We start from the raw sequence: 225,643 nt of genomic DNA, 5'->3' as shown, positions 1-225,643 counted from the left end.
GCGATATCCAGTTCCGGATAGCGGCGGAAGATGCCGTCCTCGTTGAAGGCCAGGCGTCGCGGCGACGCGAGATAGGCGGCGATGTTGGGCCGGCTCTTCACCAAAGCATGCAGCCTTATGAGGTTTGGAAACCGCACCTCGTCGTGCCGCATCGCCTTCGGGAAGGCATAACGCAGCCCTTCGATCACCTGAAACAGTGACAGGTCGACATAGGTGACGGCGTTGCCGATCGCGTGGCCGTTGCCATCGGGGTTTTGTGCAAGCACTCGCTCGAAATAACCGAGAAACTTCGGGATGCGGTTGGTGACGAATTCGGCTGCGCGGGCCTTCGCTTCCTGCGTCTGGTCTTCGTAATATTTGGACGTCGCAATCGGATGGTGCGTGTCATGCACCTCGGCGATGAAATCGGTGATCGTCAGTTGCAGGCCGTTGGCGAACCAGCGTTGTGCCTCGTCCTTGGGCGCAAGGCCGAGCCTAGGGCCGAGGTAGAAGAGGATGTTCGCCACATGCGAAATGATCTGGTCGCCATCCCTGAGAAAAGGCGGGGCGAACGGAATGTGCGCTTCAACAGTGCTTTCCATCAGCTTCATCATTTCCCCGGTGCCGCGGCCCGGTTCCCGCGTGACATCGACATAAGTCGCGCCGGCATCTTCGAGCGCCAGCCGCACGAATTCGCCGCGCCCCTGGATGCCGTCCCAATAGTACAACTCATAGGTCATGGAAGCCTCGATCCGGTTCGATGTCCCGATGGATATAGGCGACGTGGCGACGAGGGCGAGCCCAACTTGAGCAGGTGCTCTGTCGAGCGAACGCTCTCTCGTGCTAAAGCGCTTGGAACACATGTCGACGCCGAGGATAGGTCTCCGTGAGCAAGCCGAACTATCGCGACATTGCCGAGCTTGCAGGCGTCGGAACCGCGACGGTCGAGCGGGTCTTGAACGGCCGTGGTGGTGTCCGCCCGGACCTCGTCGAAAAAGTCGTCGTCGCGGCGCGCGCATTGAACTATCCGCGAACGCTTCCCGAGGCCCATCGCGGGCTGCTGCGCATCGACGTGCTGATGGTGCGGCCGGAGACGACCTTCTATCGCCGCCTGTCGCAGGCCTTCCAGCGGATCGCAGAGACGCTCGATCCGCTCGTCGTCGTGCATCGCAGCTTTGCCGAGGAAATGAAGCCAGAGGAGATCGCCAGACGCATCCTGTCAAGCGAAGTGCCACGCGCCGGATTGATCCTTGCCGTGCCCAACCATCCTCTGATCAGCGCCGCCGTCGAAGCCGTGATCGCGCGCGGCGTGCCGGTGGTCCACGTCGTGACCAGGGCCTCGCACGAACTGGGCGCGTTCGTCGGCATCGACAACCACGCGGCCGGACGAACGGCGGCGCTCTTCATCGCGCGCATGGCGCGCCGGACAGGGCCTGTCGTCGCCCTTTGCCACCCGATCTATCAGGTCCACCGTGACCGCCTCAGCGGCTTTTCGGATTATTTTGCAGCGCATCCGGGCGAGCGTCGGTTCGAGTGGCTGGGGTTTACCCGCGACGAGGAGCACTACGGCGCCGAAGCGTTGCGATGGGCGCTCGACATGTATCCTGACATGGCCGGGCTCTATAATGCCGGCGGCGCGAATGCGGCCCTGATCGACGTGCTTCGCCGGCATAAGCGCGGTAACGAGATCTTCTTCGTCGGCCACGAACTCACCGATTACACCCGCAAGGCGCTTGGCGACGGCATCATGGACGTCGTGCTCGACCAGGCGCCGGAGGCGCAGGCCCGCCGCTCGCTTGACCTGATGCTGCGCCGGATCGGGCTCTCCGAGATGGAGCCGGACACGGCGCCCATTCGCTTCATCACCATCACAGCCGAGAGCCTTTGATCTGATTTGATCAATCTAGCTTTCGCCGTTCCCTCCGCCTCCTGCTAGATTTTTATCAAGAAGGAACGCGGATCGGACCGAACCGGACAGCGACCTCCTTCAGTTGATTTGGGCGGAGCGCATGCGGTCCGCCGGGAGGAGAGCGCCATGGACGATCTGAAATATGGAACCCGCAACAAGCGCGGCGACTGGGCGCCGAACGACCCGATCGAAACCGCGCCGCTGTTTGCCTTCCCGCCAAAACTGCTGGCACTCGTAAAGTGGCTGCCACACTATTTCTTTCCGTGGAATGCGATCTTCGCGGCCTCCGCCGTCGCCTATTGGGCCTGGGTCATCCCGCCGGTCGAGACGATGCAGAGCTTGAGCGTCGGCTGGATCGCCTGGCTTTATGCGGTCAATGCGGTCTGCGTCTTCCTGTTCTACGGCGCGTTCGAGATGCACCTCTATGTGCTGAAGCGGCAGGAAAACCGCTTCAAGTACAACGGCAAGTTCCCGGCCGAGCAGAAGAGCAAGGCCTTCTGGTTCGAGAGCCAGAACCTCGACAACATCCTGCGCACCTTCCTGTCGGGCGTGACCATCTGGACCGCCGTCGAGGTCGGCATGCTCTTTGCCTATGCCAATGGCTATGCGCCGTGGCTGACCTTCGCGGACAATCCCTGGACGCTCGCGCTTGTCGCACTCGTCGTGCCTGTCATCCACGAGTTCCACTTCTTCTGCATCCACCGGCTCATCCACACGCCGCTGCTCTACAAATGGGTGCATTCGGTCCACCACAATTCGGTGAACCCGTCGCCGTGGTCGTCGCTGTCGATGCATCCGGTCGAGCATCTGCTCTACTTCGGCACCGCCTTTTATCACCTGATCCTGCCGTCCAACCCGATCTTGATGCTCTACCAGCTGCACTATGCGGGCTTCGGCGCCATTCCCGGTCATGTCGGCTTCGACAAGGTCGAGGTTGGTGAAGAGACTCTCGTCGATAGCCACGCCTATGCGCATTACCTGCACCACAAGTACTTCGAGGTGAATTACGGCGACGCCTTGATCCCGCTCGATCGCTGGTTTGGCACCTGGCACGACGGCTCCAAGGAGGGCGAGGCGCGGATGCAGGAGCGCTATCGCAAACGCAAGGAAAAACTCGCGGCCCGCAAGGCACGCAACACAGTAGGGGAGGCAGCAGAATGAGCACCGTGATCACCTGGGTACCCGCCTGCAAACTGGACGACATCGAACAGGAAGGGGCAATCCGCTTCGACCATGCCGGCCGCACCTATGCGATCTATCGCGGCCCTGACGACAGCGTCTATTGCACCACCGGCCTCTGCACCCATGAGGCCATCCATCTCGCCGATGGGCTGGTCATGGACTACGAGGTGGAATGTCCCAAGCATTCCGGCGCCTTCGACTATCGCACCGGCGAAGCCATAAGGCTGCCCGCCTGCGAAAACCTCAAGACCTACCCCGCCGAAATCGTCGACGGCGAGGTGCGCGTGGCGCTCGGCTAGGGCCGCCCACGCAGGGATTGATCAGGCCCATCGGGGCCCCCGGAATGCGATCGGGTGATCCGGCACCCTCGGGAGGAAATCATGAAATCCATGTACCTGGCGGCAGCGCTTGCCGCCTTGATGGGAAGTGCTGCCTCGGCGGAGACGATCGGCGTCTCGATGCAGAGCTTCGACAACAACTTCCAGACCCTGCTGCGCGAGGGCATCAATGCCCGGGTCGGAGAGGTCAACGGCGCCACCGTCCAGATCGAGGACGCCCAGACCGACATCTCCAAGCAGCTCAACCAGGTGAACAACTTCATCGCGGCGGGCGTCGACGCCATCATCATGACGCTGACCGATACCTCGGCCGCAGCCGGGATCAGCGAAGCCGCCGAGAAGGCGGGCATTCCGCTCGTCTATCTCAACCTCGAGCCGGAGAACCTCGGCAAGCTGCCGGCAAAACAGGCCTATGTCGGCTCGAAGGAAACGGACTCCGGTAAATTGGGCGCGGAAGCCGCCTGTTCGCTGCTGAAGGAAAAGGGCAAGGCCAGCGATGCGCAGGTCTATATCCTGATGGGCGATCTTGCCCACCAGGCCTCGCGCGATCGCACCTCGGCGTTCAAGGAAACGCTCGCTGCCGGCGACTGCAAGGGTGCCAACATCGCCGACGAGCAATCGGCCGCCTGGACGCGCACCAACGCGATGGACCTCACCACCAACTGGATCACCGCCGGACAGCCGATCGACGTGGTCTTTGCCAACAACGACGAAATGGCGATCGGCGCCATCCAGGCGCTGAAGGCCGCTGGCGTGTCGATGGACGACGTGATCGTCGTCGGCATTGACGCGACCCAGGACGGGCTTGCCGCCATGGCCGCCGGCGACCTCGACGCGACCGTGTTCCAGAACGCCAAGGGGCAATCGGCCAGTGCCGTCGACACCGCCGTCTCGCTCGTGCGTGGTCAAAGCGTCGAAAAGAACGTCTGGGTTCCCTTCGAGCTCGTCACGCCTGAGAACATGGCCGATTACGCGGCGCGCAACTGATCTTCTACCTGCATGTTTCCTTTAATCGTCGCCGATTGAAGGACGGAAACATGCAGGAATTCAAAGTTCTACAGCGACCCTTGCGTGTCTGATCGGATGCGTGGCGCTGTGGGCCGGCGCATTTCTCCTGCCTGCGCCGGCCACCTTTTTGAACGGACTGACAAATCTGCGCGCGGTTTTGCGACCGCACCGCAGGTCAACGCATGATCTACGGAGCAAGCCATGGATCGCATTGTCATCATCGGAGCCGGTGAATCCGGCACCCGCGCGGCCTTTGCGCTGCGTGAATCGGGCTTTGCCGGCAACGTCACGCTGGTCGGTACGGAACCGCATCTGCCCTATGAGCGGCCGCCATTGTCGAAACCGCTCGATGGCGCGGTGCAGATGAAGCCGATCTGCGGTGCCGAAGCGCTGGAGACCGCCGGTATCGACTATATCAAGGGCGTTTCCGCGTCTCGACTGGACCGGCATGCCCGCTCCGTGACCTTGAGCGATGGGCGGACACTCGCCTACGACAAGCTGCTGCTCGCCACCGGTGCCCGGCCGAGACGGCTCACGTGCCCCGGTGCCGAGCGCGCGCTCGATTTCCGCACCTACCCGGATGCGGCGGCGATCTTCTCGCGTACGGAGACCGCCAAGAGCGTTGCGATCATTGGTGGCGGGTTGATCGGCATGGAACTCGCGGCAGTGCTGCGCGGCAAGGGCGTCGCTGTCAGCGTCATCGAAATGGCACCGAGGCCGCTCGGTCGCGCGGTGCCGCCACGCTTCGCCGCGAAGCTTCATGCCCGGCATCTGGACGAAGGCGTCACCTTCCATCTCGGTCAGGCGATCGCTGAAATCGCCGAGGATGCGGTTGTTCTTTCCGATGGCACGCCGGTGCCGGCCGATATCGCCGTCGCCGCGATCGGGGTCCAGCCGGATACAGCACTCGCGGAGGCGGCGGGGCTTGCCGTCGGCAACGGTATCCTGACGGATGGCTATCTGCGCACCAGCGATCCGAATATCTATGCATCAGGCGATTGCGCCGCCGTGGCCCAACCGGGTGGCGGGCATGTTCGGTTTGAGAGTTGGCGCAATGCGCGCGCCCAGGCGGAGGTTGCCGCCAGCAACATGTCCGGCGGCAAGGAGGCTTTTGCAGCGATCCCCTGGTTCTGGACCGATCAATACGATCTCGGCCTGCAGGTGGCGGGCCTGCCGCATCCGGACCATCAAAGCGTGACGCGCCAGCTCGACGGCGGCGAACTCGAATTCTACCTGGACGGCGGTCGTCTCGTCGCCGCCGCTGGCCTCGGTTTCGGCAATGGTCTCGCCAAGGAGATCAAGCTCGCGGAAATGTTGATTGCCGCCGGCGTCAGTCCCGATCCGGGAGCGCTGGCCGACGCCAGCGTGAACCTCAAGGCGCTGCTGAAAAGCGCGCGGGCCGCCTGATGCAGAAACTGCTTGTCTTTCAGTCGCTCTGGGCGATGGAGCGCCGGCATGCGGACGGCTTCGAGCGCAGCCTTGAAGAGAACATCGCAATGATCGCCGAGGCCGGTTTCGATGGTGTCAGCGCGCATTATACCAACCGGCGCGATGTCGAGCACCTCAACGCCGTGATCCGTGGCACCGGCCTGAAGATCGAGGGCGTCTGCTTTCCGAGAAGCGTCGAGGACCTGCGCCTGACGCTGGAATTAGCCGCGGAATTTCCGGTCAGCCACATCGACCTGCAGGCCGACATTCGTCCGCGCCGGGTCGAGGATTGCCTGCCGCTGCTTGACGGCTGGACACGGCTTGCCGAGGAGACGGGCGTGCCCGTCTATATCGAAACCCATCGCAATCGGATTACCAGCGACCTTCTGTTCACGCTCGATCTGCTCGACCGGCGCCCCGACCTGCCGCTCTTGGCCGACCTCTCACACTATCTCGTCGGCCGGGAGTTTGCCTTCCCGGTGGAAGACGAAAGCCATGCCCAGATCCAACGCATCCTGCGCAACGCTAGAGCCTTCCACGGCCGCGTCGGCTCCTGCCAGCAGATCCAGATCGAGCTTTCCTTTCCGCATCATCGACTCTGGGTCGACCTCTTTCATCAGTGGTGGACCTACGGCTTTCGGCACTGGCGCTCCCGTGCCGCTGAAGATGCCGAGCTGGTCATGACCTGCGAACTCGGCCCGAGGCCCTATGCCATTACCGACAGGAACGGCAACGATACGACCGACCGCTGGGCCGAAGCGCTTTTGCTCCGCGATATGGTCCGCGAGATCTGGGCGGATTGCGCCACTTCCTCGACGCGTGAAGGACGGGAATTGCGGACGCCCGAACGCGTCACTTAACGAAGGACGGCCGGAACGGCAGATTGTGCTCGAGGCCGAGCCAGGGCGGGTTTTCCGCATACATCTCGACGATCAGCGCCTTGATCAGCTCGATGTAGCGCGAATTGTCGCCGACCCGGTGGTTGAGGATGACGGGCGAGGTCGCCCGCTCGCCCTCGATCATGCGATAGTGCAGGTCTGAGCGGACCTGACGCGCCGAGGACGGGACGATGCAAAGTCCGGCATCCGAGGCGACGAGGCCAAGTGCACTCTGGATTTCGCGCACTTCATGTACCTCTGCAGGGTGCACATCCTCAGCGTGAAGCAGGCTCAACACGTGGTCGGCATAGCTCGGGCGCGGTTCCTTCGGGTAGACGATCAGCTTTTGCCCGGCAATCGCGCTTAACGGCAGGGGAGACGTATCATCGGCAAACGGCGTGCCCTGCGGTATCGCCAAGGCAAGGCGCTCTTCCCGCATGAGGATGCCGGCGACGTTGGGATCGTTGTGATGCAACCGGCCGAAGCCGACATCGATCCGGCCCTCCTTCAGCGCCGCGATCTGCTGCACCGACACCATTTCCAGCAGGCGGATGTCGAGTTCCGGCGCGTTCTGCCTGAGCTTGCGCACCAGCGTCGGCAGCCCGCCATAGAGCGTGGACGCGACAAAGCCGATCGACAGCACCCGGTTCTGGTTGAGGCCGACACGGCGCGTCGCCTCCACCATCTGTTCCACCCGGCCGAGCACCTGTAGCGACTGTTCGTAGAACAATCGGCCTGCCTCCGTCAGCCGCACCGGCCGGCTCTTGCGGATGATCAGCGGCACGCCCAGCTCTTCCTCAAGAAGCTGGATCTGCCGACTGAGCGGCGGCTGGGCGATGTGCAGCTGCTCGGCGGCGCGGGTGAAATTGCGCTCGCGGGCGACGGCGACGAAGTAGCGAAGCTGGCGCAGATCCAATGTTACGGCCCCTATTGTCCTACCATTTGCGGTATGCTGCAGTGCGGCAAGCGCATGAATGCGCGTAATCTTTGTCATACTATACCGTGAAGGTATCGTAGATAACCTATTTGGTGTTGGACGTCACTAAGTCCGCGGCGCACAGTTCACGGCATGAACACGACCTTTGCACCCATCGCTCCGACCGCAGCCTTTTCTCCCGTCGTCGAACGGGTCGAGACTGTTCTGGTCGATCTGCCGACGATCCGGCCGCACAAGCTGTCGGTCGCGACCATGTCCGGCCAGACGCTGATGCTGGTGAAGGTCCACTGCAGCGACGGAACGGTCGGCATCGGCGAGGGCACGACGATCGGCGGTCTCGCCTATGGCGGCGAGAGCCCGGAATCGATGAAGCTTGCGATCGACACCTATTTCGCACCGCTCATGATCGGCGAGGACGCGAGCCGGGTGAGAGCCCTGATGGCCCGGATCGGCAAGGCGGTGAAGGAAAATCGGTTCGCCAAGAGTGCCGTAGAAACGGCGCTGCTCGACGCCCACGGCAAGCGCCTGGGTCTGCCGATCAGCGAACTGCTCGGCGGGGCACTGCGCAAGCGCCTGCCGGTCGCCTGGACGCTGGCGTCGGGCGACACGGCCAAGGATATCGCCGAAGCTGAGAAGATGCTCGACCTTCGCCGCCATCGGATCTTCAAGCTGAAGATCGGCGCACGGCCGCTGAAGGACGATATCGCCCATGTGGCAGCGATCAAACACGCCCTCGGCGAGCGCGGCGCGGTGCGCGTCGACGTCAACATGGCCTGGAGTGAGTTTGAGGCGGCCTATGGCATGGCGGCACTCGCGGACGCCGGTTGCGAACTGGTCGAACAGCCGGTCGCCTCGACCGCAGCACTCGGCCGCCTGGTCCGTCGCTTCCCGGTGGCGCTGATGGCGGACGAGTCCCTCGCCGGGCCAGAGTCCGCCTTCGAGATTGCCAAGACCAAGGGTGCCGACGTCTTCGCGATCAAGATCGAGCAGAGCGGCGGCCTCTTCAATGCGCTGCGCGTGGCTGCCATCGCCGATGCCGCCGGCATTGAACTCTATGGCGGCACGATGCTGGAAGGCGGCGTTGGCACCGTGGCATCGGCCCACGTGTTTTCCACCTTCGCCAACCTGCAATGGGGCACGGAGCTTTTCGGCCCGCTGCTTCTGACCGAAGAAATTCTTTCGACGCCGCTCGACTACAGCGACTTCGAGCTAACGGTGCCGGACGGGCCGGGGCTCGGGATCGACCTTGATGAAGACCGGCTGAAATTCTTTGCGCGCGACGGGCTGCGCAAGACGATCAGCGTTGCAAAGTGAGGATCAAGCCATGCTGTTTCACGTCAGAATGGACGTTCACATCCCTCACGATCTGCCGGCCGAGCAGGTGGCGGAGATCCTCGCCCGGGAGAAGGCCTATTCGCAACAGCTGCAACAGAGCGGCAAGTGGCGGCATATCTGGCGGATCGCCGGCCAGTACGCGAACTACAGCGTCTTCGACGTGAAGGACAATGCCGAGTTGCACGAGCTTCTCTCGGGCCTGCCGCTCTTCAAGTTCATGCAGATCGAGGTCACGCCGCTGCTCCGGCACCCATCCTCGATCCGGGACGACGATAGCTAGAATTTGTGAGCGCCGCAGCCGGGAGGTTTGGCGGGCGGCTCGAGCTTCAAGACAATCCAAGTGGAGGAATTGATATGAGCGTGAAGATTTTTGACAAGCCGGAAACGCAAGCTTTCCTGAAGACCTTAAGCGGACTCGACAAGGACGGCGGCAATCCGCGTGTCAAGCAAATCGTGCACCGGCTGATGTCCGACCTGTTCAAGGCGATCGACGATCTCGACATCACCCCGGACGAATACTGGACCGGCATTGCCTGGCTGAACGAGATCGGCGCTGCCGGCCAGGCCGGCCTGATCTCGCCCGGCCTCGGCCTCGACCACTTCCTCGACGAACGTCTCGACGCGATCGACGAAGCGCTCGGCATCCAGAACCAGACGCCGCGCACCATCGAGGGCCCGCTCTATGTTGCTGGCGCGCCGGCCTCGGAAGGCTTCGCTCGCCTCGACGACGGCCGCGACACCAATGGCCAGCCGCTGATCATGCACGGCACCGTCTACGACGCCGCCGGCCAGCCGCTGAAGGGTGCTACCGTCGAAGTCTGGCACTGCGATACCCGCGGTTTCTATTCGCATTTCGATCCGACCGGCCTGCAGGCGCCGTTCAACATGCGCCGCACGATCGTCACCGACGCCAAGGGCTGTTACAAGTTCCAGAGCATCGTGCCGCACGGCTACGGCGTGCCTCCGGGAAGCCCGACCGAGCAACTGCTGTCCGCCCTTGGTCGCCATGGCCAGCGCCCGGCCCATATCCATTTCTTCATCAGCGCCGATGGCCACCGCAAGCTGACGACCCAGATCAACATCGCCGGCGACCCGCTGGTCAACGACGATTTCGCCTATGCGACCCGTGACGGCCTGGTGCCCGATGTCACCGAGCGCACCGACGAGGCGAGCATCAAGGCCAACAATCTCTCCGGCCCCTTCGCCGAGATTGCGTTCGACATCCATCTCACCTCGCTGGTGAACGGCGTCAATAACCAGGTCAACGAACAGCGCAAGCGCGCCGCCGCCTGATCACCTCTGCGGCGGCCGACCAAGCCGCCGCCCCCTGACATCAGACATTGTTGCAATCGCTAGAGCCGAGCACGGATCAGCCGTTTGCGGGAGAAGAACCATGTCCGCAGTTATCGACAAAGCCCAAGCCCTCGACGACCTGCTCGCCACCGCCGTCGAGGACGATCACGAAGCCGGCACGTTCCGGTGCCGCCGCGACATCTTCACCAACGAAGACCTCTTCGAACTGGAGATGAAGCACATCTTCGAAAGCAACTGGGTCTATCTCGCCCATGAGAGCCAGATCCCCGAGAACAACGACTATTACACCACCACGATCGGCCGGCAGCCGGTTGTCGTCACCCGCGACAAGACGGGCGAACTTCACGCCGTCATCAATGCCTGCGCCCATCGCGGCGCCATGCTCTGCCGCCGCAAGCACGGCAACAAGGGCAGCTTCACCTGTCCTTTCCACGGCTGGACATTCTCCAACACCGGCAAGCTCTTGAAGGTGAAGGACGAGAAGACGACGCAGTATCCGCCGCAGTTTGCCAAAGACGGTTCGCACGACCTGAAGCGCGTTGCCCGTTTCGAGAGCTATCGCGGTTTCCTCTTCGGCAGCCTCAATCCGGATGTCACCTCGCTCGAGGACTATCTCGGCGAAACGAAAGTCATCATCGACCAGATCGTCGACCAGGCGCCGGGTGGTCTCGAAGTGCTACGCGGCAACTCTTCCTACATCTACGACGGGAACTGGAAGCTGCAGATGGAGAACGGCTGCGACGGCTATCACGTCAGCTCCGTTCACTGGAACTACGCCGCCACCATGGGCCGGCGCAACGAGGAGGGCACCAAGGCGGTTGATGCCTCGAGCTGGAGCCGCTCGATTGCCGGCGTCTACGGTTTCGACAACGGCCACATCCTGCTCTGGACCAACACGATGAACCCGGAAGTCCGGCCGGTCTTCCACGCCCGCGAGGAGATCAAGTCGCGCGTCGGCGAGGTCCAGGCGGATTTCATCGTCAACCAGACCCGCAATCTCTGCCTCTATCCGAACGTCTTCCTGATGGACCAGTTCAGCACGCAGATCCGCGTCACCCGTCCGATCAGCGTCGACAAGACCGAGATCAGCATCTTCTGCTTTGCACCCAAGGGCGAGAGCGCCGAAGACCGGGCGCTGCGCATCCGCCAGTACGAGGACTTCTTCAACGTGTCCGGCATGGGCACGGCGGACGATCTGGAGGAGTTCCGCGCCTGCCAGCAGGGTTACGCCGGCATCACTGCGCTCTGGAACGATCTGTCGCGCGGCGCACCGCTCTGGATCGACGGTCCGGACGAAAATGCCAAACGGATGGGCATCGAACCCTTGCTCTCCGGCGAGCGCAGCGAAGACGAGGGCCTCTTCGTCCGCCAGCACGAATATTGGGCGAAGGTGATGCGCGAAGCGCTTGCCTTAGAGAGACAAGGAGCGGTCGCATGACGATCTCCTACGACACCGCCTGCGCTTTCCTCTACCGCGAAGCGCGCCTGCTCGACGACCGGCAATGGGACGAATGGCTGACCTGCTACGCGCCCGATGTCAGCTATTGGATGCCCGCCTGGGACGACGACGATCAATTGACCGAAGATCCGCAGTCGCAGATCTCGCTGATCTATTATCCGAGCCGCGACGGCCTGGAAGATCGCGTCTTCCGCATCAAGACCGAACGCTCCGGTGCGTCGACGCCGGAGCCGCGCACGAGCCACAACGTCAACAATGTCGAGCTCGTGGCCGATCGCGGCGAGGAAGCGGACTTCCGCTACAACTTTCACACGCTCAACCACCGCTACAAGGTCACCGATCACTTCTTCGGAACCATGTTCGTCACGCTGCGCGAGAGCGGCGACGGGCTCGTGATTTCGCGCAAGAAGATTGTGCTGAAGAACGACTACATCCGCCAGGTCATCGACGTCTACCACATCTAACGGCCGTCGCCTGGCAAGACAGGACTGGGAGGAACAACCATGGCCAGCTACAGGATCGCTTTGAATTTCGAGGACGGCGTCACCCGCTTCGTCGAATGCCGGGACGACGAGAAGGTGCTCGACGCCGCCTTCCGCAACAAGATCAACCTGCCGATGGACTGTTCCGACGGGGTTTGCGGCACCTGCAAGTGTCGCGCCGAAAGCGGCGCCTACGACCTCGGCGACGATTTCATCGACGATGCGCTGACATCGGACGAGGCTGAAAGCGGGCTGGTGCTGACCTGCCAGATGAAGCCGTCGAGCGACTGCGTCATCGCTGTGCCGACGACGTCTGCCGCCTGCAAGACCGGACAGCAGAAATTCTCGGCAACCGTGGCGCGGGTCATTCCGCACAACGATGCAGCGATCGTGCTGGAACTGGACGCGGACGCAGCCCCCGCCTTCCTGCCCGGTCAATATGTCAACATCGACGTGCCCGGCAGCGGCCAGAGCCGCTCCTATTCCTTCAGTTCAGCGCCCGGCGAAACCCGTCTCGGTTTGCTTATCAAGAAGATCCCGGGCGGTCTCATGAGCACATGGCTGGAGCGCGCCGAAGTCGGCACGAAACTGGAACTGACCGGACCGCTCGGAAGCTTCTACCTGCGGGAGGCACAGCGTCCGCTGCTGTTCCTGGCAGGCGGAACCGGGCTCGCACCGTTCCTGTCGATGCTCGAGGTGCTCGCCCAGACGAGCCGTGAGCAAACCGTTCACCTGATCTACGGCGTCACCCGCGATCTCGATCTGGTGCTGGTCGACCATATAGAGGCCTATGCGCAGCGGCTTCCCAACTTCACCTTCTCAACGGTTGTCGCGGACGCGGCCTCCAGCCATCCGCGCAAGGGCTGGGTCACCCAGCATATGCCGGAGGACGTGCTCAACGGCGGCGACGTCGATGTCTATCTCTGCGGTCCGCCGCCGATGGTGGACGCCGTGCGCAAGCACCTCGACGACTCCGGCGTGAGGCCCAACAGCTTCCACTACGAGAAGTTCACGCCCAACGTGGCGGCGAAGGAGGCAGCATGACCTCCGCTCGTTTCGAAGGACGGTTTGCCGGCAAAGTGCTTGTCGTCACCGGCGCTGCGCAAGGCATCGGCCGCGCGGTGGCACTGCGCGCCGTGGCTGAAGGCGGCAAGGTCCTCTTTGTCGATCGCGCCGAGTTCGTCGCTGAGGTGGCGGCCGAGGCGGGCAGCGAGCGGGCGACGGCTTTCGTGACTGATCTCGAAACCCAGGAGGGGGCAGCCGCAGCGATGCACTCTGCCGCCGAAAAATTCGGCGGCATCGACATCCTGATCAACAATGTCGGCGGCGCGATCCGCATGCGCCCGTTCTGCGAGTTCGAACCGGCGCAGATCGATGCGGAGATCCGCCGTTCCCTGATGCCGACGCTCTACTGTTGCCATACCGTGCTGCCGCATCTCTTCGCCCGCGGCGGCGGCACCATCGTCAACGTGTCCTCGAACGCCACGCGCGGCATTCACCGCGTGCCCTATTCGGCTGCCAAGGGCGGCGTCAACGCCATCACGCAATCTCTCGCGATGGAGCTTGCCGAGCGCAACATCCGCGTGGTCGCCACCGCGCCGGGTGGCACTGAAGCGCCGCCGCGCCGGATTCCGCGCAATGCGGCCGGCGACAGCGAAGCTGAAAAGGCATGGATGGGCGACGTCGTCGCCCAGGTGAAGCAGTCGAGCTTCATGAAACGCTACGGCAGCATCGAAGAGCAAGCGGCTCCCATTCTGTTTCTGGCCTCGGACGAGGCCTCCTACATCACCGGCAGCGTGCTGCCGGTTGCCGGCGGCGATCTCGGCTGACGGACCTTTTTTCAACGCGCAAACACCTGGGGAGGAGATGATGCGCTCTATCGATGTGAATGAGGCAATTGACGGGAGCCCGCTTGGGCGCTTCCAGTGGATGGTGGTCGCGCTTTCGGCGCTGCTGCTGATTGTCGACGGCTACGACGTCTTCGTTGCCGGCACGGTGCTGCCGACGCTGATCAAGGAATGGGGCCTGAGCAAGCCGCAGGCTGGTGCGCTGCAGGCCTGGGCGCTGTTCGGCATGATGTTCGGCGCGCTGATCTTCGGCCCGCTCGCTGACCGGATCGGCCGCAAGAAAGGCATCGCCATCAGCTTCCTGCTGTTTACGCTTTCGACGCTTCTGACCGGCTTTGCCAATTCGCCGGAGCAGTTCAAGATCTTCCGGTTCTTCGCCGGTCTCGGCTGCGGCGGGTTGATGCCGAATGCCGTCGCCTTGATGAACGAATATGCGCCGAAGCGGCTGCGCGGCACGCTGGTGGCGCTGATGTTCTCCGGCTACTCGGTCGGCGGCATGGTGGCTGCCGGTCTCGGCATCGGCCTCATCCCGTCCTATGGCTGGAAGCCGATGTTCTTCATCGCCGCCGTGCCGCTGCTCCTCTTGCCCGTGATCCTCTGGAAGCTGCCGGAATCGCTCGGCTTCCTCATCCGTCAGGGCAAGCAGGACGAGGCCAAGCGCATCTACGCCAAGATCGACCCGAACGCGCGTCTCGGTGTTACCGACAGGCTGGTCTTTTCCGAAACGAAGGGTGCTTCCGCATCGGTGCTGGAGCTCTTCCGCCATCAGCGGACGCTGCGCACCGTCATGCTCTGGGTCGCCTTCTTCTGCTGCCTGCTGCTCGTCTATCTCCTGTCGTCCTGGCTGCCGAAGGTGCTGCAGGAGGCCGGTTATGCCGAGAAGGCAAGCCTGCTCAGCCTGTTCTCGCTGAATTTCGGCGGCATGGTCGGCGCGATTGCCGGCGGCTGGCTCGGTGACCGCTTCGGCTTGCCGAAGGTGGTAGTCGGTTTCTTCGTTGCCGCCGCCTTCTCGATCGCGCTGATCGGCTTTAATCCGCCGACAGGCGTCCTGTTCCTGATGGTCTTTGTTGCCGGAGCCACTACGATCGGCACGCAGATCCTGCTCTATGCCAGCGTGGCGCAGCTCTACAATCTCTCGGTGCGTTCCACCGGGCTCGGCTGGGCCTCCGGCGTTGGCCGCATCGGCGCGATCGTCGGGCCGACGCTTGGCGGCGTGCTTCTGGCGCAGGAGCTTCCGCTGCAGCAGAACTTCGCGATCTTCGCCATCCCGGCGGCGATCTCGGCCGTCGCCATGCTGGTCTTCGCGGTCAGCAATGCCCGCCGTGTCGAGATCGCACGTCTGGCGCCCGCATAGATCGAGGCGAGAGGGCCGGGCCACGAAAGGCCCGGTTGCCACCCCTTGAGCGCGCGCTGGCGATATCTACCTATTGCAGCGCGCGTACCACCTGAGGCGCGGTGTTGCGCCAAGAACGACAAAGCCGCCCTCGCTGGCGGCTTTCCCGATCGGAGCTTCTCTTTTCATGGCCTATCTCGACCTGCCCAGCCATCGGCTTCACTACCGCATCGACGGCGACCAGAGCGGCAATGCGCCCTGGCTGCTCTTCTGCAATTCGCTCGGCACGGACCTCTCCATGTGGGATGCGCAGATCGCTGATCTGTCGCCGCATTTCCGCGTGCTGCGCTATGATCGCCGCGGCCATGGCCGCTCCTCGGCGCCGCCGCCGCCCTATGCGCTCTCCGACCTCGGCCAGGATGTGCTCGCGCTCATGGATGGCCTCGGGATCGAGCGGACACATTTCTGCGGCCTGTCGATCGGCGGCCTGACCGGACAATGGCTCGGTATCCACGCCGGCAAACGGTTCGACAAGATCGTGCTCTGTGCCACGGCGGCGCGCATCGGGACGCCCGAGAGTTGGGCCGCGCGCGTCGACAGCGTCCGGGCGGACGGTCTCGCAGGGCTCGCCGCAGCCACGGCCGAACGCTGGTTCAGTCCGCAATTTGCGGCGAGCCACCCGGAAGCCGTCGGTCGCATTCTCGGCGCCTTTGCCGCCACCTCGACGGATGGCTATATCGGTGGCTGCACCGCGCTCGCGGGCGCGGACCTGCGGGAGGAGATCGCGGAGATCGCCAATCCGTTGCTCGCCATCTCCGGCAACACGGATCCGGTATGCCCGCCGGCGGACCTCGAATATATCGCCGCCCGGGTGCAACGAGGCCGCCACCTGTCGCTGCCTGGTCGGCATATCGTCAATATCGAGTCGGCAAAGGCCTTCAACGCGGCGCTGCTCGACTTCCTTCGGCCATAGGTGCCGCGCAGATCCGTCACTTGATCGGGCCGAGCGGCGACGCCTTCGCCGTCGGTGGCAAGCTCGGACGTGGCTCTGAACCCTGAATGCGGTCAATCATGGTGCCGGCGACCAACGTCCAGGCGGGCCGCGTTCAGCCATCGAGCCAGGCGGCCAGACTGTCAAGCGTCTGCAGCCCGTACTCCACCGCGCCGAAGTCGATGACCGCTTGGCGGCGCTCGCGACTTGGGTGAAGCTGGCGCAGGGTCAGCACGGTCTTGCCGTCGGCCTGTTCATCGAAAGTAATCGTCATGTAAAAGCGATCGGGGTCGTCGGGCTCCGTAGTGCCATAGTCCACCACGATCAATTCGTTGGGCACGATCTTCAGGAAGCGCATCAGACTGGCGAAGCGCTGCTGCCGACCATCGAACTCGCCCACCATGTCGAAGCGCCATACCCCGCCCTCACGGATGTCAGCCTCATGGTTCTCGATGCTGAAGCCAGCCGGGCCATACCATTGTGCCAGCGCTTGCGGGTCCATCCAAGCGGCGAAAACCTTCTGGCGCGGGTGCTTCAGCACCTTGACCAAAACGATCTCGCGGTCGGGCGACCAGGTCTCAAAAAGCGTTTTCATTGCCGTTCCCTTACGTCTTGTCCAGATAGGCTTCCAATCGGTCGAGCCGTTCGGCCCAGCGTCTTCGCTCCGCTTCCATCCAGTTCGCCGCCTCTTCGAAGCGGCCCCGCTCCAACCGACACCAGCGGCTGCGGCCACGCTTCTCGCTGGCGATAAGTCCGCAATCTTCAAGCACCTTGAGGTGCTGGGCGAACGAGGGCAGCGCCATGTCGAAGGGCTCGGCAAGGACGCTCACGGGCATTTCCCCTTCCGCAAGCCGTGACACCACGGCGCGGCGCGTCGGATCGCTGAGAGCATGAAAGGCAAGGTCGAGTGGGGTCGAATGATAGGGCATGCGCCACACTAAAGCGGACCGCGCACGCGCGTCAATGATAATAAGGTACTTGCCTTTGTATTCGGGTGGAATTAATAAGGCATCTACCTTACTATTAGGAGAGGCCAATGTCAGTTCGTGTCGATCTCAACATTTCCCTGGACGGTTTCGCGACAACCACAGATCAGACCCCGGACAATCCGTTTGGCGCTGACTGGCCGCGTCTGGTTGCCGCCTATGCTGCGACCCGAACGATGCGGGAGCGCGTGTTCAAGGACACGTCCGGAGCAGGCACCACCGGCGTCGATGAGCAATATGCGCAGTCATACTTCTCAAACATCGGTGCTGAGATTATGGGCGCCGGCATGTTTGGATTTCACGCGCACCCAAACGATCCCGACTGGCGCGGCTGGTGGGGCGAAGAACCTCCGTTTCGCGTGCCGGTCTTCGTGCTCTCGCACAAGCCGCGGCCTCCGATCGAGATGACCGGAGGCACCACATTTCATTTTCTGAACACGTCCCTTGCCGATGCACTCCGGCAGGCGACGAGCGCCGCTGACGGTAAGGATGTCCGTATTGGCGGCGGCCCCACGGTCGTGCGCGCCTATCTCAAGGCCGGCCTTGTCGATCGCCTGCATGTGGCGATCACACCCATCCTGCTCGGGCGGGGTATCCGTCTTTGGGACGATCTGCGCGGGTTGGAGGCCGGCTATACAGTCAAGGCAGAAACGGCCGAGAGTGGGACTGTCCACCTCACGTTTCAGCGCTAGCAGCGGACCAGAGCGATGGCAGCTTCTTGTCTCCTCGCACGATGCCATCTCTCCGGGGCAAGACCGAAATCGAACAGACCGAGCGCAGGGCGGCATATGTGTCACCACCCTGCGGCACGATGACAATGCTATCGATGCGCCAGTGTTTTCTGCAGGGCCTCGCGGGTCAGTCTGCTGATCTCGGCATGAATATCGGCGCGCGGCCTTTCCGTTGTGCCGCAGATCGGATCGACTTCGCCTAACGTCTCAAGCAGTTCGGCGGCGCCGTCCTTGCATATCGGCAGGAAGCTGAAGTGGTCCGCTCCGGCGACCGCGGCATAGGAGCCCTTCGGCGTCAGCGCCGCCAGCGGCTCGGAGGCGACGGCAAGCGGGATCGTCTCCTTGCTGCCGAGATTGATGAAATGCATCGGGATCGCGATCGCCTTGAGGCTGTCTTCCACATAGGCCTGGGCAAGACCTGGGTCGACGAGCACTGCAGCCTTAAGGCGCCCGTCGAGGTTCGACTGCTCGAAACGCGCCTTGTCGATGGTGCGCAGATCGAGCTTGTCGACATCGACCGGCGCATCATCGACATAGCCCCTGCCGCCGACAAACCAGGCGCAGTCCCATTTTTTGTAGCTGTCGCAGTAGCGGGCATAGGCATCGAGACTGGCCCTTGCCCCTGAAATCTCCATGGCGGTCGAGCCGCCGAGAGAGAACCCGAGGACGGCGATCCGCTCGGGGTCGATTGCAGCGCTCCATTGCGGATCCCGGGTGAATGTGTCGATCAATGCCGAGAGGTCGGCCGTCCGTTCCCAAAGCTTCGGCGTGTTGGAGGGCGTCGAGTCGCCGCTGGTGGTGCCGGGATGGTTGGGGCCCGCGACGATGAAACCCGCTTTCGCCAAGTCGGCTGCAAGCCAGCTCATGGCTTCGACACGGCCGCCCGACCCATGGGACAGAACCACCAGCGGATATCGGCCTTGGCGCAAGGGGGCGTTCTTCGATGCGTGCGACCCCTTGAAGATGCGGTTGTCGCCGACAAGCACGGGCTCACCCCCGGCTCCGGCGGGATACCAGACGGTGACGGCAAGTTGGCGCTCCCGCTTGGGTGCGGCAACGTCGATCTCGCGGACGCCGACGTCGTCGGCCTGCGCCGAGGCAGCCAGGCTCAGAAGGAAGGCGGCGGCGGGAATGAACTGGAGGAGGGGCATGGGTATCTCGCTGTGTTGGAAAAGACGGCCGATCGTCACAAACGCCCCGCTTGTCCGCGTCCTCGATCGTGATTGAGGTCGTCCCGAATCGCGATCTGGGCAATGATCCGCCCATCGAATGCTTGCCCGCCTTTCGCCTGCCCGCCTTTCCTTTGAAGGACATGTCTTGATCTTCCTGCCGCTCCCGTTTGTCGTCGCCTTGCTGCTTCTCGTCCTGCTTGCCTTCGTGCTGCATGGCGACGAGCCGGCGCGGCGGAACCGGCCGTTCTATGCCCTGTTGACGCTGTGCGCGCTCCAGTCTGTGATCGTCGGGCTGCGTTGGGGCTATGACCTCGCGGCGCTGAAATTCGCACTGCCGGTGCTGGCGAGCGGCGTGCCGCCGCTGGTGCTTGCGAGTTTCCACAGCCTGATCCGCAAAGACGAGCGCAGCGCTGCTGCGGCGGGATGGGTCCACGCGGCGCCGACGATCGGCATGCTCGTGCTCGTACTGTTTGCGCCGCGCTACATCGATTTCGCCTTGATCGTCGAATATGTCGGATATGCGCTGGCGCTCCTGAACCTGGCGCGCGTCGGCACGGATGCGCTGGACGAAGCGCGTTTCGAAGGCGCCACCGCGGCGCACCGCGCCCTGTTCATTGCCGCGTTCTCGCTCTGCCTGTCGGCGCTTTTCGATCTTGCGATCCTTCTGGATTTCGAATGGACGAAGGGCGCGAACATCGGCCTTATCGTCAGCAACGCGAACTTGCTGGGCCTGCTCTTCATCGGGCTGACAGCCGTGGTCGCGGACCGTGCGCGCGCGCTTCCGGCCGCCGGCGCGGTCGCCGAAGAGGATCCGGTTGCAACGCCGCAGGATCGCGAAATCCTCGACAGGATCGAGCGCCTACTCGTCGGCCAGAAACTGGCCCGCGACGAAAACCTCACCCTGTCGCGATTGGCGCGCCGCGCGGGGCTGCCCGCGCGGCAGATATCGGCCGCCGTCAACCGGCTGGCGGGCAAGAACGTCTCGCAATACATCAACGAGATCAGGATTGCAGAGGCCTGCCGGCTGTTGCGCGAGACCGATATGTCGGTGACTGCGGCCATGCTTGAATCCGGTTTTCAGACGAAATCGAATTTCAACCGCGAATTCCGCCGCGTCACCGCCTTGAGCCCCGTCGCCTGGCGCGAGCAGAACCGGGCCGGTTCGCTTGCCGCCTGACTGCTGCCATGGCGATGCCCGGCCGCGATGCGGCCGGGCTTGAGGGATGCAAGGTGTACGGTGACGCGCTTGCGACCGTTACTGCTGATCTGCGGCATTGTCGCCGATCGTGATCGGAACGTCCTTCGTCTTGCCGGTCCGCCATACACTTACGTTCTTCGAGGTGCCGGGCGAGAGGTCGGCGACCATGCGTGACAGGTCACGCGGCGACTTCACCGGGTTGCCGCCAAGCGCGGTGATGACGTCGCCGGCCTTGATGCCGGCCTTGGCGGCAGGCGTTCCGCCGTTGACGCCGGCAACGAGTGCGCCCTCGGGCTGGGCAAGGCCGATGGCGTCGGCGATATCAGCCGTGACCGGCTGTATCTGCACGCCGATAAAGCCGTGCTGGATCGAACCATCCTTCATCAATTCAGTGACGACCTTCTGCGCCTGGTCTGACGGGATGGCGAAGCCGACGCCGACGCTACCGCCGTTCGGCGAATAGATCGCCGTGTTGATGCCGACCACCTGGCCCTTTGCGTCGACCAGCGGTCCGCCGGAATTGCCGTGGTTGATCGGGGCGTCGATCTGGATGAAATCGTCATAGGGGCCGCTGTGCAGGTCGCGGCCGCGTGCCGAGACGATCCCCGACGTCACCGTCGTGCCGATGCCGAACGGGTTGCCGATCGCCAGCACCTGGTCGCCGACCCGCAAGGTGTCGGAATCGCCCCAGGCAACTGTTGCCAGCGGCTTCGGCGCCGCGATTTTCAGGACCGCCAGGTCGTTTTTCGGGTCGGCGCCGACAAGCTTGGCGGGTATCTGCGTGCCGTCGTCGAGCGTCACCATGATGCTCGAGGCCTTGTCGATGACATGGTTGTTGGTGACGACGTAGCCGTCCGCGGTCACGATGAAACCGGAGCCGAGCGCTTCGGCCCGTTGCGGTTGGCGCTGCTCGGGCGCCTGGTCCGGCATTGGGATGCCCTGGTCGTGGAAGAACTGGCGGAATTGTTCGTCGAAGGGCGAGTTTCCGCCCTGTTGCGAAGGTTCGCCCGCACCGGTGTTGTCGGCCTTGATCACGGTCGTGACCGTGACGACTGCGGGCTTGTCGGCCGATACGATCGGCGCGAAGGATCCGCCAGATGCGGTCGGGACTGCAACGGCCGGGCCGGCCGCGGCGGCGGCCACGTCATGGCCTGAGAAGGCTGCCACGGACAGGGGCGCAATGATGACGGCTGCGCCGAGGAGGGCGGCAGCTCTATACCTCGTGAGAATGTTTGACATGATCCTGTTCCTTTCGCTGCCTGTTTGCCGGACAAACGTGGTCGGGCGCAGCCCGAGGCAGGTCGGGTCTGCGGCGCGGCGTCGGCCGGCTTCGGATTAAGGGGCGTCTTGGTGCCGAAGGACCGGACCCTGGAAAGGGCCCGGCGCCATCGGCTACGGCTCACCCGAAGACCGGGTGAGCCTCAACGTGTCGGTCAAGCCATGCGGGCGATGTCACGGTTGAGGTGATGAACGTCACCCTGAAGCCGGGCATAGGACTTGTCCGGCAGCATCCCGTGATGGGCGGCGGCGGTGTTGATCGCTTCGGCGCGCACGGCGCCGTCCTCGCGTTCAAGCTTCGTGTAGTTTGCTGCCGTCAGCTTTCCCTGTTCGCGATCGACGTTGATGCGGTGATTGTCGACCCGGAGTTCATGCAGGACATGATCGAGCCGCGTCGATGCCATGTGGGTCGGTGTCCGGTAGACCGGCATGGCCGGGGTGGACATGTCGTCCTGGGTGAAAATGCCCTGGTAGTAATCGCCGGTATAGGCACCCTTTTCGTTGTCGCGGCCGAAATCGTGATGATCGGCGGCAAAGGCGGCGCCGCTCAGAAGGACGAGGGCGACGGTTGCGATGGTGGTGGTCTTGAAGGGCGAGCGCATGACTGCATCTCCTGAATTGAAGGAAGCGCTGTGCGCTTCCATTCGAGGCTGTCTCCTATTGTCGCGTCACGGCCGAAGCGGTCGCCGGCAATATTCAGCCTCGAAATGAAGGTATTACTTCCATGCGCCGCCGTCATGTTAATAACGCGTAATATTTCGGTAAACATCTCCGGGAAGCCGCTTCATTAACATTATTTAATGAAGGAAGATTTGCTACCGCCTGGCCGTTATTCTTTTCCGGAGCGTGTATTGTGGCCCTTTTGCGGCAGTCAGCCTGCGCCTTTTCTAGTCAGTCGAGCCTTGGGGTCGCGAGCGCGGAGAAGGAGCTACGATCCCGCATAATGGGCGCGCGGCCGGATCAGATCGCCGCTGACGACCTGTTCCATCGCGTGTGCGAGCCAGCCGACGGTGCGCGCGAGGGCGAAGATCACCATCGGCGCGTCGTCGGGCAGCGCATAGGCGGCCGCGAGTGCGGCCAGCGAGAAATCGAGATTGGCCGGCTCTCCGAGCAGTTCTTCGCCGGCTTCGGCCAGCGCGGCATAGAGCGGCGGCACGTCGAAGCTCGACATGATCGCCTTCGCGCGCGGGTCGCCGTCCGGATAGAGCCTGTGGCCGAAAGCCCGGACCACGCCATCCGAAGACAGCATGGTACGGATCGCCTCGCGCACCCCACCCACGGCCGCCTGTTCGGCAAGTCGCGTGACACTCAGCCAGGCGCCGCCGTGCCTGGGGCCGGTGAGGGTGGCAAGACCCGAAAGCGTGGCGGCAGAAAGTGCTGCACCGGAGGACGCGGTGACCCGCGCCGCAAAGGCGGAGACGTTGAGTTCGTGTTCCGCCGTCAGCACCAGGCATCGGCGGATCGGTTCCGCCGCTTCCGGCCGCCCCCAGCCCTGCGCCAGGCGGTCGTGCAGCAGCCCGTTTTCCCGCGATGGCGCGAGGCCGGTGGCAACGGTCGCGAGTACCTCGGCGGCCTCGGCCTTCAGGATGGCGTGCCTGCGTCCGAGTGCCGGCAGGTCGGCTTCGATGCGCCCGGCAAGAAGCGTAAAGGTCGTTGCAAGCCGCGATTGGCCGCTGCCGGGATCGTTCGCTGGAATGTCAACCGCCGCCGGTGTCTGCCAGAGCAGCGCGGCAATCTCCTCCAGGGTCGCCGTGGCGGCAAGTTCGATCGCGTTGCGGCCGCGATAGGAGAGCTGTCCGCCGGCAATGCTGGAGATCGTCGTTCGCAACACCGGTTCGCCCCAGCGGATCGTCTCGGCCGCCACGACCGATGCCTGTCTTCTGCCGGCGTGGCGCTCGGCCAGCCGGTGCACATCGTCGGCCTGGTAGAGGCTGCGGCGCGGATCGGCAGGGTCGGGCTTGGCGCGAATGCGGCCGCGGCTGACATTGGCATAGAGCGTCTGCCGCTTGCTGCCGAGCCTTAGGAGTGCCTCTTCGGCGGTGATCCAGAGTGTGTTCATGTTGATCAATTGCATCAAGATTGACGTCAATAGGTCTAGGTCGGATCATTCTCCTCGTAAAGGAGAAACTTGATGATGAAGAACGGACTTGAAGACGTCGTTGCCGCCGAAACGCAGCTCTCCCATGTTGACGGCGAGGCGGGTCAATTGATCATCCGCGGCGTCTCGCTCGATCACCTGGCCGGCCAGGCGAGCTACGAGGATGTCGTGGCGCTGTTGTTCGAGGGGTTGCTGGGGCCGATGCCGGACCGAACCGAACTTGCCAAGCGCCTGGGTGAAAAGCGGGCCGACGTGTTCGCCCATGTCGGCGCCATCGACGATGCGCTGCTGGAACTGCCGCCGGTCGACATCATGCGCGCGCTCATCGCCCGGCTCCCGGATGGGGAGGATCTCGATTCGGCCTTACGTCTGCTCGCCGCGCCGGCCGTCTTCCTGCCGGCGGCGCTGCGCATGAAGAGGGGCGAGGCCCCGGTCGCGCCGACGCCGGCGCTGTCGCACGCGGCCGACATCCTCGCGATGCTCGGCGCCAAGGTGCCGAGCGGCCAAGACGTGGCGGCGCTCGATGCCTATCTGGTGACGATCTCGGACCACGGCCTCAACGCCTCGACCTTCGCCTCGCGCGTGGTCGCCTCCACCAAGGCCGGTCTCACCTCGTCGGTGCTTGCCGCCATCGGCGCTCTCAAGGGGCCGCTCCATGGCGGTGCGCCCGGGCCGGTACTCGACATGCTGGATGCGATCGGAACGCCCGAGAATGCGGAGGCCTGGCTTTCTGAGGCGCTCGACCACGGCGAACGGCTGATGGGCTTCGGCCACCGCGTCTACCGCGTTCGCGATCCCCGCGCCGATGCGCTGAAGGGCGCGCTGAAACGACTGATCGTCGCGCCTCCGGCGAACCGCGATCGCATTCAACTGGCAGAAGCGGTCGAACAATCGGCGCTCGTCATCCTGAAGGCGCGCAAGCCCGATCGCCCGCTCGACGTCAATGTCGAGTTCTATACGGCGCTGCTGCTTGATGCGCTTCACTTCCCGCGCGACGCCTTCACCGGCGTGTTCGCCATCGGTCGCACGGTCGGCTGGATCGCCCATGCCCGCGAGCAGGCGCTGGAAGGCCGCCTTATCCGGCCGCGTTCGCTCTATGTCGGGCCGCTGCCGCAGCAGGCCGCGTGAGTGTTCTACGTTGAGGACGAGACCATCCGCGCATTTCGCAGGTGCTGTTGAAAGAACGCCTTCAGATCGCGGAAGTCATCGAAACCAAGGACGGTCGCAAAACGGGCGACCGTCGTCGGCGAGACGGCGCAGGCGAGCGCGATCGACCGGGCGCTGCCGAATGCCACGAGGTCGGGCTTGGCCAGCGCGAACAGGGCGATCTGTTCGAGCTGGCGCGGAAGTCTGAGCGCTCGGGACGCAAACATCCCCTTCAATTCCATCATGTCGCCGGGGCGCCTTTGCGCCGCGTTCGTTTCGACCTCCGCATATCCATGGCCTATCGGCATGCTGGTGCTCTCCATTCACAATCCTCCTCAACGCGCCTGAGCAGGCGCATCCCCTCGAAAGCAGGCGGATGCGGGCTATTTCCCCACCTGCTGCTCGCCTTCATGATTTTTCACTTTACTGTACCGTCCGGACGGTATAGTAACTCAATCATCGCTGATCGCAACAACACGTTTTCTGGGGAGGAGACGAGAATGCGTTGGATGAAGTGCTTCAAGGCGGCCGCCATGGCCGGCGTCGCTTTTGCCGCCATGCCGGCGGCTGCGGCCGAAGTCTCGATTTTCTGCAGCTCGGCCGGTGCCGAACTCGAGCTTTGCCAGTCGGCCTCCGAGGCCTGGGCCAAGGAAACCGGCAACACCGTCAAGATCAACAAGATGCCCGCCAACTGGGGCGAGGCGCTGCCGCTCTACCAGCAGCTGCTCGCCGGCAAGTCCGGTGACGTCGACGTCCTGACGCTCGACAACATCTGGGTCGGAACGCTGGCGCCGCATCTCGTCGACCTTCGCGAGAAGGTTCCGGCCGATGAGATTTCCGCCCATTTCGAATCCTCGCTCGCCGACGCGACCATTGGTGGCAAGCTTCTGGCGATGCCCTGGTTCGTCGATGCCGGCCTGATGTTCTACCGCAAGGATCTGCTCGAGAAGTACGGTAAGGGCGAGCCGAAGACCTGGCAGGAACTGACCGAAACGGCGAAGTTCGTCCAGGACAAGGAACGCGCCGGCGGCAGCCCCGACATGTGGGGCTATGTCTGGCAGGGCCGTGCCTATGAGGGGCTCACTTGCGACGCGCTCGAATGGGTCGCTTCCTTCGGCGGCGGCAATTTCATCTCGCCTGATGGCACGATCACCGCGAACAATCCCGAGGCCGTCAAGGCGCTCGATCTCGCCCGTTCCTGGATCGGCAACATCAGCCCCGAGGGCGTGCTGAACTATGACGAGGAAGGCTCGCGCGGCGTCTTTGAGGCCGGCAATTCCGTCTTCCACCGCAACTGGAGCTATGTCTGGGGCACGACCCAGGCTGAAGACTCCTCGCTGCGCGGCAAGATCGGCGTCATGGCGCTGCCGGTCGGGGCGGAGGGCCAGAAATCGAGCGGCTGCTACGGCGCGGGCCTGCTCGGCGTTTCCAAATATGCCGACGATGTCGATGCGGCTGTCAGCCTGGTGCGTTACCTCACCGGCGCGAAAGAACAGAAGCGCCGCGCGCTTCAGGCCTATAGCCCGACCTTGAAGGCGCTTTACGAGGACAAGGACATCCTCGCCGCCAATCCGTCGCTGGCCTTTGCCGAAAAGGCCTATGCCGAAAGCGCCTCGCGGCCATCGCAGGTGACCGGCGCTTCCTACAACCGGGTGTCGCAGCGGATATTCAACGGCGTGCACAATGTGCTGAGCGGCAAGGAAAGCGCTGCAGATGCACTCGCCAAGGTCAGCAGCGATCTGGAGCGGCTGAAGGCGCGGGGCTGGTAAGCCCGCCTCGACGATACGGGGTCCGGCATGACGGACCTCGCCACCACAGGATCTGAGGAAACCAACGTGAATATTGCGATCGCACCGTGCTGCTGGGGCATCTATTGGCCCCAGGGGAATGATCTCGGCTGGACGGATTATCTCGACCGCATCCGTGCGGCCGGCTACCGGCACACCGAGCTCGGCCCCTATGGCTACTTCTCCACGGACGCCAAGGTGCTTTCGTCCGAGCTGGCAAGCCGCGACTTAAAGGTCGTCGCGGCCGCCCATGTGCACACGCTTGCCGATGCATCCACCTGGCCGGTGCTTGAGGAAAAGGCGCAGGCGATCTGCAAGCTGCTTTCTGAAATCGGTGGCACGCATTTCATCCTGATGGACGAGTCAGAATTTTACCCGAAAGACCGCATGGGCGTTGTCGACGAGGCCGGCTGGCGCGCGATGATCGACCAGACGGACCGGGCGGCGGCGATCGCCCGCAGCCACGGCCTGCAGTTCAGTTTCCACCCGCATGTCGGCACCTGCGTCGAGCGTGAGGACCAGATCGAGCGGCTGCTTGCCGACACCGATCCCGATCTCGTCGGGCTCTGCCTCGATACCGGCCATCACGCCTATTGGAAGGCCGATCCGATCGCGTTTTATCGGCGCCACCGCGAACGCATCAACTCGGTGCATCTGAAGAACGTCGACGGCGCCTTCCGCGAGCGCGTGCTTTCCGAAGGCATCCATTCGGATCGTGCCTTTGAAGAGGGCATCATGACCGATCTCGACCGTGGCGTCGTCGATATCGCCGCCTTCGTGTCAGCGCTGCGGGAGACCGGTTACGACGGTCCGCTGGTGGTCGAGCAGGATCTGGCGCTGAACCATCCCGATACGCCGGAAACGATCGCCCGACGCAACTTTGACTTCGTCTCGAAGCTCCTCGCGAACGGGGCCGGCGCATGAAGGTCGAGATCCACGATACGCCGGCGGCCATCGGCGAGCGTCTTGCGGACCGGATCATTGCCGGTATCCGGGAAGCGAGTGCTGCAGGCCGCAACTACGTTCTCGGTTGCCCCGGCGGCCGCAGTCCGTTGCCGGTCTATGAGGCGCTCGGACGCCGTCTTGCTGGCGACCCCGTCGATTGCGCGCGGCTGATCATCGTCATGATGGACGAGTATCTCCGTCCCGCAGAAGGTGGCAGTTTCGCTCCGCCGCCGGCTGAGGCGCATTACTCCTGCCGCGGCTTCGGGGAACGTGAGATCGTCGGCCGCATCAATGCGGCGCTGCCGGAAAACTTCCGCATTCCGTCCGAGAACTTCTGGCTGCCGGATATTGCGGCACCTGGCGGCTACGATCAGCGCATCGCCGCCGCTGGCGGTATCGATCTCTTCCTGCTTGCCTCCGGCGCCGGCGATGGACACATCGCCTTCAACCCGCCGGGCTCTGCCCGCGACAGCCGCACCCGCATCGTCACCCTTGCCGAGCAGACGCGGCGCGACAATCTCGCGACCTTCCCGGATTTCTCAGGCATCGACGACGTACCTTCACATGGGGTGACGATCGGTATCGGCTCGATCGCCGAACAGTCGAAGGCCGTCGCGATGATCGTCTGGGGTCAGGGTAAACGCCACGCCTTCTATCGCCTGACGAGCGCCCGCGCTTACGACCCGAGCTGGCCGGCGACCATCGCCGTCGAATGCCGGGGCGCCGAACTCTACGCCGATGCGGACGCCGCCGGCGAATGGGGAGCGCGGTGATGGGCCAGCATGCCATCGGCATCGATGTCGGAGGAACGAAGACCAAGGCCTGCCTTGTGCGTCTGGCCGACGGCGCTGTGATCGCCGAGCGCACCGAGCCGACCCGCTGCCAGGAGGGCGGTGCCGCCGTGCTGGACCTGGTGGCCTCGCTTGCCGAGACCATTCGCCATGAAGGCGAAGCGCTTGGTGTCGAGACGACAGGTCTCGGCGTCTGCCTGCCGGAACTGGTGACCGGCGCGGGCGAACCCGCTTCCGCCTGGAACTTCGACTGGCGCGGCCTCGACTATCACGGCCGTCTCGGCGGTTTCGGGCCGCTGCATATCGATAGCGACGTGCGTGCCGCCGCCTTCGCCGAGGGCTGGATTGGCGCCGGTCGCGGTATCGATCCCTTCGTCTACGTGACCATCTCGACCGGGCTTTCGCATTCGCTGGTGATCGGCGGCGTGCCCTATGCGGGCGCCCGCGGTTTTGCGATCCATTTCTCCGGCAGCGATCTCGTCGCCTTCTCGGGCGAAGGGCAGGACCAGGCGGTTCGCCACAACCTCGAGCTTTTTGCGAGCGGCAAGGCGCTCGGCGAGCGTTACGGCCGGTTGATCGGCCGACCGGACGCAAGCGCGCTGCAACTCTTTGAGGCCGAAGCGGAAGACCCGCAGGCGGCACAGATGGTGGCCGACGGTCTTCTGTCGCTCGCGTCCTATCTCGGCCAGCTCGTCAATACGCTCGATCCGGCCGTGCTCATCCTCGGCGGCGGCATCGGCGGCGACCCGTCGGTCAATGCGCGGCTTGCTGCGCTGACGCGGCCGTTCATCTGGGCCGACGGCGCGCGCGACATGCCGATCGTTCCGAGCCTCCTCGGTGATGCGGCCTGCGCCATCGGCGTGGCCGCGCTTGCAAACAGGACTGCCAACCAGACGGTGCGCCAATGAGTGGAATTGCCCTTACCAATGTCGTCAAGCGTTTCGGTGCGCTGACCGTGATCGACAAGGTCAACCTTTCGGTCGCAGAAGGCGAGTTCGTTGTCTTCGTCGGTCCCTCGGGATGCGGGAAGTCGACGCTGCTGCGCATGATCGCCGGGCTCGAGGAAATCTCGGACGGCGAGTTGCAGATCGGCGGCGCGCGCATGAACGAGACGGCGCCGGCGCGCCGCGGCATCGCCATGGTGTTCCAGTCCTACGCGCTCTATCCGCACATGAGCGTCGAGCGCAATCTCGGTTTCGCGCTGGAAACCGCGCGGCTCGCCGGCGGCGAAATCAAGGAGCGCGTGGCGAAGGTTGCCCGGTTCCTCAAGATCGAACATCTGCTCGCGCGTCGGCCGGCCCAGCTATCCGGCGGCCAGCAGCAGCGCGTCGCCATCGGCCGTGCGCTTGTGCGCTCGCAGAAGCTGTTCCTGTTCGACGAGCCGCTCTCCAATCTCGATGCCGATCTGCGCATGGAGATGCGGGTCGAGATCGCCCGCATTCACCGCGAGCTCAAGGCCACCACCGTCTACGTCACCCACGACCAGCTGGAAGCGATGACGCTGGCGGATCGCATCGTCGTCTTGAAGGACGGCCGTATCTCGCAGGTCGGCACGCCGATGGAGCTTTACGAGCGCCCGGCCAACAAGTTCGTCGCCAGCTTCATCGGCGCGCCGCGCATGAATTTTCTCAGCGGGACGCTCGCCAATGACGCGGGCGGAAGCCGCCTCGAGGTGCTCGACGCCCGCCATGGGCTTGGGCACTTCGGCTACGAGGGCGAGGTCAGCGTCGGCATCCGGCCGGAAGACCTGATCCTCGGCGGCGGCGACGTCCGCCTGCCCGCGACCGTGCAGCTTGTCGAGCCGCTCGGTGGCGAGGCGCTCGTTCACGCGCGCCTTGGCAACGGCCAGTCGCTGGTCGTCAAGGCACAGGGCAAACCCGATCTCAGGCCGAATGCCGACATCACCGTCGGCTGGCTGACGTCGAAGGCGCATATTTTCGGTGCCGACGACATGGCGCTCTCGGCCAAGGGAGCGTGAGGCCATGATGGCGGGTTCACGATCAACAGGACTGCGGCAGGCGCGCGTTCGTACCGCCTGGCTGTTTCTCGCGCCAAGCCTGCTTGTCCTCACCGGCGTGGCGCTCTGGCCGCTCGGCCGCACCTTCCTCTTTTCCTTTACCGACGCCCTGCTCACCGAGCCGGACTTCTACAGCTACGTCGGCTTCGACAACTACTATGCGCTGTTCGAGGATCCGCTCTGGTGGCAGTCGGTCCGCAACACGCTTTATTTCACGGTCATTTCCGTGTCGATCGAGACCGTGCTCGGCCTAACGATCGCGCTGCTCCTGAATTCCCATATCGCCGGGCGCGGCATGATGCGGGCGATCATCCTGATCCCCTGGTCGATCCCGGTCGTCGTCAGCGCGCGCATGTGGCAATGGATGCTGCACGACCAGTTCGGCATCGTGAACCACGTGCTGAAGCTTGCCGGCGTGATTGAAAGTGGGGTCGCCTGGACTGCCAATTCGGCGCTGGTGATGCCCGTGATCATCGCGGTCGACGTCTGGATCACCACGCCCTTCATGGTGCTCCTGATCCTTGCGGGACTGTCGATGCTGCCGCGCGGCATCTATGAGGCCGCCTCGATCGATGGCGTGCCGGCATGGAAGCAGTTCACCTCGCTGACGCTGCCGCTGCTTGCCCCGAGCATCGCCGTCGCCGTGCTCTTCCGCCTGCTGGACGCGCTGCGCATGTTCGACCTGAGCTACGTGCTCTCCTCCAACAGTGACGACACCAAAACGGTCTCGATCTATGCCCGAGAAGTGCTCGTCAATTTCCAGGACATGGGTGTCGGCTCGGCCGCCAGCACCGCCGTCTTTCTGATGATCGCGCTGGTGACCGCCATCTACGTCACCGTCTTCCGTCTCGATCGCCGCCTCATGGGAGTTTGACATGGTCAGGAGCAACACCGGCAAACGCCTGCATAAGATCGCGATCTACTCCCTCTTCGGCATCGTCGCGCTCTACACGCTGTTTCCGTTCTACTGGATGATCGCCTCGTCGATGAAGTCGGGCCAGGCGATCTTCGACGTCACCTTCTTGCCCGACCTGAAGTTCAACAACTACGCGGCGATCCTATCGGACGGCGTGTTCCTGCGTTCGCTGCTCAATTCGTTGATCGTCGCCTTCTCGGTCGTGGCACTGTCGTTGCTGCTGGCTGTCGGCGCGGCCTATGCGCTCGGCCGCATCGATTTCCGCGGCCGCTCGCCGATCATGCTGCTGGTGCTCGCGGTATCGATGTTCCCGCAGATCGCGCTGCTCTCCGGCCTGTTCGAGATGATCCGCTGGCTCGGGCTCTACAATACGATCGGCTCGCTGATCTTCGCCTATATGATCTTCACGCTGCCCTTCAACATCTGGGTGCTGACGACCTTCATGCGCGACCTGCCGAAGCAGATCGAGGAGGCGGCGATCATGGACGGCTGCTCGCCGCTGCGTATCGTCAGGTGCATCTTCCTGCCGATGATGGGGCCGGCGCTCATCTCGACCGGGCTGCTTGCCTTCATCGCGTCGTGGAACGAGTTCATGTTCGCGCTGACCTTCATCCTCACCGACGAGAACCGCACCGTGCCGGTGGCGATCGCGCTGATCTCCGGGTCGAGCCGCTACGAATTCCCCTATGGGGCGATCATGGCCGCCTCGACCATCGTCACGGTGCCGCTGATCATTCTCGCGCTGATATTCCAGAAACATATCGTCTCCGGCCTGACGGCCGGCGCGGTCAAGGGTTGAAATGGCCTCCACTCGAGGCAGAAAGGGTACTCACATGCGTGTCGTTCGTGTTGGTTTGATCGGGCTTGGCGAAGTCAGCCAGCTCATGCATCTGCCGATCCTGGCCGATCATCGCCATCTGTTCGAAATCGCCGGCGTCTATGACGTCTCGCCGAGCCTGACGGCCTATTGCTCGGCCCGTTATCCGGGCGCAAAGAAATATGAGACGGCGGAAGCGCTCGTCTCTGCGCCTGACATCGATGCCGTCTTCATCCTGACGCCGGACCAGACGCACAGCTTCTATCTGGAGATGGCGCTGAAGGCGGAGAAGCACGTTTTCCTGGAAAAGCCCGCCTGCCTGACGCTCGGCGAAATCGACGCGGTCGCGCCGCTGGCGGACGCCACCGACCGGCTGCTCTTCGTTGCCTATATGCGCCGCTATTCGCCGAGCTTCCTGCGCGCCAAGGCGATGATGCCGGCTGCGAGCGACGTGCGTTATGTCCGCGTCCGCGACATCATCTGCGAGGGCCCGTTCTTCATTCGACAGACCCGCAACATCTTCTATCCAACGGACCTCGACGCCGCGTTCCTGGCCGAATCCCGCGCGCAGACGACGGCGCTTCTGAAACAGGTAGTCGGCGAGGATGCGCCCGCCGATCTGATGCGCGCCTATCAGGTGCTCACCGGGCTTTCGTCGCACAGCCTCTCGGCGATGCACGAACTGATCGGCCTGCCGAAGCGGGTGATCGCCGCCCATCACAAATGCAACGGCGAATCCATTGTCGCGCTGTTCGACTACGGTCACTTCACCGCGATCTACGAGGCGATGATCGACAACGTCGCCCGCTTCGATGCCCGCATCGAGGTGCTGTCCGATCGCCGCCAGCTGCGCGTCAGCTACGACACGCCCTATATCCGCAACCTGCCGACCGCGCTCGAAGTGATCGACAGCACCGATACCGAGACCGAAACGCGCACTTTCGGCCCTGATTACACCGATCCCTTCGCCCTGGAGCTGCGGGCCTTCCACGACCATCTTGTCAATGGCACGAAGCCGAAGACGACACTCTCGGATTCGCGTCAGGATCTGGCGCTGATGGCCGAGATCGTCGGTCGCCTGCGCGAGAGTTCGGGGCTATAGCAGGACACGTTTCACACACTAGAGTTGTATCGACATGGCAAAACGCGAAACCGCACGTGACCGCATTCTCACCGCCGCCGAAGCGATCGTCGTCGGCAAGGGCGTGTCATCCCTCACCTTCGACGAAGTGGCGGAACAGACCGGCCTCAGCAAGGGCGGCATTCTCTACCACTTCGCCAGCAAAGACGCGCTGGTGCGGGCAATGGTCGAGCGTTTCGTCTACCGTTTCGAGACCGGTCTCTCCGGCCTCGAAACCGAGGACGAGGACCCGCATGGCCGCTACACCCGCGCCTATGTGCGCGCCACGCTCGGCGAGGCCACCAGCACCGGGGATCAGTACGACCGCCTGGGTGCCAGCATCACCGCGGCACTGTCGAACTTCCCCGACCTTCTTGAGATCGTGCGCCAGCAGAATATCCGCTGCCAAGCGTCCGTCGAAAACGACGGCCTCGATCCGGTCGAAGCGACGATCACGCGACTGGCGGTCGAGGGCATGTGGCTGGCGGAGGTCTTCAACGTCATGCACCTCGACTCCGAGATGAAGCGCGCCGTCACCGCCCGGCTTTTGGAGCGGACGCACGCCCAAGCACCGCCGAAATAGCGCGCGTCCCGCGCTGACATTCCCCCGCATCGGCGCGCCGCTTCGCGCCCAGAACCAAGGAGTTTTCCGATGGGATACAAGCCGTCTCCCCGTCCCGTTTTCGATCGTCCCAGCCACATCCCCTATGCCGGCGTCACGCGGCATCTGTGGGGCGAGGAAAATGCCGGTCTCGTTGACGACTGGATCTATGCCTCGACGGACAGCATCCACCAGATCGTCTTCGGCATGCAGCCCGGCGGCTGCTTCAAGCACACGGAAGCCTTCCGCACGATCTTCGGGGCGGACGAGGTTCTCTACGTGCTCTCCGGCACGCTCGGTCTCGCCAATCCCGAGACGGGTGAATTCTGCATCGCAAAGGAAGGCGAGGCGCTGTTTTTCCGCAAGGATACCTGGCACCACGGCTTCAACCTCGGCAACGAGCAGGTCCGCGTGCTGGAATTCTTCGCGCCGCCGCCGGCCAAGGGTACGTCAGGCCCCTATGCGCGTACCAAGCCCTATATCGAGATCGAGCAATCGCGTTACGGCCAGAGCGAGTTCATCGGTCGCTGGCCGATGGAGGCCGAAGCGCAGCGCAAGGCCAGGACAATCCATCCGATGCGCGATGCCGATCTGCTCCTGAGCCTCGATCGACAAACGCAGGGCGCCTATACCGGCCTCTACTGCGCGACCGACCAGTTGACCGTCGGCAAGACGACGCTGCTTTCGGGCAAACGCACCGGCATGGAGCGCCACAAGGGTGACGAATGCCTCTACGTGGTGTCGGGCACCCTGAACATCCACGTGCCGGATGCCGAGGGCCAGGTCTGGTTCGAGCTCAACCCGCGCGACGGCTTCTACATTCCGGCGGGTTTCGACCACCAGTATTTCAACATGACCGGCGACAAGGTGGAATTCGTCTTCGGCGTGGCGCCGGAGTACTGATCTGAAATAAAAAATACGGCAGTACCCGCTGGATACTGCCGTATCTGAAAACAGGAAGTCGTCCGAGAGGAACGTTGCTTCCGAAATCCGTCGGCGGCCCTTAGGCCGCCTTTTTTGCGTCGAAGGGGATCTCGATGTCGACGGCGAGCGTCGAGACCTGCGGGCCGCGCTCCATTGTCACACGGACCTTGTCGTCGTCGATCTGCATGTGCTTGGAGATCGCCTGGAGGATCTCGTCGCGCAGTTTGGTGACGAGATCGCTATCGCCGGCTGATGCGCGCTCATGGGCGAGCAGCACCTGCAGCCGTTCGCGGGCGGCCGGCGCTGACTGGGTGCGGGAGAAGAAACGGAAAAGGTTCATGCCGCTTTCCTTCCGAAAATCTTGCCGAGGAAGCTGCGCTTCTCGCCGGGGATGGTGATCGGCAGGGCTTCGCCCTTGAGCCGGCGCGCAGCGTCGAAGTACGCAAGTGCCGGCGCGCAACGGTTGTCCGCGAGCGTAACGGGCGAACCGACGTTGGAGGCGCGCAGCACGTCGGCGCTTTCCGGGATGATGCCCATCAGCGGGATCGACAGGATTTCCAAGACGTCGTCGACCTTCAGCATGTCGCCGCGCTCGGCGCGGATCGGGTCGTAGCGGGTGAGCAGCAGGTGCTTTTCCATGCGCTCGCCGTTTTCGGCCTTGAGGGTCTTGGAATCGAGCAGGCCGATGATGCGGTCGGAATCGCGCACCGACGAGACTTCCGGGTTGGTGACGACGATCGCGATGTCGGCATGGCGCATGGCCAGCGTCGCGCCGCGCTCGATGCCGGCGGGGCTGTCGCAGATGACCCAGTCGAAGGCGCTCTGAAGGGCGGCGATGACCTTCTCGACACCTTCCGGCGTCAGGTTGTCCTTGTCGCGGGTCTGGGAGGCCGGCAGCAGATAGAGCGTTTCCAGGCGCTTGTCGCGGATCAGCGCCTGCGACAGCTTGGCCTCGCCCTGGATCACGTTGACCAGGTCATAGACGACGCGGCGTTCCGCGCCCATGACGAGGTCGAGATTGCGCAGACCGACGTCGAAGTCGACGACGACGACCTTCTCGCCATTCTGAGCGAGTGCGGCGCCCAGTGCGGCGCTGGACGTCGTCTTGCCGACGCCGCCCTTGCCCGATGTAACTACGACTACCTTGCCCATACGTCTCTCCAAGTATCTGTGAATTCGCCTTCGCCTACGTCCTCGTGACCCCGGCCGAATCGACCTGAATCACCAGATGCGGATGGCCAGCATCCACACCCTTCCTTGCCTCGGCCTAACCGAGCGTTCCCGCCTTCAGCTCTTCGCCGTCGAGCCAGATCTGCACGGCCTTGCCGCGCAGGTTCTGCTCCATGTCGTCGGCCGTCTTGTAGAAGCCGTCGATCGCAATCAGTTCCGCTTCGAGCTTGCGGCAGAAGATCCGCGCCGAGGCATTGCCCGTGGTGCCGGCCATCGCCCGGCCGCGCAACGCGCCGTAAATGTGGATCGAGCCGCCGGCGACGACTTCGGCGCCCGAGGCGACCGAGCCGATGATCGTCACGTCGCCTTCGGGGAAGAACAGCGACTGGCCCGAGCGTACCGGCTGGGTGACCACGATCGACGGTGTCGCCTTGGCGGCAACCGGTTCTGCCGTGATCACCGTTTCCGCGCCTGCTTCGGCTTCCGCTTCCGGCGCCTCGGTCTTTTCGGCCTGTTCCGCCATCTTGGCTTCGTAGTCCGCCGCCGGGCGACCGTCGGTCATCGCGGGCGGAAGGTCGGCGCCGAGCAGAGACTGGCGCGCACCTTCGATGCCCATGATGCGCACATTGCGCTTGCCGAGCTGGTCGACGAGTTCGCGCAGTTGCGTCCGGTCGATATCAAGGCCATCGACGTCGAGCACCACCGGGCGCCGCAGGAAGAAACCTGCGGAGCGGGAGGCGAGATGGTCGAGGCGGGTGAGCCAATCCTCGAGCGGAAGCTCGGGGGTCAGCGCTAGCGCAAGGAAGGATCGCCCCTTGAGGCGGATCGGCCGGGATTCGGTTAACACATCGTTCATCTTGGTAAATTTTCCGTTGCTTCGGTGTATCGATCAAATGGTTAACAAATGGTTAATTCGGCAATGCGAAGGTTAATGAGGCGGCCTTGAGGACCGGTCGCCGAACGCTGGAAAACAAGGAAAATCGGGCGGCGGAGAAAGCCGCTCTTTTGCCGATCGTCGCTCTGGTTTCGGCCGATCAGACCCGGCGCCCGGCGCGGGGAGACGCAGAAAGCGTCGATGAGGCAAGAGCGATTCGTCCGGCCCCCTAAGGGGTATTGACATTGGAACGCTAAAATTAGAACATAACAAGAACAAAGCGGAGGTTCCCATGAATCGGATGGAGACCATGACCCACACGGAAGAAGTGATCGAACGCGCCATGGCCGCCGTTGCGGCCGCCCGAAAGAAGCGGGAACGCGAGGCCGAATGGCGCAAGCGCACCTTTGGCCGCATCGACATGGCGCCGCCGTTGCCGCGGCTGAAGCGTGGCGGTGTCCAGCTTTCGCTTCGGCTCGACGGTGGCGCACGCTGACTACAGAGCCTTCCGCTTCTGGCCCGGTGGCTGGATGACGTACGAAGCGAGCCAAAGCTTCGAGAGGAATGAACATGAGGCATCGTCGAAGCATCGACCTGATGCCGCGCGAAGACGCCGCCGATTACGGGGCGACCCTGGAACTCTTGCCGGAATGGTATGTGCTCGTGGCGAAATGCGGGAACTGCCGGCACCAGGGGCGGATCGATCGCCGGCTTGTTGCAAACAGGCGCGGATGGGGCGTCTCTCTCAATTCCATCGGCCCGGCATTGAAATGCGTACGCTGTGGCAACAGGGAAGGGAACAAACTGCTCCTTGGCCGGTTGCCTCGGGACTGATGGGTCGGCGTGGGCAGAAAGCCTGGCAGGGCAAATGTGTTGCCTTGAGCGCCCGAAGTGCATTCTTATCCGGTTGGAAATGAATCATCATTATTTATAGTATAGAATCGGAATTTATCGATAGGTTGCGCGGTTTACTGACTTTTAAGCCGATAATGGTTTGATTGTTAACGAAAGTTATCAAGCGTGATGCGCTGAAAACGGCGTGAATTCGGAACAATTTATTATTCCTTTCGTTGATGTCGTGATCGAACGAAAGGATGAGATCATGAAGAATATTGTAATCGCCGCGGCTGTTGTTTCTTTGGTGGCAGGATCCGCATTTGCTGAGGATGCCAACCAGAAGGCTGGTACGGCCGCAGGTATCGTTGGCGGCGCGACGGCGGGTGCCGTTGTCGGTGGGCCGATCGGTGCCGGCGTAGGCGCCGTGGTCGGTGGCGCGCTCGGTGGAGCGCTGACGCCGCCGCCGCCGGAAGTCATCACCTATGTCGAACAGCAGCCCGCGCCGCCTTCGGTGGTGGTTCAGGAGGAGGTGGTGATCGGTAAACCCATCCCGCAGGCCGTCGTCCTGACGCCCGTACCGGACAATCCGCGCTACGCCTATGCGGTCGTCAATGAGCACCGCGTGATCGTCGAGCCGCAGTCGAGGACGGTCGTCCAGGTCATCAACTGATCGTAGGCGGCTTTCACACCCTAGTCTCTGAAGAAGGGGCGGCGCTCCGCGCCGCCCCTTCCTTTTGCCCAGCTATCGGCAAGGCGGCGCATCAGGCGCCCTTGAGCGCTCCGTACCGCGGGATCGGTCGTGTCGATTGGCTCAAGCTGATAAACTTCAGATTGGATTTCATCGGCGGGGAGCACGTCATGGGAGCTATCGCGCATGAAGACTGGCCGATCGAGACGTGGCGCCCGGGCGTCGAGACCCGCATGCTGATCTCCGCGCTCAACGGCGCTTCCGGATTGTGCCTGTTCGAACAATGGATCGCGCCCGGCGCCGGCGCGCCCACCCATAGCCATCCTGTCGAAGAAGTGCTGACGGTGGTCGCGGGGAAGGCGGAAATGTGGATCGACGACGAACGCTTCCTTCTCACCGCCCATCAATCGCTGATCGTGCCGAAACGACGTCGGCACGGCTTTGCCAATGTCGGCGGCGAAACGCTCCACATTCGCGCCGTGCTCGCATCCGCGGCCTTCGAGGCGAGCTTCGACGGTGCCGCGCAAGCGACGAGGCGCTGGGCAAGCGCATCGATGCGGGGATAGCGTAGGCCGCAACCGCGTCAGGCCGCCACCTCCCAGTGGGCGCGCTGCGCCATCACTCCTCTTAAGCGCGGGCAAAATTCGGCGTGTCCGCAAACGAGCGGCTCTCACGGTTCGTGGCTTGGGTTCTGTCTTTTCCGAAAGCTCGCGCCCGGGACTCGCGGCAAGGCCATGGCAGTTGTCCGGCAACGCGACGGCGATGAAAATATACGCGCGAAATATCTAATATAAATCTCGAATTATATTGCCGTTATTTCAAGTATTTATTTTGGTATTGCTTTACTTGTTTATATACATACAGTCCATGGCGACGAATTAACATTCATACAGCAAAGTATTTTCGAAAATCGTTTGAAGGGGAGTGATCGCATGGCGAGGATCGTAGGTTCCTATGGGAGCGACGTTTTGAAGGGGACCGGGGAAAGCGACCGAATCTGGGGGCTGTTCGGCGCCGACACGATCGATGGCGGCGCTGGTGATGATTTCGTCAGCGGCGGCGGCGGGCGTGATACCCTCATCAGCTCGAGTGGCTACGATCGCCTCGACGGCGGCGCCGACGACGACCAGATCGTGCTCAACGGGACGGGTGGCGCGGTCACCGGAGGGGCCGGCTATGACGGTCTCGTGGTCGATTTCTCGCAGACCTCCGAGAAGATGGTGTTCAACGGCGCGGCCGGCCACGGTTATGTCGGCGATCCCACGGTCGCCGGGCGTCACGTCTTCTTCCACGATATCGAGTGGCTGCGGGTGCTTGCCGGCAGTGGCGACGACCGGATCACCGGTACCGCCTCGGGCGACAACATCTCGACCGGCGCCGGCAACGATGTCGTCTACGCCGGTGGCGGAAACGATCTCATCACCAACAGCGGCGGTCACGACCGTCTCGATGGCGGCGCGGGCAACGACCGCTTCGTTCTCATCGGTACCGGCAGCACCGTTTCCGGCGGCAGCGGCACCGATACGCTGGCCATTGATCTCGTCGCCGCCAAATCCCCCGTCGTCTTCAACCTGGAAAACGGCCACGGCATCATCGGTTACCAGACAGCGGGCGAGCGGCACATCTTCGTCACCTATGACGGCATCGAAAAGATCGAAGTGACGACGGGAAGCGGCAACGACCGGATCCTCGGGAGTAGCCTTTCCGATGTCATCCAGACTGCCGGCGGCAACGACTTCGTCGATGCGGGTGCCGGCGACGATACGATCATTGACGGGCTCGGCGCCAATCGTCTGTTTGGCGGCGACGGCCGCGACCAGATTACCTCGACGCTCTATTCGGCGGAAATCGACGGTGGGGCGGGCCAGGATTGGCTATGGATCAAGGAAACACAGCGCACGAGCGACCTGACGATCGACTTTTCCGCCGGACGCGCCTCGACCGGCACGGTCATTAGCGGCATCGAGGAGGCGAGCCTCATGCTCGGCAGCGGCAACGACCGGGTCATCGCCGGCGATCTGAACTATCTCGTGGTCGAGGCCGGTGCTGGAAACGATCATCTCGAAGGCGGCGCCGGGGCGGATGCGCTTTATGGCGAAGACGGCAGCGATTACATTCACGGGGGTGCTGGAAACGACACGATCGTCACCGGCGCTGGCGACGACGTGGCCTATGGCGGCGACGGAAGCGACACGCTTGCCAATACCGGCGGCAGCGACGTGCTCGATGGCGGGGCCGGAGACGACTGGCTGCAGGACACCTTTCCCGGCAGCGGCAGCCTCGGCGTCGCGTCGATCCTGCGTGGCGGCGCGGGCAACGATACGATCAATGCCCGCTACCTCGGCGAGGTCGATGGCGGCGAGGGCCGGGATCTCCTGAACCTAAACTATGGCGGCCTGCCGGAGGCGATGGACTTCGACGCGGCACGGGGTGTCACCCATACCGGCCTGACCTTCACCGGTATCGAATATTTCAACGTCTCGAGCGGGGGCTACGACGATGTGCTGCGCGGCGGTGACGACAACGACACCTTCTATTCTTCGAGCGGCAACGACATCCTCGACGGGCGCGGCGGCGACGACAGGCTTAGCGGGGCGTCGGAAAACGACCAACTTTTCGGTGGCGACGGGGCGGATTTCCTCGATGGCGGCTCCGAGAACGATCTGTTGAGCGGCGGCAACGGCAGCGATGTGTTGACGGGTGGTCGCGGCGCCGACACATTTTCCTGGTCGTCGGAAACCTCCGGCGAGGCAGGCCTCGACCGCATTCTCGATTTCGATGGTCGGCAGGGTGACCGCATCGCCTTTTCCGACGAGGCCCAGGACACGACGGGTATTCACAGCTATGCCGATTTCCTGGCCGCGGCGCGCGATACGGCCGATGGCGTGTTCGTCTCCTTCAATGGCTCGGAAACCGAAGGCATTCTGATCGAGGATGTCTCGCTCTCGGTGCTCTCGGAGAGCGATCTCGTCTTCGGTTGAGGCCGCGTCGTCAGACCGCCGGAGCCGCACCTTCGTCTTTGGGTGCGGCATCGTCGGCCTCCGTGGTCAGGCGCCCATCGATGAGGTGAAGGCGCCGGTCCATGCGCGCGGCCATGTCCAGGTCATGGGTGACCGCGACCACGGTCTTGCCCTCTTCGCGCACCAGCGTTTCCAGGATCCGGAAGACCTGCTCCGAGCTCTTGCTGTCGAGGCTGCCGGTCGGTTCGTCGGCGAGGATCAGCGGCGGATCGTTGGCGAGCGCACGGGCGACCGCGACGCGTTGGCGCTGGCCGCCCGAAAGCTGGTCGGGCCGCTTGTCCAGGTGATCGGCAAGCCCGAGCGCGACAAGCAACTCGCCTGCCTTCTCGCGCATCTCGCTCCGGCCAAGGCGACCGAGCTTGCGCATCGGGATCTCGACGTTCTCGCGGGCGGTAAATTCCGGCAGCAGGAAGTGAAACTGGAAGACGAAGCCGATATTGGCGAGCCGCGTGGCGGCCCGTTCGTCCTCGTCCATCTGCGCCGTATCGCGACCGCGGATCGAAAGTGTGCCGCCCGTCGGCCGGTCGAGCAGGCCGAGCAGATAGAGAAGCGACGATTTGCCGGAACCGGAGGGGCCGGTGATGGCGACGAATTCCCGCTCGCCGATGCTCAAGGTGATGTCCTTCACCAGCGTGACCGGTACGGTCTCCCTCAGGATCCGCGTCAGATCCCTTGTTTCGATCAGCGTGCTCATGTCGCGCCCCGGATGATGTCGACGGGATTGGCGCGGGCGGCGCGCCGGGCCGGCAGGTAGCCGGCAACCGCTGCCGATCCGAGCGCGAAGGTGGCGGCGATCAGATAGTGCAGCCTGCTCCAGGCGATCGGCAGCCGGGTCATTTCCTGGCCAGTGGCCGCGAGTTCGAAACGGACGAGCGAGAGCGCGTAGATCATTGCGAAACCGAACGCCCAGCCGAGAAGCGTACCGGCTGTAGCGATGGCCACGCCTTCCAGCACGAAGAGGATGCGCATGTCGGCCTCGGTGAAGCCGAGCGACTTCATGATGGCGATGTCGCGCGCTTTTTCGTGCGTGATCGTCGAGATGATGTTGAAGATGCCGAAGCCGGCGACCAGCATGATCGCGGCGACCACCGTGTACATGATGGCGTTGCGCACCACGAGCGCCTCAAGGATGGACTCGTTGGCTTCTTGCCAGGCAACGGCCTTGTAGCCAAGCTCCGCCTCGATGCGCCGCGCGACCGCCGGGGCGGCGTTCGGATCGTCGAGCTTGATGTTGACCACGTTGATCGCGTTCGGCCGGGCCGAGAGGATCTGCGCGTTTTTCTGCAGCACATAGGCCTCGCCCTCGTCGCGGGCGGTCGTTCCGGTGTGGAAGAGGCCGACGATCTTGAAGCGGCGGCTGAGCCCTTCCGAAGAGACGGCGGTGATCGTGTCGCCGAGCTTGGCGCCGAGCCGGGTGGCCATGGTATCGCCGATCACCACATTGTTGCCGCCGGCGGTAAGGGCTGCGAAGCTGCCCGCCTTGAAGTCTCCGATGATCGGCGAGACCCGCGGCTCCGCCTGCGGATCGATGCCGATGACGGCGGCGCCCACCTCCTGGCCGGAATAGCGAAGCACGCCCTGCGCCTTGAGGGTGGCGGCAAAGCGGCCGGGAACCCAGCCGTCGAGCCAGGATAGGGCTGCCGTCGGGTTGATGATGCCGCGGCGGTCGTCGCGTGGTCTCAGGCCGGAAATGGCGGCGGCATCGAAAAGGCCTTCCGCCGGCTGGCGGCGCGCCGTGCGCTGCTCGTCGGTCACCTGCACATGCGGCATGGTGTCGACGAGCTGGCGGACGAAGTCGTCCTGGCCGCCCTGCATCAGCGCCGCCATGGCGATGGAGAAGCCGACGCCGACGGCCACACCCAGCATCGCGACGATCGTCTGCCGGCCCCGACCGGAGATGTGCGTCAGTGCGATGTCGAGGATGAGGCGCATGGCGGGCTCATTTCTCCGGCAAAGGGGTGACTTTCACCCGCGTACCGTCGGCAAGACCGGTCGGGAAGGGTGAAACGACAAGCGCGTCGTCTTCGAGGCCGGAGAGGATCTCGACGCCGCCGCCGCCGCGGATGCCTGTTTTCAGCTCACGGATCCGGGCGCGGTTGCCGTCGATCACGGCGGCCTTCGTTCCCTCCAGCGCCACGGTCGGGATGATCAAGGCGCCATTGGCGACCCGCACGATGATGTTGACGTCGGTCGACATGCCGATCCGAAGTGGCGTGTCGTCGGGCAGTCGAAAGCGCACGCGATAGGTCTTCGTTACCGGGTCCCCCTTCGGCGTGATGCTGTCGACCGTCGCTTCCAGCTTGCGATCGGGGAAGGCGTCCGACCGCAGCAGCGCCTCCTGGCCGACTTCGACGCGTGGGATATCCTCTTCGTTGACGTCGGCGGTCACGATCAGGGGCTTCGGCTCTCCGACCCAGAACAGCACGGTGCCGAGATCCGCGACCTCGCCGATCTCGCCGTCCTGCCGGAGCACCTGTCCGGCGCTCGGTGCGCGCAGCACATAGGTCGCGAGCCGCGCCTGGCGGCCGGCAACGAGTGCTTCGAGCTGGCCGAGTTCGCTGCGCGCCCGGTCGACTTCCTGTTCGCTGATGGTGCTGCGTTCGGCAAGCGCGAGTTTGCGCCGGTATTCCTCCTGCGCCAGCGTCAGCCGCGCCTGCAGTTCGCCGAGTGCCGCCCGTGCCTCGGTATCGTCGAGACGGGCGAGCACGTCGCCCTTGGCGACACGCTGGCCCTCGCAATTGCACTGCTCGACGATGCGCTCGGCGACAGTCGGCGTGACTTTTGCCCAGGTGCGCGGCTCCACCACGCCATCGGCATAGATGATCTCCGCCGCATCGCCGCGGTTCGGCGAAATGACGGAGACGGGAACCGGGCGAAGAAAATACCAGGCGCCTACCGCACCGATGGCAACGACAACGGCCGCTCCGATTGCATAACGAGTGAGCCGCACGAGACGCTCCTTGAACGCTTCCTATCCGTTCTGTATAAATAGACCGACGGTCGGTTTGTTTCAAGGCCATCCACTTCCTCGACCTTCGGCAGCATCGTGGACCGCGCCGCAAACCCGTGCTAAGCCGCCCTTCTGGGAGCGCTCATGGTCAGAACGAAGAAATCGCCGGAAGTTCGATCGAACGAGTTGATCGATTGCGCCGAGCGTCTGTTCTTCCTGCACGGTTATGAGAACACGACGGTCAACGACGTCATCCGCGAGGCCAATGTCTCCAAGGGCGCCTTCTACCATTATTTCGTCTCGAAGGAGGCGCTGCTGGAGGCGGTCGCGACCCGCCTGGCTGAGCGGAACCTGAAGGAATTGCAGCCGCTTTTCGAGGATCCGTCGCTTGACGCGGTCGGACAGTTGAATGCGCTTTTCGCCGGCTCGCGGCGGCTGAAGCTCGACATGGCGCCGCAGCTGAAGAACAGCTTCAACGCCCTCTTCAAGCCCGAAAATGTGGCGCTTTATCATCGTATCGACGAGGCGCTGATGGCCGTCAGCGTCCCGCTGGTCGCCGAGATGCTGCGGCGTGGGCACGCGGACGGAACGCTCGATGCGCCCGATCCGGAAGCCTCCGCCCTGATGCTGCTGCAACTGCGGCTGAGTGTCGCCAAGGTGATGCACAAGGCCTTGCAGCGGCAGGAGGCCGGCGACCTCGACGGCGCTGCCGCGATGCTCGACGGCTGGATGCGAACCTACGGCACTGCCATCGAGCGCTTTCTGAAGCTTCCCGACGGGACGATCGAAGTCACCGAACCGGGTTTCGCCCGTGCCTTTCTGGAGGCGTAGCGAGTCGTTCGGCGATCGGCCACCCCGTCATTGCGGCCCAACGTCGACGGCGATCAAAGCGCTCCGTCGATCGCGCCGCTATTGCGTTCGCCGATGCCCGACGATGACGGAAAAAGCTGGGAGCCAAAGGCGCCCTGGCTGCTGATCTCGGGGAAGCTGACGTCGGCGATTTCGAAATCGGGCATGAGCGCAAGCATCGGCAAGATCCGTTCGAATACCGCGCCGCCGAGCGGTGCTGCATTCCAGCCGGAGGTGCGGAAGCCATAGGTCTCCTTCAGACCCTTGGGCTCGTCGAGCAAGGTGAGAAGCAGATAGCGCGGATTGTCGACGGGAACGACGCCCATGAAGGATGTGATGTTCAGTTCCTTCGAGTAGCGCCCACCAACCACCTTTTCGGCCGTGCCGGTCTTGCCGCCGATGAAGTAGCCTTTGACCTCCGCCCTCTTGGCCGAGCCGGTCTTGGCGTTGAGCCGCAGCAGATAGCGCAGCGCCTCGCCGGTCTCCGGCTTGATCAGATCGCGCGCGATAATGCGTTCGTCGAGCGCCGCGCCCTTGATCAGCGTCGGCCTTATGAGACGCCCGCCGTTGACCAGCGCCGCGACCGCGATGCTCGCCTGCAGTGGCGTCACGGCGATGCCGTGACCGTAGGACGCGGTGGCCGTGTCGATCTCGCCCCAGCGCCGCGGCAATTGCGGATGGGCGCTTTCCGGCAGTTCCGTCGTCAGCCGCGACATCTGCCCGAAGCGCGTCAGGAATGCCCGCAGGTTTTCTGGGCCGACCGCGATCGCCATCTTCGCCATCGAGATGTTCGAGGAATAGATGAAGGCTTCCGGCACCGTCAGCGGTCGATGCTGGCCGCGGTAGTCGTTGATGCGGAAGCGGCCGAAGGCAAGCGGCTTGCTGGCGTCGACGACGGAGCGAAGCGTGAACTGGCCGGAATCGAGCGCCATGGCCGTCGTTAGTGCCTTGAAGGTCGAGCCCATTTCGAAGGTGGCGGCGGCGATGCGGTTGATGCGGTCGGGCTTCAGCGCATCGACAGGCAGGTTCGGGTCGAAATCCGGGTAAGAAACGAGCGCCAGGATCTCGCCATTGGTGACGTCGAGCACCAGCCCGGCGCCGGCCTTGGCGCTGAACTTGGCGATCGCCTTGCGCAGCTCGACCTCAAGCGCGTGCTGGATGCGAATATCGAGCGTCGTGCTGACCGGCTCGAGATTGCGATGGGAGAGATCCATGCCGCTTTGGCGCAGCACCTCCAGCCCCTGACCTTCGATCCAGCGCTCGATCCCGGCGATGCCGATATTGTCGATATCGACCGCGCCAAGCACATGGGCGGCAAGCGTCCCGTTGGGATAGAAGCGCTGCTTCTCGCGCTGGAACCCGATCGCCGGAAGGCCGGCGTTCCAGACTGCCTGCTCTTCGGCGGGCGTCACCTGGCGCTTGATCCAGGCAAAGGCCGCACCGCTCTTCAGGCGTCGATAGAGGTCGCGCCCGTCGAGATCAGGAAAGATCTCGGTCAGTTTCTCGACCGCCTCGTCGACATCGACGATCAGCCGAGGCTCGGCATAGAGCCCGGAACTCGGAACGTCGATCGCCAGCAGATTGCCGTTGCGGTCAAAGATCGAGGGGCGGCCAAGCGATGGCGGCGGCGGTATGTAGCCGGTGCGCTCGTAGTCGGCGACACCCAGCTGGACAAGCCGCGCGAGCATGAGGCCGAAGACGAGCGCGAAGGCGCCGATGACGAGGAGAAGGCGACCGCGGGGATCCGGCCGGGGCTGAACCTTGCGTGCCATCTCAATAAAGTCCGCTGCTGTTGGTGAGAAGCTTCTCGCGCTGTTCGGGCGTAAGGTCCGCATCGACTGTTGCCGATGTGCTCGCCGTTTCGAAACCGTCGATGACCGGGCAGCCGTTGGCGCAGGGCGCGGTGCCCGGCTTGAAGGATTCGAGAATGGCACCGGGGGTGCCTGCCGGCACCGGCTGGCCGCTTCTCCGGTCGATCGCCTCGACCGTCATGCCCGTTGGCGCGTGGAAATCGGCCGCCGGCCGCCCGGCAAGCGCCACCTTCATGAAGTCGATGAAGATGGGTGCGGCAAGGCCACCGCCGGTTTCGCCATAGCCCATCGGCTTCGGCGTGTCGTAGCCGAGGAAGACCCCGGTGACGACATTAGGCGTGTAGCCGACAAACCAGACGTCCTTCTCGTCATTGGTGGTGCCGGTCTTGCCGGCGATCGGCACGCCGAGCGCGCCGACGTTTCGGGCGGTGCCACGCTCGACAACGCCGCGCAGCATCGAGGTCACCTGATAGGCGGTCATCGGATCGAGTACGTAGTCGCGGTCGTCCACGGGCACGGGCTCTTGCTGGGCGGTCCAGTCGGAGGCGGTGCAATCGTCGCATTTGCGCTGGTCGTGGCGAAAGATCGTGCGGCCGTAACGATCCTGGATGCGATCGACCATCGACGGCGTGACGGCCTTGCCGCCGTTGGCGATGACGGCATAGGCCGAGACCAGCCTGAGCAGCGTCGTCTCGCCGGCGCCGAGCGACATCGGCAGGTAAGGCTTCAGCTCGTCATAGATGCCGAAACGCTTGCCATAGTCGGCGACCAGGTCCATGCCGAGATGGCGCGCAAGACGCACGGTCATCAGGTTGCGGCTGTTTTCGAGCCCGACGCGCAGCGTCGAGGGACCGCTGAAGCGCCTGTCGTAATTCTTCGGCTTCCACATCCGCCCGGCGCCATCGGCAAGGGCGATCGGCGCATCCATCACCAGCGTCGTCGGCGCATAGCCGTTGTCGAGGGCAGCGGCATAGACGAAGGGCTTGAACGACGAGCCCGGCTGGCGATAGGCCTGGGTCGCGCGGTTGAATTCCGACTGGGCATAGGAAAAACCACCGGCAACTGCGAGCACCCGGCCGGTGTTCGGGTCCATCGAGACGAGCGCGCCCTGCACGAGCGGCGGCTGCCGAAGCGCATAGCCGTCGCCCACCTTTTCGACATAGACGACGTCGCCGGGCGCAAGAACCCCGTCCGGTCCCGCGGCGCAGCCCCGCTTTGTCTTGGCCGAGCGGCAGAGCGCCCAGGCCATGCCGGGTCGGCCAAGGCGGATCGTCTCGTCGGTGCCAAGTGCCCCGCTTCGTACCGCAGCCGGAGGTCTTAGCCCGATCTCTGCTCCATCTTTGTCGGTCGCCAGCACCACGCCGAGGCGCCATTCCGGCACGTCGGCAAGCGGCTGCAGCTTGGCGAGTGCCGGTGCCCAGTTTCCGGTCGAGGGCAGCCGGGTGACGGGGCCGCGGTAACCCTTCGCCTGGTCATAGGCGACGAGGCCCTTGCGCAGTGCCGCCATGGCCGCCGCCTGCAATCGCGGATCGAGTGTCGTTCGTACCGAGAAGCCGGCCGTATAAAGGGCGGCCTCGCCATACCGGGCATTGAGCTGGCGGCGGACGTCCTCGGTGAAATAGTCGGAACTCGCGACCGCGGGCGATTGCTGGCGTTGCCTGACGCCGAGGGGGGTGGCGGATGCCTTGGCGGCGGCGGCAGCGTCGATGACACCGTTCTGCCGCATCTGGTCGATCACCCAGTTGCGCCGGCCCATGGCCCGCTCCGCCTGCCGGTCCGGGTCGTAATTGTTGGGCGCCTTCGGCAGGGCTGCGAGGAAGGCGGCCTCCGCGACTGAAAGCTCGCTGACCGGCTTGTCGAAATAGGTGAGTGCTGCCTGCGCGACGCCATAGGCACCGCGCCCAAGATAGATGTCGTTGAGATAGAGTTCGAGGATGCGGTCCTTGGAATAGGTCTGGTCGATCCGAAGCGAAAGGATCGCCTCACGCAGCTTGCGCTCCACCGTGCGGTCCGACGTCAGCAGGAAATTCTTGGCGATCTGCTGCGTGATCGTCGAGCCGCCGATCATGCGCCGACCGGAGCCGTAGTTGGCGAGGTTGGCGAGCAGCGCCGTGCCGATGCTCGCGACGTCGATGCCGGGATGGGTGTAGAAGTTCTTGTCCTCGGCGGAGAGGAATGCCTGGCGCACGCGCGCGGGGATGGTGGCGATGGGCAGGAACAGCCGGCGCTCCCGCGCGAGTTCCGCGACCATCGTGCCGTCGGCGGCATAGAGACGACTGGTCACCGCCGGCTCCCAATTGGCGAGCGTGCGGTGATCGGGCAGGTGCCGCGTCAGGGCTGCGACGAGCGCGGCGGAAGCGAGCGCGACGACGACAGTAAGGTTGAGGCATGTGCCGAGCAGATTTGCGACGAACTTCATAATGCGCAGAGCGGACCTTCAAGGCGGCAGGCAGCGTCGCCGGCACGGGCGTTCGTGCGGCGGGAAGCGCATGCGGAGCGGAATATTGGAGTACGCCTACGTCCACGGACGTGGGCTCGGCGACGGTGCCAGCGGCCGCTAGGGCCAGATGAAACAGTGCATGGATCGGGTCTCCGAAAGCGGCGCGGTTGACCGCGCCTTTCCTGAGTTGGCGGCTGCCGGGCAACGGCACGCACCGCCGATAAAGTTCACCGTAAAGGGATTGTGCTTGCGCAACAAACCACGTTTATTTGCAAGACCCATTAGGTGAGTTAGGGCATTCATGGTCAGGCCATATCTTCCGCTCAATGCGCTGCGCGCTTTCGAAGCCTCGGCGCGGCATCTGAGCTTTACCCGCGCGGCGATCGAGCTCTGCGTTACGCAAGCCGCGGTCAGCCATCAGGTCAAGCTTCTCGAAAGCCGCCTGAACGTGACCCTGTTCAAGCGGCTGCCGCGCGGGCTGATGATCACGGCCGAGGGCGAGGCGCTGCTGCCGGTCCTGCGCGATAGCTTCGACCGGATGGCGGACATGCTCGACCGCTTCGAGGCCGGGCATATCCGCGAAGTGCTGATGATCGGCGCCGTCGGTACGTTTGCGGTCGGCTGGCTGCTGCCGCGTCTTGCCGACTTCCAGGCGAACTATCCCTTTGTCGACGTTCGTCTTTCCACCAATAACAACCGCGTCGACATGGCGGCCGAAGGTCTCGATTTCGCCATTCGCTTCGGCGGCGGTTCCTGGCACAATATCGAGGCGACGCGGCTCTTCGAGGCGCCTTTGTCCGTGCTTTGCATCCCCGAGATCGCCGAGCGGCTGACGACGCCAGCCGATCTGCTCGACGAGACGCTGCTCCGGTCCTACCGGGCCGACGAGTGGGTGACCTGGTTCGATGCAGCCGGCATCGCCTATCCGGCGCCGCTGCTCAAGGGTATTGTCTTCGATAGTTCGCTGGCGATGATGGAGGCCGCAGCTCAAGGGATCGGCGTGGCACTGGCGCCGCCGCTGATGTTCTCGCGGCTGCTGTCGAACGGCACCATGCGCCAGCCCTTCGACGTTCATACCTCGATGGGAAGCTACTGGCTGACGCGGCTGAAATCGCGCCCCGTCACGCCGGCGATGAACGCCTTCCACGACTGGCTCGCCTCCGCGGCCGAAGAGGAGGCGGCGACCTTGCCGGCCACGCCGGACGTTATCGCAGGCTGACCCTGCGCCAAGGGGTCGTGGCGCCGCAAGGTGTGCCACCCATGCGCTGCGCGGAGTTGCGTCTTATTGGCCTAATAATTCTAATGGCTGCTACCAATTCTGCTGATGGTCACGACGCACGGCTTTTTCCGCTCACTCGGACGATTTGGCCGTCGAGCACTCGTAGACCGTGCGTCCGCTTTGCGCGTCGACGCCGGCAAGGCTCACCTCGTAGCCCCAGAGATGGCGGATATGGCGCATTGTCGCGTCACGGCTGCCTTCGTCGAGCAGGATGCCATGCTTGACGTTGTGCTGCAGCCGCAATTGCCGATCGCCGAGCAGGTCGACGTCCATCACCTGGATGTCCGGCTGGTTGGCGGCAACGTCGTAGCTGTTGGCGAGCGCTGAACGAACCGCGGAATAGCCGCGCTCGTTGTGGATCGAGGCAACCTCGACGAAACGGTCCGAAGATCGGTCGGAGAGCTGGAACAGCCGGAACTTGCGCATCACCGCCGGGCTCAGATATTGCAGGATGAAGGACTCGTCGCGATGGTTCGCCCAGGCGTCACGCAGCGTTTCCATCCAGTCGCCGTTGCCGGCAAAGGAGGGGAACCAGTCGCGGTCTTCCTCTGTCGGCTCGGTGGCAATCCGCTGGATGTCCTGCATCATCGCAAAGCCGAGCGCGTAAGGATTGATGCCGGGATAGCGGCGGTCGTCGAAATCCGGCTGGAAGACGACGTTGGAATGGCTCTGCAACAGCTCCAGCATATGGCCTTCGCCGATCCTGCCCTGGTCGTAGAGGCGGTTGATGATGGTGTAATGCACGAAGGTGGCGCAGCCCTCGTTCATGACCTTCGTCTGGCGCTGCGGTGAAAAATACTGCGCGATGACGCGCACGATCCTGAGCAGTTCCCGCTGCCAGGGCTCCAGGATCAGGCTGTGCTTTTCGAGGAAATAGAGCAGGTTCTCTTCCGGCAGGTTGAGCACCTTTTTGCGCTCGGAGGCGTCGCGCTCGGCCTCGGCCGGATCGCGGTTCTCGGCGACCTGCGGCAGCGTTCGCCAGAGGTCGCTATAGGTCTGCTCCTCATATTCCAGCCGTTCGCGCGCCCTCTCGCGCACCTTCTCCGAGGAGAGGCGCGGCGGGCGGCGGTAGCGGAAGACGCCCTGGTCCATCAGTGCGTGGGCGGAATCGAGGATCGCTTCGACGGCGGCAGTGCCGTGGCGCTCCTCGCATTTGGTCACGTATTTCTTGGCGAAATCCATGTAGCTGAGGATCGCGCCGGCATCGGTCCACTGGCGGAAGAGATAGTTGTTCTTGAAGAAGTGGTTATGCCCGAAGGCGGCATGCGCGGTCACGAGCGCCTGCATCGCCATGGTGTTTTCTTCCATGAGATAGGTGATGCAGGGATTGGAATTGATCACCAGCTCATAGGCAAGACCGCGGTGGCCCTTGCGGTAGTGATGCTCCTCATAGGCAAAGCGCTTGCCGAAAGACCAGTGCTGGTACATGAGCGGCATGCCGACGGAGGAATAGGCGTCGAGCATCTGTTCGGAAGTGATGATCTCCAACTGGTTCGGGTAGACGCTGAGGCCCATTTCCTCGATCGCGACCTGCTCGATCGCGTCATAGGCACGCGATAGCGTCGCAAAATTCCAGTCGGAACCCTGGAACAGGAGACCTGAGGTCGTGCGTCGTGCCATCCGGTCTCCCCCTCATTTCCGGGTGCGTACGGCCGGCTGCCGGGCAAAAAGCCTGCGGAAGACCGGGTAGATGTCGGCGGGTTTGGCAATCCGGGTCATCTGGAAATTCGACTTCTCGCCGTCCACCGTGCGATAGGCGCGCCAGAGCGCGGTGCCGTTGTCCGTCGAGCCGAAGATTTCCGTCTCTCGCTCGTCGATGATTTCGACATAGGCATAGTACTGGCAGAGCTTCGTCAGCTTTTCCCTGAGCAGTGCTGCACAGTGTTCGCTGTCGCCGATGATGTTGTCGCCGTCGGACGCCTGGGCCGCATAGATGTTCCAGATCTGCGAGGGATAGCGATCCTCGACGATCCTGATCATCTCTTCGAGCGCGGTCGATACGATCGTGCCGCCGCTCTGGGTGCTGTAGAAGAAGGTCTCTTCGTCGACCTCGCGCGCCTCGTCCGTATGGCGGATGAAGACGATGTCGATGCGTTCGTAGCGCCGCTTCAAAAACAGGTGCAGAAGCACGAAGAAGCGCTTTGCGAGGTCCTTCTCGCGCTCGCCCATCGAGGCCGAGACGTCCATCAGGCAGAACATCACGGCGTTGGCATTCGGCAGCGGCTGCTGCTCGAAGCGGTTGAAGCGGATGTCGACCGGATCGACGTAAGGGATACGCCGCCGTTTCTTCTCGATCCTTTCCAGCTCGCCCCGCAGCTCCTTGAGCCTCTGTCGGCTCTTCGCCGTCGGCTCCGGTTCCGCTTCCAGTTGCGCGATCTCGTCGGTAACCGCGGTCAGTTCCTTCTCCTTCGGCCGGTGCAGCGCCAGGCGTCGGCCGAAACTGTTGCGCATCGTGCGCCCGACATTGATGTTCGTCGGGGTTCCCGCCGTGGCGAAGCCGGCGCGGCGGGGCTTGAAGGTGACGGTTTCCTTGAGGCTGAGCTTGACCATGTCAGGAAGCTCCAGATCCTCGAAAAAGAGGTCCAGCACTTCCTCGCGGGACAGGATGAACTGGAAATCATCGTCGCTTTCGCCGGTTCCGGGCTTGCCCTTGCCGCCGCCACCGCCGCCCGCTTCCGGTTTCGGCAGGCGGTCGCCTGCCGAAAACTCCTTGTTGCCGGGAAGAACGTAGTTGCGTTCGCCGGAGCCGCGGGACGGCTGGAACGTGGGCTCGCTGGCACCATCGGTCGGCATCGGCACGCCATGGGCGGCGTCGACGTCGATGATCCTGTCCGACTTGACCTGATCCTTGATAACCCGCTTGAGCTCTTCGCGGGCCCGCTTCAGAAAGCGCTGTCGATTGCCGAGGCTCTTATCCTTCGGATTGAGCCGCCGGTCGATGAAATTCGGCATATACCAATCCCCTGCTTCGGCCCAATCCCCTGTTTCGGCATCGTCAGCCCGCCTTGTTGACCCGCATGTACCAGTCGACCAGTCGTCGGACCTGACGCTCCGTGTAGCCGCGTTCCGTCATGCGTTGGACGAACTCGGCGTGTTGCTTTTCGGATGCGCTGTCCTTCTTCGAGCCGAAGCTGATGACCGGAAGCAGGTCTTCGACCTGGCCGAACATGCGCTTCTCGATCACGTCGCGAAGCTTTTCGTAGCTGGTCCAGGAGGGATTCTTCCCATGGTTCTTGGCGCGGGCGCGCAGGGTGAACTTGACGACCTCGTTGCGGAAGTCCTTGGGATTGGCGATGCCGGCCGGCTTTTCGATCTGCGACAGCTCGCTGTCGAGGATCTCCCGGTTGAGAATCTGTCCGGTATCCGGATCCTTGAAGTCCTGATCTTCGAGCCAGGCGTCGGCATAGGCGATGTAGCGGTCGAACAGGTTCTGGCCGTATTCGCTATAGCTTTCCAGATAGGCCTTCTGGATTTCGTGGCCGATGAATTCGGCGTAGCGCGATGCCAGTTCGGACTTGATGAAGTCGAGGTAGCTCGCTTCCGTCTCCTTCGGGAACTGTTCGCGGCGGATGGCCTGTTCCAGAATGTACATGAGGTGCACGGGATCGGCCGCGACCTCCTTGGTGTCGTAGTTGAAGGTTTCCGACAGAACCTTGAAGGCAAAGCGAGTGCTGATGCCGGTCATGCCCTCGTCGACGCCGGCGGCGTCGCGATATTCCTGAACGGACTTCGCCTTGGGATCGGTGTCCTTCAGGTTCTCGCCGTCATAGACCCGCATCTTGGTATAGAGCGGCGAGTTCTCGTGACGGGCAAGGCGGGTGGAAACGGTGAAGCGGCTGAGGCTTTCCAGCACTTCCGGTGCGCAGGGGCTCTTGGTCAGTTCGCTTTCGCGCAAAAGCTTCTCGTAGATCTGCCGCTCTTCGGTGACGCGAAGGCAGTAAGGTACTTTGACCACGAGGATGCGGTCGAGGAAGGCCTCGTTGTTCTTGTTGTTCTTGAACTGCAGCCACTCGGACTCGTTGGAATGCGCAACGACGATGCCCTGATAGGGGAAGCCACCGAAGCTTTCGGTGCCGTTGTAGTTGCCTTCCTGGGTGGCGGTCAAAAGCGGATGCAGCACCTTGATCGGCGCCTTGAACATTTCGACGAATTCGAGCAGGCCTTGCGTCGTGCGGTTGAGCCCGCCGCTGTAGGAGTAGGCGTCGGGATCGGCCTGGCTGTAGTTTTCGAGCTGGCGGATGTCGACCTTGCCGACCAGCGAGGAAACGTCCTGATTGTTCTCGTCGCCGGGCTCGGTCTTGGCGATCGCCACCTGGCGCAGCCGCGACGGCATCAGCTTGACGACGCTGAACTTGGAGATGTCGCCATCGACTTCGTCGAGCCGCTTCGTCGCCCAGGGCGAGATGAGGCCGGTCAGCCGGCGTCGGCCGATGCCGTATTTGTCTTCGAGCAGATCGGCCATGCGGTCGGGATGGAACAGGCCGAGCGGTGATTCAAAAACCGGGCTGACCTTGCCGCCGACCGCCAGCGTGTAGATCGGCTGAAGTTCCATCAGTTTTTTCAGGCGCTCGGCGAGCGAAGACTTGCCGCCGCCGACCGGGCCGAGCAGGTAGAGGATCTGCTTGCGCTCCTCCAGCCCTTGGGCTGCATAGCGGAAGTAGCCGACGATGCGCTCGATCGTGTCCTCCATGCCGTAGAAGTCGGCGAAGGATGGATAGATCTTGACGGTCCGGTTTGAGAAGATGCGGCCGAGACGTTCGTCCGCGCTGGTATCGATGAGGGTTGGATTACCTATGGCTGTAACCATCCGCTCCTGCGCGGTGGCATACATGCTTTTGTCGTCACGACATGCCAGAAGGTATTCTTGAAGGCTGATTTCTTCTTGCGCTGCACTTGTATAGATCTCCGAGAAGAGATCAAAAACGTCGCATTCGCTCTTTTGCATCATGCTCTCCCGCGGCCGCTGGCTGAGACGGGGATCGCTGCTTATCGGCTCGCTCATTCGAATAAACGGCGTCCCATGCGCAATGTTCCTTCAGAGTACTCGCTTTCTCGTGATTCTCGAAGGGGTTGTTTCAATGAATGAAAAATCGTGACTGCGGCATCACGAAAACCTGATCGAAGCGGCGGTCACGCGGCGCTGAAGGCGGGCGCGAGCGCGCTTGGCGCCGCGCTTGACCGGGCATTTCTGTGTCGGCGCCACGTTCGGTTGCGTCAGCCGCCGCCGGGGTCGCCAAGGCGGCGAACATGGGTGGCCAGGGCCGCGTCGCCCATGGTGGCGGCCCCGACATGGCCGACGCCCGGCGCTGCAACCATGGATAAGTTGTCTTCAACACCGGCGGCGCGATGGCGGCCCGTGCTTCGGCATGGGCGTGCTCGGTAGCGCCGCCACGCAGCGGCGCTTGAGCGAGGGGGGAAAGGCGTTAGGCGAGCCAGGCCGGCAGGCGCGCCGGAACACGTCCGGTAAGCGCTGCCTCGACGCAATCGGCAAGGTTGCTGAAGCGCACGGCGCGGCCGGAAAGACCGGGGCCGTAATGGGCATATTTGCCGGAATTGGTCATCAGTGCCCGTGTCTTCGTCGGGAACACCGGCTCCGAAATCGAGCACCAGCAAAGATCCGGCAGCACCTGGATGCCGCTTTCTTCAAGGCGGGCAAGCAGACCTTCGTCGCGCGCGGCGGCAATCGCGTCTCGTCCGGCGGTGACGATGACGGCGACGTTGCTGTCGCGCTTGCGGCCGTCGAAGGCCGTGGCCAGCGCGCGGCATTCCTCGAGCGACGCATGCGGGCTGCCGATGGCGACGAGTTCGACCTCCTCCGGACCGTCGTTCAGGAGCGACCAGGCACCGGCCATGTCGGCGCGGGTGATCGTCGTGCGGTCGGCATCCTTAGCCGCGGCGCCTTCCGCTTCCGGGGTCACGCCCTCCACATGCAGCATCGGGGATGCAGACGTGGTGCCGAAGGCGGCGCAAAGCGCCTTGAGGTCGTCACGCGACGGGCGTGCCGATGCGAGACCGCGCAACAGCGGAATGCGGTCGGGCGCGGCCTTGCCGGCGAGATAGCCGATCAACGGCCAGAAGGCATCGTCGATATTGTCAGGCAGCTCCACGTCGATGACGCGCGTCGCCTTGCGCGGCGCGTCGAGATAGACGCCCGAGAGTGGTGCGCGACCGGTCAGCGCGATGCAGAGGTCGAGAAAATCAGGGTGTTTGGCCGTGCGCGCGCCGAGCACCGTATTGGCGAAGATGACGGCGTTCGATTCCGCCCAGGCGATTGCTTCGCCGGACTTCGGCGCGCTGTCGAGCAGATAGGGTGAGCAGGTGAAGGTGGGGCGGCAGCCCATGCGCACATAGGCGTCGGCAAGCCTGGCCGCCGGGTCGCCGAACGATTCCGGTACACCCTGTGCCTGCCAGTTGGCGCGGTCGACGGAGATCGCGTTCATCGTCGTCGGCACCCGAACCTTGGCGCCCATGTCTGCCATCTTCTCGGCGAAGGTGAGGTTGGCGGGGCTCGCATAGATGCAGCCGTCGATATGGCCCTGGACCACGTCGATCAGCTTTTCCGCGCCCTGCTGCGCCGCCATCGCCGCGATGATGCGCATTGCCTGTTGCACCGCGATGCCGTCACGGCCGTCGAGCATGGCGCGATCGTCGTCGGAGAGGTCGAGCGCTGTCGTTGCCGGCGGAGCGACCGGGATTGCCAAGCCATCGGCTTCGATTGCCTTATCGCTGATACGCGCGGTCTTTGCCTGCGAGAGCGCCTTGAAGGCGTCGCGCGAAAGCCGAAGCACCGGCAGGGATTTTCCGAACATTTCGGCCGCGATCAGCGCGCCGAGCGTCAGCACGTCCTCGGCTTCCGAGAAGACAAGGGCCGCAGGCGCGCGGCCGGTCAGGGCCATGTCTAGCAGCACGCCCGAACCGGTGCAGGAGCCGCGGCTCGACGGCATCATCAGGATGCCGCCGGTCAGACAGAGGCCGTGCAGCGGATGGTGCACGTCGATCACCCGGCCGGTTGCCGGATCGACCCCGCCCCAGAAACTCAACGCCTCCTCAGTGGCGATGATGGGGCCATCGGCGGAGCCGGAAAGAATGCTGCGGGCGGAGATCGATTGGGTCATTTTACGACAAATCCATGGGCAAAGGGGTCGCGGTCATCGATGAAGATCGTGTTGATGCCGGTCATGCGGGCCCAGCCGGCGATCGAGGGAATGATGGCGTCACGGTCGGCGACCTTGGTCGCCGCCTCGACGCGGCCCTTGAACAGCGAGCCGATGATCGACTCGTGCACGAACTCGTCGCCGAGCTTGAGCTTGCCCTTGGCGGCAAGCTGGGCCATGCGCGCCGACGTGCCGGTGCCGCAGGGCGAGCGGTCGATCGCCTTTTCGCCGTAGAAAACGGCATTGCGCGCATGCGCCTCGGCGTTTGTCGGTTTGCCGGTCCACTGGATGTGGCTGAGGCCCTGAATTTCCGGGTGCTCCGGATGCACGAACTCGTATTTGGCGTTGAGCGCCGCGCGCAGCTTCGGGCTCCAGCCGACAAGTTCGCCGGCGGTGTGGTCGGCCATGTCACGGAAATTTTTCTGCGGCTCGACGATGGCGTAGAAGTTGCCACCGTAGGCGACGTCGACGACGATCTCGCCGAGACCCTCGACCTCGGCCGTCAGCCCCTCGGCGTAGAGGAATCCCGGCACGTTGGTGAGGCGCACTTCTTCGACGAAGCGGCCTTCCTGGCGATAGGTGATGTCGACCTTGCCGGCCGGCGCGTCGATCGAAAGCTTGCCCGGCTCGCGCGGGGTGATCAGGCCGTTTTCGATCGCCATGGTAATGGTGCCGATCGTGCCGTGACCGCACATCGGCAGGCAGCCCGACGTTTCGATGAAGAGCACCGCCACGTCGCAGTCCGGCCGGGTCGGCGGATAGAGGATCGAGCCCGACATCATGTCGTGGCCGCGCGGCTCAAACATCAGGCCGGTGCGGATCCAGTCGAACTCGCGCAGGAAATGCGCCCGCTTCTCCAGCATGTTGGCGCCTTCGAGCCGCGGCCCACCGCCGGAAACGAGGCGGACCGGATTGCCGCAGGTGTGGCCGTCGATGCAGGAGAAGGTGTGGTTGGCCATGGTCTAAACTCTGTCAGAAACGTTGGGGCGAGAAGGAGCTGATGTCGATCGCCGGCCGCCGGCCGGTGAGCAGGTCGGCAACGAGCCGGGCGGTGCCGGCCGATTGCGTCAGACCGAGATGGCCGTGGCCGAAAGCGTAGACGACGCGGCCTGTGGCGCGGGCGCGGCCGATCGCCGGCAGGCTGTCGGGCAGCGACGGGCGGAAACCCATCCATTGCACGCCGCCCTCGGTCTTGAAGCCGGGCAGGAAGGTTTGCGCCTTCTTCAGCATGGCCTCCGAGCGGCGGAAGTTCGGCGGCAACTTCAGCCCGCCGAGTTCGACGGCACCGCCGACGCGGATGCCGGTCGAAAGCCGCGTCACGACGAAGCCGTGGCCGCCGAAGGTGACCTGGGTGCGCAGGTCAAAGGCATCCTGCGGCAGGGTGGTATTGTAGCCGCGCTCGGTTTCGAGCGGGATGCGCTCGCCAAGCGTGCGGGCGACCTGGTGCGAGAACGCGCCGGCTGAAAGCACGACCTGCTCCGTCCGCCGGGTCTTGCCGTCGGCCGTCAGTTCGACGCCGCCTTCGACAGGCTTCAGCGCCGTGACCTCGGCGCGCTCGATCACGCCGCCCTTGGCGCGGAAATGGTCTGCCAACGCCAGCGTGTAGAGCTTGGGATCGGCGATCGAATACCAGCCGGGGGTAAAGGTGCCATGGGTGAAGCGCGATGCGAGACCGGGCTGGATCTCGGCCATCTCGGCCGCGCCCATGTGCCGAAATTCGATGCCGTGTTCGGCGCGCGCGGTCCAGCCGGGAAGCGAGGCCTTCAACTCGGCGTCGCTTTCATAGACCTGCAGATTGCCTTCCTTGCGCAGCATCGGCAGCGTGCCGGTCTCTGCCAGGAACGGTTCGAGTTCCGCCTTGGAGAGATCCATCATTGCCGTCTGCGCGGTCGTCGAATGGGCGACACGGCTTGCCGAGCAGGCGCGCCAGAAGCGGAACATCCATGGCGCGATCTGCGCGGCATAGGCCGGCGGTACGCTCAAGGGGCCGAGCGGGTCGAGCAGCCACTTCGGCGCCTTCTTGAGGATGCCGGGCGAAGCGAGCGGCAGGATGTCGGTGAAGGCGAAGGCCCCGGCATTGCCCGCCGAGGCACCTGCTGCCGGGCCTTCCCGGTCGAGCACGGTGACGGAAAGTCCCCGTGCCTGGGCGGCAATGGCCGCAGAAAGGCCGACAACGCCGGCGCCGATGACGATGACGTCAGGCTGAACTGCATTCTTCATGATTGGCTCAGTGCGTCGCTGCCAGGAACTTCTGGAGTTCCGGATCCTTCGGCGCGCCGAAGAGCGCCTCCGGTGCGGCGATTTCCGCCATCACGCCCTTGTGGAAGAAGGCGACGCGGTCGGAGACTTCGCGGGCAAACTTCATCTCGTGGGTGACGCAGATCATCGTCATGCCTTCGGAGGCCAGCATGCGCAGCGTGTCGAGCACTTCGCCGACGAGCTGCGGGTCGAGCGCCGAGGTCACTTCGTCGAACAGCATGTACTCCGGCGACATGGCAAGCGCGCGGGCAATCGCCATGCGCTGCTGCTGGCCGCCCGACATGCGGGTCGGGTAGACGCCGAGCTTCTCACCGAGACCAACGTGGGTGAGCTGCTTGACGGCGATCTCCTCGGCTTTCTCCTTGGAAAGGCCGAGCACCTTCCGCGGCGCCAGCGTGACGTTTTCAAGCACGGTCAGGTGCGGGAAAGCATTGAATTGCTGGAAGACGATGCCGAGCTTGCTGCGCAGCTTGTTGAGGTTCGTCGATTTCGCGTGGACCTCGGTGCCGTCGACCAGGATGCGGCCGGAATCGATCGGCTCGAGACCGTTGATGCAGGTGAGCAGCGTCGATTTTCCGGAACCGGAGCCGCCGATGATGGTCAGCACCTCGCCCTTGTTGACGGTGAGGTCGATGCCTTTGAGAACCTCCAGCGAGCCGAAGGATTTGCGAACGTTCTGGATCTCAATCATTGGACCACCGTTTTTCAAGGTAACCGCCGAGCCGGGCGATCGGGAAGCTGATGAGGAAGTAGATGGCGCCGCAGATCAAAAGGATCAGCAGCGGTTCCTGCAGGCGGGTGACGAGAACCTGCGAGGCGCGCAAGAGTTCGATCAGGCCGAGCCAGAGCACGAGGGCCGAGTCCTTCATGACGCCGAGCGTCAGGCCGATCCAGGACGGAAGCGAAACGCGGGTCGCAAGCGGCGCCACGATGTAGCGCATGTCCTGCCACCAGGTCATGCCGAGCGAGCGGGCGGCACGGCGCGTCGTCGGCGGTACCGACGAGATGCCGCCGCGAACGATCTCGGTACAATAGGCGGCCGTATAGAGCGACAGCACCACGCAGGAGGTCGTGAACGGCGCCCAGCCGAGCTTGGCGATCGCCTGGAAGGCGTTGGCAAGCACCAGCTGGATCAAGAGCGGCACGGAACGGAAGATATCGAGCACGAAGGTGAGCGGCATGGCCCAGTAGGGGCCGACCTGATTGCGCACGACGCCGAAGATGATGCCGAGCACGGTGCCGGCCGTCACGGAGACGGCGGTGACCGCAAGCGTCATCAGGGCGCCCTGTAACAGGAAGCCGAGATCAGCGAGGGTGAGGGCGGTATTGAACATCTCTCACCTCTCCTTAGTAGCGGAACATGCGCGCAGCGAGCAGGCGCGCGCCAAGGGTCACGGCTTTGGCGATCAGGTAATAGATGACCGCCGCGATCGCGAAGAATTCGAAGGTGCGGAACGAGCGCGCGTTCAGTTCCTGGGTGATGCCGGCAAGGTCGGTGTTCATGCCGACGGTAACGCCAAGTGAGGTCATCAGGATTGCCCAGACCATCTGGTTGGTGACGGGCAGGAAGGCGATGCGCAGCATCTGCGGCAGGACGATGTAGCGGAAGGCCTGGACCGGGGTCATGCCGAGCGAACGACCGGCCCGTGTCTGGGTGTCCGGAATGGCCTTGAGCGCGCCGCGGAAGTTTTCCGCGAGATAGCCGGCATTGTTGAAGGCGATCCCCGCGAGCAGCGCCGTGTACGGGCTCAAGTGGATGCCGAAATTGCCGAGGCCGAAATGCGCCATGTAGATCTGGAACAGCGCCGGCGTGTTGCGGGCGATTTCGATCCAGGCGGTGGCAAAGCCACCGAGGATGCGATTGCCCGACAGGCGGCAGGCTGTGAGCGCCAGCGCCAGTGCCAGGCCGATGACCATCGAGAGCAGAGCCACCTGCAAGGTGACCAGCGCTCCATCGAGCATCTGCGGCAGGGCTTTCAGCGCCTGGTTCCAATGAAAGGTATAGCTGAACATGTTTCGTCTCACCTCTTCGGAAACGAATAGCGGCGCGAAGCTAAACTTCGCGCCGCCAGATAAACGGCATATTAGCGGTAAACGCCCTTAGCCGTAAGGTCCGGAAGTTCGCCGCCGACCCACTTTTCGTAAAGTTCAGCGTAGCGGCCGGTGCGGACCTGCTGGTTGATGAAGAGGTTGAGGAAGTTGATGAAGCCGTATTCTTCGCGGTTGGTGAAGAGCGCGACGTAGTCGGTGTCGAACGGAGCCTTGCCGACGACGGAGATGCCGGCGAACTTGCCGCCCTTCACGTTGGCCTGGGCGACCGTCGAGGTCGAAACCGTCGCGTCGATCTGGCCCTGGCTGAGCGCGAGGAAGACGTCGGCCTGGGTCTGGTACGGACGGAACTCGCCGGCACCCCATTCCTTGACCTGCTTTTCGAGCGCGATCGCCTCGAACGTGCCGGCGGTCGCGCCGACGGTCTTGCCCTTCATGTCTTCGAAGGACTTGACGCCCGACTTTTCGTTGGCGGTCACGGCCATTTCGAAGGCGAAGTAGGGGATCGTCATGCCGACGGTCTTGGCACGCTCAAGCGTGTCCGAGGTCGAGGCAACGCCGACGTCGACACGGCCCGACATCAGAGCGGGAATACGCTCCGGGAACGGGGTCTCGACGATTTCGGCGGTGACGCCGAGGGCCTTTGCGAGATCGTTGCAGTAGTCGACGTCGAAACCGATCGGGTTGTTGTTCTCGTCGCGAGAACCCATCGGCGGGAAGTCGAGCACCACTGCGCAACGCAGCGTACCCGAGCCGATGACGTCATCCAGCTTGTCGGCATGGGCCTGGCTGGTCAGAGCAGCGGCCGCAACGAGGCCGAGCGCGAGCACCGAAGTCTTCATTTTCTCTCTCCCTGAAATGAGTGCCGTTTGACGGCTGAGGCACTATTCCGTTTTAGAGAGCACAAATCAATAGAAAAATACAATTAGTATACAAAAAGTATAAGTTCATAACGCAGAACGCGCGCAGGCATCCCATTTGTTTCGCGAAATGGGATGCCTGCGAAGCGATCTGTCGTGTCGGCGGACCGCGGGCGGCAAGCCACCCGCAGCGTCTGCCTGTGCCTTAACCCTGGAAATCCTCGGGCAGCAGGCCTTCCGGCATGTTCTGGTAGGCGACCGGACGCAGGAAGCGGCGGATCGACATCGTGCCGACGCTGGTTGCGCCGAAGTTGGTCGAGGCCGGATAGGGTCCGCCATGCACCATCGAATCGACCACCTCGACACCGGTCGGGAAACCGTTGACGAGCACGCGGCCGGCCTTGCGCTCGAGGATCGGGCGCAGCCGGCGGGCGGTCTCGAGATCGGCCGCATCCATGTGGATGGTCGTCGTCAGCTGGCCCTCGAAACCGCGGGCAAGCTGTTCCATCTCTTCGGTCGAACCGACGCGCACGACGAGGCCGAGCGGGCCGAAGACCTCTTCGCCGAGCGCGTGGTCGGCAAGGAACTGGTCGCCAGATGTCTCGAACAGGTTCGGCGAGACCGAGCGGCCGGAAGACTCGGTTGTCAGCAGCGGCTTCACGGTGTTGCGGCTTTCAAAGCGCGCTTGACCGTCGTGATAGGCCTTGGCGATGCCGTCGGTGAGCATTGTCTGCGGTGCGACCTTGCCGAGCGCTTCGACGGCAGCTGAGGTGAAGCGGTCGGCATCGGCGCCTTCGACAACCACGGCGATACCGGGGTTGGTGCAGAACTGGCCGGCACCCATGGTCAACGAACCGGCCCAACCCTGGCCGAGACCTTCGGCGCGTGCCTTCAGGGCTTCCGGCAGCAGGAACATCGGGTTGACCGAGCCGAGCTCGCCGAAGAACGGGATCGGCTCCGGACGCGCAGTGCAGAGATTGAAGAGCGCGCGGCCACCGGCGAGCGAACCGGTAAAGCCGACGGCCTTGATCAGCGGATGCTGCACCAGCGCTTCGCCGACCTGGCGGTTGCCGCCCTGGATCAGCGAGAAGACGCCCGGGTGAACGCCGGTCTTGCGGATGGCGGCTTCGACGGCCTGCGCGACGATTTCACCGGTGCCCGGGTGGGCCGAGTGGCCCTTGACGACCACGGGGCAGCCAGCGGCAAGGGCGGCAGCCGTGTCGCCGCCGGCGGTCGAGAAGGCCAGCGGGAAGTTCGAGGCGCCGAAGACGGCGACCGGGCCGATCGGGCGCTGGATGAGGCGGATTTCCGGGCGCGGCGCCGGCTGGCGCTCGGGCAGGGCCGCATCGAAACGGCGGTCGAGATATTCGCCCTTCTCGATGTGATCGGCGAAAAGGCGGAGCTGGCCGGTGGTGCGGCCGCGTTCGCCCTGCAGGCGGGCTTCCGGCAGGCCGGTTTCCTGGGTACCGATCTCGGTGATTGCTTCGGCGCGCGCTTCGATTTCGTCGGCAATGGCACGCAGGAAGGCGGCGCGCTCGGCGCGGGTCGAATAGCCGTAGCTCAGGAACGCTTCTTCGGCCGCTTCGGCGGCGCGGTTGACCAGCTCTACCGTGCCGGTGGCGAACTGATGGACCGGCCCGTGGGCGGGTGCGGATGCGAAGGTACCCGCGCCGTCGAGCCATTCGCCGGCGACAAGGTGTTTTCCTTTGGGGGTGAAGGCCATCTGCCGATCCTTTCGTTCGATCCCGGATTGCCTTTTCTGGCAGAGGGGATCATGGCTGAATTGCACTTGTCGGATCTTTGTATACTATATGTATGCAGAACATCAATCGCCTGACTGGCCCTTCCGGATCAGGCGCAGCATTTGAGAGGGAGAGAGATGAGCGAAACCAATACCCTGACGATGGCAGCACTTTTCGAGCGCGTCGAGGCGATCTTCCTGAAGGCGGGGCTCAACGCCATTCAGGCCGGTGCACTGGCCCGGGTGATCGTCGCCGGCGAGCGCGATGCCTGCAAGTCGCACGGCATCTACCGCATCGAAGGGGCGCTTCGCACCGTCAAGGCGGGCAAGGTGAAGCCAGATGCCGTTCCGGAGCTCGATGCGCAGGAAGGCTCGGCCATCGTCAAGGTCAACGCCAAGGGCGGTTTCGCCAATCCGGCCTTCGAACTCGGCCTGCCGGCGCTGGCCGAACGCGCTCGTACGCTCGGCATTGCCGCGCTCGTCATCAATGATTGCACCCATTTCTCGGCACTCTGGCCGGAAGTGGAAGGCCTGACCGGCGAGGGACTTGCCGGCCTCGTCATGTGCCCAAGCTATGCGACCGTTGCGCCGACCGGCGGCAACAAGCCGCTGCTCGGCACCAACCCCTTCGCCTTCGGCTGGCCGCGCGAGAACAAGCCGCCCTACGTCTTCGACTTCGCGACTTCGGTTGCCGCCCGCGGCGAGATCGAGCTGCACCGCCGTGCGGGCAAGCCGTTGCCGGAGGGCTGGGCGATCGACGCCGAGGGCAATCCGACGACCGACCCGGAAGCAGCGCTTGCCGGCGCCATGCTCCCCTTCGGCGGCCACAAGGGTTCGGCGATCGGCACGATGGTCGAGCTTCTCGCCGGCATCATGATCGGCGACCTGACGAGCCCGGAAGTGCTCGACTATCTCGGCACGACGACGCTCGCACCCTTCCACGGCGAACTGATCGTCGCCTTCTCGCCGGAGAAGTTTGCCGCCGGCCGTCCGGGCGATCCTTTCGCCCGCGCGGAAGTGCTGTTCGAAGCGATTGTCGGCCAGGGCGCCCGCCTGCCGTCGCAGCGCCGCTTCGTGGCCCGCGCCAAATCGGAGGCCGAAGGTGTTGTACTTAATGCGGCCGAAATGGAGCAGCTCGACCGGTTGCTGGCTCTCGGATTGGATGCCGTCGCGTAAGCGGCGGCTAACCTTTCCGCGGCTTCTTCGCTGCGCCGTCCTCGCCGTCGATAAAAGAAGGCCCTCCCAACCGGAGGGCCTTTTCTTCGAGAGGCGCACCTGCTCACCCTTTTCATCCCCGCGCTCGTGCCGGGATCCAGTGACCCGACGTCCATCAGGTCTAAGGACTCTTTCACCTGCTGGAACCCTGTGACAGGCACAGGAATGAGGGAAATCTTGGCTGGTGCTTGCGATGCAAACGCGGCTTGCGGTCTTGAACGGGGCGACACAAAAAGGCCCTCCAACAGGAGAGCCTTTCTCGTTTTACGGGCCGATATTGATAATCAGGCCTTGTACTTCTGGACGGCGCCCGGGAGCTTGCTCCACTCGCCGTACCAGCTGTTGAACAGCTTGAACTGGGCTTCGACGTAGCCGCGCTGGCTGTCGGAGAGAACGTCGCTCTCGTTGAAGTGCAGCGTGTATTCCTTGTCGCCCTTCAGCACCATCATGTGCTTGAAGTAGAGAACGAGGTCCGGGCCTTCGTCGAAGGACGAGAGAACGGCGAGCGCCTGTTCCAGTTCCAGGGCGCGCAGACGGGCGTCGACGTCGCCTTCGGCGGCGGCACGCGACAGGTTGCACATGTGGATGACTTCCTTCGGCAGGACGCAGCCGATGCCGGTGATCGCACCGGTTGCACCGCAGTTGACGAAGCCATGGAACACGGCCGTGTCGACGCCGATCATCAGCGAGACGCCATCGTCACGGCTGGTGATGTTCTCGGCCGCATAGCGCATGTCGGCAGCGCCTCCGAATTCCTTGAAGCCGACGAGGTTCGGATGTTCGGCGCGCAGCGCGAAGAACAGGTCGGCGCGGGTGGCGAAACCGTAGTAGGGGCTGTTGTAGATGACAGCCGGCAGGCTCGGGGCAGCCGAGAGAATGGCCTTGAAGTGGTTCTTCTGGGCAGCGACGACCGAGCCACGCGAAAGCACGCGCGGGATGACCATCAGGCCCTGGGCGCCAACCTTCTCGGCGTGTGCGGCATGGGCGACAGCCGAAGCGGTGTTGACGGCGCCGGTGCCGACGATGACCGGGATGCCGGCCTTGACCAGGCGCTCGACGCCTTCCATGCGCTGTTCGTCGGTCAGGAGCGGCCAGTCACCCATCGAGCCGCAGTAAACGACGGCGGACATCCCTTGCGCGATCAGCTCCTTGCCCTTGCGCACCAGCGCGTCGAAATCGGGGGTGCGGTCTTCCTTGCAGGGGGTCATCAGCGCCGGGATGACGCCGGTGAAAATCTGAGCCTTCATCTGAAACTCCTCTCGGGCTTTGTCTTCAGGGCAGCGGCGCACCTACGCCCCTGCCATTGATCTAGACAATAGCCGTTTGTATTTTATTTGTCGACAAGAAAAATACAAAAGCCGCTACAGGGCGATGTCGAGCTTGCTATTGCGGGCAAAAAGCTTCTGCACCTGCTCGACGATCTGCTCCGCATGCGCCTTGCCGAGCCGATCGGCAGCCTCGACGTCGCGCGCGGCGATCGCCGCGATCATGGCCGCGTGCTCGTCGACGAAACGCTGGGGGAACTGCTCGTCATAGGACTGGTAATAGAGACGCAGGATACGCCGCCCTTCGTCGAGCAGCCGGCGGAACAGGCTGGTGAAGTAAGGGTTGCGTCCGCTTTCCGCGATCGCCGCATGGAAGGCGGCGTTGGTGGCGATCATCGTCAGCGCGTCGCGCGTCTGCACGGCTGCCGCATAGTCTTCGTGGAAGCCGCGAATGATCGCCAGGTCTTCCGGCCTATGGTTCTGCGCCGCAAGCCGCGTGGTAACGCGGTACATCAGCACCAGTGCGTCGAAGAACGGATTGAGATTGAGGAAGTCGATGTTCGCCACCATCGTCGAGCGGTTCGGCAGCGTGTCGATCAGTCCTTCGCCGGCAAGGCGCACCAGCGCTTCGCGGATCGGCGTGCGCGACATCTTCAGCCGCTCGGCAAGCTGCACTTCGTCGATCGGGCTGCCTGGCGGCAGCACCAGGTCGAGGATCTCGTCGCGCAAGAGATCATAGACCATCTTGACGCCGGAGCCGCGCTTGCGCTCAGGGATGGGGCTGTTGTCGGTGTCGATATCGGTCATGTCAGATTCCTTTGTCGACAAAAGAAATACTTGTCTCTGCCGCAGGGATCAACCGTTTCCGTGATGATGGGTGCATGGTGGCGGGTATATCCAAATACGTGTGCTTGCCTTCAGCGGCACTTTGTTGAAGGCCCTGCGCGGTTGCAACGCGCATTGTTATAAAAGCGGTGTTTGGAAACAGGATTGTGCAATCGGGCCGCCCGCACCAGCGGCTGACCCGGCGCTTTCTGCCGACCCATGCATTTCCCACATGGGAGCGCTGAGTTTTGAGCGCTGCAACCTACGGAAAGCCTGAGCTATAAGGTGTTCATCGAAGTGAACGAGGCGCCACTGACTGGCAGCCAGGCTTCGAAAGCCCATTGAAAGGGGGATCAAATGAACATCGCACGCTCCATCAACAACTGGCGCAAGTACCGTCAGACGGTCACCGAACTGGGCCGCATGTCGAACCGCGAACTTCGCGACCTCGGCATCGAACGCGCCGACATCGACCGCGTTGCACGCACGGCCTTCGCCCGCTAAGGCGAACTACTTAGACTGAAGAATTGCCAAGCGCCTGCATCTCCTGCGGGCGCTTTTGCTTTTTGGCGCCTTCATTGCGCCATTGTCGTCGCACACATCGCTGGCACTGCGATTTGATTAATCGACTACTCCATTAATCCCGACGCTTGCCGCTTCCCGCGGGCGCGTGTTCCTTCAAGAGATAAAGTGCCATGCCGTCGTTTTCCCCTGAGATTACGGATTTCTGGAGCGTAGAGGGCTGAAACGCAGCTCGACGGGTATGCCGGGTCGTCAAAACGATGCTGACAGAATCTGGCAGGGGTCGCGCGTAAAGTGGTTGCAGGATAAGAGATCGAGGGATTGCAGATGTCGGCGCAGGATATGTTTCAGATGGGTGCAGCAAACAGGTCGGGCGAGCGCAATTTCTGGATCGGCGCGGTTTCCGGCGACGACCTGCAGCATGCTGCGGAAGATGGTTTCTCTCGCTTTGGCTACGGCTACGGCAACGTCCAGGCGATGACGCGCATGAAGGCGGGTGACGGCTTCATCGGTTATGCGCCGAACGCCGCCTTCAACGGCCGGGCGGGGCTTGCCTGTTTTGCCGCCATCGGCGTCGTCAAGGAGCGTCCTCCCTACTTCTTTGCCATGGGCGGTGTCGCGCCGCATCGCGGCGATATCGACTGGGCCGACAGCATGGAGGCCCCGGTTCGCCCCTGGCTCGACAGTCTGGAATTTGCCGAAGGCAACCGCAACTGGGACCAGAAGCTGCGTATCGGCCATCTCTCCATCAGCGAGCGGGATTTCCGCGTGATCGCGCGGGCCATGCATGCCGACCTCGGCATGGTTTTCCCGAGAGCGTCGGCCTATCGCCAGCAGCTTGCCGGCTGACCGCCGTCGCCCTCAACCCGTCAACAGCACCGTTGCTTCCTCCCCCGTGTCGACCGGTTGCTCCACGGAGCCGGCCGGCACGCTGGCATACATGCCTGTGGTTCTGAATTCGGTCGGGCTCAGCCCGAAGGAGCGACGGAACACCTTGGCGAAGTAGTTGGGATCCTCGAAGCCTGAAAGGATCGCCACTTCCTTGACCGGCAGGCTTGCCGTTTTCGTCAGCAGTTTGACCGCGCGCTGCAAGCGCTTCTGCAGCACATATTCGGCCGGCGCCATGCCTTCGCTGGCGGCAAAGACGCGGGAGAAATGCGCCCGGCTCAGACCCGACACGCGTGCCAGTTCCTCCACCGGAAGCGGGTTCTGCAGGTTGTTCATGATGTGGTCGACGACGCGGTGCATCGTCCTGTGCTCATGACTGAACACCGGATGGGAGCCGAAGACGTCGTCGTAGAGCGCCATCGCCGCCTCGTAGGCAATCGCCGAGGCGCGGCCCGGCGTCTCGCCGCCGCGGATCAGGCGCAGGCTGCAGTCGGCCAGATGTTCGATCGTTTCCGGCTGCAGCTTCAAGACCGGGCCGGTGACGGCAAGCAGGGCGCGATGTATGCGCAGCGCCTCGTCGCCGTTCATCGAGATCCAGAAAAACTCCCATCGCCCGCCATCTTCCAGCCAGTAGCGATGATTGTGCGGCACCAGCAGCAGCAGCGTCTCGCCTCCGCGTACCCGATAGCTGCGGTTTTCGTAACGCAGGTTTCCGGCACCCGCGATCGTGTGCTGCAGCACGGTGAAGGGCGTGTTTCCGCGCTTTCTGCCGTCCCAGTCATAGGTCGCATTGTTGCGGATTTCATAGCCGGTGCTGGTCGGCATCGCATGCAGGCTCTGGCGTCCCCGCGGCAGCGAAACCGTGCGCATAATCGGGCCGTTGTCGATCAAATCTTGCAGCATAAAATTACCCATGAAAGCACAATACCGCTCTGGCGGGGTCGGTAATTATACACATAATGACCGCCAACAGCGCAACAGGCAGTGCTTTCGGCCCGTAAGAAATGAGGGGATGCATCGAAGTTGCGTGCGAAGACGGTGAAAAACCGTGAATTGATTTTACCCTTTGTCAGAAATGCATGCAGTTCATGAGGAGTGAGGGCATGGCAACGTTCAAGATCGCCATCATCGGCGCCGGCAGCATCGGCTTCACCAAGAAGCTGTTCACCGACATTCTCGCCGTGCCGGAATTGCGCGACATCGAGGTTGCGCTGACCGACCTCAGCGCCCGCAATCTGGAAATGATCAAGGCGATCCTCGACCGGATCGTCGAGGTCAACCGCCTGCCGACGAAGGTGACGGCAACCACCGACCGGTTGAAGGCGCTGGAAGGCGCCCGCTACATCATCAGCTGCGTCCGCGTCGGCGGCCTCGAAGCCTATGCCGACGACATCCGCATTCCGCTCAAATACGGGGTCGACCAGTGCGTCGGCGATACGATCTGCGCCGGCGGCATCCTCTACGGCCAGCGCAACATCCCCGTCATCCTCGACTTCTGCAAGGATATCCGCGCTGTCGCCGAGTCGGGCGCGAAGTTCCTGAATTATGCCAACCCGATGGCGATGAACACCTGGGCGGCGATCGAATACGGCAAGGTCGATACGGTCGGCCTCTGCCACGGTGTCCAGCACGGCGGCGAGCAGATTGCCGAAATCCTTGGCGCCGGCGAGGGCGAGCTTGATTACATCTGCTCCGGCATCAATCACCAGACCTGGTTCGTCGATGTCAGGCTCAAGGGCCGCAGCATCGGCAAGGACGAACTGGTCTCGGCCTTCGAAGCGCACCCGGTGTTCTCCAAGCAGGAGAAGCTCCGGATCGACGTCTTGAAGCGTTTCGGCGTCTATTCGACCGAGAGCAACGGCCATCTTTCCGAATATCTTCCCTGGTATCGCAAGCGCCCGGAGGAAATTACCCGCTGGATCGACATGTCGGACTGGATCCACGGCGAGACCGGCGGCTATCTCCGCCATTCGACCGAGACGCGCAACTGGTTCGAAACCGAGTTTCCGCAGTTCCTGGAAGCGGCCGGAAAACCGCTCGATCACGCCAAGCGCTCGAACGAGCATGCAAGCCATATTCTCGAGGCCCTGGAAACAGGCCGGGTCTATCGCGGTCACTTCAACGTCAAGAACAATGGTGTGATCACCAACCTGCCCGCTGACGCGATCATCGAATCCCCCGGTTTCGTCGATCGTTTCGGCATCAACATGGTCTCGGGCATCACCCTTCCTGAGGCCTGTGCTGCTACCTGCCTTTCCTCGATCAACGTCCAGCGCATGTCGGTCCATGCAGCCGTGACCGGCGATCTCGATCTTCTGAAGCTGGCGATGCTGCACGATCCGCTGGTCGGCGCGATCTGCACGCCGGACGAGGTCTGGCAGATGGTCGACGAGATGGTGGTCGCGCAAAGCCAGTGGTTGCCGCAATACGCCCACGCGATCGACGGTGCGAAGGAGCGGCTTGGCCGCGCCACCGTCAAGACCCGCGAGTGGAACGGCGCCGCGCGGCGTCAGGTGCGCTCGCTCGACGAGTTGCGCGCCGAGCGCCAGGTCCGCGCCGCCGGCTGATCGATTGCAATGCTGCTTGCGTGAGGAGACGCAAGCAGCGCTGCCTGAACTGCAGACTTTTCAAGGAGGAGGCCGCGTTCCGGCGCGGCGAAAGAGGGAGAATCTGAGCCAATGACCAGCCACAGACTGACGAAAATGGCGAGCCTGCTGCTTGTCGGCATCTCGGCCTTTGCCTTGGAGGCGGCCGCCTCCGAGCCCACCGTCGTGCCGCAGCAGCCGGCATTCCCGGCCGAGGGCAAGATCACCTATGTGCCGCGCGACTCAATCGCCGAATTCAAGGCGCTGCCGGAATACAAGGAACCAGCCTGGGTTACCGAGAAATACGTCAAGACCGGCAAGCTGCCGCCGGTCGCCGAGCGCCTGCCGAAGGAGCCGATGGTCTTCAAGACCGGCAACATGCCCGACGGCGTCGGCGTCTACGGCGACACGCTGCGTCACGTGATCGGCGGTCGGCCGGAAGGCTGGAACTACTCGGCCGGCCAGAGCCAGGGCTGGGGCGGCATCGATATCGGCATGTCCGAATGCCTGACGCGCACGGCACCGCTCTTCCAGGTGGAAGCCAAGGACGTCGAGCCGCTGCCGAACCTTGCCAGGAGTTGGGACTGGTCCGCCGATGGTCATAAGCTGACGATGCATCTGGTCGAGGGCGCCAAGTGGTCGGACGGCGATCTTTTCGACGCCGACGACGTGATGTTCTACTGGGAAGACAACGTGCTCGACCCGAGCGTGACGCCGTTGAACGGTGCGACGCCCGAGACCTTCGGCGCCGGCACGACGCTGAAGAAAATCGACCAGTATACGGTCGAATGGACGTTCAAGGAGGCGTTCCCGCGCCAGCATCTCTATGCCATGGCCTATGGCACCTTCTGCCCCGGCCCGTCGCATGTTTTGAAAGCCAAGCATCCGAAATACGCCGGCACCACCTACGACCAGTACAAGAATGCCTTCCCGCCGGAATACATGAACATCCCGGTCATGGGCGCCTGGGTTCCGGTCGCCTATCGTCCCGACGATATCATCGTGCTCAGGCGCAATCCGTACTATTGGAAGGTCGACGAGGCGGGCAACCAGCTGCCCTATATCAACGAGCTGCACTACAAGCTCTCGACCTGGGCCGATCGCGACGTACAGGCAATTGCCGGCTCCGCCGATCTTTCCAACCTGGAGCAGCCGGAAAACTTCGTCGAGTCGTTGAAGCGCGCTGCGCAGGACACAGCTCCCGCTCGGCTTGCCTTCGGCCCGCGCCTAATCGGTTACAATCTGCACATGAACTTCTCGGCCAACGGCTGGGGGGAACCGGACGAACGCGCCCAGGCCGTGCGTGAGCTCAACCGCAACGAGGATTTCCGCAAGGCCGTCACCATGGCGGTCGATCGCAAGAAGCTCGGCGAGGCGCTGGTGAAGGGCCCCTTCACCGCGATCTATCCCGGCGGGCTTTCCTCCGGCACCAGCTTCTACGACCGGGAGTCGACCGTCTACTATCCCTTCGATCTTGATGGCGCGAAGGCTCTGCTTGAGAAAGCTGGCCTGAAGGACACCGACGGCAACGGCTTCGTCAACTTCCCGGCTGATAAGGCCGGCGGCAAGGACGTGGAGATCGTGCTTCTGATCGACAACAGCTATGCGACCGACCGCAACCTCGCCGAAGGCCTGATCGGCCAGATGGAAAAGCTCGGCCTCCGCGTGGTCCTGAACTCGCTCGACGGCAAGCAGCGGGACGCAACCAACTATGCCGGCAAGTTCGACTGGATGGTTCACCGCAACGCGGCCGAATATGCCTCCGTCGTGCAGAACACGCCGCAGCTCGCGGCCGCCGGCCCGCGCACCAGCTGGCACCACCGCGCACCGGAGGGCGGTCAGCTTGACCTGATGCCCTTCGAACAGGAACTCGTCGACATCATCAACAAGTTCATCGCCACGAACGACAATGCCGAGCGCGCGGAGTTGATGAAGCAGTACCAGAAGGTCGCGACGACGCATCTCGATACGGTGGGCCTCACCGAATATCCGGGCGCGCTGATCATCAACAAGCGCTTCGCCAACGTGCCGACGGGCGCGCCGATCTTCATGTTCAACTGGGCCGAAGACACGATCATGCGCGAGCGCCTCTTTGTCCCCTCGGACAAGCAGGGTGATTTCGAGCTCTTTGCCGAACAGCTTCCGGGCAAGCCCGGCGACAAGGGCTTGAGCAACTAACGCAACCGCTCCTCCGGCTACCGGCCGGAGGAGCGCTCGATCACCCCAACGACAGAAGGAAACGGCATGTTCAGGTTTCTGCTTGTCCGCCTCGCCTCTGCCATTCCGGTGCTGCTTGTCTTGAGCGTGGCGACCTTCGCCATCATCCAGGCGCCGCCCGGAGACTATAGCGATTACATTCGTTCGCAGCTGATCAACCAGGGTGGTGCGTCCTACGAGGAGGCCGAAGCCCAGGCGCAGGCCTACCGCAAGGAGCATGGCCTCGATAAGCCGCTGCCGGTGCAATACGTCAACTGGATGACCGGCATCCTGACGCGTGGCGATTTCGGCCACAGCCTCTATTACAACAAGCCGGTTGCCGATGTCGTCGGCGAACGCCTGCCGCGCACGCTGGCGCTGGCACTCGTCTGCCATATCCTCGCGTCGATCATCGGCATTTCCTTCGGCATCATCGCCGCGACCCGGCAATATTCCTGGATCGACAGCCTGCTTTCGACGGTGGCCTTCCTCGGCATGACGGTGCCGCGCTTCCTGATGGCGCTGATCATCGTCTACATCCTCGTCTTCCATTTCAATGTCAGCGAAATCAACTCGTTCCACTCGGCCCGCTACGGTGGTGCGCCCTGGTCCTGGGACAAGTTCGTCAACCTCGTCAAACATGTCTGGCCGGTCGTGGCGATCGCCACCTTCGGCGGCCTCGCCTACAACATGCGGGTGATGCGCGGAAATCTGCTCGACACGCTCAACGCCCAGTATGTCGAAACCGCCCGGGCGAAGGGTTTGAGCGAAGGCGCCGTCGTCATGCGCCATGCCGTTCCGAACGCCCTGCATCCGCTGATCATGTACCAGGGCGTCGTACTGCCCTACATGCTGACGGGCGAGATCGAGACGGCGATTATCTTCGCGCTGCCGACCGTCGGCCCGGCCATCGTCGGCTCGATGTGGGTGGGCGACGTCTATGTCACCGCCACCTTCATGCTGGTTCTGTCGGCAACCCTCATCCTCGGCAACATCATCGCCGACATGCTGCTGGCCGCGCTCGATCCGCGCGTGCGTCTCGGAGGAGCCCACGCATGACCGTCGAGATGCAAACAACTCTTCCGCTCGCCGCCGAACCCCGGCAGGAACATCACAACGAAAGCTACCAGGCGCTCGTCTGGCGCCGGCTGAAGCGGTCCTGGACCGGCATGCTCGGCCTCGTCCTCGTCGGCCTGCTGATCTTCATGGCGGTCTTCGCCGACTTCCTGTCGCCGGTCGACCCGAAGGCGACGGGTGTCGCCTTTGCGCCACCGCAGGCGATCAGCTTTGCCGACAAGGACGGCAATTTCGTCTTCTCGCCGCGCAGCTACCCGCTCAGTGAAGGCACCGAGCTTGACCCGATCACCTTCCAGCCGATCATCGGCCCGGACTACGACAACCCGCAGATCCTCGGCTTCTTCGTCAAGGGCGCGCCCTACCGCCTTTTCGGCCTGATCCCGGCCGAGCGGCATTTCTTCGGCGCGGTCGATGGTTCGCCGGTGCATCTGCTCGGCACCGACAAGTTCGGCCGTGATGTGCTGTCGCGCATTCTCGTCGGATCGCGCATCTCGCTGATGATCGCGCTGATCGTCGTCTCGATCGTCACCGTTGTCGGCACCACCGTCGGCATGGCGTCCGGTTATTTCGGCGGCCGCTTCGATGTCTGGACGCAGCGCTTCGTCGAGCTGGTGCTCGCCTTCCCGCAACTGCCGCTCTACCTGGCGCTGACCTCGCTGATCCCGGTGACGGCGCCGACCAACGTCTTCCTCGCCTTCGTCATCATCGTCATGTCGGCGCTCGGCTGGGCGCAGATGTCGCGAGAGGTGCGCGGCAAGACGCTGGCTCTTGCCCGCATCGACTATGTGCGGGCGGCGATCGCCGTCGGTGCCAGTGACCGGCGCATCATCTTCCAGCACATCCTGCCGAACGTGATGAGCCACGTGATCGTCGCCGTCACACTGTCGATCCCGCAGGTGGTGCTGCTTGAATCCTTCCTCGGCTTCCTCGGCTTTGCGGTCAAGCCGCCGCTCATTTCCTGGGGGCTGATGTTGCAGGACACCTCCACCTATTCCGTCATCGGATCCTATCCGTGGATCCTGTCGCCCGTCGCCTTCGTGCTTGTCACGGTCTTCGCCTTCAATGCCCTTGGCGACGGCCTGCGCGACGCTATCGATCCCTATTGAGGAGGACGCATCATGTCTGAAGCAATCGACGTCCTCACCGCCGCGCCTTCCGCGCGCAGGGACCTTGCCGAACGGGATGGCCGGCCGGTCATCGACGCTCGCAATGTCGCGGTTCGTTTCAAGGTCGAGCATGGCACGGTAGACGCGGTGAAGGACGTGTCCTTCCAACTCTACCGCGGCGAGACCATCGCCATCGTCGGCGAGTCCGGCTCGGGCAAGTCGGTGACGGCGCGCAGCGTCATGGGGTTGCTCTCCAAGCGCGCGACGATCGCCGCCCAATCGCGCATCGAGTATGACGGCAAGGACGTGCTGAAATTCTCGCCGCGAGAACGCCGCGCCTTGCGCGGCAATCGCCTGGCGATGATCTTCCAGGAGCCGATGAGTTCGCTGAACCCGGTCTATACGGTCGGCACGCAGATCATCGAGGCGATCCGGGCGCATCGCCGGATGAGCCGCCGTGCGGCAACCGAGCGCGCGCTCGAACTGCTGCGTCACGTGAAGATCCCGGACCCGGAGCTTCGCATCAAACAGTATCCGCACCAGCTCTCCGGCGGCCAGCGTCAGCGGGTGATGATTGCCATGGCGCTCGCCAACGATCCGGATGTGCTGATCGCCGACGAGCCGACGACGGCGCTCGACGTCACCGTGCAGGCGCAGATCCTCAACCTGATCCGCGACCTGCAGCGCGAGCTCGGCATGGCGGTGATCCTGATCACCCACGACCTGACGGTGGTGCGGCAGTTCTCGGACTATGTCTATGTCATGCAATATGGCGAGGTGAAGGAGCACAACACCACGGCTGATCTCTTCGCCAATCCCTTGCATCCCTATACCAAAAGGCTGCTCTCGTCGGAGCCTTCCGGCGCCGCCAAGCCGTTGCCGGACAATGCGCCGATCGTGCTCGAGGGGCGGGACGTGAAGGTCTCCTTCATGCTGAAGAAGGGCGGCCTGTTCCGCTCGCAGTTTTCTGAGTTGGTCGCCGTCGACAGGCTCAGCCTCAACCTGCGCAAGCATGAGACGTTGGGGCTCGTCGGCGAATCCGGCTCCGGCAAGACGACCTTCGGCCAGGCGCTGATCCGCCTTCTCAACGCCGATGGCGGCGAAGTCTACTTCGACGGCATCCCGATCCACGACAAAGACCGTACCCAGATGCGGCCTTTGCGCTCGCGCATCCAGATCGTCTTCCAGGATCCTTTCGCGTCGCTCAACCCGCGCATGTCGATCGGCCAGATCATCGAGGAGGGCCTGGTCGTCAACGGCATCGGCGCGAACCGCAAGGAGCGGCTCGACCGGGTCGTGGACGCGCTCACCGCCGCCGGCATGCCCGGCAACATCCTGTCGCGCTTTCCGCACGAATTCTCCGGTGGTCAGCGCCAGCGCATCGCCATCGCCCGGGCCATCGCACTCGAGCCGGAATTCATCCTGCTCGACGAGCCGACCTCGGCGCTCGATCTTTCTGTCCAGGCCCAGATCATCGAACTCTTGCGCAAGCTGCAGGACGAGCGGGGCCTGAGCTACCTCTTCATTTCCCACGACCTCAAGGTCGTGCGCGCGCTCTGCCACCGGGTGGTGGTGATGCAGCACGGCAAAATCGTCGAGGAAGGGCCGGTGAGCGAAATTCTGTCCAATCCCAAGACCGCCTACACCGAAAGGCTCGTGAGAGCCGCCTTCGATGTGGCAGCATGACCGCTAGAAAGCAGAGGCAATCCATGACCAGACAACCCAAGATCACCTTCATCGGCGCCGGCTCCACCGTCTTCATGAAGAACATCATCGGCGACGTGCTGCAGCGCCCGGCGCTGTCGGCCGCAACGATCGCGCTGATGGATGTCAACCCTGAGCGCCTCGGCGAAAGCGAGATCGTCGCCGGCAAGCTGGTGCGCACGCTCGGCGTCAAGGCCAAGATCGAGACCCACTCGAACCAGAGACAAGCGCTCGAAGGGGCTGATTTCGTCGTCGTCGCCTTCCAGATCGGCGGCTTTGAGCCCTGCACGGTCACCGATTTCGAGGTGCCGAAGAAATACGGCCTGCGCCAGACGATCGCCGACACGCTCGGCGTCGGCGGCATCATGCGGGGCCTGCGAACGGTGCCGCATCTCTGGAAGATCTGCGAGGACATGCTGCAGGTCTGCCCGAACGCGATCCTCTTGCAATACGTCAACCCGATGGCGATCAACACCTGGGCGATCTCGGAGAAGTTCCCGACGATCCGCCAGGTCGGCCTTTGCCATTCGGTCCAGGGCACGGCCTACGAGCTTTCGCGCGATCTCGATATCCCGGTTTCGGAGATCCGCTACCGCGCCGCCGGCATCAACCACATGGCCTTCTTCCTCAAGTTCGAGCACAAACAGGCCGATGGCAGCTTCCGCGATCTCTATCCGGATCTGGTGCGCGGCTACCGCGAAGGCCGCTTCCCGAAGCCCAGCCATTGGAACCCGCGCTGCCCCAACAAGGTGCGGTACGAAATGCTGACGCGGCTCGGTTACTTCGTCACCGAAAGCTCTGAGCACTTCGCCGAGTACACGCCCTATTTCATCAAGGACGGCCGTCCCGACCTGATCGAGAAGTTCGGCATCCCGCTCGACGAGTACCCGAAGCGCTGCGTCGAGCAGATCGAGCGTTGGAAGGGGCAGGCGGCCGCCTTCAAGGAGGCCGAGACGATCGAGGTGGCCGAGAGCCACGAATACGCTTCCTCGATCATGAACTCGGTCTGGACCGGCGAACCCTCCGTCATCTACGGCAACCTCAGGAACAACGGCTGCATCACCTCGCTGCCCGAGAACTGCGCGGCGGAAGTTCCCTGCCTCGTCGACGCGTCCGGGATCCAGCCGACTTTCATTGGTAATCTGCCGCCGCAGCTGACCGCATTGATCCGCACCAACATCAACGTCCAGGAGCTGACGGTTGAGGCGCTGATGACGGAAAACCGTGAGCATCTCTACCATGCGGCGATGATGGATCCGCATACGGCGGCCGAGCTCGACCTCGACCAGATCTGGTCGCTCGTCGACGACCTGCTCATCGCTCATCGCGACTGGATCCCGGAATGGGCGCGGGTGTCGAAAAAGGTCCAAGCAGCCTGATTTTTTCTCCCGGTCAGGCCGCGTCGAGCCCCGGAACTTCATGCCCTCTTCCCCCATGTCCTAGCCGATTCAAGGGAAAGCAGCGTAGGTTCCGGGGCTTGTTCGTTTCAGGCTGTCTTGGCTGCCGACAGCGGCAGCACGATGCGCATGCAGGCGCCGCCGGACGCCGAGCGGGCGACGTCGACGTAGCCGCCATGCAGGTGCACGATCTTCTGCACGAGGTTGAGGCCAAGCCCCGCGCCCTTGCCGTCCTTGCGCAGGCGCTGGAACGGCTCGAAGATCCGGTCGGTTTCGCTGCGCGGAATGCCGTCGCCGTCGTCGCAGACATCGATCGCGCCCAGCGGATCCACCTTCACCATGATGGTGCCACGCCTTCCGCCGTGATCGATGGCGTTCTGCACGAGATTGGTGAGCGCCCGTTCCAGCGACGCCTCATCGCCGGAAATCATCACCGGTCGTTGATCCGCCTCGAAACTCATCTCGTAGCCGGCGCCGAAGCCGAGCGGTGCGAGCGCGACGATCACCCGCTCGGCCAATGCCGCAAGATCGACCGGCCTGAACTCGTCGTTCTCGGCGTCGAGCCGTTCGAGGTCGAGAAGCTGGCCCGCCAGAATGGAAAGGCGCGTCACGTCCTCGTTGAGCCGCGTCTTGTCCGGACCCGGCGGTAGCGAGGCGATGCGGGCGCCGAGGATCGCGACCGGCGTGCGCAGTTCGTGGGCGGCCTGAGCCAGGAAGCGCTTGTGCCTCGTATAGCCGTCGTCAAGCCGCGTCAGCGCATCGTTGACTGCCGTCACTAGTGGCAGGAACTCGTTGGGAACGCCCGTCACCGGCATCTGGATGCCGCGCTGGTCATATTCGATGTGGGCGGCATGCGCGGCCGCGTGCGACAGGCCAGAAAGCATCCTTCTAACGACGATCGGCGTGACCACCACGGTCGCAAAGGCGAGCAGCAGCAGCATCGGCACGAAGATGGTGAGGAAGGCGCCGGTGGTTGTGAGCAACAGACGGCCGAGGGTCAATTGTCCCTCCGTGCCGCTGAAGATCTGGACCATGCCGGCCGGCGACTCGAGCCATTTGACCACCGCCTCCGGACGGGCGTTCTTGTCGGGGGAGCGCCGGAAGCGGGCGTCGTTCATGCGCTCGAGTCCGGCGACCGCAAAGGCGAATTCTTCCGGCACCGTGCCCTCCGCGAGGCTGTGCCCTTGCTTGTCGCGGACGATGAACCAGATCTTTCCAGCCTGCTGGCGCAGTCGCTGTAGCTCGGGCGTTTCCTGAAGTTCGAGCCCGCCATCGGCTTTGCGGGTGATCGCATCCTTCAAGACGTCGACATTGCCGTTCTCGTAGCCGTCGATGAGATAGCCGGTCACCCAGAGCAGGCCGACCGCAATGGCGATGACGATGAGGATCGCCGCCGTTTCGAACAGCACGAGCCAGCCGACCAGCCGCCACTTGAAGGAATGGGAAGCGCGGACGCTCATTGGTCTTCCCGTAGCAGATAGCCGACGCCGCGGATGCCGTTGATGGTCACGCCGGCGTCGGCGTCTGCCAACTTGCGGCGCACGCGCGAGATATGGGTGTCGAGCGCATTGGACTGGATTTCGTCGTCGAGGCCGAAGACCGCCTCCATCAGGGCGGCGCGCAGCACCATGCGCCCCATGCGGCGGGTCAGCGTCTCGAGCACCAGAAGCTCGCGCCGCGGCATCTTCAGCGGTGTGCCGGCCACGCTCGCCTCGCAATGGGCGAGATCGAAGGAGAGACGCCCGACGGTGACGACATCGGATTGCACCGGAACCGGGCGACGGGCCAGCGCCCGCAGCCGCGCCAGCAGTTCCTCGAAGGCGAAGGGCTTGCCAATGTAGTCGTCGGCACCGCCATCGAGCCCGGCGACCCGGTCGGCGAGGTCGTCGAGCGCCGTCAGCATCAGCACCGGCACGGTGTTGCCGCGCGCCCGTATCACGGGGATGAGCGAAAGCCCGTCGCCATCGGGCAGCTTGCGATCGAGCACGACCACGTCATAGACGGCATCATTCAGGATCAGCGCGGCTTCGGCGAGATCGCGCGCATGATCGGCAATCATCCGGTGATGGCTCAATGCGGCCTTCAGCGCCCCCGCCAGTTCCTTCTCATCTTCGACCAGCAAGACCCGCATGAATGCGCTTTACCCCGTGCAATGTGCCTACGCGCGCGACCTTAGTGCCGCTTCATTGAGGGAACCTGTCATCCCGCCGCAAGGTAATCCCGATTTTTGTCGCCGCACAATCATTCGTTGCGAGCGCCCTGCATGACATGCAGGCTCAATCTTGATCCTTAGGCTTGCGCGCCAGTGACACCTGGAAAGACAGGTCTCGCGGGCAAAGCCAACCCGGATCACGGCGCATGACACTCAACAAACGGACGTCGATTACAATCAGGCAACGCAGGCAAAGGCCGGCTGGTTACCGCGTGGCCCGCCCGGTTGCGCTTGCACGCGTAAATCGGTTCCTGCGCCACGGTACCCTGGCGCTCGCCTTTGCCGCAGCCGGCTGCGCCGGCCCGGACGTGACGCCCACCAACAGGCGACTTGAACTGACAACGGGTGCCGTGCCGCTTGCGCAGTCGACGCCGGATGTGAGCGATACCGGTATCATCCTTGCCTTCTCCGGTGGCGGCGCCCGTTCTGCTGCCTTCGGCTACGGCGTCCTGTCGGCGCTGGCCGAGGCGCCGTCCCCGGGCGGGCGAGGGCGTCGGCTCGCCGACGATGTCGCCGTTGTTGCCGGCGTCTCCGGTGGTGCTGTGCTCGCCTCGTACTTTGCCTTGAACGGCCGCGCGGGCCTTGAGGATTTTCGCAAGCGCTTTCTCGGGCGCGATGTCGAGGCCTCGCTCAGGACGTCGTTTTCACCGCCCAATATTCTGCGCGGTTATCGCGGCGGCGTGAACGATCGCACCGGGTTCCCAGCCTGGCTCGATGCCAACCTGTTCGAGGGCGCGACGCTCGGCAGCCTCGAGCGTCGCCCTGGTCAGCCGCGCTTGGTGATCCACGCGACCGATCTCTACAACCGTACACCGTTCATCTTCGACCGCTCCTCGTTCACCGCCATCTGCAGCAGCTACGACGACTATCCGCTTGCCTATGCGGTCGCGGCCTCGGCCGCCGTCCCGGTCGTTTTCGCGCCGCTGACCTTGCAAAATTTCCGAAGCGGTTGCGAGGCGCTACCGGAGGCGAAAACACCGAAGACAGGGCCTCGGGCGCCGGGCTCGCTCGTTGCGCGCGAATACGCCGATTCCCTCAGGCGCTACGAAACGGCAAAGGATCTCAACTATTTGAAGCTCTACGATGGCGGTCTGGTCGATGGCGTCGGAACGCAAAGCGTGCTGCACCTGATGGGCCGGCCTGCCCCGGAGCCCATCCCGGTGGAGCGCGCCTTGCGTCTCAGGCATCTGGTGGTCATCGTCGTCGACGCCTCCACGCGGATCGGCGGGGACATCTCGAAAAATGTCGACAGCCCCAGGGCTCTCGATGCGATCGTCGCCGCCATCGACGCGATGATCAACATTCCCAATCTCCAGAGCTTCGACGCGCTGCGCGATCATCTGCCGGCCTGGCGGGAGAAATTCGTGAGATGGCGGTGCGGCAGTGGCGGCGGCAAGCGTGGCTGCGGCGACCTCGATGTCGATATCGTCAGGCTGGCGCTGTCGGATGTCTCCGATCCGGCGCTGGTGCAGCGGATCCTCGGGCTGCACAATCGGCTGAGCCTCAAGGAGAAGGACGTCGATTTTCTTGCCGGTCTCGGCCGTCGCCTGTTGCGCGACCATCCCGGCTATCGGCGGTTCCTCGACCGTATCAACCACGGCGGGCCGAAGGTGGCCCGCGCGGGTTGAGAAGGCGTAAGGTTAGGTCAGAGAAACGAGAGGCGTGCCCGCCGGCTCAGTTCGCCCGTGCCTCCAGCCAGTCGTGCCACTGGTCCTCGCTGCCGTGGAAGACGTTGAGGTCGATCTTGCCATCGACGCCCTGCGAAAGGCCGGAACCGGAATACTGCCAGAACAGCCATTTGCGGTTCGGGTAGACAATCGACGGGTGCTGGGCGACGGCACGCAGCCAGAACGGATAGTTCTTGAAAGCGCCCTGCAGGTTGTCGGCGTAGAAGTCCGGCGCCGTGTAGATGATCGGACGCTGGCCGTAATGGGCCTCCAGCTTGTCCATGAACACCTGCATCTTTTCGCGCACGCGCTCGGGTGACAGGCGGCGCTTGCAGCTGGATTCGCCGTTATATTCGACGTCGATCACAGGCGGCAGCGCGCCCGGTTCACGCGGAACGTTGCGGATGAACCAGTCGGCCTGTTCGCCGGCGGTGCGGCACCAGTAGAAGAAGTGATAGGCGCCGCGGCGCATGCCGGCCGCCTTGGCGGCACGCCAGTTCTTCTTGAACATAGGGTCGAGATGGTCGCCGCCATCGGTCGCCTTGATGAAGGCGAAATTGGCGCCTTGCGTGCGCAGCTTGGCCCAGTCGATGTCGGCCTGCCAGCGGGAGACGTCGACGCCATGCACGGCCATCTTGCGCGGATTTTTGGCGCGGCCGAAGTTGATCGGCTTGGCGTCGCGGAAACGATGACCGTAGATCCGCGAGCGGCCCTGTGGCATCGCCTGGGTCACCGGATTTTCCGGGGCGACGAAGGCGACCGGGCGCGCGTCCGGAACAGGCGCGGCGAGCGTTGTCGTCGTCGTGGTGTTTGCCGCGGGCGCGAAGGCTTCCGGTTCCGGAACGGGGCCGGCCCAGGCGAGCATTTCCTGCGGCGGCGCCGATTGGACGTTCTGCGGCGGCGTCACCTGAGCGACCCGTGCACCGACATTGGCGGCGGGCACCGGTGCGGCCGACATAGCGACCGAACTCGTCGTTTCGCGCGAGGGCGGCGCGATGGTGTCCAGGCTGGAACTGGAGGAGCAGCCCGAAATGAGGCCGGCAAAAAGGATTGCGGTCGCAGCTGAAAGACGCATGGGCACCCGTACGCAAAACAAGGTCGACGGCGATCGCCGGCCGACAGGTGTGAAATAGCTAACGGAAGCTTACTCAAAAAGTTTGAATCCAATCTTACCAAGCGAACCCAATTTCACGCACTGGAGGTTGCATCGGGCCGGGCACTTTGACGCAGGCGTGGTGGCGCCTTTAAGTGGACGAATGTTCGATGCCGGTGCCTGTCCGTTGCCGGCGGCTGCTGCGGAATTCGAGGTTGCGGGCGATGGTTTCGTCGAGCGCGCCGGACGCGTCGGTGATCATCGTCGGCGCAAAATGCGAACGGAAACCCTCGCCGACCCGGAAGGCTGGCGTGTAGAGCGGGCCGAGCGGCTGCGTCGTCGTCACATAGGTGAGATTTTCGTCGCTGCCCGAGCGCGTCGGCAAGCCGTGGCGATGGAGGACCGAAGGAAGCGCCAGGCGCAGGCTGTTGGCAAGCAGATGGATCATCTGCCGCCCGGAAAGCGAATGGCGGTAGTTGCGGTAGAAGCCCAGGCAATGGCGCAGGATCCTGGCACGGTTGCCGTCGAGCCGCGACAGCTTGCGGGCAAAGAGCGCCACCTCCTCAAGGCCGTCGAGCGGACGGGTCATCAGGGTGAACCCATCCATGTCACGCAGCTTGGCCGAGGGAAGGAAGCGTTCGTCGGCGACGCATTCGTCGAAGAGCGGCGTGCCGAGCAGCGGGATCGTCAGGCTCAGAAACGCCGGCAAAGGCATCGTGGTTTCGCCGGTGATGAAGGAGAGTTCCTCCTGCATCGCCTCGATCGTCTGCGACGACGGGTCGAACATCAGGCCATACTGGAAGGCGACGCCGGCATTGAGGCAGGTCTTGATCGCCTCCAGCTGCGGCACCACCAGGTTCTGCTTCTTCTGGTAGCGTTTCAGCTGCGCTTCGCTCAGCGTCTCGACGCCGCTGAACAGACCGAGACAGCCGGCCGCTCGCACCGCTTCGAGATTTTGCGGATCGCGGTAGAAGTCGCCGGTGACAAGGGCGATCCAGCCCTGAAACAGGCCCTGTCGCCACAGCGAGCGGATCACGTCGAGCTTGGCATGGAAGACGTCCTTGCTGTTGCCGTAGAAATTGTTGTCGATGAACAGCACGTATTTCTTCGGTGGGGCGTTGCGCAACTGCGCCTCGATATAGGCGGGGTCGTAGCTGTGGTAGCGCCTGCCTTCGGCGGTCAATGCACAGAAGCTGCACTTGAAATTGCAGTAGCGGCTCGTCTCGACGTAGCTGACCGGACCGCGCCAATTGGCAAGGTCGAAGCGCGGCAGGATCGTCTCGGAGACGGCCCATTCGCCAAACACCTCCCGGATGACCGCCTGCATTTCCTCGACGTCGCCGTCGCAGGCGTAATCGAAGGTCTCGGCGCTCGAAACCGGCAGATTGCGCACGACCGGCCCGCCAGCGACGACGACGCAACCGGGCGACTTGGTGCGGGCATAGGCCGTCAGGTGCTGCATCCGGTCGAAGGCCGCGGTCACGCCGGTCAACACCAGCATGTCGAGTTCGGCGAAGGCTGCCTCGTCGACGAGCGGTCCGTCGTGGAACTCGCTATAGGCGCGAAGGTCCACGCGGTCGCGGGCAAAGGCGCCCGCCAGGAACAGGTGACCGGTTCCCTGGGGAATGAAGTCGGGGCGGCCCCTGGGGTTCCGGGTTTCGTCGAAATGGGCAAGCACGATCAGGATGCGGGGAGGACTGGTACGGTTCATGCGCGGCTTCCCTGGGATCTGGCAAACTGGACATGCGGCGCCTGGTCGGTTTGACCAAGCGGAAGAACCTCGCACCAGGTGGCCCGGTGCAGAGAAAACATCGTCTCGAACGCCTGGCGCGATTCGGCATCCCGCGGCCCGGCGGCATGCTGCAGGGCGGCGAGCGCCACGGCCGGCATCTCCAGGCGGATCGCTTCCGCGAAAGCATATTGGGTGACGCGCTCGGCGCGGCGTTGCTGGCCGCGGCGCAGGTGCAGGGTCGCTTCGCCGAGTGCCGCCGCTGGCCGGCCGATCGGGTAGACCCGCGCGAAGCGCTCGAGTTTTCGAAGGACAAGCTGAGCTGCCAGCAGGTCGCCGCCATCGGGGTCGCTCGCGACATCGAAGAGACGGGCAAGCGCCGGCAGCGTCCGCGTTTTCATCGCCGGGTTGAGCGTCTCGCACCAGGATAGTGCCCGCTCGAGCCAGCTTGCGGCCTCCGTCGTGTTGCCCCGTCGCCGCGCGGCCTCGCTCAGAAGCGATGCGCCTTCGATCGAATGGACGAGTTCCAGACCGTCGCCCTTTTCGCGCAGGATCTGTTCGAGTTCGTCGAGGTCGGTCTCGATCGCGTTCCACCGGCCAAGCGCTGCATGGCCCCGGAGACGGCCGAGCAGGCCGCAGCCGAGCACCTGCATGTCCCCGCGCCGGCGTCCTTCCTCGCAGATCCGTTGCACGAGGATCTCCCAGGGCGCGATGCCCTCGAAGGCGGAGGTCAAAAGCCACGGGCCGGAAATCGTCTCCAGCCCGACCGCCACCTCGCACCAGCGCCTCAGGTCGCCGACCGTCGCCGCATTGTTGAGGCCTGCCTCGAAGGCCCGCTTGCCCGCGTGCCAATGACCGATGCCGATCTGGTACATGCCCGACAGCAGGTCGACGCGCACGCGCGTTCCCAACTGGTCGACGCGTTCGGACAGTGCCGCCGCCAGCCGGCTGTAGTGTTCGGCCTGGCTGTGCAACGGGATCACGCCGCAGATGGCGCCGAGGCTCGCGTAATTGGCGGCGGTCGTCGGCGAGACGTATTTGTTTCTCTCGGCAAGGTTCGTCGCCCTAAGCGTCGCATGGATCAGCCGCAGCTTCTCGCTGGTGAAGTAGTAGATCCGTGTCAGGTCCTCATGTGCCTTCGCCGCAAGCAGGAAGGGATCGGACGGCGATCGCGAGATTTCTCGTTTCAGGATCCAGTCCGCGTCGCGATGGGTGGTGCGCCGCCACACCTGTTCGGCCAGATCGAGCACGAGATGCAGCGCGAGGCCGGCGGAGGTGCGCGGAAGCGGCAGGCCGGAAAGCCGCAGGCCTTCCTCATAGGCATGGCGGGCCGCTTCGGCGCGGCCAAGATTGAGGCTGGCTTCGCCGAGCAGGAAACAGGCGGCCGCCCGTCTGGCCGGTAGAATGGTGATCGAAAGATCGCGCGCCGTCTTGAAGAAGCGTTCGATCAAGTCGACCACGGCGGCGTTGTCGAACTGGCGCAGCCGCAGTTCGGCAACGCGATCCAGATAGTTGAAGGCCTGCGCGGCGTCGCCGGCGCGCTCCCAGTGGCTGAGCACGCGCGGCAGGTTTTCGGCATTGTCCGGCTGCCCGCCTTCTTCCATCGCCTTGGCGATGGCGCGATGCGCTTCATGGCGCTGTTCCGACAGCAGGCTTTCGTAGATCGCCTGGCGGATGACGGCATGGCTGAACATGAACCGGCCCGGGCGGTCGTCGGCGGGCTTGATCAGGTGCGCCGCCTGCAGCCGCTCGATACTCGCCTCGATGTCCAGTGCCGTCTTCCTGATCGGCGGCAGCGCGCCAAGCTCGGCGAGCGAGAAGGTCGCGCCCATGGCGCTTGCGATCTTCAGCAGCACCTGCAGCTCCGCTGGAAGCTGGTCGGTCCGGGCAATCACGGTCACCTTGGCGGTGTTGAGCAGGGTCGCATCGTTCGAGCGGGGCTCGGAGAGCAGCGAGACGGCTGCGGCAGGCTCGGCCGCCTTGGGCAGCCGACGCTCGCCGATCATCCGGCAGATTTCGCAGATTAGCAGCGGGTTTCCGGCCGATTGCGCATAGACCGCTTCGCCGAAGCCGTCGGCGGGCGAGTTGCTGCCGATCGAAGCGCGAACGAGCGCGATCGTGCCCTCGAAATCGAGCGGTAAAAGATCGAGCGTCTGGGCGCCGTTATGGTGCAGGCCGGTCCACCGGGTCAGGTCCTCCTGCGTGCGGGTCGTCCGGGTCGACACCACGACCGGTACCGGTGCCGCCCCTGAAACCAGCCGCCCCAGCAACTGGCCGGACGCCTCGTCGAGCCAGTGCACATCTTCAAGCACGACGAAGCCCTGCCCGCCGGCGAGGCTGTCGGTCATAAGCTCGCTCAGCAGTTCGCGCAACCGGTGCGAGCGCCCGTCGCCGGACATGGCCCGCGTCTCCGGCGTGTCCGGCAAGGTGAGGTTGATGGCGTCGTTGAGCAGCGGCGCGAGCGAAGCGAGTTCCGGTCTTTCCGCAAAGAAGAGCCCCACCTGGTCCGTGGCCTCGGCGCCGCGCAGGTCGCCGATGCCGAGCAGATCGCGGATAACCCCGCGCCAGGCAAAATAGGGCACGTCGCTTTCGATATCGTCGGCATTGCCGACGAGCACGCGGTTGCCGCGGTCGCGACAGCGCTCGACGAAGGCGCGCAGCAGGGCCGACTTCCCAACGCCGGAATCGCCTTTGACGATCATGATGCCGGACTGCCCCCTGGGCGCGCTGTCGAGATAGGCGGAAAGGGCCGTCATTTCGGCTGCGCGGTTGAGGAGTGCCGGCGACTTGGTGTCGATCGTCGCGACCGTCTCGGCGATCGGCGCGAAGGCGGACACGCCGCCGCGCACACCCGGTATGGCCAGCGACCACGGTCCGGAAAAGGCGATCTGGCTGGCCGTCTCCTTGGCCGTCGCCTGGTCGACGAGGATGCGCCCGGCGGCGACGCTTGCCAGGCGCGCGGCCATGTTCACGGCGGCGCCGACCACCGTGTAGTCCGCGCGGTGGCTGGCGCCAAGCGCGCCGCAGAAGCTCTCCCCGGTGGAAATGCCGGCCGAAAGGCCGATGTCGGGATCGTCGAGTTCGCCTGAGAGACGCAGTGCCGCAACGATCGCGCGACGCGCGTTGTCCGCATGTTTGGGGCCGGGCAGGCCGAAGACCGCGAAGATCTCGAGACTGTTTGCATGGAGAGCCGTATGGAGGATTTCTCCGCCGGTGCGACCGACAACGGCGATCGACCGTGCAACGAGCTGGTTCAGCCGGTCGAGATCTTTCTCGAGGTCCGGGCCGACGATATGCACGAACAGGGCGGTAACGGTTCTCAGGTCCGCCAGCCACTCCGAAAGCGGCGACAGAAGCCGACCGCGCAGCGAAAGCGGCAGATAGGTTTCCAGCCGCTTGCTGGCGGCGCCCGAAAGGGTGCGGGGCGGCCTGGTCGCGGTCGAATAGGCGTCGATGCGTTCGAGGCGGGCGGTGCCCTCCCGGCCGGGCGCGCCGGTTGCCCGCTTGCCGATCAGCTGCCACACGGCATCGGAGACGAGAATTTCGCCGGCATCGCTCAAAAGACCGCAATGGTCCGCCTGCGCCAGGCAGTCGCCGCCGACAATCAGCCAGCGCTGGTCGACGCGGGGAACGAGGTGCAGCAGGGTGATGGTGCCGACGCCGACGGCGATGCGCAGTTGCAGCGCGTCCTCCGGCCCGCCGGGGCCGCCGATCTCTTCACGGATGCGGCCGGCGCAATAGCAGCTGCGCCAGGCGGCCTGCTCCAGTTCGCTGTCGGAGGCAGCCTGCCAGCCGGCAAGCAGGCTGTCGCCGGCAAAGCTTAGCACGGTGCCGCCATGTTCCTCGATATGCCGGACGAGCGGTCCCATGTAGCCGTTGAGCAGCCGGCTTACCCGTTCGGCGCCGGCGGCGCGGTCGCTTTCCGACCATTTGGCGGTCAGCCGGGTAAAACCGGAAATGTCGGCGAACAGCAATGTGCCGGGAAAGTCCTCGCGCGTCGGGCCAGCCGAATCCGTCGCCGCCGGGGCAGACCATCGAACCAGGGCTCCCGACAGGTAACGTTGGAATTCATTCTTGCCGGCGCCACCTACCACGCAAAATTCTCCCCAAGATTTTAGAGTAACATGCCTCCTTTCGCACTTAAAGTCCGCCCGTGTTGACCTACGGGTTTCCAGTAACGGCAAGTAAATATCTGTTCCACGCCGCTTGCGAACGGAGTAATGTTTGCCCGATTGTTCGAGGGGGTCTCGCAACAGGAGGGGACGATGGGGGTCGACTGGGGTGGTCCGGTCGCCGCCGTGACACGCCGCAATGTCTTGCGGCTGTTCTCGGCAGGCGTGATGGCGAATGTGCTTTCCGGGTGCCGACACGACTGGCCACCGGCTGCGGCCTGCGAGCTGCCCTATCCGATCGTCGACGTTCACTGCCATTTCTTCAACGCGGCCGATGTGCCGGTTGAAGGTCTGGTGCGCTATGTGGCGCTGCGGGAAAAGCTGCCGGAAGCGAGGCTCTCCGCCGATCCCCTACAGTCGAAGCGCCTGGAAAACGCCCTGGTGGTCTTTCTGGTGACGGCCCTTGGCGATGTCGCGCCCAAGGCCAAGGTCGAGGACGCCATTCTCAAGAGGCGGATGCCGCGCCCGTCCGACGCCGAGTTCGAGCGGCAGAAGGACGAGCAATTGCGCATCGCCGTCAAGCAACTGGTCGCGCTAGCGGGCGAGCAGCGCGCGTCATTGACCGCACGAAGCGGCGCCGAAACGCCGGATTATCAGGGCCTGCTGGAGCAGATCGGCGGCGCCCCCGGCTTGCCGCAGGGCCTGCAGCGGCGCTCCGGCAGCGTGGAGGAGACGGATGTCGATGCGCTGGCGTCGGCCGCCAAGGCCCACGACCAGATCGGCAACTACCTTTCCTTCGTTCGCCTCATGCAGGATTACCGGGAAAACCTCGCGGAAACCTATGCCCGGATCTTCGCGTCGAAATGCCGGTTCTCGATGATCACGCCGAGCATCCTCGATTTCGAGAAATCGATCGGCGGCAGGGCATCGCCGCAGCACGACCAGATCGACGTGATGGACGAGATCCAGCAACTGGTGATCAAGCGGCACGGCATCCACATGCACAGCTTCGTCGGCTTCGATCCGCACCGGGAGGCGCAGAAGCGCGGCTCGTCGCTGGAAAACGTCCGCTACGCGATCATGGAAAAAGGCTTCATCGGCGTGAAGATCTACCCGCCGATGGGCTTCAAGGCCTGGGGCAATGCGGATCCGGCGATCGATGCGGCGCTGAAGCGTCTCTACGACTGGTGCCGCGACAACAGCGTGCCGATCATGGCGCATGCCGAAAACAGCATCGGCGCCGGTTGCGGCTACGGCAATATGGCGAGCCCCGCCTACTGGAAGAAGCTGCTCGATACCAACCGTTACAATGACTTGCGGATCAACCTCGCGCATTTCGGCGCATTCGATGAAGTCATTCGCCCGGGCGCGCCGACGGGGGTCATGGTGTCCTGTGCCCAGGACAAGTTCTCCGGTACGCCGACCTGGGAGGACATCATCGGCAGGACGATCGGCCACGGACGCCGGCCGAACCTGTTTGCCGACCTGAGTTACCTCAGCGAACTCGTCACCGACAACACGCCCGGGCTGCACGAAAAGATCCGCGTGCTGCTCGACAAATGGCTCAAGGACTACGATCCCGGTGCGCGCCACCTGATGTTCGGCACCGACTGGTCGATGATGGCGCTGGAGAAGGACTACAACGCCTATGTCCCGCGGATCGCCCAGCAGCTGAAAGAGGCCAATGTCAGCGAGGAGGACCAGCAGAACATCTTCTGGAAGAACGCCTCCCGTTACCTCGGCCTCGACCGGCCGGGGCCGACCCGCCAGCGGCTCGCCACCTATTGCCGCAAGCGCGGCCTGGATGCCTCCTGGCTGTCGCAGCTGGAGATCGCCTGACCGCGGAGACCGACGCCCGCGGTCCGGCACGTGGCTATCGCCACGGTGCGGTTCTGGCGATCCATTCGCGGGTCCGGCCTTCCGGATCGGCGTTGCGGGTGATGTCCGTCACGACGGCGGCGATGTCGGCGCCGTGCTCGAAGACGCCGGCAATCCGCTCGACGTTGAGACCCCCGATAGCGACCAGCGGCAGGGAGCCGAGGCGCTTCCGCCAGGCGGCAAGACGCGGTAGTCCCTGCGGCGCCCACTTCATCGCCTTGAGGATGGTCGGGTAGACCGGCCCGAGTGCGATGTAGTCCGGGTCGGCCGCCAGCGCCGTCTCCAGTTCCGCCTCGTCATGGGTGCTGAGGCCGAGCTTCAGGCCGGCGGCGCGGATAGCGGCAAGGTCGGCCTCCGCCAGGTCCTCCTGACCGAGATGGACGAAATCGCAGCCTTCGGCGATCGCCAGCTGCCAGTAGTCGTTGACGATGAGCTGGCAGCCCTGCTCGTCGCAAACAGCCTTGGCCGCGCGGATCTCGCGGCGGATCTCCGCTTCCGGACGATCCTTGACGCGCAGCTGTACCAGCTTCACGCCGAGCGGCACCAGCCGCTCGATCCAGGCCGCGCTGTCGACGATAAGGTAGAAGGGGTCGAGTTTCACGCAAACACCGCCTTTCCGATGACGGGGGTGGAAGGGACGGCAAAATCGCGCGGTTCGAGCATGCCCGCCTCGAAGGCCTGCCGCCCGGCATCGATCGCGCCCGCAAATGCCGAGGCCATCAGCGCGGGCCTGGCGGCGCCGGCGACGGCCGTGTTGAGCAGGACGGCGTCGAAGCCGAGTTCCATCACCGTCGTTGCGTGCGAGGGCCGGCCGATGCCGGCATCGACGATCAGCGGCACATCGGGAAAGTTCGCCCGCATTGCCCGGAGCGCCTGGATGTTCTGCGGCCCCATGGCGCTGCCGATCGGCGCGCACCAGGGCATCAGCACCTTGCAGCCGGCTTCGACGAGCCGCTCGGCAACCACCAGATCATCCGTGGTGTAGGGAAAGACCTCGAACCCTTCGGCCGAGAGGATGCGCGCCGCCTCGACCAGCCCGAAGACATCGGGCTGCAGCGTGTCGTGGTGGCCGATCACTTCGAGCTTCAGCCAATTGGTGCCGAAAACCTCGCGTGCCATCTTGGCCGTCAGCACCGCCTCGGACACCGAATGGCAGCCGGCGGTGTTCGGCAGCATGTGCACCCCGAGCGCCCGGATCAGTTCGAAGAACGCGCCGCCCTGGCGGCCCCCGGCAGTTTCGCGCCGAAGCGAAACCGTGACGATTTCGGTGCCCGAGGATCGCACCGCATCTTCGAGCACGGCGGGGGAGGGATAGCGGGCGGTGCCGAGAAGCAGTCTCGAGCGCAGGTCCTGTCCATAAAGCGTCAGCATGTCTCAGCCTCCTTTCATCGGCGAGAGAATTTCGATGCGGTCCCGGTCGCAAAGCGCGTGACCCGAACGGTCGGCTCGGTGCACCAGTTCGCCGTTGACGGCGGTGGCGAGCCAGTCGCCCTCGAAATCGAGCACGGTCAGAAGCTCGGCGAGGGTGGCGACGGCGAGGTCGTGATCCTCGCCATTGACGGTCAGTCTCATGCGGCATCTCCCTTCAGGTCCCGCGCAAGGGCAAGGTCGGCTGCTTCCGCCGCCACGGCCGGCGAAAGCAGGAAGCCGTGGCGGTAAAGTCCGTTGATCGTGATGGTCTGCCCGGCGCGCAGGGCGCGCGGCAGGTTGTTGGCGAAGGCGGGGCGGACGCCGGCGCCGGTTTCGACGAGGCGCGCTTCGCCGAAGGCCGGATGCAGCGCATAGGCGGCGTTCAGCAGTTCCATGAGGGAACGGGCGGTGATCGGTCCGCCGTCATCCGTCTCGATCATCGTCGCCCCGCACATGAAGAGGCCGCCGCCGCGCGGCACGATGTAGAGCGGGATGCGCGGATGAACGAGCCTGACGGGCCGCGACAGCTCCACGTCGCTTGTCTCAAGGTAGAGCATTTCGCCGCGCACGCCGCGCAGGCCGGGCGTGTCGCCGATGCGTGCCGCACCGGTGCAGTCGGCGACGAGATCGTGGTGTCCGTTGTCGCTCGCCTCGGCGACGAAGGCGATGCCGCGATCGACAAGCTTCTGCCGCAGCCGGGCGAGCGCCCGGCGCGGGTCGAGATGCGCCTCGCCCGGAAAGAACAAGGCCTCGCGGAAGCGCCCGGAAAGTGCCGGTTCCAGCCGTTCGATCGCCGCGGTGTCGAGCCATTCGAACCCGGAGGTGCGCGAGGCGAAGCGCCTGAGTTCGCCGGCGTCCCGTGGCGGGGCGACGACCAGCGTGCCGTTGCGGGAAACTTCGCCTGGCAGGACGTCGTCCCACCAGTCGATGGCGCCGATGCCCTTCGTCAGCACCGCCTCTTCGGCGCTTTCGCGCTCGCACCAGGGCGCCAGCATGCCGCCGGCAAACCAGGAGGCCGCGCCGGCAAAGCCTGGCTCTTGCTCGACGACCGTCACCGCGACACCGCGGGCGCTGAGTTCATGGGCCAGACAGAGCCCTGCGACGCCGGCACCTTTGACGAGGACCCGCATCGCTCAGCGCTCCCGTGTGGCGCGAACGGGCCGTCGTAGGCAACGAAGCTGGATGGTGTTGGCGGTGTGCATGCCGAGGCTCCAAAGGTGGAGACCCAGTTCACGAGCGGGGGAGGGGAAGGACGCCCTGCCGATTGATCCGTCACGTGAGCGCGACGTTTGCGGCAGCGAATCTGCACCGTCCCTACGCCAGTATGAACTGGATCAGGTTCAACGGGTCACTGCACCGCGCAACCGCATAGCAGAATCTCAGCCCCTTGGCGGGACACCCCTGGTGAATGCTCCAAGCTGACCGCTCGGGGCCGTTTTTGTCAAGAGCCAGCATTCGTGCTGACCGTGATCTGACTGACGAAAAAATTATCTATAATTTTGCGGCGAGAAAGCGCAGGCGTCGGTGGCGCGATGGAAGGAAGGGGGCGGGCCGACCGGAGTGAAGCTTGGAATACCGGAAAAGTCCGGACTCGTAGTGGTTTTGTTGGCGGCGTGCGCGAGACTTCGGCGCTGACGCGCGAGTGATTGATTGTCGGCTCTCGACCGGTGCCGACGGCGTCCGGATCCTCATGCGATCCCAAAATACAACCAGAAGAGTATGTCATGTAAACATTTCTTCCCTTGGGTGCTTGTCAATTTTCGTGTCCGACAAAATTATAGATAATATTGGATTCTATCTATTTTGCGATCGTGAAGACCTGGAGGACGAGCTGAAATGCTGGACGAAAACCGACCGACTGGTGCTGATTTTATCCCGGGCGACACCGCCCAATCCCGCTGGACCCAGGCGGAAGCGGAGAAAATCTATAATCTGCCGTTCAACGATCTGCTCTACCGCGCCCACACGGTCCACCGTGCGCAGTTCGATCCCACCGCCATTCAGATGAGCCGGCTGCTCTCGATCAAGACCGGCGGCTGCGCCGAGGATTGCGGCTACTGCAGCCAGTCTGCCCACTACCCGACCGGGCTCAAGGCATCGAAGCTGATGGAGGTCGAGCGTGTGCTTGCCGAGGCGCGAAAGGCGCGCGACAGCGGCGCGACCCGCTATTGCATGGGGGCCGCGTGGCGCAGCCCGAAGGACCGCGACATGGATGCCATCGTCGCCATGGTCGAGGGTGTACGCGCGCTCGGCATGGAAACCTGCATGACGCTTGGCATGCTGACGCCGGCCCAGTCTGCGCGGCTTGCCGAGGCTGGGCTCGATTACTACAACCACAATGTCGATACGTCCGAACGCTTCTATAGCGAGATCATCACCACTCGCAGCTTTGCCGACCGGCTGGAGACGCTGGCCAATGTCCGCGACGCCGGCATCAAGGTCTGCGCCGGCGGCATCCTCGGCATGGGCGAGACGGCCGACGACCGGATCTCGATGCTGGTGACCCTCGCCAACCTGGCCGAGCCGCCCGAGAGCGTGCCGATCAACATGCTGATCCCGATCCCGGGCTCGAAGCTGGCCGATGCAGCACCCGTCGATCCGATCGATTTCGTCCGCACCATCGCGCTTGCCCGCATCCTGATGCCGCAATCGCATGTCCGGCTTTCGGCCGGACGCACCGACATGAGCGACGAGACGCAGGCGCTCTGTTTCTTCGCCGGCGCCAATTCTATTTTCGTCGGCGAAACTCTGCTGACCGCCGACAATCCCGGCGAGGACCACGATGCAGCGCTCTTCCGGCGGCTGGGGCTGAAGCCGATGGCTCCGCCGGCAAGGCAGGACGCGGCGGAATGACCGCGGGTCTTTTTGCGCGCCATGAGAAGACGCTGGAGAGCCTCGAACACAGGGGCCGCCGGCGCGCTCTTGCCCCCGCCGGCGGAGTGGATTTCACCTCGAACGACTATCTGGCGCTCGCCGCCTCGCCGCGGCTGAAGGCGGCGATAACGGCCGCCATCGCGCGCGGCGTGCCTGTCGGCTCCGGCGGCTCACGGCTGTTGCGCGGCAATCACGAAGAACACCAGGCGCTGGAGACGGAAGCGGCCGCCTTCTTCGGCGCCGAACGGATGCTCTTTTTCGGCAGCGGCTATGCCGCCAATGCTGCCTTGTTTTCGACGCTGCCGCAGCGGGACGATCTCATCGTCCATGATGCCCTGATCCATGCGAGCGCTCATGAAGGCATCGCGGCAAGCAAGGCCGATGCGGTGGCAGCAGTGCACAACGATGTCGGCGCCTTTGCCGATGCCATCGAAAAATGGCGCCGGGCCGGCGGAGCGGGGCGCCCGTGGATTGCCGTCGAAAGCCTCTATTCGATGGATGGCGATCGCGCGCCGCTCGCCGACCTCTTAGCGCTTGCCGCGCAGCATGACGGCTTTCTCGTCATCGACGAGGCGCACGCGACCGGCGTCTTCGGACGGGAAGGTCGCGGTCTGGCGGCGGAGTTGGAAGGCCGGGAGAACGTCGTCGTGCTGCACACCTGCGGCAAGGCGCTCGGTGTTTCCGGCGCGGTGGTCGGGGCGAGCGCCGTCCTTTGCGACTATCTCGTCAACCGCGCCCGCAACTTCATCTACTCCACCGCACCTTCGCCGCTCGTTGCGGCCGCGGTGCGCGAAGCGCTCGCAGCCCTCGTCGACGAGCCGGAACGCCGCGCCGCATTCGAGGGCCTCAGATCCTTCGCCAACCGGGCGCTCGTCGAGACGCTCGGCATCGAAGGCAGCGGCTCGCAAATCCTGCCCATCCCGATCGGCGACAACGGCCGAGCGCTCCGCATCGCCGCCCGCATGCGCGCCGAGGGTTACGATATCAGGGCAATCCGCCCGCCGACGGTGCCGGAAGGCACCGCGCGTCTTCGGATCGCCATCACGCTCAACGTCGACCAGTCTGCAATCGCGCAGATGCTACAGCAGTTGAAAATCGCGATCGCCAAGGAGCGGCCATGAAAACCCGTATCGTGGTCACCGGTACCGACACCGGTATCGGCAAGACCATCTTTTCCGCGGCGCTTACCGATGCGCTCGACGGCTGCTACTGGAAGCCTGTGCAGTCGGGCCTCGACGAAGAAACTGACAGCGAAACCGTCGCCCGGCTTGGCCGGTTGTCGGCCGACCGCGTCCTGCCTGAAGCCTACAGGCTCGCAACACCGGCCTCGCCGCACCTCTCGGCACGGATCGACGGCGTCACCATCGCTCCGGACCATCTGTCCCCGCCCGCGGTGGACCGATCGCTGGTGATCGAGGGCGCAGGCGGGCTTCTGGTGCCGCTGACGGAGCGCATGGTCCTTGCGGATGTCTTTGCGCGCTGGCAGATCCCGGTGGTTCTCTGCGCCCGCACTGGGCTCGGCACGATCAACCACACCCTGTTGTCGCTCGAAGCGCTGCGCTGCCGCGCCATTCCCATCCTCGGCGTCGCCTTCATCGGCGACGCGCAGGAGGACAGCGAAGCGGTCATATCCGAACTTGGCGCCGTGCGGCGTCTCGGCCGGCTGCCGCGGCTCGACGCGCTGACGCCCGACCCCCTGCGCCGCGCCTTCGCTGAAAATTTCAACATCGCCGATTTCCTGGAGGTGTCGGTATGAGAAACACCGCCGTCTGGTATCCCTTCACCCAGCATGCGCTGGAACCGGCGATGCGCCGCATCGTCGGCACCGAGGGCGCCTGTCTCGTCGACGAGGACGGCGCGTCGATCCTCGACGCGATTTCGTCCTGGTGGGTCATCACCCACGGCCACCGTCACCCCACCATCATGGAGGCGATCCGCAGGGCTACGGAAACCTTCGACCAGATCATCTTCGCCGAATATACCCACGCGCCGGCCGAGGAACTCGCGCGCGGGCTGATCGAGATCGCACCGCCCGGGCTCGCCCATGTGTTTTATTCCGACAGTGGTTCGACCGCGGTCGAGGTCGCGCTGAAAATGGCGCTCGGTTTCTTCCACAACAACGGCCGGCCGCGAAACCGCATTTGCGTGCTGGAGCACGGTTATCACGGCGACACGATCGGCACCATGTCGGCGGGCGAAAGAGGCGTTTTCAATGCCGCCTACGCGCCGCTGCTCTTCGCTGTCGATCGCCTGCCCTTTCCGGAGCCGGGCCGGGAGCAGGCGACACTCGACGCCTTCGAGCGGGCTTGCGCCTCCGGCGAGGTCGCCGCCCTGTTGGTTGAGCCTCTGCTGCTTGGCGCCGGCGGCATGAAGACTTACCCCGCCTCCGTGCTGTCCGAGCTGAAACGCATCGCCGAACGGCATGGCAGCCTGCTGATCGCCGACGAGGTGATGACCGGTTGGGGGCGGACGGGCAGCCTGTTTGCCTGCGAGCAGGCCGGTATCACGCCCGATATTCTCTGTACCTCGAAGGGGCTGACCGGCGGCGCGCTTCCCCTGGCCGCGACGCTTTGCAGTTCGGAGATCTTTACGGCGCATCTTTCGGCCGACCGGCGCAAGACCTTCTTCCATTCGAGTTCCTACACGGCCAACCCGATTGCTTGTGCCGCGGCACTCGCCAATCTCGCCGTCTGGAGACAGGAGCCGGTAGAGGCGCGCATCGAAACCTTGGGCGCACACCAGCATCGGCATCTGGCGCGCTTCGCTGATGATCCGCGCTTCGCCGACGTCCGCCAGCTCGGCACCATTACGGCCCTCGATCTCGTGGTGCCGTCCGGCGGTTATCTCGCCGAGGTCGGCCCGCGGCTCCGGGCGTTTTTCCGTAAGCGCGGTTTGCTGATCCGTCCGCTCGGCAACGTCATCTATCTGATGCCGCCCTATTGCGTCACCGATGCCGATCTTGGGCGGGCCTATGACGCGATCGACGAGGCGGCGTCGCTCTTCGGGGCAGGGCAGCTATGAGGCCCGCTCGCTCCTCCCGGATCGCCGGTTTCGGCCATGCGGTGCCGGAACGGCGTGTCGCCAATAGCGAGATCGAGATGACGCTCGGGCTTGAGCCCGGCTGGATCGAGCGCCGCACCGGCATTCGCGAGCGGCGCTGGGCCGCGCCTGACGACACGCTTTCGGGGCTTGCGGCAAAGGCGGGCAAAATGGCGCTCGACGATGCCCGCACGCCATCCGGCGATATCGCCCTGGTCCTGCTTGCGACCTCCACGCCGGATCACCTGCTGCCGCCGTCCGCTCCCCTGCTTGCCCACCATCTCGACCTTTCGAATGCCGGCGCGATCGACCTTGCCGGCGCCTGTTCTGGCTTCCTCTACGCCCTGACGCTCGCCGACGGCTTCGCGCGGGCGCAGGGAAAGCCGGTGCTGGTGGTGGCCGCCAACATCTTGAGCCGCCGGATCAACCCGGCCGAGAGGGCGAGCGCCGTGCTCTTTGCCGATGCCGCCGGTGCCGTCGTCGTCGCTCCCTCCGATGATCCGAAAACCGGTCTGCTCGGCGTAGACCTCGCCGCCGACGGCAGCCGCTACGACCTGATCTCGATTGCCGCCGGCGGCAGCAACAGGCCGTTTTCTGCCGACACCAGGCCGGAGGATCTGCTGATGACGATGCGCGACGGGCGCGAAATGTTCGCGCAGGCGGTGGAGATGATGACGGCCTGTGCCGTCAACGCCATGGACGCCGCCGGCTGCGTGGCTCCGGACATCAGCCGCTTCGTGCCGCACCAGGCCAATGCCCGCATATTCGACGCCGTCTGCGACCGGCTCGGCATCGCGCCGTCGAAAACGGTGCGCACGATCTCGGACTACGGTAACTCGTCGGCCGCGACCATTCCGCTGTCGCTATCCCTGTCGCACCGGCAAAAGCCCTTCATCGCCGGCGAAAAGCTGTTGCTGACGGCGGCCGGCGCGGGGCTTGCGGGAGGGGCGGCGGTGCTCGCGATCTGATGAGGCGCCGAGGATGGCAACACCCCGTATCGCGAGGCGCGGCTTAATGTCAGCGCGTTGAGGGCGCAGCGCACGAGCCGCGCGTCATCAGCTTTGGCTGCAGCTTGTATTCCTCCTGCAGTGCATGGCTGCCGAGCACGCCTTCAAGCGCCAGCCGGGCGATCTCGTCGATTGGCTGGCGAATGGTGGTCAGCCGCGGCAGCACCAGCGAGGCCAGCGGAATGTCGTCGAAGCCGACGATCGAAAGATCGTTCGGAACCCGAAGCCCTATGTCGTCGGCAGCGCGCAACAGGCCGATCGCCTGCTGGTCGCTGGCGGTGGCGATCGCCGTCGGGCGGGTTGCTTCGGACTGCGTCAGCAGCTGCTTACCAAGGTCTTCGCCCGAGCGGTAATCGAAATGGCCTTCGACGATCTGCGGCTGAACGTAGTCACCGGGGTGGCTCTTCCGGAATTCGTCGAGCCGTTGAACGAAGCCGCCGCGGCGCTCGCCGGAGACTTCGGTCGTGCCCGGACCGCTGATGTAGCCGAGCCGACGATGGCCGAGCGAAAGCAGATGGTCCGCGGCGAGATAACCGCCCTGGCGGTTGTCGACGGAGACGAGCGCATGGCCGCTCAAGGGCCGGTCGACGGTCACCGTGCGCGTGCGCGACGCCAGCCCGTCGGCGAGGCTGTTGCTGACCGGCACGAGGATCAACCCGGCCGGCAGCCGTCCGAGCAGGGTTTCGATCTGCTGCTTTTCGGCGCCCGGGTCGTCATGGGTGTTGGCAAGCAGCACCGAGTAGCCCTCGGCGGAGGCTAACATCTCCACCTGTTTGGCAAGCTCGGCAAAGAACGGGTTGGTGATGTCGGGCACGACGAGGCCGATGATGTCGGTCTTGGCGAGCCGGAGGCTGCGGCCGAGAATGTTCGGCCGGTAGCCGATCGCGTCGATTGTCGCTTCGACCTTCGCCCTGATGTCCTCGCTCACCGTCTTGTTCTTGGCAAGCACACGCGAGACCGTGCCGACAGAGACGCCGGCGCGCTGTGCAACATCCTTGATCGTCGGGTTCAAACGTTGTCTCCCACTTACGCATGTGCGACCGGCGACGTGCGAAAATCGCGCGCCAGATCAAAGTCTTGCACCAGCGACCGCAGGTTCGCCCGACGGCGCTGGCCTTCCTCTTAAATCAGAGAATGCCGCGAACGGGTAGCAGCTTCCAGCACAATTTTCTTTTCGATGAAACGTTTCATATTGACAGAGATGTTGCCTTTCTATCTTCTAAAGCTCGAAACGGAACACGCAGGCTCATGTGATGAAACGTTTCATCGATGGTTGGAGGACCATCTTTTCACCGGAGGAGAACCCATGAAATTTTCCCTGTACGCATCTATCGTCGCACTTACCGTTGCCACTGCATTGCCGACGCTTGCCATGGCTGCCGATAAACCAGTCGTCGGCCTCGTCATGAAGTCGCTTGCCAACGACTTCTTCAAGAACATGCTGGAAGGCGCTGAGGCGCATGCCAAGAAGCGTGGCGACTACGAACTCAAAGCCATCGGCATGCAGAACGAGACTGATTTCGAGAGCCAGTTGAACGGTGTCGAGAACTTCATCACGCAAGGCGTCGACGCGATCGTGATTGCGCCGGCGGATTCCCGTGCCATGGTCGCGCCGCTGAAGAAGGCCATGGACGCGGGCATTGTCGTCATCAATTTCGACGTTTCGCTCGACGAGCAGGCGAAGAAGGACGCCGGCGTCGATCTGGCCTTCGTTGGCCCTGACAATCGCGGCGGCGCCAAGATGGTCGGTGATGCGCTCGCCAAGGATCTCGGCACCGGCGGCAAGGTGGTGATCCTCGAGGGCAATCCGGGCGCCGACAATGCGGCGCAGCGCAAGCTCGGCTTCGAGGATGCGATCGCCGCAGGCAAGCTCGATCTTCTCGATTCCCGCACGGCGCATTGGGAAACGGAAGAGGCCAATTCCGTCTTCTCGACCATGCTGACGGCGCATCCCGATATCCAGGGTGTGCTCGCCGCCAACGATTCCATGGCGATCGGTGTCGTCAAGGCGCTGGACGCGGCAGGCCGCAGCGACATCAAGGTCGTCGGCTTCGACAATGTGCCGGCGGTCGCGCCGATGCTGAAGGACGGCAAGCTTTTGGCAACGGTCGACCAGTTCGGTTCGCAGATGGCGGCGAACGCCATCGACAAGGCCCTCGAAGTCGTGGCCGGCGGGCCCAAGCTCGAAGGTTGGGTGAAGACCGACATCGAGCTCGTGACCAAGGACAACGTGAAATAACCCTGAGACCGCGCGTGCGCACCGGGCGCTGCCCGGTGCGCTTCGGCAAGGACAGCATCCGCCGCAAGCCAATGGTTTGCGCGCGCGATTGCTGCGTTTCAAAAGGGCTAGGTCATGATGAACACGCAAACCGTGCAGGCGGAAGCGGCCGGCGTTTCGATGCCGCCGGTTCTGGAACTGCACGATATCAAGAAGGCCTTCGGTGGCACCAAGGCACTCAACGGCGTCAGCCTCTCCATTCAGCCGGGCGAAGTGCACGGCCTCATCGGCGAGAACGGTGCCGGCAAATCGACTTTGATCAAGGTTCTCTGCGGTATCGTCCATCCGGACGAGGGCGCAATCAATCTTGCAGGCCGGCCTTATGCGCCTGCAACACCGCGCGAGGCCAAGGCCAACGGCCTCCAGGTGGTGCACCAGGAATTCAACCTTCTGCCCCATCTGTCGGTAGCGGAGAACATCTTCATCGAGCATCTGCCGCGCAACGCGTTCGGCGTCGTCAGACGGCAGCAGATGCATGCCGGCGCACGGGCCGCACTCGACGCCATCGGCCTCAGCGACATCGATGTGCGCTGGCCGGTCTCGCGCCTCGGCATCGCCCACCGACAGTTGGTCGAGGTGGCGCGGGCGCTGATGACGGAAAGCCGTATCCTCATCCTCGACGAACCCACGGCGACGCTGACATCGCGCGAAACCGAGCGGCTGTTCAAGATCGTCAGCGACCTTCGCAGTCGCGGCGTCTCGATCGTCTTCGTCTCGCATCATCTCGACGAGGTGTTCCGCATCTGCGACCGGGTGACGGTGTTGCGCAACGGTGAGACGGTGTTCTCGCGGCCGATCGCCGAGACCAATCAGGATGAGCTGGTGCGCGCCATGGTGGGCCGCAAGCTGCAGCAGCAGATGGCGAGCGAAGTGGTCTCGTTTGCTCGGCCGGCACAAGCGTTGTCGCTTAACCGGTTTCGGCCGCCGCAATCGCCGCACGCCGAGGGCATTTCACTTGAACTGCACAGGGGCGAAATCCTGGGGATCGCCGGGCTTGTCGGCTCCGGTCGAACCGAGCTTCTGCGGGCGATCGCGGCCGCTCAACTGCCGCTCTCCGGCGAGCTCTTCCTTGAGGGGAACCGCACCTCCTTCCGCTCGCCGCGCGAGGCGATCAATGCCGGTATCGGCTTCGTGACCGAGGACCGGAAGGAGGAAGGTCTGATCCTCAACATGCCGATTTCGGCCAATGTCACGCTCGCGTCCCTCTCGGACGTCTCGCGTGCCGGAATTCTCGACAGGAAGGCGGAAATCGAAGTGACGGAACGGCTCGGTGCCGAGCTCAAGTTGAAATATGGCGGACCCGGAAAGAATGCAGCGACGCTCTCGGGCGGCAACCAGCAGAAGGTGGTGCTCGCCAAATGGCTGGCGCGCAATCCGAAGATACTGCTGCTCGACGAGCCGACACGCGGCGTCGACGTCGGCGCCAAGGCCGAGATCTATGCCCTGATCCGCCAGTTCGCCGAACGCGGCTTGGCGCTGTTGATCGTCTCGTCCGAGCTGCCGGAACTGATGACGCTGTCGGACCGCATCCTCGTGATGTCGCAGCACCGTGTCGTCGGCGAGCTGTCGCGGCCGGAATTCTCCGAAGAACGTATTCTGCAATTTGCCTACCAGGGCGAGCAGCAACAGGTGAGGCAGTAAGATGCAAGCACTCGAAAAGACACAATCCGGCGAAACCATCGACACGCGCCGGCTTTCGGGCTGGTCGCCGAAGGTGTTTTTGCGCGACGCCGGCATCGGCCTGGCGCTCTTGCTCCTGATCGTCTTCTTCTCGGTCTCGACCGAGCACTTCCTGACGGCCAACAACGTCTCCAACATCCTGACACAGATCACCATCAACCTGATCCTCGCCGTCGGCATGACCTTCGTCATCTTGATCGGCGGCATCGATCTCTCCGTCGGCTCAATGCTCGCCTTCTGCGCCGTCGTCGGCGGCACGGTGCTTACGATCCCCGATCTCTCGGTGTTTCAGGCCGTGGCGCTGGCAACGCTCGCCGCTGTCGGCACCGGCGTCGTCTGCGGTTTCCTCAATGGCTGGATCAGCGCCTTCTGGGGGCTGCCTTCCTTCATCGTCACGCTTGGCATGCTCAATATCGCCCGCGGTGCGGCCCTTCAGGTGACGGATGCGCGCACGATCTATTCCTTTCCGCCAAGCTTCAACGCCTTCGGCTCGCAGATGATCTTTGGCATCCCCGTCGTCTTCCTGATCGCGCTGATGCTCGTCGCGATCGCATGGTTCGTGCTGTCGAAGACGGTGTTCGGCCGGCTGCTCTATGGCATCGGCAACAATGAGGAGGCGGTGCGTCTCGCCGGCCATTCGCTGATGTTCTACAAGGTGGCGGCCTTCACGATTGCCGGGGCGCTCGTCGGCATAGCCGCCATGGTCTACATGGCCCGCCTCAATATCGCGAGCCCGATCATCGGCATCGGCTTCGAGCTGAACGCGATCGCCGCCGTCATCATCGGTGGCACCAGCCTCAACGGTGGCCGCGGCACGGTCATCGGCACGCTGCTCGGCGCCTGCATCACTGGGGTGCTTGCCAACGGCCTCATCCTGTTCGGGCTCAGCGACTTCATGCGCCAGATGATAACAGGCGTCGTCATCATCCTTGCTGTCATCATCGACAAGTATCGCGAGCGGCTGACCGGTATCTAAGACCGGGAGCCACGTGCGGGCGGATCGTCGCCCGCCGCGACTGACGAGACACGGTGAAGGACAGGGTGGTCGGTTCGATGGACCCGCCCGCGGGGATCTCTGCGGTCTGGTTTTCACGCAGAAGCAAATGAGGAAGGTTAGGCTGATGCTCAAGAACATCGATCCGGCGCTGAACGCCGACGTGTTGCATGCGCTGCGCTCAATGGGACATGGAGACCGGATCGCGATCGTTGACGCGAATTTTCCCGCCGACACCGTCGCCCGCCACACCCGGCTCGGTCTGCCGCTGCACATTGCGAATGTCTCGGCCGCGCGTGCGGTGCGCGCCATTCTTTCCGTCATGCCGCTCGACACGCCGCTACAGCCTTCGGCGGCGCGGTTGACGCCGGACGGGGCGGCGGGCGAGCTGCCCGAGGTCCAGCGCGAGGTGCAGGCCGAGGTCGCGCGCGCGGATGGTCCTCTTTCGAAGATGTATGCGATCGAGCGTTTCGCCTTCCACGAGGAAGCCAAGCGCGCCTATTGCGTCATCGTCACGGGCGAGGCGCGCCGATTCGGCAGCTTCCTCTTCACCAAGGGCGTGGTACCGCCAGCCAGCCACTGGGACGAGACCGTCGCCGGGTGAGAGCCACCTTGGGATAGTCGGCGGCGGAAAGGGCCGCCAATCAAAGCGTCGCAAGCTCCCGATTGGAAAGCATGCCATCATTGGCGCGCCTTATCTCGACCTTCCGTTCGAGCTCGGCGACGATGTCTTCGCTGAACTCGATCGAGGTCAGCTCGGCGATCTCCGGCAGGGCGCCGGGCGTGAAGACATTGACCTCCACCAGCTTGTCGCCGACGACGTCGAGGCCGACCAGGAACATGCCGTCGCGCACCAGCTTGGGGCGCATCTCCTCGGCGACGGCGAGCATCGCCGGGGTGACGACGGCGGCGACGGGCCGGCCGTTGACATGCATGTTGGAGCGCAACTCGCCTTCGGCCGGAACGCGCCGCACGGCGGCGTAGGTGTCGCCACGCTTCAGCGGCCGGCCGTTCATCAGGAACAGGCGGACGTCGCCTTCCTTCGCTGCCGGCAGATACTCCTGCGCGATCACATAGCCCATCTCGCTGACGGCCTCGAAGATCTGATTGAGGTTCGTCTCATGACTGGAACCGACCTTGAAGACGTTCTTGCCGCCGGAGCCCTGCAGCGGCTTCAGGATGACGCCCTCGGGATGGGCGTCGAGGAAAGACCGGACCTCCTCCATGTGCTTCGTAATCAGCGTGGTCGGACGGACCACCTCGGGAAAACCCTGCAGATAGAGCTTGTTCTGTGCTGCCGCCAATCCGTCCGGGTCGTTGACGACGATCGCGCCGCGCTCGGCGGCGAGCCGTCCGAAGATGATGCCGGCCTGGGCCGCCCAGGGCCGTGTTGCGACATCCTCCGACGGGTCGTTGCGCAGAAAGAGGATCTGTATGTCCGTAATGTCCAGGATGTAGCGCCGGGTCGCGTCGCCCCGCAGCGCCGTTATGAAGGTTTCGGCCTTGCGCGGCTTTGCCATTCCGAGAGAAAGCGCATGGACGATCAACCGGCCGTCGGGAGTGAGAACGAAATCGCCGGGCGTGAGGTAGACGATCTCATGGCCGCGGGCGAGGGCTGCGAGCGCCAGCGACGTCGTCGCATAGAACGTCTCCTCGCCCTCGATGGAGTTGACGAGAAAGGCAATGCGCATTCGGTTTCCTACTCTGCGATCAAGTCGAGCGGGGACAGTCCCCCTTGGGCTCGCTGAAGTCGGTCGCGCGCTTTGACCTCATCGAGAAAGATAGGGCGGAGCGCTGCGGCACCAAGGAGGCCGCGCAGGCTGAGCTCCTGGATCGCGCTGAAATGCGAGGCGGCGATCTTGCCCATCCAGAACGGTTCGAGACTGCCGCCGCGGGCCAGATGATCGAGAAGCTGCAGCAGGCCGCGCAGGTAGATCGCGTCCTTGACCAGCCCGCCGCCGCGATAGATCCGCAGCGTGATGTTGAAGGCTTCGGCGGCGGCAAAGTCATGTCCGTCGACGAGCAGCCGGTAGGTCTCAGGAAAGGGTGCGCCGTCGAGCATGGCGGCGCAGCCGACGACCCGTGCTGCCAGGACGCGCAACCGTTCGATCGTCATGCCGGCGCTCAGATATTCGGCAAAAACCGCGAGCCCCTCCTGCATGCCTTCGTAACCGGCCAGTCCGGAGCGGAGGATACGCAGTCCCTGGGCAGAACCGTTGAAATAGGTCAGCAGATGCACGCCAATCTCGTGGTTGAGCAGCGCCTCGACGCGATCGGCGTCGAGCGCGGAACTCCTGGCAATCAAAAGCTGGCCGCGGGAAACGAGCAGGCCGGCCGGCAGGTCGTCGCGGATGTCGATGGAGGCGGAAAAATCGGCCGACTGGCGCCGATAGGCCGTTATCATCGCCTGGGCGCGCTTCCTTATGTATTCGCAATCGCGCCGGTCTGCGCTCGATGACGGGGCGTGGCGATCGGGCGCCGTGCGTGCCAGGATTTCGGAGGCGGCGTCGTGAAGCGTAGCTTCCACCGGGCCGTAGAGGGCGCGGCCGAACTCGACGAAGGTGCGGGTTTCCCGCGCCGAGATCATCGACAGCTGCAGATCGACCTCCTGCTGCTTTTCCCGGTAGAGGGCGTAGAGCAGCGGATCTTCAAGGTGTTCGAAGTTGAGCGAGAAGAGTTTCCGCTTGGCCGTCTCGATCTGCAGCGTCAGCGGCCGGTAATAGAGGCGCGGGCTCTTGGAGAAGTCGCCCGAGGCGAATTCCGCCCAGGCGGCTTCCGCGTTGATGGGGGTCACTGCCAGCAGGAAGTCGAAGCTCGACGCGATCTCGTCGATGCCGCGGTCGGCGCGCACGACGGCATCGACGAAGGCCTTTCGGCCGAAAGCGCGGTGCGTCGGCAGTCGAAAATTGTCCGATTTTGCGCGGGCGAAAGCGGCAACGGCCCTCAGCCCTGCGTCGAAGACGCTCGCGACCAGCCGCTCGCGCAGTTGCGGATAGATGCGGCGCGTGCCCGGCTCGCAGTAGATCGGCGCAAAGCGCAACGTCAGATGTGGGTAGTCGAGCGCAAGCGCCTTTCCGCCTGTCGCCGTCGGGCGCTCGACGAGCGTCACATGCGGCGTCCGGAACTTGCCTTCGATCGTCGCTGCCGTCTCGATCAAGGCCTTGGCGGCGACCTGCTCGGCGGCGTGCGCGCCGGCGACCACCTCGATCAAGAAGGGCGGCAGGAAGGGGGCGTCCTTGGCCGGCGGTTCATCGCTTTCGAGCTCGCCGAATTCGAGCACGATGAACAGGCCGAGACGCTGTTCGATCACCCGCCCGACACGTTCGATGATTGTGGCGGCAGTATCGACGTCGGGCGCCAGCAGATAGGCGGCGTTCGCCTGGGCGATGTCGCGGGCCACCGGCTGCTCGTACTCGGCGGCGATGTGCACGCAGAGGAAGGGAACGAGACGGTCGATGTGCAGCCGCCCGCCCTCGCCGAAATCCCGCCGAACGGCGCGGCCTTCCGTCAGTCGGCCGATGGCCTCGTCGAGCCAGGCCGGGGTTGGACTTAGGGGCGTCGCTTTCTCCTCCGTCATCGCTGCCTCGCCAGCGTTTCGGTCAGGATCGGGACGAGGGAAGCGACCAGTGCCCGCAGCGAACGAAGCGCCTCGATATCCGGCTTACCGGTCCATTCGTCCATGAAGGTCTTCTTGAACTCGATCGCGATCGCGCAGCCGGTCTCGGGAAAATGCTCGTGGATGAAGCGCGTCTGCTCTCCACGTCCCTGGAAGGCGATGTTCTCGCGCACATCCACCGGTCGGCCGTCGATACGGGCGGCACTGAGCGCCGACATCAGCGTATCGATGACGTCGGCCCACCTTGCCCGGTCCATCGAGGAGGTTCCGATGTTGATTTCCGGGGCTTCGTCGGCGGCCGTGGGCGCCGCTTCCGGTCCCTGTCGCCGGTGGTTGTAGCTGTGCATGTCGAGCACGATGAAGCGACCGTGGCGGCGCTCGATCGCCGCCAGCATGGCATGCAGCATGGCATAGTATTCGTCGTGGACGGCGAGGGACGCCTCGATCATCTCGACGGGCGGATGTTCCCGCCAGACGGAAAGGCCCCAGGCCTGCGCCGGTTGGAGATAGACCGCGCCAGTGCGGGCACGGTTGAGATCGACCTCGAAGCGGGACCTGTGAACGACGATGCGGTTGGCAAGATCGCGGATGACGAATTCCGTGTACGGATCCTCCTCGCGCAGCCGTTCCTCGTCCGTCAGGGCGGTGAGTGCGCGGGCGTCGCCGCGCATGGCATGCCCGTTGTGGATCGCGGTGCCGACGATCGGCCCGTCGCCGCGTTGCACGGTCCACCAGGTGGTTTCGCTGGCTGAGCGGAACTGTTCCGTCGGCTCGCTTGGCATCTTCGCTCCGGCACTCCCTCGCTCTGGTCGCTACGGGGGTGCAACTCCCCGGTGGCCCGAAGGGTTCCGGGGCGCAGGAAAATTCCCGGGGGCCGTCGAGACGCAAGACCACCCTGCTGCGACAGCCGTCTTCACCCTTTTTGCTGGCCGATCTCGCCGAGAATCCACTGGCGGAAGGCGCTGATTTTCGGGGAGTTTCGCCGGCTTTCCGGATAGACAAGCCAATAGGCCTGGCTCTCGTCGCAGAGCAGATCGAAGGGTTGGATCAGGCGCCCGTCGGCAAGTTCCGCGGCAAAGAAGGCCGGCGTCAGGATCGCCACGCCCTGTCCGGCGGTCGCTGCATTCCCCTCATAGACCTGGGCGCCCATGCTGGCGCCGGGCCGGCTCGCAAGCCCCTCCACCGGCACGTTGGCGGCGGCAAACCACCGCGCCCACCAGGGATCGCCGGGGTCGAGAAGCGGCAGCCGCAGCAGGTCGGCCGGTTCCTTCACACCGCCGATGCTGGCCGCAAGGCCCGGGCTCAGCATCGGTGAAAAGTCGGCGTCGATCAGCCGGTGGGCCGCAAGTCCCGGCCACGCGCCGCGGCCCGAGCGGATGCCGATATCGACCTCCTCGCGGCTGAAGTCGACGAGATGCGGCTCGGTCTGAAGGCGCACGGCAAGCGAGGGGTGGGCGATCTGAAACGAGCCGAGGCGCCGCGCCAGCCAGTTGGAGGCAAAGGTCGCGATCGTGCTGATGACCAGCGTTCCCTGGGCGCCGCCGCGCGCGTTTACATAGGCTTCGCTGAGCTGCTCGAAGACCTGCGTCACCACTGGGGCGAGCCGCTGGCCGACCTCGGTGAGCGCGATCTGGCGCGGGCGGCGCAGGAATACCGGCGCGCCGATCCGATCTTCAAGCACCTTGATCTGATAGCTCACCGCGGCTTGCGTCATGCCGAGTTCGCTTGCGGCGTTGGTGAAGCTTCCATGGCGCGCGACCGCCTCGAAGACGCGTATCGCCGTCAATGGTGGGAGCGGAAGTGTCTTATGCATTAAATGGCCTTATGCATGGTGACCGATATTCGATTGGAAGTTGATGCCGCCCACAACCATTTTCAAGGTCCGTCCATTAGACGGATTGATGAAGAGGATGACGGCTATGACAACCATTCAAGTACGTAGTTTTTCGTCGACAAACGATTTTTCCGTCGGTTCCTGGCTGGCGTTCCTGTTCGCGAGGAAGAGCCGGACGACCGATGTCGTCGACGTCAGGGATCTGTCGGATCACCTGAAGCGAGATATGGGCTTTCTCGACGGCAACCGCCCCGAGGGGCACGACCTCCCGACCACGTGATTTCGCCCTACCGGATGATTTCGAAAGACCCGGGCGGACCTCCCACCGCCCGGGTCTTTTCATGCCCGCGACGCAGCGTCGTCGTCGGGGAGCAGTTTTTCACGACCTGCCCGCTCTTTGGGTCAGAATTCCTTTAATCTACTAGTTAAGTGGATAATCATCGGTGATGTCCGGTCGACGCAGGTTTGCGGCGGCCGCCTGAGATGAGGTCCATGATGAGCATGCTGCGGCAATATGAGCGTTTGAGTGCGATCCGCGAGGTCCTGCAGGGCCGGCTGGAACTGCACGAGGCACGCGATTGTTTTGGTTTCGAGGATATCGAGGATGGCACGGTCCACGAACTCAAGGACCGTATCGCCGAACTCTCCGAGGAGATTTCGACCTTGAAAAGCCGCTGCGATCGCTATCAAAGCTTCGGCCGTCGGTGATCAAACCCGCCAACAATGACCCCAAGTGACGGCGAAACGCCGTCGATGAATGGAACACCCCCATGACATTGCATGTGAATTCCCGCGTCGCAGATTATGCGATCAACCCGCTTTTCCTCGAGCGCTGGTCTCCGCGCGCCTATTCGGGTGCCGAGATTTCCGAGCCCGACCTGTTTCAGATTCTCGAGGCTGCCCGCTGGGCGCCGTCCGCCTACAATGCCCAGCCTTGGCATTTCGTCTATGCGCGCCGCGGCAGTGAAGGCTGGGAGAGCCTGCTCGGCCTCCTCAACGAGTTCAACCGGAGCTGGGCAGCAGAGGCCTCGGCGCTGATCTTCGTGCTGTCGAAGACCTCTCTGCTGCCGCCGGGCGCCAGCGAGGAAGTGCCGTCCTACACCCATTCCTTCGACGCCGGGGCCGCTTGGGGTGCGCTGGCGCTGCAGGCCGCCCATTCCGGCTGGCAGGCGCACGGCATGGCCGGTCTCGACTATGAGCGGGCGCGCGCCGAGCTTGGCGTGCCGGAGAACTTCCGGATCGAAGCGGCCGTCGCGATCGGGCGCCTCGGCGACAAGGCGCTGCTGCCGCAAGCGCTGCAGCAGCGCGAGCAGCCTAGCCCGCGCAAGGCGCTGTCGGAGATCGTATCGGAAGGGCGGTTCGTCGCTGGCTGATCCGTGAAACCAGGTGCCGCGGGGAGGTGGGGCTTGCCGGCCCGACCTCTCAGGGGTCGTCGCTCTCATCCCGGCTGGTCTCGTTCAGCGCCTGTACGGTGACCGCTGCGACGAGGCCGGTCAGGACGATGCCGGAAAAGCCGATCACCAGTGCCAGCACCCGCGCGCTCAGATGTTTGGGCGTGATGTCGCCATAGCCAATGGTCAGGCCCGTGACGAAGGTGAAGTAAAGCGCCTCGTCGAGCCGCCAGTCTTCGATACGCCAGATGATGATACCGGCCCCGACCATCACGATCAGGATCGCCGAGAAGATCGGCCAGAGCAGCTGAAGCTGCTGGTAGAGATTGAAGAAGAACCGGCGTCGCATTCTTTTCGTCTGCCGCCGGCGTTGAGACTCTGCCACCGCAATCCTCCCTCTCGCGGGTAGGCCCGATGCGAACCAGCCACGCCCTCGTAACGCTCCACCCAAGGCCCGTTTCCCGTCGTCGAAATCCCCTCTCGATGCGAGCTGCCGCGATCAGGATAGACCTGAGTCGGGACGGCTTCCAGCGCCTGTTTTGCCGGCCGGCAGGTAAGGTACGATGCGGACAATTGCATTTCTTGCAACCGCTTTGGCCGAGTGTTATCGATTTAGAAGGATCTCATGAATCTCCTGCCGAAGGACGATCCCGATGGCATCGCATGAGCATTCACTTGCCAGCGACGGCCGCGGTCTCTCCGCGGGCCTGCGGCTCGACGTGATCGCAGGCCTGACGGCCGCTGCCGTTGTCCTGCCCAAGGCGATGGCCTATGCCACGGTCGCGGGCCTGCCGGTCAGCGTCGGTCTCTACACCGCCTTCGTGCCGATGATCATCTATGCGCTTCTCGGCACCTCCCGCGTCCTGAGCGTTTCGTCGACCACCACCCTTGCGATCCTTGCCGGCACGCAGCTCGGCCTTGCCGTCCCCGACGGCGATCCCGCCAAGCTGCTGACGGCAACCGCGACGCTGACCGCCCTGACAGGGGCGCTTCTCTTCCTCGCATCGCTGCTGCGCTTCGGTTTCGTCGCCAACTTCATCTCGTCGCCGGTACTGATCGGCTTCAAGGCCGGCATCGGCCTCGTCATCGTGCTCGATCAGGTGCCGAAGCTGCTCGGCATCCACATCACCAAGGAAGGTTTCTTCCGCGATATCCTCAGCATCGCCGGCCACCTGTCCGAGGCCTCGATGCTGACGCTCGCGATTGCAGCCGCGGCGCTTGTGGCGCTGCTGGCGATGGAACGGCTCTGGCCGCATTCGCCGGCGCCGCTTCTGGCCGTGGCCGCGGGCATCGCGCTTTCCTGGTTTGCCGGGCTGCAGGCGCTCGGCGTCTCCACCGTCGGCTTCATCCCGCAGTCCCTGCCGTCGCTGACGCTTCCGAGCCTCGGCCTCGTCCGGGAGCTGCTGCCGGGCGCGCTCGGCATCGCGTTGATGAGCTTCACCGAAACCATTGCCGCCGGCCGCGCCTTTGCCGCGCCCTCCGATCCGCCGATCCGGGCGAACCGGGAATTGCTGGCGACGGGGGCTGCCAATTTCGCGGGCGCATTCTTCGGCGCCATGAGCGCCGGCGGCGGTACGTCGCAAACCGCCGTGGTGCGGGCTGTCGGCGGCCACAGCCAGATGGCGTCGCTGGTCACCGCGGCGGCCGCGGCGGCGACCATGCTGGTGCTGGCGCCGCTTCTCGGTCTGCTGCCGCAGGCCGTCCTTGCGGCCATCGTCATCGTCTACTCGGTCGGGCTGATCAAACCGGCGGATTTCCTCTCCGTCCGCAAGGTCCGGCTGATGGAGTTTCACTGGGCGCTGGCCGCCTTCCTCGGTGTGCTCTTCTTCGGCACGCTGCAGGGCATCATCGTCGCGATCGTGCTGTCCTTCATCGGGCTCGCGCGCCAGGCGGCCTCCGCAAAGGTCTATGTCGTCGGGCGCAAGCGCGGCACCGATCGGCTGCGGCCGCTCTCGCCCGAGCACCCCGACGACGAGACCTTCGAGGGGCTATTGATCATCCGGCCGGAGGGACGGCTCTTCTTTGGCAATGCCCAGCAGGTGGCCGATCAGGCGCAGATGCTCGTCGCAAAACAGAAGCCCCGGGTTGTCGTGCTCGACATGAGCCGGGTTTTCGACATCGAATATTCGGCGCTGCAGATGATGATGGAGGGCGAGCGCCGCATCAGCGAACACGGCGTCACCGTCTGGCTGGCCGAGCTGAACCCGGACGTGCTTGCCTATGTGCGCGCATCCGGCTTTGCCGACCAGCTCGGCCCCGACCGCCTGTTCGTCAATACCCGCACGGCGCTGCAGCATTATCTGGCGGGCACCGCGCCGGCTTAATCAATTCCAGGAAAAGTGCGCAGCGGTTTTCCGTCCGGAATTGCGCTCTATTCCGCCATCATCTCGCCCGTTCCGCCGAAGGCCGGCGGGAAGTCGCGATATTTCGGCAGGCCGTCCTTCATCGGCAGCACCGTTTCCTGATAGTTGACGTGCAGCATCGGTTTGAAGGCCAGCGCCGGGATTGCCGCGGCAAAGACGTCGGTGACACCCCACAGCGGATGCTCGGTCATGAGATGCCCGCCGCAGGCCTTGCACCATTTGCGTACGCTCGTCGCCGTCTTCTGGTAGCCGACGAGATTGTCCGCACCCTTGACGATCTTGACCTTTTCCGGTGGCCAGAGCGTGAAGGCGTTGACCGGGCCTGCCGACCAGCTGCGGCAGGAACTGCAATGGCAATAGCCCATGGCGGCCGGATCGCCGCTCACTTCGATCTCGACTGCGCCGCAGAAGCACTTTCCGTTGAGGCTGCCGTTTCCTGCCATGACTTTCTCCTTTCGGCTCTTGTCACCCGGAAATCTGGCTCTAGCAGATCACCGGCGTGAACCCTGACTGAGGGTCTCACTCTGAGCCCTGAGGTCAACGCCTCCTTTCGAGCTAGTTGCATTGCCGGCGGTCTCGGAAATAAAAGATGAGTACAATACTCATATTTGTTGTGTGTGCTGCGAGGACGCGCTAATGAACGCCGGCGCTGCCTCATGCGCGCCGCGCCATGTCTTTCATCTTCGCTCTGCCGACGGCTCCGGATCGGCCCTGAAAATTGTCATGCCAGAGAAATCAGCTTCGCATTTGATGCTCGACGACGCGATCGTGGCCTACTACGACGAACTCTGCGCCATGACGCGGCGACGTGGTCACCAGGCGGCCACCGCAAACGAGGTCGTGCACGAGCTTTATGTCCGGCTGGTCGATCGGCGCACGCCGCTTGAGAACAAGTCGTCGCTCAGGGCGTTTCTGCGCCGCGCTTGCGCCAATCTCGGCATCGACCGGCTGCGGCGCGACCGCTTTGAGCTCAAACTTTTCTCCGGCAGCGAAGAAGACGCCCTGGCGGTCGCCAGCGATATCGCCGCACCCGACGCCAACATCGATCTTCCCCGGCGACTGATGATCCTGAAAAGGGCGATCATGGAGATGTCGCTGCAGCGGCGGCGCGTCTTTCTCGCAAGCCGCATCGGCAACCTCACCTCGGACGAAATCGCCATGCGCATGGGCATCAGCCGCAACATGGTCGACCGCCATCTGCGCAAGGCCTATCTGCATTGCCTCGACCGGTTGGAGGAGGTGTTGTGACGGCGCGTGACAGGCGGGTGCGCGAGCAGGCGGTGGATTGGCTGGTTCGCCTGACGGGCGATCCAGACGACGAAGCGTTGCGGCTCGCCTTCGAACGCTGGCGCGCGGAGGATCCTGCCCATGCCGAGATTTTTGCACGCGCCCAAAGGGCGATCGGCGACGCATCGCTGTTGATCCGGCGCGAACCGGAATTTGCCCAAAAGGCTGCGACAGCAACCGGGACGCGGCGAAAAACCGTGACAGCGCTGGCGGCCATCATCACCATCGGCGCCGGGCTCTTTCTTGCGCTCGACGGCGCCATGTGGATGCGGGCGGACGTCATCGCCGGCAAGGGCGAACGGCCGATCCTTGCCCTTGAGGATGGTTCGACCCTACAGCTCAACGCCCAGTCCGCCGTCGCCTATCGGTTCACGTCCGCCGAGCGGCGGATCGTGCTGCTGCGTGGCGAGGCCTTCGTCCAGGTCGCAGCCGACAACAGCCGACCCTTTGTCGTCGAGGCTGGAGGCGGCACGACGACCGCACTGGGGACGGCATTCGACGTCAATCTTACCGACGACGGCACCAGCGTCACCGTGATCGAACACGCGGTATCGGTCGCGACGGACATGGCGATGTCGCCGCGCCGCGTCGCGGTCAACGAGCAGGCCAGCTACGACCATGACGGCCGGCTCGGCGATATCACGCCGATCGATCCGTTCGTGGCGGCAGCATGGCGACAGGGGCGCCTGGTCTTCGAGGAACGCACGATCGCCTCGGTCGTCGAGGAAATCGGGCGCTACGTTCCCGGCAAGATCCTGATCGCCGATGCCGGCGTCGGCGCCAGGCGGGTGTCCGGCAGCTTCGATCTCTCCGATCCCGTCGGCGCATTGCAAGGTCTTGCCGAAGCCTTCGACGTCAAAATCACCCGGATTGGCCCCTACGTCACGATCCTTCGCTAAAAAAATCGAGGACGAGGTGTCCCTGAACCGGCACCTCGTTCGTCCAGAAACCAGACCCCGGCCGTTTCGGCCATCTCTCTGTCTGGAACCATCATGCCATATTCGAATACGACCGGCCGCCGCCGCCAATCCGGAATTTTCAGCCTGCTGATGGCAGGCACCGTTTTTGCCCTCGCCACGACTGTCGCGCTCGCGCAAGATGCGTTGCGGTACCCGGTCGACGTGCCCGCGGGCAAGCTGACAACTGCCGTCAACCGCCTGGCCGCGCAGCTCAAGCTGCAGTTGGTGTTCGACAGCTCGGTCGCCTCAGGTGTCACGACGCCAGGCCTTTCCGGCGAGATGACGGCCGAAGAAGCGCTGGCGCGGCTGCTGAGTGGAACGGGTGTCCGCTATCGCTTCGTCGGCGGCTCGACGGTGAAGCTGATGGGTGCCGTGGAGGCCGCGACGCCGGCAGACGGCGAAGGCACGAAGCTCGCACCCATCGTCGCCCGCGGCGACGCCAAGGACGGTGACCGTGCGCCGAACATCGCTGTTCTTGACGCCGAGGATATCGAAAAGGCCCAGGCATCGAGCCTTCCGGAATTGCTGCAGAAGACGCCCGGCGTGTCGATGGGCGGTGGCGTGCGTATCGAGGGACAGACGCTCGCCATCCGCGGCTTTGCCCGGCAGTCGGACGTTCGTATCATCCTCGACGGCGCGCCGAAGAACTTCGAGAAATACGATCAAGGCACCGTCTTCATCGAGCCCGAACTGCTCAAGCGCGTCGAGATCGAAAAGGGCGCGACGTCGGTGCGCTACGGCAATGGCGGCTTCGGCGGCACGGTGCTGATGGAAACCAAGGACGCGGCCGACATGCTCCGGCCGGGCGAAGAATGGGGCGTCTGGGCCAAGTCCGGTTTCCAGAGCGCCAACAAGCAGTTTCTCGAAACCGGCGCGCTCTACGGAAAGTCGGATTTCGGCGGCCCCATCACCTATGACGGCCTTCTGGCGGGCACGTGGCGCAAGAGCGACGACATGCGCGTCGGCGGTGGCGAGGTCTACAACTATTCCAACTCGAAGCTGACCACCCTGCTCGCCAATGTCGGTGCCGAATATGACGGTCACGAGATCAGGGGCACGGTCGCCTACGGCCAGAACGACAATTGGGGACCCGTGGCCGCTATCCGCGGCCAGTCGGCGCCGTCGGACTACAACATCACCCGCTATGGCTACAAGGAAGCGATGCGCCGGCTGCTCACCTGGCGCGAAATCGAGGATTTCACCTCGACGCTCACCTACACCTACACCGGCGACAGCGACCTGGTGAACTACCGCATGATGGGAAGCTTCTCGTCGACCGGCCAGCATGCGAAACGGCCCGACATTCCGGGGCTCAACCCCAGCGCATCCGTCGGCGGCTACGAAAACGACGCCACCTACACCGACATCAAGTTCGAAGCGGAGAACACCTCCAATTTCACGCTCGGCGGCCTGTCGCACAGCCTGAACTATGGCATTCAGTACCTCGATCATGACCGCGACATCTGGATGTACGACATCGCCAACCGCACCCAGGCCCAGTACAACCACGGCTACTACGCCCCGTGGTTCATGCCCGAGGGCACGCAAAAGACCTTTGCCGCCTTCGTCCGCGACCGGATCGACCTGACCGACACGTTTGCCGTGACGCCCGGCCTGCGCTACGACCATGTGCGTTCGAAGGGCGTGCCGAACGCGGCGCCGCGCTTTAACAATCCGCTGGCCGGCCACGACTATTCCGCAGTCTCCCACCAGGGTGTGACGCCGGCGATCAGCCTGGCATGGGAAGCGACGCCGTCCGTGCGGTTCTTCGCCGACTGGGCCTATGCGATGCGGGTCCCCAACATCGACGAGCTCTATTCGACCCAGAGCGCTCTCACCAAGGCGTCCGGCACCAGCCGCGGCCTGGAGGTCGAACGCAACAGCACCTTCAACATCGGCGTCGACTTCAGCTTCAACGACGTGCTGACGACCGACGACATGCTGTCGACGCGCATCTCGGTCTACAACAACCACGTCTCCAACCCGGTAACGCGCCGGTTCGGCACGGCCAACCTCGCCGACGTTACCGGCAACGTGCCGTTCTACTGGAACACGCCGTCCTACGATATCCGCGGCATCGAGTGGCAGGCGCATTACGAGGCCGAGCGCCTGTTCGGCGATCTCGGCGTGTCCTGGATGACCGGCGAGCGGACCGGAGCCGTCAACAACGTCTGGGGCCCGGACACCTATATCAACGACCTGGCGCCCCTGACCGTGATCGCGACCGCCGGGATCAAGGTGCCCGACCGGGATCTCGCCTTCGGCTGGACGGGCACCTTCGTCGACGACCAGAACCGCACACCCTACAACCAGGGCGGACAGACCTACGCGCGCCCGCCGAGCGCCGGCTATGCGGTGCACGGCCTCTTCCTCGACTGGACGCCGACATCGGGCTTCATGGAAGGTGGCGAAGTGCATCTCGCCGTCGACAACATCTTCGACAAATATTACGAGCCCTATCTCAGCGACGGGATCTCGGCGATGCCCGGCCGCAACTTCAAGATCGCAATCAGCCGCAAGTTCTGACCGTCATGGACACTCGATCGGCTCGCACGCGGGCCGGTCGAATTTCTTCGTACGTCCCTCCACGCAGCAGTGGCGCTTGATTGCGGGGCTCCGCCCGGCTCTGTGTGTAAAGTTGCGCACAATCGGGCGCGAGCTTGCCAATCCTTGCTTGACAGCCGTCGATTGCCCGTATCTTAATCATGCTCTCAGATTGAGCATGATCAATCCATTCACATGACCTCGATGGTCGACGGGCAGTTTCGCCCCATGATGCCCCCATCTTCGATGGGCCCGGCGTCGTGGGGTTTTTGGTTTTTGGCGGGTACATGAGCGGCGCGGTAAAGATCGGCATCCTCTATTCGACCACCGGGCCCTACGGGACGATGGGTCGCGACTGTCGCGACGGCGCGGAACTGGCGATCGAGGAGATTGCGGCAAGCCATCCGGGCCGGATCGAGCCTGTTTTCATCGATCCGGAAGCCAATATCGACCGTTATCTCGAAGGCGCCAGATCGCTGCTGCGCGATCACGGATGTCGCCACATCATCGGCACCATCACGTCGCTCGCCCGCAAGGAGGTCATTCCGCTCGTCGAAAAGCACGACGGCCTGCTCTGGTACATGTGCCCCTATGAGGGCTTCGAAGCCAACGACAACGTCATCTATACGGGCGGCTGCCCGAACCAGCATTTGCTGCCCTTGCTCGACTATCTGCTGCCGCGTTTCGGCAACCGGCCCTATCTGATCGGCGCAAACTATGTCTGGGGCTGGGAAATGAACCGCCTGGCGCGCGAGCTGGTGGAGGAGACCGGCGGCGCCATCCTCGGCGAGCGTTACCTGCCGCTCGAGGAAACCGCGGTCGAGCGCATCGTCGCCGAAATCGAGCAGCGTCGGCCGAGCTTCATCCTCAACAACCTCGTCGGCCCTTCGAGCTACGCCTTCCATGCGGCGATCCGGGCGCTGGCCGAACGCAATCCTGCCTTCCGCCCAGAAAATTGCCCGGTCGTCAGCTGTGATCTGCAGGAATGCGAGTTGACGGATATTGGCCTCGGGGTCGCGACCGGCCAGCTGTGCGCCGCTTCCTACTTCGACACGGTGGTCTCGCCCGACAATGCGGCCTTCAAGCTGCGCGTCGCCAGTCGCTTCGGACCCGGGCGGCGCATTTCCAGCCTGTTTGCCAGCGCCTATGCTTCCGTCAAGCTCTGCGCCGAGGCGATCATCGAGGCGGGCATCGACGACCCCGCGACGATCACGCAGCTTGTTTCGGCCGCGCCGCATCAGAGCGTGCTCGGCCCGCTCAGGATCGATTCGCAGACCCACCATGCGGCGTTGCCGTTCCATCTCGGCCGCATCAGCGACGACGGCGGCTTTAACATCGTCACGTCGCTGCCGTCGATTGCCGCCGACCCCTATCTGACCGGCCAGCGCAAGCGCAAGGCGCCCCAATTGCGGATCGTCTCATGAGGGAAACACCGAACTTCACCGGCTGGCGTGCGGCGATCCTGCACCGCGAAGACCAGACGACGGAGCGGCTCGTGCGACAGCTCAAGCTCTTCGGCTTCGACGTCAGCGTGCAATGGCAGCCGCTCGATGCGCGCGACCTGCCCGATATCATCCTCGTCGACGCCGACCAGGGCTGGAGCGGGCTGTTGCCCTGGAAGGACGAACAGGCGCCGCGGCCATTGATCGCCCTGCTCGGCTCGGAAGCGCCGGGCCGGGTCGCCTGGGCGATGGGGCAGGGGGCTGCGGCGATCATCGCCAAACCCGTCGCCTCGTCGGCGGTCTATCCGGCATTGGTCATGGCCGTCGGCATCCATCAGGAACGCCGGGCGGTTGCCGACAAGGTCGCCCATCTCGAAGAACGCGTGCGCATGCGCCCGCTCGTTCACGCCGCTGTACAGAAGATCGGCCAAGCCTGTCATGTCGACGAGGAGCGGGCCTACGGCATCCTGCGCAATTGCGCGATGAAGAAGCGCCTGTCGATGGAGCAGGTCGCCGGTTCCATCCTCGGCGGTGCCGAGCCGCTGCCGGAGGCCGGTTGATGCAGGTTCTGAAATCCATGTTCAGGCAGCCGGCGGCGCTGTTCGGTCTCGTCGTCGTGGCGCTGGTCGTCCTGCTCGCTTTGGCCGCGCCGCTGATTGCGCCCTATAGCCCGGACGAGCAGATGTTCGACGGGCTGACGCTCGAAGGCGCGCCGCTGCCGCCAAGCGCGCAGTTCCTGCTCGGCACCGACACGCTCGGCCGCGATCTTTTTTCGCGCCTGCTCTACGGCGCCCGAACGTCGCTGGTCATCGGCCTCGTTGCCAACGGCGTCGCCGTCTCGATCGGACTGATGATCGGCATTCTCTCGGGTTATCTGCGCGGCCTCGTCGGCAACGCGTTGATGCGCTTCACCGATCTGATGATGGCCTTTCCGGCGCTGCTGCTGGCGATCGTCCTTGCCGCCCTGCTGCGCCCGAGCCTCTGGATCGTCGCCATGGTGATCGCGCTCGTCAACTGGGTCCAGGTCGCCCGCATCGTCTATACCGAGACCCGCGGCCTCGTCGAGCGCGACTTCATCCTCGCCGAGCGCTCGCTCGGTGCCGGCCACGGGCGCATCCTGTTTCACCACATCCTGCCGCATCTCATCCCGACGGCGATCGTCTGGGGCACGCTCGGCATCGCAACGACCGTGCTGCTCGAAGCGACGCTCTCCTTCCTCGGCATCGGCGTGCAGCCGCCGACGCCCTCCTGGGGCAACATCATCTTCGAAAGCCAGAGCTACTTTCAGGCTGCCCCCTGGCTGGTCTTCATCCCCGGCGCCGTCATCCTGTTGACCGCGCTCTCCTTCAACCTGGTCGGCGATGCGCTTCGCGATATCCTCGACCCGACGCAACGCGGGAGGGGTTGAGATGGCATTTCTCCTGCTGCGCCGTCTCGTCCAGACCGCGCTCATCCTGCTTGGCGTCGCTGCTATCACCTTCCTGCTGCTCTACGCGCTTCCGGCCGATCCGGCGCGCATGATCGCCGGGCGCAGCGCCACGGCGCAGACGGTCGCCAATATCCGCCGCGAACTCGGGCTCGACCAGCCGCTGCTCGTGCAGTTCTGGAGCTATCTGCAGGGGCTGGTGCAGGGCGACCTCGGCCGATCCTACGCGCAGAAGACCGATGTCGGTACGCTGATCGCGGCGCGCCTGCCGGCAACGCTGATCCTGATGGCGGCCGGTATCTTCGTCGAAGTCCTGCTCGGGGTGTTTCTCGGTGTCGTCGCCGCCATCCGGCGCGGCGGTTTCGTCGATCGGCTGGTGATGATGGCGTCCTTCGTCGGCGTCTCGGCGCCGCAATTCGTCGCTGCGCTGCTGCTGCTCTATGTCTTCGCGGTCACGCTCGCCTGGTTCCCGATGAGCGGCTTCGGCAGCTTCGCCCATGTGGTCCTGCCGGCGCTGACGCTCGGCATCCTCGGTGCCGGCTGGTATGCGCGCATGGTGCGCTCGGCGATGATCGACGTCTTGAACCAGGACTATGTGCGCACCGCACGCGCCAAGGGCCTGTCGTCGTTCCGCATCATCTTTCGCCATGCGCTGCCGAACGCGCTTCTGCCCGTCATCGCCATGATCGGCATCGATATCGGCCAGTTCATGAGCGGGGTCGTCGTCGTCGAGGCCGTCTATGGCTGGCCGGGCATCGGCCAGCTCGCCTGGCAGGCGATCCAGCAGGTCGACATCCCGATCATCATGGGGGTGACGCTCGTCTCGGCGCTAGCGATCGTGCTTGGCAACCTCCTTGCCGACCTCGTCGCCCCGCTCATCGATCCGCGCATCCGCGCCCGCTAATCCGAAACCAACCAAAAAGGGGAACAACAATGTTCAAAAGCTGGCTTCGTACTTCAACCGTCGCTGCAGCACTGCTCGCAGCGCCGCTCTCGGCCCTTGCACAGGATGCGCCGAAACAGGGCGGCGATATCGTCATCACCTACAAGGACGATATCGCCACGCTCGATCCCGCCATCGGTTACGACTGGGTCAACTGGTCGATGATCAAGAGCCTGTTCTCGCGCCTGATGGACTACAAGCCGGGCACAACCGAGCTGGTGCCGTCGCTCGCCGAAACCTTCGAGGTCGCGCCGGATGGCCTGACCTATACGTTCAAGCTGCGCAAGGGCGTGAAATTCACCAACGGACGCGAGATCGTCGCCTCGGACGTGAAATATTCGATCGAACGCGCGGTCGATCCGAAGACCCAAGGACCGGGTGCCGGCTTCTTCGGCGCGATCAAGGGCTTCGACGACCTGTCGGGCGGCAAGGCGGCAACGCTGGAAGGCATCGAGGCACCTGATGACGCGACCGTGGTCTTCCACCTGTCGCGCCCGGACGCCACCTTCCTGCACGTGCTCGCCGTCAACTTCGCCTCGGTCGTTCCGAAGGAAGCGGTCGAGGCTGCTGCCGGCGACTTCGGCAAGAAACCGGTCGGCTCCGGCACCTTCGTGCTCAAGGACTGGACCGTCGGCCAGAGCCTGACCTTCGAGCGCAACCCCGACTATTTCGTCAAGGACATGCCGCATATCGACAAGTTCACGGTCGAGGTCGGCCAGGAGCCGCTGGTGGCTCTGCTGCGACTGCAAAAGGGCGAGGTCGATATTGCCGGCGACGGCATTCCGCCGGCCAAGTTCCTCGAAATCAAGAACTCGCCCGAGGGCGCCGAGATCATCGTCGACGGGCAGCAGCTGCATACCGGCTATGTCACGCTCAACACCAAGGTGAAGCCCTTCGACGACGTGAAGGTTCGCCAGGCCGTCAACATGGCGATCAACAAGGAGCGTATCACCCGCATCCTCAATGGTCGCGCGACGCCTGCCAACCAGCCGCTGCCGCCGCTAATGCCGGGTTATGACAAGGCCTTCACCGGCTATGGCTATGACGTTGAAAAGGCGAAGGCGCTGCTCGCCGAGGCCGGACATGGCGATGGTTTCGAGACGGTGCTCTATTCGACCAACACCGATCCGCAGCCGCGCATCGCCCAGGCGATCCAGCAGGATCTGGCCGCCATCGGCATCAAGGCGGAGGTGCGGGCGCTGGCCCAGGCCAACGTCATTGCCGCCGGCGGCACGGAAGGCGAAGCGCCGATGATCTGGTCGGGCGGCATGGCGTGGATCGCCGACTTCCCGGATCCGTCGAACTTCTATGGCCCGATCCTTGGCTGCTCCGGTGCTGTCCAGGGCGGCTGGAACTGGTCGTGGTACTGCAACGAGGCGCTCGACAAGCGCGCGGTCGCAGCCGACTCCATGTCGGATCCGGCAAAGGCCGCCGAACGCCAGGCGGAGTGGGGCAAGATCTTCACCGACATCATGGCCGATGCGCCGTGGGTGCCGGTCACCAACGAGCGCCGCGTCGTTGCCAAGTCGCCGCGCATGGGCGGCGAGGGCGAGATCTACGTCGATCCGACCCGGGTCATCAACTACGACGCCATCTTCGTGAAGCAATAAGCGGCGGGCTCCCCGGGACGCGTTTTCGGGGAGCCCTTCTTACGTTTGGGAGAGAGTTCATGTGCGTTGCCTGCACACACACCATCCATCGCGCCAAGCACCATTTCGGCTGGAACCGCGACTTCAAGCCGACGCTGATCGCCAAGCCCGGTGAGACCATCCATTTCGAATGCCTGGATTCCTCCGGCGGCCAGCTTGGCGCCGGCTCGACGCTCGAGACCTTGGCCTCGCTCGATTTCGACAGGATCAACCCGGTGACGGGTCCTGTTTATGTCGAAGGCGCAAAACCCGGCGACGCACTGAAGGTGACGATCCGCCGCTTTGTGCCCTCGGGCGTCGGCTGGACGGCCAACATTCCGGGCTTCGGCCTGCTTGCCGATCAGTTCACCGATCCGGCGCTGCACATGTGGTCCTATGATGCCAACACCATGGCGCCGGCGCTTTACGGCCCTGGCGGGCGCGTGCCGCTGAAACCGTTTGCCGGCACGATCGGCGTGGCACCGGCAGAGCCCGGCCTGCATTCCGTCGTGCCGCCGCGCCGGGTCGGCGGCAATCTCGACATTCGCGATCTGACATCAGGCGTCACACTCTATCTGCCGGTCGAGGTGGAGGGCGCGTTGTTTTCGATCGGCGACACGCACGCGGCGCAGGGCGACGGCGAAGTCTGCGGCACGGCGATCGAAAGCCAGATGGAGGTGGAAGCGACGATCGAACTCGTCAAGGACGCGCGTCTCGCAAGCCCTCGCTTCACCACGCCGGGTCCGGTGACCCGCCATCTGGATGCCGCCGGCTACGAGGTGACGACCGGCATCGGCCCGGATCTGATGACCGGCGCGCGCGAAAGCCTGATGCGCATGATCGACCTGCTTAGCGCCGAACATGGCCTCAGCCCTGTCGATGCCTATCTGCTCTGCTCGGTCTGCGGCGATCTCCGCATCAGCGAGATCGTCGACGCTCCGAACTGGGTCGTTTCCTTCTACTTCCCGAGGATCGTCTTTTCGTGACAACGGCCGTACCCGTGCTCGGCATCGATGGCCTCTGTGTCGATGCGCTGACGCCGCAAGGACCGCGAAGGGTCCTTGATGCCGTCAGCTTCAACCTCATGAGCGGCGAGACGCTGTGCATTGCCGGCGAGAGCGGCTCGGGCAAATCCGTGACCTCGCTCGCCGTCATGGGGCTGCTACCGAAAGCTTCGCTCAGGATCGCCTCCGGCAGCATCAAGCTCGAAGGGCGCGAACTCTCGAAGCTCTCCAACAGCGCGATGCGCAGCGTGCGCGGCGGCGATGTCGCCATGGTCTTTCAGGAGCCGATGACATCGCTCAATCCGGTGATGTCGATCGGCGAGCAACTGACCGAGGCCATCCGCGAGCATCAGGGATCCGAGGGGGGAACGGCGAGCGCCGTCGCCCTGCGCATGCTGGATGCGGTGCACATCACCGAGCCGGCGCGGCGCATGACCCAATATCCGCACGAGCTTTCCGGCGGCATGCGGCAGCGCGTGATGATCGCGATGGCACTTTCGTGCCGACCCAAGGTGCTGATCGCCGACGAGCCGACGACGGCGCTCGACGTCACCGTGCAGGCGCAGATCCTGACGCTGATGAAGGAGCTGAAGCGCGAATTCGGCGCGTCGATCGTGCTCATCACGCATGACATGGGCGTGGTCGCGCAGATGGCCGACCGGGTGGTCATCATGCAGCAGGGCCGCATCGTCGAGCAGGGCGACGTGCTGCCGATCTTCCGCTCGCCGCGCGAGCGCTACACCCAGGAGCTATTGGCGGCCGTGCCGCGGCTCGGGGCGCATGCCGGCACCGACGGCCCACCGCGTATTGCCGCCGAGGCTGCGGCAGCGGGCCCGCGCACCGCAAGCCCGGTCCTCTCGGTGCGCGACCTTGCCGTCTTTTACGGCAAGAAACCGGGCGGCCTTCTGGGCGGAAAGAAGCAGGCGGCCGCCGTCAGCGACGTTTCCTTCGACATCTTCCCCGGCGAAACGCTGGGGCTTGTCGGCGAAAGCGGATCGGGCAAGTCGACCACCGGCAAGGCAGTGCTCGGCCTCATTCCATTCGATGGCGATGTGGCGATCGACGGCCAGCAGATCGGCGCGCTGTCGCAGCGCCAGATGCGGCCGGTGCGCCGGTCCGCGCAGATGATCTTCCAGGATCCCTATGCCTCGCTCGACCCGCGCATGGCCGTCGGTGCGGCGGTCGCCGAGCCGCTGCTCATCCATGGCATCGGCAATCGCAGCGAACGCACGGATCGCGTCGCCGACCTGTTGCGCCGCGTCGGCCTTGGGCCCGATGCCGCCAGCCGCTATCCGCACGAGTTTTCCGGGGGGCAGCGACAGCGCATCTGCATTGCCCGCGCGCTGGCGGTCAATCCGAAGCTGATCATTGCGGATGAAAGCGTGGCAGCGCTCGACGTCTCGGTTCGGGCTCGCGTGCTCGATCTGATGCTCGAACTGCAGGAGACGATGGGCCTTGCCTATCTCTTCGTCTCGCACGACATGGCCGTGATCGAGCGGATGTCTCACCATGTCGCCGTCATGCGCGGCGGCCGCATCGTCGAGATGGGAACGCGCCGGGCCGTGTTCGAGGATCCGCAGGACGCCTATACCCGGGCGCTGATGGCCGCCGTGCCGCTGCCGGACCCGCCGATGCGGAAAAGCGCCTAGAGCGATATCAGAAGAAGGCGGGTGCGGTTTTCGCCCGCATCCCGCTGCTGCTCGAAACAGCCCGGCTCGCTCATTGCGCGAGGGCTTAAGGAAACACGATGCGGGCCGAGAGGCCACCGCTCGGTCGGTTGCGCAGTTCGAGTTCGGCGCCGGTGCGGTCAAGCGCCCGCTCGACGATGCTGAGGCCGAGCCCGCTGCCGGCAGCCGCCTTGAACCGGCCGCGGAAGAAGCGCTCCGTCACGCGCGGCATTTCCTCTTCGGGGATTCCGGGGCCCTCGTCGTCGATCGCGATCACCAGATGCTGGTCCCGACGCTCGGCGCGGCAGCGAACCGTTGCGCCCGGTGGCGAATGGTTGACGGCGTTTTCGAGCAGGTTGCGCGCCGCGAGCCGGAAGAGGTCCGGATCGATGCTGATCCGCAGACCGGACATCGCCGCGTCGATGACGACATCGACGCGATGGGGCTGACCGGCAAGTTCGGTCCTGAGACCTGCCAGCATCTCGCCGACATCGAAACCGGCTGCTGGCCTGGCGCTCTCGGTGGCTTCGACCGAGGCGATGTCGAGCAATTGCCGCACCAGCTTGCCGGTACGGTCGACCCCGGCGACGATCTGCCCGAGCGCCTTTTCGCGGATTTCGCCGTCGTCGCTGGCGAGTGCCACCTGCGCCTGCGTCTTCAGGCCGGCGAGCGGCGTGCGCAATTCGTGGGCGGCAAAGGCGATGAAGTTCTGCTCGCGCTCGCGGGCGCCGGCAACGCGGGCAAAAAGGCCGTTCAGCGATTTCAGCACTGGGCTGATCTCGCGCGTCGTGCCGGTATCCTCGATCGCGTGCAGGTCGGAAGCTTCGCGCGCGGCGAGGTCGCCGGCAAGCTTGCGCAGCGGCGCGAGGCCGCGCCCGACGCAAAGCCAGATCAAGACGGCCAGAAGCGGAATGATCAGCAGCGCCGGCAGTAGCAGCCCCTTGACCAGGTCGTTGACCAGCCGGTCGCGGATGCGCAGGTTGTCGCCGACGAGCACGCGCACGCCGAGGCTGGCATTCTCCACCGCAAAGACGCGCCAGGTCTCGCCGTTGATGACGGTTTCGGAGAAGCCCATCGCATGGGGCGCAAGCGTCGTGTCGGGTGCGCTGTCCGACTTGCCGATCAAGGTTCCATCCAGCGACCAGATCTGACAGGAGAGCTGGCGGTCGTAATGCGGGTGCTCCAGCAGCGGGATCCGGATCGCGCTCTGTGCCGGGCGGCTGGCGGGGGTGTCGCCTTCCTCCTTCATCATGTCGGGGCTGACGATCAGCGAATTCACCATGCGCGCCGCCTCCATCAGCCGCGCGTCGAGCACACGCTCGACTTCGGCGCGGGTGCTGAGGAAGATCCAGACGGTGGCCGACAGCCACAGAAGGCCCGTCGTGATCAGGAGGATGGCGAAAAGCCGGGCGCGCAGCGATTGCATCAGCCGGCTCCGCCCAGCCGGTAGCCGATGCCGCGGATGGTTTCGATCAGTCCCGGGCCGAGCTTGTTGCGCAGATGGTGGATGTGCACCTCGACGGCATTGCTCTCGATTTCCTCCTGCCAGCCGTAGAGTTTGTCCTCCAGCTTGGTCTTGGAGAAAATCACCCCCGGGTGCGCCATCAGCGTATGTAGGATGGAGTATTCTCGCCGCGACAGCTGCACCGGCTTGCCCGCCTGTTCCACCGATTGCCTGGCCGGATCGAGCCTGAGCGTCGACCATTCCAGCGCGGCGGTCGCCCGTCCGCTGGAGCGTCGGGCCAGCGCCCGAAGCCGGGCGGCGACCTCGTCGAGGTCGAAGGGTTTGCCGAGATAGTCGTCGGCGCCGGTGTCGAGGCCGGCGACGCGGTCGCGCACGGTGTCGCGTGCGGTCAACAGCAGCACCGGAATGTCGCTCTGCCTGGCGCGCAGGTCCCGCAGGATGTCGAGGCCGGAGCCGTCGGGCAGCATCAGGTCGAGCACGACCGCGTCGAAGCCGTTGGCAGCAAGCGCCGTAGCGGCTGCGTCGCAGGTGCCGACGGCATCGGTGGTGAAGCCCGCCAGCGCCAGGCCGACCTTCAGGCCGTCTCTAAGGATATCGTCGTCTTCGACGATCAGGACTCGCATCGCTACTCCTAACATTTCTGAGAGCGCGATCCTTTAACCGCTCCCTTAAGGCAGCCTTAAGGTAGGACTTCCCTCTGAGGCGGCATTGCAACAATCGAATCGTTGAATGCCCGATATGACCGAAGCACACGAGCCTTCTTCTTCCACGGCCGATCACAAGACCGGCATCACGCTGACCCGCCGCAGCCTCGTCGTCGGCGTGGCCTCGCTGTTCGTCACCGGCTGCGCGACCGCCCGCCCGACGCCGGCGGTGGTGGCGGCGGCCGTAACGCCCGTCCGCCCGGCGGCCGGCCGGACGGTGCCGCCGATGTACTATGCAATGCTCGACGAGCAGTTTCCGATCCCCGAGGTGAAGATCGCCGAAGTCGATCCGAAGTTCTGGCGGCAGGAGGTGGACTATCCGACCAGCGAGCGGCCCGGCACGCTGATCGTCGATACGCCGGCGAAGTACCTCTATCACGTGCTGCCGGGCGGCCGGGCGATGCGCTACGGCATCGGTGTCGGGCGCGAGGGCTTTGCCTGGTCGGGCCGGGCGATCGTCGCCTACAAGCGCAAATGGCCGCGCTGGACGCCGCCCGACGAGATGGTGGCGCGCCAGCCGAAACTCGAACCCTACAGCATCGCCAATGGCGGCATGCCTCCGGGCATCAAGAACCCGCTCGGCGCCCGGGCGCTCTATATCCACAAGGACGGCAAGGACACGCTCTACCGCATCCATGGCAGTCCCGAGGCGTTTTCGATCGGCAAGGCGGTCTCTTCCGGCTGTATTCGTCTGCTCAACCAGGATGTCGTCTACCTTCACGATCAGGTCCGCGACGGCAGCACCATCGTCGTCATTCCGGATCCGACCAAGGGCGACATGGCGATCGGTTAGGCGAGCGCAGACGGCGAGCGCGGGAATTCTGCAACACTTCGAAGATGAGTCCCGCCTCGCGCAAGCGATCCACGTCAAAGAAAGATTTTCACCACATTTCGGTCACGGTTCGGCCCAACAGCCTCCCCTCGGATCCTCCCAACCGAAATCTCCAACCCTGGAATGAATTAAAGTGTCGATGAATTTGTCCCGCCGGTCGCTGCTCGCGGTGGTCGCCAGCTCTGTTTTGAGCGCCTGCACGCAGATCCCGAAACCCGAACCGAAGCCGAAGCTGATCGAGCCGATCGCCGGTGACGGCGGCTCGCCGGAGAAGGCGGCGGATGCGGCGGGCGTGCCGACGAAGACCTTCGACTATGCGAAGGTCTACGCCCCGGTGAAGGACGAAGGCTACGACGTTCCGGGCATCCAGTACACCGAGATCAAGTCCCAGTTTCTGCGCCAGGAAGTGGCCTACGCCACCAACGAGCCGCCCCATTCGATCGTCGTCGATACCAACACGATGTTCCTCTACTACGTGCTGCCGGGCGGCCGTGCGATCCGCTACGGCGTCGGTCTCGGCGCGGCCGGCCGCGCCTGGAAGGGCCGCGCCGTGGTGCAGTGGAAGCGCAAATGGCCGCGCTGGACCGTGCCGGACGACATGGTCGCGCGCCAGCCACATCTCAAGAAGTACGGCATCGATGCCGGCGGCATGGATCCGGGCCTCGACAACCCGCTCGGCGCCCGCGCCATGTATATTTTCCAGAACGGGCAGGACACGCTCTACCGCATCCATGGCTCGCCGCAGTGGCGCTCGATCGGCAAGAATGCGTCGGCCGGCTGCGTGCGCATGCTGCAGCAGGATGCGATCGACCTCTATGATCGCGTCAGAGGCAAGACGCCGCTGCTCGTCCTGTAACGGGCGACACTCTGGCGGAATTTCAGCGCCCTTGCCGGACGGATTGCCTCAGAGCGGCTGCGGAAGCGGCAGTCCGTCCGGTCCCATCAGCATATAGTCCGGCGACCGCCGCACCGGCTGTGAGTCCGGCAGGGGTTGCCCATCCGGCAGGGGCTGCGCGTCCTGCATCGGCTGGGACTGCACCATGCCACCGCCCGAGAGGTCGGTGACCACGATCGGCGTGCCGTTCGGCACGCGGTTGTAGAGATCGACGACATCCTGGTTGATCATGCGCACACAGCCCGAAGACACCGACTTGCCGATCGTCCACCATTCCGGCGAACCGTGAATGCGGTAGAGCGTGTCCTCGCCGTTCTGGAAGATGTACATGGCCCGGGCGCCGAGCGGGTTCTTGAGGCCGGGATCCATGCCGCCCGCCTCGATGCTGAATTGCTGCAGCTCGGGCTGGCGCGCCACCATCTCGTTCGGCGGCTTCCAGCGCGGCCATTCGCGCTTGTACTGGATGACACCGCGGCCGGCCCAGGCGAAACCGGCGCGCCCGAGGCCGACGCCGTAGCGCATCGCCTGGCCGCCTTCATAGACCCGGTAGAGAAAGTGGCTGCCGACATCGACGACCAGCGTTCCCGGCTTTTCCCCGGTCGGGTCGGCGACCATCTGGCGATAGAAGCGCGGATCGATCTTCTCGTAGGGAATGGCCGGCAGCGGGTAGGTCTCGTTCGGCTTCTCGCCGTACATGTCGGCCAGGAACGTATTGGTCTCGGGAACCGGTTCCGGCGCGTAGGAGCGCGTCACCGTGGGCCGCGGCGAGGCGCAGCCGGCGAGACCAGCGGCCGCCAACCCGGCGGAAAGCTGCAGGAAGGCGCGGCGGCGGATCTCTCTTTCGGGCATGGAATCCTCGATCGTCCTCTATTCGCTACCGGCGATGCAACCGACCCTTTAAGTCAATTGTGCGTCGCCAGCCGACGGAACGATCACAGGCCAGCGTAAGGGTCCGCCAGCGCCGCTTCGGGTCGGCTGATAGGATACTTAGTTCCCGAGATCTTCGCGGCCAGCTTTTCAGCGCCGTTTTTCTCAAGAAGCGCCCGGAAGCTCGGATGCATGCCGCCATCGACATAGGCGTTGATGGGCGCCGAGGTCTGATTGGCCATCATGCCGGCGAGCTTCGCGTCCTCCGATTGCAGCCGCGCCACCAGTCCGGCATCGGGCGTGGAGATCGCCGCCGGGCAGGCTGCGAGCGGATCGGACGGTTCGCCGTCGGCAAAGTCCGTATTGAAGACGTAGCGGCGTCCGCAGGCCGAAACCTTCGGCTGGCGCTTCGTCGCCGCGAAGATGTCGTAGCCCTGCTTGATGTTCTTCCAGAAGTCGAAGTTCGGGTCGTCGCGGTGCTTGGCCATGTTCTCCGCCGTCATGCGGAAGGGATAGGCCTGCACCTGGAACGTGCCTTGGCCGCCGGCAAGCGCGCGCTGCACGACGGCATAGATTTCGCCGACGCCCTGGTCGGTCATGGCGTAGCAGCCGGACGACGAACAGGCGCCATGCACCATCAGCGCTTCACCGGTGTAGCCGAGCGCCGATTCCAGCCGGTTGGGGTAGCCGAGGTTAAACGACAGGAAATATTGTGATTTCGGGTTCAGCATCCCGGCGGAGACATGGTAGAAACCTTCCGGCGCCTGGCGGTCGCCGGACTTCGTCTTCGGGCCGAGCTTTCCGGACCAGCGGCACATGGGGTAGCTCTTCAACAGGGCGTACTGGCCCTGCTTGTTCTGCTTCCAGACCTCGAGTTCGCTTTCCTGCTTGAAGATGCGGATCAGCACCGGGCTTTCCGGCTTGCTGCCGTTCTTTGCCATCGCGGCGATCAGCTTTGCCGGGATCGGCGGCGGCTCTCGCACGTCGTCGGCGTCGAGCGCCATGCAGCCGGACAGCACCAGAGCCATCGCGCCGATCGCCAGGGCATGCCGCATCCGTCGCAGCTGCGCGAATATCCTGCCGGCCTGGGGTGTCTCGGAAGAGGGGCTCTTGATCGTCTCGCGCCGCATGCGGGCTCCTGGAAATGCTTCCGCCACCAAGCGTCCTTCGTGTGGCGTGGTGCCGACCCGAAGCGTTCGACGCAGCTCGGTTCAGCCTTGAGTTCAGCGATTAAGCGGTGACAGCCCTGGCTGCAAGCCTTTGTCCCTGGCACTCGCGATCAACAATTCTTGAACGCGCGCCGCCATAGCTGACCGCCGATTGGGTCGATGTTGAGACAAGATGGTGAATTTTTTCTCAACGCCGGCGCCGGGACGTCCCGATGCGTCAGTCCCGCGGTTCGCTGCCGGGTGCATAGACGGTCTTCTGCTTGAAGGCGAAGACGTTGCCGCAGCGGCAGCGCACCATGTGCTTGGCGGGATCGGGAGAATTGCGCTCGGTGGAGAAGCCCTTCGGCATGACGTCGATGGTAAAGCCGCGACTGCTGCCCTTGCCGCTGTCGTTTTCCGACGCTTCGGCGAAGCCGGCGGCTCCGCACTTGGCGCATTCCAGCTTTCTCGAATACCGATCCCGCGATGCCATGTTCAATCACACTCGATAGCGCTGCCGCATCCAGAAGCGGGCGGCGGCGCTGGGGTTGCCCGAAACACCGAACTATAGGAGCCGGCTCCCCGTTTCAAGTTTGCCGATGACGGCTTGGCGGCTGTGCGCCCTAGCGATAGCCGGTCGCGTCGGCCGGCTTGTTTGCCTCCATGACCTCGCGCATATAGCGCCAGCAATCGGGCCGCGAGCCGTCGAGATCGGTGAAGCCGTAGACCTGCGCCAGCCCGCCGCTCGACAGCGACTGGCCGTTCCAGCGGGCCTTGTCCGGATCGGCCGCGAGTGCCGCAATGGCGCGGCCGACGAAGCGCGGCGTTTCCGAAATGATGAAATGCGGCTGGTTCTTCGTGGCGTCGTGCCAGTTGTCTTCGCGGACGTCGAAATGTTCGAGCATCATCTCCGAGCGCATCCACCCCGGCGTGATCGAAACCGCGGTGGCGCCGTGCGGTGAAAGGTCCTTGGCGTGAGCCCAGGCCATGCGGTTGGCCGAAACCTTGGCCAAATCGTAGAAGGGCGACAGCCGGTAGTTTTCTTCATTGTATTCGGCGGTGCCGTCGGTCACCTCGACCAAGAGGCCGCCGGGTTTCTCGATCATCAGCGGCAGGGCGTAGTGGGCGGTGATCAGGTGGGTATCGACACCGAGATGCAGAAGCTTCAGCCCGTTTTCGAGATTGTGCTCCCAGACCGGCTTGTTCCACTCGAACAGCAATTCGCCGCCCCAGACGTCGTTGACGAGGATGTCGAGCCGTCCCTGTTCATTGCGGATGCGCTCGACGAGCGCCTTGACCTGCTTCGGTTGCAGATGGTCGACCTGGACGGGAATGCCCTTGCCGCCGAGGCTGGTGACGATCTCGGCGGTGTCCTCGATCGTTTCGGGACGCCTGTATTCGGACTGCTGTTGCCGCGTCGTACGACCGGTCACGTAGACGGTGGCGCCGGCGGCACCAAGTTCGGTCGCGATGCCGCGCCCGCCGCCGCGCGTCGCGCCAGCGACGAGGGCGACTTTGCCTTCTAGCGTCATGATTTTTCTCCTTCATGGCCGATTGCCAACTGGCGTTTTCCGGCTGGTATGATATATAAATGATTGTTCGGTTATAAATGAGAGTCAAGATGCCTCGCCCAAAAACCATGCCAGACGAAGAGGTGCTGGCCGCCGCCTTCGCACTGATGCGGGCCGATGGTCCCGATGGCCTGACCTTCGCGGCGCTGGCTGCACGCACAGGTCTTTCCGGCGCAACGCTGGTGCAGCGCTTTGAGAATAAGGCGAAGTTGATCCAGCGGGCGCTCATCCAGGCCTGGGATGGGCTGGACGGGCAGACGGCGGAGCTGATGGCGAGCGTGCCGCGAACACCGGAGGGCGCTGTCGCGCTGCTGGTGGGTCTCTCGGGCGATTATGGCGGTATCGACAGCTATGCCGACGACCTCCGGATTCTCCGTGAGGACCTGCGCGATCCTCTGCTGCGTGCCCGCGGCGCGAAGTGGCGCGACGTGCTTTCGGGCGTGCTCGACGAATGTCTCGCCGGTCTGCCCGCTGCGAGCCCGGGCCTCGGCCTTTTGATGGCGTCGCAATGGCAGGGATCGTTGCTCTGGTGGAGTTTCGACCCGAAGATGCCGGTCACGGCCTTTGTCGAGCAGAGCCTGACGCGTTTCGTCGAAGCCTTCGCACGGCGGCCGGAGGGCTGAGTTCGACGGCGGCGCCCCGCTCACCGGGCTGTCAAATCGCCGTGAGATGGCCGTGCAGTGGATGACGGCGGCGCAAGCCGGTCTTAGATGCTGATCCATGATCAGATTTGCCGCAGTCATCGTCGCCCGCTTCGCCGCCTTGGTCCTCGTCGTCTCGACGCTCGTCGCCTGGCCGGCCTTGGCCCAGACGCCATCGCCGGTTTCGGCCTTGCTGGACGAACTGGCCTCGCGGCCGGACCTCGATCCTCTGAAGACCGTGATCGTCGCGCGCGAGGGCAAGATCGTTGCCGAGCGTGGTTACGGTCGCAACCGCGTGACGGACTCGACCAACATCAAGTCGGCCTCGAAATCGATTATCTCGGCGCTGGTCGGCATCGCCATCGACAAGGGGCTGCTCGAGGGGCCGGATCAGAAGATCGCGCCGATCCTGAAGGCGGACCTGCCGGCCTCGCCGGATCCGCGCATCAACGACATCACCATCGGTCATTTGCTTTCGATGCAGGCGGGGCTTGGCCGTCTCTCCGGGCCGAACTACGGTCGATGGGTCGCCAGCCGTAACTGGGTGCGAACGGCGCTGGCTCAACCCTTCGACGACGACCCCGGCGGCGAGATGCTCTATTCCACCGCCTCCACCCATCTGCTTTCGGCGATCCTGACGAAGGTCAGCGGCAAGTCGACCCTGGCGCTGGCGCGCGAGTGGCTGGGGCCGCTCGAAGGCTTCCGCATCGGGGCCTGGGATCGCGACCCGCAAGGCATCTACCTCGGCGGCAACCAGATGGCGATGAGCCCGCGCTCGCTGCTGGCCTTCGGCGAACTCTACCGCAATGGCGGGCGCACCGCGTCAGGCCAGCAACTGGTCTCGGCAGGGTGGATCGCGGCCTCCTGGCAGCATCGCACCAACTCGCGCTTTTCCGGCGACGAATACGGCTATGGCTGGTTCGAGCGCCAGATCGCCGGCGAGGAGGTGCATTTCGCCTGGGGCTATGGCGGCCAGATGCTCTACATCATCCCGAGCCTCGATCTGACCGTGGTGATGACCTCGGCCGAAAGCGGCCCGTCTGCGCGCAACGGCTACCGCGACGCGCTGCATCTGGTGCTCGGCGAGATCATCACGAAGGTGAAGGCCGAACCGGAAACGGACGGGTGACGAGGATTCGACCGGGGCAGACTCGACGCTGATCCGCGTCAGGCCAGCAACGGTTCCACGATGCCGAGCAGGCATTCGATCGCAGCTTCATCTCTTCGCACGTCCTTGGACGCTTCGAATTCCGCGAGCTCTATGCCGGCGATCTGATCTTTCGGGATCGCCGCGAAGATGGCGCGCAAGATCTGCGGATAAAGGCCGTCGCCGATGGCATAGGCGGCCGGCACATGGTTCGGCTCGAGCACGTCCCAATCGACATGGATCCAGACCGGCGCATCGCCGATCAACGAAAGAATGGCCTCCGGCGTCGCTTCCGCGGGCGGTACGATGCGCACGCCCGCCTGCTGCAACAGATCCATCTCCGCGGGATCGATGTCGCGCGCGCCGACGATGACAACCTTTTCCGGGTTCAGCCCGCTGCCGTGGCCGCTTTCCCAAAGCCCGCAGGCGGCAGCCAGCACCATGCCGCCGAGATAGCCGCTTTCGGTCGTCTGCGGCGTGTTGAAATCGCCATGGGCGTCGATCCAGAGCAACACCGCGTCGGCGCGTTCCCGCGCAACGACAGGCAGTGTCGCAAGGCTGGCGGAGCAGGTATTGGCGATGAAAAGCGGTTTGTCGCCACGTTGCAGTGTTGCGGCAATCGCCGCCTGCAGGCCCGCCAGGGTCTCCCCGGCCTCGGGCAGGCTTGCCGACCAATCGTCTTCCTTCGCCGGCGATGGGCTGCCGATAGTGATCGGCTGCAGCCCGGTGCGCTTGCCCAGAGCTTCGGCCGTCAGGGCCGCCCCGAGGATGGCGCCAGGCGTTCTGTCGGCGATGCGTCCCTGGGAGACGACGAGTTCGTAGGGCACGAGCATTCTCCTTATTTTTCTTCGGGCGTTTACACCGGCCTTTTCGCGTGCCGCGAGGTCGCCTGTTCGGGCGTTTTTGGGCGGATGTGTCGGGATTGGCCTGAAAGGAAGCCTCGAAGAATCGATATATCTGTTTGGATATATCGATATCGCGCTGCGGTCGCAATTTCATTGGGGCGAGCGTTGATACGATTGCTGTGCACGGGGCGCCGCGATCGCCAAAGTTGCCCGACCGTTTGGCGCGGCGCGGTATGCTGCCGAAATTTCAGAGGTGGGGGGCGCTTGCCGCAATCTGTGTCGCGGCAAGCGATTTCACTTGGATCGACGACCGTGGCGGTTAGCCGCCAAAGCCTTCGATGACGATCTTGCCCTTGGCGGCCCCGGTCTCGATACGGCGATGCGCTTCGCGCAGGTTCGCGGCGTTGATCGGCGAGAGCACCTCGGCAAGCGTCGTCTTCAGCCGTCCGGCGTCGATCTCGTCGGCGACGAAGCTGAGCAGACGATGTTGCTCGATCATGTCTGATGTCTGGTGCATCGGGCGGGCGAACATGAACTCCCAATGCAGGCTCGCCGCCTTGGTCTTCATGCCGGCCATGGGCATCGGGACGTCGGTGTTGTCGATCGAGACGATGCCGCCTTGCGGCCGGATCAACTCGACGGCGTCGTCCCAGTGGCGCATGTCGTTGAAGATGGCGATGTGGTCGACATGCGTGAAGCCTAGCGACCGGACCTGCGCGACCAGCGGTTCACGATGGCTGACCACATGGTCGGCGCCGAGTTCCTTGACCCAGGCGATGGTTTCCGGCCGCGACGCCGTGGCGATGACGGTGAGGCCGGCGCGCTTTGCCAGCTGGATGCCGATCGAGCCGACGCCGCCGGCGCCGCCGACGATGAGGATCGACTGGCCGCGGTCTGCGCCGTCCCGGTCGATGCCGAGCCGGTCGAAGAAGGCCTCATAGGCGGTGATCGTCGTCAATGGCAGGGCGGCCGCTTCCGCAAAGGACAGGGTCTTCGGCTTGCGCCCGACGATGCGCTCGTCGACCAGTTGATACTGCTGGTTGGATCCCGACCGCGTCAGGTCGCCGGCGTAGTAGACGGCGTCTCCAGGCTGGAACAGCGTCACGTCAGGACCGACCGCCTCGACCACGCCGCTTGCGTCCCAGCCGAGCACGCGCGGCGTTTCCTCGATCTTGTCCTTCGGCGCGCGCATCTTCACGTCGACGGGATTGACCGCGACGGCGTGGACGGCGACCAGGATGTCATGCCCCTTGGGTTCCGGCTTCGGGAGCTCGACATCGACGAAACTTTCCGGGTCGGAAACCGGGAGATAGCGGGTGAGGGCGACAGCTTTCATGAGTTGCTCCTTTTTGGGGTGAAGAGGTGTGATTGCCGCGGTCATGCCACGCGCTCGAGTGCCGGATAGTTAGAGTAGCCTTCGGCGCTACCGCCGAAAAGCGTGGCCCCGTCGAAGGTTGCGAGCGGCAGCCCGTCTTTCAGCCGGCGCGGCAGGTCCGGATTGGCGATGAACGAGCGGCCGAAGGCGACGATGTCGGCAAGGCCGGCGGCAAGGATCGCCTCGGCCTTGTTGCGATCATAGCGGCCGGCGACGATGATGCGGCCGGAATAGGCGGCGCGCAGTTCGCGGCGGAAGTCGTCCGGGATAACGGGCGCATCGTCCCAGTCGGCTTCCACCAGATGGATATAGGCGAGACCGACGCGGTCGATTTCACGCGCGGCTTTCAGGATCGTCGGGATGATCTCGTCGTCCTCCATGTTGCGCTGGGTGATATAGGGCGAAAGCCGGATGCCGACGCGGGAGGCGCCGATCTCGCCGGCAACCGCCTCGGCGACCTCGACCAGGAAGCGGATGCGGTTTTCGGCCGGGCCGCCATAGCGGTCGTCGCGTCGGTTGGACGAGCGCCGCAGGAACTGGTCGACCAGGTAGCCGTTGGCGCCATGGATCTCGACGCCGTCAAAACCGGCTTCGATGGCGTTGGCCGCCGCCTGGCGGAAATCCTCGACGATGCCGGCGATCTCGCTCAGCGCCAAGGCGCGCGGCACGGGGCTGTCGACCATCGCGCCGATGCCGGTTTCCGGATCGGCCACCCAGACCTTTGCGTCCGGTGAAATCGCGGACGGTGCGACCGGGCTGGCGCCGTCGTGGAAACTCTCATGGCTCATGCGGCCGACATGCCAGAGCTGCAGCACGATGCGGCCTCCGGCCCGGTGCACCGCGTCGGTGACGAGCCGCCAGCCGGCGATCTGCTCGGGAGAGTGGATGCCGGGCGTAAACGAGTAGCCCTGGCCCTGCGCCGAGATTTGGGTGGCCTCGGTGACGATGAGGCCGGCCGAGGCGCGCTGAGCATAGTACTCGGCCATCAGGGCGTTGGGCACGTTGCCCGGCTGGCTGCTGCGCGCCCGCGTCATCGGCGCAAGCGCAATGCGGTTGGGCAGGGTCAGCGATCCGAGCGAGATCGGAGAAAAGAGCGATGGCATGGTGAAATCCTTGGTGAGGGGCAGTCGCCAGGCGACCGGGCAAAGCGTGGGGAGGCGCGTCAGTTGATCAGCGCGCCGCCTTCGATGTCGATCACCGAGCCGGTGACGAAGGGATTGTCGATGGCGAAGAGATGGCCTTGGGCGATATCTTCGGGTTGCCCGGCGCGGCCGGCAGGCAGGGTCGCTGCAGCGCGGTCGAACATCGCGTCGCGCGCCTCGCCGGCCATGCCGGCATAGGCTTCCGTCCGCGTCAGGCCGGGGCTGACGACGTTCACCCGCAGCGGGGCCAACTCCTTGGCCATGACCTTGGCGGTCGCTTCGAGCGCCGCGTTCATCGCCGTCTTGACGAAGGTGCCGGGGACCGTTCGGCGGGCGAGGAAACCCGAGGTGAAGGTGATCGTACCGCCGGCGCGCATGTATCGGGCAGCCTCCCGGGCGACCACGACCGATCCCCAGAACTTGATGTCGAAAGCCGCCTTGGCGGCATCGAGATCGACATCGCTCACCTTGCCGCCGGGCGCGGCGGAGCCGGCGGTCATGATCAGGTGGTCGATCGGCCCGAGCCTGCGGAAATAGGCAGCCACTGCTGCGGTATCGGCAAGATCGAGACCGGTGGCGCGGCTGGCGATCTCCACCCGACCCGGGCGCTTGGCAAGCGCCTTGGCGACGGCGGCGCCGATACCGCTGGTGCCGCCGATGACGACGGAGACAGTGGTGTCAGTGAAGGTCATGGTCATTCTCCGGGATAATGGGTGGGAACGGGTTCGGAAAAGACGGCTTCGAGCAGCGGTCCGCCGGGCGCGCGCAGGAACAGCCGGCGCTCGCCGATATCGGCAAGGTCCATGGTCGAATAGGGAATGGCGAGCCGGTCGAGTCTGGCGCGAAAGGCGGCGTAGCCTTCCAGCCGAAAGCCGACATGATCGATCGCTTCGGCCGCCCGCTCGAACCCCATGCCGCGGCTGCCGATGATGTGAACGATCGGCTTGCCTTCGGCATAGAGCCAGCAGCCGGGGATGTGTCGGATTGCGGCCGGACGTTCCCCGATGGTGAGATCGAAGACCGTTTCGAAGAACGCGCGCGTTCCGTCGATATCGGCAGTGCGAATGGTGACATGGTCGAGCTGCATCACGCGTCTCCTTTCGCTTCGGAATTTAGCGCTTGCGGCGCATCCGGATAATTGGCTTAGTTCCAAAATTATATTTCGGAGAAATCGAAAGATGCTGCTCGACAATCTGGCACTGTTCCTTCTGATCGTCGAAAAGGGCGGGCTTTCCGCCGCCGGTCGCGAGAAGGGGTTGTCGCCAGCCTCGGTGTCCGAGCGGTTGGCTGCACTGGAAGCGCACTATGGCGCTGCACTTCTGAAACGGACGACGCGGGCGATCAGCCTGACGGAGGAGGGGCGTCTGCTGGTGGACGGTGCCCGCCGGTTGCTGGCGGAGGCCGACGAACTGGAAAGCGGCATCCGTTCGGGCACGCGCACGATCTCCGGCCCGATCCGGCTGAGTGCGCCTGAGGATATGGGGCGGCGCTATATCGTGCCGATCCTCGACCGGTTTCTCGCCGAGCACCCCGACGTGACGGTCGATCTCAATCTCACCGACGGTTACCTCGACCTGGTCGGCCAGGGCATGGATTTCGCGATCCGGCACGGCGTGCTTGCCGACAGCACGCTGCGGTCTCGGCCGCTTGGGGAGAACCGGCGCGTCGTATGCGCGGCGCCGGCCTATCTCGAAGCCGTGGGGCGACCGGAACACCCCGACGATCTCTCCCGCCACGACTGCATCATCATGCGCTTCGGCGCCAATCTCGATCGCGAATGGGCCTTTCAGGTGGACGGCAAGCCGCACAGGGTGATGGTGCGCGGCCGGCGCGTCGCCAATGACGGTGGGCTCGTGGCGCAGTGGTGCCGGGATGGCCATGGCATCGCGCTCAAGTCCGTCTGGGACATCGCCGAGGACCTGGCGTCCGGTGCCCTCATCGAACTGCTGTCCGAATTTGCGGTCGGCGAGACCGGGCTTCAGATCGTCTATCCGCCGCTGAGCGTGCAGCCGCGCCGGGTGCGGCTGCTGATCGAGCGCATCGCGTCCGAGTTGGGTTCGTTCGCTGACGTTGTGGCGGGTACGAAGCGAAGCTGAGAACGGCGCTGCCGTCCATTCCTTGCACCCGGGTTGCTGCAGCCGCGGAGGCGTGCAGCACGCTTAGCGTCCGGTTTCCGCCGTGGGCCGGCTGCGGAACTGACGACGATAACTCGCCGGCGAAATGGAAAACGCCCGGGTGAAATGCTGGCGGAGCGAGACGGTGGAGCCGAAGCCGGCCATGCCGGCGATGTGATCGACGGAACAGGAACCCGTCTCGAGCAGGCGCTGCGCCACGGCGAGACGCTGCGCCAGCAGCCATTGCGTGAAGGTCGTTCCGGTCTTCTTGCGAAAATGACGGGTGAAGCTGCGCAGGCTCATGCCCGCGTGATCGGCGAGGCGCTCGAGCGCCAGCGGCTCGTCGAGATGTTCGATCGCCCAGGCGATCGTCGCTCCGAGCGGGTCGCCGCTGCCGGGGGCCGGGATTGGCGCTTCGATATATTGCGCCTGGTCGCCATGGCGGTGCGGTGCGACGACCAGCCGGCGGGCGATGCGGTTGGCGATCTCGGCACCATGATCTTTGCGCACGATGTGCAGGCAGCAGTCGATCGCCGCCGCCGTTCCTGCTGATGTCAGGATATCGCCCTCGTCGAGATAGAGCGCGTTCCGGTTCAGCGTGACATGCGGATAGGCACGCTCGAATTCATCGGCCCAGGCCCAGTGCGTCGAGGCGGCCCGCCCATCGAGCAGGCCGGCCTCGGCGAGCACGAACGTGCCGAGACAGAGACCAACAAGCCGGGCGCCGCGGGCGTGGGCTGCGCGCAGAGCCTCAATCAGGCCTTCCGGCGGCCGGTTACCGGGATCGTTCCAGGCCGGCACGACGATCGTATCCGCCTCGGCGAGGCTCGCGAGATCGTGCTCCACCTCGATGCTGAAGCCGGACATGGTGCAGATGGAGCCGGCCTTCTCTCCGGCAATCAGCAGGCGGTAACGCGGCGCGCCGAGCTTCAGGAGGTCGTCGCCGAAGACGATGCAGGGCACCGAAAGGTGAAACGGGCTGATACCCTCAAAGGCGACGATGGCGATGGTGTGCACGTTCTGGCCGATACTCATTCACTCAACTTGGCCGGAACCTATCACATATTGTCGTTCAGGCCACTTTCGCGTTGAGCCCGCTTTGACGATCTTCGCGAGCGTCGAAATGCGAAAGGAACCTCTGATGACGCAACACCCGACCATCCGCACGATTGCCGGCGCTCCGGCGCCTAAGAGCCTCGATCCCAAGACGACGGCGCTTCTGGTGATCGATTTCCAGAACGAGTATTTTGCCGGCCGCATGCCGATCCCGGACGGCGAAAGAGCGCTCGCGAATGCAAAACGGCTGATCGCGCGCGCCGATGCCGAGGGCATGAAGGTCTATCATGTCAAGCATGTCACGCCGGCCGGCAGCCCTGTCTTCGCCGAGGATAGCGAAGCCTCTGCGTTTCACCGGGACATTCAACCGGCTGCGAACCATTCGGTGGTGCGCAAATCGTCGGTCAGCGTTTTTGCCAGCACGGATCTGGGCGCGCAGTTGAAGCAGGCGGGCGTCGAAACACTCGTGATGTCAGGCCTGATGACCCATGCCTGCGTGGCCGGCGCGGCGCGCGACGCGGTGCCGCTCGGCTTCAACGTCATCGTCGCTTCGGATGCCTGCGCGACGCGTGATCTCGATACGGCTGACGGCGATGTCGTTTCGCATGCGGTGCTGCATCGCGCATCTTTGGCGACGATCGACGACACTTTCGGCGATATCCTGACGACCGATCAGGTTCTGGCGCTGCCGCGCCGATCCTGATTGTTGGGCGCGACCGGGCCTCTCTGGAGCGGACTTTTCTGAAAGGTCGCATTCGGGGAGAACGGTTCGCCCGACCCTCGCTAGGCCGACCCGCGCAGCATGATCTCGGCGCTCAGGAGAATGCGCTCGTCCTCGGGGAAGGCGCCGCCGTCGTCGGTGGTTTCCCCGAGCTTGAACAGAAGCAGCTCGATCGCCAGTCGGCCGATCTCGTTGTAGTTCTGCGCCACAGTCGTCAGCGGCGGGCAGGTGTAGCGCGACAGCGGATGATCGTCGTGGCCGGCGACACGCAGGTCCGCGTCGGCATCGCGTCCGACCTTGAGGCCCGACTGGAAGGCGGCGGCGATAACGCCGAAGGCGACGCGGTCGTTGGCGCAGAGTACCGTCTTTGTCGGAAAGCCGCCGGCGCCGAGGATGCGCAGGGTCTCGTCGAAGCCGAATTTTTCAAAATCCCAGGCGGCGTTCGGTGTGGTTTCGACCAGCGCCGGCTCCATCTTCAGCTGCTGCATCGCCTCCAGATAGGCGTCGCGCCGGGCGATCGCGTTGTTGTTGACCGGCGGCATGCCGAAGTAGCAGGGCGGACTGCCGGAGCGGCAGAGATAGTCGACCATCAGCCGGAAGCTCTGGCGGTTGTCGGTGCCGACGAAGGAGGAGCTGTCGTCGAGTGGCGAGTCCACGTAGATCAGCGGAATGCTGGCGCCGAGCGTTGTCAGCGTCTTGTGATGCGACTGCACGCCGAGCGGGGCGATGATGGCGCCGGCGACGTTCATCGACTTGAAGGTCTCGATCGCCCGTTCCTCCATTTCCGGCCGCCCGTCGGAGGAGAGCACGAAGGCGAGGAAACCCGCCTGGTTGGCGATGTGTTCGATCCGGCGCGTCAGCGCCATGTAGAAGGGGTCGGTCGAGTTCGGAACGATGACGCCGAGGATGTTGGTGCGGCGGCGGTTGAGGTTGACGGCGAAGATGTTCGGGCGAAAGCCCGACTGCTTGATCGCCGCCTCGATGGCATCGCGGGTCTTCTTGCGGACCGAGCCTGGATCATTGAAGTATTTGGAGACCGTCGGGCGCGACAGGCCGACGAACTCCGAAAAATCCTCCATGGTCTTGATCTGTCTGTCCACGGTCGCTGTGCCCCATATTGTTTTGATTTCGTTTATAGGTTCATTTCGAGGGGATAGGCAGTACCGGCTCGCAAATATTCACCGAACAGAGGGCCGGCCGCTAAGCGCGGCAGGCCATGAAATAATCCTCGAGAACCCGGTCGACGGCAGCAAGTGCCAGCGGTTTTGCTTGAGCGGCAACTTCGCCGTCGCGCACCCGCTCGTAACTGCCGGGGAGATATTGGCTGATCAGCGTTTCCGGGATCGTCACGCCATCGAGCAACGCCAGAAGTTCTTCGACCGCTGCCGCGACCTTCGGGTGCGGCCAGTAATAGCGGATGCGGTCGCTATAGGAGAAATGCCGCTGCAGTCGCTGGGCTTCTGCCGAGCCGTGGTAATACTTGCCCCAGTTGGCCGGCTCCTCGCGCATCACGTCCTCGGTGACCGCCGCCAGCGTCTGCTTGCGGGCGTCCGGAAAGAGGAAGGCGGCGATCTGGTCGAGGCCGTAAAGCGCTTCGCGCAGAGCGAAGGTCAGGCCCGGGCCGACCTTCAAGATGGCAAAGCCGTCGGAAACAAGATCGCGCAGCGCCTCCGGCGTCTGGTAGTCGGTCGAATGCGCCTCGAAGACGACGCCGTCGAGCTGTTTCAGGCTGGCGCTGAGCTTGGCGGCCTTTGCCCTGTCATAGGCGATGACATTCTCGTTGCCGAATTCGACGCCCGGCTGGACCACAGCGCCGACGACGCGTCCGAAAGCGTCGGCAGCGCCGGCCTTTTCAAACGCCTGGCGATGAATGGAGACGGTCTCGATCGCCGCCTCTGGTGCGGTGACTTCCAGCGTGTCGAGTTCTTCCAGTGCGCCGCCCGGAACCGGCACTTCGGTGCCGATGATATAAACGGGGGCGGTGCCATCCTCGCCGCGAAGGGCAGCTTCGGCGGCGGCGGCCAGACGCGCGGCGCGTTCTGCGGTCATCGCATCGGGCAGCGCCACCGGCTCGCCGGCGCAGCCCATGCTGGTGTCCAGATGCAGCTTGGTGAAGCCGGCCTTCGCATAGGCCTTGATCATCGTCTCGGCCTTGTCCATCGCCTCATCTGCCGGCAGGTGCTTCCATGGGTTCGGGCCGAGATGGTCGCCGCCAAGGATGATCTTTTCCTTCGGGAAGGCGACGCGATCGGCGATCTCGGCAACGAAGCGGGTGAAGTCGGCGGGCGTCATGCCGGTATAGCCGCCGTCCTGGTTGACCTGGTTGCAGGTCGCCTCGATCAGGAGCGCCGCGTCCTCCTTGAGTGCCCGCAGCATGGCGGCTTCGATCACCAGCGGGTGGGCCGAGCAGACGGAGGGAATGCCGCGCGGGCCGGGGCGTTCGGACCAGCGGGCGATGTCGATCAGAAGGTTCTGTTGCATGGCGGTCAGCCCTTTTTCGCGGTGATGAAGGTTTCGAGATCGGCGCGCGCCGAGGCGCCTTCCATCGGGCCGGAGATCATGACGGCGCGCGCGCCCGAGGCGTTGGCGAATTCCAGCGCTTCAGCGGGTTTGGCTCCGTTCAGCCAGAAGGTGACGAAGGTCGCACCGAAGCAGTCGCCGGCGCCGGTCGGGTCGACCTCCTCGGCGGCAAAGCCCGGATGCGAGAGCGTCGTTTCACGATCGAAGTAGCTCGCGCCCTCGGCGCCGCGCTTGACGACAACGGCCTTGATGCCGGCGGCGAGCAGTTCCGCAACGGCTTCCGCCTCGGTCTTTGCCTGCGTGAACAGGAAGAGTTCCTGTCCGCTCGGCAGGAAGAGGTCGGTCTTGGCAAGCACCGTCTGCAGCGCCTCGCGCATGCCGGGGCTGTCGAGGATTTCGGGTCGAAGGTTCGGATCGAAAGAGACGGTGCCGCCGGCCGATTTGATGATCTCGATCGCGGCGATGATGCTCTCGACCACGCTCGGGGCGTAGAGCGACGAGCCCATTACGTGCAGGTGGCTGCAGGTTCTGACCAGCGCCCGGGTTGCCTCGTCGAGCCGGATCGTGCCGCAGGCGCTGTGGCGGATGTTGAAGACGAAGGCACGGCTGCCGTCGGCGCGATAGCGCACGAAGGCGCTGCCGGTGGTGCCGAGCGGATCGACAGCAATACCCGAGATATCGACGCCATCTGCCTTCAACCGGTCGAGGTTGACGTGGCCGAAATCGTCGTTGCCGACGCGCGAGATCATGGCCGCTGCCTGGCCGAGCTTGCCGACCTGGTCGATGAAGATCGCCGGCGCGCCCGACGGGTAGGGACCGATCAAAGGGGTCGCCTGGCGAAAGCCGTCGCCCTTTTCGGTGGCGATGATCTCCACGAGGATTTCGCCGATCGTCAGTATCTTGTGCATGGGGTTGTTTCTCTTCGGAAAGATCAGCGCTTTGCCTGCTTGGCGCGCACGTCGAGCCAAACGGCGATCAGGATCACCAGGCCCTTGACGATGAGCTGGTAGAAGTAGGGGACCGACAGCATGTTCATGCCGTTGTTCATGACGCCGATGATGAGCGCGCCGATCAGCGTGCCGACCATGGTGCCGACGCCGCCGGCAAGCGAGGTGCCGCCAAGCACGGCAGCCGCGATCGCGTCGAGCTCGTAGCTCATGCCGGCATTGGTCTGGGCAGAGAACAGGCGGGACGACAGAAGCACGCCGCTGATCGCCGCCATCACGCCCGAGATCATGAAGATGGTGATCTTCAGACGGTCGACCTTGATGCCGGAATAGACCGCTGCCTCGCGATTGCCGCCCGTCAGATAGGCGCGGCGGCCGAAGCTCGTCTTGCTCAGAAGGATGTGGTTGACGAGGAAGAGCACGGCGACCACCCAGATGATGATGGGCAGGCCGAGGAAACTCTCCGTGCCGATGGCCGTCCAGGTCGAGTTCTCGATCATCGCCGGCGCGCCGTTGGTCGGCAGGCTGACCATGCCGCGGTAGATGCCCATGGTCGCGACGGTGACGATGAAGGATGGCAAAAGCAGCTTTGCCGTCAGCACGCCGTTCAGCATGCCCATCAGGGCGCCGGCGAGAAGCGTGACGACCAGCGCCGGCGCGAAGCCGAGGCCGAAGGCGAAACATTGCGCCCCGACCATGCCGGCGACCGCAATGATCGAGCCGACCGAAAGGTCGATTTCACCGAGCAGGATCACCCAGGTCATGCCGAAGGCGGCGATCGCCACCACGGCTACCTGCTGCAGGATGTTCATGAAGTTGACGACCGACATGAAGCGCGGGTTGAGGAAGGAGAAGATGACGCAGAGCATCACCAGCGACAAAAGGATGCCGCCATACTGTTTCAGGGCACGCAGGAAGGCGGCCTGGACTTCGGATTGCTGTGTCATGATTGGAATCCCGTTGCGTGCGCCATGATCGTTTCCGGGTTGAGGTCGGCACTGGTGAGCGTTGCGCCGATGACGCCTTCGTGCATGACGACGACGCGGTCGCTCATTCCCAGAACCTCCGGCAGCTCGGAGGAGATCAGCAGGATCGCCGTTCCCTCGGCCGCCAGCTGGCGGATGATCTTGTAGATTTCGAACTTGGCGCCGACATCGACGCCGCGGGTCGGCTCGTCGAGGATCAGCACCTTGGGTCGGGTCAGCAGCCACTTGGCGAGCACGATCTTTTGCTGGTTACCGCCGCTCAAGGAGCCGGAGGGCGTATCGAGCGAGTGGGTCTTGATCGCCAGTCGGCCGACTTCCTGGGCTGCCGCCGTGCGTTCGGCGCGGCTGCGGGTGAAGCCGAGCGGGCTGGTGAAGTCGGAAAGGGCGGCCATCGAGATGTTCCAGCCGACACTGTGGCTGAGCACGAGGCCTTCTTCCTTGCGGTTTTCGGTAACGAAGCCGATGCCGCGGGCAATCGCCTCTGCCGGTGAGCGGAAGCGGACCGGTTGCCCTTCGAAGCGCACGGTGCCGGTCGCAGTCTTCATGCCGAACAGCGCGTTCATCACCTCCGAGCGGCCGGAACCGACCAGTCCGAAGAAGCCGAGGATTTCCCCGGGCCGGATGTCGAAGGAGATGTCCTCGAATTCGCCGTCGCGGGTCAGGCCATCGACGGCCAGAACCGGCGTGGCCTTCGCCTTCTGCTCGTGCGCCGGCGGCGGATAGATTTCGTCCATGCGGCGGCCGACCATCAGCGCGATCAGCGCCTCGATGGTGACGTCGTCACGGTCATGGGTGGAGACATATTCACCGTCGCGGATGACGGTGATGTCGTCGCTGAGCCGCATGATCTCTTCCATGCGGTGAGAGATGTAGATGACGGCGACGCCGCGGCTCTTCAGCCGCCCGATGATCTCGAACAGGATCTCGGCTTCGCTGTCGCTGAGCGACGACGTCGGCTCGTCGAGGATGACGACCTTGGCCTCGTGGCTGAGGCCCTTGGCGATCTCGACCAGCTGGCGCTGGGCGATCGAGAGATTGCCGACCTTCTCGCTGACGTCGATCGGCAGGCCGAGATCGGCAACGATCGCACGGGCTTTGGCGACCAGTTCCTTGTCGTTGATGAAGCCGAAGCGGCGCGGCTCGCGGGTCGCGAGAATGTTCTCGGCCACCGTCAGGTTGCTGCAGAGGCTGAGTTCCTGGAAGACGATGGCAAGCCCGAGGGCGGCGGCATCCTGCGGGTTGCGCGGCTGGTAGGGGCGTCCGTCGAGTGCGATTTCACCCGAGGTCGCCGCGTGCACGCCGGCAAGGATTTTCATCAGCGTCGATTTGCCGGCGCCGTTTTCGCCGAGCAGCGTGTGCACCCGGCCGCGCCGGACCTTGAGGCGCATGCCCTTCAGTGCCGCGACCTGGCCGAAGGATTTGGTGACGTTGTCGATTTCGAGAATGGTATCGCTGGTCGAACCAAACATGGCGGCCTCCTTCAGGTCAGCCGAGAGCAGCGCCTCCGGCCAGAGGACGGAAACGGACCCTGATGGGTGCCGCCGCCCCTGAGGTGAGGCGGCGGCTGTCCTGGGAGGACTTACTTCGCGGTGTAGACGCCCGGAACGATCGGCTGTTCGGCCGGGACGGTTTCGCCGGCGGCAACCTTGACGGCGGTGTCGACGGCCTGCTTGCCCATCTGGTCCGGGAACTGCTGGATGACGCCGACCATGACCGGGTTGGTGTCGACGGCGTCGCGGGCTTCCTTCATGCCGTCAAAGCCGATGACCTTGACCTGGGATTCCAGACCAGCAGCCTTGACCGCGACGGCGGCAGCGAGCGCCGCATCGTCGCCGAAGCCGAAGATGCCTGATATATCGGGATTGGCCTGCAGCATGTTCTGGGCAGCGGCCAGCGCTTCGGCGCGGGTGATGCCGGTCTGGATCGCGACGATCTCCATGTCGGGATGCTTGGCGATCGCTTCCTTGAAGCCGTTGACGCGGTTCACCACCGACTGGACCGTCGGGTAGTCGATGACGGCGACCTTGCCCTTATTGTCGAGGACCTTGGCCATCAGCTCGCCGGCCTTGACGCCGCCGGTGAAGTTGTCGGTGCCGATGTGCGAGGTCACGGTCGCGCCGTTGGCCGGAACGTCGACGGTGATCACCTTGATGCCGGCCTTCTCGGCCTTCTCGATCGCGGCGCGTACGCCCTGGCTGTCGACCGGCGAGATGACGATGACGTCGACGCCCTTGACGATGAAGTCTTCGACGTCGGCGAGCTGCTTGTTCAGATCCTGGTTGGCGATCGAAACCTCGAGCTTGACGTTCTTGGCTTCAGCCTCGGCTTTCATCGCGTCGGCGAGCTCGATGTAGAACGGATGCTGCTGGGTCAGCAGCGATGCGCCGATACCATCGGCGAAGGCGGTGGAGGCGAGGAGCGACAGCGCCGTGCCGGCGACGAGCGACTTCAGAATGCGGGACATGTTCATGGTTTCCTCCCTGGAAACGGCGCGGGCCTTCTTGTGTCTCAGCCAAGCTGGCGAGGCCCTCCCACCGCCGTCTTGGTGAGGCCGTAAAAACCATAAAAGTTTTCGCGCGTCAACTTTTAAAAATACACGAACAAAATATTTGAAATGTAGTGTGGAAATTTTTAGGTTGCAGTGGTCGCCTTTCCAGTCCATTTGCGGGTGGCTTGTCTTTCCGCCACCCTGCGCCAGATTGCGTGATAGACGACAAGGGAGACGAGCCATGGCTGAGGCTGATAAGACGGCGCTGGTCCGGATTCTCGGGCGTGTGCAAGGCGTTAGCTTCAGGGTCTGGACGCGCGACGAGGCGCGCAGGCTCGGTCTTGTGGGATGGGTTCGAAACGAAGCGGATGGCTCGGTGGCTGCGTTGATCAGCGGTCCGGAGGCGGCAGTCACTCTCATGCTAGAGCGTCTGCATGACGGCCCGCCGGGTGCATGGGTTTCGAAGGTCGTTGCCGAATTTGTCGACGCGCCCGAGCACATCGGTGATTTTCGCATCACCAGATAGGTCGGGATCGGTTTCTGGCGACGGGTGGCGTTAGCCCACCGAGGCCGCTGCCGGCCGGCCATAGGCGCGCAGGAACGTCTTCACCGCCCTGCGGGCGCTGATCTCCAGGTCTTCTTCGCTCGGCGTTTCACCGAAGAGCCCGCCCATCTGCAGGTCCGCCTTGATCAGCGCGATGAACTGGCGCGCTGCGAGGTCGAAATCGTCGATGTCGAGCGGCGCCACGTGGGCAAGGCGCGCAAACAGCGCCGCCAGCGCCCGGTCGGTCTTGCCCGGTCCCTGCTCCCGCCAGAACTGGAACAGATGCGGATAGCGGTTGCCCTCGGTCGAGATCAGCTTCTGGATGAACTTGGCGTCCTGGTTGCAATTGCAGTTCTTGTTGAGGCGCACGGCAAATTCGACCAGGTCTTCCTCGAGATTGTCGGCATTTTCGGGAAAGGTCGCGAGGATGGAGAAAAGCACGCCGTTCACGCGATCCATGATGTCCTGGATCACCGCCATGAACAGCGTCTCTTTCTCGCGGTAGTGATTGTAGATGGTCTGGCGCGAGACCCCGGCAACGACCGCGATCTCGTCGATGCTGGCGCCGGAAAAGCCTTCCCGACAGAAAACATCGGCCGCGGCCTCCAGGATCGAGAGGCGTTTCGCGAATTGCCCTTTCTGCGGGCGAGCGTCAGCCGAGGCCAAATCAAATTTCTTCATGGAGCGAAGATAGGCCCCATTGACGATTTAGACAATACTGTCTAATTTTACACTTGTGTCCAAATTAATGGACGAGATAGTCAGCGCAGGATGCGGTTCCCCAACGCTCTATCCTGGCACGACGATGTCTTTGAGTTTCAATCCGGGCGGCAGCGGTTCGGCTGGCGCGATTTCTGAAAGTTCATTGCCATGACAACGTCCTTCCTTCGCACGGCGATCGTGCTCGGCCTGATCTCGGCGATCGGCCCCTTTGCAATCGACATGTACCTGCCGGCCCTGCCGTCGATCGGCAAAGATCTGGCGGCCGAAAACGGCGTGGTGCAGCTCAGCCTGCTGGCCTTCTTCATCTCCTTTGCCATCTCGCAGCTGATCTACGGTCCACTCTCCGATATCTGGGGCCGCAAGGCGCCGCTTTACCTCGGCATCGGCCTCTTCACCGTCGCCAGCATCGGCTGCGCGCTTTCGACCGACATCGAAACCCTGATTGCCTTCCGCTTCCTGCAGGGCATCGGTGGTGCCGCCGGCATGGTCATCCCGCGCGCCGTGGTGCGCGACATGCACACCGGCGTTCAGGCGGCGCGGCTGATGTCGATGCTGATGCTGGTCTTCAGCATTTCGCCGATCCTCGCGCCGCTCGCCGGCAGCGCCGTCATCGGCTTCTACGGCTGGCGCGGCGTGTTCTATGCGGTGACCATTGCCGCCTTCATCGGCCTGATCCTGCTGTCGACGCAGTTGCAGGAAACCCGGCCGAAGAAGGACCGCGCCGACAGCAGCATCGCAAGCGCGCTTGCCGCCTATCGCCTGCTTCTGTCCGACCGCAACTTCCTGACGCTGACCTTCATCGGCGGTCTCGGCATTTCCGGTTTCCTCGTCTATCTCGCTAACTCACCCTTCGTGCTGATCGACCACTATGGGCTGACGCCGACGCAATATAGCCTGGCGTTCTCGATGAACGCCGTGTCGTTCTTCGCGGTGTCGCAGGCGACCGGCTGGCTCGGCGAGCGTTTTGGCCTGGTGCGCGTCATGCATCTTGCCGTCGGCGCCTTCGCGCTCACCATGGTCACGATGTTCATCGCCATGAGCCTCGGCTTCAACCAGTTGCCCGTTATGGCTGCCTTCCTCTTCGTCGGCTACGGCGTGCTCGGCCTGGTCATCCCGACCTCGGCGGTGCTGGCGCTCGAAGACCACGGCGAGATCGCCGGCACGGCGTCGGCACTGATGGGCACGCTGCACTTCGTCACCGCCGCCGTCGCCATGGTGGTCGCGACCATCTTCTTCGACGGCACGGCTCTGCCGATGGCCGGCGCGATTGCCGCTTGCGCCCTTGCCGCCTTCCTGCTGACCCAGGCCACGATCGGCCGAAGCCGGGTGGTCGCGGCAGAATAGGGGCTGTTATTGCTGAACCAAAAGGCCGGCGAGGATGTCCTCGCCGGCCTTTTGTTGTCAGGTGTGCACGGATGGACTGCGCTTAAAAATCCCAGTCCTCGTCCTCGGTCGCGACCGCCTTGCCAATGACGTAGGAAGAGCCGGAGCCGGAGAAGAAGTCGTGGTTCTCGTCGGCGTTCGGCGAAAGGGCGGAGAGGATAGCGGGATTGACCTTGCAGGCTTCCGCCGGGAACAGCGCCTCGTAGCCGAGGTTCATCAGCGCCTTATTGGCGTTGTAGTGCAGGAACTTCTTCACGTCTTCGGTGAGCCCGACGCCATCATAAAGCGCCTCGGTGTATTTCGCCTCGTTGTCATAGAGTTCGAGCAGCAGGTCGAAGGCGAAATCCTTGATCTCCTGGCGGCGCTCCTCGCTCAGACGCTCCAAAGCGCGCTGGAATTTGTAGCCGATATAGTAGCCATGCACCGCCTCGTCGCGAATGATGAGGCGGATCATGTCGGCGGTGTTGGTGAGCTTGGCGCGGCTCGACCAGTACATCGGCAGGTAGAAGCCGGAATAAAACAGGAAGCTCTCGAGAAAGACGCTGGCGACCTTCTTCTTCAAGGGATCGCCGGAGGAATACTCCGCCATGATCAGCGCCGACTTCTTCTGCAGGAACTCGTTTTCCTCCGACCAGCGATAGGCGTCGTCGACGTCAGGCGTCAGGCAGAGCGTCGAGAAGATCGAGGAATAGGAGCGCGCGTGCACCGCCTCCATGAAGGAGATGTTGGAAAGCACCGCCTCCTCGTGCGGCGTGGCCGCATCCTCCATCAGCCTGATGGCGCCGACGCCGTTCTGGATCGTGTCGAGCAAGGTGAGGCCGGTGAAGACCCGGATCGTCAGCGTCTGCTCCTCGGATTTAAGCGTCGCCCAGGAGGGGATGTCGTTGGAGAGCGGCACTTTTTCCGGCAGCCAGAAATTGCCGGTGAGCCGGTTCCAGACCTCCAGGTCCTTGTCGTCCTCGATCCGGTTCCAGTTGATGGCGCGGATGCGGCTTGTGGTTTTGGTGTGCATGTTCATGTCGTTGTCCTCTCGGGCGTAAAGCCATCTCATCCGTGCGGTGCGGGTTGCCCCTCATCCGCCTGCCGGCACCTTTTCCCCGCGCGCGGGGAGAAGGGACTAGCCGCACCGTCATGATGCATCCGTCGGCGTTGCGTGGGGCACGTCCCCTCTCCCCGCAAGCGGGGAGAGGGTTAGGGTGAGGGGCACTTAATGGGTACGGAGTGCTACAGCGCGCAGGAAACGCAGCCCTGGACCTGCGTGCCCTCGAGCGCCATCTGGCGAAGACGGATGTAGTAGATGGTCTTGATGCCCTTCTTCCAGGCGTGGATCTGGGCGCGGTTGATGTCGCGGGTCGTCGCCGTGTCGCGGAAGAACAGCGTCAGCGACAGGCCCTGGTCGACGTGCTGGGTGGCGGCCGCATAGGTGTCGATGATCTTCTCCGGCCCGATCTCGTAGGCGTCCTGGTAGTATTCGAGATTGTCGTTGGTCATGAAGGCGGCCGGGTAATAGACGCGGCCGATCTTGCCTTCCTTGCGGATCTCGATCTTCGAGACGATCGGGTGGATCGAGGAGGTCGAGTGGTTGATGTAGGAGATCGAGCCTGTCGGCGGCACGGCCTGGAGGTTCTGGTTGTAGAGGCCACCTTCGATCACTGCCCGTTTCAGGTCCAGCCAGTCTTCCTGGGTCGGGATGGCGATGCCGGCTTCCTCGAACAGCGCCTTCACCTTTTCGGTCGCCGGTAGCCATTCGGCCTCGGTGTATTTGTCGAAATAGTCGCCAGAGGCGTATTTCGAGTTTTCGAAGCCAGCGAAGCTCTTGCCCTTTTCGACCGCCAGCCGGTTCGATGCGCGGATGGCGTGGTAGGTCACCGTGTAGAAATAGATGTTGGTGAAATCGATGCCTTCTTCGGAGCCGTAGAAGATGCGCTCGCGGGCGAGATAGCCGTGCAGGTTCATCTGCCCGAGGCCGATCGCGTGGCTGTCGTCGTTGCCTTTCTCGATCGAAGGTACGGACGAGATGTGGCTCATTTCGGAGACGGCTGTCAGTGCCCGGATCGAGGTCTCGATCGTCTGGCCGAAATCCGGGCTGTCCATGGCAGCGGCGATGTTCAGCGAGCCGAGGTTGCAGGAGATGTCCTTGCCCATGTGCTTGTAGGAGAGGTCGTCGTTGAATTCGCTCGCCTCGCTCACCTGCAGGATTTCCGAGCAGAGGTTGCTCATGGTGATGCGGCCGGCAATCGGGTTTGCCCGGTTCACCGTGTCCTCGAACATGATGTAGGGATAGCCGCTCTCGAACTGGATCTCGGCGATGATCTGGAAGAAGTCGCGCGCCTTGATCTTGCGCTTGCGGATGCGGGCATCCTCCACCATCTCGCGATACTTCTCCGTCACCGAGATTTCGGTGAGCGGCACGCCATAGACCTGCTGCACGTCATAGGGCGAGAACAGGTACATGTCCTCGTTGTTGCGGGCGAGCTCGAAGGTGATGTCGGGGATGACGACGCCGAGCGACAGCGTCTTGATGCGGATCTTCTCGTCGGCGTTCTCACGCTTGGTGTCGAGGAAGCGCATGATGTCGGGGTGGTGGGCGTGTAGGTAGACAGCACCTGCGCCCTGACGCGCGCCAAGCTGGTTGGCATAGGAGAACGAGTCCTCCAAAAGTTTCATGACCGGGATGACTCCGGAGGATTGGTTCTCGATCTGCTTGATCGGCGCGCCCATCTCGCGGATGTTGGTGAGCGACAGCGCCACGCCGCCGCCGCGCTTGGAAAGCTGCAGCGCCGAATTGATGGCGCGGCCGATGCTCTCCATGTTGTCCTCGATCCTCAGCAGAAAGCAGGAGACGAGCTCGCCGCGGCTCTTCTTGCCGGCATTGAGGAAGGTCGGCGTCGCCGGCTGGAAGCGGCCGGAAATGATCTCGTCGACGAGGTCGCGGGCAAGCGCCTCGTTGCCGCGCGCCAAGGCCATCGCCACCATGCAGACGCGGTCTTCGTAGCGCTCCAGGTAGCGCTTTCCGTCGAAGGTTTTGAGCGTATAGGACGTGTAATATTTGAAGGCGCCGAGGAAGGTCGGGAAACGGAACTTCTTCGAATAGGCGTGGTCGTAGAGATCGCGCACGAAGTTGAACGAATACTGGTCCAGCACTTCCTGCTCGTAATAGCCCTCGATCACCAGATAATCGAGCTTTTCCCGCAGGTTATGGAAGAACACCGTGTTCTGGTTGACGTGCTGCAGGAAGTACTGTTTTGCCGCCAGCCGGTCCTTGTCGAGCTGGATCCGGCCCTCCTCGTCATAGAGGTTCAGCATGGCGTTCAGCGCATGATAGTCGAGCGCTGCTTCCGTCGCCTTCAGGGGGCGTTCGAGTGTCGTGACGTCCAAAATCGTTCCATCCCGTGTCTGACATTGGCGACGTCCTCTTCGGTTCCGAGAAGTTCGAACCGGTAGAGGTAGGGCACCCGGCACCTGGCCGAGATCACGTCGCCGGCGATCCCGAAGGTCGCGCCGAAATTGCTGTTGCCCGCAGCGATCACGCCGCGGATGTGAGAGCGGTTGCCCGCGTCGTTCAGGAAGCGGATCACCTGTTTCGGCACGGCACCTCGGCCATCGTCGCCGCAATAGGTCGGTACGACGAGCACATAGGGCTCCGAAACCGTAAGTGCATCCTTACTTTCCCTAAGCGGTATGCGGGCTGTGCGAAGGCCGAGTTTCTCAACGAAGCGATGGGTGTTTTCCGAGCGGCTGGAAAAATAGACGATCAGCCCCATCGCTTCTCTCCCTCAGGAAAGCGCGCTGATCATGTCCGGGCGGAACCCCGCCCAATGCCGTTCGCCGGCGACGACCACTGGAACCTGCCGGTAGCCGAGACCCTGCACGAGCGCGAAACCGTCGGAATCCTCCGAGATATCGACGATGCGATAATCGATGCCCTGACGGTCGAGCGCGCGGGTGGTGGCGGTGCATTGGACGCAGGCAGGTTTGCTGTAGACGGTGATCGACATGGGTTCCTCGTGAGGGGCTGGCAAATGGGCGCAAAAAATCGGCGGGCCGCGCGAACGCGAACCGTGGGCTTGGCGATAGGGCATGAAACATCGCTCCCCGGTCGCCTCGACCGGAGCGGATGTCGGCAAGCTGGTCCATGTGCAGCTACGCGACCTGGCCGGCTCGTTCTGGTCGGGCGCTCCGGAATTTCCGCGGATGCGGACTCTCAGGGCGCGGCCTTTCGATCAGGCGCGCAACAATGCGCACCCGTCCGCAGAAGGTGGATCTGAACTGGAAGAAACTGACATGACTTCACCCCGAAGCTTTCGACAGGCTGCCGGGGAGATGTCGAGACGATCGGGCAGGCTCATCCTGCCACGCACTCAACCCCTCCGGACACCCCGCCCGTGGACGTTTGTTGCTCGAGGCAGGTCTCCTGGCTTACGGGTCAAAGCTTCCATCCCGACCTTCCCGAGGCCTCATGCCTCAGTGGTCCAATTCCGGACAGTCGCTCGCCGTCTACAGTTGCGGGGGCAGCTACGGCATAGCCTGAGCGGAAACCCGCCGGCGCACCGTATTCCCGTCTTAGCTCCCAATCCTTGCGAATCGGAAGAACCTCGAACACTAGATATAGTAGTTCATCGCAAATCTGCGTCAATAGGTTCTATATGCTGGAGGCGGGGGTGCAGAGGTCTTTTCTTTTTCGGTGTGGATAACGGGGAGTAAATGGCGGCGCGCAATCAATCCTGTGGACCGAGGGCGCCATGAGCGACACTCCCGGCTTGCTCAGGCGGCGAAGGCCGCAACCGGGCGGTTGCGGCTGTCGACGGCCACCATCACGAAAGTCCCGGTGACGGTCAGCAGACGCACGCCGCTGAGCAGTTCTTCCGACCAGAGCTCGACCTCTATCGTTGTGGAACTGCGTCCGGTCCGGGTGACGCGCGCCAGCGTGTCGACGATCGTTCCGGCGGCGACACGCCGCTTGAAATCGCTACTGCAGGAGGCGAGCACCATCGCTTTGCCGGTCAGCCGGGTCGCGGCGACGAAGGCCGCCTTCGTCATCTGGGCGAGTGCATCGCCGCCAAAGAGCGCGCCGGCGCTGTTGGTCTGGCCCGGAAAAACGATGTCGGTCATGCCGACGAAATTGGCCGCGGGCACAGCCGGCGCGGGCTCGGCGAGCGGCGGAAGGTGCCAGTCGGCACCTTTGTCCTGCGGCATTCCAACCATGGTGAACTGTCCGCGTGAGCAAAGATCGCGGCCGCCGGTCGCAAGGTCTTCGGCCACCATCTCGACGTCGACGACCATCGAGCGCCGCCCGACGCGCACCGGGCGGCCAGAGAAACTGACGATCTGGCCGATGCGGGCGGGTGCGCGAAAGTCGATCCGGTCGCAGGAGGCAGTGACGAAGGGAACGCGGCCGTGGCGGGTGGCGACGATGAAGGCGATCCGGTCCATGAGCGCCAATGCGGCACCCCCAAAGAGGGTGCCGTGATGATTGGTGTCGCCGGGAAAGACGATATCGACGAGGGTCTGTGGCGCCGGGGGTTCCCCCGACGCCGCTTCCGTGTGGTCCGTCATGCGCGAAGCGCCTTGCAGGGATCATCCGCGAAGGCCTGGCGCAGGGCGCGCGCCGCCGCCACCATGTTGACAAGTGCTGGCCGGGTTTCCTCCCAGCGCCGGGTCTTCAGCCCGCAATCCGGGTTGACCCAGATCTGCGCCGGCGTCAGCCCTTCGGTCGCGCGCTCGATGAGGTGCACCATTTCAACCACCGCCGGTACGCGGGGCGAATGGATATCGTAGACGCCCGGCCCGATCTCGTTCGGATAGGCCCTTCCGGTGAACGCGCCGAGCAGTTCCATCTTCGATCGCGACGTCTCGATCGAAATCACGTCTGCATCCATCGCCGCGATCGCCGGCATGATGTCGTTGAACTCCGAGTAGCACATGTGGGTGTGGATCTGGGTGGCGTCGCCGACGCCGGCGGCGCTGAGGCGGAAGCACTCCACCGCCCACTCGAGATAGGCCTTGCGGTCGGCGGCCTTGAGCGGCAGACCCTCGCGCAGCGCCGGCTCGTCGATCTGGATGATGGCGATGCCCGATGCCTCGAGATCCCTGACTTCGTCGCTAAGCGCCAGCGCGATCTGCCGGCACACCACCGACCGCGGCAGGTCGTCGCGCACGAAGGACCATTGCAGCATGGTGACCGGACCCGTCAGCATGCCCTTGACCGGTCGATCGGTCAGTGACTGCGCAAAGGCCGCCCATTCGACCGTCATCGGGTTCGGCCGGGAAACGTCGCCGAAGATGATCGGCGGGCGCACGTAGCGCGAACCGTAGCTCTGTACCCAGCCACTTCGGGTAAAGGCGTAGCCCGAGAGCTGCTCGCCGAAATACTGCACCATGTCGTTGCGTTCGAACTCGCCGTGTACCAGCACGTCGATGCCGATCTCTTCCTGCCAGCGCACCGCCTGCTCGGTTTCCCGGCGCAGATAGGCGGTGTAGTCGACATAGCTGAGTTCGCCCTTGGCATGCAGGGAACGGGCCTGCCGGACCTCCGGCGTCTGCGGGAAGGAGCCGATCGTCGTCGTCGGGAAAAGCGGCAACGGCAGCGCGTCCGCCTGGAGCGCGCGACGGGCCGGGAAAGGAGACCGGCGCTCGCTGTCGGCTGCCGTCAGCGCCTTCAGTCGCCCGGCAACAAGTGGATCATGAATCCTGAGCGACGTCAGACGCGCCTTGGCCGCTTCGCTCGAGGCCGCAAAGACCCTTTCCGGGCTGGCAAGCCCCGGCTCGAAGGCACGGGCGAGAAGGCTTAATTCATCGAGCTTCTGCACGGCGAAAGCGAGCCACGAGGCAAGCTCCGGGTCGAGCGCCCGTTCCATGTCGAGGTCGACGGGCACATGCAGGAGCGAGCACGAGGGTGCAAGCTCGATCCGGTCGCGGCCATGGGCAGAGACCAGCGGCTGCAGGCGGCGGAACAGGCCGGCAAGATCCGTCCTCCAGACGTTGCGGCCGTCCATGATGCCGAGCGACAGCACCCGGTCAGCCGGAGCGGACTGGATGAGGACCTCGATCTGCTGCGGCGCGCGCACGAGATCGACATGCAGGCCCGCGATCGGCAGCGCCAGGGCGCTCACCATATTGTCGCCGATCGCGCCGAAATAGCTCGCAAGCATGATCCGGAGCCCGGGAACCTTCGCCCGGAACGTATGATAGGCAAGGTCCAGGGCCTGCCTTTCCCGGTCGGTGAGATCGAGCACCAGACTAGGCTCGTCGATCTGAACCCAGTCGGCGCCGGCATTGGCAAGTTCGGTTAGCAGCTCGACGTAGACGGGAAGCAGGCGCTCGATCAGGTCCAGGGGATCGAATTCTCCGCCCTTCGCCTTGCCGAGCTTGAGGAAGGTCACCGGGCCAAGCACGACCGGGCGGGTTCGATAGCCGAGAGCTTCGGCCTCGAGAAAGGCTTCGAGCGGCCGGTTATGCGTCAGCGCAAAGCGTTGATCCGCTTCGAATTCGGGCACCATGTAATGGTAGTTGGTATCGAACCACTTGGTCATCTCGAGTGCGGCGTTGCCGCCGTCACCCGCATGCGTGCAACCGGAAGCGCACGGCGAACCGGTCGAGCCGCGCGCCATGGCAAAGTAAGTGTCGAGATCGACGGGACCGCCCTTCCAGCCATAGGTGGCCGGGACCGCACCGACGAGCACGGCAGTATCGAGCACGTGGTCGTAGAACGAGAAATCGTTCGAAGGGAGGATATCGATGCCGCGCGCCTTTTGCGCCGCCCAGTTTTCGGCCCGAAGCCGGCGGCCGACGTCGAAAAGGTCGTCACGGCTGATCTTGCCGGACCAGTAGCGTTCAAGCGCGAATTTCAGTTCGCGGTGGCGGCCGATGCGCGGGAAGCCGAGATTGGCGGTCTTGATGGTCATTTCCTTACCCCGAAGGTTGAAGGGCAAGGTTTGAATGCGACGCATCCACGACGCGAGAAGGGTCCCGCGTCGTCAACGCGCCTCATCGGACACCCCGCCCGTGGACGTTGTTCATCGCGGCAGGTCTCCTGGCTTGCGGGTCAACGCGGACCGTTCCGTCTTCCCGAGGCGTCTTCCTCAGTGACATCATCGAACGGCCGCTCTCCGCCTACAGTTGCGGGGGCAGCTCCGGCCTTAGCGCTTGTCAGCGCCGCACCGAATTCCCTCTTAGCTCCGCCCCGCCGGATGGCGAGGCGCAGAACCACGATGCCGGGACAATGCCCTGCAATCGCTTGCTCGTCAATCGCATAAAGAAATGCTTATGTCTTTATTTTCTCCAGCCAGGGCGCGGGGCGAGACGCGGGCAATGCGCGGCCCTTCGCTACAAACTGCTTTGGCGGCGGGTTGCACCGGCACGGGATCGGGCTCCTCCGGCCAGTGCCACGGATCCGCTGTGTCGCCGACGCGCGCACGGATATGTTCCTGGTCCCGCGTCAGGCCGATATCCCGGAGCTGGAACTCGTTGAACGTGTCGATGGCGACCGGAGCACTGAGGGTCCTGTCGGCCCAATTCAGGACATGGTAAATCATTGATCGCACTGCGCTAAGCATTGCTATCCTCACTTCTCTACAAGGCGTGTGTTCGCGAAAAAAGTGAGGTTTTTTGCCGTTTCGCGCAAAGCGATTTCTCGCATGCTGGCATAAAGAATGCTTATCTCAGCGTCATGAGCAAGATTCCCCCTATGAGTGCAGTGCGCGCCTTCGAGGCCGCTGCCAGGCACCTGAGTTTCACCCGCGCCGCCGAAGAGCTCGGCATGACGCAGGCGGCCGTCAGCTACCAGATCCGGTTGTTGGAGGATCGCATCGGCGCGCCGCTGTTCGTCCGCCTTCCGCGCGAGGTGCGGCTGACCGGCGCCGGACGGCAGCTGGCGCCAAAGGTAACCGAAGCGATCGATCTTTTAGGGGCGGCCTTCTCGGAGATTGCCGACAAGACCGAACATCACCTGCACATCTCGGTGCTGCCGACCGTCGTTTCGAGCTGGCTCGGCCAGCGGCTCGCCTCGTTCCAGACCGCCCATCCGAACATCAGTATCAGGGTGCACATGTCGACCGAACTCATCGATTTCAAGCGTGATGCCATCGATCTTGCGGTGCGCAGCGGTGCCGGCGATTGGCCGGGCAACGATGTCTTTCCCTTGTTTCCGCTCGATTACGTGCCGGTCTGCACGCCGTCCTTCCTGGAGAAACATCAGCTCAAGGAGCCCGCCGACGTTCTGAGGATCCGGCGTTTCGGCAACGCCAACTGGTGGCGGCGCTGGATGATCGAAACCGGCGTCGAGCCGCCGGCTAGCAACGGTACCGAGCTGATCTTCGACGTCCAGGCGATGGATGTTGCCACAATCCTTTCGGATCACGGCATGGCGATTGCCGTCTCGACCTTCCTGATGGATGAACTGAAGACCGGCAGGCTGATTCGGCCGTTCGAGCATGTGGTGCGCGACGGCCGCGCCTATTGGCTGGTCTATCCGCAAAGCACCAGGCGGCAGAAGAAGATCCAGGCTTTTCGCGACTGGGTCGTCGCCGAAGCAGACGCGTCGAATGCGATGCTTGCGACCGTCATGGAGCAATCCTGTCCGGCGTCAATTCGGGGCGAACTCGGCGCAAAGTGGTGAGCCTGGGGAAATAAGACGCAGACGCATCCGGTGCGCGCGTGCCGGTTCGCGCCGGCCGGGCTTCGGAAAATGACGCTTTCATGGAGAAACTGAAAATCAGCTGAGAACGGCTGTTACCAAACTGACATGGCGGCTCCCTAAAGACTGCGTCCAACCGCAGAGAAGGGGAGAGACAGCCCTCCGACGCGGATACCGCAAGCCATCGTCGGAGGCCCGTTTCCATGAAAATCGTCCAGATCAGCGACACCCATCTCAGCCCCGCCAAAAGCCATTTCAACGGCAATTGGGAACCGGTTCGCGCCTGGATCGAGGCGGTAAAACCCGATCTCGTCATCCACACGGGCGATGTCACCATCGATGGCGCCGACCACGAGGACGACATCACCTTCTCACTCGATCTGATCGGCCAGCTCTCGATGCCGGTCGCGATCGTTCCCGGCAATCACGATGTCGGCCATCTGCCGGGCTCGCACCAGCCTGTGGATCCCGTTCGGCTTGCCCGCTGGCGCCGTCTCGCCGGTCCGGACTACTGGGGCCACGACCATGGCGACTGGCGGCTGCTTGGCCTCAACAGCCTGCTGATCGGCTTCGAAGACGAGGAAGAGGACAGGCAATTTGCCTGGCTGGAGGAACAACTGCTTGGTCGCGACGGCCGCCGGGTGGCGGTCTTCGCCCACAAGCCGCTCTTCGTCGACGCCCCGGCCGAAGGCGACACCGGCTACTGGGGCATCCGTCCGCGCCAGCGCCAGCGCCTCTTTGATCTTTTCGCAGAAGCCGAGGTGGCATTACATGCCAGCGGTCACCTGCACTGGGCCTGGACCGGCGAACATGCCGGGACGTCGCTTGTCTGGGCTCCGCCGACCTCCTTCATCATCGACACGCTGGAGCGGCCGATGCCGGGCGAGCGGCTGGTGGGTGCCGTCGTGCACACGTTCACTGAGGACGGTGTTTCGAGCGAAATCGTCGCTGTGCCGGGTCTGACGAGCTACGTGCTCGACCCGATCGTCGAGGACGTCTATCCGCTCGCCGCCAAGAAGAAGGTTCGCGTGGAGGCAGCGCAATGAGCGTGCTTTCGCTGGATGGCATCACCAAGTCCTATGGCGGCAACGCCATCCTGAAGGGCGTCAGCCTGGAGGCGGGAGCCGGCGAGTTCATTGCGCTCGTCGGCCCTTCCGGCTGCGGCAAGAGCACGCTTCTGCGCATCGTCGCCGGCCTTGATCACGGCGATGCCGGCGAGATCGTCATCGGCGGTCGTAGCGTTGTCCGCATGGCGGCGGCCGACCGCAACGTTGCGATGGTGTTCCAGTCCTACGCGCTCTATCCGCACCTGACGGCAGGTCAAAACATTGCCGTACCGCTCGCCATGCGGCGCCTGACGGCGATGCAGCGCCTGCCCATGATTGGCAGTCTTCTGCCTGGCCAGAAGCAGATCCGCAGCGATATTCAGCGCCAGGTCAAGGAGATGGCCGGAGCGCTGAAGATTGATCATCTGCTCGACCGCAAGCCTGGGCAGATGTCCGGCGGTCAGCGCCAGCGCGTGGCGCTTGCCCGCGCCATGGTGCGCCGTCCGGCCGTGTTCCTGATGGACGAGCCGCTCTCCAATCTCGACGCCAACCTGCGCGTCCATGCCCGCGGCGAAATCGTCGACCTGCACCGCCGCGCCGGTGTGCCGACACTCTACGTCACCCACGACCAGTCGGAAGCGCTGTCGATGGCCGACCGCGTCGCCGTCATGATCGGCGGCAATCTCTTGCAACTGGCGAGCCCGAAGGAGATCTACGACAACCCCTCCCATATCGAGGTTGCGCGCTTCCTTGGTCAGCCGAAGATCAACGTGCTCGAAACCCGCACGGATACCGCAAGCATCGTGCGCTTCGGCGATTTCGTGCTTCTGGCAAGCCGCGGGCAGGCGCCGGATGCACCGGTGAAGCTTGCAATCCGTCCGGAATTTGTCCGCTTCCATGCGGCAAGCGCCGGCCGCCTGACCGCGCGGGTCGAGCGCATGGAGTTTCTCGGCTCCGAAGTCATCGTCCACGCCCGTCTCGATGCGATCGGCGAGGTGGTCACTGCCAAGTCAGCACCCGCCGAAGCCGCAGCACTCGCGATCGGTCAGCCCGTCGATGTCGCGTTCATGCCGGAACGGGCGATGCTGTTCGACGGCGAGGGCACCCGGGTGGCAGCCGAGCCGATCACTATCGCCGCGACGCTGGAGAAGGTCCATGGCTAGTGTCGCAACCTTCGAAACCGCGATTGCTGCGTCCCACCCCGATCGCCGCGAAGCCCGCATCGCCTGGTTGCTGGCGCTGCCGGCCATCACGCTGCTCTTCCTGTTCATCCTGCTGCCGACCGCTGCCGTGATCGTGCTCGGCTTCACCGATTTCGAGCTCGGCTACGGCAGCTTCCGTTTCGTCGGTTTCGAGAACTATGCCGAGCTCTTCGGCGACCGCACCTTCCGTCGCTCGCTCTGGAACACCGCCGTCTACACCGCGATCGTCACACCGGTATCGATCGTGCTTTCGCTGGCGATCGCCATGTTGATCGAGGCGGAAACCAAGGGCCGAGCCTTCTTCAGGACCGTCTATTTTCTGCCGGTCGCCTCGCTGCTCGTCGCCATGGCCACGGTCTGGCAATTCCTGTTCCACCCGACCATCGGCCCGATCAACACCTTCCTCGCCGTTTTCGGCATTGCCGGCCCCAACTGGCTCGGCGCCTCCGGCACGGTGCTCTATGGCCTGTCGATCATCGGCATCTGGCAGTCGGTCGGCTTCAACATGGTGCTGTTCCTCGCCGGCCTCACCGCCATCCCGCGGGAACTCTATGCCGCCGCCGAAGTCGACGGCGCGAAATCCTGGTTCGATCGTTTTCGGCTCGTGACCTGGCCGATGCTCGGGCCGACGACGCTGTTCGTCACGACCATCAGCATCATCAATTCGGTGAAGGTGTTCGAGACAGTGAAGACGCTGACCGAGGGCGGTCCGAACAAGGCGTCGGAAGTGCTGCTCTTCACGATCTACCAGGAAGGCTTCGTCTATCTGCGCGTCGGCTACGCCTCGGCCATGACCGTCGTCTTCCTCGCAATCTTCGTCGTCCTGATGTTTCTGCAGTACCGCGTGCTTGACCGGAAGGTGCATTACGCATGACCAGCAACGCCTTCTCCGTCACCCGCATCGCCCGTCTGACGGTGCTGTCGCTCGGCGCTCTTATCTTTCTAGCGCCCTACATCTTCATGGTCTCGACCGCAGGCAAGGCGCAGAGCGAGATCTTCTCCTCGTCGCTGTCGCTGATCCCTGAGCAGTGGTCCTACATCGAGAACTTCTCCAAGGCGCTGTCGCGCGTCTCGATGTCGACGCTGCTCTTCAACGGCGTGATCGTCTGCGCGCTGATCTTCGTCATCCAGATCGTCGTCGCCATCCCTTGCGCCTATGCCATGGCGAAGCTGAAGTTCCGGGCCGCCCGCACCATGATGGTTCTGGTCATGCTCGGACTGCTCGTGCCGATCCATGCGACGGCGCTGCCGATCTACGTGGCCTTCGACAGGCTCTCGGTCTTGAACAGCTACACGGCCCTGGTGGCGCCCTTCTCGATCTCGGTCTTTGCGATCTTCCTGTTCCTGCAGTTCTTCCGCGCCATGCCCGACGATCTGATCCATGCGGCAAGGCTCGACGGCATGTCCGAAGCCGGCATCGTCGCGCGGGTCATCGTGCCGAATGCCTGGCCGGCGATCACGGCTTTCGCGATCTTCTCGGTCGTCGCCCACTGGAACGATCTCTTCTGGCCGCTGATCGTCGTCACCAACCAGGATTATGCCACCCCGCCGCTCGGTCTTCTCTACTTCCGAGCCGCGGAAGCCGGCGACGACTACGGCGCGCTGATGGCCGCCACTCTCATCATTACCCTTCCTCTCGTCACCGCTTTTCTGCTGGCGCAGAAGCGCTTCGTCGAGGGCATCACCATGACCGGTCTCAAAGGCTGAACGGTCCAACCTGGAGCGCAACCATGACACATCTGAGACAGCTTTTTACCGCGGCTGCCGCATCGCTGATGCTCGCTGCCCCCGCCTTTGCCGATACCCAGCTGACGGTGCATTATCCGATGCCCGGCTTCTTCAAGGACGTGATGGACACGATCTCGAAGAAGTTCATGGAAGAAAACCCTGATATCAAGATCACCTTCGCCAACCCGTCGGCGACCTATGAGGAGGGCATCCAGACGATCATGCGTCAGGCCGGCACGGCCGAGATGCCCGATCTCACCTTCATCGGTCTCAACCGTTTGCGCATGGTCAACGAGCGCGACATCCCCGTCGATCTCGGCCCGTTCATCGCCAAGGACGGCAACATGGCCGAGCAGGGCTTCTCGGAAAACATCCTGAAGCTCGCCCAGGTCGGCGGCAAGCAGGTGGGCCTTGCTTTCGCCACCTCCAACCCGATCATGTATTACAACGCCGATCTGGTGCGCAAAGCCGGCGGCGATCCGGACACCCCGCCGAAGACCTGGGATGAGGTCATCGCGCTCGGGGGCAAGATCAAGGCGCTTGGCGACGGCAACGAAGGCATCGACTTCCGCTGGCAGGGCGACGACTGGATGTTCTCGGCGCTGCTCTTCGGCGCCGGCGGCGAGATGCTGAGCGAAGACGAAAGCAAGGTTGCCTTCAACGGCCCTGAAGGTGAGAAGGCTGTCGAAGTGCTTGACCGCATGGTCAAGGAAGGTGGCCTGCCGGTTCTGACCAAGCAGGCGGGCGAGCAGGCCTTCGTTGCCGGCAAGGTCGGCTTCGCCTTCCAGACGACAGGGGCACTTCGCAACACCATCAAGAATGTCGGCGACAAGTTCGACCTGCGAACAGCGCATATTCCGCTGATCGACCCGGCCAAGGGCAAGCTGCCGACCGGCGGCAATGCCGTCGTCATCCTGACGCGCGACGCCGAGAAGCAGGAAGCAGCCTGGAAGTTCGCGAAGTTCGCGGCCGGCCCCTATGGCGCCTCGGTCGTCGTTCCCGGCACCGGCTATGTGCCGAACAACGAGCTGGCTGCCAAGTCGCCGGAGTACCTCGCCAACTTCTACAAGGAGAACCCGCTGTTCCGCGCCGGCCTCGAGCAGATGCCGCTGATGCGCCCCTGGTATGCCTTCCCGGGCAGCAACGGCGTGAAGGTCACGCAGACGATCGTCGAGAACCTGTCGCGCATCGTCGAGCAGCAGGCCACACCGAAGGAAGCGCTGGACGAAGCTGCAGCCGAAGTCGAAAGCCTGCTGCCGCGGAGCTGATCCTGTACCTAGGTGACAAGCGCCGCCCCGGGGAAATCTCGGGGCGGCGTTTTCGTGTTTGCTCAGGCGAGGTGGCGAACCGTGCCGCCGGGATAAAGGCGGCAGTCGAGATTGAGATGGCGGCAGACCGACGCGTTTTCCGCCATATCGAGCAGCAGGGCGGCTGCCGCAAGCCCCATGTCGCCGTCGGGCATGGAGATGGTGGTGAGTGTTGGCGTCATCAGCCGTCCAAGGGCGATGCCGTCGAAGCCGGCGACGGAGACATCGTCGGGCACGGCAAGGCCTTCGCGCCGAAGCGCCGCGATCACGCCGAGCGCCAGAAGATCGTTGGAAGCGATGATCGCCGTCGGGCGGTGCTGCGTTAGAACCGTCGCGAGGTCGAGGTTCTCGTAGCCGTCGACGAAGGGGATCTCGACCGCTTCCATCGGCTGGACACCCGCTTCTCTCATGGCGGCGGAATATCCGTCGTAGCGCAGGCGCGCCCGGTCGGACGAACGGAAGTGGCCGGAGACGACGAGGATGCGGCGATGACCGTGGTCGAGGATGTGGCGGGTGAGGTCGAAACCGGCCCGGTAATTGTCGACGGTGACCGCGGCGGCGAAGCGGGCAACCGGACGGTTGTTGAGAAGCACCGTCGGCGGCAGCGCCGCCGAAAGCGCCTCGCTGGTCTTGGCGTCGCAGAGCGTCAGGATCAGCCCGGTCGGCCGCTGTTCGAGCAGCGAGCGCACGGCGCGTGCCTCGAGTGCGGGATCGTAATTGGACTGGGCAATCAGCACGCCATGGTTTGCGGCCTGCAATCGATGCTGGATGCCGCCGAGCGATGCCGCGAAGACCGGATTGGTGACGCTTGGCACCAGCACGCCGACGATCGGCTGGCTGCGGCTGGCCGCGCGGCCCGTGGCCGGCTGTGGCCGATAGCCGAGTTCGGCCGCGGCCCGGCGTACGCGCCGCACCATTTCGTCGCTGACAGGACCTTCGCCCTTCAGCACCCGCGAGACGGTCGCCAGCGAGCAGCCGGCATGAAAGGCGATCTGTTGCAGGGTAATCATGTGCGCGCTCTAAAGGGTCTGCGTGACAGCTGATTGAATGACCAGACCCGAGTTTTCCCACGTCGCGCATGAATTATTATTCATGCCATGAATTATATTGACAGAGGCTGAGTCCGCGGCTTAAATCGCAATTGTCGGAAGTCGAGGAGGAGTTCCGGCAAACTCATACATTCAGCGGCCGCAAGCAAACGGCCCTATCGGTTTTTTGGGAGGGGCTTCGGCCTCGAGGAGGACGCGTGCGCAAATTTCTCAGCACGACCGCTCTGGCGGTCATTGCAGCTTCGTTCTGGGCAGGTTCGGCCAGCGCCGAAACGGCGAACCCGTTTCGCTGCCAGCCCGGCGAAAAATACGTCATGAACGTCATGGTTTCGGGCGTCGAATACTGGTTCCCGGTCTATGAAATGTTCAAGCAGGCCGGCCAGCAGTTCGGCTGCGAGACCGAATATACCGGCACGCCAGAATATGACGTCAACAAGCAGATCGCCACTTTCGACCAGGCGCTCGCCCAGAACCCGGCCGGCATTCTGGTACACCCGATGAACTCCGATCCGTTCATCGAGCCGATCAACCGGGCGATCGACCAGGGCACGGCCGTTGTGACCTTCGCGGCGGACTCGCCGCTGTCGAAGCGCGTCTCCTTCATCACCTCGGACAACACCCGCGAAGGCATCTATGCCGCCGACGCGATCGCCGAGAAGATGGGCGGCAAGGGCGAATATGCCGTGCTTGAAAACCCCGGCCAGGACAACCACGACAAGCGCATCACCGCCTTCGTCAACCGCATGGCCGAGAAATGGCCGGACATGAAGCTCGTCGGTCGCGCCGCCTCCAACCAGGATCCGAACAAGGCCTATCAGGGCCTGATGAGCCTCATCCAGGCCAATCCGAACCTCGGCGCCGTGTTTATGCCGGAAGCCAACTCCGCGATCGGTGCGGCTCAGGCCAGCAAGGAAAGCGGCGGCAAGGTGCTCGTCATGTGCGCCGACGTCAACGCCAACATCCTCGACATGATCAAGGCCGGCGAAGTCTTCGGCTCGATCAACCCGAACCAGGGCATGCAGGGCTACATGGGCTTCATGCTCCTGTGGATGGCCAAGCATCCGGAACTGATCGACCCGATGAACGACGCCAAGCGTTCCGGCTTCAACCCGATGAGCATCCCCTTCGTCGACAACGGCCTTTCGATCGTTACCGCCGAGAATGCCGATGACTTCTACTGGGACAAGTACCTGAAGCGTCGTGGCACCAAGGGCATCGACGAGTAAGATCGTGAATTGGCTGCCCGGACGTTTCCGGGCAGCCAGGACTGCGGGTGGAGGACAGCATGACAGCACAACCGGTTCTGGAGGTCCGGCGCGTCACCAAGCATTTCGGTGCGGTGAAGGCGCTGACGGAGGTGGATTTTCGCCTCGAGCGGGGAGAGATCCACGCACTCTGCGGCGAAAACGGCGCAGGCAAATCCACGCTGATGAACATCATTGCCGGTGTGCTGCAGCCGAATGACGGCGAGGTGCTGGTGGATGGAGCGCCCGTGAAGATCGCCTCGCCGGCGATTGCCCAGACGCTCGGCATCGGCCTCGTCCACCAGGAAATCGCGCTCTGCCCGGATGCGACGGTGGCGGAAAACATGTTCATGGCGGCCACCAACCGCCGGCGTTCGCCGCTGATGAATTACGGCGCGCTCGAACGCGAAGCTCAGGTCGTGATGAACCGGCTGGCGCCGATCGACGTCCGCCGCAAGGTCGCCGACCTTGCCATTTCCAGCCAGCAGCTCGTCGAGATCGCCAAGGCGCTGACGCTCGACTGCCGCGTGCTGATCCTCGACGAGCCGACCGCGGCGCTGACGGAAGCCGAGGCCCAGGCGCTGTTCGGCATCATCCGCGACCTCAAGGCCGCGGGCATTTCGATCATCTATATCAGCCACCGCATGGCGGAGATCTTTTCGCTCTGCGATCGCGTCACGGTGTTTCGCGACGGTCGCCACGTGGTCACCGAAAAGATCGCCGACGTGACGCCCGACGACGTGGTGCGCCGCATGGTCGGCCGCGAAATCAGTCAGCTCTATCCGCAAAAACAGGCGCCGGAAGCCCGCTCGGGCGAGACCATTCTTTCGGTCCGCAACTTGAGTGACGGCGAGCGGATCGACAATGTTTCGTTCGAGCTCAAGCGCGGCGAAATCCTCGGCATCGGCGGTCTGATCGGCTCCGGTCGCACCGAGATCGCCGAGGCGATCTGCGGTCTTCGGGCGAGGTCGAGAGGCGACGTTGCGCTGCGCGGAAAAGTCCAGCGCATCGGCAACTACCGCGATGCGGTCAACGCCGGCATCGTCTATCTCTCCGAGGATCGCAAGGGATCCGGCGTCTTCACCGAGCTGTCGATCGCCCAGAACATTTCCGTGCTCGACCTGAAGACGCTGACCGGGCCGCTCGGTCTCTTGAACGCAAGGGCCGAAGCCGATCTCGCCCGCGATTTCGTGCGACGGCTCGGTGTGCGCATGGGCGGCATCGAGATGCCGGTGTCGTCGCTCTCGGGCGGCAACCAGCAGAAGGTGGCAATCGCCAAGCAGCTGGCGGTCCGGCCTGAGGTCATCCTGATGGACGAGCCGACGCGCGGTATCGATGTCGGCGCGAAATCCGAAATTCACCGGCTGCTGCGCGAGCTTGCGGAAACCGGCATCGGTATTGTGGTCATTTCGTCGGAGTTGCCGGAACTGCTCGGGCTTTGCGACCGTGTGCTTGTCATCCGCGAAGGGGCGATTGCCGGTGAACTCGACGACACTGAGATGAGCGAGGAGGCGGTGATCCGCCTGGCGTCGGGCGTGACGCAGGCGGATGGAACCGCAACAGGCAGGACAGCCCATGTCGCCTGAAAGAACGGAAAGAGCCGGGGAGGCGGAAATGGCAGTGGATACGATGGTTGCAACCGCAAGGCAGGCGCCCGCCTGGAAACGCATCGGCACGATGCGCGAGGCCGGGCTGATCGCGATCATCCTGGCGCTCGGGCTTGTCATGAGCTTCGCCTCGCCGCATTTCCTCACCTTCGGCAATATGCGCGCCATGTTGATGAGCTTTTCGGTCGAAGGCATCGTCGTCGTCGGCATGACGATCCTGTTGATCGTCGGCGGCATCGATCTGGCGGTCGGCTCGGTCGTCTGCTTTGCCATGGTGCTGGCCGGCTCGCTGTTCCTCGCCGGTGTCGATCCCTGGACGGCGTCGCTGGTCGGTATCCTCGCCAGCAGCGTGATCGGCATGATCATGGGCTTCTTCGTCACCGTGGTCGGGCTCAACCATTTCATCACGTCGCTGGCGGCGATGGTGATCGTGCGCGGCCTCTGCCTCGTCATCACCAAGGGTACGCCGCTGTCGCTGTTCACGCTGCCGGCCTCCTTCAAGGCGGTGGGGCAGGGCACCTTTCACGGTGTCCCCTATGTCATCCTGATCTTCGTCGCCGTCGTCATCCTGTTCGACTTCCTGCTGCGGCGGGCCACTGCCTTCCGCAAGGTGTTCTACACCGGCAGCAACGAGAAGGCGGCGCTCTATTCCGGCATCAGGACCAAGCAGGTGAAGTTCTGGGTGACGGTGCTCTGCTCGACGCTCGCCGGCGTCGCCGGCGTCATCTACATGTCGCGCTTCGGGGCGGCGACGCCGACCTTCGGTGTGGGCATGGAGCTCAACATCATCGCCGCGGCCGTTATCGGTGGCGCCTCGCTCAACGGCGGCTCCGGCACCATCCTCGGCGCGATCCTCGGCATGGCCCTGCTTTCGGTCGTCACCAGCTCGTTGATCCTGCTTGATGTGTCCGTCTATTGGCAGGACATGATCAAAGGCTGCATTCTGTTGGCCGCCGTTTCGATCGATCACTTGCTGCACAAGCGGAAGGCCGCCTGATCATGCCGATTGCCAAACCCACCCTGTCCCCGGTTTCAGGCGCGCGCGAAGAGCTCGTCGTCGCAAGACAGATGCACCAGGCGCTGGTGCTGCATTTCCTCGAAGGGCTGACCCAGTCGCAGATCGCCGATCGCCTCGGCATCTCGCAGCCGACTGTCAACCGGCTGATCAAGCGCGGCCGTCAGCTCGGTCTCGTCGAGATCAAGATCAAGTCGCCGATCGAGCCGCTGGTCGACATGGAGGAGCAGTTGCTTTCGATCGGTGGCATCCGCCGGGCGATCGTGGTGCCGACGGTTTCCGACAACCAGCAGACCGCGCTCCAGGCGGTCGGCGAGGCGGCGGCGAGACTGCTGCTCGAAGAGATCGGCGACGGCGACACCATCTGCATCACCGGCGGCAAGGGCGTCAGCGCCGTGGTCGCAGGATTGCAGGCGCCGCGCCGCTTCGATGTGGAGGTGATCCCGGGAACCGGCTGCGTCCAGGGCAAGCACTATACCGACGTCAACCACGTCTCGACGATGCTGGCCGACCGGCTCGGCGGCCGCTCCTTTCAGATCCACGCGCCGCTCTTTGCCGACAGTGCCGCCGAACGGGCGATGCTGATCAATATGCGCTCGGTCGCCGATGTTTTCGGCAGGGCGCGCGAGGCGAAGGTCGCGGTGGTCGGTATCGGCTCGATCCTGTCGGATGACTCCAGTTACTACGACCTGCATCCGTCCTCGAGCACGGACCGGGCGGCGATCGAGCGCTCTGGCGCAAGCTGCGAGCTGCTCGCCCATCTGCTCGATGATAAGGGCCAGGTCTGTGACTATAGCCTCAACCGTTCGCTGGTGTCGTTGACGCTCGAGGAATTCGCCTCGATCCCGACGAAGATCGGCGTGGCGAGCGGACCGAACAAGGCCGGGCCGATCCTCAGCGTCATGCGGGGGCACCACCTCGACACGCTGGTGACGGACGAGGCGACCGGCGAGCGCGTGCTCGCCATGGCACAAGAAAAGGGACTTCTGGCATGAGCGGGGATCAATTGATGCGGGAGATCGGCCGGTCGGGCGTGAAGGCTTCGGCCGTCGGGCTCGGCACCTGGGCGATCGGCGGCTGGATGTGGGGCGGAACGGACGAGCGGGAATCGATCGCAGCGATCCAGGCCTCGCTCGACGCCGGCGTGACGCTGATCGACACGGCACCGGCCTATGGCCTCGGCCGCTCCGAAGAAATCGTCGGCAAGGCTTTGGTCGGTCGTCGCGACAAGGTAATCATCGCCACGAAATGCGGCCTCGTCTGGCATACGGACAAGGGGCGGCACTTCTTCGATCAGGACGGAAAGCCGGTGCATCGCTACCTCGGCCGCGATGCCATCCACCATGAAGTCGAGCAGAGCCTGAAGCGGCTCGGCACTGATTACATCGACCTCTACATCACCCACTGGCAGGATCCGACGACGCCGATCGAGGAAACGATGGCTGCACTCGAAGAGCTGCGCCAGGCCGGCAAGATCAAGGCGATCGGCGCCAGCAATGTCGGGCGCGGCGAGTTGGAACAGTACATCGCGATCGGCGGGCTCGATGCCATCCAGGAGCGCTTCAGCATGATCGATCGCGAGATCGAGGCGGAGCTTTTGCCGCTGACGCGGCGCAACGGTGTTGCGACGCTGAGCTACTCCTCGCTGGCGCTCGGCCTTCTATCCGGGGGCATCGGACCGGAGCGGGTGTTCTCGGGCGACGACCAGCGGCGCGACAACCCACGCTTCTCGGTCGGCAACCGCGAAAAGGTCGCGGTCTTCGCTAGGGCGATCCGGCCGGTCGCGGAGAAGCATGGCGCGACGATCGCCCAGATCGTCATTGCCTGGACGCTCTGCCAAGAGGGCGTGACTTTCGCGCTCTGCGGGGCACGCAATCCGGCGCAGGCACTCGATAATGCACGGGCCGGGACGATCCGGCTCGATCAAGACGATCTCAAGGGGATCGACGCGGCGATCGCGGCGACGCTCGTCAACATGGACAGCTAACGGACTGCCATCATGAACCGGGAAGAGATTTTCAACGGGCTCGCCAAGAGCCCGAAGGTGGACGTGTGCGTCCTCGGCGGCGGCATCAACGGCCTCAGCGTCTTTCGCGAACTGGCGCTGCAAGGGGTGAACGTGCTGCTCGTCGAGAAGTACGACTACTGTTCCGGCGCCAGTGCGGCACTGTCGCGCATGGTGCATGGCGGGCTTCGCTATCTCGAAAATGGCGAGTTCAGCCTGGTCCGGGAATCGCTGGTCGAGCGCGACCGGCTGCTGAAGAACGCGCCGCATTACGTGGCGCCGCTGCCGACCACCGTGCCGATCTTCGATATCTTCTCCGGGCTTGCCAATGGCGCGGTGCGCTTCCTGGGGCTTACCCGTCGGCCGAGCCGCCGCGGTGCCATCGCCGTCAAGATGGGCCTCGGCATCTACGATTTCCTGACGCGCAAGCGGGCGCTGATGCCCAAGCACGCCTTTCGCGGCCGGCGCGCCACGCTTGCCCGCTGGCCGGCGCTCAACCCTGATATCAAGAGTTCCGCCACCTATTACGACGCCTGGGTCAGCCAGCCGGAGCGTCTCGGCATCGAGCTCTTGAAGGACGGCCTTGCCGCCGGTTCTCACGCCCAGGCGTTGAACTACACGGAACTGACGCTGGCGGCATCCGGACGCTACGAACTGAAGGACGGTGTCACCGGCGCGGTCGCTGCGATCGAGCCCGGCCTCATCATCAACGCCACCGGCGGCTGGATCGACATCGCCAACGGCGCGCTGTTTCCCTCGACCTCAAAGCCGGCGCCGCTGATGGGCGGCACCAAGGGTTCGCATCTGATCATCGACAATGCCAAGCTCATGGCTGCGCTCGATGGCCACATGATCTACTACGAGAACGAGGATGGGCGGATCTGCATCCTCTTTCCCTATCTCGGCAAGGTGCTGGTGGGCTCGACGGACATTCGCGTCGATGATCCGGAAACCGTGCGCTGTGAAGTCGACGAGCGTGACTACATCCTGCAGTCGCTCGCCTTCGTCCTGCCCGATATCCGGATCCGGCCGGAAGAGGTGGTCTTCCAGTTTTCGGGTGTCCGGCCGCTGCCGGCAAGCCAGGACAGCTTTACCGGACGCATCCCGCGCGACCATTTCTGCACCTTCGTGGAGGTCGCCGACGGCGGCCCGCCGGTGCTCTGCATGATCGGCGGCAAATGGACGACATTCCGCTCCTTCGGCGAAATGGCGGCGGACCTCACCCTGGAACGGCTTGGACGGCAGCGCCGGGTGAGTACGGGCGAGCGCGCCATCGGTGGCGGGCAGCACTATCCCGCCGATCGCGACCGGTGGATCGATGGTGTTGCAGCAGCCACCGGGCTTTCGCGGGAGCGCTTGCGCGTGCTTTTTGTCCGCTATGGAACGGGCGCGCGCGATGTCGCCGATTTCATCGCTGGCGGTGCCGACCATGCCTTGCCGCACCCGGATTACTCCGCGCGTGAGCTGCAATATCTGATCCGCAGCGAAGCCGCTGAACACCTCGACGACCTTTTGCTGCGCCGCACGACGCTTGCAATCACCGGCGCGCTCTCGCTCGACATAGTGGACGCGGTGCTCGCTCTGCTCACCATCGAAAAGCAATGGTCGCCGCCACGTATCGCTGCCGAGCGTAAGCGATTTCTTACCCTTCTCGCCGAGCGCCATGGCGTCGACGAGGAAACCCTATCCGTACGGAACGAACAAAGGAGTGCATTATGCGAAACAACAGCAAGGTCCGGATGAACCGTCTGTTCGGCGGTGGACGTTGCCTCGACGTGGCGATCGACCACGGCGTCTGCAACGAACCGTCCTTCCTGAACGGGCTGGAAGACATGTCCGCCGTGGTCAAGGCCTTGGTTGCGGCCGCACCGGATGCGATCCAGATGAACTATGGCCAGTCGGATCTGTTGCAGGAGGTGCCGGGCAAGGACAAGCCGGCGCTGGTCATGCGCCTCGACATGGGCAATCCCTATAACCGCATCCGCCACCGGCACATGTGGGCCGTTCTGCAGAACGAAGCCGAACCGTTGATCGGCGCGCTGGCGATGGATGCGGCCTGCGTCGTCGTCAACCTGTTCATGCTGCCGGACGAGCCCGATCTCTTCCGCCAATGCGTCGCCAACATCTCGCGCGTGCGGGCCGATTGCGACAAGTACGGCATGCCGTTGATGATCGAGCCGCTGGTGATGCAGCCGGTCACCGAGCATGGCGGCTACATGGTCGATGGCGACGCCGAGAAGATCGTGACTTTGACCCGGCTTGCGCGCGAAATGGGTGCCGACATCGTCAAGGCGGATCCGACCACCAATGCCGAAGATTTCCACCGGGTCGTCGAGGCGGCGCGCTGCCCGGTTCTGGTGCGCGGCGGCGGCAAGGAGGATCTGCGCAACGTCTTTGACAAGTCGGCGGCCTTGATGCGCCAGGGCGCAATGGGCATGGTCTATGGGCGCAACATCTACCAGCACGCCAACCCGAGCGCCGTCGTGCGCGGCCTGATGGCGATCATCCATGAGGATGTCAGCGGCGAAGAAGCCTACGCGCTCTACCAGCGCGGTTGAAATCGCTCAACCGGAACCGCTTCATGAGCGATGCTCCGGGGCAAGAGGAACGCTGCCGCTGTGAGGACACCGGCGGCGTTCCGGCAAAGGAATTATGGACCTTGGGAGGGGTTCGACAATGGGTAAATATCTGCTCGGGATCGATGCCGGGAACACCGTAATCAAGACGGTACTTTTCGATCGCGACGGCAACGAGATCGCGATGGCTGCGGAAGAAGGACACAGCCACGTGCCGATGCCCGGCCACGTCGAGCGTGGGCTCGGCGAACTGTGGAGCCATGCCAAGGTGGTGATCCGCGCCTGCATCGAGCGCGCCGGCATCGATGCCAGCGAGATCGCCGCGATCGGTTGCGCCGGGCACGGCAACGGACTTTATGCGCTCGATCGAGACGGGGAACCGCTTGTCGGCATCCAGTCGCTCGATACGCGCGCCGCTGGCCTCGTCGAAGAGTGGCAGGCCGCAGGTGTCGGCGAGCGAACCTATCCGATCGCCGGACAGAAGCCCTGGCCATCCCAGACGCCGACCTTGCTTGCCTGGCTGAAGCGCCATCGGCCGGAGCAGTTTGCAAGGATCGGCACGGTATTTCTCTGCAAGGACTTCGTCGTCAATCGCCTGACCGGCGCGCGCGTCAGCGACGTCTCGGACATGAGCGGCGCGGGTCTGCTCGATGTTGCCGGTCGGCGCTACGATGCGGGATTGATGAAGGCCTATGGCCTCGGCGACGACATGGCGCTGCTCCCCGATCTCGCCGAAAGCGCCGATATCGTCGGACGCGTCACCGAAGAAGCGGCGGCGCAGACGGGTCTGGCTGCCGGCACACCCGTCGTCGGTGGGCTCTTCGACGTGGTCGCCTCGGCGATCGGTTCAGGCGTCACCCGCACCGGTGCGGCCTCGATCATCGCCGGCACCTGGAGCATCAACCAGGTGATCATCGATCAGCCGGATCTTTCGCGCCCGCTCTTCATGTCTTCGACCTTCGACCGTGAGCGCTACATGGCGATCGAGGCGAGTGCGACGTCTGCCGCCAATCTCGAATGGCTGGTGCGCGAACTCTTCCCGCATGACGGCAAGGACGGCCGGTCGCCCTTCGATCTCTGCTGCCAGTTGGCGGCCGAGATCACGCCGGCCGCGGATGATCCGCTTTATCATCCGTTCCTCTATGGCGCGCAGCAGGACGGCAACGCGCGCGCGGGCTTCTACGGCGTTGCCGGCTGGCACGGCAAGGGGCATCTGGTCCGCGCCGTGCTTGAAGGCGTCGCCTTCGGCCATCGCCAGCATATCGCGGCGTTGCGCGCCGCCGGCGCGCGCTTCGATGAAGCTGTGCTTTCGGGTGGCGGATCGCGCAGCCTGATCTGGCCGCAGATCTTCGCCGACGTGCTCGACGTGCCGGTCACGGTCGCCCGTTCGCGCGAGACCGGCGCACTCGGTGCGGCGATCACGGCAGGCGCCGGCATCGGCCTTTTCGCCGACATCTCCGCTGGTGCGGCGGCGATGGTCAAGACCGAGCGCCACTACCGGCCGAACCCGGCACTTGCCGCGCATTACGACAGGCGCTTTGCGCTTTACGGCGAGATCGCCGCCGCCCTGGCGCCGATCTGGCGTCGGCTGGCGACGCCCGAGCGATCGGCGCGGGAAGCGGCGGAGTGATCAGGGCAGGGGCATCGATCTGTCGGGGCGCTACGGGGAGGAACGTTGCAGCGCCGCCGCAAACCGTCTGACCCCTCAGAAACGCATGTTGATGCCGGCCTTGATGACGTGGCTGTTGATGTCCTTCTCGCTGGAGCCTGAGCTCGTGTGGGTGCGGACATCCGGCGTCGTGATGTAGTTGTATTCGAGCTTGGCGGAGAGGCCGCCGGCAAAGGCCTGCTCCACGCCGGCGCCGAGCAGATAGCCGCCCTTGAAGCCGACGTCGTTACGCACGTCGCCGCCCTTCTTGTAGCTGGTCATGGCATAGCCTGCTGTGCCGTAGACCAGCGTCTGGTCGAAGGTGAGACCCGCCTTCGCCTTGATCGCGCCGCGCCATTTCTCCTTGAGCTTGCCGCCATTGACCTTGTGCTCGGTGTCGCCGAGGTAGGAGCCTTCGATTTCCGCGCCGACGATGCCGGGGCCGGCCTGCATGTTGTAGCCGGCCTGGACGCCGAGTGCGACGCCGTTGCGGTCGGCGAACGGGTTGGGGCTGCCGGTAAAGCCAAGGCCGCCATGGGCACCGACATAGGCGCCGCTCCAGCTGAAGGCTGGCGGGTCCTGATAGGTGGGGGCGGAGAAATCAGCCGCCCGGGACGATTGTGCGCCGCAGAGGGCGAGGAGGGTAAGACCCGACCAGATGGAAAGCTTGCTGGACTGCCGCATTTTCTTGCTCCGTGCATAGGAAACGCGCCTTGGTGGCGCTTGCGTCCTCCCATGCGCGCTTCACCTTTGGGGCGAGATGGCCATGTTTGGACGGTACACCGCCTTTGTCGGCCTCGCGGATTGCATCAACATTGCGCAACTTGTCTAAGTTGCTGATTTTGTTGTTAGTTGTCTGTTAACCATAAGCCCCCGGACATGACCTAGCCGGTCGGCAAGGTGATCCGGAAGCAGGCGCCGCCGGCGGGATCGTCGACAACGGAGATATGGCCCTTGTGGCGGCCGATGATTTCGCTGACCAGATGCAGGCCGAGGCCGGCGCCATGGTCTCGCGGCTGCAGGCGGTGGAAGGGCTCGAAAATCCGCGCGCGTTCCCTTTCCGGAATGCCGGGGCCTTCGTCGGTAACCTCGATCACGCCGCCGCGCTCCACCCGGATCGTGATCAGGCCGCCGGCATGTTCGATGGCGTTGCGCACGAGATTGGTGACCGCCCGCTCGATGGCGCCGGTATCGCCGCGCACGATGACGCGCTCGATGCCCGGTGCAAAGGAAAGCTCGCAACCGGCCGAAAGCGCCAGCGGAGCAAGGTCGGCCGTCACGTCGCGGCAGAGCGATACCAGGTCGAGCGTGGAGAAATCCGTGCCGTCGCGATCGATGCGTTCGAGGTCGAGCAACTGTTCCGCAAGGCCGGCAATGCGATTGGAATCGATCAGTAGGCGGTTGCGGAGCGGGCCGGCCTCCATGCTTTCCAGGCGCGTATGCAGGATCGCAACCGGGGTCCGAAGCTCGTGCGCGGCATCGAGGATGAAGCGCTGGCGGCGCTCGTAGCCTTCATCGAGCCGCTGCAGCGCGCCGTTGAAGGCCTCGACGAGCGGCCGCACTTCGCCGGGAATGCGATGATCGGGCAGCCGAGCGCCGCGGCGGTCGACATCGATCGTCTTGGCCTGGTCGACCACCTCGGCGAGGCCCGCAAAGGCGCGCCTCACAATGATCGGAATTGCGAAGGCCGGGATCAGCACCACGATCAGGACGATCGGCAGCAGCAGCAGGTTGGCCAGGATGAACACGGCGAAGGACGCGCTCCAGAGCCGCCCGCCGCCGGCAAGCACCGTGTAGGTTCCGCTGTCCGTGGTTACCGAGCGCACGATCGACGAGAGGGTATAGGGCTCGATGCTGTCGCGCATATCGCCAAAGGCAATGCGGTCGAGGTGCTCGCCGATGCTGCGATAGGCGTCCGGCACGGGCCCGCTGCGGATCATCTCGCCGCGTTCGTTCCGCGCGACGAACCAGAAGTCGGGGGACTCGGCCCGCATGGCAAGCAGTTGCGGCGTCTCCACCAGCGTCAATCCACCGGCGGGATCCGGCCGGATTGCCCCGGCTGCGATCGATGCGGCATCGGCATCGAGGAACTTGCCGCCGAGATCGGCGCGCGTCAGCAAGGCCATGAAACCGGCGATGACCGCCATCAGCAGCAGCACCTGAAAGGTCAGGATCTGCCAGATCAGCCGTTTCTTCAGCGAGTTGGTGGCAACGTTTGTCATGGAGTGGGTCTCAGAAGGTAGCCGACGCCGCGGATGCTGTGAATTTCGACGCCGGCACCGGTTTCCGAGAGCTTCCGGCGCAACCGCGAAACATGCGCGTCGAGAGAGTTGGATTGGATTTCGTCGTCATAGCCATAGACGGATTCTTCCAGCGTCGAGCGCTGCACCGTGCGCCCCTGCCGGCGCGCCAATGCCTCCAGTACCAGGAGCTCCCGCCGCGGCAGGTCCAGCACCCGGCCGTCGACGCGGGCCTGTCTGCCTTCGAAATCGAAGATCAGCTGGCCGATGCGGGCGGTGATCGGTGCAATATCCGGCGAACGCCGCATCAGGGCACGGATGCGCGCCAGCAGTTCCTCCACGGCAAACGGCTTGGCGAGATAGTCGTCGGCGCCCATGTCGAGCCCCCGGACCCGTTCGTCGATGGCGCTGCGCGCCGTCAGCACGATCACCGGGATACCCGATCGCAGCGCGCGCACCCGAGGGATCAGCGACAGGCCGTCGCCGTCCGGCAGTTGCCGGTCGAGGATGATGCCGTCGTGAACCTGGTTGGCCAGGGCCGCCATTGCATGGTCCATCGACGGTGCATGGTCGAGGATCATGTCATAGCGGCTAAGTGCGGCGCTGAGCGCGGCCGCCATTTCCAGCTCATCCTCGACAAGGAGCAGGCGCATTGAATATCTCCGAATCCGATAGGCGTGTCTCGTTCACGTCTGGTGGACGAGGATTGCAACAACGTTGCGGCCTTTCCTGCCTTTTTAGCGGCGAGGGCGGGAGCCCGGCAATGCAGCGCGGGTGATGCTTACCGTGTTCGGATGGGACGGAGAGAATTCCCGCGCATTCGCGGAGCGGCGATCGGAAGAGGGCCAGTAAAGTAGCCTTGCGCGGCAGCGCCGTGTGGGCTGCCGCGCGAGACCGTTCATCAAAGCGTGATCAGCGCGATTTGGCCTTGAACAGCGCGGTCACGCGCTGCGGGTTCCAGTCGACGGCCTCGAAGCCCGCATCGATCAGGATGTTGAAGACGGGAACCAGAGTGCTCTCCTTGTTGACGCCCTTTTCAAAGCCGCAGTCGACCGTGACATAGGCGGTCGACTTCAGCATTTCGCGTGCGCCGGTCAAAATCTCAGGCTCGGCGCCTTCGGCTTCGATCTTCAGGATGGCGATCTTCTTCAAGCCGACCTCGGCGGCGAAGCTGTCGAGGCTGCGCACCTTGATCTTGAATTGATCGACGTATTCATCGGTTTCGAACAGCGAGCCATCGGCGGTCGAAGGTTTCGAATAGAAGGTCAGTTCGCCATCATGCGACCAGAGCCCAAAGCGGTTCGTCCCTCGCGCGCCGTCGAAATTATTGAGATCGCAGCAATCGGCCTCGAGGTTCTCGGGCTCGAAGGCGTGGTACTCCAGCCCCTTGCTGCGGCTAAAGCTGCCGAGTTCGCCCACATTCGCGCCGCAATCGATGAAGGCCCCTTCAAGCGGTTCGGTGATGTGGTGCAGCAGGTATGAGCGCGTCAGTTGGGCCATGCGCGCATCGATGCCGCGCTTGTAGAGCCAAAGCCGATCGCGGCGGCAGATATGCAGTTCGTTTTTGCCATCCGTCAGCGTCATGATGGCGTCGTTGTCGTTCATCGCGATGCGATGCTTGTGACCCTTCAATGCACTCGTGCTGTTTGCCAGTCTGACGAACTGACGGTTGGAGATCCCCTCAATCAATGATTGTTGAGCGCTTTTCAGCAGCTTCATCTAAATTTCGCCCCCGCGATATAATGATGTCGTGTTGCCCCGAGATCAGATGGGAAATATCCCAATGATCCCATAGGATTGCCCTCTCAGGCATTCCTGTAGGCCCGTCAACGGGGAGTGTGACGGTTTTCCTACCCATGATTGCATTTTTACCCAGGAAAATCGCTGGCTATCGCTTTTTCCGCGGCAGTGTTGACACCACTGCCCCCGGCGCGTCGCCGCCGCTATGAAGCAAGGCCGAGCGACCGCAGGTGCGTGCGCGATCAGGGAGAGGTTTGGGAGCCAAGGATGTGCCGCTGCGCAAGGGCACGCAGCGGCACGGACCGGTCATAGGCCGGTCGATGGTGGCGGTCAGGCGATGGCCATGATCCGCTGGAATGCGTCATAGGCCGCGAGCACCGTTTCCTTCTGCGCCTCGTGGCCGGCGATGAAGGCATCGCCGTAGATGGTCTCGTCGGGATACTCGGTGATCAGCGTCAGCGGCGCCGTATGGCGGTCGTCGACCGAGATCATGCAGGGGAAGCCGTTGATGATCCGGAAGCCGGTTTCGCCGGCATGGGTCTCGTAAAGTGCGATCTGGGCGTCGTTATAGGCGATGAGGCCCGGAACGGCGGCGAGCCGCTCGGTGACGTCTGCGATCAGCTGTTCGGCGCGCGCTTCCCATTCGGCGTGGTGACGCATGATCAGGAAGAAGCCCTTGGGCAGGGTCCACATGGCAAAGCCGCGCGGCACGTAGCCCGAAAGCGGCCGCGTCCATTCATGCGACGGGTAGCCGTGCAGGTTGACGTGCAGCTGCGCGCCCGTCAGCCGCTCGGCTTCCTTGCGGATCTCGCGCTCGTTGAGTGCGGCACCCGTGCGATATTCGAGATCGTCGCCGAGGGCGGTGTATCGGGCGGCATGGTGCATGTGCAGCGGGTTGTCGACGCGCAGTCGCTGATGCACGGCATAGCCGTCGGGGTTTTCGAGCGGCGAGATGGTGAAGTGGGTGCCGGCACGTGTGGCGAGCGCCTGCGCGGCGCGGAGCACGCCGACGATGCCGGTCGTCTCGTTCGGGTGCTGACCGCCGCTGATCATCACAGCGGCGTCGGTTCCCTTGTGGTAGCGAGCCTTGACCGGCCGGCCGGCACGCGACTTGGCCTCGAAGGGCTCGCCGTCGATCGCGGCGAGTTCGGCGTGGATCTGCGCCACCGCCAGCGGTGCCTCGGCGGTATTAAGCGGCAGGGTTTCGCCGTCGACATCGGTCGCCTGCAGCGGCCGGGCCTTGACGGCGACCGTTGGCTTGCCGACGCCGAAGACGATCTCCGGCACGATCTGGCCCGGCTTCAGGCCGCGGTCGCCGAGCGGACGTCCGGATTTCTTCTGGAAGACTTCGAGCAGCGAGAAATAGAAGTCCTCGTGCAGCGCCTCGCGAAGGCTGATGACCTCTTCGCCGACCGGCAGGCGGAAGTCGGTGATCGGCAGGGTCGCGCGGATGTTGAGCTCTTCGAAATAGGGCTCGCTGTCGCCCCAGGCATGATCGGCGATCGCCTGCATCGTACCGGCAAACAACCGCTCGTAATCGGTCTCGAGGTGGCACTCGCGATGTTTGTCGCAGCCCTCGTCGAGGCGGATCCAGCCCGTCGGCGACAGCAGTGTTTCGCCGATGAAGTCGGTGTGGATGCGGTTCGGGGCAAAGACCGCGTGGCTCTCCTTCCGTCCGTCACGGAAGGTCAGTGCGACATCGTAGGTGAAAGCCTTGGCGCTACCGGCCGCAAAGTGGATCTCGGCATCGCCGAGGAGGGCTGCGAGCGGATAGGCCTCGAGCAGGAAGCGGTTCTGTGGCGCACCTTCATGCTGGGGATAGCGGACGATGACGTTCGCGAGGGCTGCGCGATCCACTTCTTCCAGGAAGAAATGCAGCAGCGGCTTGTAGGCGCTCCTGAGCGCCGCCTTGACGCCAAAGCTTGCGAGCTTCTGTTCGGCCGCCTTGCGGCTCGCGGCATCGTCGAACAACCAGGCTTCGAGCTTGGTGCCGCGGGCGGCTTCCTTGCCGTAGGTGGTCAGGAGCGTGTCGAGCGTGCGCTCGAAGGCGCCTTCGAAAATCGTCGTCATCGTGAGGTTCTACCGGTTGGGTCGAGGCTGTCGCGCAGCCAGTCGCCGAGAAGATTGAGGCCGAGAACGGTCAAGAGGATCGCAAGGCCCGGGAAGACGCTGACCCACCAGGCGTTCTGCAGGTAGGTACGGCCGTCGGCGAGCATGCCGCCCCAGCTCGGGATCAGCGGATCGACGCCGAGGCCGAGGAAGGTGAGGCTGCTTTCGAGCAGGATGTTGTTGGCGACGTTGAGCGTCATCAGGACGATCACCGGGCCGACCAGGTTCGGCAGCAGGTGCTGGAACAGGATCTTGTAGTCGCGCACGCCGATGGCGCGAGCCGACTGGATGAACTCGCGCTCGCGCAGCGACAGCACCGAGCCGCGCACGAGTCGCGCATATTGCACCCATTGCGAGACGATCAGCAGGATGATGGTGTTGCCGAGCCCGCCGCCGACGATGGCGATGAAGGTGATCGCGAGCAGAATGAAGGGGAGCGCGAGCTGAACGTCGGCAAAGCGCATGACGATCATGTCCCAGAAGCCGCGATAGTAGCCCGAGACGAGCCCCATGACCACGCCGACGACGACGGCGCCGGCAACCGAGGTCAGGCCGACGAGCAGTGAGATCTTGCCGCCGGCAACGACCCGGGCAAGCACGTCACGACCGAGCGGGTCGGTTCCGAGCGGATGCGCCCAGTTGACGAAGGGTGGCGTCAGCCGCGCCATCAGGTCGATCTTGTCGACGCCGCCGGGAAAGAGCACGCCGGAGAAAAGAACGGCGAGGCAGATGCCGCCGGTGAGCAACGCACCGAGGATGAATTCGAGATTGCGGAAACGGGCGAAGCGGGAGTTTGCAGCCTTTGACGTCATCGGCTCACTCCGTCCGGATGCGCGGGTCGACGAGGCCATAGGCGATGTCGACCAGAAGATTGACGAACACGATCATCAGCGAAAGCACCGTGATGACCGCCTGAAGCACGGGGTAGTCGCGGGAAGCGACCGCATCGAAGGCCAGCGTGCCCATGCCCGGCCAGTTGAAGACGAGTTCGACGACGACGATGCCGCCAAGCAGGCCGCCGAACTGCAGGCCGAAATAGGTGATCAGCGGGATCGCGCAGTTACGAAGCGCGTGCTTGTAGAGCACCTTGCTTTCGCTGAGGCCCTTGGCGCGCGCGACCATGATGTATTGCGACTGCAAGGTTTCCAGCATCGCGGTGCGCACCAGGCGCACATTGGTTGCCGTCAGGATGATGCCCATGGTCAGCGCCGGCATGATGAAGCTTGCAAAACCGTCCATGCCGCTCGGCGGCAGCCATTTGAGGACGATCGAGAACAGCAACACCAGCATGATCGCCAGCCAGAAGTTCGGGAAGGAAAGCCCGATCAGCGACAGAATGCGGATCGTCTGGTCGGCCCATTTGCCGCGGGCGACGGCGGCGCGAATGCCGAGCGGAATGGAAATTGCGATCGAGACGATCAGCGAGGCGAAGGCGAGCAGCATGGTCGCCGGCAACGCAGAGGCGATCAGCTGCGAAACAGGCGTTCCGCCCATGAAGGAGCGGCCGAAATCGAGCCTGAACATGCCCGTGATGAAATCGGCATATTGCGCCAGGAAAGGCTGGTTGAGGCCGAGGCCCTCGCGGATGCGCACGAGGTCGGCCTCGGTGACGCTGCCCGCACCCTGCGCCAGCATCAGCGCCGGGTCGCCGGTGAACCGGATGGCATAGGAGACGGTCAGTGTCACGACGAACACCACGAAAACCGCCTGCAGAAAACGTTTGATCAGAAATCCGGCCAAGTGACCCGCCCTTTAAGGAAAATGGTCCGCCGCCCCGAAGCGGCGGCGGACCGCACTGTTTTTACTCGACCGTCACATCCGTCAGCCGCAGGCGGCTGTCCGGCACCGGCACGAAATTCTTGACGCGCTTGCTCACGCCGAAGATGGCGTTGAGGTTGTAAAGCGGCATCTCGAGCGAGCGGTCGGCGGCGTAGTTGGCGATCTGCTTGAGGATTTCCTCGCGCTTCGCCTGATCGGTGATCGAACGCTGCGACTCGAGCAGCTTGTCGAGTTCCGCGTCCTTGTCGTAGGGGTTCCACTTTTCGCCGGAGTGGTACATCGAGTAGGCGGTGTTGTCATAGTCGAGCGTCCAGCCGCCCCAGGACTGCTGGAACATCGCGCCGGTCTTGCCGGCCGGGATGATGTCGTTCAACAGAACGTTGGTCTCGTACGGCTTGATCGTGGCGTTGATGCCGATCAGCTGCAGGTAGCTTGCGGTTGCCTGCACGACCTCGTTGAAGGTCGCGTCGTTGCCGCGGACGTCGATCTGTACGGAGGCACCCGGTGCAACACCGGCTTCCTTCAGCAGCGCCTTTGCCTGTTCCGGATCGTAGGGAAGCGGCTTCATCGCCGGGTCGAAGCCGAAGGAGAGCTTGCCCTGGAAGCTGGCGATCGGGTCCGCCTGGCCGGCGAGGATCGACTGGATGATGGTGTCGCGGTCGACGCCGAGGATCAGCGCCTTGCGGACCTTCGGATCCTTGGTGATGCCGTCGCGGGTGTTGAAGCGCAGCGCGTAGACCGTCGGGCCGGCGCTGGAGACGATCTCCAGATTGCTGTCGCCCTGGATCGTCGGGATCATGCCGATCGGAATGGTCGGCGGGATGACGAGATCGACGCGGCCGGCCTGCAGCTCGGCAACGGCGGTCGCCGGCTCCGAAATGAAGCGGTAGTTGAGGTTGGAAAGCTTCGGCGCGCCGCCCCAATGGTCGGCGAAGGCTTCGAGCTTGATGCCGACCTTCGGCTCGTAGGAGACGAACTTGAACGGGCCGGTACCGACAGGATGGGCGTTGAAGTAGTCTTCGCCCTTCTCCTTTATGTACTTCGGCGGCACGATCATCGCGCCGTAGCCGGCGAGCTTGGTGAGAAGCACCGGATCCGGGGACTTGAGAACGAGGTCGACCGTCTTTTCGTCGACGATCTCGACCTTTTCGATCACGGCATAGTTGGACTTCTGCGGGCCCTTGGAGCCTTCTTCGCCGAGCAGGCGGTCGAAGGTGAACTTCACCGCTTCCGCGTTGAAGGGCTCGCCGTTGTGGAACTTGACGCCTTCACGCAGCGTGAAGCGCAGGCGCTTGCCGCCGTCGAGTTCTTCCCATGCGGTGGCAAGGCCGGGCACGAGCTTCAGGTCCGGGCCGCGATAGGTCAGGCCGTCATAGATGTTGGTGGCGACCGACGCCCAGTTGACGAGGAAGGTGTCGACCGGGTCCCAGCTTCCCGGATCCTGCGGTGAAGACACCGTCAGCGTGCCCGCGGCAAAGGCCGGGGCTGCGGTCATGAAACTGCCCGCCATCGCAAGTGCGATGAAAGCGGCGTGGATCCCCTTTTTGTTGATCATTTACTCACTCCTGTTTCGACAGCCTTCTTGAGAAGAGAAAGCGGCTCACGCACCCTTGGCCACAAAATGGCCAGGGGCGATTTCTTTGCGCGGCAGCACCGCGGGTTCGTCGCCGACACGGCGGATCGGGCTCGGGATTTCGCCCTCCAGCATGGCGCGCTCGCGGCCCTTGCCGGGCTCTGCGACGGGCACAGCGGAAAGCAGCCGGCGCGTATAGGGATGACCGGGCGTTTCGAATACCTGCTGGCGGCTGCCGAATTCCATGACCTGGCCGAGGTAGAGCACGGCCACGCGGTGGCTCATGCGTTCGACGACCGCCATGTCATGGCTGATGAACAGATAGGCAAGGCCTTCCTGCTCCTGCAGCTCCATGAACAGGTTGATGATTTGCGCCTGGATGGAAACGTCGAGGGCCGACAGCGCCTCGTCGGCGATGATCAGCTTGGGGCGGGAGGCAAGCGCCCGGGCAATGCAGACGCGCTGGCGCTGGCCGCCGGAGAATTCGTGCGGATAGCGCTTGGCGTGAGCTGGCGTCAGTCCGACGCGCTCCAGCAATTCATGCACGCGCTTTTCGATGTCCTTTTCACCGAGGATCAGGCCGTGGGTGCGGATGGGTTCGGCGATCGAGAAGCCCACGGTCTTGCGCGGATCGAGCGAGGCGAAGGGATCCTGGAAGATGTACTGGATTTCCTGCTTCAGCCGCTGCCGCTCGGCATAGCTCATGGCCGAGACCGGGCGACCGCCAAAGAGGATCTCGCCCGAGGTTGCGTTCTGCAGTTGCTGGATCGTGCGGCCGATCGTCGACTTGCCCGAGCCGCTTTCGCCGACAAGCGCCAGCGTTTCGCCCGGGAAGATGTCGAAGTTGACATTCTCGATCGCATGCACGCGGTGCGTCGCCTTGCCGAAGAGGTTCTTGCGCACGTCGAAGCGGGTGACGAGGTCGCGCACCGAAAGGATCGGTGCTGCGTCGTAGCGGGCGGTACGCTGGATATGGGTTTCGCCGACACGCTTCGGCTCGCCGTCCACCATCATGGTCAGCGGCAGGCGCTTAGGGAATTCCTCGCCGGTCATGCTGCCGAGCTTCGGCACGGCGGAAAGCAGCGTCTGGGTATAGGGATGCTTGGGGCTTGCGAAGATCTCGTCGACCGGGCCTTCCTCGACCTTGCGGCCCTTCCACATAACGACGACGTCGTCGGCCATTTCGGCGACGACACCCATGTCATGGGTGATGAAGATCACCGCCATGCCGAGTTCTTTCTGCAGGTCGCGGATGATCGTCAGGATCTGCGCCTGGATCGTCACGTCGAGCGCCGTCGTCGGCTCGTCGGCGATCAGCAATTTCGGCCGGCAGGCAAGCGCCATGGCGATCATGACCCGCTGACGCATGCCGCCCGAGAGCTGATGCGGATAACGGCCAATCAGTTCGGCGCTGTCAGGAAGGCGGACCATGTCGAGCAGGCGGCGCGTCTCGACGAGCGCTTCGGCCTTGGTCATCTTCTCGTGCAGCATCAGCACTTCGGCGACCTGGTCGCCGATGGTGAAGACCGGGTTCAGCGACGTCATCGGCTCCTGGAAGATCATGGCGATCTCCTTGCCGCGGATGGCACGCATGGTCTTTTGCGGCGCGGCCGTCAGGTCGATCTCGCCGTCCTTGCCGCGGAAAAGGATGCGGCCTGAAGGAAACTGGCCGCCCATCATGTCGGCGAGCCGCATGATCGACAGCGACGTCACCGATTTGCCGGAGCCGGATTCGCCGACGATTGCCAACGTGCGGCCCGGTGTTACCGTGAAGCTCAGGTCTTCGACGACGGGATTGCCGTTGAAGGCGACGGAAAGCTTCTCAACGGCGAGCAGGGGCGCAGGCTTTTCGACGGTCACGCGGTCTTCCTTGTTACAATGTGGTCGCGGCGCGCGCGGACTGTTCATAGGCGCCCGACATGAAACGCAGGACGGCGGCGATCTCGGAAAGCGTCTCTTCGGAAGGACGCGCCTTGGCGGTGGAGGAAACCAGCAGCCGCTCGCGGATCTTTGCGTAGCGCGTGCAGGCGTCCGAGCCCTTGTCGGTGATGAGGATGGTCTTTTCCTTGCCTTCCTTGCCCGTCGTCACCAGGCCGGCGGCTTCGAGCTTGCGGATGGCATAGGTCGCGACATGGGTGTCTTCGATGTCGAGTACGAGACAGATGTCGGCGAGCTTCTTGCCGCGATCGCGATGACGGATCGTGTGCAGGATCAGGATTTCGATGGGGGAGAGACCGGGAACGCCGGCAGCCGCCATGCAGCGCATCATCCAGCGGTGAAAGGCATGCGACGCGAGAATCAACCCGTATTCGACCTCGGAGAGGCCGGGAGAGCCGCCTTCAGCCAGGTGCGCGGAGGAAACGATCGGGCCGATGGCCGCGACCGGCTTTAGATGTTCGGGCAGGGCATTTTCGGCCCATTCCCTTCCTTCGAAGCTATCCTCCGACTTCTTCGTCATTCAGCTCTTCCTCATCTTGACGATTTTATGTCATCATTTTATCGACATTTTGTCAACGAACTGCTTTGATGAATTTCCGGGCTTGCACAATGAAGCGGCTCGCGAATGAGAGGGATGGACAATGAGCGCACGCGAAACCGGCAGCTGGGACTTCTGGATCGACCGCGGCGGCACCTTCACCGATGTCATCGGTCGCGATCCGCAAGGGAACTTGCATGCGCGCAAGGTGCTTTCGGAAAATCCCGAGGCCTACCGCGACGCGGCCGTGCAGGGCATCCGCCTGCATCTGGGCCTTGCGACCGGTGCGCCGATCCCGACCGGTCTCATCGGCGAAGTGCGCATGGGCACGACGGTCGCCACCAATGCGCTGCTCGAGCGCAAGGGTGAACCCTTGGCGCTGGTGACGACGAAGGGTTTCCGCGACGCGCTGAAGATCGGCTACCAGGAACGCAAGAAGATCTTCGCGACCGAAATCATCAAGCCGGAAGCGCTCTACCAGGACATCGTCGAACTCGACCAGCGGGTGCTCGCCGACGGCACGATCGAGCAGCCGCTCGACGAAGCAAAGGCACGCCTTGCCCTCGAAGACCTGAAGGGCAAGGGCTACAAGGCCGTCGCCATCGTCTTCATGCATGCCTACAAATACCCGGAGCATGAGGCGGCCGTTGCCCGCATTGCCCGCGAACTCGGCTTCGAGCAGGTCTCGGTCAGCCACGAGGTTTCGCCGCTGATCAAATATGTCGGCCGCGGCGACACCACCGTCATCGACGCCTATCTTTCCCCGGTCCTGCGCCGCTACGTCGCTCAAGTCTCGGGCGAGCTCGACATTGCCCGCACTGGCGCGCGCGTCATGTTCATGATGTCGTCGGGTGGCCTGACGGCAGCGGAGATGTTCCAGGGCAAGGACGCCATTCTCTCCGGCCCCGCCGGCGGTGTCGTCGGCCTAGCCAAGACCGGTGAAGCCGCGGGCTTTGATCGCGTCATCGGCTTCGACATGGGGGGCACCTCCACCGACGTCGCCCATTTCGACGGCGAATATGAGCGTGCGTTCGAGACCGAGGTCGCCGGCGTGCGTGTCCGCGCGCCGATGATGCTGATCCACACGGTTGCCGCCGGCGGCGGTTCGATCCTGCACTTCGACGGCGAGCGTTTCCGCGTCGGCCCGGACTCGGCCGGCGCCAACCCGGGCCCCGCCTGCTACCGCAACGGCGGCCCGCTTGCTGTCACCGATGCCAATGTCATGCTCGGCAAGCTGATGCCGGATTTCTTCCCGGCGCTCTTCGGACCGAACCAGGACGAGCGCCTCGATGTCGAGACCGTCCGCGGCCGCTTTGCCGCCATGGCCTCCGAGATCGGCGATGGCCGGAGCCCCGAGGACGTGGCCGATGGCTTCATCCGCATCGCCGTTGCCAACATGGTCGAGGCGATCAAGAAGATTTCCGTGCAGCGCGGCTATGACGTGACGCGCTATGCGTTGAGTTGCTTCGGCGGCGCCGGCGGCCAGCACGCCTGCCTCGTTGCCGACCAACTCGGCATGAAGAGCATTCTCGTGCATCCGATGTCCGGCCTGCTCTCGGCCTACGGCATGGGCCTTGCCGATATCCGCTCGACCCGCCAGAAGGCGCTCGGCGTCGCGCTCGACGACCAGGCGCCGGCAGCGCTCAGCACGCTCGGCGCCGAGCTGGAAGTCGACTGCCTCGGCGAACTGGAAGCCCAAGGAATTGCCCGCGACGAGATCCGCACCCATCTGCGCGCCCATATCCGCTATGCCGGCACTGATACGGTGCTCGCCGTCGACGCGACCTTCCCGGCGCATGACGACATCGCCCGCCTGCGCGCCGAGTTCGAAGAGCTGCACAAGCGCCGCTTCGGCTTCGTCGCCGACAACAAGGCGCTGGTGATCGACGCCGTCGAAGTCGAGACGGTCGGCGGCGGTGCGGCCCAGATGGAGCGCGAAGGCGCATCCGTCACGTCAGGCGCACCAGACGTTTCACGTCGCACCCAGTTCTATTCTCAAGGCCAGTTCCACGATGCGCCGGTCCTGCTGCGCGCCGAGCTGAGCCCCGGCCAGCGGCTCGACGGTCCGGCGATCATCATCGAACCGAACCAGACCGTCGTCGTCGAGGACGGCTGGCAGGCGGAACTGACCGCCAAGGACCATATCGTGCTTCGCCGCGTGAAGGTACTGCAGCAGCAAAGCGCGATCGGCACCCATGCCGATCCGGTCATGCTGGAGATCTTCAACAACCTGTTCATGTCGATCGCCGAGCAGATGGGCGTGACGCTGCAGAACACCGCCTATTCGGTCAACATCAAGGAGCGGCTCGATTTCTCCTGCGCCGTCTTCGACAACCGCGGCAATCTCGTCGCCAATGCCCCTCACATGCCGGTGCATCTCGGCTCCATGGACGCCTCGGTCGCAACTGCGATCCGCGAAAACCCGGTCATCCATCCGGGCGACGTGTTCCTGATCAACGCGCCCTATAACGGCGGTACGCACCTGCCTGACCTCACCGTCTGCACGCCAGTCTTCGACGATGCCGGACGAGAGATCCGCTTCTGGGTCGCCAGCCGCGGCCATCATGCCGATATCGGCGGCATCTCGCCGGGCTCGATGTCGCCGCTTGCCACCAATATCGAGGAGGAAGGCGTCTATATCGACAACTTCAAGCTCATCGATGCCGGCCGCTTCTGCGAAGCGGAGCTCGAAGCGCTTCTGAACGGTGCACGTTATCCGGTGCGCAACATCCTGCAGAACGTCAACGACCTGAAGGCGCAAGTTGCGGCCAACGAAAAGGGCGTCGCCGAACTGAAGAAGATGATCGCCCAGTTCGGCGAGGATGTGGTCGAAGCCTATATGGGCCACGTCCAGGACAATGCCGCCGAAAGCGTGCGCCGCGTGCTCGACCAGTTGCCCGATGGTGAGTTCTCCTACGAGATGGACCAGGGCTGCAGCATCGTGGTCAAGATCACCGTCGACCGCGACAAGCGCGAGGCGACGGTCGATTTCACCGGCACGTCGGAACAGCGCGGCGACAACTTCAATGCGCCTGCGCCCGTGACGCGCGCGGCGGTGCTCTATGTCTTCCGCGTGCTGGTCGAGGCCGACATTCCGATGAACGCCGGTTGCCTGCGGCCGATCCATATCGTCATCCCCGAGGGAACGATGCTGACGCCGCGCTATCCGGCAGCGGTCGTTGCCGGCAACGTCGAGGTCAGCCAGGCCGTGACGAACTGCCTGTTCGGCGCCGTCCAGAGCCAGGCGGGCGCGCAAGGGACGATGAACAACCTGACCTTCGGCAACGACAACTATCAGTATTACGAGACGATCTGCTCCGGCGCGCCGGCCGGTCCTGGCTACAACGGTGCCGATGCGGTCCACACGCACATGACCAACTCGCGTCTTACCGATCCGGAAATTCTCGAAACCCGCTTCCCGGTGGTACTCGAAGACTTCCACATTCGCGTCGGTTCCGGTGGCCGCGGCCAGTGGCACGCCGGAAACGGCACGAAGCGCACGATCCGCGCCCGCGAAAAGCTCGACTTTGCGATCCTCTCCGGCCATCGCCGCGTCGCGCCCTTCGGCATCAAGGGCGGCAGCCCGGGTGAACTCGGCCGCAACATCGTTCGCCGCAATGACGGCCGGACGGAGGAGCTGTCGGGCTGCGCCCACACGGTGCTCGAGGCGGGCGAAGCCTTTACCGTGGTGACGCCCACCGGCGGCGGCTACGGCCGGTCATAAGCCGGAAAGACTGAAATCTCCCAAGACTGCTGCGGTGGTCTGCGGGCGGGCGAGCGATCGTCCGCCCGTTTTTCGTTCTGGGATATGCGCCATTTCTTTTGCTGCATATGCGAAAAGACGTGATCGCTTTTTTAACTCGAATTTAAATTCGAAATTACTAAGTGCTCATTGGTCAGTGCGCGCCCGACCTCCTCCCTCGACGGCGCTTGCAAACATCCGGTCCTCCTCCCGCCGGTTTGGCTGACCATGTCCCTCCCAACAGCGCGATCGCGACATCCAAGGAGTCACGGCAGTGACGTTCAAGAACCTCTCGATTTTGACCAAGGTCGGCCTCGTGGTCGTGGTCATGGGCATTTCCTCCATTCTGATTGCGCTCGCCGGAGCGCGTGGTCTTTCCTCGCTCGGTGCGACGATCGTCGATGTCGGCGCCCGTGAGGAAGCAGCGCGCGAGGCGATGGACCTGCGCGTCGACATCATTGCCGTCAGCCGCATGACCTACCAGCTCGCCGCCGCGCCTGAGAACGCTGCCGACTTTGGCGCGGAAACCGAAAAGCGTGCCGAAGAAATGCTCGGTCGCCTGACCAAGATCGAGGCCGTCGCGGACGATGCCGAAGACAAGCTGCTGAACGACATTCGCCTGACGCTCAACAGCTACTTCGACGAGATCCGCGCCATGGTTGCCGTTGCCGCCGAAAAGGGCGGCGATGCCGGCGCTGTCAAGGCCGCACTCGACAAGGCGCTCGAAGCCCAAAAGACGGTGACGGCAACGGTCAAGACCTACAGCACCTATTCCGGCGATGCGCTGGCTGCTGCCCGTGAAGAGGCGCTCAACTCCTCGTCCGTGGCCATGACGATCCTTGCCGCCGCCGCGGCGCTTTGCGTTCTCTTCGGCGTCGGCGTCAGCCTCGTCGTTGCCCGCCGCGGCATCGTCATGCCGGTCCGTGACCTGACCTCGACCATGAGCGAACTTGCCGACGGAAAACTGGATGGAGATGCGACGGACGTTTCCCGCCAGGACGAGATCGGCGAGATGGCCCGCGCCGTTGAAGTTTTCCGCAAGAACGGCATCGCCATGCGTGCGATGAAGGCGCAGGAAGCCGCACTCCATGCCCGCAGCAGCGACCTGCAGTCCAATATCAGCGTTGTGGTCGCCTCGGCCGTTGCCGGCGATTTCACCGGCCGCATCAACAAGGACTACGAAAACGACGACCTCAACCGCTTTGCCTCGAGCGTCAACGAGCTGGTGTCGAGCGTCGACCAGACGGTCAACGAAGTTCGCCGCGTCATTGCAGCCCTTGCCGATGCCGACCTGACGCAGACGATGCGCGGCGAATTCCACGGTGCCTTTGCCGAGCTGCAGGTGAACGTCAACCAGACGATGGTGACGTTGCGCTCGACCATGCAGAACGTGCGCAGTGCCGCCAGCACCATCAACGACAATTCCGCCGAGCTGAGCTCGGCTGCCAATGATCTTTCCAAGCGCACGGAACAGCAGGCGGCTGCGCTTGAAGAGACCGCTGCGGCACTCGACGAGATCACCTCGACCGTGCGCACGGCCTCCGAGCGGGCGAACGAGGCGCATGAGATGGTGCGCGCCACCAAGGAAAGTGCCGGCCGGTCCGGCGCGATCGTGCGCAGCGCGGTGGACGCGATGGGCCGCATCGAGGATTCGTCGAACCGCATCAACCAGATCATCTCGGTCATCGACGAGATCGCCTTCCAGACGAACCTGCTGGCGCTCAATGCCGGCGTCGAAGCGGCACGCGCCGGCGAAGCCGGCCGTGGTTTTGCCGTCGTCGCCCAGGAAGTGCGTGAACTCGCCCAGCGTTCGGCCAATGCGGCCAAGGAGATCAAGACGCTGATCCACAGCTCGGCATCGGAAGTCGAAACCGGCGTTTCGCTGGTGCGCTCCACCGGCGAAGCGCTGCTGGAGATCGAGACGCTGGTCAACAATGTCAGCGGCCACGTCAACACGATCGCAACTGCTGCCCGTGAGCAGGCGACTGCGCTGCAGGAGATCAACACCTCGGTCAACCACATGGACCAGATGACCCAGCAGAACGCGGCGATGGTCGAAGAGACCACGGCGGCCAGCGGCACGCTCGCCGAAGAAAGCCGTCAGTTGCGCACGATGTTGGCGAAGTTCAAGCTGGAAGGTACAGCGGCACGCGAAAGCTGGAGCCGCGCGGCCTGATCGAGCGGCGCAATCGCCACGACTTTACGTGACATTCTCGCTGCGGCGGCACTGTCGTTTCTGCACCCCCGTGTTGGCGGGGGCAGGGACGACGGTGCCGCCGCTGCCTATTGAAGGGGCAGTTTCCCCATCTTTTGCCCCTGAAAAACCAGGCACTCCTGCGCCTTCTTCCTGATTTTCTGGGAAGCATGCCCGTTAGCGGCTATTCTGGAGCGCACGCGTGTGAGTCGTTAATGTGCGGGACAACCGAATGACGCAGCAGTTCGACCTCTTTGCTTCGAGCGAGGCCACCTCCAAAAAGGCAGGCGGTGGCTCAGCGGTCAAAAGGGCATCGCTGAACGAGGAAGACATGGTCCGTCACCTTCAGGCGACGGGTCGTTATCGCCTGTTGCAGCGGCTCGTGCCGCGTTCCGTGGTGCCCGTCGCTCGTCCCGGCTTTCCGCTGCATGGCGTTATCCTCGATACTGAAACCACCGGGCTCAACCATCGCAAGGATGAGATCATCGAGATCGGGCTGGTCGCCTTTACCTTCGATGAGAAGGGGAACCTCGGCGATGTGACCGGCGTTTTCGGCGGCTTGCGCCAGCCGGCCAACCCGATCCCCGCGGAAATCACCCGCCTGACCGGCATCACCAACGAGATGGTTGCGGGAAAGTCGATCGACCTCGACGAGGTGCGGACGCTGATGGAAAAGGCAGACCTTGTCATCGCCCACAATGCCGGCTTCGACCGGCCCTTCTGCGAGGCCTTCTCGCCCGTTTTCGCAGGAAAAGCATGGGCCTGTTCCGTCTCCGAGGTCGATTGGTCCTCTCGCGGTTTCGAAGGCACGAAACTCGGCTACCTGATCGGGCAGGCCGGTTACTTCCACGACGGCCATCGGGCGGTCGACGACTGTTTCGCTCTGCTCGAAGTCCTTGCCAAGGACGGCGGCTCCGGCGAAACACCCTTTTCCGAGCTTTACCAGGCGAGCCAGCGATCGCGCGTGCGCATTTTTGCGGAAAACAGCCCGTTCGACATGAAGGATCACCTGAAAGCCCGCGGCTACCGCTGGTCTGACGGAAGCGACGGGCGCCCGAAAGCCTGGTGGGTCGAGGTCGCCGAAACCGCACTGGAAGACGAACTCGGCTATCTCCGCTCGGAGATCTATCGCTGGAAGGAAGCCGATCCGCCGATCAAGCGCTTGACCGCTTTCGATCGCTTCCGCGCCTGACAGGCGAGCGAGCCGCTCCGGTGGACTGAGCGGCCCTTCAGCGGATATGGGCGTCGCTCGATAAGGGTATGCTTTTCCACCGACCTTCGGATGGCCCGGTTTCCGATCGGCCGGCCGGCGTTGGAGTGGGTTGTGCCGTGTCCGGCGCGAGGCAATCGACCCGCCAGGCCCGATTACCCGTCATTCCGCATCCGGCAGGCAACGTGCGATTTACCGTTAACCGCTGAATTCACGCACAAAAAGCGTGGACGCCCGGCCGAATCCGACTATACGTGCACAGACTTGACTTAGAAATTCAAGTTTTATGCCGTTGTTATAGTTGATGTTTCAATGCCGATGTTCGCAATGTCGCCCAGTTTTGAGACTGTTCCCAACCATGGGACGCCCCGCGATCGCCGATACTTTGTCTGGCTGCGGGCCTGCATCGGCGTAACCGCACGCGCAGTGACCGAAGGACCGGTCACGCACCCGCTTTGCCGAAGCGAGCTGCTGCGCACGAGACCCGTCTGTCGGTCGAAATAGCCGCAACTGAACGCAATGTCTGGGGCTCGCCCTGCACCGTTTTTCAACGGGCAAGGCGCGTGCGTCGCGTTTTGAGCGGCGGCTGGGTTCGGCCGGCGACCGTGGCGGATACGGAATTCACGTTAATCGAAGTTACAGGGGTAAGAGAATGGCAAGGGGCAGGTTCAATTCGGTTTCGCGTCGGCGAGGCAAAGTCGTTCTGGCGGGTGTGTCGCTGCTGGCGATGTCCGCCGTAGCGACGTCGGCGCAGGAGGCGCGCAAGACCAACCGGGTCGAAAGCCCGGCCCAGGCTGAACGGAGTTCGGGCGGCGCGACGCAACTGGCCCCCATCGTGGCCGTCGGGCAAACGGGCGGCCAGCCGCCTGAGACCGGCACCATCGGCCAGCCTTCGGCGCCCTATGCGGGCGGTCAGATGGCGACCGGCGCACGGCTCGGCGCGCTCGGCAACCGTCCTGTCAAGGAAACGCCGTTCAGCATCACAAGCTATACGGACAAGCTGATCCGCGACCAGCAGGCGCGAACGATCGCCGACATCACGCTCAACGATCCGTCCGTGCGCATGGATGCGCCGGCATTCAGCGAGCGCGATTCCTTCTTCATTCGCGGCTTCTCGGTCACCAATCTGGATACGGCCTTTGACGGCCTCTTCTACATTACGAATCCGCGCCGCAGCCCGCTTGAGGGCATCGAGCGGGTCGAAGTCCTGAAGGGCCCGAGCGCGCTGGTCAACGGTGGCGTCGGCCGCGTCGGCGGCACCATCAACCTCGTGCCCAAGCGCGCCACCGACGAGCCGCTGACGCGGCTGACGACGACCTATATGTCGGACTCGCAACTGTGGTCGCACCTCGATGTCGGTCGCCGTTTCGGACCCGAGGGCGAATGGGGCGTCCGTTTCAACGGATCCTATCGCGGCGGCGACACGGCGCTTGATCACAACGAGAACGAGATCGGCGTGCTGTCGCTCGGCCTCGACTATCGCGGCGAACGGGTACGTGCCTCGCTCGACATCAACCACTCCAAGCAGAACATCAATGCGCCGGCCTCGCTGTTCAACGCGGCAGCGCCGGGCATCAAGATCCCGGAAGCGCCGGACGGCCGGATCAACACATCCAACCCGTTCGAATACCACGACAGCGAGCACAACATGGCCGCTGGTCGCATCGAATTCGACGTGTTGGATAACACCACTGTTTATGCCGCCGGCGGCATCAGCCGCTACCGCGAGGACTTCCTGAGCACCTCCTACACCATTCAAAATCCCAACGGTGATGCACTGGCCGAATTCGGCTACAACCCGCAGGAGATCCGAGGTGTCTCGGGGGAAATCGGCCTTCGGTCTGAGTTCGATACGGGTCCCGTCGGTCACCAACTGAACGTTTCCGTGAGCCGGGCGCTCAACGAGAACAACCGCGGCTACTTCCATCCCGGTCGGCTCGGCTTCAGAAGCTATATGACGAATATCTACAACCCGATCTATGTGCCGAGCGATTGGGTCAATACGGGCGGACTTCCGCGCTCGAACGACCTACATGCATTTTCTGACCTGCTCGCGACCAGCGTTGCAATCTCCGATACGCTTTCGTTCGCCGAGGATCGGTTCCAGCTGACGGTCGGCGGGCGCTATCAGGAAATGCGTGTGCGGGGCTACAATACGCGTCCCGGTGCCGTGCCGCTTGGTCAGCAGACCTACTACTACGAAGAATCCCGGTTCAGTCCTGCCGTCGCCGCTCTCTTCAACGTTTCCGACAGCCTCTCTGTCTATGCCAACTATGTGGAAGCCCTGACCGAAGGGCCGTCAGCGCCGTCCACCGCTGTGAACAGCAACCAGATATTCCCTCCGGTCGTCAGTAAGCAGAAGGAAATCGGCCTCAAGTACGATCTCGGCGAGGTGATGCTGGGCGCAGCGCTGTTCGAGATCAGACAGCCCAACGGTCTGACGACCGGCGGCGTTTTCGCCGTCGACGGCCTGCAGGTCAACCGTGGTCTCGAGCTCTCGGCCTACGGCGAACCGGTTGATGGTGTTCGTCTGCTCGGCGGCGTCACGTTCATGGACGCCAAGCTCGATAAGGCAGAAAACTCGCGGACAGGGGAACGGTTCGATGGCAATCGTGTTCCCGGCGTTCCGGATGTCGCGGTCAGCCTCTACGGCGAGTATGACACGCCCTGGGTCGAGAACCTGACGCTGACGGGCCGCCTCGTCTACACCGGCAGCACCTACTACGACCAGAAAAACACGCAGAAGGTTTCGGACTGGACGCGGGTCGATCTCGGCGCGCGCTATTCCTTCGAGCGCGAAGGCGGCAAGCCGGTGGAAGTGCGCGCGACGGTGCAGAACGTCTTCGACGAGAACTATTGGGCCTCGTCGGCTCGTGGCTTCCTCGCCGCCGGCGCGCCGCGCACCTTCATGGTGTCGACCGCATTTGAATTCTGAGCCAGCGGAACTTCAGTCACAAAAAGAAACGGCCGGCATTTCGCCGGCCGTTTCTCGTTGCGGGGCTCGTGTCGATCAGGCTTCCGGCGAATAACCGAAGACGACGGCCGGGTTTTCCGCTGTCTCGACCCAGACGCTCTTCGTCTGGGTATAGGCCATCAGTGCGTCGCGGCCCGAGGAGCGGCCGTAGCCCGAGCGGCCGAAGCCACCGAAGGGCGACATGACGCTGATCGTCTTGTAGCCGTTGATCCAGAAGGTGCCGGCACGCACATTCGATGCGACCCGGTGCGCGCGGCCGACATCACGGGTCCAGACCGCACCGGCCAGGCCGTAAGGGTTGTCGTTGGCGAGGGCCACCGCTTCTTCCTCGTCGTCGAAGACGGTAACGCCGACGACCGGGCCGAAGACCTCTTCGCGGGCGATCGTCATGTCCGGCTTGACGTTGTCGAGAATGGTCGGCGCGAAATAGAAGCCGCCGGAGGACTGAAGGGCAGCCGGCTTGGCGCCGCCGGTTGCAAGCGTCGCACCTTCGGCCACGCCTTGGCGGACCATTTCCTCGATCTTCGCCCATTGGCGGGCGTTGTTGATCGGACCGATCTGCGTCGTATCCAGGTAGGGATCGCCAACGGGGATGCGGGCGGCAGCCTCAGCATAACGTTCGACGAACTGCTGATGCACCGAGCGATGGACGAGCAGACGCGAGCCGGCAACGCAGCTCTGGCCGGCGCCGGAGAAGATCGCCGACTGCGCGCCGACGATGGCGCGGTCGATATCGGCATCGGCAAAGACGATGTTGCCGGACTTGCCGCCGAGTTCGAGGATGCAGGGCACGACGTTCTTGGCCGCTGCCGCGGCAATCGCCGAACCGGCGAGCGCCGAGCCGACGAAGACGACCAGTGCCGTCTTCGGATGGGCGACCATCGCCTGGCCGGCAGTCACGCCCTGGCCGGCGATGACGTTGACGAGGCCGCGCGGCGCACCGCCCGCCTCGCAGAGCGCACCGAGCACGAGGGTGCTCAGCGGCGTCAGTTCCGACGGCTTGATGACGACGCCGTTGCCGGCGCAGATCGCCGGCGCGATCTGCCAGCCGCCGGTAAAGAGCGGGGCGTTCCAGGGGGTGATCTGGGCGACGACGCCGACCGGCTCGTTGCGGGTATAGTTCACGTGCGAGGTCGGGACCGGGATGACCTCGCCGTGCAGCTTGTCGCACCAGCCCGCGTAATATTCGAACATCTCGGCGACGCGAACGGCCTCGCCGCGGATGTCGCGGATCGGCCGGCCGGCCGAGCGGCTTTCGAGTTCGGCGATCTCGCCGGCGCGCTCGCGGATCTTGCGGGCGATCTCGTTCATCACCCGGCCGCGGGCGGAAGCGGTCATCGAGATCCATTCGCGCTGGGCGCGGGCGGCGGCCTGCATCGCGGCATCGACGACGTCAGCACCGGCATCCTTGAAGGTGGCAAAGATTTCGCCGGTCGCCGGATCGGTCAGCGCCTGTTCGTCGCCGGAGCCTGGCACCAGCGCGCCGTCGACATAGCTGCCGATCTCGCTGCCGGGAATGATGCCGTGGAACAGGGCGCGGATGCGCTCGGCCTTGGCGGGCATGGTCATGTCGTTCATCGTCGTTCCCTTCAAGTCTCAGTTGTCGTTGGCCACGGGGCGGAAGGCGCCCATGCGGGTGAAGTCTTCGGCGTTGTCGAGCGGGCTTTCGGCCCAGAGCTTGGCGACGGCGCTTGCCAGCGGAACCTCGGCGCCGGTGCGCGCCGCAAGCTCGCTGGCAAGCCGCACGTCCTTACGCATCAGGCCCATGGTGAAGCCGCTGTCGAAGCGACCATTCATCACCCAGGTCGGGAAATGCACTTCGCTGATCATCGACTTGCCGGAGGCGGCGTTGAGCACTTTGAGCGCCTCTTCGGCATCGAGCCCGGCGGCAAGCGCCAGCTTCAGCCCTTCGCCCGTCGTCACCATATGGGCGGCGGCTAGCAGGTTGTTGACGAGCTTGGCGACGTTGCCGGCGCCGCTCGGGCCGACATGCAGGGCCTTGGCCGACATCGCGTCGATCACCGAGCCGGCAAGGCCGACGTCCTGATCGCTGCCGCCGATCATCATCGTCAGCTTGCCGCTTGCGGCACCCGCCGGCCCGCCGGAGACAGGCGCGTCGATGAAGCCGTGGCCAAGGCCGGCAAGGGCGGCGGCGAGATCACGCGAGACATCCGGCTCGGAGGTCGAGGTGTCGATGATGACGACCCGCCGACCGGCCTCCTTCAGCGGCTCGAGATTGGCCTCGACGACGGCTGCCACGTCCTTGGCGGTCGGCAGCGAGAAGACGATGAAATCGGTGTCGAAGAAGACCTCGGAGAGTGAGGCGACCGGGGTCACCCCGCCATCGGCGGCGAGTGCGCGGCGCGCGTCGGAAAGGTCGAAGCCCTTGACGGCAAAGCCTTTGCCGGCGAGCGTCGTCGCCATGCCGAGCCCCATGGCCCCCAGTCCCACCACGCCCACTGTCGTTCGTTCCGCCGTCATGATCCGCTTGCCCTCGTATGATCAGATTGATCCGGCGAAGGTGACATGCGGGCTGGTGAGCGGGTAGACGGCGCGCCTGGTACAATGCGTTGCTGGCGTGGCAACGTCTGGAGGGCCGCCGGCGGCGGGGCGGGCGCGAGTCAGCGGCACGCGGGTTCTTAGAGCCAGGGAAGCTGTCTAGGACCGGAAGGACTGCATCTTCTGCGCAAGGTGCTGGCCGAGCTTTTCGACCGATAGCGGCAGGCGGCGGTGCGCCCGCACCATCAGATGCGCGCTCGCCTCGCTCAGCAGCGGATCGGCGAGGTCGATCGCCTGCATGGACCCGCGTGCGATTTCGACAGTGACGGACGTGCGCGGCAGGAAGGTGACGCCAAGGCCGGCGGCGACAAAACGCCTGAGCACCTCGATCGAATGGGTTTCGAGCAACGGCGCCAGCGCCAGCCCCGCATCGGCCGCCACGCGCGCCACCAGTTGGGTCACGCCATTGCCCTTGCCGAGCAAGGCGCAGGGGAAGGCGAGGCAATCGGCAAGTTTCACGGCGCTTCGCTCGGAAAGCGGATGGCCCGCCGGCACGATGACGCAGAGCGGCTGGCGCGCAATCGCCAGCGCCCGGATGCGCGGCTCGGTCAGGGGATTGTAGGCGATGCCGATATCGGCATCGCTGTTGGCGATGGCGTCGACGACATCTTCGGTGCTGCCGAGCTCGACGATGTAGCGCACGTAGGAATACGCCTTCGAAAACGACGAAAGCCCGTGCTCCACCAGATCGGCCATGAAACCCTCGCCGCAGCGAATGCGGATGCGGGTCTGCTGCACGCCGCGGATCTGGTCGAGCTGCTCGGCGAGCAACCCGTTGTCCTCGAGCACCCGTTTGCCGTGTTCGAGCACCAGTTCACCGGCGTCGGTCAGAACAGTGCCGCGGGCGGTGCGCTCGAAGAGGGACAGGCCAATGTCGCGTTCGGTGTCGGCGACCTGGCGGCTGACGACCGATGGCGCCAGCCCCATATGCTCCGCAGCGCCCCGGATCGAACCGATGCGCGCAACCGCCATAAAGATCCTGAGCGCTTTCGCGTCGAGTACGTCCATGGTGGTCATGGATGCGACGGAATCCCCTTGGGGTCAACGACCAAGCGAGGTCGCGATCAGGCGTGTCCAGAGGTTTACGCCCTGGCCGATGATCGCGTCGTTGAAATCGTAGTGCGGCGAATGCAGGCCGGGATTGGCGCCCTCGCGTCTTGCGCCGAGCCAGAGATAGCAGCCGGGGCGCTCGTCGAGCATGAAGGCGAAGTCTTCGGCGGCCATGCTCGGGGCTGCGTCGACGACCGTCAAGGCCGGGTCTGCCGCGGCGACCGAGCGTGCGAGCGCGGCGGCTGCGGGATCGTTGACCGTCGCCGGATAGCGGCGCTGATAGTCGAGTTCGGCCGTGCAGTCGAGCCCCTCGGCAAGTGCAGAAACGAGCGTGCGCATGCGGTTTTCGAGCGTGTCACCGACCGCCTTGTCGAACCAGCGCGTTGTGCCGCGGATCACGGCTTTTTCCGGGATTACGTTCCAGGCGTCGCCGCCGTGGATCTGTGTCACCGAGACGACGGCGGCTTCGAGCGGCGAGACGTTGCGGCTGGCTATCGTCTGCAAGGCCGTGACGATCTGAGCGGCGGCCACCAGCGGGTCGGCGCCCTCATGCGGCATCGCGCCATGGGCGCCGCGACCGGTAATGGTGATCTCGAACACACCAAAGGCGGCCATCATCGCGTCGTCGCGGGCAACCACCGTGCCGACACCGAGCGCCGGCCAGTTGTGCAGCGCATAGACGGCATCGGCGGGGAAATCACGGAAGAGGCCGTCGGCGACCATGACGCGGGCGCCGCCCTCGGCCTCTTCGGCCGGCTGGAAGATGAAATGCACGGTACCGTCGAAATCCATCTCGCTTGCCTGGCGGGCGGCTGCAAGCAGCATGGCGACATGGCCGTCGTGGCCGCAGGCGTGCATCTTGCCCGCCGTGTTCGAGGCGTATGCGACGCCGCTCGTCTCGACGATCGGCAGCGCGTCCATGTCGGCGCGAATGGCGATCGATCGGCTCGACGTGCCACGCTTGAGCGTTCCGACAAGCCCGGTGCCGCCATAACCGTCCTTCACCGCGATGCCCCATTCACCAAGCTTGCCGGCGATGAAGGCAGCAGTCTGGCGCTCCTCGAAGGCAAGCTCGGGATGGGCATGCAGGTGATGACGCCAGCGGATCGTTTCCTCGATGCGCTCGGGGCTGATGTCGTGGCGTGTCATGGCGTGCGTCCTGTCATTTGAGGGTATGGCCGGCCGCAGAGCGGCCGACCCTTTTCTTTTGTGCAGTTCCGGACGGAAAACCGCTGCGCAGTTTTCCTGGAATTGGGCTCCCCGCGTTACTGCCCGAGGCGCAGGAAGAGATCGGCGACGACGACCGAGCCCATATAGGTGCCGATCATCACGCAGATCGCGACGATGACGATCTTCCAGCCGGAGCGGCGGGCGATCGCGAATTCGCTCGCGGTCAAGGCCAGGCCGCCATAGGCAAGCGCCGGGGTCGCCAATGCGAGGAAGTTGAGGTGCTCGACCTGTTCGCTGACCCAGGCAGCGCCCGGTACGCCCGGGATGGTGATGAGGATCGCGATCAGCGAAACCCAGGCGACGCTCGGCAGGTAGAAGGGCACGAAGCGGGCGAGCGCCAGGCCGACGATGCAGGCGGCATAAAGCGTCGCCATGCCCGGCAGTGCGGTAAGCGGCGACGTTCCTGTGCCAACCCAGTTGGCGACGAGGCCGATGGCGCAGGCGATGATCAGCAGGCCGGCATGGCCGACGACGTCGAGCTTGCGCTCGTCCTCCGGGTTCAGCGGGAGATCGTCTGCGTAGTTGGCGGAAGTGTTCTGGTTGGTCATGGTTCTCTCTCCCGATCAGGCTGCGGTGCGACGCTCGGACGGGCGAGCCTTGTTGTAGAGCCACTCCGTCAAGGGCAGCGCGACGAACATGCCGACATAAAGCCCGGTGGCGTAGGTCAGAATGTTGCTGGCGGCGGCGAGTGCGAGAATGATGTCCTTCTGGTCCGGCACGGCGGCGACAAGACCGCCGGTGCAGGCGGCGAGCATCGAGCCGGAGCCGACGCCGCAGGACATGGCGAGCGCGCGCACGTCGAAGATGCCGAGGCCATGCACGATCGGCGGCATGATGGCGAAGACGAAGGTGCCGATCAGCGTGCCGGTCGCATAGACGCCCATGGCGCCCGCACCTTCCGGCGAGTTGAGGCCGTATTTGTCGGCGATCAGCGCGATGTTCGGCTCGCGGTCGATCGAATAGGTGGCGCCGACGGCTTCCCGGCCCATCTTCAGGAGAAACACTGCGACCGGGAAGGCGACGATGATCGTGCCGAGATTGCCGAGTTCCTGCAGCACCAGCGCCGGGCCGGCCTCGATGATCTGCGAAATCTGCGGGCCGACCGTCGTTCCGAACTTGGCGATGAACGGCATGATCGCAACGGTGATCATCGCGCCGGAAAGCTTGACCGCATCGCGCGACAGGAACTTTCCGGTTGCCTTGAAAATGGCCGGATTGAAGGCGATGCCGAGCGCGAAGGCGTAAAGGATCGGCAGGAAGATGACGGTGCCGATACCGATCGGAAGGCGCTGAATGCCGATCAGCTCGGAGACGATGACGATCGCCAGCACAAGGATATGCAGATAGAGCGCGCCCGAGGCGGCTCCGGTTTTCCCGGTCATGATGTTCTCCTCTGGTTGGGAGCCAGTTGTTGTTCTTTGCCCAGCGTTCAGAGTAGGCGGTGAGGGCAAATTGCGGCTAGCCGGCCGGCAAGCAACGAAGTGTTGCGATTTGAGCAACGGGGGCCGCTGTTCGGGCGGTCATCGGGACCAATCCCTGAGCGCCTTCATGTCATGGCGTCATTCCTGCACTTCATTCCAGTTGGCGCAACGACGAATCGTCAACGCCTCTGCCCTTGCTGTCGCACAGCGGGGAGGGGCAGCCAAGCGCTATTGGCTTCTTTCGGCGAGAGACTTGGCGAAGTCTATTCCGCCTGCGCCCAACGCTCTCCATCATCTCGTTGATACTCCGGCGACGGAAAACGAGAGCCAACAAAATTCCCTGAAAACCCCCATTGAAATCGATTACATTTTCTGGCTTCATGGTTTTCGCAAGATTTGGGAGGATCTGATGAAGAAATTTATCGCCGCAGCGCTTGGCGCTGTCGCAACCATTGCTATTTCCGCTTCTTTCGCCAATGCCGAGACTTTCAAGATCGGCCTGTCCAACGGCTGGGTCGGCAGCGAATGGCGCACGCAGATGATCGACGAGGCCAAGGAGGCCGCGGCGAAGTGGAAGGAGAAGGGCGTCGACGTCGAAGTCTCCGTCCAGAGCGCCAATGTCGACGTGCCCGGCCAGATCGCGCATGTGCGCAACTTCATCGCCGAGGGCGTCAACGCCATCATTATCAACCCCAACAGCCCGACGGCCTTCGATCCGATCTTCGCCCAGGCGAAGGAAGCCGGCATTCTGGTGATCGCAACCGACGCCGAGGTCTCCTCGCCGGATGCGACCTATGTCGGCATCGACCAGACCGCCTGGGGGGCAGCCGGCGCCAAGTGGCTCGCCGAAACGCTCGGCGGCAAGGGCAAGGTCGTCGCGATCAACGGCGTCGCCGGTCACCCGGCCAATGAGATGCGCGTTGCCGGCTACAAGAGCGTCTTCAAGGATTTTCCGGATATCCAGGTCGTCAACGAGGTCAATGCCAACTGGGATCAGGCCCAGGGCCAGCAGGCGATGCAGAACATCCTTGCAACCTATCCTGACATCAACGGCGTCGTCGTGCAGGACGGCATGGCGGCCGGCGCCTGGAAGTCGATCATGGATGCCGGCAAGACCAGCCAGATCGCCGCGACCGGCGAAATCCGCAAGGACTTCATCGATCTCTGGAGCAAGGACAAGCTGAACTCCGGCGCGACCGTCAACCCGCCCGGCGTCATGGCAAGCGCGCTCAACGTCGCGGTGCTGATGCTGCAGGGCAAGGAACTGAAGGAGCCGGCAACGGCCGGGCAGTACAAGAACGCCATGTATCTGCCGATCCCGTTCATCGACTCGAAGAACCTTGGCGACGCTGCCAAGCAGCTCGACGGCAAGCCGGGCTACTACTCCTACACCAACGCGCTTTCGATCGACGACGCCACGGCGTTGTTCAAGTAAGCAGGGGGTTTTGCCGGGCGGCTCCTGTCTTGAGCCGCCTGGCGACCGATGCCGCCGATGGCGAACAAGGCCGATCGGCGTGAAAGAGCGCTGCAGTGGAGCCTGTCCCGAGACACGGGCATCCCTGATGATGCGGCAAGCAACCAAGTGGACGACAGCCGATGTCGAAACTGAGACTGAACGGCGTGAGCAAGGCTTACGGCGCAACGATGGCGCTACGCCGTGGCGATCTCGAGATCGCTGCCGGCGAGGTGCATGTGCTGATGGGCTCCAACGGCTCCGGCAAGAGCACGCTCTGCAAGATCATTGCCGGCAGCGTGCGACCCGACAGCGGCCAGATCCTGATCAACGACAAGCCCGTGACGATCTCCGGGCCGCAAGCCGCACGTGCCGCCGGCATCGGCATCTTCTATCAGGAGCTCAGCCTCGCCAGCCACCGGTCGGTCGAGGAGAACATCTGCCTTTCGGCGCTGCCGGTGAAGGCGGGTCTCTTCATCGACCGGGCGGCGTTGAAGGCGCGCGCGGCGCGTTACATCGCGCTTTTTTCCGAAGTCTCCGGCGAGGGTTTTCATGCAGAATCGCTGGTCGGCAATCTCAGGGCGGACCAGCGGCAACTGGTCGAAATCATGAAGGCGCTCGCCAGCGAAGCGCCGATCCTGATCTTCGACGAGCCGACCTCCGCACTTGACCGCGCCCAGGTCGATCGCTTCTTCGAGATCCTGCGCGATCTCAAAGGCCAGGGTCGCGGCATCATCTTCATCTCGCACCGCATGGACGAAATCACCGCGATCGGCGATTGCGTCACAATCATCCGCGACGGCGAGACCATCGAGACGTTGAAACTCTCCGAGACCGATCCGGCAATGGTCATCCGGCTAATGGTCGGCGGCGCCAGCGACATGCCGGCGGCAAGGTCATCGGCACCAGCGGTGGTGGAAACTGGCGCGCAGAGGGCGATCTCCGTAAGTAGCCTCTCGGGCAAGGGCTTTCGCGATGTCAGCTTCGAGGTGGCAAAGGGCGAGATCCTCGGGCTCGGTGGGCTGCACGGGCAGGGGCAATCGGCGCTGCTGCGGGCCATCTTCGGCGCAAGCACCGTTTCATCCGGTGAAGTGACGATCGGCGGTGAACGCTATGGTGCCAAAAGCCCGCGCGACGCCATTCGCCGTGGCTGCGCCTATGTCTCCGGCGACCGCGGTCGCGACGGCGTCATCAGCGGCCGTCCGATCATCGAGAACGTGACGCCCATCCATTATCTTCGCGACCGGCTGATGCTTGCGCGACCCGCGAGCCTCAAAGAAAAGGCGATGCCGGCGCTCGAAGCGATGCACACCAAGTTTGCGAGCCTCTTCCATCCCATCAATTCGCTTTCCGGCGGCAACCAGCAGAAAGTGATCATCGCCCGATGGCTGATCGACCGGCCCGACGTGCTGCTGCTCGACGACCCGACCAAGGGCATCGACCTCCAGGCCAAGGCCGATCTCTTTGCGCTCATTCGCCAGCTTGCGGCCGAAGGCCTCGGCATCCTGCTCTATTCGTCCGAGGACGCCGAGCTGCTCGGCAACGCCAACCGCATCCTCGTCTTCAACGGCGGCTCGGTGACCCGTGAACTGACCGGCGACGATCGCACCCGCTACAACCTCTACCAGGCTGCTTACGAGGCCGCATGATGACTTCGACCGCGACAGACATTTCTACGCCAGGGAGTGGCGGCCTGCGCTCCTGGCTCGAGCGTTACCCGTTCCTGCCCGCGCTGGTCATCCTCATCGCGCTGCTTGCGCTGAACGGCCTCTTTTCGCCCAACAGCCTAAGCTTCCGCTCGCTGACGGGCCTGCTCAGCACCTACATGGCGCTGGTCATGCTCGCGATCGCCCAGACCTATGTCGTCTCCGCCGGCGACATCGACCTTTCCGCCGGCGCGACGCTGTCGCTGGTGAATGTCGCAATCGTCGTGCTGATGGAGCGCTGGGGCGGCGGCACAGGCGCAGTGCTGCTTGCGCTGACGCTTGGGCTCCTCTTCGGTCTTGCCTGCGGGCTGGTCAACGGACTGGTCGTTGCGGCTCTTCGGCTGCAGGCGATCGTCGCGACCTTTGCGACCAGCATCTTCTTCACCGGTCTGGCGCTCTATGTCATGCCCGTCGCCGGCACGCCGGCACCGACAATCTTCTGGCGCACCTATGGCGGACGGCTGCTCGGCCTGCCCTTCGTCTTCTACGTGCTCGCGGCGCTGGCGATCCTGCTCTTTCTGTTGTCGCGCACGCGCATCGTCACTGAACTGCTGGCCGTCGGCGACGACCAGCAGGCGGCCTATCAGACGGGGCTGCCGATCGTCGCGGTCCGCATCAAGGGCTACCTGCTCTGCGGCCTGTTCTCTGCCCTCGCCGCCTTCTGCCTGACGGGCGATACCGCGAGCGGCGATCCGCTCGTCGGCGGCAAGATGACGCTCTACAGCGTCGCCGCCGTCGTGCTCGGCGGCAGTGCACTTGCCGGCGGTTGGACGACGGTGGTCGGCTCGCTCCTCGGCGCGCTGACGATCGGCCTCGTCAATTCGCTGGTCTTTTTCATGGGCACGCCGTCGGAATGGCAGAACTTCGTCCAGGGCCTCGCCATTCTGATCGTCCTGATGGCGGGCGTGCTCGCCGGCCGGAGGGCACGGGCATGAGTTCGGTTTTCGCCTTCTTCAAACGGCCGCTGGTCGTGGCGCTGATCCTCATCGTCGCGCTGCTTGTTCTCGGCCAAAGCCTCTCGCCGGGCTTTGCCTCGGCCGACCAGATCCTGCGACTTTTGATCGTCGCCTCGCTGCTCGGCATCGTCGCTGCCGGCCAGAATGTCGTCATTCTCGGTGGCCGCGAGGGCATAGATCTCTCCGTCGGCGGCGTCGTCTCGCTCTCGGCGATCATTGCCGGCAATGTCATGAACGGTGCCGATGGCGGCATCCTGCCGGCCGTGCTCGCCTGCCTCGCAGCCGGCGCCTTCTTCGGCCTTTTAAACGGGCTCGGTGTCACGCTGCTGCGCATCCCGCCGCTGGTCATGACACTCGGCATGCTCGGCGTGTTGCAGGGTCTGCTGGTCGTCATCCGCCAGGGCATTCCCTCGGGCCGCGCCGCACCGGGGCTTTCCGCCTTCGTGACCCAGCCGTTGGCGCTCGGCATTCCCGGTATCATCTGGCTCTGGATCGCGATCGGCCTGTTCATGGCCTTCCTGCTCCATCGAACGGTCTTCGGCCACCGCATCTACGCGATCGGTTCCAATGAGCATGCGGCCTATATGGCCGGCGTGCCGGTCCGGCTCATGCGCATCGGTCTCTTCATGATCTCCGGCATGTTCGCGGCGATTGCGGGGCTCTGCCTGCTCGGCTATTCCGGCTCCTCCTTTGCCAATGTCGGAGAGCAATACATGCTGTCGTCGATCATCGCCGTCGTCTTCGGCGGCACGTCTCTTGCCGGTGGCAAGGGCGGCTATACAGGCACCATGGCGGGCGCGCTTCTGCTGGTCATCCTCCAGGGCATCCTGACGACCGTGAACATCGACGAATCCGGGCGTCAGATGGTGTTCGGCGCGACGCTGCTCCTGCTCATGCTGTTCTATGGCCGCGGGAGGGCGATGCGGGCATGAGCGAGCGGCCGAAGATCAAGGATATCGCAGAGCGCGCCGGCGTCTCGGTCGCAACCGTGTCGCGGGCGCTGAGCGGCTCGTCGCTGGTGACCGACGAGACACGCAAGCGCGTCAACGCGCTGGCGCGCGAGCTCAACTATCGCCCGAATGTCAGCGCCCGCAACTTGCGTACCCGACGCTCCATGTCGGTGCTGCTCGTCGTGCGCGATGTCGGCAACCCCTTCTATCTCGAGATCCTCAAGGGCGTGGAGGCGACGGCGCGCGAAGCCGGCTACGCCGTCCTCATGGGCAACACCGAGAACGATCCGGACCGCGAGGTCGAGTATTTCAACATGCTGCGCGACGGCCATGCCGACGGCATGATCCTGATGACCGGCAAGCTGCCGCCACCGCAGCCGGGTGAAAGTGCTGATCTCTCGCATCTGCCTGTTGTCATCGCGCTGGAAATGATCGAGGGATCCGGTTTCCCGCATGTGCAGATCGACAATGTCGCCGCGGCTCAGGCTGCGGTCGAACATCTGATCGCGCTCGGTCATCGCCGCATCGCCCATATCGCCGGTCCGTTGCCGGAGGTCATGGCGCTTCACCGCCGTGACGGCTACCGGGTCGCGATGAAGGCCGCCGGCCTTGAGATCCCCGAGGGTTACGAGGTTCGCGGCGACTACCTGCTCGAAAGCGGCGAGGCCCGCGCCGCGGAGCTTTTCGCGCTGCCGGAACCGCCGACGGCGATCTTCGCCGCCAACGACGAGATGGCCTATGGCGCCATCCATGCGCTCAGACGCCTTGGCCGCGACGTACCCGGCGACGTCTCGGTCGTCGGCTTCGACGACCTCTATCTCAGCAAAGCCTTCTATCCGCCGCTGACGACCGTCAGCCAGCCGCGCGCCGACATCGGCCGCGCGGCGATGTCCCAGCTTCTCAACATTCTCTCGGAAGACGACATCGGCGCGGAGCCGGCCATCGTCCTGCCGACGACGCTCAACATCCGTGGCAGCACCGCACCGCCGCGAAAATAGCCGGAGCGGGATGAACGCGCGTGGTTTCCGCACGTCCCGATCCCGCCGTTATCACACTCGATCAATGGGAGAAGAGAATGACACAGCTACCGAAGCAGACGCTGCGCGTGGGTTTCGTCGGATCGGGCTTCATCGCCCATTTCCATCTGAAATCGATGATCGGTGTGCGCAATGTCGAGGTCACCGGCGTCTTCAGCCGCAAGGCGGAAAACCGGGAGAAATTTGCGAAAGAGGTCGAGGCCCTCGGTCTCGGCACCTGCCGCACGCATGAAAGCCTGGAAGCGCTGCTGATCGCCGATGACGTCGACGCGGTCTGGATCCTTTCGCCCAACTACACTCGCATCGATGTCATGCGGACGCTGCACAGGGCGGTCAAGGACGGTCGCAGCAAGGTCTTCGCCGTTGCCTGCGAAAAGCCACTTGCCCGCACGGTCGCCGAAGCCCGCGAGATGCTGTCGCTCGCCGAGGATGCCGGCCTCAACCACGGTTATCTGGAAAACCAGGTTTTCTGCACGCCGGTGCTGCGCGGCAAGGAAATCATCTGGCGGCGTGCGGCGTCCACCACCGGGCGCCCCTATCTGGCGCGCGCGGCCGAGGAACATTCCGGCCCGCACGAGCCCTGGTTCTGGCAGGGCGACAAGCAGGGCGGCGGCGTGCTCTCGGACATGATGTGCCACAGCGTCGAGGTCGCGCGCTACCTGCTGACGGCGCCCGGTGCGCCGCGCAATTCGCTGAAGATCAAGGCGGTAAACGGCACCGTCGCCAACCTCAAATGGACGCGTCCCCACTATGCCGAACAACTGCGCAGCCGCTTCGGCAACGAGGTCGATTATCGCAACCGGCCGTCCGAGGATTTCGCCCGCGCCACGGTGACGCTCGAAGACCAGGACGGCAACGAGCTGATGATCGAGGCGACCACCTCCTGGGCCTATGTCGGCGCTGGCTTACGCATCCAGCTCGAACTGCTCGGGCCGGAATATGCGCTCGAATACAATTCGCTCTCCACCGGCCTGAAGATCTTCATGTCGCGCGAGGTCAAGGGCTCGGAGGGCGAGGATCTCGTCGAAAAGCAGAATGCCGAGCAGGGCCTGATGCCGGTGCTTGAGGACGAGGCCGGCGTCTACGGCTATACCGACGAAAACCGCCACATGGTCGAGTGCTTCCGCAAGGGCGAAAAGCCGCTCGAAACGTTCGAGGACGGCCTTGCCGTGGTCGAGATGCTGATGGGTCTTTACAGGTCGGCAGAAATCAACGCGACGCTCAACTTCCCGGCGCCGGAGCTCGAACATTACGTGCCGGTCGTCGCGCGCCGGGGTGCCTGACGACTGAAGTTCAGGACCGCGCGGTCGAGACCGTGAGGCCGAGTTTGCGGAGCAATTGGGCGGCGGAGGCAATGATAGTCTTCGCCGGCCCGCCCGCAACGAGGGCGGTCGGCTTAGACGCCTGCGCGTAGAGCCCCCATAATTATACGCTTTCCTCCATGATCCCGGTTGACGGGGATCAATGTCGCCGGATGCGCAATTGCCTAGGCTGACTCAGTTCTTAGGTCCGGTCGCGAGGAGGAAACGCGATGACATACAAGACAATTCTCGCCGTGGTCGGCGTCGATCATTCCGCAGAGGATCTGCGTGCCGCGGCACAGGTCTGCGCTTCGGCAAACGCTCACCTCTCCCTGTTGATCGTCAAGCTTGCCGCTTCTCCGCCGATCGGCGATTTTGCCGCCGCCATCTCGATTGACTGGCTGAACGAACGTCAGCGCGAAGTCGACAAGCTCGAATCCTGCGTGGCGCGTGCAACCGACATTCTCACCCGGGAAGGCATCTCGTTCAGCGTCGAGACGAAATACACCGAGGCTGCCTGGGCCGATGACGAAATCGGCGAGCGCGCCCGCTATGCCGACCTGACGCTGGTCGGCGACGGCCTGATGCTGGATCCGGAGCTGCGCTCGCGCACCATCGACGGGACGCTGTTCAACTCCGCCCGACCGGTCCTCGTCCTGCCCAAGGGCAAGCCGGCGCGGCTTGATCCGAAGACGGTCGTGCTTGCCTGGAACTCCCGGCTGGAAGCGGCCCGTGCCGTGCGTGAAGCGCTCGACCTTCTGAAGGGGGCCAAGATCGTGCACGTGACGATGGTCGACCCGCGGTCCTCCCCTGGCAAGAACGGCGAGGAACCGGGCGCCGATATCGCCGGTTACCTTGCCCGGCACGGCGTTTCGGTTTCCGTCGAGCGGCTGCCGAGCGGCGGGCATCGGGTCGACGACGTGATCAATCGGTTCGCGTCCGACGTGGCGGCCGATCTGATCGTCATGGGCGCCTATGGCCACTCCAGAATGCGCGAACGCGTCTTTGGCGGCGTCACCCGCTCGATGCTCGAAAACGCCGTGGTTCCCGTGCTCATGGCCCATTGATCGGCAAGGCCGGGCGCGCAGCGATCTGACTGCGCGCCGACGGCCATCAACCCACGGACGCTGCCCGTCCGGTCACCTCGTCGATCTCGATTTCGAAGAAGAGATGCGGCGAGGCGCCGGCAATTGCCTGATCGCCAGGCTTCAGGCCGCCCGGTTCCCACCAGTTCACGCGCTGTTCGAGAAGCGCCCAGGCGTTCAAGCGCTCGCGGTGCCATTGTTGCGTGTCCGGCAGCTCTTGATAGCGGCCGTAGACGACGACACTTCGCCAGGCCTGCCGGTCCGTTGCCGTGTCCAGCTGAATGCAGACACGGGGATTGGCCCGCATCCAGTCGATCTTCTGTCCGGGCATCGAAAACCCGTAGAGCCTGTTGGCGGCAAAGGCATACTGGATGGGGACGACATAGGGCCGGCCATCCCGGGCGCATCCAAGACGAGCGATGTGGTTCTCGGCGACGAGGTCGATGCATTCCTGCCGCGACATTTCCCTGATCAACATGAAACTCTCCTTTTTAAAGAGGTCATCTGGCACCAGTCTCTGCCGGTCCGGCGAACCGGCATTGATCTCGCTCAAACCGGGCCATCGGACGCGAAGTCGGAAAAATCTTCAGGCGCGAGGGAATAAACTTGCCGACACCGCGTTTGCCCTCCCACGAAATCAGTCTGATGGCTTTCGTGCGGCGCGGTTGCCGCGTGCGAGCGTCGGGCCAGCAAAAAGGAAGCGTGGCTATGACCATCAGCCCGGTGATCGCTTCGGAAAAAGACCTCGTCACCCTGAACGCGGCGGCGGCCGAACGCATCGACGGCCATATGCCGGTGAGCCAGGTGCGCCTGCTTGTCGGCGCGATGCTCGTCGCCTTTGCAGGCGTTCTGATCTTTCTCGCGGCTGACGGCCTGGCTCTGCCGATGCGGCTTTCGCTGATGGTGTTTGCGACGACGCTGATCTGCTGGACGATCTTCGACCTGCCGGAAACGCCGGTGGCGCTTGCCGGGGCGGCGGCCCTGGCCGTGACCGGTGCCGTCGGCGAGGAGGCGGTTTACGCCGCGCTCGGCAACGACATCGTCTGGCTGATGATGGCGGCATCGGTGATTGCGGCGGTGCTGCAGGCATCCGGTCTCGTCGAGCGGCTCGCCTTCCGGCTGCTCGCCCGTTTCCGCGACGTCAGCCGGTTGTTCTGGGTGGTGACGCTGACGATCTTCGTGACCGCTTTCGTCATTCCCTCGACCTCGGCACGGGCGGGCATTTTCATGCCCGTCTTCCTGGGGCTCGCCTCGACCATCGGCCGTCCCGGCATCACCCGCGCTTTGGCGCTGCTGTTTCCGTCGGTGATCCTGCTTTCGGCGGCTGCTTCGCTGACCGGCGCCGGCGCCCATCTCGTTGCCGTGGATTTCATTCGCCGCAGCGGTGATGAAGCACCGGGCTTCCTCGGCTGGGCCTTGCTCGCAGCGCCCTTCGCGCTGCTGACGAGCCTGATTGCCTGCGGCCTGATCCTGCGTTTCTTCCTCGACGATGCCGATCGGAACTGGCGCCTCGACCTGCCGGCCGCACCGACGGAAAAACGCCCGTTCTCGGCACGCGACAAGGCGATCCTCGCTGTCACCGCGGTGATCGTCGCCGCACTCGCGACTTCGGACCTGCACGGCATCGCGCTGCCGGTGGTGGCACTCGTCGGCGCCCTGATCCTGGCGTCGGAAAAGATCTCCGGCATGCCGTTTCGCAAGGCGCTGAAAGGTGTGGAGTGGAACCTGCTTCTGTTTCTTGCCGGCACGCTCGTCATCGGCGAAGCGCTGTTGTCGACCGGAACGGCGACCGAGCTTGCCGATCGCCTGATCGGCGCCTTCGGCCAGATCGGCAAGCCGCCGGCGTGGCTGGTCGTGCTTCTTGCCATCGCGGTCGCGACCTTTGCCCATATCGTCATTGCATCGCGAACGGCGCGCGCGACGGTGCTCATTCCGGCCGTGGCGCTGCCGCTGGCGGGCTTCGGGGTCAGCCCCGCCAGCCTCATCATGGTTACAGCCATAGGTAGTGGTTTCTGCCAGACTCTGATGGTTTCGGCCAAACCCGTGGCGCTGTTCGGAGGCATGGAACCACCGGCTTTCAGCCCTTCCGATCTGCTGCGTCTGGCCTTGATGCTGGCGCTCCCGTTCATCGCGCTGCTTGCCCTTTTCGCCCTTGTGATCTGGCCGGCAATCGGCTTGGCGACGTAACGATAAACGTCTGATATATATACATTTTTTGAGTCGAAGCGTCGTTCGCTTCGGCTCTTTTGTTTTTCTTTCCGCAAAAGAAAGAATTCTGCATTTCGGGCGGAATAAACGTCGCGAGCCGCCGTTTCTCCCTTGCATCCGCATTGTCACAAAAGTGCAAGGAGATTGTCACATGTCACTTACCATTCTGGTTGCACCGTCCGGTTTCAAGGAAAGCCTGTCGGCGGAAGAAGCTGCCGATTGCATCGAGAAGGGCGTGCTGCGCGCCTGCCCGAATGCCGAGGTTCTGAAGGTGCCCATGGTCGACGGCGGCGAAGGTTTCACCAAGGCGCTCGTCGCGATTACCGGCGGCAGCCTGCATGAACTCGATGTCACCGGTCCGCTCGGCGAACCCGTCGCCTCACATTTCGGTTTCCTCGGTGGGCAGTCCGAACGCACGGCCGTCATCGAAATGGCGGCGGCCGCCGGTCTGCGGCTGGTGCCGCGCGATCGCCGCAACCCCTGCATCACCACCAGCTACGGTGTCGGTGAGCTGATCCGGGCGGCGCTCGACGCCGGCGCCCGCCGCATCCTGCTCGGGTGCGGCGACAGCGGCATCAACGATGGCGGCGCCGGCATGGCCGCGGCCTTGGGCGTGAAGCTGCTCGACAGCGAGGGTAATCCGCTTGCGCCCGGCGGCGCGGCGCTTGCCTCGCTGGCAAGCATCGATATGTCCGGTCGGGATGCCCGTCTTGCCGAGGTTCGCATCGACGCGGCCGTCAACTGGCACAATGTGCTGCTCGGCGAGCGCGGTGTCGCCCGCGTCTTCGGGCCGCAGAAGGGCGCGACGCCGGAGCAGGTGGAGCTGCTCGCGGCAGCGATGGAGACCTATGCCGCGGCCATTCAGGCGACGACCGGTATCGCGGTCGGCGACGCACCGGGAGCGGGCGCGTCCGGCGGCCTCGGCGCGGCGATCATGGGGCTGCTCGGCGGCGCGCTGCATCCGCGCTACGACATCGTCATGCGTTATCTCGATCTCGACAGCATGATCGGCAGGGCCGACCTGGTGATTACCGCCGAAGGCAGCCTCGACGGGCAGACGCCGTTCGGCAAGGTGCCGGCCGAGGTCGGCCATAGGGCCAAGGACGCAGGACGCCCGGTCATCGCGCTCGCCGGCACCATCGGCAAGGGCGTGACCCTCAACTTCGATCACGGCATCGATGCCTTTGCCTCGATCCTGAAGGCGCCGTGCACTCTCGACGACGCCATCAATGCAGCGCCGAAACTGCTGGTGCGTGCCGCGGAAGACGCCGTGCGCATGGTGCGCGTCGGCATGCTCCTGAACGAGCGTGGACTGGCTGCCTGATTGATGCATTGACCGGTCTGGCGGGATGGTGGCGCTGCCGCCTCCCGCCGGAACCGCACGGGTGGCTACCGTCACGCAATCGCCGAGATTGTCCTCTCAGTCTTCGTAAACGCAGGACGGATCACGAGGACCAAACATCAAATGTCAAACGGATGGGAAGAGTCGGCGGCGGCCTGGATTTCCGGGCTGGGCGTCGAAGGGGATTTTGCGCGGCGATTCGTTCTCGATGCGCCCATGCTCGAACGGGCGCGGCAAAGCGGGGCAAGAACGGTCCTCGATGTCGGGTGCGGCGAGGGGCGGTTCTGCCGGCTGCTGACGGCGGAGGGACTGAACACGGTCGGCATCGATCCTGCCGGGTCGCTCGTTGGCCAGGCGAGACGCCTGCATCCGGATGGTGACTATCGCATCGCACAGGCCGAAGTATTGCCTTTCGCGGACGAGACCTTCGATCTCGTCGTTGCCTATCTCAGCCTCATCGACATTGCCGACCTGGAGGCGGCGGTCGGCGAGATGAACCGGGTTCTGCGCCCAGGCGGTCATCTGCTGATCGCGAACCTGACCAGCTTCTACAGCGCCAGCAATCCGACCGGCTGGCGCGATGGCGCTGACGGCAAGCGCCGTTTCATGATCGACCATTACATGGACGAACGGTCCGATTGGATCGGCTGGGGCGATCTTCGGGTGATGAACTGGCACCGGCCGCTCAGCACCTATATGTCGCTGTTGCTGGGAGCGGGCCTGCAGTTGCGCTATTTCGACGAACCATTGCCGCGGGGCGGCGACCCGGAACAGACGGATTTCTTTCGAAGGGTTCCCTCGTTCCTGGTCATGGACTGGCAGAAGCCGTAGTTCCGTGCCGCTCGCTCGCCGGTGCTACGAGCGGCAGAGCTCGCGGGCGTTGAGAACGCCCCAGCCGAACACGGGATCCTTGCCCGGCGCACCAAGATCCTGCGTCGTCTCGGTGACGAGCTTTGCGACTTCTGCCGCCGAGAGATCAGGATGCGATGCCCGCAGGATGGCGGCGGCAGCCGTGACGAAGGGGGCGGCAAAGGAGGTGCCGGTTCGCGGCGCTGCGCCCTCGATCGACGCCGCCGTCCAGACGCGGGTGCCGAGTGCCGCGACATCGATATGGTCGCCCCGCCCGGCGCGGCGATAGGGCTTGAAGTTGCGGTCGACGGCGGTGACCGCGATCATCGCCGGATAGGCGGCAGGATAGACGGGTTTTGCCCGCGGGCCGTCATTGCCGGCCGCCGCCACCTGGATGATGTTCCGCTCGGCGACAAGCGCGACGGTCTTTTCGAGCAGCAGGTTGTGCGGCCCGGAGAGGCTCATGTTGATGACCGTGACCTTGCGCGAGGCCAGGAGGTCGATGGCACGCACGAGATCGTAGGTCTCGGCGATATCGCTCTCCCCGCCCTTGCGCTGGAAGGCGTCGACGGCGATCAGGTGGGCATTGCCGAGCAGCCCCGGCGCGCGGCTGTCCTTCCGTCCGGCGATAAGGGCGGCAACCGCGGTCCCGTGCTGGCGCCCGGATTCCGGCGCCTCTTCCTCCGCCAGCCTGACGATGTCGAGCTTGACGTCCTTGAGCGAGGGATGGGCGGGATTGATCGCCGTGTCGATCAGCCCGATCGGGCCGGCGGCCGTGCAAGCCGCGCTGGCGTCCGGCCAGCCGATGGCGGTGCGAACGAGCGCGCAACCACCGTCGGCGCAGGGAGCCGGTGAGGCGGCGCCTTCGTTCGGGTTGAAATAATGGTTGAGATCGGCGATCGCTCCGGGCGTCGCATCCGCGACCTGCCGGCGTGCGTCTTCGAGCGCCATGCCGCGGGGCGCGCCGAGCTTGACGATCTCTGTCGTCGAAAGCCCAAGCGGCTCCCTTGCACGCACCGTAAAGCCGCTTTCCGTCAGGCGCTGGACGGCTGCCTCGTCGAGGCCAAGCGCGATAATTTCGCCCGGCACATGGGTCGCCCGGCGGGCCGGTGGACGCTGGCGCACGACACGTCGCTCCGGTGTTCCGCGGAAAAGATCAAGCAGGTTGCCGCCGCCTCCGCCCCAGCTGCCGCTCGAGCCGCGATCGCTGGAGCTGCGTGACGAGCCGCCACCACTGCCGCCATCGTCATCGTCGCCCCCATCGTCGTCGTCCGCCTGGGCCTGTCCGACCCAGGAAAAGCGAAGGGCCGACTGGCCGTCGCTGCTGCCAAAGGAGAGGTCCCCCGCGCCCGCAGCCAGGCCGCACAACGACAGGACGGACATTCGAAACAGGCGGTTTTTCAAGGTTTTCTCCTTGTGCAACGGCATCCGAAAACGAAAGCTTACCGTGAATGAAAGGACCATAAGTGGTGACTTTCGAGTGTAGTTCCCATAACGCTCAACGGATGAATGGACAAATTATTCCACCGGGAACGAAGGGTTTTACCCAAAGAGGCGCCCGATGACGGACCCGACCATCGCCTTTGGTGAGCGGCTGGTTGCGTTTCTGCCGAACCTGCGCCGCTTTGCCATTTCGCTTTGCCGGTCGCGCGACGTGGCCGACGATCTGGTGCAGGCGGCCTGCGAAAAGGCGCTTGCCGGTTCGGACCGTTTCGAAGAAGGCACGCGTTTCGACGCGTGGATGTTCCGCATCCTGCGCAACCTCTGGATCGACCAGCTGCGCCGGCAGAAGACCGCCGGCCCGACGGAAGAGATCGAGGCGCAGGCCGAGCTCGCCGTTCCCTCCGGCGAGGCCGGGAGCGAGGCGCGCATGGCGCTGAAGAGCGTGGCGGCTGCGATCGACGGCCTGGTGCTCGAACAGCGGGAAGTTCTGATCCTCACCTGCGTCGAGGAGCTTTCCTACAAGGAGGCGGCCGAGGTTCTCGGCATTCCGATCGGAACCGTCATGAGCAGGCTGGCCCGGGCGCGTAAAAATCTTGCGGAGGCAACGGGAATAGAACCGCCGGTCGCGCGTTCACAGGACATGAGAGGCGGGACAAGATGAGCGACACGGAATTCAGCGATGAGATCTTGATGGCGTTCGCCGACGGCGAACTCGACGAGGAGACGATGCGTCGTGTCGAGGCGGCGCTGGAAACGGACGACGAACTGATGGCGCGGATCGCGATGTTCATGGAAACGCGCGCCGCCGCAAGCGAGGCCCTGAAGCCGGTGCTCGACGAGCCGGTTCCGGACGAACTGGTTGCCAGGGTGCGGGCCATGGCGGCGGCGAGTGGCACTGAAAGTGCTGCGGACGCGCCGGCGGCCGGCGGCGACAATGTCGTGGCCTTCCGGCGCCCTGCGGATCAGCCGGCGTCGCCGAACGCCGGTCCCTCGCGATTTCTGATGGCGATGGCAGCGTCGCTGCTGGTAATCGTCGGCGGCGCCGGCGGCTACCTGCTTCGCGGCGGCGGATTGGCGGAGACCGGCGCCCTGCAGGTGGCCGGTACTGTCGGCCCCGCACTCGCCGCCATCCTCGACAAGGCGCCTTCGGGGGACGACGTCGCCGTTGGTGAAGGCCAGGGGACGGTCCGGCTGGTATCGGCATTCGAGCTCGGCTCGGGACAGCTCTGCCGCGAATACGAACTCACCCGGCCCGGTGCGCCCGGCCTCGTTTCGGTCGCTTGCCGCAAGGCATCAACCTGGCAGACGCGGCTGGCCGTCGCCAGACCGGAAGGCGGAGACGGCTATGCACCGGCCTCCTCGCTTGAGACCGTCGATGCTTTCCTGACTTCGATCGGCGCCGGGCAGCCGCTCGATGCGGACGCCGAGAAGAAGGCGCTCGCCGGCACGAAGTAAACGGAGAATTCCAACGTCGGGCAATCGCTGCGCCGCTTCCGGACTCGTCCTAGAGCGGCACCGAAAGCCCGACCTTCACCGGATCCATCGTCACGAAGGTGCGGAAGCGCTTGATGTTCGCGTTGCCGAAGAACATGCGCCGGGTGAAGGCCTCGTAATCGGCCATCGTCGGCACGATGACGACGAGCATGAAATCGACGTCGCCGGTGACGTAGTAGCATTGCTGCACCTCGGGTGCTGCGGTAAACGCCACTTTCGCCGCATCGAGCAGCGCGATCTGCTCGCTCTCGACCTCCACTTCGACGAGGATCGTCAGCGCCTGGTTGACGCTGACCGGATCGACCAGGGCGACATTGGCGCGGATGACGCCGGTCTCCTCCATGCGCTTGATCCGTCGCTGCACGGCGGGCGCCGACAGATTGACCGCCTCGCCGATCTGGCGCTGCGGCGTCGTGTTGTCCTTCTGCAGGATGGCGAGGATCGCAAGATCGAAGCGATCCAGTTCGACCTGTGGCTTTTTCGACGGGGCCATAGTGCCTTTCGGTTCCTGCTCTCCGGCGCCGAAGGTGGACTCCACGTTACGGCACTCCTCAGCTTTACAAACTTGCATCCGCGCCGGCTATTTAGAGCGCATTTCTCGGCAGCGATGAAATAGATTTTCGCCGTCTACGGAGATTGCACCATGTTTCTTGCCAACACCCATGCCGATTTCGGCCACCCGCTACTGCCCGCGGATGCCGACATGCTGTCGCTTGCCGCCGCCGCCCGTGTCGAGCAGCAACTTGCCCGCCGCCCCGACCATCGGGAGACGCCGCTTCATGCCTTGCCCGCCTTGGCGGAAGAGCTCGGTATCGCCGGCGTCTTCATCAAGGACGAAGGCCATCGCCTGGGTCTCGGCAGTTTCAAGGCGCTTGGTGGCTCCTATGCGGTGATCCGGCTGGTGGTCGAGGAGGCGGAACGGCGTCTCGGGCGCAGCGTCGATCTCGATGATCTGGACCGGCCCGAGGTTCGGGCGATCGCCACCGCCTTGACCTTCGGCTGCGCCACCGATGGCAATCACGGGCGCTCGGTCGCCATGGGCGCCCGGCTCGTCGGCGCCAAATCGGTGATCTTCGTGCATGCGGGCGTTAGCGAAAAGCGCATCGAGGCGATCGCGGCCTATGGCGCCGAGATCGTCCGGGTCGCCGGGACCTATGACGATTCCGTCCGCGAGGCCGCGCGGGTCTGTGACGAAAATGGCTGGACGGTCGTCTCGGACACCACCTGGCCCGGCTACGAATACATTCCCGGCCTGGTGATGCAGGGCTATACGGCGCTGCTGAGCGAGGCGCTGCGGCAGATGGAAGAGCCGCCGACCCATGTCTTCGTGCAGGCGGGCGTCGGCGGCATTGCCGCTGCCACGGCTGGGCATCTGGCGCTGCGCTATGGCGCGCAGCGTCCCCGTTTCGTCGTCGTCGATCCGGCCCGCGCCGCCTGCCTCTACGAAAGCGCCAGGGCCGGCCATCCGGTCAAGGTGGCGCATGGCGAGGCGACGATCATGGCCATGCTCGAATGCTACGAGCCGTCGCTCGTCGCCTGGCGTATCCTGTCACGTGTCGCCG

General features: G+C 64.1%; 199 protein-coding genes, 1 pseudogene and 3 riboswitches (2 of these 203 cut by a window edge). Of the genes and pseudogenes, 107 read left to right on the top strand and 93 right to left on the bottom strand.

All coding sequences use genetic code 11. The features are described 5' to 3' along the window. On the bottom strand, window positions 1-719 hold the 5' portion of the coding sequence (locus OKW20_RS09335; protein ID WP_429171704.1) for a glutathione S-transferase. 7 nt of this gene lie to the left of the window's left edge; only the first 719 of its 726 coding nucleotides appear in the window; its start codon is at window positions 717-719; its stop codon lies beyond the left edge, outside the window. Between the two features lie 146 nt (window positions 720-865). On the opposite strand from OKW20_RS09335, the gene OKW20_RS09330 reads away from it, so the two are divergent. The 6 genes from OKW20_RS09330 (at window position 866) to OKW20_RS09305 (ending at window position 6,704) form a co-directional block, all read left to right on the top strand. Further along, on the top strand, window positions 866-1,867 hold the full coding sequence (locus OKW20_RS09330; RefSeq protein WP_429171702.1) for a LacI family DNA-binding transcriptional regulator: 1,002 nt from the start codon (window positions 866-868) through the stop codon (window positions 1,865-1,867). A 147-nt stretch (window positions 1,868-2,014) separates the two neighbouring features. Further along, window positions 2,015-3,049, top strand: a complete 1,035-nt coding sequence (locus OKW20_RS09325; RefSeq protein WP_429171699.1) for a sterol desaturase family protein — start codon at window positions 2,015-2,017, stop codon at window positions 3,047-3,049. A gap of 8 nt (window positions 3,050-3,057) precedes the next feature. Then, window positions 3,058-3,369: a MocE family 2Fe-2S type ferredoxin gene (locus tag OKW20_RS09320; protein ID WP_429172311.1), complete on the top strand. Its 312-nt coding sequence runs from the start codon at window positions 3,058-3,060 to the stop codon at window positions 3,367-3,369. Between the two features lie 81 nt (window positions 3,370-3,450). Beyond that, complete coding sequence (locus OKW20_RS09315; RefSeq protein ID WP_429171697.1) at window positions 3,451-4,395, top strand: substrate-binding domain-containing protein; 945 nt, start codon at window positions 3,451-3,453, stop codon at window positions 4,393-4,395. 222 nt (window positions 4,396-4,617) lie between these two features. Next, entirely contained in the window at window positions 4,618-5,823 is a 1,206-nt protein-coding gene (locus OKW20_RS09310) for an NAD(P)/FAD-dependent oxidoreductase (protein WP_429171696.1), read from the top strand. Further along, complete coding sequence (locus tag OKW20_RS09305) at window positions 5,823-6,704, top strand: sugar phosphate isomerase/epimerase family protein (protein WP_429171694.1); 882 nt, start codon at window positions 5,823-5,825, stop codon at window positions 6,702-6,704. The genes OKW20_RS09310 and OKW20_RS09305 overlap by 1 nt, the downstream gene beginning before the upstream one ends. Here the strand turns inward: OKW20_RS09305 and OKW20_RS09300 are convergent. Then, window positions 6,697-7,638: a LysR family transcriptional regulator gene (locus OKW20_RS09300; RefSeq protein WP_429171692.1), complete on the bottom strand. Its 942-nt coding sequence runs from the start codon at window positions 7,636-7,638 to the stop codon at window positions 6,697-6,699. The two genes, OKW20_RS09305 and OKW20_RS09300, sit on opposite strands and share 8 nt — an antisense overlap. Before the next feature lie 153 nt (window positions 7,639-7,791). On the opposite strand from OKW20_RS09300, the gene OKW20_RS09295 reads away from it, so the two are divergent. The 9 genes from OKW20_RS09295 (at window position 7,792) to pcaD (ending at window position 16,402) form a co-directional block, all read left to right on the top strand. Next, complete coding sequence (locus OKW20_RS09295; protein WP_429171690.1) at window positions 7,792-8,973, top strand: muconate/chloromuconate family cycloisomerase; 1,182 nt, start codon at window positions 7,792-7,794, stop codon at window positions 8,971-8,973. 10 nt (window positions 8,974-8,983) lie between these two features. Then, entirely contained in the window at window positions 8,984-9,274 is a 291-nt protein-coding gene (gene catC / locus OKW20_RS09290; protein ID WP_192450077.1) for a muconolactone Delta-isomerase, read from the top strand. A 74-nt stretch (window positions 9,275-9,348) separates the two neighbouring features. Beyond that, a complete protein-coding gene (gene catA, locus OKW20_RS09285; protein WP_429171687.1) occupies window positions 9,349-10,287 on the top strand; it encodes a catechol 1,2-dioxygenase in 939 nt (312 codons plus the stop codon). Window positions 10,288-10,387: 100 nt separating this feature from the next. Continuing rightward, window positions 10,388-11,746: a Rieske 2Fe-2S domain-containing protein gene (locus OKW20_RS09280; protein WP_043618709.1), complete on the top strand. Its 1,359-nt coding sequence runs from the start codon at window positions 10,388-10,390 to the stop codon at window positions 11,744-11,746. Next, complete coding sequence (gene benB, locus OKW20_RS09275) at window positions 11,743-12,231, top strand: benzoate 1,2-dioxygenase small subunit (protein WP_429171685.1); 489 nt, start codon at window positions 11,743-11,745, stop codon at window positions 12,229-12,231. The genes OKW20_RS09280 and benB overlap by 4 nt, the downstream gene beginning before the upstream one ends. 39 nt (window positions 12,232-12,270) lie before the next feature. Next, the gene (gene benC, locus OKW20_RS09270) at window positions 12,271-13,293 is read left to right on the top strand and encodes a benzoate 1,2-dioxygenase electron transfer component BenC (RefSeq protein ID WP_429171683.1); all 1,023 of its coding nucleotides are present in this window, start codon (window positions 12,271-12,273) and stop codon (window positions 13,291-13,293) included. Continuing rightward, a complete protein-coding gene (locus tag OKW20_RS09265; protein WP_429171682.1) occupies window positions 13,290-14,078 on the top strand; it encodes a 1,6-dihydroxycyclohexa-2,4-diene-1-carboxylate dehydrogenase in 789 nt (262 codons plus the stop codon). Before benC ends, OKW20_RS09265 begins: the two co-directional genes overlap by 4 nt. Before the next feature lie 37 nt (window positions 14,079-14,115). Beyond that, window positions 14,116-15,450, top strand: coding sequence for an MFS transporter (locus OKW20_RS09260; RefSeq protein WP_429171680.1), 1,335 nt, complete (start codon window positions 14,116-14,118; stop codon window positions 15,448-15,450). Between the two features lie 166 nt (window positions 15,451-15,616). After that, on the top strand, window positions 15,617-16,402 hold the full coding sequence (gene pcaD, locus OKW20_RS09255) for a 3-oxoadipate enol-lactonase (RefSeq protein ID WP_429171678.1): 786 nt from the start codon (window positions 15,617-15,619) through the stop codon (window positions 16,400-16,402). Between the two features lie 133 nt (window positions 16,403-16,535). Here pcaD and OKW20_RS09250 read toward each other — a convergent pair whose 3' ends face one another. Together OKW20_RS09250 and OKW20_RS09245 are read right to left on the bottom strand one after the other, a co-directional pair. Continuing rightward, entirely contained in the window at window positions 16,536-17,015 is a 480-nt protein-coding gene (locus OKW20_RS09250) for an SRPBCC family protein (protein ID WP_429171676.1), read from the bottom strand. A 10-nt stretch (window positions 17,016-17,025) separates the two neighbouring features. Further along, window positions 17,026-17,349 (bottom strand): ArsR/SmtB family transcription factor, encoded by a 324-nt coding sequence (locus OKW20_RS09245; protein ID WP_429171674.1) that lies wholly within the window; start codon window positions 17,347-17,349, stop codon window positions 17,026-17,028. Window positions 17,350-17,456: 107 nt separating this feature from the next. On the opposite strand from OKW20_RS09245, the gene OKW20_RS09240 reads away from it, so the two are divergent. Beyond that, the gene (locus tag OKW20_RS09240) at window positions 17,457-18,098 is read left to right on the top strand and encodes a dihydrofolate reductase family protein (RefSeq protein WP_429171672.1); all 642 of its coding nucleotides are present in this window, start codon (window positions 17,457-17,459) and stop codon (window positions 18,096-18,098) included. Window positions 18,099-18,226: 128 nt separating this feature from the next. On the opposite strand, the gene OKW20_RS09235 is transcribed toward OKW20_RS09240, so the two are convergent. Further along, window positions 18,227-19,288: an alpha/beta hydrolase family protein gene (locus OKW20_RS09235; protein ID WP_429171671.1), complete on the bottom strand. Its 1,062-nt coding sequence runs from the start codon at window positions 19,286-19,288 to the stop codon at window positions 18,227-18,229. A gap of 166 nt (window positions 19,289-19,454) precedes the next feature. Here OKW20_RS09235 and OKW20_RS09230 point away from each other — a divergent pair, with 166 nt between their 5' ends. Then, window positions 19,455-20,486: a helix-turn-helix domain-containing protein gene (locus OKW20_RS09230; protein ID WP_429171669.1), complete on the top strand. Its 1,032-nt coding sequence runs from the start codon at window positions 19,455-19,457 to the stop codon at window positions 20,484-20,486. Between the two features lie 81 nt (window positions 20,487-20,567). On the opposite strand, the pseudogene OKW20_RS09225 reads toward OKW20_RS09230, so the two are convergent. The 3 genes and pseudogenes from OKW20_RS09225 to OKW20_RS09215 form a co-directional block, all read right to left on the bottom strand. After that, a pseudogene (locus OKW20_RS09225) lies at window positions 20,568-21,746 on the bottom strand (Do family serine endopeptidase); the annotation flags it as partial. Between the two features lie 194 nt (window positions 21,747-21,940). Continuing rightward, window positions 21,941-22,387: a hypothetical protein gene (locus OKW20_RS09220; RefSeq protein WP_429171667.1), complete on the bottom strand. Its 447-nt coding sequence runs from the start codon at window positions 22,385-22,387 to the stop codon at window positions 21,941-21,943. Window positions 22,388-22,713: 326 nt separating this feature from the next. Then, a complete protein-coding gene (locus OKW20_RS09215) occupies window positions 22,714-23,844 on the bottom strand; it encodes a citrate synthase (protein WP_429171665.1) in 1,131 nt (376 codons plus the stop codon). 75 nt (window positions 23,845-23,919) lie between these two features. On the opposite strand from OKW20_RS09215, the gene OKW20_RS09210 reads away from it, so the two are divergent. Continuing rightward, on the top strand, window positions 23,920-25,011 hold the full coding sequence (locus OKW20_RS09210) for a citrate synthase/methylcitrate synthase (protein WP_429172309.1): 1,092 nt from the start codon (window positions 23,920-23,922) through the stop codon (window positions 25,009-25,011). 5 nt (window positions 25,012-25,016) lie between these two features. Here OKW20_RS09210 and OKW20_RS09205 read toward each other — a convergent pair whose 3' ends face one another. Then, on the bottom strand, window positions 25,017-25,352 hold the full coding sequence (locus tag OKW20_RS09205) for a MurR/RpiR family transcriptional regulator (protein ID WP_429171663.1): 336 nt from the start codon (window positions 25,350-25,352) through the stop codon (window positions 25,017-25,019). A gap of 186 nt (window positions 25,353-25,538) precedes the next feature. On the opposite strand from OKW20_RS09205, the gene OKW20_RS09200 reads away from it, so the two are divergent. The 10 genes from OKW20_RS09200 (at window position 25,539) to OKW20_RS09155 (ending at window position 34,926) form a co-directional block, all read left to right on the top strand. Continuing rightward, the gene (locus OKW20_RS09200; protein ID WP_429115907.1) at window positions 25,539-26,798 is read left to right on the top strand and encodes an ABC transporter substrate-binding protein; all 1,260 of its coding nucleotides are present in this window, start codon (window positions 25,539-25,541) and stop codon (window positions 26,796-26,798) included. Between the two features lie 66 nt (window positions 26,799-26,864). After that, window positions 26,865-27,740, top strand: a complete 876-nt coding sequence (locus OKW20_RS09195; protein WP_429171661.1) for a sugar phosphate isomerase/epimerase family protein — start codon at window positions 26,865-26,867, stop codon at window positions 27,738-27,740. After that, window positions 27,737-28,534 carry a 6-phosphogluconolactonase gene (locus OKW20_RS09190; RefSeq protein WP_429171660.1) on the top strand — a complete coding sequence of 266 codons (798 nt, stop codon included), beginning with the start codon at window positions 27,737-27,739 and terminating at the stop codon, window positions 28,532-28,534. Before OKW20_RS09195 ends, OKW20_RS09190 begins: the two co-directional genes overlap by 4 nt. Then, window positions 28,534-29,460, top strand: coding sequence for an ROK family protein (locus OKW20_RS09185; RefSeq protein ID WP_429171658.1), 927 nt, complete (start codon window positions 28,534-28,536; stop codon window positions 29,458-29,460). Before OKW20_RS09190 ends, OKW20_RS09185 begins: the two co-directional genes overlap by 1 nt. Further along, window positions 29,457-30,530, top strand: coding sequence for an ABC transporter ATP-binding protein (locus OKW20_RS09180; RefSeq protein ID WP_429171656.1), 1,074 nt, complete (start codon window positions 29,457-29,459; stop codon window positions 30,528-30,530). Before OKW20_RS09185 ends, OKW20_RS09180 begins: the two co-directional genes overlap by 4 nt. 7 nt (window positions 30,531-30,537) lie before the next feature. Beyond that, window positions 30,538-31,443: a carbohydrate ABC transporter permease gene (locus OKW20_RS09175; protein WP_429172307.1), complete on the top strand. Its 906-nt coding sequence runs from the start codon at window positions 30,538-30,540 to the stop codon at window positions 31,441-31,443. 1 nt (window position 31,444) lies between these two features. Next, window positions 31,445-32,284, top strand: coding sequence for a carbohydrate ABC transporter permease (locus tag OKW20_RS09170; RefSeq protein WP_052201845.1), 840 nt, complete (start codon window positions 31,445-31,447; stop codon window positions 32,282-32,284). A 34-nt stretch (window positions 32,285-32,318) separates the two neighbouring features. Further along, entirely contained in the window at window positions 32,319-33,404 is a 1,086-nt protein-coding gene (locus tag OKW20_RS09165) for a Gfo/Idh/MocA family protein (protein WP_429171654.1), read from the top strand. A gap of 34 nt (window positions 33,405-33,438) precedes the next feature. After that, window positions 33,439-34,005, top strand: a complete 567-nt coding sequence (locus OKW20_RS09160; protein ID WP_429171652.1) for a TetR/AcrR family transcriptional regulator — start codon at window positions 33,439-33,441, stop codon at window positions 34,003-34,005. Window positions 34,006-34,074: 69 nt separating this feature from the next. Further along, window positions 34,075-34,926, top strand: coding sequence for a cupin domain-containing protein (locus OKW20_RS09155; protein ID WP_043618750.1), 852 nt, complete (start codon window positions 34,075-34,077; stop codon window positions 34,924-34,926). A gap of 100 nt (window positions 34,927-35,026) precedes the next feature. Here OKW20_RS09155 and minE read toward each other — a convergent pair whose 3' ends face one another. The 3 genes from minE to minC form a co-directional block, all read right to left on the bottom strand. Then, window positions 35,027-35,287, bottom strand: a complete 261-nt coding sequence (gene minE / locus OKW20_RS09150) for a cell division topological specificity factor MinE (protein ID WP_034798387.1) — start codon at window positions 35,285-35,287, stop codon at window positions 35,027-35,029. Continuing rightward, window positions 35,284-36,099, bottom strand: coding sequence for a septum site-determining protein MinD (gene minD, locus OKW20_RS09145; protein WP_192450099.1), 816 nt, complete (start codon window positions 36,097-36,099; stop codon window positions 35,284-35,286). The genes minE and minD overlap by 4 nt, the downstream gene beginning before the upstream one ends. A 115-nt stretch (window positions 36,100-36,214) precedes the next feature. Beyond that, entirely contained in the window at window positions 36,215-36,973 is a 759-nt protein-coding gene (gene minC / locus OKW20_RS09140) for a septum site-determining protein MinC (RefSeq protein ID WP_429171650.1), read from the bottom strand. 328 nt (window positions 36,974-37,301) lie between these two features. Here minC and OKW20_RS09135 point away from each other — a divergent pair, with 328 nt between their 5' ends. The 4 genes from OKW20_RS09135 (at window position 37,302) to OKW20_RS09120 (ending at window position 41,497) form a co-directional block, all read left to right on the top strand. Beyond that, entirely contained in the window at window positions 37,302-37,487 is a 186-nt protein-coding gene (locus OKW20_RS09135) for a hypothetical protein (protein ID WP_429172305.1), read from the top strand. Window positions 37,488-38,093: 606 nt separating this feature from the next. Continuing rightward, window positions 38,094-38,498, top strand: coding sequence for a DUF1236 domain-containing protein (locus tag OKW20_RS09130; protein ID WP_429171648.1), 405 nt, complete (start codon window positions 38,094-38,096; stop codon window positions 38,496-38,498). 188 nt (window positions 38,499-38,686) lie between these two features. After that, entirely contained in the window at window positions 38,687-39,082 is a 396-nt protein-coding gene (locus OKW20_RS09125) for a cupin domain-containing protein (RefSeq protein WP_429171646.1), read from the top strand. A 366-nt stretch (window positions 39,083-39,448) separates the two neighbouring features. Beyond that, window positions 39,449-41,497: a calcium-binding protein gene (locus OKW20_RS09120; RefSeq protein WP_429171644.1), complete on the top strand. Its 2,049-nt coding sequence runs from the start codon at window positions 39,449-39,451 to the stop codon at window positions 41,495-41,497. A gap of 10 nt (window positions 41,498-41,507) precedes the next feature. Here the strand turns inward: OKW20_RS09120 and OKW20_RS09115 are convergent, their stop codons facing one another. Genes OKW20_RS09115 through OKW20_RS09105 form a run of 3 tightly spaced genes read right to left on the bottom strand, consistent with a single transcriptional unit; the run spans window position 41,508 to window position 44,486 of the window. Beyond that, window positions 41,508-42,230 carry an ABC transporter ATP-binding protein gene (locus OKW20_RS09115; protein ID WP_429171642.1) on the bottom strand — a complete coding sequence of 241 codons (723 nt, stop codon included), beginning with the start codon at window positions 42,228-42,230 and terminating at the stop codon, window positions 41,508-41,510. Next, the gene (locus OKW20_RS09110) at window positions 42,227-43,468 is read right to left on the bottom strand and encodes an ABC transporter permease (RefSeq protein ID WP_429171640.1); all 1,242 of its coding nucleotides are present in this window, start codon (window positions 43,466-43,468) and stop codon (window positions 42,227-42,229) included. The genes OKW20_RS09115 and OKW20_RS09110 overlap by 4 nt, the downstream gene beginning before the upstream one ends. 7 nt (window positions 43,469-43,475) lie before the next feature. Continuing rightward, window positions 43,476-44,486, bottom strand: a complete 1,011-nt coding sequence (locus OKW20_RS09105) for an efflux RND transporter periplasmic adaptor subunit (RefSeq protein ID WP_429171638.1) — start codon at window positions 44,484-44,486, stop codon at window positions 43,476-43,478. A gap of 144 nt (window positions 44,487-44,630) precedes the next feature. On the opposite strand from OKW20_RS09105, the gene OKW20_RS09100 reads away from it, so the two are divergent. Beyond that, window positions 44,631-45,317 (top strand): TetR/AcrR family transcriptional regulator, encoded by a 687-nt coding sequence (locus OKW20_RS09100; protein WP_429171636.1) that lies wholly within the window; start codon window positions 44,631-44,633, stop codon window positions 45,315-45,317. 53 nt (window positions 45,318-45,370) lie between these two features. Here OKW20_RS09100 and OKW20_RS09095 read toward each other — a convergent pair whose 3' ends face one another. Continuing rightward, entirely contained in the window at window positions 45,371-47,107 is a 1,737-nt protein-coding gene (locus OKW20_RS09095) for a peptidoglycan D,D-transpeptidase FtsI family protein (protein WP_429171634.1), read from the bottom strand. A gap of 1 nt (window position 47,108) precedes the next feature. Then, window positions 47,109-49,568: a penicillin-binding protein 1A gene (locus OKW20_RS09090; RefSeq protein WP_429172303.1), complete on the bottom strand. Its 2,460-nt coding sequence runs from the start codon at window positions 49,566-49,568 to the stop codon at window positions 47,109-47,111. 319 nt (window positions 49,569-49,887) lie between these two features. Between OKW20_RS09090 and OKW20_RS09085 the strand changes: the two genes are divergently transcribed. Beyond that, window positions 49,888-50,805, top strand: a complete 918-nt coding sequence (locus tag OKW20_RS09085; RefSeq protein WP_429171633.1) for a LysR substrate-binding domain-containing protein — start codon at window positions 49,888-49,890, stop codon at window positions 50,803-50,805. A 132-nt stretch (window positions 50,806-50,937) separates the two neighbouring features. On the opposite strand, the gene OKW20_RS09080 is transcribed toward OKW20_RS09085, so the two are convergent. The 11 genes from OKW20_RS09080 to OKW20_RS09030 form a co-directional block, all read right to left on the bottom strand. Beyond that, window positions 50,938-52,485: a SpoVR family protein gene (locus OKW20_RS09080; protein ID WP_043621247.1), complete on the bottom strand. Its 1,548-nt coding sequence runs from the start codon at window positions 52,483-52,485 to the stop codon at window positions 50,938-50,940. A gap of 12 nt (window positions 52,486-52,497) precedes the next feature. After that, complete coding sequence (locus OKW20_RS09075) at window positions 52,498-53,817, bottom strand: YeaH/YhbH family protein (protein WP_192450111.1); 1,320 nt, start codon at window positions 53,815-53,817, stop codon at window positions 52,498-52,500. Window positions 53,818-53,860: 43 nt separating this feature from the next. Then, window positions 53,861-55,810 carry a PrkA family serine protein kinase gene (locus OKW20_RS09070; RefSeq protein ID WP_043613002.1) on the bottom strand — a complete coding sequence of 650 codons (1,950 nt, stop codon included), beginning with the start codon at window positions 55,808-55,810 and terminating at the stop codon, window positions 53,861-53,863. A gap of 478 nt (window positions 55,811-56,288) precedes the next feature. Beyond that, window positions 56,289-57,980, bottom strand: a complete 1,692-nt coding sequence (locus OKW20_RS09065) for an aconitase X (RefSeq protein ID WP_429171631.1) — start codon at window positions 57,978-57,980, stop codon at window positions 56,289-56,291. Beyond that, complete coding sequence (locus tag OKW20_RS09060) at window positions 57,977-58,978, bottom strand: 4-hydroxyproline epimerase (RefSeq protein WP_429171629.1); 1,002 nt, start codon at window positions 58,976-58,978, stop codon at window positions 57,977-57,979. The genes OKW20_RS09065 and OKW20_RS09060 overlap by 4 nt, the downstream gene beginning before the upstream one ends. 13 nt (window positions 58,979-58,991) lie before the next feature. Beyond that, window positions 58,992-60,239, bottom strand: a complete 1,248-nt coding sequence (locus OKW20_RS09055) for an NAD(P)/FAD-dependent oxidoreductase (RefSeq protein ID WP_429171627.1) — start codon at window positions 60,237-60,239, stop codon at window positions 58,992-58,994. 7 nt (window positions 60,240-60,246) lie between these two features. After that, window positions 60,247-60,969 (bottom strand): amino acid ABC transporter ATP-binding protein, encoded by a 723-nt coding sequence (locus tag OKW20_RS09050; RefSeq protein ID WP_043612991.1) that lies wholly within the window; start codon window positions 60,967-60,969, stop codon window positions 60,247-60,249. Continuing rightward, window positions 60,962-61,612, bottom strand: a complete 651-nt coding sequence (locus OKW20_RS09045; protein ID WP_043612988.1) for an amino acid ABC transporter permease — start codon at window positions 61,610-61,612, stop codon at window positions 60,962-60,964. The genes OKW20_RS09050 and OKW20_RS09045 overlap by 8 nt, the downstream gene beginning before the upstream one ends. A 13-nt stretch (window positions 61,613-61,625) precedes the next feature. Next, a complete protein-coding gene (locus OKW20_RS09040) occupies window positions 61,626-62,291 on the bottom strand; it encodes an amino acid ABC transporter permease (protein ID WP_043612986.1) in 666 nt (221 codons plus the stop codon). A 71-nt stretch (window positions 62,292-62,362) separates the two neighbouring features. Continuing rightward, on the bottom strand, window positions 62,363-63,169 hold the full coding sequence (locus OKW20_RS09035; protein WP_043612984.1) for a transporter substrate-binding domain-containing protein: 807 nt from the start codon (window positions 63,167-63,169) through the stop codon (window positions 62,363-62,365). Window positions 63,170-63,392: 223 nt separating this feature from the next. Next, complete coding sequence (locus tag OKW20_RS09030; protein ID WP_429171625.1) at window positions 63,393-64,910, bottom strand: aldehyde dehydrogenase (NADP(+)); 1,518 nt, start codon at window positions 64,908-64,910, stop codon at window positions 63,393-63,395. A gap of 156 nt (window positions 64,911-65,066) precedes the next feature. On the opposite strand from OKW20_RS09030, the gene OKW20_RS09025 reads away from it, so the two are divergent. Next, window positions 65,067-66,104, top strand: coding sequence for an Ldh family oxidoreductase (locus tag OKW20_RS09025; protein WP_429171623.1), 1,038 nt, complete (start codon window positions 65,067-65,069; stop codon window positions 66,102-66,104). 323 nt (window positions 66,105-66,427) lie between these two features. Here OKW20_RS09025 and OKW20_RS09020 read toward each other — a convergent pair whose 3' ends face one another. Both OKW20_RS09020 and OKW20_RS09015 read right to left on the bottom strand, forming a co-directional pair. Then, entirely contained in the window at window positions 66,428-67,390 is a 963-nt protein-coding gene (locus OKW20_RS09020) for a dihydrodipicolinate synthase family protein (RefSeq protein ID WP_043612977.1), read from the bottom strand. Window positions 67,391-67,504: 114 nt separating this feature from the next. Further along, a complete protein-coding gene (locus OKW20_RS09015) occupies window positions 67,505-68,215 on the bottom strand; it encodes a GntR family transcriptional regulator (RefSeq protein WP_043613006.1) in 711 nt (236 codons plus the stop codon). Between the two features lie 375 nt (window positions 68,216-68,590). Between OKW20_RS09015 and OKW20_RS09010 the strand changes: the two genes are divergently transcribed. Then, window positions 68,591-68,737, top strand: a complete 147-nt coding sequence (locus OKW20_RS09010) for a DUF1127 domain-containing protein (protein WP_064817045.1) — start codon at window positions 68,591-68,593, stop codon at window positions 68,735-68,737. 369 nt (window positions 68,738-69,106) lie between these two features. Beyond that, window positions 69,107-69,604 carry an EVE domain-containing protein gene (locus OKW20_RS09005; protein ID WP_197067199.1) on the top strand — a complete coding sequence of 166 codons (498 nt, stop codon included), beginning with the start codon at window positions 69,107-69,109 and terminating at the stop codon, window positions 69,602-69,604. A 12-nt stretch (window positions 69,605-69,616) separates the two neighbouring features. Here OKW20_RS09005 and OKW20_RS09000 read toward each other — a convergent pair whose 3' ends face one another. Continuing rightward, complete coding sequence (locus OKW20_RS09000) at window positions 69,617-70,558, bottom strand: AraC family transcriptional regulator (protein WP_043623554.1); 942 nt, start codon at window positions 70,556-70,558, stop codon at window positions 69,617-69,619. 188 nt (window positions 70,559-70,746) lie between these two features. On the opposite strand from OKW20_RS09000, the gene OKW20_RS08995 reads away from it, so the two are divergent. The 6 genes from OKW20_RS08995 (at window position 70,747) to OKW20_RS08970 (ending at window position 79,690) form a co-directional block, all read left to right on the top strand. Next, complete coding sequence (locus OKW20_RS08995; protein WP_429171621.1) at window positions 70,747-72,210, top strand: alpha-glucosidase/alpha-galactosidase; 1,464 nt, start codon at window positions 70,747-70,749, stop codon at window positions 72,208-72,210. 111 nt (window positions 72,211-72,321) lie between these two features. Further along, on the top strand, window positions 72,322-74,406 hold the full coding sequence (locus OKW20_RS08990) for an ABC transporter substrate-binding protein (protein ID WP_429171619.1): 2,085 nt from the start codon (window positions 72,322-72,324) through the stop codon (window positions 74,404-74,406). Between the two features lie 66 nt (window positions 74,407-74,472). Beyond that, the gene (locus tag OKW20_RS08985; RefSeq protein ID WP_429171617.1) at window positions 74,473-75,483 is read left to right on the top strand and encodes an ABC transporter permease; all 1,011 of its coding nucleotides are present in this window, start codon (window positions 74,473-74,475) and stop codon (window positions 75,481-75,483) included. After that, window positions 75,480-76,607 (top strand): ABC transporter permease, encoded by a 1,128-nt coding sequence (locus tag OKW20_RS08980; protein WP_429171615.1) that lies wholly within the window; start codon window positions 75,480-75,482, stop codon window positions 76,605-76,607. The genes OKW20_RS08985 and OKW20_RS08980 overlap by 4 nt, the downstream gene beginning before the upstream one ends. 12 nt (window positions 76,608-76,619) lie before the next feature. After that, window positions 76,620-78,293, top strand: coding sequence for an ABC transporter ATP-binding protein (locus OKW20_RS08975; protein WP_429171613.1), 1,674 nt, complete (start codon window positions 76,620-76,622; stop codon window positions 78,291-78,293). Window positions 78,294-78,316: 23 nt separating this feature from the next. Further along, window positions 78,317-79,690 carry an alpha-glucosidase/alpha-galactosidase gene (locus tag OKW20_RS08970; RefSeq protein ID WP_429171612.1) on the top strand — a complete coding sequence of 458 codons (1,374 nt, stop codon included), beginning with the start codon at window positions 78,317-78,319 and terminating at the stop codon, window positions 79,688-79,690. Window positions 79,691-79,797: 107 nt separating this feature from the next. Here the strand turns inward: OKW20_RS08970 and OKW20_RS08965 are convergent, their stop codons facing one another. Together OKW20_RS08965 and OKW20_RS08960 are read right to left on the bottom strand one after the other, a co-directional pair. Beyond that, on the bottom strand, window positions 79,798-81,168 hold the full coding sequence (locus OKW20_RS08965; RefSeq protein WP_429171610.1) for a sensor histidine kinase: 1,371 nt from the start codon (window positions 81,166-81,168) through the stop codon (window positions 79,798-79,800). Further along, window positions 81,165-81,839, bottom strand: coding sequence for a response regulator transcription factor (locus OKW20_RS08960; protein WP_034798445.1), 675 nt, complete (start codon window positions 81,837-81,839; stop codon window positions 81,165-81,167). Before OKW20_RS08960 ends, OKW20_RS08965 begins: the two co-directional genes overlap by 4 nt. 227 nt (window positions 81,840-82,066) lie before the next feature. On the opposite strand from OKW20_RS08960, the gene OKW20_RS08955 reads away from it, so the two are divergent. Then, window positions 82,067-83,548 (top strand): patatin-like phospholipase family protein, encoded by a 1,482-nt coding sequence (locus OKW20_RS08955; protein ID WP_429171608.1) that lies wholly within the window; start codon window positions 82,067-82,069, stop codon window positions 83,546-83,548. 46 nt (window positions 83,549-83,594) lie between these two features. Here OKW20_RS08955 and OKW20_RS08950 read toward each other — a convergent pair whose 3' ends face one another. The 3 genes from OKW20_RS08950 to OKW20_RS08940 all read right to left on the bottom strand — a co-directional run bounded on the left by OKW20_RS08950 (window position 83,595) and on the right by OKW20_RS08940 (window position 90,503). Beyond that, window positions 83,595-84,662, bottom strand: coding sequence for a GH25 family lysozyme (locus tag OKW20_RS08950; protein WP_429115598.1), 1,068 nt, complete (start codon window positions 84,660-84,662; stop codon window positions 83,595-83,597). Window positions 84,663-84,831: 169 nt separating this feature from the next. Continuing rightward, entirely contained in the window at window positions 84,832-86,391 is a 1,560-nt protein-coding gene (locus tag OKW20_RS08945) for a B12-binding domain-containing radical SAM protein (protein ID WP_429171606.1), read from the bottom strand. Then, complete coding sequence (locus OKW20_RS08940) at window positions 86,388-90,503, bottom strand: AAA family ATPase (RefSeq protein WP_429171604.1); 4,116 nt, start codon at window positions 90,501-90,503, stop codon at window positions 86,388-86,390. Before OKW20_RS08940 ends, OKW20_RS08945 begins: the two co-directional genes overlap by 4 nt. A 171-nt stretch (window positions 90,504-90,674) precedes the next feature. On the opposite strand from OKW20_RS08940, the gene OKW20_RS08935 reads away from it, so the two are divergent. Then, window positions 90,675-92,360: an amidohydrolase family protein gene (locus OKW20_RS08935; protein ID WP_429171602.1), complete on the top strand. Its 1,686-nt coding sequence runs from the start codon at window positions 90,675-90,677 to the stop codon at window positions 92,358-92,360. Window positions 92,361-92,394: 34 nt separating this feature from the next. On the opposite strand, the gene OKW20_RS08930 is transcribed toward OKW20_RS08935, so the two are convergent. Genes OKW20_RS08930 through thiO form a run of 4 tightly spaced genes read right to left on the bottom strand, consistent with a single transcriptional unit; the run spans window position 92,395 to window position 94,939 of the window. Beyond that, window positions 92,395-93,000, bottom strand: coding sequence for a thiamine phosphate synthase (locus OKW20_RS08930; RefSeq protein WP_043611533.1), 606 nt, complete (start codon window positions 92,998-93,000; stop codon window positions 92,395-92,397). Next, on the bottom strand, window positions 92,997-93,770 hold the full coding sequence (locus OKW20_RS08925) for a thiazole synthase (RefSeq protein ID WP_429171600.1): 774 nt from the start codon (window positions 93,768-93,770) through the stop codon (window positions 92,997-92,999). The genes OKW20_RS08930 and OKW20_RS08925 overlap by 4 nt, the downstream gene beginning before the upstream one ends. A 3-nt stretch (window positions 93,771-93,773) precedes the next feature. Continuing rightward, window positions 93,774-93,971 (bottom strand): sulfur carrier protein ThiS, encoded by a 198-nt coding sequence (thiS, locus tag OKW20_RS08920; RefSeq protein WP_429171598.1) that lies wholly within the window; start codon window positions 93,969-93,971, stop codon window positions 93,774-93,776. Next, a complete protein-coding gene (thiO, locus tag OKW20_RS08915) occupies window positions 93,968-94,939 on the bottom strand; it encodes a glycine oxidase ThiO (RefSeq protein WP_429171597.1) in 972 nt (323 codons plus the stop codon). Before thiO ends, thiS begins: the two co-directional genes overlap by 4 nt. A gap of 163 nt (window positions 94,940-95,102) precedes the next feature. After that, a riboswitch (TPP riboswitch) is annotated at window positions 95,103-95,222 on the bottom strand. A 423-nt stretch (window positions 95,223-95,645) separates the two neighbouring features. Here thiO and bioB point away from each other — a divergent pair. The 5 genes from bioB to OKW20_RS08890 are packed head-to-tail and all read left to right on the top strand — an operon-like array spanning window position 95,646 to window position 100,690. Next, complete coding sequence (gene bioB, locus OKW20_RS08910) at window positions 95,646-96,662, top strand: biotin synthase BioB (RefSeq protein WP_429171595.1); 1,017 nt, start codon at window positions 95,646-95,648, stop codon at window positions 96,660-96,662. Continuing rightward, a complete protein-coding gene (locus tag OKW20_RS08905; protein ID WP_043612957.1) occupies window positions 96,659-97,804 on the top strand; it encodes an 8-amino-7-oxononanoate synthase in 1,146 nt (381 codons plus the stop codon). The genes bioB and OKW20_RS08905 overlap by 4 nt, the downstream gene beginning before the upstream one ends. Beyond that, window positions 97,801-98,439, top strand: a complete 639-nt coding sequence (bioD, locus tag OKW20_RS08900) for a dethiobiotin synthase (RefSeq protein WP_043612955.1) — start codon at window positions 97,801-97,803, stop codon at window positions 98,437-98,439. The genes OKW20_RS08905 and bioD overlap by 4 nt, the downstream gene beginning before the upstream one ends. Continuing rightward, window positions 98,436-99,704, top strand: coding sequence for an adenosylmethionine--8-amino-7-oxononanoate transaminase (locus OKW20_RS08895; RefSeq protein ID WP_429171592.1), 1,269 nt, complete (start codon window positions 98,436-98,438; stop codon window positions 99,702-99,704). The genes bioD and OKW20_RS08895 overlap by 4 nt, the downstream gene beginning before the upstream one ends. Then, the gene (locus OKW20_RS08890) at window positions 99,701-100,690 is read left to right on the top strand and encodes a beta-ketoacyl-ACP synthase III (protein ID WP_429171590.1); all 990 of its coding nucleotides are present in this window, start codon (window positions 99,701-99,703) and stop codon (window positions 100,688-100,690) included. The genes OKW20_RS08895 and OKW20_RS08890 overlap by 4 nt, the downstream gene beginning before the upstream one ends. A 49-nt stretch (window positions 100,691-100,739) precedes the next feature. On the opposite strand, the gene OKW20_RS08885 is transcribed toward OKW20_RS08890, so the two are convergent. Next, a complete protein-coding gene (locus OKW20_RS08885; RefSeq protein ID WP_429171588.1) occupies window positions 100,740-101,741 on the bottom strand; it encodes a LacI family DNA-binding transcriptional regulator in 1,002 nt (333 codons plus the stop codon). Window positions 101,742-102,035: 294 nt separating this feature from the next. Here OKW20_RS08885 and OKW20_RS08880 point away from each other — a divergent pair, with 294 nt between their 5' ends. The 4 genes from OKW20_RS08880 (at window position 102,036) to OKW20_RS08865 (ending at window position 106,285) form a co-directional block, all read left to right on the top strand. Continuing rightward, on the top strand, window positions 102,036-102,968 hold the full coding sequence (locus OKW20_RS08880; protein ID WP_429171586.1) for a sugar ABC transporter substrate-binding protein: 933 nt from the start codon (window positions 102,036-102,038) through the stop codon (window positions 102,966-102,968). Window positions 102,969-103,085: 117 nt separating this feature from the next. Then, complete coding sequence (locus tag OKW20_RS08875) at window positions 103,086-104,648, top strand: sugar ABC transporter ATP-binding protein (protein WP_429172301.1); 1,563 nt, start codon at window positions 103,086-103,088, stop codon at window positions 104,646-104,648. A gap of 1 nt (window position 104,649) precedes the next feature. Next, entirely contained in the window at window positions 104,650-105,663 is a 1,014-nt protein-coding gene (locus OKW20_RS08870) for an ABC transporter permease (RefSeq protein WP_429171584.1), read from the top strand. 145 nt (window positions 105,664-105,808) lie between these two features. Next, window positions 105,809-106,285, top strand: coding sequence for an RbsD/FucU family protein (locus OKW20_RS08865; protein ID WP_429171582.1), 477 nt, complete (start codon window positions 105,809-105,811; stop codon window positions 106,283-106,285). 40 nt (window positions 106,286-106,325) lie between these two features. On the opposite strand, the gene OKW20_RS08860 is transcribed toward OKW20_RS08865, so the two are convergent. From OKW20_RS08860 to OKW20_RS08845, 4 genes are all read right to left on the bottom strand, one after another. Then, on the bottom strand, window positions 106,326-107,372 hold the full coding sequence (locus OKW20_RS08860; protein ID WP_429171580.1) for a glutathione synthetase: 1,047 nt from the start codon (window positions 107,370-107,372) through the stop codon (window positions 106,326-106,328). Between the two features lie 8 nt (window positions 107,373-107,380). Further along, window positions 107,381-109,258: a flavohemoglobin expression-modulating QEGLA motif protein gene (locus OKW20_RS08855; protein WP_429171578.1), complete on the bottom strand. Its 1,878-nt coding sequence runs from the start codon at window positions 109,256-109,258 to the stop codon at window positions 107,381-107,383. Continuing rightward, window positions 109,255-110,079 carry an N-formylglutamate amidohydrolase gene (locus OKW20_RS08850; RefSeq protein ID WP_429171577.1) on the bottom strand — a complete coding sequence of 275 codons (825 nt, stop codon included), beginning with the start codon at window positions 110,077-110,079 and terminating at the stop codon, window positions 109,255-109,257. Before OKW20_RS08850 ends, OKW20_RS08855 begins: the two co-directional genes overlap by 4 nt. Before the next feature lie 131 nt (window positions 110,080-110,210). After that, a complete protein-coding gene (locus tag OKW20_RS08845) occupies window positions 110,211-111,110 on the bottom strand; it encodes a LysR substrate-binding domain-containing protein (protein WP_429171575.1) in 900 nt (299 codons plus the stop codon). 106 nt (window positions 111,111-111,216) lie between these two features. On the opposite strand from OKW20_RS08845, the gene OKW20_RS08840 reads away from it, so the two are divergent. From OKW20_RS08840 to OKW20_RS08830, 3 genes are all read left to right on the top strand, one after another. Next, the gene (locus OKW20_RS08840; protein ID WP_043612968.1) at window positions 111,217-111,411 is read left to right on the top strand and encodes a hypothetical protein; all 195 of its coding nucleotides are present in this window, start codon (window positions 111,217-111,219) and stop codon (window positions 111,409-111,411) included. A 212-nt stretch (window positions 111,412-111,623) separates the two neighbouring features. Next, a complete protein-coding gene (locus OKW20_RS08835; protein WP_371742633.1) occupies window positions 111,624-111,839 on the top strand; it encodes a hypothetical protein in 216 nt (71 codons plus the stop codon). 62 nt (window positions 111,840-111,901) lie between these two features. Next, window positions 111,902-112,504, top strand: coding sequence for a nitroreductase family protein (locus OKW20_RS08830; RefSeq protein WP_429171573.1), 603 nt, complete (start codon window positions 111,902-111,904; stop codon window positions 112,502-112,504). Between the two features lie 49 nt (window positions 112,505-112,553). Here the strand turns inward: OKW20_RS08830 and OKW20_RS08825 are convergent, their stop codons facing one another. Next, window positions 112,554-112,871: a potassium channel family protein gene (locus tag OKW20_RS08825; RefSeq protein WP_192450149.1), complete on the bottom strand. Its 318-nt coding sequence runs from the start codon at window positions 112,869-112,871 to the stop codon at window positions 112,554-112,556. Between the two features lie 304 nt (window positions 112,872-113,175). Between OKW20_RS08825 and OKW20_RS08820 the strand changes: the two genes are divergently transcribed. Beyond that, on the top strand, window positions 113,176-114,846 hold the full coding sequence (locus OKW20_RS08820; protein WP_429171570.1) for a SulP family inorganic anion transporter: 1,671 nt from the start codon (window positions 113,176-113,178) through the stop codon (window positions 114,844-114,846). Between the two features lie 47 nt (window positions 114,847-114,893). On the opposite strand, the gene OKW20_RS08815 is transcribed toward OKW20_RS08820, so the two are convergent. Beyond that, window positions 114,894-115,328 carry a GFA family protein gene (locus tag OKW20_RS08815; protein ID WP_429171568.1) on the bottom strand — a complete coding sequence of 145 codons (435 nt, stop codon included), beginning with the start codon at window positions 115,326-115,328 and terminating at the stop codon, window positions 114,894-114,896. Between the two features lie 280 nt (window positions 115,329-115,608). On the opposite strand from OKW20_RS08815, the gene OKW20_RS08810 reads away from it, so the two are divergent. The 10 genes from OKW20_RS08810 to OKW20_RS08765 all read left to right on the top strand — a co-directional run bounded on the left by OKW20_RS08810 (window position 115,609) and on the right by OKW20_RS08765 (window position 127,767). Continuing rightward, window positions 115,609-116,133, top strand: coding sequence for an RNA polymerase sigma factor (locus OKW20_RS08810; RefSeq protein WP_429171566.1), 525 nt, complete (start codon window positions 115,609-115,611; stop codon window positions 116,131-116,133). Next, window positions 116,130-117,071, top strand: coding sequence for a FecR family protein (locus OKW20_RS08805; RefSeq protein ID WP_429171564.1), 942 nt, complete (start codon window positions 116,130-116,132; stop codon window positions 117,069-117,071). Before OKW20_RS08810 ends, OKW20_RS08805 begins: the two co-directional genes overlap by 4 nt. A gap of 93 nt (window positions 117,072-117,164) precedes the next feature. Next, a complete protein-coding gene (locus OKW20_RS08800) occupies window positions 117,165-119,657 on the top strand; it encodes a TonB-dependent hemoglobin/transferrin/lactoferrin family receptor (RefSeq protein WP_429171562.1) in 2,493 nt (830 codons plus the stop codon). A gap of 305 nt (window positions 119,658-119,962) precedes the next feature. Continuing rightward, window positions 119,963-121,099, top strand: coding sequence for a transporter substrate-binding protein (locus tag OKW20_RS08795; RefSeq protein ID WP_429171560.1), 1,137 nt, complete (start codon window positions 119,963-119,965; stop codon window positions 121,097-121,099). Beyond that, complete coding sequence (locus tag OKW20_RS08790; RefSeq protein WP_043612912.1) at window positions 121,096-121,677, top strand: ANTAR domain-containing response regulator; 582 nt, start codon at window positions 121,096-121,098, stop codon at window positions 121,675-121,677. Before OKW20_RS08795 ends, OKW20_RS08790 begins: the two co-directional genes overlap by 4 nt. After that, window positions 121,677-122,525 (top strand): ABC transporter permease, encoded by an 849-nt coding sequence (locus OKW20_RS08785; RefSeq protein WP_429171558.1) that lies wholly within the window; start codon window positions 121,677-121,679, stop codon window positions 122,523-122,525. The genes OKW20_RS08790 and OKW20_RS08785 overlap by 1 nt, the downstream gene beginning before the upstream one ends. A 1-nt stretch (window position 122,526) precedes the next feature. Then, window positions 122,527-123,447 (top strand): ABC transporter permease, encoded by a 921-nt coding sequence (locus OKW20_RS08780; protein ID WP_034805440.1) that lies wholly within the window; start codon window positions 122,527-122,529, stop codon window positions 123,445-123,447. 29 nt (window positions 123,448-123,476) lie between these two features. Next, window positions 123,477-125,096, top strand: a complete 1,620-nt coding sequence (locus OKW20_RS08775) for an ABC transporter substrate-binding protein (protein WP_043612906.1) — start codon at window positions 123,477-123,479, stop codon at window positions 125,094-125,096. Between the two features lie 59 nt (window positions 125,097-125,155). After that, window positions 125,156-126,100 carry an acetamidase/formamidase family protein gene (locus tag OKW20_RS08770; protein ID WP_429171554.1) on the top strand — a complete coding sequence of 315 codons (945 nt, stop codon included), beginning with the start codon at window positions 125,156-125,158 and terminating at the stop codon, window positions 126,098-126,100. Further along, a complete protein-coding gene (locus OKW20_RS08765) occupies window positions 126,097-127,767 on the top strand; it encodes an ABC transporter ATP-binding protein (protein ID WP_429171550.1) in 1,671 nt (556 codons plus the stop codon). The genes OKW20_RS08770 and OKW20_RS08765 overlap by 4 nt, the downstream gene beginning before the upstream one ends. An 85-nt stretch (window positions 127,768-127,852) precedes the next feature. Here OKW20_RS08765 and OKW20_RS08760 read toward each other — a convergent pair whose 3' ends face one another. Continuing rightward, window positions 127,853-129,211, bottom strand: a complete 1,359-nt coding sequence (locus tag OKW20_RS08760) for an ATP-binding protein (protein WP_429171548.1) — start codon at window positions 129,209-129,211, stop codon at window positions 127,853-127,855. After that, window positions 129,211-129,873, bottom strand: coding sequence for a response regulator (locus OKW20_RS08755; RefSeq protein WP_402324874.1), 663 nt, complete (start codon window positions 129,871-129,873; stop codon window positions 129,211-129,213). The genes OKW20_RS08760 and OKW20_RS08755 overlap by 1 nt, the downstream gene beginning before the upstream one ends. 115 nt (window positions 129,874-129,988) lie before the next feature. Between OKW20_RS08755 and OKW20_RS08750 the strand changes: the two genes are divergently transcribed. Further along, on the top strand, window positions 129,989-130,747 hold the full coding sequence (locus tag OKW20_RS08750; RefSeq protein ID WP_429171545.1) for a L,D-transpeptidase: 759 nt from the start codon (window positions 129,989-129,991) through the stop codon (window positions 130,745-130,747). Between the two features lie 178 nt (window positions 130,748-130,925). Continuing rightward, a complete protein-coding gene (locus tag OKW20_RS08745) occupies window positions 130,926-131,642 on the top strand; it encodes a L,D-transpeptidase (RefSeq protein ID WP_043622551.1) in 717 nt (238 codons plus the stop codon). A gap of 48 nt (window positions 131,643-131,690) precedes the next feature. Here OKW20_RS08745 and OKW20_RS08740 read toward each other — a convergent pair whose 3' ends face one another. The 4 genes from OKW20_RS08740 to OKW20_RS08725 all read right to left on the bottom strand — a co-directional run bounded on the left by OKW20_RS08740 (window position 131,691) and on the right by OKW20_RS08725 (window position 135,228). Continuing rightward, entirely contained in the window at window positions 131,691-132,530 is an 840-nt protein-coding gene (locus OKW20_RS08740) for a L,D-transpeptidase (protein ID WP_192450164.1), read from the bottom strand. Window positions 132,531-132,613: 83 nt separating this feature from the next. Further along, window positions 132,614-133,603 (bottom strand): hypothetical protein, encoded by a 990-nt coding sequence (locus tag OKW20_RS08735; protein WP_429172300.1) that lies wholly within the window; start codon window positions 133,601-133,603, stop codon window positions 132,614-132,616. 331 nt (window positions 133,604-133,934) lie between these two features. After that, window positions 133,935-134,189: a hypothetical protein gene (locus OKW20_RS08730; protein WP_043622555.1), complete on the bottom strand. Its 255-nt coding sequence runs from the start codon at window positions 134,187-134,189 to the stop codon at window positions 133,935-133,937. Between the two features lie 130 nt (window positions 134,190-134,319). Next, window positions 134,320-135,228, bottom strand: a complete 909-nt coding sequence (locus OKW20_RS08725) for an SDR family oxidoreductase (RefSeq protein ID WP_429171542.1) — start codon at window positions 135,226-135,228, stop codon at window positions 134,320-134,322. An 89-nt stretch (window positions 135,229-135,317) separates the two neighbouring features. On the opposite strand from OKW20_RS08725, the gene OKW20_RS08720 reads away from it, so the two are divergent. Further along, complete coding sequence (locus OKW20_RS08720) at window positions 135,318-135,890, top strand: TetR/AcrR family transcriptional regulator (RefSeq protein ID WP_429171540.1); 573 nt, start codon at window positions 135,318-135,320, stop codon at window positions 135,888-135,890. A gap of 97 nt (window positions 135,891-135,987) precedes the next feature. Further along, a complete protein-coding gene (locus OKW20_RS08715; protein WP_429171538.1) occupies window positions 135,988-137,037 on the top strand; it encodes a serine hydrolase domain-containing protein in 1,050 nt (349 codons plus the stop codon). A gap of 38 nt (window positions 137,038-137,075) precedes the next feature. On the opposite strand, the gene OKW20_RS08710 is transcribed toward OKW20_RS08715, so the two are convergent. The 5 genes from OKW20_RS08710 to OKW20_RS08690 form a co-directional block, all read right to left on the bottom strand. Beyond that, window positions 137,076-137,882 (bottom strand): arginase family protein, encoded by an 807-nt coding sequence (locus tag OKW20_RS08710; protein WP_429171536.1) that lies wholly within the window; start codon window positions 137,880-137,882, stop codon window positions 137,076-137,078. Window positions 137,883-138,219: 337 nt separating this feature from the next. After that, entirely contained in the window at window positions 138,220-139,236 is a 1,017-nt protein-coding gene (locus OKW20_RS08705) for a zinc-binding alcohol dehydrogenase family protein (protein WP_429171534.1), read from the bottom strand. A 41-nt stretch (window positions 139,237-139,277) separates the two neighbouring features. Further along, on the bottom strand, window positions 139,278-140,378 hold the full coding sequence (locus OKW20_RS08700; RefSeq protein WP_429171532.1) for an alkene reductase: 1,101 nt from the start codon (window positions 140,376-140,378) through the stop codon (window positions 139,278-139,280). A 59-nt stretch (window positions 140,379-140,437) separates the two neighbouring features. Beyond that, entirely contained in the window at window positions 140,438-141,109 is a 672-nt protein-coding gene (locus tag OKW20_RS08695; RefSeq protein ID WP_429171530.1) for an SDR family oxidoreductase, read from the bottom strand. A 2-nt stretch (window positions 141,110-141,111) separates the two neighbouring features. Further along, on the bottom strand, window positions 141,112-141,504 hold the full coding sequence (locus OKW20_RS08690) for a glyoxalase (RefSeq protein WP_043622571.1): 393 nt from the start codon (window positions 141,502-141,504) through the stop codon (window positions 141,112-141,114). A 91-nt stretch (window positions 141,505-141,595) separates the two neighbouring features. Here OKW20_RS08690 and OKW20_RS08685 point away from each other — a divergent pair, with 91 nt between their 5' ends. Then, entirely contained in the window at window positions 141,596-142,513 is a 918-nt protein-coding gene (locus tag OKW20_RS08685) for a LysR substrate-binding domain-containing protein (protein WP_429171528.1), read from the top strand. 63 nt (window positions 142,514-142,576) lie between these two features. Here the strand turns inward: OKW20_RS08685 and OKW20_RS08680 are convergent, their stop codons facing one another. Then, a complete protein-coding gene (locus tag OKW20_RS08680; RefSeq protein WP_429171527.1) occupies window positions 142,577-143,566 on the bottom strand; it encodes a GlxA family transcriptional regulator in 990 nt (329 codons plus the stop codon). Window positions 143,567-143,672: 106 nt separating this feature from the next. Here OKW20_RS08680 and OKW20_RS08675 point away from each other — a divergent pair, with 106 nt between their 5' ends. After that, window positions 143,673-144,290, top strand: coding sequence for an isochorismatase family protein (locus OKW20_RS08675; RefSeq protein WP_429171526.1), 618 nt, complete (start codon window positions 143,673-143,675; stop codon window positions 144,288-144,290). Window positions 144,291-144,370: 80 nt separating this feature from the next. Here OKW20_RS08675 and OKW20_RS08670 read toward each other — a convergent pair whose 3' ends face one another. The 6 genes from OKW20_RS08670 to OKW20_RS08645 form a co-directional block, all read right to left on the bottom strand. Next, the gene (locus tag OKW20_RS08670) at window positions 144,371-145,387 is read right to left on the bottom strand and encodes a LacI family DNA-binding transcriptional regulator (RefSeq protein ID WP_043622652.1); all 1,017 of its coding nucleotides are present in this window, start codon (window positions 145,385-145,387) and stop codon (window positions 144,371-144,373) included. A gap of 121 nt (window positions 145,388-145,508) precedes the next feature. Then, window positions 145,509-146,789 carry a D-tagatose-bisphosphate aldolase, class II, non-catalytic subunit gene (locus OKW20_RS08665; RefSeq protein WP_429171524.1) on the bottom strand — a complete coding sequence of 427 codons (1,281 nt, stop codon included), beginning with the start codon at window positions 146,787-146,789 and terminating at the stop codon, window positions 145,509-145,511. A gap of 5 nt (window positions 146,790-146,794) precedes the next feature. Then, window positions 146,795-147,736, bottom strand: a complete 942-nt coding sequence (locus tag OKW20_RS08660; protein ID WP_429171522.1) for a tagatose kinase — start codon at window positions 147,734-147,736, stop codon at window positions 146,795-146,797. Window positions 147,737-147,759: 23 nt separating this feature from the next. Further along, window positions 147,760-148,722, bottom strand: coding sequence for an ABC transporter permease (locus OKW20_RS08655; protein ID WP_043622580.1), 963 nt, complete (start codon window positions 148,720-148,722; stop codon window positions 147,760-147,762). Continuing rightward, window positions 148,719-150,230 carry a sugar ABC transporter ATP-binding protein gene (locus OKW20_RS08650; RefSeq protein ID WP_429171520.1) on the bottom strand — a complete coding sequence of 504 codons (1,512 nt, stop codon included), beginning with the start codon at window positions 150,228-150,230 and terminating at the stop codon, window positions 148,719-148,721. Before OKW20_RS08650 ends, OKW20_RS08655 begins: the two co-directional genes overlap by 4 nt. 110 nt (window positions 150,231-150,340) lie before the next feature. Further along, window positions 150,341-151,231, bottom strand: coding sequence for a substrate-binding domain-containing protein (locus OKW20_RS08645; protein WP_077963186.1), 891 nt, complete (start codon window positions 151,229-151,231; stop codon window positions 150,341-150,343). A 259-nt stretch (window positions 151,232-151,490) separates the two neighbouring features. Between OKW20_RS08645 and OKW20_RS08640 the strand changes: the two genes are divergently transcribed. Beyond that, window positions 151,491-151,775 (top strand): acylphosphatase, encoded by a 285-nt coding sequence (locus OKW20_RS08640; RefSeq protein WP_429171518.1) that lies wholly within the window; start codon window positions 151,491-151,493, stop codon window positions 151,773-151,775. A 30-nt stretch (window positions 151,776-151,805) separates the two neighbouring features. Here OKW20_RS08640 and OKW20_RS08635 read toward each other — a convergent pair whose 3' ends face one another. Then, window positions 151,806-152,474: a TetR/AcrR family transcriptional regulator C-terminal domain-containing protein gene (locus tag OKW20_RS08635; RefSeq protein WP_429171516.1), complete on the bottom strand. Its 669-nt coding sequence runs from the start codon at window positions 152,472-152,474 to the stop codon at window positions 151,806-151,808. 189 nt (window positions 152,475-152,663) lie between these two features. Here OKW20_RS08635 and OKW20_RS08630 point away from each other — a divergent pair, with 189 nt between their 5' ends. After that, entirely contained in the window at window positions 152,664-153,860 is a 1,197-nt protein-coding gene (locus OKW20_RS08630) for a multidrug effflux MFS transporter (RefSeq protein WP_043622594.1), read from the top strand. An 82-nt stretch (window positions 153,861-153,942) separates the two neighbouring features. Here the strand turns inward: OKW20_RS08630 and nrdF are convergent, their stop codons facing one another. From nrdF to OKW20_RS08595, 7 genes are all read right to left on the bottom strand, one after another. After that, entirely contained in the window at window positions 153,943-154,917 is a 975-nt protein-coding gene (gene nrdF / locus OKW20_RS08625) for a class 1b ribonucleoside-diphosphate reductase subunit beta (RefSeq protein ID WP_429171514.1), read from the bottom strand. A 206-nt stretch (window positions 154,918-155,123) separates the two neighbouring features. Next, window positions 155,124-157,277 carry a class 1b ribonucleoside-diphosphate reductase subunit alpha gene (gene nrdE / locus OKW20_RS08620; protein WP_429171512.1) on the bottom strand — a complete coding sequence of 718 codons (2,154 nt, stop codon included), beginning with the start codon at window positions 157,275-157,277 and terminating at the stop codon, window positions 155,124-155,126. Then, window positions 157,247-157,663, bottom strand: a complete 417-nt coding sequence (gene nrdI / locus OKW20_RS08615) for a class Ib ribonucleoside-diphosphate reductase assembly flavoprotein NrdI (protein WP_429171510.1) — start codon at window positions 157,661-157,663, stop codon at window positions 157,247-157,249. Before nrdI ends, nrdE begins: the two co-directional genes overlap by 31 nt. 12 nt (window positions 157,664-157,675) lie before the next feature. Continuing rightward, complete coding sequence (gene nrdH, locus OKW20_RS08610; protein WP_192450207.1) at window positions 157,676-157,897, bottom strand: glutaredoxin-like protein NrdH; 222 nt, start codon at window positions 157,895-157,897, stop codon at window positions 157,676-157,678. 389 nt (window positions 157,898-158,286) lie between these two features. Further along, window positions 158,287-158,512, bottom strand: a riboswitch (cobalamin riboswitch). 151 nt (window positions 158,513-158,663) lie between these two features. Next, the gene (locus tag OKW20_RS08605; protein WP_429171508.1) at window positions 158,664-159,455 is read right to left on the bottom strand and encodes an acyl-CoA thioesterase; all 792 of its coding nucleotides are present in this window, start codon (window positions 159,453-159,455) and stop codon (window positions 158,664-158,666) included. Next, window positions 159,452-161,803: a 5-methyltetrahydropteroyltriglutamate--homocysteine S-methyltransferase gene (gene metE / locus OKW20_RS08600; RefSeq protein WP_429171507.1), complete on the bottom strand. Its 2,352-nt coding sequence runs from the start codon at window positions 161,801-161,803 to the stop codon at window positions 159,452-159,454. Before metE ends, OKW20_RS08605 begins: the two co-directional genes overlap by 4 nt. Window positions 161,804-161,904: 101 nt before the next feature. Further along, a riboswitch (cobalamin riboswitch) is annotated at window positions 161,905-162,124 on the bottom strand. 18 nt (window positions 162,125-162,142) lie between these two features. Continuing rightward, window positions 162,143-162,433: a hypothetical protein gene (locus OKW20_RS08595; RefSeq protein ID WP_429115703.1), complete on the bottom strand. Its 291-nt coding sequence runs from the start codon at window positions 162,431-162,433 to the stop codon at window positions 162,143-162,145. Between the two features lie 152 nt (window positions 162,434-162,585). Between OKW20_RS08595 and OKW20_RS08590 the strand changes: the two genes are divergently transcribed. The 6 genes from OKW20_RS08590 (at window position 162,586) to OKW20_RS08565 (ending at window position 168,777) form a co-directional block, all read left to right on the top strand. Beyond that, window positions 162,586-163,515 carry a LysR substrate-binding domain-containing protein gene (locus OKW20_RS08590; protein WP_429171505.1) on the top strand — a complete coding sequence of 310 codons (930 nt, stop codon included), beginning with the start codon at window positions 162,586-162,588 and terminating at the stop codon, window positions 163,513-163,515. A gap of 221 nt (window positions 163,516-163,736) precedes the next feature. After that, on the top strand, window positions 163,737-164,579 hold the full coding sequence (locus tag OKW20_RS08585) for a metallophosphoesterase family protein (protein ID WP_429115706.1): 843 nt from the start codon (window positions 163,737-163,739) through the stop codon (window positions 164,577-164,579). Then, window positions 164,576-165,742 carry an ABC transporter ATP-binding protein gene (locus OKW20_RS08580; RefSeq protein ID WP_429115708.1) on the top strand — a complete coding sequence of 389 codons (1,167 nt, stop codon included), beginning with the start codon at window positions 164,576-164,578 and terminating at the stop codon, window positions 165,740-165,742. Before OKW20_RS08585 ends, OKW20_RS08580 begins: the two co-directional genes overlap by 4 nt. Next, on the top strand, window positions 165,735-166,655 hold the full coding sequence (locus OKW20_RS08575; protein ID WP_429171503.1) for a carbohydrate ABC transporter permease: 921 nt from the start codon (window positions 165,735-165,737) through the stop codon (window positions 166,653-166,655). Before OKW20_RS08580 ends, OKW20_RS08575 begins: the two co-directional genes overlap by 8 nt. Beyond that, on the top strand, window positions 166,652-167,488 hold the full coding sequence (locus OKW20_RS08570; protein ID WP_429115712.1) for a carbohydrate ABC transporter permease: 837 nt from the start codon (window positions 166,652-166,654) through the stop codon (window positions 167,486-167,488). The genes OKW20_RS08575 and OKW20_RS08570 overlap by 4 nt, the downstream gene beginning before the upstream one ends. 23 nt (window positions 167,489-167,511) lie before the next feature. Continuing rightward, complete coding sequence (locus tag OKW20_RS08565; RefSeq protein WP_429115713.1) at window positions 167,512-168,777, top strand: ABC transporter substrate-binding protein; 1,266 nt, start codon at window positions 167,512-167,514, stop codon at window positions 168,775-168,777. A gap of 62 nt (window positions 168,778-168,839) precedes the next feature. Here the strand turns inward: OKW20_RS08565 and OKW20_RS08560 are convergent, their stop codons facing one another. Further along, window positions 168,840-169,826, bottom strand: a complete 987-nt coding sequence (locus OKW20_RS08560) for a substrate-binding domain-containing protein (protein WP_429171501.1) — start codon at window positions 169,824-169,826, stop codon at window positions 168,840-168,842. 236 nt (window positions 169,827-170,062) lie between these two features. Here OKW20_RS08560 and OKW20_RS08555 point away from each other — a divergent pair, with 236 nt between their 5' ends. The 8 genes from OKW20_RS08555 (at window position 170,063) to OKW20_RS08520 (ending at window position 179,942) form a co-directional block, all read left to right on the top strand. Then, window positions 170,063-171,091, top strand: coding sequence for a substrate-binding domain-containing protein (locus OKW20_RS08555; RefSeq protein ID WP_034805587.1), 1,029 nt, complete (start codon window positions 170,063-170,065; stop codon window positions 171,089-171,091). 59 nt (window positions 171,092-171,150) lie between these two features. Next, the gene (locus tag OKW20_RS08550; RefSeq protein WP_429171499.1) at window positions 171,151-172,695 is read left to right on the top strand and encodes a sugar ABC transporter ATP-binding protein; all 1,545 of its coding nucleotides are present in this window, start codon (window positions 171,151-171,153) and stop codon (window positions 172,693-172,695) included. Window positions 172,696-172,723: 28 nt separating this feature from the next. Continuing rightward, the gene (locus tag OKW20_RS08545; RefSeq protein WP_429171497.1) at window positions 172,724-173,713 is read left to right on the top strand and encodes an ABC transporter permease; all 990 of its coding nucleotides are present in this window, start codon (window positions 172,724-172,726) and stop codon (window positions 173,711-173,713) included. Between the two features lie 2 nt (window positions 173,714-173,715). Beyond that, on the top strand, window positions 173,716-174,726 hold the full coding sequence (locus tag OKW20_RS08540) for a sugar-binding transcriptional regulator (protein WP_429171495.1): 1,011 nt from the start codon (window positions 173,716-173,718) through the stop codon (window positions 174,724-174,726). Further along, window positions 174,723-175,718 carry an aldo/keto reductase gene (locus OKW20_RS08535; RefSeq protein WP_429171493.1) on the top strand — a complete coding sequence of 332 codons (996 nt, stop codon included), beginning with the start codon at window positions 174,723-174,725 and terminating at the stop codon, window positions 175,716-175,718. The genes OKW20_RS08540 and OKW20_RS08535 overlap by 4 nt, the downstream gene beginning before the upstream one ends. A gap of 12 nt (window positions 175,719-175,730) precedes the next feature. Further along, window positions 175,731-177,479 carry a glycerol-3-phosphate dehydrogenase/oxidase gene (locus OKW20_RS08530; RefSeq protein WP_429171491.1) on the top strand — a complete coding sequence of 583 codons (1,749 nt, stop codon included), beginning with the start codon at window positions 175,731-175,733 and terminating at the stop codon, window positions 177,477-177,479. After that, window positions 177,452-178,294: a class I fructose-bisphosphate aldolase gene (locus OKW20_RS08525; RefSeq protein WP_429171489.1), complete on the top strand. Its 843-nt coding sequence runs from the start codon at window positions 177,452-177,454 to the stop codon at window positions 178,292-178,294. Before OKW20_RS08530 ends, OKW20_RS08525 begins: the two co-directional genes overlap by 28 nt. A gap of 118 nt (window positions 178,295-178,412) precedes the next feature. Further along, window positions 178,413-179,942: an FGGY-family carbohydrate kinase gene (locus OKW20_RS08520; protein ID WP_429171487.1), complete on the top strand. Its 1,530-nt coding sequence runs from the start codon at window positions 178,413-178,415 to the stop codon at window positions 179,940-179,942. Between the two features lie 75 nt (window positions 179,943-180,017). Here the strand turns inward: OKW20_RS08520 and OKW20_RS08515 are convergent, their stop codons facing one another. The 10 genes from OKW20_RS08515 to OKW20_RS08470 all read right to left on the bottom strand — a co-directional run bounded on the left by OKW20_RS08515 (window position 180,018) and on the right by OKW20_RS08470 (window position 191,859). Next, window positions 180,018-180,644, bottom strand: coding sequence for an outer membrane protein (locus tag OKW20_RS08515; RefSeq protein ID WP_043622629.1), 627 nt, complete (start codon window positions 180,642-180,644; stop codon window positions 180,018-180,020). A gap of 200 nt (window positions 180,645-180,844) precedes the next feature. Continuing rightward, window positions 180,845-182,182, bottom strand: a complete 1,338-nt coding sequence (locus OKW20_RS08510; protein WP_429171485.1) for a sensor histidine kinase — start codon at window positions 182,180-182,182, stop codon at window positions 180,845-180,847. Next, entirely contained in the window at window positions 182,179-182,853 is a 675-nt protein-coding gene (locus OKW20_RS08505) for a response regulator transcription factor (protein ID WP_429171483.1), read from the bottom strand. Before OKW20_RS08505 ends, OKW20_RS08510 begins: the two co-directional genes overlap by 4 nt. A 259-nt stretch (window positions 182,854-183,112) precedes the next feature. Further along, the gene (locus tag OKW20_RS08500) at window positions 183,113-183,919 is read right to left on the bottom strand and encodes an FkbM family methyltransferase (protein WP_429171481.1); all 807 of its coding nucleotides are present in this window, start codon (window positions 183,917-183,919) and stop codon (window positions 183,113-183,115) included. 351 nt (window positions 183,920-184,270) lie between these two features. After that, window positions 184,271-186,010 (bottom strand): M14 family metallopeptidase, encoded by a 1,740-nt coding sequence (locus tag OKW20_RS08495; RefSeq protein ID WP_429171479.1) that lies wholly within the window; start codon window positions 186,008-186,010, stop codon window positions 184,271-184,273. Beyond that, the gene (locus OKW20_RS08490) at window positions 186,007-186,861 is read right to left on the bottom strand and encodes an ABC transporter permease (protein ID WP_429115732.1); all 855 of its coding nucleotides are present in this window, start codon (window positions 186,859-186,861) and stop codon (window positions 186,007-186,009) included. Before OKW20_RS08490 ends, OKW20_RS08495 begins: the two co-directional genes overlap by 4 nt. A gap of 4 nt (window positions 186,862-186,865) precedes the next feature. Then, window positions 186,866-187,789: an ABC transporter permease gene (locus OKW20_RS08485; protein WP_043622640.1), complete on the bottom strand. Its 924-nt coding sequence runs from the start codon at window positions 187,787-187,789 to the stop codon at window positions 186,866-186,868. A gap of 61 nt (window positions 187,790-187,850) precedes the next feature. Continuing rightward, window positions 187,851-189,338 (bottom strand): ABC transporter substrate-binding protein, encoded by a 1,488-nt coding sequence (locus OKW20_RS08480; protein ID WP_429172298.1) that lies wholly within the window; start codon window positions 189,336-189,338, stop codon window positions 187,851-187,853. 90 nt (window positions 189,339-189,428) lie between these two features. Beyond that, the gene (locus OKW20_RS08475; RefSeq protein WP_429171477.1) at window positions 189,429-191,261 is read right to left on the bottom strand and encodes a dipeptide ABC transporter ATP-binding protein; all 1,833 of its coding nucleotides are present in this window, start codon (window positions 191,259-191,261) and stop codon (window positions 189,429-189,431) included. Window positions 191,262-191,274: 13 nt separating this feature from the next. Beyond that, complete coding sequence (locus OKW20_RS08470; protein ID WP_043622645.1) at window positions 191,275-191,859, bottom strand: winged helix DNA-binding protein; 585 nt, start codon at window positions 191,857-191,859, stop codon at window positions 191,275-191,277. 121 nt (window positions 191,860-191,980) lie between these two features. Here OKW20_RS08470 and OKW20_RS08465 point away from each other — a divergent pair, with 121 nt between their 5' ends. The 4 genes from OKW20_RS08465 (at window position 191,981) to OKW20_RS08450 (ending at window position 201,958) form a co-directional block, all read left to right on the top strand. Beyond that, window positions 191,981-195,601, top strand: a complete 3,621-nt coding sequence (locus tag OKW20_RS08465) for a hydantoinase B/oxoprolinase family protein (protein WP_429171475.1) — start codon at window positions 191,981-191,983, stop codon at window positions 195,599-195,601. Between the two features lie 292 nt (window positions 195,602-195,893). Next, on the top strand, window positions 195,894-197,795 hold the full coding sequence (locus tag OKW20_RS08460) for a methyl-accepting chemotaxis protein (RefSeq protein WP_429171473.1): 1,902 nt from the start codon (window positions 195,894-195,896) through the stop codon (window positions 197,793-197,795). Between the two features lie 250 nt (window positions 197,796-198,045). After that, on the top strand, window positions 198,046-199,005 hold the full coding sequence (locus OKW20_RS08455) for a 3'-5' exonuclease (RefSeq protein ID WP_429171471.1): 960 nt from the start codon (window positions 198,046-198,048) through the stop codon (window positions 199,003-199,005). Window positions 199,006-199,675: 670 nt separating this feature from the next. After that, a complete protein-coding gene (locus OKW20_RS08450) occupies window positions 199,676-201,958 on the top strand; it encodes a TonB-dependent receptor (protein ID WP_429171469.1) in 2,283 nt (760 codons plus the stop codon). 75 nt (window positions 201,959-202,033) lie between these two features. Here OKW20_RS08450 and OKW20_RS08445 read toward each other — a convergent pair whose 3' ends face one another. From OKW20_RS08445 to OKW20_RS08420, 6 genes are all read right to left on the bottom strand, one after another. Next, window positions 202,034-203,575: an aldehyde dehydrogenase family protein gene (locus OKW20_RS08445; protein ID WP_429171467.1), complete on the bottom strand. Its 1,542-nt coding sequence runs from the start codon at window positions 203,573-203,575 to the stop codon at window positions 202,034-202,036. An 18-nt stretch (window positions 203,576-203,593) separates the two neighbouring features. Beyond that, window positions 203,594-204,478, bottom strand: coding sequence for an NAD(P)-dependent oxidoreductase (locus OKW20_RS08440; RefSeq protein ID WP_429171465.1), 885 nt, complete (start codon window positions 204,476-204,478; stop codon window positions 203,594-203,596). Window positions 204,479-204,655: 177 nt separating this feature from the next. Beyond that, complete coding sequence (locus OKW20_RS08435) at window positions 204,656-205,573, bottom strand: LysR family transcriptional regulator (protein ID WP_429171463.1); 918 nt, start codon at window positions 205,571-205,573, stop codon at window positions 204,656-204,658. 24 nt (window positions 205,574-205,597) lie between these two features. Then, entirely contained in the window at window positions 205,598-206,755 is a 1,158-nt protein-coding gene (locus OKW20_RS08430) for a M20 aminoacylase family protein (RefSeq protein ID WP_429171461.1), read from the bottom strand. A gap of 116 nt (window positions 206,756-206,871) precedes the next feature. Then, entirely contained in the window at window positions 206,872-207,384 is a 513-nt protein-coding gene (locus tag OKW20_RS08425; RefSeq protein WP_429171459.1) for a hypothetical protein, read from the bottom strand. A 15-nt stretch (window positions 207,385-207,399) separates the two neighbouring features. Continuing rightward, complete coding sequence (locus OKW20_RS08420; protein WP_043621374.1) at window positions 207,400-208,218, bottom strand: DUF3100 domain-containing protein; 819 nt, start codon at window positions 208,216-208,218, stop codon at window positions 207,400-207,402. A gap of 448 nt (window positions 208,219-208,666) precedes the next feature. Here OKW20_RS08420 and OKW20_RS08415 point away from each other — a divergent pair, with 448 nt between their 5' ends. The 7 genes from OKW20_RS08415 to OKW20_RS08385 all read left to right on the top strand — a co-directional run bounded on the left by OKW20_RS08415 (window position 208,667) and on the right by OKW20_RS08385 (window position 216,727). Further along, complete coding sequence (locus OKW20_RS08415) at window positions 208,667-209,692, top strand: ABC transporter substrate-binding protein (protein ID WP_429171457.1); 1,026 nt, start codon at window positions 208,667-208,669, stop codon at window positions 209,690-209,692. Between the two features lie 161 nt (window positions 209,693-209,853). Then, window positions 209,854-211,359 (top strand): sugar ABC transporter ATP-binding protein, encoded by a 1,506-nt coding sequence (locus tag OKW20_RS08410; protein ID WP_429171455.1) that lies wholly within the window; start codon window positions 209,854-209,856, stop codon window positions 211,357-211,359. After that, complete coding sequence (locus OKW20_RS08405; RefSeq protein WP_429172296.1) at window positions 211,359-212,351, top strand: ABC transporter permease; 993 nt, start codon at window positions 211,359-211,361, stop codon at window positions 212,349-212,351. Before OKW20_RS08410 ends, OKW20_RS08405 begins: the two co-directional genes overlap by 1 nt. Beyond that, window positions 212,348-213,304: an ABC transporter permease gene (locus tag OKW20_RS08400; RefSeq protein WP_429171453.1), complete on the top strand. Its 957-nt coding sequence runs from the start codon at window positions 212,348-212,350 to the stop codon at window positions 213,302-213,304. Before OKW20_RS08405 ends, OKW20_RS08400 begins: the two co-directional genes overlap by 4 nt. Continuing rightward, the gene (locus OKW20_RS08395) at window positions 213,301-214,320 is read left to right on the top strand and encodes a LacI family DNA-binding transcriptional regulator (RefSeq protein ID WP_429171452.1); all 1,020 of its coding nucleotides are present in this window, start codon (window positions 213,301-213,303) and stop codon (window positions 214,318-214,320) included. The genes OKW20_RS08400 and OKW20_RS08395 overlap by 4 nt, the downstream gene beginning before the upstream one ends. Window positions 214,321-214,397: 77 nt before the next feature. Further along, window positions 214,398-215,642 carry a Gfo/Idh/MocA family protein gene (locus OKW20_RS08390; protein WP_429171450.1) on the top strand — a complete coding sequence of 415 codons (1,245 nt, stop codon included), beginning with the start codon at window positions 214,398-214,400 and terminating at the stop codon, window positions 215,640-215,642. Between the two features lie 248 nt (window positions 215,643-215,890). Beyond that, on the top strand, window positions 215,891-216,727 hold the full coding sequence (locus OKW20_RS08385) for a universal stress protein (protein ID WP_429171448.1): 837 nt from the start codon (window positions 215,891-215,893) through the stop codon (window positions 216,725-216,727). A 46-nt stretch (window positions 216,728-216,773) separates the two neighbouring features. Here OKW20_RS08385 and OKW20_RS08380 read toward each other — a convergent pair whose 3' ends face one another. Next, a complete protein-coding gene (locus tag OKW20_RS08380; protein WP_429171446.1) occupies window positions 216,774-217,223 on the bottom strand; it encodes a pyridoxamine 5'-phosphate oxidase family protein in 450 nt (149 codons plus the stop codon). Between the two features lie 230 nt (window positions 217,224-217,453). Here OKW20_RS08380 and OKW20_RS08375 point away from each other — a divergent pair, with 230 nt between their 5' ends. The 3 genes from OKW20_RS08375 to OKW20_RS08365 all read left to right on the top strand — a co-directional run bounded on the left by OKW20_RS08375 (window position 217,454) and on the right by OKW20_RS08365 (window position 221,126). Continuing rightward, entirely contained in the window at window positions 217,454-218,932 is a 1,479-nt protein-coding gene (locus tag OKW20_RS08375) for an SLC13 family permease (protein ID WP_429171444.1), read from the top strand. A gap of 172 nt (window positions 218,933-219,104) precedes the next feature. Continuing rightward, window positions 219,105-220,277, top strand: a complete 1,173-nt coding sequence (locus tag OKW20_RS08370) for a glycerate kinase family protein (protein WP_429171442.1) — start codon at window positions 219,105-219,107, stop codon at window positions 220,275-220,277. 141 nt (window positions 220,278-220,418) lie between these two features. Further along, window positions 220,419-221,126 carry a class I SAM-dependent methyltransferase gene (locus tag OKW20_RS08365; RefSeq protein WP_429171440.1) on the top strand — a complete coding sequence of 236 codons (708 nt, stop codon included), beginning with the start codon at window positions 220,419-220,421 and terminating at the stop codon, window positions 221,124-221,126. A gap of 24 nt (window positions 221,127-221,150) precedes the next feature. Here the strand turns inward: OKW20_RS08365 and OKW20_RS08360 are convergent, their stop codons facing one another. Continuing rightward, window positions 221,151-222,548, bottom strand: coding sequence for a S8 family serine peptidase (locus OKW20_RS08360; protein ID WP_429171438.1), 1,398 nt, complete (start codon window positions 222,546-222,548; stop codon window positions 221,151-221,153). Between the two features lie 157 nt (window positions 222,549-222,705). Between OKW20_RS08360 and OKW20_RS08355 the strand changes: the two genes are divergently transcribed. Then, window positions 222,706-223,248 carry an RNA polymerase sigma factor gene (locus OKW20_RS08355; RefSeq protein ID WP_043621403.1) on the top strand — a complete coding sequence of 181 codons (543 nt, stop codon included), beginning with the start codon at window positions 222,706-222,708 and terminating at the stop codon, window positions 223,246-223,248. Then, window positions 223,245-224,042 carry an anti-sigma factor family protein gene (locus OKW20_RS08350; protein ID WP_429171436.1) on the top strand — a complete coding sequence of 266 codons (798 nt, stop codon included), beginning with the start codon at window positions 223,245-223,247 and terminating at the stop codon, window positions 224,040-224,042. The genes OKW20_RS08355 and OKW20_RS08350 overlap by 4 nt, the downstream gene beginning before the upstream one ends. 49 nt (window positions 224,043-224,091) lie before the next feature. Here OKW20_RS08350 and OKW20_RS08345 read toward each other — a convergent pair whose 3' ends face one another. Then, window positions 224,092-224,574 (bottom strand): Lrp/AsnC family transcriptional regulator, encoded by a 483-nt coding sequence (locus OKW20_RS08345; protein ID WP_043621407.1) that lies wholly within the window; start codon window positions 224,572-224,574, stop codon window positions 224,092-224,094. Window positions 224,575-224,724: 150 nt separating this feature from the next. On the opposite strand from OKW20_RS08345, the gene OKW20_RS08340 reads away from it, so the two are divergent. After that, on the top strand, window positions 224,725-225,643 hold the 5' portion of the coding sequence (locus tag OKW20_RS08340) for a diaminopropionate ammonia-lyase (protein WP_429171434.1). The gene runs 287 nt beyond the window's last position; the window shows 919 of its 1,206 coding nt (coding positions 1-919); it begins with the start codon at window positions 224,725-224,727; the stop codon falls past the right edge of the window.

It is taken from the genome of Ensifer sp. LBL, assembly GCF_050435225.1.
GTDB lineage: Bacteria > Pseudomonadota > Alphaproteobacteria > Rhizobiales > Rhizobiaceae > Ensifer.
The sequence above is the reverse complement of the archived record's forward strand: the minus strand, read 5'-3'. Positions and strand labels throughout refer to the sequence as shown.

What these genes read in the sequence shown, in the direction of transcription:
- OKW20_RS08415 (WP_429171457.1), top strand. Translation starts at nt 208,667, where the DNA reads ATGAAGAAATTTATCGCCGCAGCGCTTGGCGCTGTCGCAACCATTGCT.
- OKW20_RS08605 (WP_429171508.1), bottom strand. Translation starts at nt 159,455, where the DNA reads ATGACGGACCACACGGAAGCGGCGTCGGGGGAACCCCCGGCGCCACAG.
- OKW20_RS08500 (WP_429171481.1), bottom strand. Translation starts at nt 183,919, where the DNA reads ATGAAGCTGCTGAAAAGCGCTCAACAATCATTGATTGAGGGGATCTCC.
- OKW20_RS08705 (WP_429171534.1), bottom strand. Translation starts at nt 139,236, where the DNA reads ATGAAAGCTGTCGCCCTCACCCGCTATCTCCCGGTTTCCGACCCGGAA.
- OKW20_RS08865 (WP_429171582.1), top strand. Translation starts at nt 105,809, where the DNA reads ATGCTCAAGAACATCGATCCGGCGCTGAACGCCGACGTGTTGCATGCG.
- OKW20_RS09305 (WP_429171694.1), top strand. Translation starts at nt 5,823, where the DNA reads ATGCAGAAACTGCTTGTCTTTCAGTCGCTCTGGGCGATGGAGCGCCGG.
- OKW20_RS09040 (WP_043612986.1), bottom strand. Translation starts at nt 62,291, where the DNA reads ATGTTCAGCTATACCTTTCATTGGAACCAGGCGCTGAAAGCCCTGCCG.
- nrdF (WP_429171514.1), bottom strand. Translation starts at nt 154,917, where the DNA reads ATGAACATGCACACCAAAACCACAAGCCGCATCCGCGCCATCAACTGG.
- bioD (WP_043612955.1), top strand. Translation starts at nt 97,801, where the DNA reads ATGAAAACCCGTATCGTGGTCACCGGTACCGACACCGGTATCGGCAAG.
- OKW20_RS08685 (WP_429171528.1), top strand. Translation starts at nt 141,596, where the DNA reads ATGCTGCTCGACAATCTGGCACTGTTCCTTCTGATCGTCGAAAAGGGC.
- OKW20_RS08445 (WP_429171467.1), bottom strand. Translation starts at nt 203,575, where the DNA reads ATGAACGACATGACCATGCCCGCCAAGGCCGAGCGCATCCGCGCCCTG.
- OKW20_RS08770 (WP_429171554.1), top strand. Translation starts at nt 125,156, where the DNA reads ATGTGCGTTGCCTGCACACACACCATCCATCGCGCCAAGCACCATTTC.
- OKW20_RS08875 (WP_429172301.1), top strand. Translation starts at nt 103,086, where the DNA reads ATGAACACGCAAACCGTGCAGGCGGAAGCGGCCGGCGTTTCGATGCCG.
- OKW20_RS08435 (WP_429171463.1), bottom strand. Translation starts at nt 205,573, where the DNA reads ATGACCACCATGGACGTACTCGACGCGAAAGCGCTCAGGATCTTTATG.
- OKW20_RS08715 (WP_429171538.1), top strand. Translation starts at nt 135,988, where the DNA reads ATGATCAGATTTGCCGCAGTCATCGTCGCCCGCTTCGCCGCCTTGGTC.
- minE (WP_034798387.1), bottom strand. Translation starts at nt 35,287, where the DNA reads ATGAACCTTTTCCGTTTCTTCTCCCGCACCCAGTCAGCGCCGGCCGCC.
- OKW20_RS08380 (WP_429171446.1), bottom strand. Translation starts at nt 217,223, where the DNA reads ATGTTGATCAGGGAAATGTCGCGGCAGGAATGCATCGACCTCGTCGCC.
- OKW20_RS08730 (WP_043622555.1), bottom strand. Translation starts at nt 134,189, where the DNA reads ATGGCATCGCGGGATCGGTATTCGAGAAAGCTGGAATGCGCCAAGTGC.
- OKW20_RS09280 (WP_043618709.1), top strand. Translation starts at nt 10,388, where the DNA reads ATGTCCGCAGTTATCGACAAAGCCCAAGCCCTCGACGACCTGCTCGCC.
- OKW20_RS09035 (WP_043612984.1), bottom strand. Translation starts at nt 63,169, where the DNA reads ATGAAGACTTCGGTGCTCGCGCTCGGCCTCGTTGCGGCCGCTGCTCTG.
- OKW20_RS09050 (WP_043612991.1), bottom strand. Translation starts at nt 60,969, where the DNA reads ATGATTGAGATCCAGAACGTTCGCAAATCCTTCGGCTCGCTGGAGGTT.
- OKW20_RS08640 (WP_429171518.1), top strand. Translation starts at nt 151,491, where the DNA reads ATGGCTGAGGCTGATAAGACGGCGCTGGTCCGGATTCTCGGGCGTGTG.
- OKW20_RS08495 (WP_429171479.1), bottom strand. Translation starts at nt 186,010, where the DNA reads ATGACGACGATTTTCGAAGGCGCCTTCGAGCGCACGCTCGACACGCTC.
- OKW20_RS08540 (WP_429171495.1), top strand. Translation starts at nt 173,716, where the DNA reads ATGCCGATTGCCAAACCCACCCTGTCCCCGGTTTCAGGCGCGCGCGAA.
- OKW20_RS08840 (WP_043612968.1), top strand. Translation starts at nt 111,217, where the DNA reads ATGACAACCATTCAAGTACGTAGTTTTTCGTCGACAAACGATTTTTCC.
- OKW20_RS09245 (WP_429171674.1), bottom strand. Translation starts at nt 17,349, where the DNA reads ATGCCCTATCATTCGACCCCACTCGACCTTGCCTTTCATGCTCTCAGC.
- OKW20_RS09110 (WP_429171640.1), bottom strand. Translation starts at nt 43,468, where the DNA reads ATGCGCCTCATCCTCGACATCGCACTGACGCACATCTCCGGTCGGGGC.
- OKW20_RS08890 (WP_429171590.1), top strand. Translation starts at nt 99,701, where the DNA reads ATGAGGCCCGCTCGCTCCTCCCGGATCGCCGGTTTCGGCCATGCGGTG.
- OKW20_RS09160 (WP_429171652.1), top strand. Translation starts at nt 33,439, where the DNA reads ATGGCAAAACGCGAAACCGCACGTGACCGCATTCTCACCGCCGCCGAA.
- minC (WP_429171650.1), bottom strand. Translation starts at nt 36,973, where the DNA reads ATGAACGATGTGTTAACCGAATCCCGGCCGATCCGCCTCAAGGGGCGA.
- OKW20_RS08695 (WP_429171530.1), bottom strand. Translation starts at nt 141,109, where the DNA reads ATGACCTTCACTGACACCACTGTCTCCGTCGTCATCGGCGGCACCAGC.
- OKW20_RS08700 (WP_429171532.1), bottom strand. Translation starts at nt 140,378, where the DNA reads ATGCCATCGCTCTTTTCTCCGATCTCGCTCGGATCGCTGACCCTGCCC.
- OKW20_RS08465 (WP_429171475.1), top strand. Translation starts at nt 191,981, where the DNA reads ATGAGCGCACGCGAAACCGGCAGCTGGGACTTCTGGATCGACCGCGGC.
- OKW20_RS09115 (WP_429171642.1), bottom strand. Translation starts at nt 42,230, where the DNA reads ATGAGCACGCTGATCGAAACAAGGGATCTGACGCGGATCCTGAGGGAG.
- OKW20_RS08405 (WP_429172296.1), top strand. Translation starts at nt 211,359, where the DNA reads ATGACTTCGACCGCGACAGACATTTCTACGCCAGGGAGTGGCGGCCTG.
- OKW20_RS08375 (WP_429171444.1), top strand. Translation starts at nt 217,454, where the DNA reads ATGACCATCAGCCCGGTGATCGCTTCGGAAAAAGACCTCGTCACCCTG.
- OKW20_RS08665 (WP_429171524.1), bottom strand. Translation starts at nt 146,789, where the DNA reads ATGCAACAGAACCTTCTGATCGACATCGCCCGCTGGTCCGAACGCCCC.
- OKW20_RS09220 (WP_429171667.1), bottom strand. Translation starts at nt 22,387, where the DNA reads ATGCGCTCGCCCTTCAAGACCACCACCATCGCAACCGTCGCCCTCGTC.
- OKW20_RS08815 (WP_429171568.1), bottom strand. Translation starts at nt 115,328, where the DNA reads ATGGCAGGAAACGGCAGCCTCAACGGAAAGTGCTTCTGCGGCGCAGTC.
- OKW20_RS08720 (WP_429171540.1), top strand. Translation starts at nt 135,318, where the DNA reads ATGCCTCGCCCAAAAACCATGCCAGACGAAGAGGTGCTGGCCGCCGCC.
- OKW20_RS08905 (WP_043612957.1), top strand. Translation starts at nt 96,659, where the DNA reads ATGACCGCGGGTCTTTTTGCGCGCCATGAGAAGACGCTGGAGAGCCTC.
- OKW20_RS08975 (WP_429171613.1), top strand. Translation starts at nt 76,620, where the DNA reads ATGTCTGAAGCAATCGACGTCCTCACCGCCGCGCCTTCCGCGCGCAGG.
- OKW20_RS08735 (WP_429172300.1), bottom strand. Translation starts at nt 133,603, where the DNA reads ATGCGGCATGCCCTGGCGATCGGCGCGATGGCTCTGGTGCTGTCCGGC.
- OKW20_RS08545 (WP_429171497.1), top strand. Translation starts at nt 172,724, where the DNA reads ATGGCAGTGGATACGATGGTTGCAACCGCAAGGCAGGCGCCCGCCTGG.
- nrdI (WP_429171510.1), bottom strand. Translation starts at nt 157,663, where the DNA reads ATGGGGCTGATCGTCTATTTTTCCAGCCGCTCGGAAAACACCCATCGC.
- OKW20_RS08480 (WP_429172298.1), bottom strand. Translation starts at nt 189,338, where the DNA reads ATGGCGGGCAGTTTCATGACCGCAGCCCCGGCCTTTGCCGCGGGCACG.
- OKW20_RS08675 (WP_429171526.1), top strand. Translation starts at nt 143,673, where the DNA reads ATGACGCAACACCCGACCATCCGCACGATTGCCGGCGCTCCGGCGCCT.
- OKW20_RS08670 (WP_043622652.1), bottom strand. Translation starts at nt 145,387, where the DNA reads ATGGAGGATTTTTCGGAGTTCGTCGGCCTGTCGCGCCCGACGGTCTCC.
- OKW20_RS09325 (WP_429171699.1), top strand. Translation starts at nt 2,015, where the DNA reads ATGGACGATCTGAAATATGGAACCCGCAACAAGCGCGGCGACTGGGCG.
- OKW20_RS08775 (WP_043612906.1), top strand. Translation starts at nt 123,477, where the DNA reads ATGTTCAAAAGCTGGCTTCGTACTTCAACCGTCGCTGCAGCACTGCTC.
- OKW20_RS08650 (WP_429171520.1), bottom strand. Translation starts at nt 150,230, where the DNA reads ATGTTTGGTTCGACCAGCGATACCATTCTCGAAATCGACAACGTCACC.
- pcaD (WP_429171678.1), top strand. Translation starts at nt 15,617, where the DNA reads ATGGCCTATCTCGACCTGCCCAGCCATCGGCTTCACTACCGCATCGAC.
- OKW20_RS08760 (WP_429171548.1), bottom strand. Translation starts at nt 129,211, where the DNA reads ATGCAATCGCTGCGCGCCCGGCTTTTCGCCATCCTCCTGATCACGACG.
- OKW20_RS08835 (WP_371742633.1), top strand. Translation starts at nt 111,624, where the DNA reads ATGATGAGCATGCTGCGGCAATATGAGCGTTTGAGTGCGATCCGCGAG.
- OKW20_RS08990 (WP_429171619.1), top strand. Translation starts at nt 72,322, where the DNA reads ATGACCAGCCACAGACTGACGAAAATGGCGAGCCTGCTGCTTGTCGGC.
- OKW20_RS08785 (WP_429171558.1), top strand. Translation starts at nt 121,677, where the DNA reads ATGCAGGTTCTGAAATCCATGTTCAGGCAGCCGGCGGCGCTGTTCGGT.
- OKW20_RS08845 (WP_429171575.1), bottom strand. Translation starts at nt 111,110, where the DNA reads ATGCATAAGACACTTCCGCTCCCACCATTGACGGCGATACGCGTCTTC.
- OKW20_RS08635 (WP_429171516.1), bottom strand. Translation starts at nt 152,474, where the DNA reads ATGAAGAAATTTGATTTGGCCTCGGCTGACGCTCGCCCGCAGAAAGGG.
- OKW20_RS09200 (WP_429115907.1), top strand. Translation starts at nt 25,539, where the DNA reads ATGAAGTGCTTCAAGGCGGCCGCCATGGCCGGCGTCGCTTTTGCCGCC.
- benC (WP_429171683.1), top strand. Translation starts at nt 12,271, where the DNA reads ATGGCCAGCTACAGGATCGCTTTGAATTTCGAGGACGGCGTCACCCGC.
- OKW20_RS08980 (WP_429171615.1), top strand. Translation starts at nt 75,480, where the DNA reads ATGACCGTCGAGATGCAAACAACTCTTCCGCTCGCCGCCGAACCCCGG.
- OKW20_RS08370 (WP_429171442.1), top strand. Translation starts at nt 219,105, where the DNA reads ATGTCACTTACCATTCTGGTTGCACCGTCCGGTTTCAAGGAAAGCCTG.
- OKW20_RS09240 (WP_429171672.1), top strand. Translation starts at nt 17,457, where the DNA reads ATGTCAGTTCGTGTCGATCTCAACATTTCCCTGGACGGTTTCGCGACA.
- OKW20_RS08585 (WP_429115706.1), top strand. Translation starts at nt 163,737, where the DNA reads ATGAAAATCGTCCAGATCAGCGACACCCATCTCAGCCCCGCCAAAAGC.
- OKW20_RS08895 (WP_429171592.1), top strand. Translation starts at nt 98,436, where the DNA reads ATGAGAAACACCGCCGTCTGGTATCCCTTCACCCAGCATGCGCTGGAA.
- bioB (WP_429171595.1), top strand. Translation starts at nt 95,646, where the DNA reads ATGCTGGACGAAAACCGACCGACTGGTGCTGATTTTATCCCGGGCGAC.
- OKW20_RS08575 (WP_429171503.1), top strand. Translation starts at nt 165,735, where the DNA reads ATGGCTAGTGTCGCAACCTTCGAAACCGCGATTGCTGCGTCCCACCCC.
- OKW20_RS08780 (WP_034805440.1), top strand. Translation starts at nt 122,527, where the DNA reads ATGGCATTTCTCCTGCTGCGCCGTCTCGTCCAGACCGCGCTCATCCTG.
- OKW20_RS09085 (WP_429171633.1), top strand. Translation starts at nt 49,888, where the DNA reads ATGGTCAGGCCATATCTTCCGCTCAATGCGCTGCGCGCTTTCGAAGCC.
- OKW20_RS09310 (WP_429171696.1), top strand. Translation starts at nt 4,618, where the DNA reads ATGGATCGCATTGTCATCATCGGAGCCGGTGAATCCGGCACCCGCGCG.
- OKW20_RS09015 (WP_043613006.1), bottom strand. Translation starts at nt 68,215, where the DNA reads ATGACCGATATCGACACCGACAACAGCCCCATCCCTGAGCGCAAGCGC.
- OKW20_RS09165 (WP_429171654.1), top strand. Translation starts at nt 32,319, where the DNA reads ATGCGTGTCGTTCGTGTTGGTTTGATCGGGCTTGGCGAAGTCAGCCAG.
- OKW20_RS08680 (WP_429171527.1), bottom strand. Translation starts at nt 143,566, where the DNA reads ATGAGTATCGGCCAGAACGTGCACACCATCGCCATCGTCGCCTTTGAG.
- OKW20_RS08590 (WP_429171505.1), top strand. Translation starts at nt 162,586, where the DNA reads ATGAGTGCAGTGCGCGCCTTCGAGGCCGCTGCCAGGCACCTGAGTTTC.
- OKW20_RS08820 (WP_429171570.1), top strand. Translation starts at nt 113,176, where the DNA reads ATGGCATCGCATGAGCATTCACTTGCCAGCGACGGCCGCGGTCTCTCC.
- metE (WP_429171507.1), bottom strand. Translation starts at nt 161,803, where the DNA reads ATGACCATCAAGACCGCCAATCTCGGCTTCCCGCGCATCGGCCGCCAC.
- OKW20_RS09030 (WP_429171625.1), bottom strand. Translation starts at nt 64,910, where the DNA reads ATGGCCTTCACCCCCAAAGGAAAACACCTTGTCGCCGGCGAATGGCTC.
- OKW20_RS09060 (WP_429171629.1), bottom strand. Translation starts at nt 58,978, where the DNA reads ATGGCCAACCACACCTTCTCCTGCATCGACGGCCACACCTGCGGCAAT.
- OKW20_RS09295 (WP_429171690.1), top strand. Translation starts at nt 7,792, where the DNA reads ATGAACACGACCTTTGCACCCATCGCTCCGACCGCAGCCTTTTCTCCC.
- OKW20_RS08365 (WP_429171440.1), top strand. Translation starts at nt 220,419, where the DNA reads ATGTCAAACGGATGGGAAGAGTCGGCGGCGGCCTGGATTTCCGGGCTG.
- OKW20_RS08440 (WP_429171465.1), bottom strand. Translation starts at nt 204,478, where the DNA reads ATGACGGCGGAACGAACGACAGTGGGCGTGGTGGGACTGGGGGCCATG.
- OKW20_RS09080 (WP_043621247.1), bottom strand. Translation starts at nt 52,485, where the DNA reads ATGGCACGACGCACGACCTCAGGTCTCCTGTTCCAGGGTTCCGACTGG.
- OKW20_RS08960 (WP_034798445.1), bottom strand. Translation starts at nt 81,839, where the DNA reads ATGCGGGTCTTGCTGGTCGAAGATGAGAAGGAACTGGCGGGGGCGCTG.
- OKW20_RS08525 (WP_429171489.1), top strand. Translation starts at nt 177,452, where the DNA reads ATGCGAAACAACAGCAAGGTCCGGATGAACCGTCTGTTCGGCGGTGGA.
- OKW20_RS09045 (WP_043612988.1), bottom strand. Translation starts at nt 61,612, where the DNA reads ATGTTCAATACCGCCCTCACCCTCGCTGATCTCGGCTTCCTGTTACAG.
- OKW20_RS09170 (WP_052201845.1), top strand. Translation starts at nt 31,445, where the DNA reads ATGGTCAGGAGCAACACCGGCAAACGCCTGCATAAGATCGCGATCTAC.
- OKW20_RS08630 (WP_043622594.1), top strand. Translation starts at nt 152,664, where the DNA reads ATGACAACGTCCTTCCTTCGCACGGCGATCGTGCTCGGCCTGATCTCG.
- OKW20_RS08430 (WP_429171461.1), bottom strand. Translation starts at nt 206,755, where the DNA reads ATGACACGCCACGACATCAGCCCCGAGCGCATCGAGGAAACGATCCGC.
- OKW20_RS09020 (WP_043612977.1), bottom strand. Translation starts at nt 67,390, where the DNA reads ATGAAGGCTCAGATTTTCACCGGCGTCATCCCGGCGCTGATGACCCCC.
- OKW20_RS08505 (WP_429171483.1), bottom strand. Translation starts at nt 182,853, where the DNA reads ATGCGCCTGCTCCTTGTCGAGGATGAGCTGGAAATGGCGGCCGCGCTC.
- OKW20_RS08860 (WP_429171580.1), bottom strand. Translation starts at nt 107,372, where the DNA reads ATGCGCATTGCCTTTCTCGTCAACTCCATCGAGGGCGAGGAGACGTTC.
- OKW20_RS09190 (WP_429171660.1), top strand. Translation starts at nt 27,737, where the DNA reads ATGAAGGTCGAGATCCACGATACGCCGGCGGCCATCGGCGAGCGTCTT.
- OKW20_RS08810 (WP_429171566.1), top strand. Translation starts at nt 115,609, where the DNA reads ATGCCAGAGAAATCAGCTTCGCATTTGATGCTCGACGACGCGATCGTG.
- OKW20_RS09095 (WP_429171634.1), bottom strand. Translation starts at nt 47,107, where the DNA reads ATGGCACGCAAGGTTCAGCCCCGGCCGGATCCCCGCGGTCGCCTTCTC.
- OKW20_RS08565 (WP_429115713.1), top strand. Translation starts at nt 167,512, where the DNA reads ATGACACATCTGAGACAGCTTTTTACCGCGGCTGCCGCATCGCTGATG.
- OKW20_RS08570 (WP_429115712.1), top strand. Translation starts at nt 166,652, where the DNA reads ATGACCAGCAACGCCTTCTCCGTCACCCGCATCGCCCGTCTGACGGTG.
- OKW20_RS09260 (WP_429171680.1), top strand. Translation starts at nt 14,116, where the DNA reads ATGATGCGCTCTATCGATGTGAATGAGGCAATTGACGGGAGCCCGCTT.
- OKW20_RS08745 (WP_043622551.1), top strand. Translation starts at nt 130,926, where the DNA reads ATGAATTTGTCCCGCCGGTCGCTGCTCGCGGTGGTCGCCAGCTCTGTT.
- OKW20_RS08825 (WP_192450149.1), bottom strand. Translation starts at nt 112,871, where the DNA reads ATGCGACGCCGGTTCTTCTTCAATCTCTACCAGCAGCTTCAGCTGCTC.
- OKW20_RS08455 (WP_429171471.1), top strand. Translation starts at nt 198,046, where the DNA reads ATGACGCAGCAGTTCGACCTCTTTGCTTCGAGCGAGGCCACCTCCAAA.
- OKW20_RS09000 (WP_043623554.1), bottom strand. Translation starts at nt 70,558, where the DNA reads ATGGGTAATTTTATGCTGCAAGATTTGATCGACAACGGCCCGATTATG.
- OKW20_RS09125 (WP_429171646.1), top strand. Translation starts at nt 38,687, where the DNA reads ATGGGAGCTATCGCGCATGAAGACTGGCCGATCGAGACGTGGCGCCCG.
- OKW20_RS09010 (WP_064817045.1), top strand. Translation starts at nt 68,591, where the DNA reads ATGAACATCGCACGCTCCATCAACAACTGGCGCAAGTACCGTCAGACG.
- catA (WP_429171687.1), top strand. Translation starts at nt 9,349, where the DNA reads ATGAGCGTGAAGATTTTTGACAAGCCGGAAACGCAAGCTTTCCTGAAG.
- OKW20_RS08830 (WP_429171573.1), top strand. Translation starts at nt 111,902, where the DNA reads ATGACATTGCATGTGAATTCCCGCGTCGCAGATTATGCGATCAACCCG.
- OKW20_RS08935 (WP_429171602.1), top strand. Translation starts at nt 90,675, where the DNA reads ATGGGGGTCGACTGGGGTGGTCCGGTCGCCGCCGTGACACGCCGCAAT.
- OKW20_RS08510 (WP_429171485.1), bottom strand. Translation starts at nt 182,182, where the DNA reads ATGACAAACGTTGCCACCAACTCGCTGAAGAAACGGCTGATCTGGCAG.
- OKW20_RS08955 (WP_429171608.1), top strand. Translation starts at nt 82,067, where the DNA reads ATGACACTCAACAAACGGACGTCGATTACAATCAGGCAACGCAGGCAA.
- OKW20_RS08410 (WP_429171455.1), top strand. Translation starts at nt 209,854, where the DNA reads ATGTCGAAACTGAGACTGAACGGCGTGAGCAAGGCTTACGGCGCAACG.
- OKW20_RS08395 (WP_429171452.1), top strand. Translation starts at nt 213,301, where the DNA reads ATGAGCGAGCGGCCGAAGATCAAGGATATCGCAGAGCGCGCCGGCGTC.
- OKW20_RS09180 (WP_429171656.1), top strand. Translation starts at nt 29,457, where the DNA reads ATGAGTGGAATTGCCCTTACCAATGTCGTCAAGCGTTTCGGTGCGCTG.
- OKW20_RS08470 (WP_043622645.1), bottom strand. Translation starts at nt 191,859, where the DNA reads ATGACGAAGAAGTCGGAGGATAGCTTCGAAGGAAGGGAATGGGCCGAA.
- OKW20_RS09205 (WP_429171663.1), bottom strand. Translation starts at nt 25,352, where the DNA reads ATGGAGAGCACCAGCATGCCGATAGGCCATGGATATGCGGAGGTCGAA.
- OKW20_RS08855 (WP_429171578.1), bottom strand. Translation starts at nt 109,258, where the DNA reads ATGACGGAGGAGAAAGCGACGCCCCTAAGTCCAACCCCGGCCTGGCTC.
- OKW20_RS08535 (WP_429171493.1), top strand. Translation starts at nt 174,723, where the DNA reads ATGAGCGGGGATCAATTGATGCGGGAGATCGGCCGGTCGGGCGTGAAG.
- OKW20_RS08755 (WP_402324874.1), bottom strand. Translation starts at nt 129,873, where the DNA reads ATGCGAGTCCTGATCGTCGAAGACGACGATATCCTTAGAGACGGCCTG.
- thiO (WP_429171597.1), bottom strand. Translation starts at nt 94,939, where the DNA reads ATGCGGGTCCTCGTCAAAGGTGCCGGCGTCGCAGGGCTCTGTCTGGCC.
- OKW20_RS08345 (WP_043621407.1), bottom strand. Translation starts at nt 224,574, where the DNA reads ATGGCCCCGTCGAAAAAGCCACAGGTCGAACTGGATCGCTTCGATCTT.
- OKW20_RS09075 (WP_192450111.1), bottom strand. Translation starts at nt 53,817, where the DNA reads ATGCCGAATTTCATCGACCGGCGGCTCAATCCGAAGGATAAGAGCCTC.
- OKW20_RS09135 (WP_429172305.1), top strand. Translation starts at nt 37,302, where the DNA reads ATGACCCACACGGAAGAAGTGATCGAACGCGCCATGGCCGCCGTTGCG.
- OKW20_RS08550 (WP_429171499.1), top strand. Translation starts at nt 171,151, where the DNA reads ATGACAGCACAACCGGTTCTGGAGGTCCGGCGCGTCACCAAGCATTTC.
- OKW20_RS09210 (WP_429172309.1), top strand. Translation starts at nt 23,920, where the DNA reads ATGAAGAACGGACTTGAAGACGTCGTTGCCGCCGAAACGCAGCTCTCC.
- OKW20_RS09155 (WP_043618750.1), top strand. Translation starts at nt 34,075, where the DNA reads ATGGGATACAAGCCGTCTCCCCGTCCCGTTTTCGATCGTCCCAGCCAC.
- OKW20_RS08450 (WP_429171469.1), top strand. Translation starts at nt 199,676, where the DNA reads ATGGCAAGGGGCAGGTTCAATTCGGTTTCGCGTCGGCGAGGCAAAGTC.
- OKW20_RS09065 (WP_429171631.1), bottom strand. Translation starts at nt 57,980, where the DNA reads ATGACCCAATCGATCTCCGCCCGCAGCATTCTTTCCGGCTCCGCCGAT.
- OKW20_RS08800 (WP_429171562.1), top strand. Translation starts at nt 117,165, where the DNA reads ATGCCATATTCGAATACGACCGGCCGCCGCCGCCAATCCGGAATTTTC.
- OKW20_RS09235 (WP_429171671.1), bottom strand. Translation starts at nt 19,288, where the DNA reads ATGCCCCTCCTCCAGTTCATTCCCGCCGCCGCCTTCCTTCTGAGCCTG.
- OKW20_RS08515 (WP_043622629.1), bottom strand. Translation starts at nt 180,644, where the DNA reads ATGCGGCAGTCCAGCAAGCTTTCCATCTGGTCGGGTCTTACCCTCCTC.
- OKW20_RS08795 (WP_429171560.1), top strand. Translation starts at nt 119,963, where the DNA reads ATGAGCGGCGCGGTAAAGATCGGCATCCTCTATTCGACCACCGGGCCC.
- OKW20_RS08580 (WP_429115708.1), top strand. Translation starts at nt 164,576, where the DNA reads ATGAGCGTGCTTTCGCTGGATGGCATCACCAAGTCCTATGGCGGCAAC.
- OKW20_RS09175 (WP_429172307.1), top strand. Translation starts at nt 30,538, where the DNA reads ATGGCGGGTTCACGATCAACAGGACTGCGGCAGGCGCGCGTTCGTACC.
- OKW20_RS08420 (WP_043621374.1), bottom strand. Translation starts at nt 208,218, where the DNA reads ATGACCGGGAAAACCGGAGCCGCCTCGGGCGCGCTCTATCTGCATATC.
- OKW20_RS08560 (WP_429171501.1), bottom strand. Translation starts at nt 169,826, where the DNA reads ATGATTACCCTGCAACAGATCGCCTTTCATGCCGGCTGCTCGCTGGCG.
- OKW20_RS08645 (WP_077963186.1), bottom strand. Translation starts at nt 151,231, where the DNA reads ATGAACATGTCCCGCATTCTGAAGTCGCTCGTCGCCGGCACGGCGCTG.
- OKW20_RS08350 (WP_429171436.1), top strand. Translation starts at nt 223,245, where the DNA reads ATGAGCGACACGGAATTCAGCGATGAGATCTTGATGGCGTTCGCCGAC.
- OKW20_RS08995 (WP_429171621.1), top strand. Translation starts at nt 70,747, where the DNA reads ATGGCAACGTTCAAGATCGCCATCATCGGCGCCGGCAGCATCGGCTTC.
- OKW20_RS08870 (WP_429171584.1), top strand. Translation starts at nt 104,650, where the DNA reads ATGCAAGCACTCGAAAAGACACAATCCGGCGAAACCATCGACACGCGC.
- OKW20_RS08965 (WP_429171610.1), bottom strand. Translation starts at nt 81,168, where the DNA reads ATGAGCGTCCGCGCTTCCCATTCCTTCAAGTGGCGGCTGGTCGGCTGG.
- OKW20_RS09250 (WP_429171676.1), bottom strand. Translation starts at nt 17,015, where the DNA reads ATGAAAACGCTTTTTGAGACCTGGTCGCCCGACCGCGAGATCGTTTTG.
- OKW20_RS08425 (WP_429171459.1), bottom strand. Translation starts at nt 207,384, where the DNA reads ATGACCAACCAGAACACTTCCGCCAACTACGCAGACGATCTCCCGCTG.
- OKW20_RS08970 (WP_429171612.1), top strand. Translation starts at nt 78,317, where the DNA reads ATGACCAGACAACCCAAGATCACCTTCATCGGCGCCGGCTCCACCGTC.
- OKW20_RS08660 (WP_429171522.1), bottom strand. Translation starts at nt 147,736, where the DNA reads ATGCACAAGATACTGACGATCGGCGAAATCCTCGTGGAGATCATCGCC.
- OKW20_RS08520 (WP_429171487.1), top strand. Translation starts at nt 178,413, where the DNA reads ATGGGTAAATATCTGCTCGGGATCGATGCCGGGAACACCGTAATCAAG.
- OKW20_RS09120 (WP_429171644.1), top strand. Translation starts at nt 39,449, where the DNA reads ATGGCGAGGATCGTAGGTTCCTATGGGAGCGACGTTTTGAAGGGGACC.
- OKW20_RS08725 (WP_429171542.1), bottom strand. Translation starts at nt 135,228, where the DNA reads ATGACGCTAGAAGGCAAAGTCGCCCTCGTCGCTGGCGCGACGCGCGGC.
- OKW20_RS08985 (WP_429171617.1), top strand. Translation starts at nt 74,473, where the DNA reads ATGTTCAGGTTTCTGCTTGTCCGCCTCGCCTCTGCCATTCCGGTGCTG.
- OKW20_RS08925 (WP_429171600.1), bottom strand. Translation starts at nt 93,770, where the DNA reads ATGCTGACGCTTTATGGACAGGACCTGCGCTCGAGACTGCTTCTCGGC.
- OKW20_RS09055 (WP_429171627.1), bottom strand. Translation starts at nt 60,239, where the DNA reads ATGAAGAATGCAGTTCAGCCTGACGTCATCGTCATCGGCGCCGGCGTT.
- OKW20_RS08355 (WP_043621403.1), top strand. Translation starts at nt 222,706, where the DNA reads ATGACGGACCCGACCATCGCCTTTGGTGAGCGGCTGGTTGCGTTTCTG.
- OKW20_RS08655 (WP_043622580.1), bottom strand. Translation starts at nt 148,722, where the DNA reads ATGACACAGCAATCCGAAGTCCAGGCCGCCTTCCTGCGTGCCCTGAAA.
- OKW20_RS08950 (WP_429115598.1), bottom strand. Translation starts at nt 84,662, where the DNA reads ATGCGTCTTTCAGCTGCGACCGCAATCCTTTTTGCCGGCCTCATTTCG.
- OKW20_RS09215 (WP_429171665.1), bottom strand. Translation starts at nt 23,844, where the DNA reads ATGAACACACTCTGGATCACCGCCGAAGAGGCACTCCTAAGGCTCGGC.
- OKW20_RS09265 (WP_429171682.1), top strand. Translation starts at nt 13,290, where the DNA reads ATGACCTCCGCTCGTTTCGAAGGACGGTTTGCCGGCAAAGTGCTTGTC.
- thiS (WP_429171598.1), bottom strand. Translation starts at nt 93,971, where the DNA reads ATGAGACTGACCGTCAATGGCGAGGATCACGACCTCGCCGTCGCCACC.
- OKW20_RS08385 (WP_429171448.1), top strand. Translation starts at nt 215,891, where the DNA reads ATGACATACAAGACAATTCTCGCCGTGGTCGGCGTCGATCATTCCGCA.
- OKW20_RS08690 (WP_043622571.1), bottom strand. Translation starts at nt 141,504, where the DNA reads ATGCAGCTCGACCATGTCACCATTCGCACTGCCGATATCGACGGAACG.
- OKW20_RS09315 (WP_429171697.1), top strand. Translation starts at nt 3,451, where the DNA reads ATGAAATCCATGTACCTGGCGGCAGCGCTTGCCGCCTTGATGGGAAGT.
- minD (WP_192450099.1), bottom strand. Translation starts at nt 36,099, where the DNA reads ATGGGCAAGGTAGTCGTAGTTACATCGGGCAAGGGCGGCGTCGGCAAG.
- benB (WP_429171685.1), top strand. Translation starts at nt 11,743, where the DNA reads ATGACGATCTCCTACGACACCGCCTGCGCTTTCCTCTACCGCGAAGCG.
- OKW20_RS09130 (WP_429171648.1), top strand. Translation starts at nt 38,094, where the DNA reads ATGAAGAATATTGTAATCGCCGCGGCTGTTGTTTCTTTGGTGGCAGGA.
- OKW20_RS08390 (WP_429171450.1), top strand. Translation starts at nt 214,398, where the DNA reads ATGACACAGCTACCGAAGCAGACGCTGCGCGTGGGTTTCGTCGGATCG.
- OKW20_RS08945 (WP_429171606.1), bottom strand. Translation starts at nt 86,391, where the DNA reads ATGAACCGTACCAGTCCTCCCCGCATCCTGATCGTGCTTGCCCATTTC.
- OKW20_RS09185 (WP_429171658.1), top strand. Translation starts at nt 28,534, where the DNA reads ATGGGCCAGCATGCCATCGGCATCGATGTCGGAGGAACGAAGACCAAG.
- catC (WP_192450077.1), top strand. Translation starts at nt 8,984, where the DNA reads ATGCTGTTTCACGTCAGAATGGACGTTCACATCCCTCACGATCTGCCG.
- OKW20_RS09100 (WP_429171636.1), top strand. Translation starts at nt 44,631, where the DNA reads ATGGTCAGAACGAAGAAATCGCCGGAAGTTCGATCGAACGAGTTGATC.
- OKW20_RS08850 (WP_429171577.1), bottom strand. Translation starts at nt 110,079, where the DNA reads ATGCCAAGCGAGCCGACGGAACAGTTCCGCTCAGCCAGCGAAACCACC.
- OKW20_RS08490 (WP_429115732.1), bottom strand. Translation starts at nt 186,861, where the DNA reads ATGACGTCAAAGGCTGCAAACTCCCGCTTCGCCCGTTTCCGCAATCTC.
- OKW20_RS09025 (WP_429171623.1), top strand. Translation starts at nt 65,067, where the DNA reads ATGAGCGAAACCAATACCCTGACGATGGCAGCACTTTTCGAGCGCGTC.
- OKW20_RS08530 (WP_429171491.1), top strand. Translation starts at nt 175,731, where the DNA reads ATGAACCGGGAAGAGATTTTCAACGGGCTCGCCAAGAGCCCGAAGGTG.
- OKW20_RS09005 (WP_197067199.1), top strand. Translation starts at nt 69,107, where the DNA reads ATGGGTGCAGCAAACAGGTCGGGCGAGCGCAATTTCTGGATCGGCGCG.
- OKW20_RS08790 (WP_043612912.1), top strand. Translation starts at nt 121,096, where the DNA reads ATGAGGGAAACACCGAACTTCACCGGCTGGCGTGCGGCGATCCTGCAC.
- nrdH (WP_192450207.1), bottom strand. Translation starts at nt 157,897, where the DNA reads ATGTCGATCACCGTCTACAGCAAACCTGCCTGCGTCCAATGCACCGCC.
- OKW20_RS08750 (WP_429171545.1), top strand. Translation starts at nt 129,989, where the DNA reads ATGACCGAAGCACACGAGCCTTCTTCTTCCACGGCCGATCACAAGACC.
- OKW20_RS08880 (WP_429171586.1), top strand. Translation starts at nt 102,036, where the DNA reads ATGAAATTTTCCCTGTACGCATCTATCGTCGCACTTACCGTTGCCACT.
- OKW20_RS08400 (WP_429171453.1), top strand. Translation starts at nt 212,348, where the DNA reads ATGAGTTCGGTTTTCGCCTTCTTCAAACGGCCGCTGGTCGTGGCGCTG.
- OKW20_RS08595 (WP_429115703.1), bottom strand. Translation starts at nt 162,433, where the DNA reads ATGATTTACCATGTCCTGAATTGGGCCGACAGGACCCTCAGTGCTCCG.
- OKW20_RS09070 (WP_043613002.1), bottom strand. Translation starts at nt 55,810, where the DNA reads ATGCAAAAGAGCGAATGCGACGTTTTTGATCTCTTCTCGGAGATCTAT.
- OKW20_RS08740 (WP_192450164.1), bottom strand. Translation starts at nt 132,530, where the DNA reads ATGCCCGAAAGAGAGATCCGCCGCCGCGCCTTCCTGCAGCTTTCCGCC.